Below are 230,686 nucleotides of genomic sequence, written 5' to 3'. Positions count from 1 at the left end.
GAAACCGGCGTATTCGTGATCCACCGTACGTCCGCGCGCGTCGTCCCGTTCGCGGCGGGCGGTCACCGGTGTTCCGGGGTGCGGTGATCCTGTCCACTCCGTGTCGCCGTTATGTCGGAGTTGTAGTGCTGTGTCAGTATGGCCGGGTAGGCGACGGCGGAACGAGGAAACCGGTGCGAATCCGGCGCGGTCCCGCCACTGTGATCGGCGAGCGGACCCCGACGACGCCACTGCCCGCACGCGGGTGGGAAGGCCGGGGCGAGCGGTGACCCGAGAGCCAGGAGACTCGCGCGGTCGCCTCCTCGACGAAGCCGGGGCGGATCTCCCCGGGGAGGAGGAAGCGTCGGTATGCCCATGGGGACGACCGATCCGGTGCCGTGCCGGGTCACCGTGTGCCGTGACTGCTGCTGCGGCACGTCCAAGGTGCGCGGCGTCGATCACGCGGAGCAGGTCGCGTATCTCAGCGAGCGGATGCCGGTGGGCGTCTCGGAGTGCCTGGGCGTGTGCGAACGGGCCAACGTGGTCGTGGTGCGGCCCTCGGCCGCGGGACGGGCCGCCGGTGGCCGCCCGGTGTGGTTGGGGCTGGTGAACGATCCGGCGGCGACGGAGGACGTCGCGGCCTGGGTGCGGGCGGGCGGCCCGGGTGTCGCCGCGCCGCCCGACATCCTGGACCTGTACGCCTTCACCCCGCCGCGACGCGTCGCCGGCCCGTCCCGCACGCCTCGGGTCGGGAGGCGCAGCCCGTTGCCTGTACTACCGGGTTCTGAAAGGGCGGAAACGCGCAAGCCGCGTCCTGGCGGGCGCGCGGACGGGTGAACCCCGCCCGCCGGTCGGCGGTGAGGAACGGCGGCGCGTTCAATCGTTGCGCCACCGCCTCCCTCCGAGGGGCGGAGGCCGTTCACTCCGTGTCGATATCAGCCTCTCCCAGGAGCTCGTCGGCGTGTTTGACACCCAGCTCGGCCATGAACTCCCGCTCTCTGGCGGCCAGGTCCGCCAGACGGACTTCGATGAATCCCGCGTCGTCCCCTTCCCGGAGCCGGCGCAGGGCCTCGTGGGAAATGCCGTGCGTGCGTGTCACAGCTTCCTCCGTCAAAGGGTCCAGATCGATCAACGCCTGCCGCACGGAGATCCGGGAGGGTGTCGTCATCACCAGTCGATTGGCCGGACTGGACGTTCCCTCTATGCCACGCCTATTGACAACGTGCCGGTATGCCTCGGTATGGGATGTGGCCAGCAGATTCTTGGGATCGAGAGAAGTCCCGTCGGGGTTGACGCGATGGGGAAACTCCTTGAGCTCCCACAGGATGAAAGCCCGTACTCGCGCGCTACGCAGATCGAAACGTTGTGGAAAAGGTCGGGCGTGCTGGTCGCCGAGGCGGAGGGTGCCGTTCCCCGCAGCGAAGTCCTTGATCTCTTGGAGTGACTGCCTGACCTGGGTGGTGTTGGCTCCGGCGAAGTGCCCGGACCACGAGGTCGTCCAGAACCATCGCCTCAGCAAGACGAGTTGCCGTTTGTCGGGCTCTGGGCAGAAGTGGAAGAAGGCGGCCAGCAGCATGATCTGCAGGTTGTAAGGGACCAGGCGTGCCAGCGGAACCCCGGCATGGGACCGGAGGAAGTCAACCGCCTGTTCCAGGGCGAGGTCGGTGGCTTCCACCGCGGAGAGCAGCCCACCCTCCACTCGCTTGGCCAGGGCCTCCCAACGGGTGTCCTGTACGTCCTCCTCTCCAGAGATCGCAAGGATGGCGCGGAAGATCGTGAGTGAGGGTATCTCGCCGAAGCCCGAGACCGCGATGCGTTCCTGGATGGCCTCCATCCGGTCGGCAAGGCTGTCCGGGCCGGTCGTGGCGTAGGTCAGCGCGGTCACCATCTGATCCGGCGTCATCGACTGACCGCTGCTGTTGACCCGCGAGAACACCTCCACTGCATGGGTCAGCGAACCGCCGACCAGGCGGACCGCGGCCATCTTGTACTGCTTGATCCGCTGGGCGACTTGTTCGGCCTCGTCGATGAACGGAGTGATGTCGCCGCCCGGAACCCTGGCCTGTGACAACTCGCGTGCGTAGGCGAGGAAATCCATCGTCCGGAGGATCGAGCCCATCGGCAGGTAGGTATGGGGAGCGCGATCCCCGTACTTCCAGTGCCGGTATCGGGTGGACCTGTCGTCGCCATCCCCCAGGACTCGATAGATCCACCACATCCAGTCGCGCTGTTCCGTGGAGCGAGGAGCGTCTGAGGGGCGCTTCAACCCTCCGAAGAGGGTGGACAGACGCTGATGACCATCGAGGATGTAGGCGACCTGACTGCCCGGCCGATGCGGGGGGATCTTCAGCCCGCCGATCTCGTCGAGACTGGCGAGCTGCTGTTTGGTCTGCCAGATCAGCAGGCTCCCGATGGGATAACCGCGTTCTATGCTGTCGAAGAGGTTGAGCATCTGCTCTGGTCGCCAGACGAAGGGACGTTGGAACTTCGGAACCCGGAGCTCGCCGGCAGCGATCATGTTGAGGATCTGCTCCAGGAGGTAGATCTCCGGTAGTACGGTGATCTCTTCATTGTCGTCGGGCATTTCCACCTCTAGATGATCTTTCTGAGCATGGTGAGAATCGCATGCAGCTCCTCGACCACCCCTTTGCCGAGGTCCTCGAAATGTTCAGCCGTGAGCTTTCCGCTCGCGGCTTCGCGTTCGAGGAGCTCGGTCAACTTGGTCCCGAAGCCCGTCCGTAGCTTATCGATCACTCTGTCCGGCACCCCGTCGTACAGATTCTGGTGTCCTGGGGGAACGCGGAGGCCGTCTTCCCTCGCTTTGGGAAATCCGTGTTTCATGTCGAAGTGACCGCGCTGTTCGGGAGTGAGCTGAGTCAGCTGGTCCAGCAGCCGTGAGGCCTCGCGGGGTCGTAGTGCTCCACGCAGGACCTCGCTAGGAATGTAGTTCTCCGCTTCCCGTAAGTTCAGGATGTGAACGGCGATGCCCAGAGGCTCAAGTCGCTCCGCCAGTCTGTGGCATTTGGTGGTCTCACCGGGGGTCAGGCGATCGCTGTCTAGGAAGAGGGCGACACGAGAGGTGCGTCTGAAGCGTTCCCGTGCTGAAGGCGCCTGTGCGCAGGCGCGATCCTTGCCGCCGCCGTGCAGCAGTTCCAACCTGCGTTCCACAATGGCGTCCATCACGTCGTCACCGTCGAAAACGTGTGCTATGCCTTGGAGGAAACACCTGTCGGAAACCGCGTCCTCGACGATCAGGACGGCGGGTTGGCGAAGGTCGTGCAGGTCGTCTTCGATCGTCACGCGAGAGACGAAGAGCGTCGGCTGGTCGGTGACGCTCCATGCCTGACTGACCACGCTGGTCTTGATCGCGAACTCCGTGTAGGCATGCGCCAGCATGGGGGCGTGCCTATGGAGATAGGTGGAGACCTCCTCGATGTCTTCCGGATCGAGGACCCAGTTGTGGACTCCCCGGGTGAAGAGCCTCATGAACTCCAGGACATCCGCAGCGAGGGCATCGGTCGAGAGGACTTCGCCGCTCAGTTCAACGCGCATCGGGCGTGAACCGCTCTTTCTGTGCGGCTGCCAGTTTGCGCGTCTCCTCGAAATCCTCGGAGAAGACACCGCGCGGCCAGTAGTCGAGATTCCCGAGGGAGTCGATGCCGATCCGTCGGGCTTGGGCTGCGCCTCCGCTGTGCTCCACGAAGTAGATCGCTATGGTGTCGGGGGAGGCATTCCCTTCTGCCACGCGGCGGCGGAGCCGGAGAAGAAAGGTCTCGCTGTGCGTCTCGACGAGGAACCTGACGTTCGACTCCCGGGCTGAGTCGAGCAGGAGGTCCGCGACCAGCGCGTGTGCGGACGGGTGCAGGTGAAGCTCCGGTTCTTCGATGATCTCCAGGATCGGGTGGGCGGGGGGAGTCGCCGCGTCCATGGCGCGCTGTACCAATATCGGCAGGAGTTGCGCCACCCCGGTGCCCGCGTCGCCGAGGTTGATCTGCAGGGTGTCGTCGATGGTGGAACGGAACACCACGGAGTGCATTCCCCCGCCCTGATCGCTCACATCCAGAGTCCAGCCCGGCAGGTTGTCGGGCAGGTATCCGTTGATCTTTTTGATCAGCGAGCCCTGTTGCCGTACGACGTCATGCGCGAGAATGCCGAGGGTCGCCTCGCCGCTTCCCCCGACCTCGGCCGCCACTCTGGAGGGAATCCGATACAGCCGATCCGGTCGTTGCCGGTACGGGCCGAGATACCGGATCCGATCGAACTCGGCCCGGATCCGATCGGCGGCTCTGGAGAGATCACCACCCCGCCGTTTTTGTGAAATTGGGACAACTGTTGGTAGAAGCCCCTGAAAGCGAAATTTGTGCCTTATGGCATCGTGACCGTTCATTCTAAACACATAGGGTCGTTCCTCGGCCCAGGGCACCTCGTCGTGGAGCCATTCATACCGAACAGTTTCAGATCCGGCGCGCAGGGCAAGTTCACTGACCACCTGGGTCTGCCATTCGCTGACGTTCTGAACGGTGGCGTCCAAGCCGTAAGATTCCGCCTGTCCACCCCCACCCTCGAAGTCCATCCGCACCCGTACCGCACCGTGCGGGCGTGTGCCATAGATCAGATCGGGGAACGCGGGAACGGCGTCGCCGAGCTGATCGAGATCGAAGGGGAGTGGGGAGTCCGTGCGGACGCCGGTGGACAGCACCAGGGGTGCGCGCACAAGTGCACTTTTGCCGGAATTGTTCTTTCCCAGCACCACCGTGATCGGACGGAGTTCCACCTCCTGTGCCTTCGGGAAACATCGGTAGTTCTCCACGGAGAAGCGCGCGATCGGCATATGAGGCACAGTAGTCCGTGCTACGGATCAACGAAGGATCAAAGGCGGACCTGGTGACGATTCAGTTGAGGCGGTTTTTCGCCGGCGGAACGTCCCGTCCGGGCGGCATCACTTGTCGCTCGATGCCGGTCGCTTTGCGGACGGGACGCCCGGCCGACGTCTCACCGAGACCCTTGTGCCGCCATGCTCCTGACGGCGGCGGGCCGGTTCGTCAGTTTCGGACGTGCTCCCAGTAGGGGTCGTTGTAGAGCACGACCGTGGTGCCGCGCAGCAGTTGCTCGGGGGCGGAGACCAGCACCAGCTCGCCCATCGCCTCCAGCTGGCGCAGGACGTCGCGCACGCGCGGGCCGACCGGGAGACGGCCGACCGGGAGCCGGAGGGTGTCGCGAACCAGGTCGGCGACCTGGGAGAGGCGGAACGGCCCGGTGAAGCCGGAGATCAGATCGCGCACGACCTGGACGGTGATCGTCATCTCGGCCTCGACGTAGGCGAGCTCCCAGGTCAGCTGAGCCCCGCGCCGGCCGGTCCCGGCGCAGGCCGTGCACTTCTGGGAGTAGCCCGGCACGATGTCCTCGGTGGTGGTGCCCAGGCACGTGGTGCACTGGCCGGTCTCCGCGGCGTGCTGTTCGGCGCCGGCCCGGTCGGGCAGTGACTTCCCGCAGAGGCAGAGGTAGGTCCGGAACCCGCCGCGGACCAGGGCGAGGTCGTCCGCGTCGTCGGGTATCTCTTCCCACATCGCGACGATCGTGTGCTTTTTCATGGTCGTGCGACTCTACCCATCCTCGTCCGCGCGGCGCAGCGTTACCGGAACCAGGCGCATCGGCGCGCTCCACAGCCACTCTTCGGTGATGTACGTGGAGGTCAGGAGCGTCATCAGGGACAGGGCACGCTCCGTCGCGGTGGAGGGATGGGCGCCGCAGTCACCGAATCGGCACATCCACAGCTCCATCATGCTGGTGTCGGTGAGCTGCTCGTACACCGAGGGCCGGGCTACGGCCACGCCGTCGCGCCAGATGTCGACCGATGGGCTGGCGAACGGGAACGCCCCGGCCAGCACCCCGCCGCCGGAGGTGACCGTCCGGCCGACGCCGTCCTGCACCGGCAGGATGCCGTCGGCCTGGAAGAGCACGACCCCGCCCCCGGGCGGGCTGCCCACCCGCAGGACCTCCATCCGGGAGTCCTGCTCGGCCCGGCGCAGCTCGCTGGCCTCCAGCGGCGGGCACAACTCGGGCACCGAGCCCAGACGGCGGACGACATCCTCCTCGGACACCCCGCCGACGAAGGCGACGCACAGCTCCTCGTTGTAGGTCTCGTACGAGAACATCATCGCGTCGACCGTGTCCTGGAGCTCGCGGAGCCGGGGGCTGATGCGCGGGGCGCCCGGCAGGTCCGCGAACAGGCCGGCCATGTCGGTGAAGAGCGCCTGGACACCGGGGGAGCGGCCGGCGATGCACGGCCGCCAGGGGTCGGCGCCCGCGGCCAGCAGGAGCTTGACGACCTCGTCGTGCCCGTGGCGCACGGCCTCCCACAGCGGGGTGGCGCCGTCGGCGTCGACCGGGTCGACCGCCGCGCCGGAGGCCAGCAGCAGCTCGATCACCCCTACGGCGCCTTCCTGCGCGGCCTGGTGTAAGGGCGTCGAACGTAACCAGGGGAGCTGCCGCCCCGGGTCGAACCCGCCCTCCAGCAGTTCGCGGATCTCGGTCAGGTTGCTGTCGTGCCAGGCGCCGGCGTCCTCGGCCCACTCGTTGTCGCCCACTGTCATCCCATCTCGTCGTGCCGTTCGGATCCCATCAGGCCCGGGCGACAGTTCTCGGTCAGCATCCTCCGCGAGAGCCTGTCGGCGGCCCGGGTGGTCTCCGGGAGGCGGTAGCGGAGGGTGAGGTTCAGCACGTTGTGGCACGCCGTGTCGAGGTCGACACGGTGGCCTGCGGAGACGAAGACGGGTTTGACCCCGTCCCTGGTGCGCAGCACACGGCCGACGACGTCGCCGTCCAGACGCAGGTCGGACCAGGAGCCCCGCTCGGGGCCCGGCTCGTCGTACGTGCCGACGAAGGCGGTCTTCCCGACGCCGATCGCCGGCAGCCCGGTCAGTACGCCGAGGTGGCAGGCCAGGCCGAAACGGCGGGGGTGGGCCAGCCCGTACCCGTCGCAGACGACCAGGTCCGGGAGCGCGGACAGCCGGTCGAGGGCGTCGAGCAGGGCCGGGAGTTCACGGAAGGCCAGCAGTCCGGGCACGTAGTCGAAGGCCACCCGCCCGTGGACGGCGACCTCCTCGACGACCTCCAGGGTCGTCCCGTCCAGCACGGTCACCGCCGCCGCCAGGCGGTCTCCGTCGTAGGCGACGTCCACCCCCGCGATCCTGGCGGGGTCGCGGGGGCCGGGACCGGTCAGGTCGAGCAGGGGTCTGAGCTCGTCCTGGATGGCCTCGGCCTCCAGGACAGTCCGGGGCATTCTTACCTTCACCCATATATGATCGCTATTTTTGGTTCATGAAGTCATATTTCGGGAAGGTTGGCCGGATTCTGCGCTGGCCGGTGAAGTCGCTGCGCGGCGAGGAGCTGCCGGAAGGACGGTTCGACGAGCGGGGACTGGCCGGTGACCGGGCCTACGCGCTCGTCGACGAGCGCGACAACCACGCCGGCCGGGTGCTGACCGTGCGGCAGCGGCCGGAGCTGCTCCACTGGAGCAGCGCCTACGGCACCGGCGCCGTCCCGACGCTCACCGCCCCGGACGGCACCGCCTGGGCGTGGGACGACCCCGCCCTGCCGGAGACGCTGGCCCACTCGCTCGGCACCCCGCTGAGCCTGCGCGCCGCCGACGGCCAGCAGGACCGGGGCCCGACCGTGCTCGTCACCGTCGCCGCCTCGCTGGAGGCGCTGGGCGAGGAGCTGGGAGCCCCGGTCGACCTGCTCAGGTTCCGGCCCAACCTCCACCTCGACCTGGTCGCGCCGGTCTTCGCCGAGGAGAGCTGGGCCCCCGGTACGGCGATCACCGTCGGCGAGGTCAGGCTGGAGGTGACCGGCGACAACGCGGGCCCCTGCATCCGCTGCGCCGTGCCCAGCTGGGACCCTCGGGGGCGGGAGCGCTGGCCCGAACTGCAGAAGTGGCTGATCAGCGCGCACGGGAACAAGTTCGGCGTCATCATGCGGGTCACCCGGCCCGGCACCGTACGCCACGGGGACCCGGTGACCGTGCTGCCGGTCGAGGACGTCACGGCGGCCGGATGACGGCCGTGCCGCCGGTCGGGGACGTCGCCATGGCCGGGTGACGACCGTGCCGCCGGGCTGGTCGAGCCGGTCGATGACCCCTGCGGCCGCACCGTCCGACGTGAAGGAGCGGCACTCCCCGTCCGGCACTCCGCGGTGCCTTCTCGAAACAGGTCAGGTCCGGCCTCCGGTTCCGTCTGATGGGATGATCGGCATGACGACACTTCATGACAAGGCCCTGTTGTTCCGCTCGATGCACGTCCCGGGCCGGCCGCTGGTGCTGCCCAACGCCTGGGACGTCGCCTCCGCCCGCATCGTGGCGGAGGCCGGTGCCGCCGCGGTCGCCACCACCAGCGCCGGTGTCTCGTGGGCCCTGGGTTATGGGGACGGCGACCACCTGGACCGGGACCGCGGCCTCGACCTGGTCGCCCGGGTCGCCGCGGCGGTCGACGTCCCGGTGAGCGCCGACATCGAGAGCGGCTACGCCTCCGACCCCGAGGGTGTGGCCGAGACCGTGCGGGGCGTGCTCGCGGCCGGAGCCGTCGGCGTCAACCTGGAGGACTCACTCCGCGCGGGCCCGGCCCCGCTGCGTTCCGTCCCGGAGCAGTCCGAGCGCATCGCGGCCGCCCGTGGTGCCGCGGACGCCGCCGGTGTGCCGCTGTTCATCAACGCCCGGATCGACACGCACCGTCTGCCGGCCGGGGATCCCGCGCGATGGCGGAGGGAAACCCTGGCCCGGGCCGAGGCGTACGTGGCAGCCGGGGCCGACGGGGTGTTCGTCCTCGGTGCCCTGGACGCGGAGGCCGTCACGGCGCTCGTGCGCGCGGTGTCCGCGCCGGTGAACGTCCTGGCGGGTCCCGGGACCCTCACCGTGCCCGAGCTCGCGGCGTTGGGCGTGGCCCGCGCGAGTGCCGGGTCCTCGATCGCCGAGGCGGCGTACGGGCTGGTCGCGCGTGCCGCCCGGGAACTGCTCACCGACGGCACCTGTGGAGCCCTTGAGGGAGGTCTTGCGTACGGCACCCTCAATTCGTTGCTGCTGGCGGGACCCGGCCGCTGACGACCACCCGCGCTGAGGCTGCCACTACCGTTAAGGGCGGGACGGGAAGGCCCGGGAGGAAGGGGAGCCATGTCAGTGCTCGTGGCGTTCAGCGTGACGCCGATCGGTACGGGAGAGGATGTCGGCGAGCTCGTCGCCGAGGCTGTCCGCGTGGTCCGCGCCTCGGGTCTGCCGAACCGGACCGACGCCATGTTCACCACCGTCGAGGGCGAGGACTGGGATCAGGTGATGTCCGTCGTCAAGGACGCCGTCGCCGCCGTCGAGTCCCGCGCCGGGCGGGTCAGCCTGGTGCTCAAGGCCGACATCCGCGCAGGTCAGGACGGTCGCCTGGAGTCCAAGGTCGCCACCGTCGAGCGTCACCTCGCCCAGCCGTCCTGACCGCTCCGCGACCTCCCGGTACTACGGGCGCGAGCCCTCGCGGTCGAGCGTCATCTCGCCCAGCCGTCGTGACTGCTCCGCCGCCATGGCCGCTCCGTCGCCGCGGCCGGTCCGGGCGGTGGGGCCGGTCCGGGTGCTTCGCGTACGGTGCCGCCCGGCGCGGCCCCGAAGCGGATCCGGCGCGAGCTCGGCACAGACCCGGCGCGGGCTCGGAGCGGATCCGGTGCGTAGCGGGAACACCGGCGGGGCCGAGACCGTTCTGTCGGCGGGCTACCTCAGGAGCGTGGAGCGGATGGCGACAAGCAGATCGATCGGGCGTGCCGTCGCGGGCGGGCTGGCGCTGGCCGCGGCCGGATGGGCGTTGAAGGACGTCCCGGCCGAGCTCGGCGGCCGGGCGGCGGGGGAGCGGCTGGAACGGATGCGCCGCTCGCCGCAGTTCCGCGACGGCGTCTTCCGCAACGCCACGCCGGGCGCCGAGGCGCCGTCGCCGCAGAGCGCGCGCGAACTGGTCTGGAACATGTTCCTCAACCGCGGGCAGCGCCGCCCGGCGGCGAGGATCCCGGTGGTCGCCTCACCCTCCGGCGGGCCGTCCCCCGACGGGCTGAGCGTCATCTGGTACGGCCACGCCACCGCGCTGCTGGAGATCGAGGGCCGCCGCGTGCTCCTCGACCCGGTGTGGAGCAGGCGGGCCTCGCCCTCCCAGCTGGTCGGCCCGCGCCGCCTGCACCCGCTGCCGGGGCCGCTGGCGGGGCTGCCGCCGCTCGACGCCGTCGTGATCTCGCACGACCACTACGACCACCTCGACCGCGCCACGGTCCGCGCTCTCACCGCGCTGCAGACCGCGCCGTTCCTGGTGCCGCTGGGGATCGGTGCCCACCTGGAGCGGTGGGGCGTGCCCGCCTCTCGGATCGTCGAGCTCGACTGGGAGGAGGAGACGACGGTCGCCGGTCTGCGGTTCGCCGCCACCGCCGCCCGGCACTTCTCCGGACGCACCCTCAACCGGAACGTCACCCTGTGGGGCTCGTGGGTGATCGCCGGTCGCGCCAAACGGGTCTTCTACGCCGGAGACTCCGGATACTTCGACGGCTACGCCGGGATCGGCGCCGCCTACGGCCCCTTCGACCTGACGCTCCTGCCGATCGGCGCCTACAGCCCCGCCTGGCCCGACATCCACATGACCCCCGAGGAGGCGGTCACCGCCCACCTCGACCTGGGCGGGCGGCTCATGCTTCCGGTGCACTGGGCGACCTTCACCCTCGCCGCCCACCCGTGGGCCGAGCCGGTCGACCGCCTGTGGCGGGAGGCCAAGGCCCGGGACGTCCGCCTCGCCGTCCCCCGGCCCGGTGAGCGCGTCGACACCGGTGACGTGCCGATGCTGGAGAGCTGGTGGGAGATGCTTCACGACGGCGGGTTCCCCCGCCGGACGCGTTAGCCGCTCAGGTCCGGGAGCCCGGTGACCGCCGTCCCGGAGCCCGGAGCGGGGAGCCCGAACCGGGGAGCCCGGAGCGGGGCGGGTTCCCCGGCCCCGCGCGGGGGTCACCGGCCGTACGGGGTTCCGCGGTCAGGCGCGGGGGTCACCGGCCGTACGGGGGAGCGCGGCCAGGCGGGTGCGGACGACCAGGTCGTGCAGGGCCTCGCCCGCCGACGCCGTGTCGGGCAGGTGGGAGGTGTCCCGGGCCTCCTCCAGTTCCGCCGTCAGCCGGGCCACGTCGCCGGCCACGGTCTCCCGGTCCGGGCCGCCGGGCGGGAGCGGGCCGTGCTCGGCCGAGCGTTTGGCCTCGACCAGGTCGCCGAGGTAGGCCGGGCCGCCGGTCAGCCGGGTCAGGTCGGCCTCCACCTCCCCGCTGCGCATCAGGTGGAGACCGGTCAGCAGCACGCGGAAGGTGTACAGCAGCGGCTTGAGTTCGCCGGAACGTTCGAACAGCCGCCACTGGGTGCGGGCGAAGCCCAGGTAGTGGTGGGCGTGGTGGCGGGTGACGAAGCCGGGGGCGAGGGCGACCATCTCGCGGTGGACCGGCGAGGTGGTGACCACCAGCGGGGAGAGCAGCTGCTCCAGCACGTAGCCGTTGCGGCGCAGCAGCAGCCGGCAGAACTTCGCCAGGTCGTGTGTGACCAGGTCGACCTCGACGCCGTCCCGCTCCCAGGAGCGGGTGAGGGTCTCCTCGCCGGTGCGCAGGCCGATCACCTCCGTCAACGGCAGCATGTGGACACCGCGTAGGTCGACGTCGGAGTCGATGGAGGGGAAGCCATAGAGGTGCGCGCCGCTGACGGTGGCGAAGGCCGCCGGGTGGGCCTGTTCGGCGGGGATCTCCGGCAGCCAGGCGGGCAGGACGACGGTCACGACGCCACCCCTCGCGCGTTCGTGTTCCTCGCGTCTCTCGCGTCCATGGTCGTCGTACGGCCGTCCACGGTCACAGTGCCGCCTCCCTCGTCCTCACCAGGTAATCCTCCACACGCCGCCGGTCGGGCTCGGCGGGCAGCACGCTCTCCCCGTCGAACCTCGCCGTCAGTTCCGTCCGCCAGGCGTCGACCTCGGCCCACGGCACCTCGCCGCGCCGCACCGCCAGCAGGCGGTCGCGGTGCTCGTCCATCCGGACCAGGGGCTCGCCGTGCGCGACCAGGTGCAGCCCGCTCAGCAGCAGCCGGATCATGTGCATGGCCTGCTTCCAGCGGGGCCGCTCCGGGTTCAGGCGGCGGAACTGGGCGTCGGCGTACCGGGTGAAGGTCTGGTGGGCACGCGCGGACAGGAACGCCCGGCGGATGGAGATCAGCTCCTCGCCCGCCGGGGACGCGTGCTCGACGGGTGACCACAGGCACTCCAGGACCGTCGGGTTCGCCTCCAGCGCCAGCCCGCAGAACCGTTCGACCTCCCACGAGAACTGCTCGGGCAGCGGCCCCTCGACGTGCGTGGGGGGCTTCGCCAGCCGCCAGAACAGCCGGGTCGGCGCCACGAAGACGCCGCGCCGGTCGACGTCGGACTCCGCGGTCTCCAATCCGTAGGCGCGCGAGCCGGTCACCACCGACAGCACAGAATGATCCGGGACGTACCTGACTTCCATCCGCCCAGCCTGCCAGATCCGGATCTTGTGCTCGTACGGGTTTTCCCGGCCATCACCGGCCGGTCGCCGCCCCTGGTGGGCGGTTAGGAGTGGATTGTCCTATTCGGGACGCTCATGCTGGAGCGTTCCATTGCGAATCAGGCGAAAAGTGACGGGAAAGTGCCGTCGGCGGTGGTGGGGCCGTGACCTGCGTGGTCGAAGGTGAACGGGTGCACCTTCGTGAAGGGTGAGATCAGTCTTATTCCGCCCAATATGATGTGTCACGATTTACCGCCATGCGGGCCTCTCTTGACTGTGCCGATGCGCGTCACGCCCGCCGCTATCTCGCTGGGGGAACAGTGCTACCGGGCTTGTTTTCGCGTGTCCTGAGGTCGCCGGGCCGATGAGCGTCCCGACCGGCGTCGCGAAACCCGTTCCCTACGACTACGAGAGGTTCAGCAAGCTCGCCGGGCCCGTCACCGAGCCGGAGCCGGGAGTGCCGTACCGCGTCCGGTACCGCTCCCTGCTGGCGAGCGAACCGCACCGGGTCAGGGCGGTGCTGCTGATGGTGGCGGCGCTCGTGGTGGAGTTCACCCTGATGGTGTGGCTGCTGCTGCCCGAGCACTGGACCGTGCGTCCCGACCCCTACGGCGGGGTGCCGTGGTACCTGCCGGTCGCCGACCGGATCATGCTCGTGACGATCGCCTGCATCGAGGTCTTCCGCCTGGTCAGCGTGGTCTCCAACGTGCACGCCATGCTCGCCGCCCGCGACCCCGTCCCGGTCGCGCCGGAGCCCGGCACCCGGGTGGCCTTCATCACCACCTGCGTACCCGGCAAGGAACCCCTGGAGATGGTCCGGGAGACCCTGTCCGCGGCCCTGAAGATCCGCCATGACGGCGTGCTCGACGTCTGGCTGCTCGACGAGGGCGACGACCCCGACATCCATGAGCTGTGCGACTGGCTGGGTGCCCACCACTTCAGCCGCAAGGGCGTACCCGAGTGGAACCAGCCCAAGGGGGCGTTCCGGGCCAAGACCAAGCACGGCAACTACAACAGCTGGCTGGCCGCGCACGGCGACGACTACGACTTCTTCGTCTCCGTCGACACCGACCACGTCCCGCTCCCGGAGTTCTGCGAGCGCATGCTCGGCTACTTCCGCGACCCGCGGGTGGCCTTCGTCGTCGGCCCCCAGGTCTACGGGAACTACGACAGCGGGGTCACCAAGGCGGCCGAGAGCCAGCAGTTCCTGTTCCACTCCCTCATCCAGCGGGCCGGCAACCGCTACGGCGCGCCGATGTTCGTCGGCACCAACAACGCGGTGCGCATCCGTGCTCTCAAGCAGATCGGCGGCCTGTACGACTCGATCACCGAGGACATGGCCACCGGCATCGAGTTCCACCGCGCACGCGACCCGGAGACCGGGCAGCGCTGGATGTCGGTCTACACCCCCGACGTGCTGGCGGTGGGGGAGGGGCCGTCGTCGTGGACGGACTTCTTCTCCCAGCAGCTGCGCTGGAGCCGCGGCACCTACGAGACGCTGCTCACCCAGTTCTGGAAGGCCGCCCCCAGGCTGTCGCCCGGCCGGTTCTTCAACTACAGCCTCATGGTCACCTTCTACCCGATGTCCGCGCTCAACTGGCTGCTGGCCGGGGTGAGCGCGACGCTGTTCATGGCCGTCGGAGGCTCCGGTGTGACCGTCCCGATGGACATGTGGCTCATGCTGTACGGCGACGCCGCGCTGCTGCAGGTCATGCTCTACACCTGGAACCGGCGGCACAACGTCAGCCCGCACGAGCCCGAGGGCTCCTCCGGGGTGGCCGGGATGGTCATGTCGGCGCTGTCGGCGCCCATCTACGTGACCTCGCTGATCGGGGCGGCGCTGCGCAGGCCCAGCAAGTTCGTGGTCACCCCGAAGGGGGACTCCGCCAGCCCCGACCAGATCGCCACCTTCCGCATCCACCTGTGGTGGGCGGTGATCTTCGGCGGCGGGCTGCTGGCGACCGTGTTCTGGACCGGCCACGTGCACGCGGTCATGACCCTCTGGGCGATCCTCGCCCTGACGATCTGCCTTGGCCCGCTGGTGACCTGGGCCTGGAACCTGCGGGCCGCCAAGGCGTCGCGGGCCGCCGTGGCCGTGCGGGGTGAGCTGTGAGCAGGCTGCGCAAGAACCTGGCCGGGGCGGCCGTGGTGGCGGTGGTCCTCGCGGTCAACCTGCCCGCGGTCACCGGGTTCGCCTCCAGGAAGTGGCACGAGTACCAGATCAACCGGGACGACTACAAGGCGACCCACGGCCACTGGACCTTCCTCGACGTGCCCGAGGAGTTCAAGGTCAACGCCATCCACGCCGCCCTGCTGCGCACCGGCAAGGTGCTCATCGTCGCCGGCTCCGGCAACAACGCCGCCAACTTCGCCAAGGGAACCTTCAAGACCCTGCTCTGGGACCCGGCGAAGCAGGGCGGGCCCGGCGAGTTCAAGATGATCGACACCCCCGTCGACTTCTTCTGCGCCGGCCACGTGATGCTGCCCGACGGCAACCTCCTCATCGCGGGCGGCACCCAGCGGTTCGAGGTGCTCAAGGCCAAGGTCAAACGCGCCGCGGGCGCGGTGACGGTGAAGAACGAGGATCCCGACGCCAGGCCCAGACACCTGCACCCCGGCACGTTGCTGACCGCGCCCGGCGGGCAGGTCTACCGGACCCTCGCCCACATCACCGTGCCGCCGGCCAGGAAGGTCGAGACCGGAATCCCGGGCCGGGTCCGCGTCACGCCCAGCGAGACCAAGGTCTTCGTCGAGTCGGTGGCCGATGGCGCCGCGGGCGTCCTCGACGCGCGGCCCGGTTCCGTCAAGTACGCCATCCAGGGGCTCAGGGGGCGGGAGAAGCGCAACCTGTACGCCATCGGCGGCGGCATGACGATGGAGAAGCAGGACTTCCAGGGCATCAAGGACGCCTACGAGTTCGACCCCGTGGCCGAGCGCTACATCAAGGTCCAGGACATGGCCGAGGGCCGCTGGTACCCCACCCTGACCGCCCTGCCCGACGGCAGGGTGATGACGGTCTCCGGCCTGGACACCGTGGGGCAGGTCACCAGGGACAACGAGATCTACAACCCCAGGACCAAGACCTGGCGGCCCGGCCCGAAGCGGTTCTTCCCCACCTATCCCGCGTTGTTCCTGCTCCAGGACGACACCCTGTTCTTCTCCGGGATGAGCGCCGGGTACGGTCCCGGCCAGCTGGAGCTGCGGCCTCCCGGCATCTGGGACTACCGCCACGACAGCGATCACCCGGTGAAGACCCCGGGGGGCATCGGCGGCGTGGCGCCCGACGAGATGGAGGCGTTCACCCCGGTCCCCGGGCTCCCGGAGCCCGAGCTCAACGAGACCGGCGCCTCGGTGCTGCTGCCGCCCGCCCAGGACCAGCGGGTCATGGTGATGGGCGGCGGCCCGGTCGGGGAGCGCCAGCCGGGCCTGCCCAACTCCACCGCCAGGACCGCCATCGTCGACCTCGGCCGGCCGGATCCCCGCTACGTGCGCGGACCCGACCTGTCCCACCCGGTGCGCTACCCGTCCGCGGTGCTGCTCCCGGACGACACCGTGTTCTCCTTCAACGGCTCCGGGGACTACCGGGGGCGGGGGGCCAGCGACGTGCTGCGCGCGGAGGTCTACGACCCGGCGGTCAACGCCTTCCGCGAGGCCGCGGCGCCCGCGGTCGGCCGCAACTACCACGCCGAGGGGCTGCTGCTGCCCGACGGCCGGGTGCTCAGCATGGGCTCCGACCCGCTCTTCGGCGACGAGGCGGGCTCGATCCCCGGCACGTTCGACCAGCGGATCGAGCTCTACACCCCGACGTACCTGCACAACGGTGAGAAGGCGCCGGTCTTCACCGACGGCCGCCAGAGCGTGGTCCTGGGACGCAGGGCGGGGTTCAAGACACCCGACGCCGAGCGCATCGACCAGGTGCGCCTGATGCGGCCCAGCGCGGTCACCCACGTCACCGACGTGGAGCAGCGCTCGATCAGGTTGGACTTCACCCGGGTGAACAGTGGGATCATCGTGACGATCCCCGAGAATCCCGCGCTGGTGCCTCCAGGTTGGTACATGTTGTTCGGAGTCACGAAGAGGGGGACCCCGTCCCCGGCCCGCTGGGTGCACATCCAAGGAGTTCGATGAACAGGTACGGCCTCACCGTCGCCGTGCTGGCCCTCGCCCTGGCGGGGAGCGGCTGCACCGGTGATCCCGCCCCCTCCGCCGCTCCCAAGGTCTCCGACGGCCCGACGGACTCCACGCTCTCCCCGCCGTCCAAGGCCCGTGACTTCTACGTCGACCCCGACGGGGCCGCCGCCCAGGAGGTCCGCAGGCTGGAGGCGGCGGGCCGCACCGAGGAGGCCGGGCTGATCCGCAAGATCGCCGACCGGCCGAACGCGATCTGGATCGGTGACCCGGACCCGCACGGCAGGGTCGCCGACATCACCTCGAAGGCCCGGCAGGCGGGCCGGGTGCCGGTGCTGGTGGCGTACCACATCCCCAACCGCGACTGCGGGCAGTTCTCCGCGGGCGGCGCCGCGAGCGCCGCCGAGTACCGGTCCTGGATCGCCCGTTTCGCCGAGGGCATCGGCGACCGGCACGCCTGGGTCGTGGTCGAGCCCGACGCGCTGGCCCACATCCTCGACAACTGCACCCACGGCGGGCAGGCGGGCGAGCGTCTCGACTTGCTCCGCAACGCGGTGGAGACCCTCAAGAAGCAGCCCAACGCCCGGGTCTACGTCGACGCGGGCAACGCCGGCTGGATCAAGAACCCGGACGACTGGATCGAGCCCATGCGCCGGGCCGGGGTGCCGCAGGCCGACGGCTTCGCCTTCAACGTCAGCAACTTCTTCACCGTCGAGGAGAGCGTCGCCGTCGCCGAGCGGCTCTCCAAGGGGCTCGGCGGGGTGCGCTATGTCATCGACACCTCCCGCAACGGCAACGGCCCGGCGCGCGGTGCCCAGGGCGACGACGCCTGGTGCAACCCGAAGGGCCGCGCGCTCGGCACGACGCCGACCACCGAGACCGGCCTCGACCGGGTGGACGCCTTCCTGTGGGTCAAACGGCCGGGGGAGTCGGACGGCGAGTGCCACCGCGGCGAGCCCAAGGCGGGCGACTGGTTCCCCGAATACGCGCTGGAGCTGGCGCGTAACGCGAAATAGCCGTCCTTTCGTTATACCTTCGATCCTGCAGGTCAAGATCGCTCGCAGGAGATTGACCGGAGCCGTCAGATTCGACCGACCCTCTGGAGATCTCCGTGATGAGAAGGTGGAAGGCAGTCCTCGTGGCGTTCGCGGTGGCCGTGCCCTCCGGCACGGTCGCCGCGCCGCCCGCCGCCGCGGCGTCCGGCCCGATGCCCTCCGGGCAGGCCGCCGCGGTGCCCGCTTCGGTGCCCGTCAAGTCGCTCACAACGTCGCCCGCGCCGGTGCCCGCCGGGCCGCCCGGTCCGGTGCCCGCGCCGATGCCCTCCGGGCAGGCCGCCGGTCCGCCCGTGCCGGTGCCCGCCGCGTCGCCGGTGACCGCACCGGGCGGTGAGCAGGAGACCGAACCGGTCCACTCACGCGCCGAGGCGCTGACCGAGACCGTGTTCGTCGAGGTCGCCGGGGTCGACAGCGACGCCGACGGACACCCCGACCGGGTCGCCGTCGACATCATGCGGCCCCGGGCGACCGCCGAAGGGCTGAAGGTCCCGGTCATCCTGGAGGCCAGCCCCTACTACGCGGGCGGCAACGAGGTGCCCAACCACGTCGTCGACCTCGACGGCTCCGACCCGGCGGGCATGGAGTACCGGCGCGACAAGTTCCGTGACCTGCGCGGGGAGATGTTCGGCACCGACGACCTCAGCGCGGCCCGCGCGGTCGCGCCGCCCTTCCCCGGCTACTACGACAACTACTTCGTGCCGCGCGGCTACGCGGTCGCGCTGGTGGAGAACCTCGGCTCGGGCCGCGCGACCGGCTGCCCGACCACCGGCCTGGCCAACGAGACCGCCGGGCCCAAGGCCGTGATCGACTGGCTCAACGGCCGGGCCAGGGGCTTCGACGCCGCGGGCCACGAGATCGGAGCCGGCTGGTCCACCGGGAACGTCGGCATGATCGGCGTCTCCTACAACGGCACGCTCCCCAACGCCGTCGCGGCGACCGGCGTCAGGGGGCTCAAGACGATCGTGCCGATCGCGGCCATCTCCTCCTGGTACGACTACTACCGCGCCAACGGCGCCGTGGTGGCCCCCGGCGGCTACCAGGGGGAGGACGCCGACGTGCTCGCCCGCTACGTGCTGACCCGGCAGGACGGCGCACGGGCCTGCGGGGCGCTCATCGACCGGATGAAGGAGGAGCAGGACCGCGTCACCGGCGACTACTCCGGCTTCTGGGACCGGCGCAACTATCTCAACGACGTCCGCAAGGTTCGCGCGGCCGTCTTCCTGGTGCACGGCCTCAACGACTGGAACGTCAAGACCAAGCAGGCCGTCCAGTGGTGGAACGCCCTCGGCGCGCGGGGCGTGCCCCGGAAGATCTGGCTCCACCAGGGTGCCCACGTCAACCCGTTCTCCTTCGCCGGACGCAACGCCGAGTGGCTGCGCCAGCTCCACCGGTGGTTCGACTTCCACCTGTACGGTCTGCGCAACGGCATCATGGACGAGCCCCAGGCCGATGTGGAGTACGGGCCCGGCCAGTGGGCCCGGCACGCCGCCTGGCCGCTGCCGGGCACCCGCGACGTCCGCCTCCACCTGGCCGCCGGCACCGGCGGCGGCAACGGGACCCTGGGCCCCGGCCGCTCCCGGGAACGCACCGTCGAGTCCTTCACCGACCAGAACGTCCGCACCGCCGAGCAGCTCGCCGAGAACGCCGAGAACGCCGAGAACGCCGAGAACGCCGAGAACACTGCCGCGACCGACCCGAACCGCCTGGCCTACCTGTCCGCCCCGCTGCCCGCCGGGGCACGGTTGTCCGGCACCCCGCGTGTCGCGATCCGGGCGGCGTTCCGGGGCGGGCGCTCGCCGTACCTCACGGCGCTGCTCGTCGACTACGGCACCGACACCCGCGCCTACGGCCGCGTCGCCTACGGCGCCACCCCGGTCTGCTACGGCGAGGGCGTGCCGGGCGACACCGGCTGCGCACGCCTGGCCGAGCACGTCACGACGACCGCCCCCTACAAGATCATCACCAGGGGCTGGCTCGACGTCCGCAACCGGCACTCCGCCTCCCGTACCGACCTGCTGCGGGAGGGACGCTTCCACGACTTCCGCTTCGACCTCCAGCCGGGCGACTACGTCGTCAAGGCCGGTCACCGGATCGGCGTCGTGCTCATCTCCACCGACCGCGACTTCACCCTCCGCCTGCCCGCCGGGACCGGTGTCTCGGTCGAGCCGGGGGCGAGCTCCGTCACGCTGCCGCTGGTGGGCGGTCGCGCCGTCCTCGGCTGAGCCGGCCTCCGTTCCGCCTTCCCCGAGCCGGACGGGGAACCGGCTCGGGGAAGGCGGAACGGGGAGGTCAGGGCCGCCCTGAGGGGAAACCCTGGCTTGACCCTGACATCGGCTCGCGGCCCTGCCGCCGGCCTCGGGCAGGCCCTAGCGTGGAGCACATGGGACGAATCCTTCTGATCGTGGCGGCCGTGGTGCTCGCCTTCTTCTTGCTCGGCCCGATTCTGGGCTTCGCCTTCACGCTGCTCAAGTGGGCGTTGATCGTCGCTCTGGTGGGCGGGGTGGTCTTCGCGGTGAGCAGGCTCATGCGCTCCTCGGCCGCCCGCCGCTGACCCTCGGGACCGCGGGCGGGCGGCACCGCCGCCCGCCCGGTGGGACGATCCGCCCGGTGATCGCCGCCCGGAACGCGCCGCCGGGGGCAGCCGGCTGCGGCGTGGTCTCCGCCCCCATCGCACACCGGAGTGCGCCACCATCCGCAGCCGCCGGCGCTCGTGGTCAGCTCCGGGAGGTCTGTTTGATCCGGAGTTCGTCCAGCAGGGTCTGGGTGGCGGCGGCCACCGCGTCCACGGCCCGCTCGAACGCCTCGGCGTTGCGGGCCGACGGGGAACGGAACCCCGACACCTTGCGGACGTACTGGAGCGCGGCGGCCCGGACGTCGTCGCCGGTCACCTCGTCGGCGTAGGGCTCACGAAGGGTCTTGATGCTGCGGCACATGCCGGGACCGTACTCCGCGCCACCGACATTTCGTCCGGGGCCACGAAGCCCCGCGGCCTTCCGCCGGCTCGCCGGGCTTCGTGGCCCGCGGAGACGGGCACGGTCAGCCGGTGCGTTCCCGCTGGGCGGCGTCGGCGCCGAGGACGGCGTCGAGCAGCCCGGGAAAGAGGGCGTCGAGGTCGTGGCGGCGCAGCGCGTTCATCTTGGCCGTGCCCCGGTAGACCTGGTTGATCACCCCGGCCTCGCGCAGCACCCGGAAGTGATGGGTGGTGGTCGACTTGGTGATCGCCAGCTCGATCGCCGAGCAGACGGCCTCCTCGCCCTCCGGCAGCCGCGACAGGTAGCGCACGATCTTCAGGCGCATCGAGTCGGACAGCGCGTGCAGCACGTCCTCCAGCCGGATCTCCTCGCACGTGGGGTGCTCCAGAGCCCTGACGGATGCGTTCGGCACGATCCCTCCTCTCCTGCGGACCGCTCGATTGTACGACGAAGGTCGTAGTTTGACATTTGTCGTAGTACGTAGCTTATCGTATTAACCGGCGTCCGGGGTGCCGCCCGGGCCGTCCGCGACAGCTGCGAAGAGCCCCCAGAAGGAGCACCACCGTGAGCGCCCTGTTCGAACCCCTGACGCTGCGCGATCTCACCGTCCCCAACCGGGTCTGGATGGCCCCCATGTGCCAGTACTCCGCGGCCGTCCAGGGGCCGGAGGAGGGGGTGCCGACCGACTGGCACCTCACCCACCTGGCCGCCCGCGCGGTCGGCGGCGCCGGTCTCATCCTGACGGAGGCCACCGCGGTGACGCCCGAGGGCCGGATCAGCCCCGCGGACCTCGGGATCTGGAACGACCGCCAGCAGGAGGCGTTCACCCGCGTCACCCGCCTGCTGCGCGAGTACGGCGCGGTGCCCGGCATCCAGCTCGCGCACGCCGGACGCAAGGCGTCCACCCGCCGTCCCTGGCAGGGCGGCGGGCCCACCGGCTCCGGAGAGCACGGCTGGCAGCCGGTCGCGCCGAGCCCGATCCCCTTCAAGCAGGGCCACCCCGTCCCCACGGAGCTGGACGTCGCGGAGATCGACCGGATCGTCGGCGACTTCGCCGCGGCGGCGCGGCGGGCGCTGGCGGCCGGCTTCCAGGTGGCCGAGGTGCACGGCGCGCACGGCTACCTGATCGGCGAGTTCCTGTCCCCCTTCAGCAACCGCCGCGCCGACGCCTACGGCGGCTCCTACGAGGGCCGCACCCGGTTCGCGCTCCGGGTGGTCGACGCGGTGCGCGAGGTCTGGCCGGACGAGCTGCCGGTGTTCTTCCGCATCTCGGCGACCGAATGGCTGGACGAGGACCCCCTGGACGACCGCGAGAGCTGGACCGCCGACGACACCGTCCGCTTCGCCAAGGACCTGCTCGCCCACGGCGTCGACCTGCTCGACGTCTCCACCGGCGGCAACGTCGCCGGGGCCCGCATCCCCACCGGCCCCGGCTACCAGGTGCCGTTCGCGGCCCGGGTGCGGGCGGAGACGGACCTCCCCGTCGGCGCGGTGGGCGAGATCACCGATCCCCGCCAGGCTGAGGAGATCATCTCCTCCGGCCGGGCCGACGCGGTCCTCCTCGGCCGAGAGTTGCTGCGCAACCCGCACTGGCCGAACCTCGCCGCCCGCGAGCTGGCCCCCGCCGCCGCCCGCTGGCCCGACCAGTACGGCTACGCGGTCTGACCCGCGCACGGCCCGGCACGTCCGGTGCGGGCCCGGCGGGCAGGAATCGGGGCCTCGGGGAACGGGCGGCGGACCGGCCGCCCCGGAGGGACGGGCGGCCGGTCCGCAGGGGGGCGGGGGATGACCTGCCCGCGTGGGGGGTTCGCGGGCAGATCCGCCGGGGGAGTGCGGGGGCGGCGGTATTGACGGACCGGCCCGCCAGGGGGCGTGCCCCCGGGGGTCGAGCGGGCCGGTCCGGGCTCATGAGACGGCGCGGCGCAGGGCCATCGCCTCCTGAAGGATCTTGACCGGCGGGTGGCCGTCGACGAGCAGGCGGCGCATCAGCGCCGCGACCTCTCCCATGGCCTCCGGGCCGAAGCCGCGACGGGTCACCTCCTGGGTGCCCAGCCGCAGCCCCCGCGCGGGCTCGCCCGGGGGCTGGCCGGGCAGGGTGGCGCCACCGAGATAGATGCCGCCCTCCGCCAGCGAGCGGGCCGCCTCGTCCCCTCCGCCGAACGCCGCGACGTCCACCGCCACCTGGTGCGAGGCGGTCCAGCCCCGGCCGGGGGCCGCCACGGCGAAGCCCTCGCGGTGCAGCGCTCCGGCCAGCGCGGCGGCGTTGGCGATGCAGCGGTCGGCGTGGTCCGGGCCTCCCGCGGCGTGCTCGGCGGCCGTGACGGCCAGCGGCGCCAGGCGGGACGCGTCGTAGTTGGCGGTCAGGCCGGGATGGGCGACCGACGACACCCGGTGGGCGAGATCCTCTTCACGGGTGATCACGGCTCCGCCCGGCGGGCCGCCGAAGGACGCGTAGGTCGACATGGTCAGCAGGTGAGCGCCTTCCTCCAGTGGCTGCTGGAACCGCCCGCCCGCGACCAGGCCCGCCACCTGCGAGGCGTCGTAGAGCAGCAGCGACCCCGCCGCGTCGCAGGCCGCGCGGATCCGCGCGACGTCGTACGGGAAGAGCATCAGACCGGCCCCGATCATCACCAGGGCGGGCCGGTGCTCACGCAGGAACGCCGGCAGGGCCGCGTGATCGACGTCGAACCGGCCGGCGTCGTAGGGCAGGTCGGCCACCCGCAGGCCCCTGATGGCGGCGGTGCCCCGGGCGTGGTGGCCGGCGTGCCCGCCGGCGCTCTCCGGCAGGAGCGCGACCGTGTCACCCGGGCGGGTGAACGCGCCGTAGCAGGCGAGGGTGGCCAGCGTCGCGCTCTGCAGCCGCACCTCGGCGAACGCGCCGCCCATCACGGCCGCGACCTGGAGCGGGGCGAGCACCTCCAGGACGTCCACCTCGTCCAGGCCGGTCTGCGGCTTCTCGCCCGGCCAGCCCGTCGACGGGCGACCGCCCAGGGAGATCTCGTAGGCCGCCCGTGCCCGCTCGCTCATGGTGTTGGTGCCCGCGTACAGGACCACGCCGTCCTCGTCGAGGCGGCCCCGGTGCTCGGCGAGCACGGCGTCGACAAGGCGGACGACGCCCTCCAGCCCCAGCCCCGCCACCTCCGACTCCAGCTCGGTCAGGCGCGCCCGCGCCCGGGGCGACGCCCAGGGGGCGACGCGGCTGCGTTGCTCCACGGCGGTTCCCTCCCCACGATGACGGCGCGGTGTGGCGCACGGGCCGATGCAAGAACAGATGCAATCACATTTGCACGGGCCGATGCACGGGCTAATGAGTGCGACGCTACGGCCCGCGCCGGGACGAGTCATCGTGCCGCCGGTGGAGATCGTTCCTACATCTGTAGGATCGAGGGGTGATCGCGGATGACGTTCAGGACCTTCTGGAGTCGCTCGCCGCGGCCCTCGGCCGGGGCATGTCCGTGGACGACCTGGAAGGACGGGTCGTCGCGCACAGCGCGCACCACGGTGAGGTCGACCAGGTCCGGGCCCACGCCATCCTGTCGCGTTCGGTCCCGGCGGAGGTGGGAGCCTGGCAGGAGGCGCACGGGGTGGCCGCGACCCGGGAGCCGGTCCGGGTCGCGGAGAACCCCGGTCTGGGCATGGCGGCCCGGCTCTGTGTTCCCCTGCTCCACCAGGACCGCCGCGTCGGCTACCTGTGGATCATCGAGGGCGAGGGACCGCTGACACCGGCCGAGGAGGCCAGGGCCGTGCGCGACGCCGCCGCCATCGCCGCCCTGCTCGACGACGGCGGCAGCTCCCACACCCTGCGCCAGCTGCTCACCGGCGAGCTCACCGTACGGCGGGCGGCCGGGGTGCTCGGTGAGGGACCGCTGCGCCTGCTGGCGCTGCGGGGAGACCCGGCCGTCCTGCGCGACGCGGTCGCCGTCGAGGTCTCCCGGACCGGCCGGCCCCCGGCCTTCACGGTCCTCGACCGGCACGCCGTCCTGCTGCTGAACCGCGGTGAGGATCCCCAGTCGCTGGGGGAACGGCTGAGCGCCAGGACCGGCGGGAACGCCGGGGTCAGCGACGTCCACGCGGGGCTCGACTCGGCCGCCGAGGCGTACGCCCAGGCGGTCACCGCGGCCCGCGCCGCGGCGGCCGAGCCCGCGCTCGGACCGGTCGCCCACTGGGCCGGGCTCGGTGTCTACCGGCTGCTCGCCGGATCGTCCGCCCTCCCGGTCGCCCAGGCCGACACCCCGCTGGCCCCGCTGAAGGAGCACCCGGCGCTCACCCTGACCCTGGAGACCTACCTCGACACCGGGGGAGACGCCCAGGAGACCGCCCGCCGGCTCCACCTGCACCGCACGAGCCTCTATTATCGTCTGACCAGAATCGAGGAGCTGACCGGCCGCCGGCTCAAGGACGGCGCCCACAGACTGGAACTCCATCTCGCGCTGAAACTCGTTCGCTGGAATACGGTGTAGCGGCGGACGAATCAGGGCACAGCACTGCGGTGTTGCAGTTGATCAGCGAGATCGTCGCCTTCACGATCGTGCTCCTGCTCATCCCGCCGGCGTTGTTCCTGATCTCAGTGGTCGTGCTCGCCGTCCTGGGGGCGTTGGCCCTGACGACCGGCCGGGAGCAGCATGGAAGCAGGACCTACCGGAGGTAGACGGTGCGGCAACTGAGCGCGGTGGACACGCAGTTCCTCAACTTCGAGACCTCGACGAACGTGGCGAACATCGGGGGGCTGGCGATCCTGTCCGGCGAGCTGTCGCGCACCCGGCTGCTCTCCCTGCTCGCCCGCCGCCTCCATCTGGCCCCGCCGCTGCGGCTGCGGCTCGCCTTCGTCCCGCTCGGCCTGGACCACCCGTACTGGACCGAGGACACCAGGATCGACCTCGACTACCACGTGCGCGAGATCGCACTGCCCGCGCCGGGCGGCGACGAGCAACTCGGCGAACAGGTGGCCAGGCTGCACGCCCGCCCCCTCGACCGGCGGCGGCCCCTGTGGGAGATGTACCTGATCCACGGCCTCGCCGGTGACCGGACGGCCCTGTACACGAAGGTCCACCACGCGGCGGTCGACGGTGTCACCGGCGCCGACGTGCTCGCCTCCCTGCTGGACGTCTCACCGGAGCCCGCGGAGGTCACCATGGCACCCCCGCGCGAGCCGGAGGAGCGGATCGGCACGGAGGAGATGATCGCCAGAGGAGTGGCCAAGGCCGTCGTCAACCCGGTCCACCTGGTGCGGTTCCTGGCCGAGGCGGTGCCGCGCCTGGACGAGATCCCGGTGGTCTCCCAGCTGCCCGGGGCGGGGCTGGTCTCGCGGCTCACCCGCGACCTGACCGGCCGCCTGTACGGCACCGCCGACCTGCCCTCGATGCCCCGCATGCCCGTCCCCCGGACGCCTTTCAGCGGCCCGGTCTCCGCCCACCGGCGGTTCGCCTTCTCCAGCCTTCCCCTCGACGACGTCAAACAGGTCAAAAACGCCTTCGGCGTCACGGTGAACGACGTGGTGATGGCCCTGTGCGCCGGCGCGCTGCGCCGGTGGCTGCTCAAGCACGGTGCGCTGCCCGACCAGCCTCTCGTCGCGGGAGTGCCGTTCTCACTGCGTTCCCCCGCCGACCACCGCACCGGCAACCAGGTCACTCTGATGATCACTACGCTGGCCACCCAGGTCGCCGACCCGGTGGAGCGGCTGATGGCCGTGCGCGACGCGATGCGCGTGATCAAGGAACGCTCGTCGCTCGCCCCGGCACGCTGGCTACAGGAGATGAGCGACATGATGCCCTCCGCGCTGACCGGCCTGGCGGCGCGCGCCGCGTTCGCCCTCTTCGCCGGGAGCGCGGGGCCGATCAACGTGCTGATCTCCAACGTCCCCGGCCCGCAGGTCCCGTTGTACGTCAGCGGTGTCCGGCTGCTGTCCTACCACCCGGTCTCGGTCGTCACCGACGCGAGCGGCGGCCTCAACATCACGGTCTTCTCCTACGACGGATCACTTGACGTCGGCGTGATCGCCTGCCGGGAGATGGTCCCCGACGTATGGACGATCACCGACCATCTCCGGGACGCCCTGCTGGAGCTGAAGCTCCTCGTTGAGCAGCAGTGAAAGCCCCGGGGCGTCGTCGACGAAACGCAGGAACTTCTCCAGGCAGACCACGGAGCCGTGCTCGGGCCTGCTGGTGAAACGGATGTCGTCCGCCAGCGCCCGCATGATCTGCAACCCGCGGCCGTGCTCCGCGGTGGGGGCGGCCGAGGCGGTCCCGGTGAAGTCGAAGCCGTCTCCGGCGTCCACGACCTTGATCACACACTTGTCGCGGGCGAGCTCGGTGCTCACCATGTAGTCGTCACTCGGAGTCGCGTGCTTGATGACGTTGGAGCACGCCTCCGAGAGCATGAGCTGGATGTCCTCACGGATCCTGGGCTCCACCCCCAGGGTGCGGAGTGAGGAGTCCAGAAGCTGCCTGATGACGGGAACACTCGCGGCGTCACGAGGAAGACGTAGCGCGATCGTAGCCTCCACAGTCCTTCTCCTTCACGTCCGACCCCTACAACCGACCTCTGAACCCTTGCCCCGCCCGGCCTGTCCTAATCGGGGACGGGCCGGGCGGGATCGGCGGGCTACCCGCCGAAGGCGTCGACGGCGCCTGGCAGAAGGCCTTGAGATCGTCGGGCTTGCGGCTGGTGACCAGGGTGTTCGGGCCGCCGGCGCAGACCACGACCTCCCGGTCCTCCCAGGTCGCTCCGGCGTTGCGCAGATCCGTCTGCAGGCTCGGCCACGAGGTGAGCGTCCGGCCGCGCACCACGTCCGCCTCGATCAGGGTCCAGGGGGCGTGGCAGATGGCCGCCACGGGCTTGCCGGTGTCGAAGAAGTCGCCGACGAACCGCACGGCGGCCGGAACGGTGCGCAGGAAGTCGGGGTTGGCGACGCCGCCGGGCAGCACCAGGCCGTCGAAGTCGGCCACCGACGCGTCCTGGACGGTGACGTCCACCGGGAACCGGTCGGCCTTGTCGAGGTGGTTGAACGCCTGCACCTCACCGGGCTCGACGGATACCAGCTTCGGTGTGCCGCCCGCCTGCTTGACGGCGTTCCACGGCTCGGTGAGCTCGACCTGCTCGATCCCCTCCGGAGCGACGAGAAACGCGATCGTCCTGCCGTTGAGCATGTTCCCTCCCGATGACGTGCTGGTACGACCTTTCAGGTCCTTCAGTGGCCCGTCATGCCCGGCACGTCGCGGTCCATGCGATCTGCGTGGTCTGTGTGGCCGAGACGTACCGGGCGCGTCTTGCGCCGGCGCAGCCCCGCCGCGATGAGGCGGCCGACCAGTTCGCGCGACGACACGGCCTGCGCGCCGAGCGCGACGGCCCGTTCGTAGACGGTCTCGGGGACGTCGTAGTGGTCGCGGTCGAACGCCCGGCGCGGCACCCCCAGCGCCGCGGCGAAGGCGTGCAGCTCCTCGACCGAGACGTCGCTGACCAGGTGCGACCAGAGCAGACCGCGCGGACCCGGCCAGTTCGGCGGGTCGATGAGGACGCTCACCGCCGCAGCAGGTCGAACGCGACCTCCAGGGCGGCGGCCTGGCGCTCGTCGTCGGAGATCGTCTCGTCCGGCAGCCCGAACCACGCCGCGTGCAGCGCGAACAGGGCCATCGTGTTCCGCAGCCGGGTGGCCGCGGGGTCACCGGGCTCGACGAGGAAGGCGATCAGGTCGAACATCCGGGCACGGGTCTTCTCCATGGCGGGGTGGTGTTTCAACGCCGGCTGGTTGCGTTCCAGGAGCCGCATGATCTCGCTGTGCCGGCCCCGGCGCAGGCCCTCGGAGTAGCGGCGGATCAGCTCGCGACGGGTCTCCTCGGTGCGCGGCCGGGTCTCGGCCCAGGTGATCAGCTCCTCCACCGCGCGCACCCGGTCCTCGACGAGGCTGGTGACGATGTCCTCCTTGGTCTTGAAGTGGTAGTAGAGGGCCGCCTTGGTCACGCCGAGCTCCTCGGCTATCTCGCGGAGGGAGGTGGCCTCGTAGCCCTGCTCCGCGAACCGCCTCAGGGCGACGTCCTGGATACGGGTGCGGGTGTCGGCGTGATCCCTCATGGTTCCCTTCACGGCGAAATCGGCTTGACGGCCGGCAAGTAAGCGGTCATTCTAGCGACTCGCATCGTGAGCTAGCCGGTCGGCAAGTAAGTAAGGCTTTGGGGGACGGAAGTGAACGAGACCGCGACTGCGTCCGGGCGGCAGCGTGAGGTCATGGTGGTGCTGCCAGGGCTCATGCTCGCCATGGTCCTGGCCATGCTGGACAACATGATCGTCGGCACCGCCATGCCCCGCATCGTCAACGAGCTGGGCGGCCTGGCGCACCTGTCATGGGTGGTGACCGCCTACGTCCTCGGCACCACCGTCTCGACCCCCATCTGGGGCAAGATCGGCGACCTGTACGGCAGGAAGAACATCTTCCTCGCCTCCATCGTCCTGTTCATGATCGGCTCGGTGCTCTGCGGCATGGCCGGCTCCGACCTGCTGGGCGGGCCCTCCGGCGGGATGACCCAGCTCATCGCCTTCCGCGCACTGCAGGGCCTGGGCGCCGGCGGTCTGATGGTCAACGCGATGGCCATCATCGGCGACCTCGTCCCGCCCCGCGAGCGCGGCCAGTACCAGGGCATCATGGCCGCGGTGATGTCGCTGGCCATGATCGCCGGCCCGCTCGTCGGCGGCTTCATCACCGACCACCTCGACTGGCGCTGGGCCTTCTACGTGAACCTGCCGGTCGGCTTCGTCGCGCTGGCGTTGCTGGCGGCCAAGCTCAAACTGCCCAGACTCCGCACCGAACATCGCATCGACTGGACGGGCGCGGCCCTGCTCTCCATCGGGATCACCGCGCTGGTCCTCATCACCACCTGGGGCGGCAACGACTACGCGTGGGGCTCGCCGCAGATCCTCGCGCTGACGGCGGTCGCCGTGGTGTCGCTCGCCCTGTTCGTCCCGGTGGAGCGCCGCGCGGCCGAACCGATCATGCCGCTCGGCCTGTTCCGCAACCGCAACTTCACCCTGGTCTCGCTCGTCGGCTTCCTGCTCGGCTTCGCCATGTTCGGCGCGATCAACTTCCTGCCGCTGTTCCAGCAGACCGTCCAGGGCGCCTCGGCCACCAACTCCGGCCTCCTGCTGCTGCCGATGATGGGCTCCGCCATGGCCGTCTCGCTCTTCGTCGGCCGGGCCATCACCGCCACCGGCAGGTACAAGGTCTACCCGGTGCTCGGTGGGGTGATCATGACCGTGGCGATGTGGCTCCTCTCCATGATGGACGCCCACACGCCCGCCTGGCAGACCGGCGTGTTCATCGCGGTGCTCGGCCTCGGCATGGGCTTCCTCATGCAGACCACCATGCTGATCGCCCAGAACAGCGTCGAGCAGAAGGACCTCGGCGTCTCCAGCAGCGCCTCCACGTTCTTCCGCTCCATCGGCGGCTCGTTCGGCGTCTCCCTGTTCGGCGCGGTCTTCAACAACCGGCTGAGCTCCAGCCTGGAGAGCAAGCTCGGCGCCGAGGGCGGGAAACTGGCCTCCAGTGGCGGCCAGTTCGACCCCGCCGCTCTGGAGCGGTTGCCCGCGAACGTACGGGCCGGTTTCCTCGACTCGCTGGCCTTCGCCATCTCCGAGGTGTTCTGGTGGGCGATCCTGTTCGCGGTCCTGGTCCCGGTGTTCGCGGTCTTCATCAAGGAGATCCCCCTGCGCGGCGGCCCCGAGCAGGCCGCGAAGGCCGAGCCCCCGGTCGCCGTCGACTAGCCGATCAGCCGGCCGGTCAACGGTCCCCAAGTCCTTACCCAGTGACGAGCAAGCCGCCTCCGGCACGATCATGGCCATGACGACAACCGCTTCCGCCGACGGGTACACCACCCGGCGGCCCTCGGCCGACGACGCCCGCGAGATCCACGAGCTGATCTCACTCTGCGACACCCAGGTCATCGGCAAGGCCGACATGACCTTGGACGACGTCGCCGACCAGCTGAACGATCCGGCCTTCGACCTGGAGGCCGACGGCTGGCTCGTCCACGACTCCTCGGGCCGCCTGGTCGCCTGGGCCTGGGCCTGCCGCAAGGGCACCAGCGACAACGTGGACATCGACGTGGTCGTGCATCCCGACGCCCCCGGGCTGACCGGCGGGCTCTGGGACACCGTGACCGAGCGGGCCGGGCGGCTCACCGGCGAGCTGGGCCACGAGCGGGCCGTGCTGGACATCGGCCTGTACCGCGAGGACAGCGGCAAGCGCGCCATCGCCGCCGCCCGCGGCTTCACCCCGGCCACCAGCTTCATCCGGCTCCGCGCCGACCACGGCGGGCCGGTGCCCCACCCCGACCTGCCGCCCGGCATCACGCTGCGCGACGGTCTCACCGAGGAGGTCCGCCGCCACGGCCACGCCGTCCAGCAGGCCGGCTTCGCCGACCACTTCGGGTTCGCCCCCATGGGCTACGACGAGTGGTACGGGGAACTGGACTCCTCCGCCAGCAATGACTGGGCACAACTGGTGGTCGCGTACGCCGACGGTGAGCCGGTGGCGATGCTGCTGGGTACCAACGCCTTCCTCGGCGACGAGAACTGCGGCTACGTGCGCCGGCTGGCCGTGCTCCGCGAGTTCCGGGGCCGCGGCCTGGGCCGCTTCCTGCTGCGCCACGCCTTCGCCGAGGACGCGCGGCGCGGCAGGGTCGGCACCTACCTGCATGTCGACGCCAACAACAGCACGCCCGCGCTGGATCTCTACCTGTCGGTGGGCATGCGCCAGGTGCTGGCGATCGACGTCTGGCGGTGCACCGTCTGACCCGGGCGGGGGATCGGCCGTCCCGGGCGGGGCCATGCCGGTCCGGGAGGGCCATATCGCCCAGGGCCTCCCCGCCCTGGTGGGCCCCTCCGCCCCGGTGGGCCCCTCCGGTCCGGTGGGCGGGTGGGCCTCTCCGTCTCGGACAGGCCGCGGCCGACGACGGCGCGGTGGCGGGCCCACCGGTGGGCTCACCGGTGCCGCAGCAGCGGCAGCGCGCACACCCCGGCGGCCGCGACCGTCACCGCCAGCGCCGTCCCGGTGCCCGTGATCGAACCGGTGCCCAGGTAGAGCGACCCGAACACGGCCACCCCCACGACGTGGCCGAGCTGGTTCACCATCGCGAACAACCCACTCGCGTCCGCCGCGTCCTCGGGGGCGGTGCGGGCGAGTCCCATCGCCAGCGCCGGGCTGAACGCCCCGCCAAGGCCCGCGCCCATCACGGCCAGGGCCGCCGCCAGCAGCGGCCGGTCGTGCCCGCCGCCCAGCGCCGCCCCCAGCATCAGGTAGCCGAGCGCGGCCACGACACAAGAAAAGATGATCATGAAGCGGTGCGGATGCCCGGGAACCCGCCGCCAGCCGATGCCCGCGGCGGCGAAACCCGCGGCCGCGGGTACGAAGGCCAGCCCCGCCGCCGGCGGGCTTTCGCCCAGGACACCCTGCAGGTGCAGGGCGAGGGCGAACAGGAAACCGCCGTAGGTGGCCATCGCCCCGAAGACCACCGCGGCGGCGTGGACGGCGCCCGGAGCCCGGAGCACGCGCGCCGGCACCAGCGGCGCGGCGGCCCTGCGCTCGACCAGCACGAAGACCACGGCGAGTCCGGCACTCGCCGCCATGGCGACCCACCCCCACAGCGGCCAGCCACGCTCGTGCCCCAGCACCAGCGGCACCACCAGGAGGCCGACCGCCAGGGAGAGCGTCACCAGACCGGGCAGGTCCACGGGCCGGTGACGGACCGGGCCGCCCGCGGGCAGCGCCCGCGCACCCAGCGCGAACAGCCCGAGCCCGATCGGCACGTTCACCAGGAACACCGGCCGCCACGCCGCGCCGAACAGGTCGGCCGAGACCAGCACGCCGCCCAGCACCTGGCCGGTCACCGCGGCCACGGAGAGGACCGCGGCGTACCGGCCGAGCGCGCGCGAGCGCGCGGCGCCCTCGAAGTTCGTCTGGATCATGCTCAGCACCTGCGGCACCATCAGGGCGGCTCCCGCCCCCTGGAGGAGACGGAAGGCGATGAGCTGCCCGGCGGAGGCGGCCAGCCCGCACGCGAGCGACGCGGCGGTGAAACCCGCCAGCCCGTACAGGAACAGCGTCCGCCCGCCGTGACGCCCGCCCAGACGGGCGCCGGTGACCAGCAGCATCGCGTAGACCACGGTGTAACCGGAGACGACCATCTGCAGGTCGGAGCCGGACGCGTCCAGGTCGGAACGGATGACGGGTGCGGCGACGTTGACGATGGAGACGTCCAGAACGGCCATGAACTGGCCGACGAGGACGACCGTAAGCAGCCACGGGGTGCGGACGGCCGGAGTGGGAGTGGATGTCAGGGGCATGGCGAAGACTCTGCGGCCGGGCCGGCACCGGTAGTGAGAGCCTGCCGATCCTGGTACCGGCAGCACCTGGCACGCCGTCCGCCCGTCGGCCACCATGGGGGAGTGACCGTGACCAAGGGGCGAACCCGCCGCGCCGAGCTCGCGGCCTTCCTGCGCAGCCGCCGTGACCGCATCACCCCCGAGGCCGTCGGACTGCCCGCCGGGCTGCGCCGGCGCACCCCCGGTCTCCGCCGCGAGGAGGTGGCCCTGCTCGCCGGGGTCGGTGTCACCTGGTACACCTGGCTCGAACAAGGGCGGCCGATCAACGCCAGCGTGCAGGTGCTCGACGCCGTCGCCCGCACGCTCGGGCTCGACCGGGCCGAGCGCGAGCACCTCTACCGGCTCGCCGACGTGCCGGCCGTGTCCGAGCCGGAGGCCGGCGAGCGGCTGGAGCCGGAGACCCGGATCGTCCTCGACCAGCTCGACCCGCTCCCCGCGGCCGTCTACAACGCCCGCTACGACCTGCTGGCCTGGAACGAGACCTACGGGCTGCTGTTGCCCGACATGACCGGCGGCCCGCCGCACGCCCGCAACGCGCTCTGGCAGATCCTCCTCGCCCGGGAGTGCTGCAATCCGGTGGTCAACCGCGAGGAGGAGATACGCCAGATGGTCGCCACCCTGCGGGCGGGGTTCGGGCGGCACCTGGGGGAGCCCGCCTGGACCGAGTTCATCCGCGCGCTGTCGGCGGCCAGCCCTGAGTTCGCGAGCCTGTGGGCCGCCCACGACGTGGCCAGGCCCGGCAGCCGCATGAAGATCTTCCAGCATTTCGCCATCGGCCAGGTGCGCACCACCTCGACGAGCATGACGCTGACGTCGCCGCCCGAGACGAGGATGGTGGTCTACACGCCGCTCGACGAGGAGAGCCGCGAGCGCATCGCCCGGATCCGCGCCAACCCCGGCCTGCGGGCGCCTCACCACACGCACTGAGCGCGTACACGCATTGAGCGAGGCCGCCGCACCCGCCGCCCGCGCACGGCCTCACGATCACCGTCCGCGCGGCTCGTGCCGTCCCCGCCGGCCGTGGCCGTCGTGCCCGATGGAGCGCGACCGCCCGCGCGGCTAACCGGCGGGGGTCACCCGGTGCTTGGAGAGGTGTGCCAGCACCGCCTGGTTGGCCTCCCACCCGTCGGGGAACTTCACCGGCACGCCGAGCGGGACCGGCTCGGCGGAGGGGTGGGAGTCGAGCAGCTCGGGGATCCCCGCCCTGGCGACCACCACGCAGGCGTGGCGGTGCCGCGAGGTGAGCACGCACAGCCGTCCCGACTCCAGGTGGAACGCGGTGGCGTCGCGCCGCCCGGAGAGCGGGTGCAGCACGAACGTCACGTCGTACTCCCGGCCCTGCAGGCGGTTGGCGGTGTCCACCGTGATCTCCTCCGGCACCCCGGCGGCGCGGATCGCGGCGACCTGGTCGCGGTGGGCGGCCCCGATGGCGATCCGGTCGGCCGTGACCCGGTGGCTGCCGCGCTCGGAGTGCGCGACCGGCCCCCGCTGCAGCAGCCGCACCGCCAGCACCGCCGTCGCCTGGACGGCTTCGGCGTCCGTCCGCACCGTGTGCCGGCTCGGCAGCTCGTACAGGGCCCAACCCGACGCGGCGGCCTCCTCCAGCGCCCGGTCGTAGGAGGTGCGCATGCCGTCCACGGTGAGCTCCAGCGACCGGTCGGCGTGGCCCGTCCCCGCGCGGAACCCGGTGAACGGGTAGAACGCCTCGGAGACCACCGGCGCCGCCGACGCGGGCAGCCGCCAGGAGACCGGCAGCCGGTGCACCGGCAGGTCGGGGTTGTGCCGCAGCAGCACCGAGACCGCGCTCTGCACCGGGTCCCACGACAGACCCGCCCAGCGGTCGCCGTCCACGATCGAGAACGGGTCGAGCTGGCCGGGATCGCCCACGAACAGCGCCCGCTCGAAGAGCGAGGCGATGCGCAGCAGCTTGTCCGAGCGCATCTGGTACGCCTCGTCGACGATCGCCCACGGCCAGGTCCGGTCGCCGACCCAGGCCCACTTGTCGGCGGTGGCGATCACCACGGCCGGGTCGCCCAGGTCGGGCAGCTTGCCCGCCACGGAGACGTTCGGGTGGGCGAGGACGCGGCCCGGCGTGATGTAGCCGCCGGCCGACAGACGGCCGATCGTCAGGTCGGGGTGTTCGACCGCGAGCCGGTCGACCAGGTCGTCGACCTGCTCGTTCGTCTGCGCGACGATCATCAGCGGCTCGCCGGTCCGGGCGATGTGCCCGGCCGCCCTGACCACCAGGGTGGACTTGCCCGCGCCGGGGGGCGAGTCGACGACCACGCCGCGATGCCGGGGCAGGTCGGCCAGGACCGCCTCGACCACGGCCGCGGCCTCCCACTGGGGTGTCACGCCGCTCCCGCCGCGGCCCGCCGCGTGCTCCGCCGCCCGGTGAGGGCTCATGACCATTCCTCCTGCGCGTCGTCGTCGGCCACGTACTCCTGCGGCGGGCCGCCGTGGGTCCACGGCGTCTGCTCGGGGTCGGGGAGCGCCGCCGACGACTGGAAGTCGTCCGTCAGCGAGGTGTAGCAGACCTGCTCGCCCGGCCCGGGGACCGACCCCGGCGCCGGGGTCTTGCTCCGCCCCATCCCCTTGACGATCTTCAATACGATCTCCCCGCCGGAGATCTCGACGATCTCGGCGGCGTGGCCGCGCCGGTCGGGGCTGCCGACCGTGGTGCCGGGCATCAGCCGCACCGGGTCTGCGGTCTCGACCGTGACCAGGGGACGCAGCTTGCGGGAGCGGCCCTCGCCCTCGGTGTGCTCGGGGTCGGCGTACGTGACCGTCCCGGCGAAGGCCTCGCCGCTCAGCCGGTACTCGGCCATGATCAGTGGATCGTCGTAGGCCCGCTGCACGTCGTAGCTCGCCTGGGCCCGTTCCATCCCGGCCAGCCGCGCGGCGGCGCCGACCGCGCCGTCCCGGCGCGCCTGGGGCGGCCCGCCCTCGGCGATCCGTTCGACGAACCGGGTGAACGATCCGCGGTCGGCCTCCCAGCGGTCCTTGACCCGTTCCCCCTCGGGCAGGCGCCGCAGCAGGCCGACCGCCCGCCACATCAGCCGCCAGGTCGGGTCGAGCTGGGTGCGCAGCGCCTGGGCGATCCGCTCGACGGCGCGTTCGGTCGGCGCCTCCTCGTACGCGGCGATGGCGGGGGCCAGCACCTCGTTGTCGAAACCCGGGTCGGTGGTGGGCCCGGCCGGCGGCCAGAGCAGCGGATCCTCCGCCTCCTCGGCGGCCTGCGGCCCGGACATCCCGACCGGCGGGTCGATCCAGCCCATCAGCGCCGCCAGGTTGGAGTCCTCCAGCCCGCTCTGCCCGGTCGCCCAGTGCTGGGCCAGCGCCTCGGTGGCGGTCAGCAGCAGGCAGGAGCCCGGCTGGTGCGACCGGTCGGCGAAGTAGGTCAGCCACCGGCCGAGCACGGGCACCGACGGGTGCACCGGGTAGGGGCCGTCGGCCCGCCGGAACCGGGTGGAGCGCCCGAGCAGCCCGGTGAACGAGGCCGCCGGGCGGTTCGGCACGATGATCTGCGGCGCGTCCAGGCACCGCTCGTACGGCTCGCCGCCGCGGCGCTCGACCGTCTCGGTGGTCTTCTGGAACCCCTCGACGTAGGGCAGCAGCACCTCGGCCAGCCCGGCGGCGAAGGCGAAGCGCAGGTCGCGGTTGCGCGGCTGGGGGACGACGAGCAGCCGCGGGTGGTCTGGATCGGTGCCCACCATCGCGGCCAGCGGCGCCGCGCTCTCACCCGCGAGCCTGAGCGGGACGAGGACCATCGGCCGGTCGGCGATGTGACAGTGCCGGACCGTGGTGATCCGCTGCGCCACGCCGTCCCGGGCGGCCCGCAGCCGTGCCAGGGCCGTCAACGTGCTCACGGCGCCTCCTCCACCGGCCCGCGCCGGACGGCGGTCACCGCAGTGACTCCTCACGCAGCCGGTTCGCCAGCCGCAGCAGCTCGGCGATCTCCTCCTGGCCCTCGGCCGGCTCCAGCGTGCCCTCGGCCAGGCCCAGCGCCTCGCTCACCCGTGAGACCCCGCCCAGCTGGTCGCGGACCTGGCGGCCGAGCAGCTCGGTGGAGCCGCACCCGCGGGCCTCGTCGCGGCAGAACATGCACATGTCACACGTCGCCAGGCAGTCGGGGGCGTAGCGGGCCGGCACCCGGCGCAGCGCCTCGGCCAGTTCCTCCGCCGAACGGGTCGGCGTCCCGTCCTCGCCGGGGGCCAGGTCGAAGGTGAGGCCCTCGGGCAGGCCCGAGAGCAGGTGTTCCACCCGGGTCATCCGGGTGAGCTGCCGGGTGAGGACCGCCAGCTGCTTGCGCACGTCGACCAGCGCCCCGGCCGGGCGGTTGGCGAAGTTCTCCGGGCAGATGAGGACCACGTCGTGCGAGACGCGCTCCGGATCGTGCCCCAGGTCGGCCAGGAGCGTGCGCAGCGCCAGCACGTACACCGCCGCCTGCCGGGCCGCCGCCGCGACCTTCTCCGGTTCGGCCTGGCCGTCGACCAGGGCGAACGACTTGATCTCCACGATGTGGAAGCGCCCGCCGACCTGGAAGGCCACCACGTCCGGCTCCAGGTAGGACGTGTGCCCGGCGATCTCCAGGCTGAACAGCGGGTGGTCGTAGAAGACCGCCGTGCCCTCCTCCTCGCGCGCCGCGTGGTCGATCAGTGCCCGGGTGTGGGAGTGACGCAGGTGGGAGCCGACGCTCTCCACGTCCCGGTAGCCGACCTGGGGAATGGGCAGCCCGAGCAGCTCGCGCAGGACGCGCAGCAGTTCGGCGCAGCCGTTCTCCTTGACCAGCGCCTCGAACCCGTTCCCGCGGGTGATGGCGAACTGCGACTGGCCGAAGGGGGCGGGGAAGCCCACATGCCTGGCCGTGCGGTCCTTGTCGATCCCCGCGGCGTCCATCACGGAGCGGCGGGCGCAGCCGGGGTTGGCGGCCAGCGCCGCGATGGCCCGCGCGTCGTGCGGACGTGCCGGCACCGGCCCGCGCAGCTCCTCCAACCTGTTCAGGAAGGCCCGCTCCTGGAGGCGGTTCACGGACCGGCTCCCTCGTCCCGCCCGATCTTCAACAGGCCCCCCTCAGGGTGTTCATCGCGGTGACGCCGAACAGGCGCTCCACGTCCGACAGTTGTCTCGCCGCGCGCGCCGCGACCTCGGACCGCTGGGCGGCGTCGGCGGCCCGGTGCACCTCCAGTTCGGCGCCGGCCGCGCGGAGCGCGATCACCGGGTCGGCCGGGGCGAAACCCGCGGCGGCGCCCGGGATGTTCTGCGCCATCCGCGACAGCAGGCGCACCGCCCCCGCGGGAGGCTCCGCCAGCCGGGTCAGGTGTTCGGCGATGCGCATCGTGGAGGTGAGGAAGTGCACGCGCGGGCTGAGCGGCCCCAGCACCCGCAGCTCCGTCGGCCACGTGCTGTCGGCGAGCAGCCCGCGGGCGGGGGAGAGGCGGTCGGTCAGGGCGGCGCACAGGTAGTACGGCCTGGCGTAGGGGTCGCTCCGGAAGGACCGCTCCTCGTCGCGCCGGAGGCTGGTGAGCTGGGAGCCGCGCAACTCGCGGGCGAAGAACGCGGCGTTCACCGCCACGACCAGCTTGGCCGAGGTGGGCACGCCCAGCAGGGCGAGCGCCTGGTGGACCTGCTCCCTGATGGGCATCAGCGAGACCTCGGCCTCCCGCGGACGCGGCGGCGCTTCGGCGGTGACCGCGGCGTCCCACGCCTGCTCGGCGCGGCGCAGGTCGCCGCGGAGGGAGCGGGCGAGCGCGTTCTCCCGCGCCGCGACGGCCCGCCGCACCTCCGCGCGCAGCTCGGCTATCCGCCGTTCCAGCGCGTCCAGTGAATCACTCACGGCCCGGAGCGTAACAGGAGTTCCACCAGTCTCCGCTGAATTCCAGTGATTTCCAGCATTAAAGTCCAGGTCGCCTCAAGGCAATACCTGGATAAAAGGTGCATTTGGTGTGAAATTTGCCGCAGGGGCGTGTCCGCCGGACCGGGGAAACCCGGCAGGTCAGCCGCTCCCGGTGAAGGGCAGCGCCTCGCGGCACCGGACCAGCGCCTGGACGAGTCCCTCCACCTCCTCCATCTCGAGGTCGGCGCGCACCGCCAGCCTCAGCACCTCCCGCCCGGCCGGCATCAGGGGCTTCTGGAAGACGGACACGACGAACCCCTCCCGGCGCAGGAACTCCAGCACCCGACCGCCCAGGCGGGGAACGCGCAACGGGATCGCGACGATGGGCGTGTCCGCCGTGACGTCGCCCACCAGGTCGAACCCGGTCTCGGCGAGACGCAGGCGGGCATGCCGCGCGACGGCGCGCAGCCGTTCGCGGCGGGTCTCCCCGTACTCGCCGGCCACCATCCCGATCAGCCGGACCGTCGCCGCCGCGATCCAGGGCGGGACGGGAGCGGAGAAGACATGCTGGGGGCTGCAGAACTTCAGCAGCGTCGCCAGCCCGGGGTCGCCGACCGCCGCGTACCCGCCCGGCTGGCAGAACACCTTGGTCAGCGTCCCCATGATCACCAGCCGGTCGCGGTAACGCTCGAAGTCCGCCACCTTGGCGGTGACGCCGCGTCCCCGGGGGCCGAGGACGCCGACCGCGTGCGCCTCGTCCGCGTAGACCAGGCAGTCCCACTCCTCCGCCAGGCGGCACAGCTCGGCCATGTCGAACTCGCGGCCGGTGGCGGACTCCAGGGTGTCGGTGAGGATGACCCGTACGGCGCGGTCGCCGTGGGAGTCCATCGACCGCCGCAGGAGGGCCGCCAGATGGCCGATGTCGCCCGTCCGATAGGTGTGGGCCACGCACGCCCCCTCGTTCAGCCGGGAGGCGAAACGAATACCGTGCCGTGCGGAGAAATGCAGGTCGCCGTCCATGAAGAAGATCGTGGGTGCGGGTTCGGTCGCGGGCACGGGAAAGGCGTCCCGATGCATGCGAATGAAATGACTGTTCGTCCGCAGGCCCAGGGCCTCCATCAACGAGAAGTTGGTGGAATACCCGGAGCTGAAGGTGATCGCCGTTCCGCACCCGAGATGGAAACGGGCCAGTTCCTGCTCCAGAAGATGCGACTGGCCGGTCTGGATAATGGCCTCGCTTCCCGGGATTCCGCAGTCATGGCGTTCGAGGCTTTCGGCCATCACCCGTTTGACCTGCGGATCCGAGCCCAGAGCGAGGTAGTCCAGCCCGGAGAGGTCGATCGCCCGGCCGCCGGGGACGTCGAGGTACTTGCCCGCGAACACGTCCCCGCGCGTTCGGTGGCGCGGCTCGAACACGGTCACGCCTCCGGCGGCGCGCCGAAACGCCTCGGCCTCTTCACGCAGAATTCTGATGCCCATCGCCACGCAGGATAAGGAATCACGCCCGCCCCGCGACAGGGGTTGACTCACATCTTGAGGATGGTAACTGTGAGGTGTGAACGAGCCGGATTCGTCTTCCGCGGTCACGGCGCTGACCCATGAGCTGAAACGGCGCGGCGGGCGGAATCTGATCGATCGTGAATTCGCCGGTCTGGTGCCGGGGGAGGCCGCCCGCGACGACTCCGCCGACCACGCCGCCCACCTGGACGCCCACGGCATCCGTCACGAGAGCAGGCCCATCCCCTTCGAGGCGCTGCCCTATGTGATCACCACATCGGCCTACGCCCGGATGGGCGACCGCTTCCGGCGGCTCTTCGAGATCGTCGAGCGGGTCATCGACCTGTACCTCGCCGAACCCGCCGTACGCGACTTCTTCCGCCTCGCCCCCCGGCATGACGAGCTCATCCGGATGGGTGCCCACTACCGGCCGCGCATCCAGTACTGCCGCTACGACTTCACACTGGACGCGGCAGGCGGTCCCCGCATCTACGAGCTGAACACCCACTCCCCGGCCGCCGCCACCTTCGTCCCCCACTTCGCCCTGCTGCTGCGGCGCAGCCGCACCCTGGCCCGGCTGCGCGAGGCGGGCCTGAGGCCGGTGCCGGTCACGCTCGAGGAGCCGGGCGCCTTCGCGCGGGCCGTGCTCACCGCCGCACGGCGGGCCGGGGCCCTGGAACGGGGGGACAACGTCGCGGTGCTCAACAGCCGCCACCTCACCATGACCACCGAGCTCGACCACATCGCCGCGCAGTTCCGCGAGCAGGGCTGCACCACGGTGCGCTGCTTCGTCGAGGACCTGCGGTTCGACGGGCGCTCCCTGCACCACGACGGCGTCCCGGTGCACGTCGTCTACAACAAGTACGACGACTCGCGGGGGCCGGAGGCGTTCGAGTGCGCCTTCAGCCGCACCACCGCCGAGGTCCGCGCCTACCTGGACGCCTACCGGGCGTCGGCGGTGTTCTCGGTGAACTCGCTGCCCAGCATGTACCTGCCGGAGCAGAAGAGCACGCTGGCGTTCCTGTGGAGCCCGTTGTTCCGCGAGTACGCCGGCCGCGAGGAGCTGGAACTCGTCAGGGAACTCGTCCCCCGCACCCGCCTGGTCCGCCACCTCGACGCGGGCGAACTGGCCGAGGCCGCCGCCCACCGGGAGCGCTACGTGCTCAAGCGCTCCCTGGACACCCGGGGCCGCAGCCTGCTGATCGGCCACTGCACGCCCGGTGACCGGTGGCGCGCCGCGCTGGCGGCGGCGCGGGCCGAACCGCCGGGAGACGACCACGTCCTCCAGGAGTTCGCCGCCCCGGAGCGGAGCGTCACCCGCGACTCGGCCACCGTCCACACCTCGCTGGCCTGCTTCCTGCTCACCGGCGAACCGGCCGGGCTGATCGTGCGCACCTCGGCCGAGGAGACGACCAACGTCGGCCGCCGGGGTTTCATGCAACCTCCGCTGCTGGTCGAGGAGCCGCCGTGGACCCGTCACCCCACTTCCTGAGCCTCCCGGCGGACACGGCCCCCGAACTGCTGCTGAAGGACTTCCGGGCCCGGCTCCGCCGCACCGCCTGGGGGCACGAGACACCCGACACCCTGCTGGTCCCCGCCTGGTCGGAGGCGTCGTCGCTGGAACGCTTCGAGTCGGCGCTGCGGGCGCTCTTCCGCGCGCACCTCAAGGCGCTCGACGCCGCCCGGACCGGCCGGTGCCCCGGGGAGTACGAGCACCTGGGACGGATCGTCGACGACCACTACCTCGACTGGCCGGCCCTGCCCGCCGAGGCGCCCCCGTCGCGGGACGTCTCCCGCCACCTCTTCGGGCGCCCCGACGTCATACTCGCCCCGGACGGCCCCAAGGTGGTGGAGACCAACTTCGACACCGCGGCCGCCGGGCACGAACGACCCGACGACATGTGGACGATCGCCGCCGACCTGTTCCGCGTCCCGGACGACCTCCTGCGCACCGGCCGCCCGATGGAGGGGCTGCGGCGCCACTTCCTCGACCTGTCGGAGGGCGAGCCCTGCGACATCCACTGGATCATGAAGGACGACGAGGCCACGCGCCGGGAACTGGCCCCGTCGATCGACTTCCTCAACCGCGGCCACCGGCAGGTACGGCACACCGTCCACTACGCGGGCGATCCGCCGCCGGCGCCGCCCGCCGGCCGCGCGGCCTACCTCCACCGGTCCTGCTCGATCTTCACGGTGAACCGCGACCGCGAACGGTTCGCCGCCCTGCTCTCCCGTCTCGCACCGGCGACACGCGGCTGCACCGTGCCGGTGAGCCTGTCCCCCCTGTCGTCCAAGCTCTTCCTCGCCTGGCTGAGCGACCCCGGTGCCCGCCCCGCCACGCTGACGGACGAGGAAGGCGCGGCGGTGGACGCCCTCGTGCCGTGGACCCGCGTCCTGACCCTGCTCGACCCGGAGGAACTGCTGCTCGTACGGCGCGACCGGGGCGACTTCGTGCTGAAGAAGGCCGACTCCCACCAGGCCAAGGACGTCCACTTCGGCTGCAACCTGTCCGCCGGCGAATGGTGCGCGCTGCTGGAGGCCGGCCGCTCCGGGCCCGCCGCCCGCGCCTCCGGGCCGGACATCTGGATCGTCCAGGAGCGCGTGCGTCCCCGGGAGTACACACTGACCGAGATCACCGACGCGGGCGTGGTGGAACGCCGCACCGGCCTGTCGTGCTGCCCCTACCTCATGGGCGGGCGGCTGCGGGGCCTGGAGACGTGGGTCATGCCGTTCACCCCGGACATGGGGATGATCGAACGGATGCACTTCCTGGCCCACTTCGTGCGAACCCCCTGAACCGGGCCCCGCCCCCCGCCCCCCGCCCCCGGTCCGCTTTCCCCGTCCCCGGGCGGCTCAGCGGCCAGGCCCGGCGACGGCCGTCCCGGCGGGCTGCGGGAACCAGTCCGGGAGCGGGCCGGCGTGCAGCACGTCCAGCCGCGAGACGGCGCGGGTCAGCGCGACGTACAGCCGGTGGGGGCCCCGGGCCCCGGCCCCGACGATCTCCGCCGGTTCGACCAGCACCACGTGGTCGTACTCCAGCCCCTTGGCCAGCGAAGCGGGCACGGCGGTCACCCGGCCGACGGCCGTGCCGCCGTCCAGGTCGGCGACCTCGACGCCGGAGGACCGCAGCGCCGCCGTCACCGGGCCGAGGGCGTCGTCGGAGGTGATCACCGCGATCGAGCCGTCGTGGCCGAGGGCGTCGCGCACCGCGGCGACCACGGCGGCGGAGAGGCCGGCGGGGCCGCCGCCCGCCCGGTGGACCCGGAGCCGGCCGTCGGCGCGGAACGAACGGGTGGCGGGCACGTCCACGGCCAGTTCCGCCAGCAGCCGGTTGGCGATCTCGACGACGACGGCGGGCACCCGGTAGCCGGTGGTCAGTGCGATCAGCTGGGCGTCCGGCTTGCCCAGGTGCCCGAGCCGGTCACGCCAGTCGCGGGCGGCCCAGGGGGCGGTGCCCTGCGCCAGGTCGCCGAGCACGGTGAGGGAACCGTGCTCGTTTCTGCGGGCGACCGCCCGGCACTGCATCGGCGACAGGTCCTGCGCCTCGTCGACGATGACGTGGCCGTACCCCCGGGGGCGTTCCAGCAGCCCCGCGACCTCGTCCAGCAGCACCATGTCGGCCGCCGACCACCGCGCGCTCCCGGCCGAGCGCGGGGGCCGCCGCCACAGGATCGCCGCCTGCTCCTCCGGCGTGAGGATCCCCTCCGCGGCACCGGCCAGCGCCTCCGGGTCACCGAGCAGCCCGGCCACGACCTCCTCCGGTGTCACGGCCGGCCACACGGTGCCGAGGTACCCGGCGACCGCCCTGCCCGTCTTCCGGCTCCAGGCGGCTCCGCAGGTCTGCCCGCGCGCCTCGGCCTGCCGCCGCAGGACGGCGACGATCCGCGCCAGCACGCGCTCGCGCCCGACCCCGTACGGGATCTCCTCCCGCAGGACACCCGCCACGATGTCGCGCAGTTCCTCCTCGCGCACGCGCCGGCGGTGGGGGCCGTCGGGGACGGCGAGCGGCTCCGCCGGGGCGGTCACCCGCGCGTAGAGCGCCCGCCGCAGCACCGTCGCCATGCGGGCGTCATGCTTGACGAGCACGGCGTCCTCCCGGTCGGCGCCGCGCACCGGCCCGCGTGTCAGCAGCCGCTCCACGGTCGTCTGCTCGACGTCGACCTCGCCCAGGGAGGGCAGCACGGCCGAGATGTAGCCGAGGAAGGCCTGGTTGGGGCCGAGGACCAGCACGCCGGCGCGTTCGAGCCGTTGCCGGTGGGCGTAGAGCAGATAGGCGGCCCGGTGCAGCCCCACGGCGGTCTTCCCGGTCCCCGGCGCGCCTTGGACGCAGATCGAGTCGTCGAGCCCGGCGCGGACCAGTTCGTCCTGCTCGGGCTGGATGGTGGCGACGATGTCGCGCATCGGCCCGACGCGGGGCCGTTCGATCTCGGCCGCCACGATCCGGCTCGCCGTGCCCGTGTCGTCGCCCCGGCCGAGGTGCTCGTCCTCGAAGCCGGTCAGCGCGACCGGCCGCCATGACCAGCCGAAGCGGCGCCGCACGCGCAACCCCTGCGGGTCGCGGGCTCCGGCCTGATAGAAGACCCGGGAGACGGGTGCGCGCCAGTCGAGCACCAGCGGTTGCCGCCCGGTGCCGGCGGAGACGTGCCGCCTGCCGATGTAGTAGCGCCGCCCGGCGTGCTCACCGGTGGCGAAGTCGAGGCGGCCGAAGAAGACCGGTCCGTCCGGCTCCTCGCCGAGCTGCTTGGCGAGGCTCTTCAGGTGGCGTCCGAGCCGCTCCGCGCTGTAGCGGTCACCCGCCACGTGTTCGCCGACGACGACGTTCAGCCGCGCGTCCTCCACCATCCGCCGCATGGCGGCCCTGCACTCGGCCAGGTAGGCCAGTTCCCGGTCCAGTTCCGTGCCGGTCATCCACTCACCCCCAGAATCGTTAACTCGGTTAAAAGATTAACCGAGTTGGCACCCTGTTAGGATGAGAAGGTGACGGGGCTCAGGGAACGCAAGAAGCGGCAGGTCCACGAGGCGATCTCCGCGGCGGCGATCGCGCTGTTCCTGGAGCGCGGCTTCGACGAGGTGCCGGTCACCGAGATCGCGGCGGCGGCGGGGGTCTCCAAACCCACCCTGTTCAAGTACTTCGCCACCAAGGAAGACCTCGTGCTGCACCGGATCGCCGACCACCAGGGCGAGGCGGCCCGGGTCGTGCGCGAGCGAGGGCCGGGTGAGGCGCCGCTGGCCGCGCTGCACCGTCACTTCCGGGACGGGCTCGACCGGCGCGACCCGGTGACGGGGCTCAACGACCACCCCGAGGTGCTCGCCTACCACCGGATGATCTTCTCCACGCCCGGCCTGACCGCACGCCTCTTCCACTACATGGCCCTCGACGAGGAGATGCTGGCCGACGCGCTCGGTGAGCTCACCGACGAGCTCACCGCGCGCGTCGTGGCGGGGCAGGTCCTCACCGTGCAGCGGGTGCTGGCCCGCCGGAACTGGCTCAGGCTGGTCGAGGGGGAGAGCGCCGACCGGATCCATCCCGCGGCGGTGGCCGCCGCCGACCACGCCTTCGCGCTGCTCCCCGCTCTCGCCCCGGCCCGGTGACCACCCCGGCCCGCCCGGACCACGACCCCGGTCACGACCGGGATCACAGTCGGGGTCACGCCCCGGGGCGTGACCGTGACCCGGCGGGCCCGGTGACGACCGGACACCGGGCCCGCACGGGCCGGGCGGCACGGGAACTCCGCCGCCCGGCCCGTGCGGGCGGCTCTCAGGCCTCCACCTCCGTGCGGTCACCCGACCACAGGGTGTGGAACGACCCCTCGCGCTCCACCCGCTCGTAGGTGTGCGCACCGAAGAAGTCACGCTGGCCCTGGATCAGGGCGGCCGGCAGCCGCTCGGCACGCAGCGCGTCGTAGTAGGCCAGCGCGGTCGAGAAACCCGGCACCGGGACGCCCAGCTCGGCGGCCCTGGCCACCACCCGCCGCCACGAGTCCTGCGCGACCGTCAGCGCCTGCGCGAAGTACGGCGCGGTCAGCAGCGTGACCGGAGTGCTCTCCGCCTCGTACGCCTCCCGGATGCGGTCGAGGAAGACGGCCCGGATGATGCAGCCGCCACGCCAGATCGTGGCCAGCGCGCCCGGGTCGACGTCCCAGCCGTACTCCGCGCTGCCCGCCCTGATCTGGTCGAAGCCCTGGGCGTAGGCGACGATCTTCGAGGCGTACAGTGCCCGCCGCACGTCCTCCACGAAGTCCTCACCCACAGGCGCCGCGGGAGCGCCCGACGGGCCGGGCAGCGCGCGCGCCGCCGCCCGCAGGTCCGCGTGACCGGAGAGCGAACGGGCGAACACCGCCTCGGCGATGCCGCTCACCGGCACGCCCAGGTCCAGCGCGATCTGCACGGTCCAGCGGCCGGTGCCCTTCTGCTCCGCCCGGTCGGCGATCACGTCGACGAGCGGCGCGCCGGTGGCCGCGTCGACCTGACGCAGCACCTCAGCGGTGATCTCGATCAGGTACGAGGACAGCTCACCCTCGTTCCACGCCGCGAAGATGTCCGCCAGTTCGGCGGGGGAGCGACCCAACCCCTGCCGGATAAGGTCGTACGCCTCGGCGATGAGCTGCATGTCGGCGTACTCGATACCGTTGTGCACCATCTTGACGAAGTGCCCGGCGCCATCGGGGCCGATGTGGGTGCAGCAGGGCACGCCGTCCACCTTCGCCGCGATGTCCTCCAGCATCGGGCCCAGCGCCTCGTACGACTCCCGGGAGCCGCCGGGCATGATGCTCGGCCCGAGCAACGCCCCCTCCTCACCGCCGGAGACCCCCGCGCCGACGAAGTGGATGCCCCGCTCACGTAGCGCGGCCTCGCGGCGGCGGGTGTCGGCGAAGTGGGCGTTGCCGCCGTCCACCAGCATGTCGCCCGGTTCGAGCAGAGGTGTGAACTCCTCGATCACCGCATCGGTCGGAGCTCCCGCCTTCACCATGATCAGAATGCGCCGGGGCCGTTCCAGCGCCGCGACGAGGTCCTCCGGGGTCTCACAGGCGACGAAGTCCCCCTCGTGCCCGTGATCCTCGATGAGGGCCTTGGTCCGCCGGTGCGACCTGTTGTGCACCGCCACCGTGTGCCCGTGCCTGGCCAGGTTGCGGGCGAGGTTCGCACCCATCACAGCCAGCCCTGTCACGCCGATCTTCGCCTGTGTCATCTTCCGCAACCTCTCTGTAACCGCGGCCAGGAATCACAGTCTGCCCCTGCCGCGGATGGAAAGCGTGAGAGGGGGGCGGAGTAAGGGGGGATGAGGGGAAACGGCGCGGGTGGGTGACCGTCCGGTAAGGGGAGGGGGCGAGGGGAGCCGCCTACGTGCCCGTCTGCCCCTGCCGGGCGGGCGGCCCCTGGTCGCCGTTCTCCATGACCATCAGCCCGATCCCGGCCATCAGCAGGATCAGGAAGGCCACGGCCACCGCGAGGAACACCCACGCGTTGGCCAGGGCGGGCCGCTCGGTGAACGTCTCCGCCGCCCGGGTACCGGACATCGCCCGAGCGCCCGGCGCGGTCAGGTGCGCGCGCACCGGCTCGCCGCCCGGCCCGGGGGGCGGCATCCCGGGGACCATCCCGGGGACACCGTGCGTGGACGCCGCCGGAGCGTACGGGAGCGCGTGCGGAGCCCCCGCCCCCGGGCCCGCCCCGGGGAACGACGGCGGGCCGGGGAGGGTGGAGGACCGCGGGGCGGGAGTGGGAGGTCGGGGGACCGCCCGCGGACCTCCGGCCTCCCGCTCCAGGCGCAGGTCGCTCAGGGCGTCCCGCAGGGCGGCCACGGACGGGGTGCGCTGCGCGGGGTCGGTCGCCATGGCCTGCCGCAGCACGGCGGTGAGCTCCGCCGGGACGTCCGGCAGATCGGGGACGGGAAGGCGGTGCAGGGCCATGATGATCGCGATGTTGACCACACCGCTCTCCGGGAACCGCGGCGGACGCCCCGACAGCAGCGCGTACAGCGTGGCGGCCAGGGAGTAGACGTCGCCCACCGCGGCGGGCTCCGACAGCTCGAACGCCTCCGGCGGAGCGTAGGCCGGGGTGAGCGACTCGCGTGTCACCGAGGCCTCACCGCCGGGAGAGGGCATGGTCGCCAGGCCGAAGTCGGAGAGCACCACGTTGCCGTACCGGTTGATCAGGATGTTGGCCGGTTTGATGTCGCGGTGCAGCACCCCGGCGGCGTGCGCCGCCGCCAGGGCGTCGGCGATGCGGACACCGATGTCGGCGACCTCGGCCGGGGACAGCCGTCCCTCGGCGCGCATCCGGTCCAGCAGAGAGCCGCCCGGGCACAGCTCCAGGACCATGTAGGGGCGGCCGTCGGGCAGGACCCCCGCGTCGTAGACGTGCGCGACGTGCGGGTGGCCGGACAGGGCACCCGCGGAGGTCACCTCGCGCATGAACCGGCGCCGGTCCCGCTCGGAGACCAGCACCCGGTTGTCGACCTTGAGCGCGACCTCACGGTCCACGGCCAGCTGCCGGGCCCGGTAGACGATCCCGAAACCACCCTGGCCGAGCACGCCGGACACCTCGTAGCCCGGCACCGCAATGGCACCTGCTTCGGCCACCTGCCACCTCCTGGAGACGTGCGGCAGATTACCGGAATTTTGCTTTCAGACCGGTTGCATATCCCTTGTCGCCGGAGTCGGGGCCGCCTCCGCGGCCGGTCCGTTCTGACGGGACGGCCGCCCGGCCAGGTCCGACAGCAGGCGGTCCCAGCAGGCGCCGACGACGTCCAGGTCGTACTGGGCCGCCGTCAGGGTGCTGTTGCGGCCGAGCCGGTGGCGCAGCTCCCGGTCCTCGATCAGCCGGCAGATGGCCTCGGCGAGGGCCGCCGGCTTCTTCGGCGGCACGAGCAGGCCGTCGTGCTCGTGCGTGATGATCTCGCCGGGGCCGTGGGGACACCTGAAGCTCACCGTGGGCACGCCCTTGCTCATCGCCTCCAGGATCGTCATGCTGAACCCCTCGTAGCGTGAGCTGACCACGTGGATCGACGACTTGGCCAGCTCGGCGCCGATCTCCGTGGAACTGCCCATGAGCACTACCGAGCCCGACAGGCCCGCCTCCTCGATCCTGGCGCGCAGCCGCGCCTCGGCCTCCGCCTTGCCACGCCCGTAGATGCGCAGCACCCAGTCCGGATGCGCCGCGGAGACCTGCTTCCACGCCTTGACCAGCAGGTCGAAGCCCTTGGCGTGGACGATCCTGCCGATGGCGACGACGCTCTTGTCCTCCAGCTTCGACAGGTCGCCCTTCAGCGGGGGCACCGCGTTGGGGATGCGCAGCAACCGCGCCGGCGGATTCTTCAGCGTCCTGGTGTAGCGGTCCAGGTCCGCCTGGGTGAGGGTGACGAAGGCGTCGAACCGGCCGTAGCGCCGTTTGATGAGCCGCACGACCTCGGGGGAGTGCATGTCCAGCGCCACGTGCTCCTGACCGATCGTGATGACGCCGGGTGGCGCGAACAGCGCCGTGATCAGGTTGAGCCCCGGCCTCGTGGAGATCACCACACCGTTCCGCATGGACCGCAGGAAACCGAGGAGACGCAGGTCGGTCCAGAGGGACACCGCCTTGTAGACGTTCTCCTGCGGCGGCGTCAGCATACTCGGGAAACGCGACAGCAGCCGGGCCAGCGGCCCCCGGCGCCCGACCCTGTCGTCCAGGAACGACACCCGCACACCCGGCGGCAGTGGGAAGAAGGGCTCCTTCGCCACCCGCACCACGCTGACGATCTCCACGTCGCGTTCGCGGGCCAGATAACCCGCCAGGTTGAGCACGGTCCTGATGGTGCCGCCCATCCCGTACGCGTGCTGCAGCAGGATCCGCACCGTTCCGGCGTCCGGTGCCGGGGCGTGAAGCGCCCGCCTCGCGTTGAGGACGTTCAGCAGCCACAGTGCCCCGCGCGCGGCCACCTTCTTCGCGGGCCGGACCGCCGCCCGCAGGCCCGTCACCCGACCCCGGGCCGCCGCTTGGTGGACCGTCCCCCGCACCATCCCCGGCATTCTCCGAAACCCCCGCTCGTCGATCGGCCGTCGATTCCGCAACCCCGGGACCGGCCTTCCGCCGTACGGCGCCTCCAGGGCAGTCGTCCTTTGCCCAGAAAGAGGGATGAATACCTTTTTTGTGGTGCTCTTTCGCGGACCGTGCCACCTCCCGGCCCGGCGGTGCGCGCTCCGCACTGCTCCCCCCGGAGCCCGCGCTGTTCCCCATCCCCCTATTCGCCGAAGCGGGACAACCTACCGCGGGCGCGGGCGTGACGCAGCGCCCAGGCGAACAGCCCGAGGGCCGCGGCGAGATAGGCGACGTCCAGTGCCGCCGCCCAGGCCAGACTCTCCCACGGCACGGCTCCGCCGTTCAGGACGGTCCGCATACCCGTGAACACGTGAGTGGCGGGCAGGCACCAGGCGACCATCTGGAGAGGGCCGGGCAACACCTCCACCGGGTAGAAGATCCCGGCCAGCGGCTGCACGACGAAGACCAGGGACCACGCGATCACCTGGGCGTTCTCACCGAAGCGCAGCACCGCGCAGATGCCCACCAGGCCCAGGGACCAGCCCATCACCAGCAGCAACCCCATGAACGGCACCAGCCCCGCACCCAGGCTCGTGACACCGAAGCCGTACAGGGCGAACGCCAGTCCGGACATGATCAGGACGGCGAAGACGACCTTGCCGAGTGAGAACACGATCAACCCGATCACGTACTCGACGCTCGACAGGGGGCTGACCTGGACGTTCAGCAGGTTCCTGCTCCAGATGTCCTCCAGGAAGGCGATGGAGATCTCGTTGCTGGCCTTCTGGAGCACCTGCCAGAGGAGCACCGCGCCCAGCAGGAACACGGCGACGAACGGTACCTGCTGTGACCGCAGGAAGGTCGCCACGAAACCCCAGACGAGTAACTCGACCGTCGGCCAGAACACGATCTCGAACATCCGGACCGGACTTCGCCGCAGCGCGGCCAGGTCGCGCAGGACGACACCGCCGATCCGCCGCCGGCGGGCGGCGAGACTGAGCGGGGGAAACACCACATTCATGATCGCGCCACCTTGAGAAACACCTCTTCCAGACTCGCCGCTCCGTAGACGCCGGTGAGCTCGGCGGCACTGCCGCCGGCCACGATCCGCCCTCCGGACATGAAGTGGACGCGGTCGCACATCCGCTCCACCTCCTGCATGTTGTGCGAGGTGATGAGCATGGACCGGCCGTTCTCCCGGGCCACCTGGACCAGGAGGTTGCGGATCCGGTCACCGGCGTCGGGATCGAGGTTCGCGGTGGGCTCGTCCAGGATGAGCAGGCTCGGCTCGTTGATCAACGCCTTGGCCAGCTGAACCCGGGTGCGCTGGCCGGAGGAGAGTTCCATGACACGGCGTCTGCACAGCCTGCCCAGATCCAGCAGTTCGACGACCTCCGCCACCCGGACCCGTGGTCTCCGCAGCCCGTACAGCCGGGCGAAGGAGTCCAGCACCTCCCGGACATGCAGGACACCGGGCAGATCAACGTAACTCGCCGCGAAATTAATGCGGCTGAGCACTTCTGTCCGGTGCCTGGACAACTCCTGGCCGAACATATGGATGCTCCCCGAATCAGGAGTGATCAGGCCGAGAATCATGTGCAGGGTCGTCGACTTGCCGGCGCCGTTGGGACCGAGCAGCCCGACGATCTCTCCTGGGGCGACGGTGAGGCTCACTTCCTCCACAGCCGTCACCGGACCGAACCTCTTGGCGAGCGCCACAGCCTCGAGAACCCTCATTCGTCCAGCGTGCGACCGCCGCCTCCCGGTGGGCAACGGGTTTTCCGGCGCCTCCGGGCGGCTGATTTGACGATCGGGAGCGGGGTTCGTAAGGTTCACCAGACCCGAGGGGACGGCTGTGCCGTCGAGACCTCGGGCTCCCTTCCGATCACACTCGCCCTCCGGCCTGATTCGACATGAGCCGGATGATGAAGTAGCTTAGAAGGGTTGCCCCGAAAGGGGAAGCGCCGGAATTCGGCAGGCAGGCGAAATCGAGTCGGTTTGACACGAAAAAGCGGGCCTGAAAGAATAACGGCACAACGAAAGAACAAAACAAAAACGAACGCCCCGGGCGTTCGGCCCCGTGAAAAAGGGGTCGGTCATCCGGTGAACGCGTCCGTTTCTTGAGAACTCAACAGTGTGTTAAAAGCCAGTGCATGAAGCACAACCCCGTCCGACTCGCCGGTCTGTGGCCGGTGGGGGGATGGGATTCCTTTGGTTGATGTTCCCTCGTGTCCGCCGGGCCGTTTCGGTCCCGGGGGGTGACGGGGGGCTTTCAGCCGGGAGAACTCGAAGACATTGTTTGGAGAGTTTGATCCTGGCTCAGGACGAACGCTGGCGGCGTGCTTAACACATGCAAGTCGAGCGGAAAGGCCCTTCGGGGTACTCGAGCGGCGAACGGGTGAGTAACACGTGAGTAACCTGCCCCTGACTCTGGGATAAGCCCGGGAAACTGGGTCTAATACCGGATATGACACGTTCCTGCATGGGATGCGTGTGGAAAGTTGTTTCGGTTGGGGATGGACTCGCGGCCTATCAGCTTGTTGGTGGGGTAACGGCCTACCAAGGCGACGACGGGTAGCCGGCCTGAGAGGGCGACCGGCCACACTGGGACTGAGACACGGCCCAGACTCCTACGGGAGGCAGCAGTGGGGAATATTGCGCAATGGGCGGAAGCCTGACGCAGCGACGCCGCGTGGGGGATGACGGCCTTCGGGTTGTAAACCTCTTTCAGCAGGGACGAAGGTGACGTGTACCTGCAGAAGAAGCGCCGGCTAACTACGTGCCAGCAGCCGCGGTAATACGTAGGGCGCAAGCGTTGTCCGGAATTATTGGGCGTAAAGAGCTCGTAGGTGGCTTGTCGCGTCGGGTGTGAAAGCTTGGGGCTTAACTCCAGGTCTGCATTCGATACGGGCTGGCTAGAGGTAGGCAGGGGAGAACGGAATTCCTGGTGTAGCGGTGAAATGCGCAGATATCAGGAGGAACACCGGTGGCGAAGGCGGTTCTCTGGGCCTTACCTGACGCTGAGGAGCGAAAGCGTGGGGAGCGAACAGGATTAGATACCCTGGTAGTCCACGCCGTAAACGTTGGGCGCTAGGTGTGGGGGCCTTCCACGGTTTCCGCGCCGTAGCTAACGCATTAAGCGCCCCGCCTGGGGAGTACGGCCGCAAGGCTAAAACTCAAAGGAATTGACGGGGGCCCGCACAAGCGGCGGAGCATGTTGCTTAATTCGACGCAACGCGAAGAACCTTACCAAGGCTTGACATCGCCCGGAAAGCTCTGGAGACAGAGCCCTCTTCGGACCGGGTGACAGGTGGTGCATGGCTGTCGTCAGCTCGTGTCGTGAGATGTTGGGTTAAGTCCCGCAACGAGCGCAACCCTTGTTCCATGTTGCCAGCACGCTCCTTCGGGGGTGGTGGGGACTCATGGGAGACTGCCGGGGTCAACTCGGAGGAAGGTGGGGATGACGTCAAGTCATCATGCCCCTTATGTCTTGGGCTGCAAACATGCTACAATGGCCGGTACAGAGGGTTGCGATGCCGTGAGGCGGAGCGAATCCCTAAAAGCCGGTCTCAGTTCGGATTGGGGTCTGCAACTCGACCCCATGAAGTCGGAGTCGCTAGTAATCGCAGATCAGCAACGCTGCGGTGAATACGTTCCCGGGCCTTGTACACACCGCCCGTCACGTCACGAAAGTCGGCAACACCCGAAGCCCGTGGCCCAACCAGCTTGCTGGGGGGAGCGGTCGAAGGTGGGGCTGGCGATTGGGACGAAGTCGTAACAAGGTAGCCGTACCGGAAGGTGCGGCTGGATCACCTCCTTTCTAAGGAGCAGTCGGCTCGCGTGGTTCCACCTCTTCGGGGTGGGGGCGCGGGTTCATGTCGTGTCTGCAGGCGCGTGTCCTGCACACGGCGCGCTCATTAGTGGAGCACTGGCTAGTCGGTTCAGCGGGGTCGCTGGCCGGTCAGTACCGCCCGTGGGGTCGCCGTCATGGTGATCGCGGGGGAGGGGGAACGCCGTGTCGGGGCCGGGCTGGGTCGAACACACTGTTGGGTCCTGAGGGAACGGACACTCAGGGCGGATCGGCAGGTCGTCGTTGGATGGCCGGGGGTTCGCTCGTCTGTTTCGCCTCGTGTACAGGGCTGTGTCGTCCGCTCCGGTGTCGGGGTGGGTGGGTGCGGTGGCTGTTTGTTGTTTGAGATTTGCATAGTGGACGCGAGCATCTTTGTGGCCAAGTTTTTTAGGGCACACGGTGGATGCCTTGGCATCAGGAGCCGATGAAGGACGTGGGAGGCTGCGTTAAGCCCCGGGGAGTCGCCAACCAGACGGTGATCCGGGGATGTCCGAATGGGGAAACCCAGCACCAGTCATGTGGTGTTGCCTCCGCCTGAATGTATAGGGCGGTTGGTGGTAACGCGGGGAAGTGAAACATCTCAGTACCCGTAGGAAGAGAAAACAAATAGTGATTCCGTGAGTAGTGGTGAGCGAAAGCGGAAGAGGCTAAACCGTGCACGTGTGAGAGCCGGCGGGCGTTGCGTGTGCGGGGTTGTGGGACTCTCCGACGGTCTCTGCCGGGACTGTGAGAAGTGATAAACCTCTGTGATAGTCGAAAGCTCTGGGAAGGGCTGCCGTAGACCGTGAGAGCCGGGTAGGCGAAATCGTGGGGGCTTCTGGAGGGGATCCCAAGTAGCACGGGGCCCGAGAAATCCTGTGTGAATCTGCCAGGACCACCTGGTAAGCCTAAATACTCCCTGATGACCGATAGTGCACGAGTACCGTGAGGGAAAGGTGAAAAGTGCCCCGGTGAGGGGTCGTGAAAGAGTACCTGAAACCGTGTGCCTACAAGCCGTAGGAGCGTAGTCCTCTTCGGAGGGCTGTGATGTGACTGCGTGCCTTTTGAAGAATGAGCCTGCGAGTTATGGTGTGTGGCGAGGTTAACCCGTGTGGGGGAGCCGTAGCGAAAGCGAGTCTGAAGAGGGCGTTTGAGTCGCATGCTGTAGACCCGAAGCGGAGTGATCTAGGCATGGGCAGGTTGAAGCGCGGGTAAGACCGCGTGGAGGACCGAACCCACCAGGGTTGAAAACCTGGGGGATGACCTGTGTTTAGGGGTGAAAGGCCAATCAAACTCCGTGATAGCTGGTTCTCCCCGAAATGCATTTAGGTGCAGCGTCGCGTGTTTCTTGCCGGAGGTAGAGCACTGGATGGCCGATGGGCCCGACAAGGTTACTGACGTCAGCCAAACTCCGAATGCCGGTAAGTGAGAGCGTGGCAGTGAGACTGCGGGGGATAAGCTCCGTAGTCGAGAGGGAAACAGCCCAGATCACCGACTAAGGCCCCTAAGCGTGTGCTAAGTGGGAAAGGATGTGGAGTCGCAGTGACAACCAGGAGGTTGGCTTAGAAGCAGCCACCCTTGAAAGAGTGCGTAATAGCTCACTGGTCAAGTGATTCTGCGCCGACAATGTAGCGGGGCTCAAGTACACCGCCGAAGTCGTGGCATTAGCGTATGGACTCGAGCCTTTGTGGTTGAGAGACGCTGATGGGTAGGGGAGCGTCGTGCGGCCGGCGAAGCAGCGGGGTGACCCAGTTGTGGAGGCCGTGCGAGTGAGAATGCAGGCATGAGTAGCGAATCAGAAGTGAGAAACTTCTGCGCCGGATGACCAAGGGTTCCTGGGGCAGGCTAATCCGCCCAGGGTAAGTCGGGACCTAAGGCGAGGCCGACAGGCGTAGTCGATGGACAACGGGTTGATATTCCCGTACCCGCTGTGATGCGCCCATACTGAATCCAGTGATACTAAGGGTCCTTAACCCGGTCTGCTCTTCGGAGCGGGCGTCAGGGTGAACGCCTGGCCTGATCTGGTAGTAGGTAAACGATGGGGTGACGCAGGAAGGTAGCCCAGCCCAGGCGATGGTTGTTCCTGGGGTAAGCATGTAGGGAGGACCGTAGGCAAATCCGCGGTCCGTGTATCCTGAGATGTGATGCCGAGCCGATTGTGGCGAAGTGGGTGATCCTATGCTGCCGAGAAAAGCCTCTAGTGAGTGTCGCGGCGGCCCGTACCCGAAACCGACTCAGGTGGTCAGGTAGAGAATACTAAGGCGATCGGGTGAACTGTGGTTAAGGAACTCGGCAAATTGCCCCCGTAACTTCGGGAGAAGGGGGGCCTTCGCTGGTGATGGACCGTGCGTCCGGAGCTGGTGGGGGTCGCAGAGGCCAGGGGGAAGCGACTGTTTACTAAAAACACAGGTCCGTGCGAAGTCGTAAGACGATGTATACGGACTGACGCCTGCCCGGTGCTGGAACGTTAAGGGGACCGCTTAGCCAGGCTTGCCTGGCGACGGTGAGAACTTAAGCGCCAGTAAACGGCGGTGGTAACTATAACCATCCTAAGGTAGCGAAATTCCTTGTCGGGTAAGTTCCGACCTGCACGAATGGCGTAACGACTTCCCCGCTGTCTCAACCGCAGACCCGGTGAAATTGCACTACGAGTAAAGATGCTCGTTACGCGCAGCAGGACGGAAAGACCCCGGGACCTTCACTACAGCTTGACATTGGCGTTTGGAGCGTCTTGTGTAGGATAGGTGGGAGACGGTGAAGCTCGGACGCTAGTTCGGGTGGAGTCATTGGTGAAATACCACTCTGGTCGTTTTGAACGTCTAACCTCGGTCCGTGATCCGGATCAGGGACAGTGTCTGGTGGGTAGTTTAACTGGGGCGGTTGCCTCCTAAAGGGTAACGGAGGCGCCCAAAGGTTCCCTCAGCCTGGTTGGCAATCAGGTGTCGAGTGTAAGTGCACAAGGGAGCTTGACTGTGAGACCGACGGGTCGAGCAGGAGCGAAAGCTGGGACTAGTGATCCGGCGGTGGCATGTGGAAGCGCCGTCGCTCAACGGCTAAAAGGTACCCCGGGGATAACAGGCTGATCTTCCCCAAGAGTCCATATCGACGGGATGGTTTGGCACCTCGATGTCGGCTCGTCGCATCCTGGGGCTGGAGTAGGTCCCAAGGGTTGGGCTGTTCGCCCATTAAAGCGGTACGCGAGCTGGGTTTAGAACGTCGCGAGACAGTTCGGTCCCTATCCGCTGCGCGCGCAGGAGACTTGAAAGGAGCTGTCCCTAGTACGAGAGGACCGGGACGGACGAACCTCTGGTGTGCCAGTTGTTCCGCCAGGAGCACGGCTGGTTGGCTACGTTCGGAAGGGATAACCGCTGAAAGCATCTAAGCGGGAAGCTCGCCTTGAGATGAGGTCTCCCACCCTGTGAGGGGGTAAGGCTCCCGGGAGATGACCGGGTTGATAGGCCGGAGGTGGAAGCGCAGTAATGTGTGGAGCTGACCGGTACTAATAGGCCGAGGACTTGACCATGAAGCAGTCTTGTTGTGCTCGCGTCCACTAGGCAATTCTGAGGCAGCAACCGGTGGGTTGTGTGTTTCATAGGGTTACGGCGGTTATGGCGAAGGGGAAACACCCGGTTACATTCCGAACCCGGAAGTTAAGCTCTTCAGCGCCGATGGTACTGCACCGGGGACGGTGTGGGAGAGTAGGTCGCCGCCGGACAATCGTTGTGAGGGGGAGGGGTCTGTCCCGTGAGGGGACGGGCTCCTCCCCCTCTTTTTTTCTTTTTTCGCGCGTGTGCGTGTGCGTGTGCGGGGGGCCGGCCGGGATGGTGGGGGGCCCTTCTTTTTTGGTTGTATGGGGTTCCGGGGGGTTTGCGGGCCCCCCTTTTTTTGTGTGTCAGGGGGTCCGGGGGCGGGCCCCCTTTTTTTGTGCGGGTGCGGGTGCGGGTGCGGGAGGGGCGGCCTGGGGGGTGGGGGCCGGGGAGCGGGGCCCTCTTTGTGCGTGGTGCCGGCCGAGCTGGTGCGGGCCCCCTTTTTTTGGCATGTACAGGGGTGGGGGTTCCGAGAGGGGGCCCCTTTTTTTGTGCTGTGCCGCTGATGCAGCCGCCCCGCCTCGCTCGGGGCGGGTGCATCAGGCGGCGCCGAGAATGCCTGACCGGATTCAGGGTGTGGTGAGGTCGAGGTCCCTGATCCGGGGGTCGCCCTCGTCCGCGAAGTAGTGGTCAGGCCGGGTGGCGTCGTCACCGTCGGCCAGTTCGGCGGTGCGGGCGATGACCGTGCCGATCGCGGCGACGGCCAGGTTGACCGCGAGAGCGAGAACGCCCGCGTAGATCGTTGTCTTGGTGTCCAGCCCCAGTTTCTCCAGCGGGAACGCCGACCCGGCGAAGTGGAGCTTGCCGATGGCGGGGTTGCCGATGTTGTAGAGCAGGAGCATGCCGGCGGTCATGCCTGCGACCCAGCCGGCGATCAGGCCGCCGCGGTGGAACCAGCGGGTGTAGAGACCGAGTGCCACGGCGGGGAGCGTCTGCAGGATGATGACACCGCCGATGAGCTGCAGGTCGATGGAGAAGCCCGTGTCCAGGAACAGGATGCACAGCACCGCACCGACCTTGACGAGCAGCGATACGATCTTGGAAATGCGGGCTTCGTCCGCGTCGCTCGCGTTCGGCTTCAGATACTCCTTGTAGATGTTTCGGGTGAACAGGTTCGCCGCCGCGATGGACATGATGGCCGCCGGGACCAGCGCCCCGATGCCGATCGCGGCGTAGGCGATGCCGGTGAACCAGTCGGGGAACATCTGGTCGAACAGCTGCGGCACGATCGTGTTGTTGTCGGGCTTGCCCTCGGTGACGATCGGCTTCACTCCGGCGGCGATGGCCATGTAGCCGAGCAGCGCGATCAGGCCGAGCAGCAGGCTGTAGGCCGGAAGCGCGGACATGTTCCGCTTGATCACGTCCCGGTTCCGGGAGGCCAGTACGCCGGTGATGCTGTGCGGGTAGAGGAACAGCGCCAGGGCGGAGCCCAATGCCAGCGTGACGTACTGGAGCTGGTTGTTCCCGTTGAGCAGGATGCCGTCCCCGGGGGCCGGTGTGGCATCGAACTTGGCCTGGGCCGCGTCGAAGATGGAGCCCCAGCCACCCAGCCGGGCCGGGATCGCGATGATCGCGACCAGGATCACGATGTAGATCAGCGTGTCCTTGACGAACGCGATCAGCGCCGGGGCACGCAGGCCGGACTGGTAGGTGTACGCGGCCAGGATCGCGAAGGCGATGACGATCGGCAGGTGGCCGGTCACGCCCATCGACTTCAGTACCGCCTCGATGCCGACCAGTTGGAGCGCGATGTAGGGCATCGTCGCCACGATCCCGGTGATCGCGACCAGCAACGCCATCGTGGGCGAGTCGAACCGGGCCCGGACGAAGTCGGCGGGGGTCACGAAGCCGTGCACGTGTGAGACGGACCAGAGGCGGATCAGCACCAGGAACACGATCGGGTAGACGACGATGGTGTACGGCACCGCGAAGAATCCCGTGGCACCCGCACCCCAGAGGAGGGCGGGCACGGCTACGAAGGTGTAGGCGGTGTACAGGTCGCCCCCGACCAGGAACCAGGTGACCCACGAGCCGAAACTCCGACCCCCGAGGCCCCATTCGTCCAGGCTGGCCAGGTTCTCCGGCCGTCGCCAGCGCGCGGCCACGAAACCCATGCCGCTGACGAGCAGGAAGAGCGCGGTGAAGATGATGATCTCAGTCAGGTGCTCGTTCATCCGGTCACCGCCGCCGTTTGGTCATCTGGTAGACGATTGTGGTGCATGCGACACCGATGGCGATGAAGGCGAGCTGGAGCCAGTAGAAGAGCGGGAACCCCAGAAGGCGAGGTTCATCTGAATTGTAAAGAAATGGAATTAAAGGTAGGATGATCGGCACGATAAGCAGCCAATTCCATGGGCTGTGATCGCTCCGGTCGCCGTTTGGAGTGGTCAACGCGGTCTCCTCGTGCTGGAGAGGGGACAACCGGGCAGGATCATCCCCTTCGGCTGACCGGCAGCGTAGTTTCGCAGGCGGTTCTCTCAGGTCACAGCGCGCCGAACGAGACGGTTGACGCGCTGAGCGGTAGATGGAGCGGGGATATCGGCGTCACAAGCCCCATCGGGGAGGTCGTGACCTTCGAGGCCGCTTTTCGGCGCCGTATTCCTGCCGATCGTCGAATTCCTGGTGCAATGTTCTTGACATCTTTTCATTCGTCTTGCAAAGGCGCTGCCAAGCGGATGTCGGAACCCGCTTTGCCTCGGAGTCCGCCCGGCGGCCAAGCGCGTGGCCCCGGTGGGCACCTGCGGGCCGGCCGACTGTCTGGAAAGGCGGACGACCGTGAGGCGGTGTTCGGTGCGTATGAGGGCTCGCATGTGTCCCTTCGTCGAGGCGGACCAAGTCCTCTTATCGCGGCGGACCAGTTCCTCGCCGCCGGGGATCCCAGCGGGTTCCGCCGGGAAGGAGCCCCTCGCGCGGGCTGAGATCGCGATCTCGCCCGAGAACGCGGTCTCAGCCCGAGAATGCGATCTCATTGGACGGCCGGTGGCCGCTCGTCGCGCGGCCGGGCGGCGCCGGACCGGGTACCGCACCGCCCTGGTAATTTATTAGGACGTCCTAGTAAATTGACGGACAGCTTCTCGTGGCCGTAGGAGGTCTCTGGTGCACGTTCCTGTCCATCCGGTCCGAGTCGTCACGGCGGCGGCCCTGTTCGACGGCCATGACGCGGCCATCAACATCATGCGCCGGATCCTGCAGTCACAGGGTGCCGAGGTGATCCACCTGGGTCACAACCGGTCGGTCGACGAGATCGTCACCGCGGCGATCCAGGAGGACGTCCAGGGGGTGGCGGTCAGCTCCTACCAGGGCGGGCACGTGGAGTTCTTCACGTACCTGGTGGACCTGCTGCGCGAGCGCGGCGCGGGACACGTGAAGGTCTACGGCGGAGGCGGCGGCGTGATCGTCGCCGAGGAGATCGACCGGCTGCACGCCCACGGGGTCGCGGGGATCTTCTCACCCGAGGACGGGCAGCGGCTCGGCCTGGCCGGGATGATCAACAAGGTCGTCGAGGCGTGCGACGTGGACCTGACCGCCGGGGAGCCGCCAGCGGTGGCCGGGGTGGTCGCGGGTGACCAGCGATCCCTGGCCCGGGCGATCACGTTGCTGGAGACCGGGGCTGCGCCGGACGGATGGCTGGCGCAGGTGCGGGACGCCGCGGCCGCGCGCCGGGTGCCGGTGCTGGGCGTCACCGGAACCGGAGGGTCGGGCAAGTCCTCGCTCACCGACGAGCTGCTGCGACGCATCCGGATCGACACCGAGGACAAGCTGCGGGTGGCGGTGATCGCCGTCGACCCGACCCGGCGCAGGGGCGGCGGAGCGCTGCTCGGTGACCGGATCCGGATGAACAGTCTCGCCGGGGGTGAGGTCTACTTCCGTTCGCTGGCCACCCGCGGCGCCCAGGAACTGCCCGAGCACCTGGATGACGTGATCGCGGCGTGCAAGGCGGCGGGTCACGACCTGGTGATCGTCGAGACGCCGGGCATCGGTCAGGGCGACGCGGCGATCGTCCCGTTCGCGGACGTGTCGCTGTACGTGATGACCCCGGAGTTCGGCGCCGCGTCGCAGCTTGAGAAGATCGACATGCTCGACTTCGCGGATGTGGTGGCGATCAACAAGTACGAACGCCGCGGCGCGGAGGACGCGCTGCGCGACGTGCGCCGCCAGCTGGTGCGCAACCGGGAGGCGTTCGGGGTGGCGCCCGAGAAGATGCCGGTGTACGGCACGATCGCCTCGCGTTTCAACGACGACGGGGTGACCGCGCTCTACCAGCGGCTGCGGTCCCTGCTCCGCGAGCACGGGCTGCCGGCCGCACCGGCCGTCCTGCCCGAGGTCACCGGGATGACCTCCACGGTCTCCGCCGGTGTCGTGCCGCCGTCCCGGAACCGCTACCTGGCCGAGATCGCCGAGACCGTGCGCGGCTACCACGCCCACACCGCGCGTCAGGCCGAGACCGCGCGCCGGCGGCAGCGCCTGGCCGAGGCCCGGGAACTGGTGGCCGGGGAGGAGGCCGACACCTCCGCCCTCGACCGGCTGGCCGAGCGGGCGGAGGCGGAACTCGACGCGGAGAGCCGGGAGCTGCTGGCCGACTGGTCCGTCACCGCGGACGCCTACCGGGCCGACGAGCTCGTGGTGCGCATCCGCGACCGGGAGATCCGCACCCCGCTGTGGCGGGAGACCCTGTCGGGCAACCGGATCCCTCGCGTCGCGCTGCCGCGATACACCGACCACGGCGACCTGCTGCGCTTCCTGCGCTCGGAGAACCTGCCGGGCCGTTTCCCGTTCACCGCCGGGGTGTTCCCGTTCAAACGCGACGACGAGGACCCGACCCGGATGTTCGCCGGGGAGGGCGACCCCTTCCGCACCAACCGGCGCTTCAAGCTGCTGTCGGAGGGCCAGCCGGCGACCCGGCTGTCGACCGCGTTCGACTCGGTGACGCTGTACGGCCACGACCCCGACCCGCGCCCGGACATCTACGGCAAGGTCGGCACCTCCGGGGTGTCGATCGCCACGCTGGACGACATGAAGGCGCTGTACGACGGGTTCGACCTGTCGGCGCCGAACACCTCGGTCTCCATGACGATCAACGGACCCGCGCCGACGATCCTGGCGTTCTTCCTCAACGCCGCGATCGACCAGGCCTTCGGCCGGTTCCGTGACGAGCACGGCCGGGAGCCGTCCGAGACCGAGGCCGCGGACCTGCGTGCCAGGACCCTGGCGACCGTGCGCGGCACGGTTCAGGCCGACATCCTCAAGGAGGACCAGGGGCAGAACACCTGCATCTTCTCCACCGAGTTCTCGCTGCGGATGATGGCCGACATCCAGGAGTGGTTCATCGCCCAGCGGGTGCGCAACTTCTACTCGGTGTCGATCTCCGGTTACCACATCGCCGAGGCCGGGGCCAACCCGATCAGCCAGCTGGCCTTCACCCTGGCCAACGGCTTCACCTACGTGGAGGCGTACCTGGCGCGTGGCATGAAGATCGACGATTTCGCCCCCAACCTGTCGTTCTTCTTCTCCAACGGCATGGACCCCGAGTACGCGGTGCTGGGCAGGGTCGCGCGCCGGATCTGGGCGGTGGCCATGCGCGAGCGCTACGGGGCCGGCGAGCGGGCACAGAAGCTGAAGTACCACATCCAGACCTCGGGCCGGTCGCTGCACGCCCAGGAGATGGACTTCAACGACATCCGCACCACCCTGCAAGCGCTGATCGCGATCTACGACAACTGCAACAGCCTGCACACCAACGCCTTCGACGAGGCCGTCACCACCCCGTCGGCCGACTCGGTGCGCCGGGCGATGGCGATCCAGCTCATCATCAACCGCGAGTGGGGTCTGGCCAAGAACGACAACCCGCTGCAGGGGGCGTTCGTCGTCGACGAGCTCACCGACCTGGTTGAGGAGGCCGTGCTGGCCGAGTTCGAGCGCATCTCCGACCGGGGCGGGGTGCTGGGGGCGATGGAGACCGGCTACCAGCGCGGGAAGATCCAGGACGAGTCGATGCTGTACGAGACGCGCAAGCACGACGGCTCGCTTCCGATCATCGGTGTCAACACCTTCCGCAACCCGCGCGGCGCCGAACCGGAGCGCGCGAAGCTGGAGCTGGCCCGCGGCACCGAGGAGGAGAAGCAGTCCCAGCTGCGGAGGCTGCACGAGTTCCACCGGGCGCACGCCGACCGGGCCCCGGCGGCGCTGGCGCGGCTGCGCCAGGCGGCGATGTCGCAGGAGAACGCCTTCGAGGCGCTGATGGACGCCGCCCGGGTCTGCTCGCTCGGCCAGATCACCGACGCGCTGTTCGAGATCGGCGGACAGTACCGCCGCAACGTGTGAGACGCGGGCGGAGCACGGGCATGCGGGACGACACCGGTGCGGAGATGCGGGGCGGTGCCTACGCGGAGGTGCGGCGGGGCGGCACCAGTGTGGAGGCCGTCCCACGGGACGACACCGGGGCGGCCGTGGACGTTCCCCCGGCCGTGCGCCGGGTCGTCTCGCTCGTGCCCTCCCTCACCGAGACCGTCGCGGCGACCGCACCCGCTCTGCTCGTGGGAGCCACCGACTGGTGCAGCCACCCCCCGGGTCTCGACGTGACCAGGGTCCGCGGCACCAAGAACCCGGACCTGGAGCGGATCGGGTCCCTGCGTCCCGATGTCGTGCTCGCCAACTTCGAGGAGAACCGGGAGCCCGACATCGAGGCGCTGCGCGCCGCCGGCGTCCCGGTGTGGGTGACGGTGATTCGCACCGTCGACGAGGCACTGGCCTCGTTGCACCGCGTCCTCACCGAGGCGTGCCGGGTGCCCCGGCCGGGCTGGCTGGACGACGCCGCCTCCGCCTGGCGTCAGGTCGCCCCGGGGCGTCGCCGCCGGGCGGTCGTCCCGGTCTGGCGGCGGCCGTGGATGGTCGTCGGCCGCGACACCTTCACCGGTGACGTGCTGGCCAGGCTGGGGGTGGACAACCTCTACGGCGGTCATCCGGAGCGCTATCCGAAAGTCCCGCTCGACCGTCTGGTCGCCGCCGGGCCCGACCTCGTCGTACTACCTGACGAGCCGTACCGCTTCACCGCCGGCGACGGCCCGGAGTCCTTCCCCGGCGTCGAGGCCGCGCTGGTCAGCGGACGCCATCTGACCTGGTACGGCCCCTCGCTGGTCGAGGCTCCCGCCGTGCTGTCCGCCCAGCTGGGCCGCGCGGCCGGATAGCCCTGCGGGGGCGGCCACGGAAGGCACCGACGGAAGGCCTCTACGGAAGGCCTCTACGGAAGGCGCCGCCCGCCGTGGAAGGCGTCGTCCAAAGGCGTCGTCCAGATGCCGTCCACGGCGGGCGGCGCCTTCCACGGGCCGTCCGGTCATCCGGGAAAACATGACATGAGATGTCCTCTTTCCGGGTCACGCTGGTCGCATGAACACGACTGCCGGGAACACGGCACTGAAGGGAAAGGTCGCCCTGGTCGCCGGGGCGACGAGGGGAACCGGGCGGGGAATCGCGGTCGAGCTGGGCGCCGCGGGCGCCACCGTCTACTGCACCGGCCGGACCACCCGGGAGCGGCGCTCGGAGATGAACCGGCCGGAGACCATCGAGGAGACGGCCGAGCTCGTGACACGCGCCGGCGGGGAGGGCATCGCGGTCCGGGTGGACCACCTGGAGCCCGAGCAGGTCCGAGCCCTGGTGGAGCGGATCCGGTGCGAGCGGGGCAGACTCGACCTGCTCGTCAACGACATCTGGGGCGGCGACCCGCTCGCGGCGTGGGACACCCCGATCTGGAAGCACCCGCTGGACGATGGCCTACGCCTGCTCCGGCTGGCGGTCGACACCCACCTGATCACCAGCCACCACGCGCTGCCGCTGCTGACCGAGAACCCCGGGGGCATGGTGGTGGAGGTGACCGACGGCACCGCCGAGTACAACGCCGCCAACTACCGGGTCTCGCTCTTCTACGACCTGGCCAAGGTCTCGGTCAGCCGCCTGGCGTTCAGTCAGGCCCACGAGCTGCGTCCGCACGGCTGCGGAGCCGTCGCGCTGACCCCGGGCTGGCTCCGCTCGGAGATGATGCTGGAGCACTACGGCGTCACCGAGGAGAACTGGCGCGACGCCCTCGTCGGGGAGCCGCACTTCGTGATCTCCGAGACGCCCGCCTTCGCCGGCCGCGCGGTCGCGGCCCTGGCCGCCGACGACGACCGGCTCCGCTGGTCCGGCCAGACCCTCTCCAGCGGGCAACTCGCCAAGGTGTACGGCTTCACCGACGTCGACGGCAGCCGGCCGGACGCCTGGCGTTACCTCGACGAGGTCCAGAGCAGGGGTCTGCACGCCGACGCCACCGGTTACCGCTGACGCTCTCGTCCGCGGAGAGGCCGGCGGCCCGTCCGCGAAGGTGCCGATGCGTCGTTCGCGAGGGCGTCCCCGTCCGCGGAGAGGCCGATGCTCCGCCCACGAGGGCGTCTCCCTCCACGCGGGCCCCTCGGCGCGGGTGAGGTGGCACGCCGTCAACCGGAGCCGTAGAGGTCCCGCATGCGGGCCGCGGCCTCGGCCATGAGGGTGCGGAGGCCGTCCGGGGCGACGACCTCCGCCTCCGGGCCGAAGCGGAGAAGCTGACCGTAGGCCACCTCCGGCGACTCGACGGGAATGGCGAACGTGGCCCACCCCCGCTCGTCGGGCTCGCTCGCGGAGGCCAGAGCGTCGTCGAGGGCGGCGGGATCGGTGACGGCGGGGAGCAGACGGCGACCGGCCGGGCTGAGCCGTACGGTGACGCGCATGGTGAGCAGGGACCGGGCGAACTGGGCGGCACGCTCGCTCCAGAACGCGGCCAGGTCGAACGAACCGTCCCGGTCGAAACGCCGGCCGGTGTGGATCTCGACCTCGCCGAAGCGGTCGACCCGGTAGATCGCGGACCGGGTCGCCAGGTACCAGACGCCCGCTTTGAGCACGAGCCCGTAGGGTTCCAGCTCCCGCCTGACCGCTTCGACCGGCTCGTCCGCCCGGCTGGATCTTCGCGACCGATCCGGCTCGTCCGCCCGGCCGGGTTCCCGCCTGCGGTCCGACTCCACCGCGCCGTCCGAGCCGCCTGGACCGTCCGCGCCGTCCGCGCCGTCCGAGCCGCCCGAACTGTCCCGATCGGGCCGCCTGGACCGGTCGGGCCGGTGGTAGCGGGCGGTGACGGGGTGGTCGCCCCACACGGCCCTGGCGAGCGGGGCCAGAGCCGGCGGGGGCGGTCGCTCGCTCGCGAACCAACCGGGAGCGTCCAGGTGGAAGCGCTGCGCGGCGGTCGCCGGGGCGTCCCGCAGGCCGGGGGAGAGGGCGGCCGAGGCCTTCAGCCGGGCCGTGGCCGCCACCTCGCCCAGCCCCATCTCCTGTAGCGCCTCCGGAACGCCGGACAGGAACAACGCCTCGGCCTCGGCACGGTCGAGCCCGGTGAGGCGGGTGCGGTAGCCCTCCAGCAGCCGGTATCCTCCGCCCCGGCCGCGGTCGGCGTAGACCGGCACGCCCGCCTCCGACAGGGCCAGCACGTCCCGGTGGACGGTCCGCTCGGAGACCTCCAGTTCCCGGGCGAGCTCAGCCGCGGTCATCCCGCCCCTCGCCTGGAGCAGCAGCACCAACGACATCAACCTGGCCGCACGCACCCCTCGACCTTAGGGGCTGTTGCGAAAGGACTCGTAGTGTCTCAGGCGCGGGCAACCCGTCCCTCGCCAGTCGGTCGTCGCCTACCCGGGGAAAGGAGGCTTTTCAGCGTCCGCGGCAGTGGATACACCCGCTCTGCGGGGAACAACCGCTGGGCTTTGGTAGCGTGCCCGGTTTGTGTCAATACCGCGGCCTTGCGGACCTGGGGGGTGAGGTCGGTGAGGCTGACGATCCAGTCGTCGGTGAATGTGCGGATCAGATTGCGGCCGATGCCGACCTGGATGCTGTAGTGGTTCAGTGCCGCTCCGCGCAATGAGCGTTCCGGGTCCCACTGGACATGTACGGCTGCCTGGGTCACAGCTGCCGGATCCGCGGTCGTGAGCACGGCCTGGGACAGAGCTTCCTCCCAGCCCTGCCGGGTTATCCGCACTGCGAGAACGCGCTCTTGACCAGGTTTGCGGGCCCAGTTACTGCGATGCATGAGCCACAGGAATGAGGGCTTGATCCATGTCATCCTGTGGAATGAGAACGGCGCAACGAAGCGGCCCGCTCGCAGTGCTGCGTCGGCTATGGCAGGCGCGTATGCCTGGTAGACCACGATCGTGTCAGCATCGTAGTCTGCGCGAATCTGGTACTGGGGTGCCATGCGTTGCACCCTGTCATCCGGTGCACTCGCATCGCGAAGCCTTTTCCCCGCCCTCGGCCGGAGCGAACGCGCTGGTCATAGCCACTCGTTGATGGCTGCTACGAGGACGGTCGCCTCGTAGGGGCCGAGAGCTTGTCGTATCTGGTGGCCACGGCATGGTGCCTTTTGAGGCGGTTGATGCCGCCGAGGCCGTACCGGCGGCCGACCGGGCTTCTTGTTCTTTGACAACAGCGGCCCCAGCATGATCACGATCTATGGCTGAAGTACTACGGAGAACGCACGCTGGACACGTCCTCACCGTCACATGTGTCACCGCGGGCCTTGATGGCGGTGAGCCGGGCAGACCACTCGCGTTCGGCGATGACGAGGCCGCCCTCCAGCGTCTCGACGAGCACCGTCCGGCTCACCGACACCACCATCGGCTCACGCCGGGCCTCGGTGCCCCAGGCGCCACCGCCTCCATCGCGTACCCGACAGGCGAGGTGCACCCGATCCCCGTCAGGGAACGCGAACGCTGTCACCTCGTCGGTGCACTCCCCCCACTCCAGGAACACACACCGTGCGAGTGCCGTCTCGGCCTCAGGTGAGGCCCCGGTACCGGTGTCGTCGTACATCCAGCTCTCGGCAATGCGGAAGGACTCAGTCGGCGAGGTGAACCCCACCGGCGGCGCAGTCGGCGTGCGAAAGCGGCTGAGCTCGTCCTTGAGCTTCTTGATCAGTAGTGGTGGATAGAACGCGTTGTCCCACGTGTTCACATGGAGCCCTCCGACGAAGACGTCGACGCACAGCAGCCCCGGGTCCTGTTCGACGTGGAACTCCAAACCGAATCCGGTCCGCGACCCGAACAACATGGCGACCCCCTCGGCCCTGGCGCGACACCCATCACGGCCCAACCCTATTGATCCACTTTCGATACACGGCCCAGTCGCGTCCGTCTCGCCGCGCGGGAAGGGCCGGAAGGCGGGAGGAAGGCGGGAGGAAGGGAGAAGGGAGGCGGGGGATGGGAGAGGGGAGAAGGGAGGCGGGGGATGGGAGAGGGGAGACGGGCGGAAAGGAGACGGTCCGCGAAAAGAGCGTACGGTCCGCACGCGACCCCGCCGGGGTGGACCGGAGCGGGCATGACAGTCCCGGGACCGGTCCCGTTGCATGATCGCGGCTCTCGCCGGTAGTCTGACCGCATGCGATACCCCGTTACCCTTCAGTGGTGGCGCCGCTTCTAGGCGGCGCAGGTTTCGCATTCGCGAGCAGACAAGACGGCCGCCCGGGGAGGTGGCCTTTTCCGCGTCCGCCCCCTCTGGCGTCAGGAAAATCAAAAAGGGGCGATACTGCAGTGGAGACGAGCCGATATACCACCGCCGGCGGCATCGGGGTGGAGGTCACCACCTCCGACGTTCCCGAGACGGTGCTTGAGGACGTCGTCACGACGCTCGGCGAGCGCCGTGGGGGAGTGCTCTCCTCCGGGATGGAGTATCCCGGCCGCTACAGCAGATGGCATCTCGCCTACGTCGACCCCTGCCTGGAGATCGTGGCCAGGGGGCGTCGCATCGCCGCCCGCGCGCTGAACGCGCGGGGCAGGGTGGTGCTGCCCGCCATCGCCTCCTGCCTGCTGGCGGCGGGCAAGCCGACCGGGGAGCCGACGGCCGACCACGTCGAGGTCCACGTGGCCGAGTCCGAGGACATCCTCCCCGAGGAGATGCGCAGCCGCCGTCCCACGGTCTTCACCGCGATCCGTGAGGTCATCGCGGCGTTCAAGGGCGAGAACGAGCACCTGGGGCTCTACGGCTCCTTCGGCTACGACCTGGCCTTCCAGTTCGAGCCGATCAGGCAGGCCCTGCCGCGGGCCGCGGACCAGCGCGACCTCGTGCTGCACCTGCCCGACCGGGTGATGGTCATCGACCGGAAGCGGGAGACCAGCAAGGAGTTCCGCTACGAGTTCACCGTCGACGGCGTCTCCACCCACGGACTGCCGCGCGAGGGCGAGAGCGTGCCCCTGCCTCCGGCGCCGGCCGAGATCCCGGCCGACCCGGAGAAGGGTGCGTACGCCCAGGTGGTGGCCGCGGCCAAGGAGAAGTTCGTCCGCGGAGACCTCTTCGAGGTCGTCCCGGGCCAGGTCTTCCACGCTCCCTGCACCGACCCGGCCGGTTTCTACCGGCGCCTGCGGCAGGTCAACCCGGCGCCGTACGAGTTCCTGTTCAACCTCGGCGAGGGTGAGCACCTGGTCGGCGCCTCCCCGGAGATGTACGTCCGGGTCAGCGGCGACCGTGTCGAGACCTGCCCCATCTCCGGCACCATCGCCCGCGGCAGCACCCCGGTCGAGGACGCCGAGGCCATCCGGACCCTCCTGTCCAGCGTCAAGGAGGAGTCGGAGCTGACCATGTGCACCGACGTCGACCGCAACGACAAGTCGCGCATCTGCGTACCCGGCTCGGTTCAGGTCATCGGGCGACGCCAGATCGAGATGTACTCGCGGCTCATCCACACCGTCGACCACATCGAGGGCCGGCTCCGTCCCGGGTTCGACGCGCTCGACGCCTTCCTCACCCACATGTGGGCCGTCACCGTCACCGGTGCCCCCAAGACCTGGGCGATGCAGTTCATCGAGGATCACGAGGCCACCACCAGGCGCTGGTACGGCGGCGCGGTCGGCTACATCGGCTTCGACGGCTCGATGAACACCGGCCTGACCCTGCGCACGGCCCAGATCCGCGGCGGCGTCGCCACCGTCAGGGCCGGGGCGACGCTGCTGTTCGACTCCGACCCCGGGGCCGAGGAGCGCGAGACCGAGCTCAAGGCCAGTGCCCTGCTCGGCGCGCTCGCCTCGGTCGGCGTGCAGACGGCTGAACCGGTCGGTGTCGCGACGTCGCAGAGCGGGCCCGGCGACGGCATGAAGGTGCTGCTCGTCGACCACGAGGACTCCTTCGTCAACACCCTCGCCGACTACTTCCGCCAGCAGGGCGCCGAGGTCGTGACACTCAGGCACGGCTTCCCGATCGCGATGATCGACGAGATCGCGCCGTCGCTCGTGGTGCTGTCACCCGGCCCCGGCTGGCCGTCCGATTTCGGGCTGCCGGCTCTGGTCGAGGCGCTCTATGCCCGGAACCTGCCGGTCTTCGGCGTCTGCCTCGGCCTGCAGGGCATGGTCGAGCAGGCGGGCGGCACGCTGGAGCTGTTGTCCTACCCGGAGCACGGCAAGCGCGGCCGGGTCCGGCGGCTGGGCGACAGTGCCCTCCTCGACGGACTGCCGGAGGAGTTCACCGCCGCCCGCTACCACTCGCTCCACGCCAAGGAGCCGGGTGTCGTCGGCTTCGCCGCCACCGCGGTCACCCCGGACGGCGCGGTGATGGCGATCGAGGATGTGGACCGACGCCGTTTCGCCGTGCAGTTCCACCCCGAGTCGATCCTCACCGCCGAAGGCGGCGCCGGAGCGAGGATCATCTCCAACGTTCTCCGGCTCTGCCGCGTCCCGGCGTAGGGAGCCGGTGCTCCGGTCCCCGGGCGGGGAAGCGGTGCGGCGGATCCGGTGAAGACCTCCTCGCGGTGTGAAGCACTTCCGGGACGCCTTATCGTGACTGCCGTACCGGAAACACTTCTCGGGGGACGGCTGTGTCTGATCATCTCTGGCCTGCGCGGATTCGCTCGGAGTTCGCGCAGTGGGTGCTGGATCTGCGTGCCCACCACCCCGGGGTGGTGGCCTCGCTCGACCAGCACGTGGCCGAGGTCAGGCACGCGATCTCCTCACTCGGTGAGAAGGTCGGGCCGGTGTCGCTACTGGGCTATCTGATCGGGTTCTGGGACGGCGCCCACGAGGTCGGGTGGCGGCCCCCGCAGCCGGGACAGCCGCTGGACTTCGTGTCGCTGCGGCTGAGCGCCGTGTGCCTGATGCTGGAGCCGGTTCCCGTCCGCTGAGCCGTGCGCACGACACGCGTCCGGCCTGACCGCGTCCGGCCTGACCGTGTGCGGACGCGCCGCACGCGGTGCGGGGCACGTATGGTCGCCCGCGCGCGGTGAGGGGCGTCCACCGCGGCGGGCGCCCCTCGGTATGAGCCCGCGGTCACGGTTCCCCACGCCGGACCTCGTGCCCGAATCCGGAGGTGTTCTCACATGGGCGGAGGCGGCGGGGCCTCTCCGGGCCGCTGCTGCGCGCCGGGAGCGGTGCGTACGCCCTCGGCGGGCGGTGTGGTCTCCGGCCGGGTGGCGCCGGGGGCCCCGGCGGCCATCGCGTCCGTGCGTCCGCGGTCGTAGGCGGCCGCCTGGGTGCGGATGAGGCCGGTTTCCGCCTCGGCGCGGTCCAGCCAGCGTTCCCAGCGCTGCTGCATCGGCCGGATCATGCCGCCGCCGATTCCGATGACGAGGATGCCGGACAGGGTTGCCAGGAACGCGATCAGCACCGGTGTGGTGACCGTGGTGGCCACGTCGATCTGGTTGAGGGCGGCGATGACGCCCAGGCCGATGATGAACACCGCGGCGAGGGTGGCCAGGGTGCGACCGTAGGAGAGGCCGCCCAGGGCGCCTCCGACGATGTCCCTGACGGCGCTGGCGATGGCGGCGGCGATGACGATGATGATGATCGCCACAGCGGCTCTGGGCAGCCACGCCACCACGCCGCCGAGCAGGTCGCTGACGGGGTTGGGTCCGAAGACCGAGAAGGCGATCTGCAGTGTGATCAGCAGGACCGCGTAGTAGATGAGTTTGGCGATGAGATCCGAGGCGTCGTAGCGGCTGCGTGCCAGGGCACGGCCGACCCCGCCGCGCTCGACCAGCCGGTCGAAGCCGACTCGCTCCAGGATGGCGTTGACCGCCTTCATCAGAGCTTTGGCGACCAGCCAGCCCACGAACAGGATGACCAGGAACGCGACGAATCTGGGGACGAAGGTGACGATCGACGCCCACGCGTCGGCCAGACCCCTTCCGAAATCGATAGGAGCGGCCATGATGGCAGCCCTCCTCTTCTGATGTACGGCATCCATCCCCTTTGGGATAGTTTGTCGGCCTATCCGGCTAACTGTGCTATCTGTCTCATACCCGAATTGCAGTCGAATGCATACGCAGAGCACCGAAGGCCGATCGCGGGCCGCTGGGCAGCCGCCTCACACGGGGGGACGCTTCCCGCCCGAGGCTCGTCGTCCGTCGTCCCGTCATCCGCGGCCTGTCGAGTTCCGGGGCCGCGAGCTGTGGACCCGCCCTCCGAGGACCGTGACCCGCAGGCCGTGGGCGTGGGCGGTCGGGCACCGCGCCGGCGTCCGGCCGGACGGTCTACGATATGGCGCGACCGAGGGTGCGACGAGGGGGGACCGGGTGACGGACGACGGGGCCGAGATGCGTTTTCTGGACGACGTGACGGTGGAGCTGGTCAAGCACAGCGCCTCCGACACCGACGTGCTGTGGGCGGCGCGTGTCTCGACCGCGGGGGAGCAGTCCCTGGAGGAGGTCGGCACGGACCCCGAACGGTCCAAGGGGCTGATCAACTTCCTGATGCGCGACCGGCACGGCAGTCCTTTCGAGCACAACTCGATGACCTTCTTCGTCTCCGCGCCGATCTTCGTCTTCCGGGAGTTCCACCGTCACCGGGTCGGCTGGTCCTACAACGAGGAGAGCGGGCGCTACCGGGAGCTCCGTCCGGACTTCTACGTCCCCGGCACGGAGCGCAAGCTGGTTCAGCAGGGGCGCCCCGGCAAGTATGTCTTCGTCGAGGGCAGCCCGGAGCAGCACAAGGTCGTCACCGAGGTGATGGAGGCGTCCTACCGGCAGTCGTACGCGGCCTACCAGGAGATGCTGGAGGCCGGGATCGCCCGCGAGGTGGCCAGGGCGGTGCTGCCCGTCGGCCTGTTCTCCTCGATGTACGCCACCTGCAACGCCCGGTCGCTGATGCACTTCCTCTCCCTGCGCACCAAGAGCGAGCAGGCCAGGGTGCCGTCGTTCCCGCAGCGTGAGATCGAGATGGTGGCCGAGAAGATGGAGGCCGCCTGGGCCCGGCTGATGCCTCTCACCCACGCGGCCTTCGTGGCCTCCGGCCGGGTGGCCCCCTGAGAGCGCCGCCGGCCTGAGGGGCTGGGACAGTCCGGGGACGGCTGACGGGCATGGCGGCCCTCGTCCGCAGGCCGGCCCGGCACCGCCCGGGAGCCGTCCGAGGGGGCACCGTCACATGCCGGAGCCGGCATCCCGGGATCGGCCCGCCGTCTCGGGTACCAGCGGCCGGCCGCCGGAGACCCATTCCGTGATCGATCCGTCGTACACCCGCACCCCGGTGACCCCGGCCGAGCGCAGCGTGAGCCACACGGCCGGGGCGGAGATCGCCGCACCGCAGTAGGCGATGGCCGGTGTGCCGGTGCCGATCCCGGCCGCGGCGGCGGCCGCCCTGACCTGGGACGACGGAAGCCGTAGCCCCGAGGGGGCGAGGAGCGCGCGCATCGGCAGCCTCCTCGCCCCCGGGATGAGCCGCGGCTCCTCCGCCCAGCTGGAGTCGCGGCGGCAGTCGACGACGGGCAGACCGGCCGCCAGGTGCGCGAGCAGGTCGTCCAGGCCGGCGATGAGGGGCCCCGGCCGGTCGAGGAGCGGTGGGCGGCTCCCCACGGGCGGCGGGGGGACCGGCCCCGTCTCCACGGGGCCGCCCGATCGCAGCCAGGCGGGCCACCCGCCGTCGAGACGGAACGCCCGCTCGAAGCCGTGAGCCCGCAGCAGCCACACCAGCCGTGCCGCGGTGAACTGGTGGTTGTCGTCGTAGGCGACCACGGTGGTGCCCTCGTCGACGCCGAGGTCGGCGAGAGCGGCGGCGAGCGACGCCGGATCGGCGGCCCGGCCGGCCGGCTGAGGGTCCGGTGCCCGGGTGGAGTCGAAGCCGAGGTGGACGGCGCCGGGTACGCGCGCCCGTCGGTGCAGATCCCGTCCGGCCGGGCCGTCGCCGACGGGCCACCGTGTGTCGACGATCCGGACCGACGGTGCGCCGATCAGCCCGGCCAGCTCCTCGCATGATACGAGTAACCTCTCCACGTCGCCCCTCGCGGTCGTGGCCCCGGTCGCACCGCGGGCCGCACTGATCCCGGGAAGAAGGCTAGGCCACGTCGCGGGGGGAGGTCGAGCGGTCGCCGCGCGGGGGCCGCCGGGCCGAGGAGCCCGCCGGGTGACCCCGGACCCCGGTCGGGTGACCCGGCACGCCACGCAGGGCTCGATCGGTTCCGGACACCGGTCGGGTGACCCGGCACGCCGGTCAGGGCCCGGTCGGTTCCGGACGCCGGTCGGGCGAGTCGGGCCCCGGGCGTGACCGGCCGCGGGCGACCGGTTCCGACGCCGCTCAGGACTCGCCGTGGGCGACGTCCCGGTGGATGTGCGCCGCAGGCATCCCGCTCCGCCGGAGTCTGCGGACCGCGTCGTCGACCATCGCGGCCGGCCCGCAGATGTAGGCGTCGTGCCCGGCCCACGAGTGGAACCGCTCCATGACCTCGGTGACCCGGCCGCGCACGCCGTCGTAGTCCGGCTGGTCGGAGACGACGGGCACCACCCGCAGCCACGGGAAGGACGACTGCATGCGGATCAGGTCGGCCAGGTCGTACAGGTCACGGGCCCGGCGCGCGCCGTACAGCAGGTGGATGCCGGGACGCCGGCCCGAGCCGATCACGTGCTCCACGATGGCCTTGATCGGGGCCAGCCCGGTGCCGCCCGCCACGCACAGGATGTCGCGTGCGGAGTCGGCCGGGGTCATGGTGCCGACCGCGGGGCCGAGCATCACGGTGTCCCCGATCCGGGTGTGCTCCACCAGGGAGGTGGAGACCCATCCGCCGGGGACCGCGCGGACGTGCAGGCGGATGACCCTGTCGCCGCGCGGCGCGTTCGCGATGGAGAAGGTGCGCCACACGCGCGGCCAGCGGGCCGTCTGCACGGTGACGTACTGACCGGGCAGGTACGGCAGGTCGCGGTCGGTCCGGAGGGTGATCACCGCGATGTCCGGGGTGCGGCGTTCGTGGTCGACCACCTCCGCCAGCCACCAGGCGGGCGAGACGCCCGAGTCGGCCTCGGCCGACTCGATCATGATGTTGGCCGCGGCGGTGTACGCGGTCACCCACGCGGCCTCCGTCTCGGTGTCCCAGACCTCGGCGGCGAAGCGCCGGACCGTGGCCAGGAGCGCGTTGCCGATCGCGGTGTAGTGCTCGGCGACCACGCCGTACTTGCGGTGGTCACGGCCGAGCTGGCCGAGGAACGCGGACAGGCCCCCCGGGCTGTCCACGCTCCACACGATCCGGGTCAGCGCACGGAACAGGCGGTCGCGCTGGACGTCCATCGCCGGCGGGAACATTCCCCGCAGGTGCGGGTTCTCGGCGAACAGCCGCCCGTAGAAGTATGCCGCCGCCTTGTCCGCGACAGGCTCGATGACGGCGAAGCTTTCCTTGACGAGATGCGGATTCAATGACATCGAACGAACCCACCCTAATTGATCGGATCAGAATCCGATCACGCAGATCCACCTCCCTGACGGCTCCGGGTGACGAGTGACCAGAGGCCCCGGCCCGACTGATCTCTCGTTACGGAGTCTTCCACCACCGTGAAGGCGCCACCCGCGTTTCCCGGCAACACGGTGCGAAGTAAAACTCTGTGTAATTGGACGATTATTAAGGGTGACGTCTCCGGCCTTTCTTCGGTGGTGTGGCGGGAAGGAATCATGTTTTATTCTCGGCCCGATTCACCGGCCACGGGTTCTCCGCCGTCCCCGGGGGCGATGATCCCCCTCCGGATGGCGTCTCGCATTTCCGGCAAGAAGCCTTCTGGGCTTGGAAGCGGGATATAGATGGAATGGAAGGTATTCTTCGGAAATTTCTGGAAGGCCGGGCGGTACCGCCTGGAACGGCTGGTACCGCCTCGTGAAGTGCCGGCCCCGCGAAGTGCCGGCTCCGGGGCCGCTTCGGCCCGTCCCGGAACCACGCCGGGCCCGTCCCGGTTTCAGAAGCTCCTGGGCAGCCCGAGCACCTGGGTGGCGAGATGGTTCAGCAGGAGCTCCTCGGTGACCGGGGCGACCCTGCCGATGCGGGCGTCGGCCAGCAGCCGGGCCACCGGGTACTCCAGTGAGTAAGCCATCCCGCCGTGCGTCTGGAAGGCGTGGTCGGCCGCCTCCCAGGCCGCCTGGGAGGCGGCCAGCTTGGCGATGTTGGCCTCGGTGCCGCACGGTTCCCGCCGGTCGAACAGCCACGCGGCCTTGTACAGCATCAGCCTGGCCAGCTCGATCCTGGCCTTGACCTGGGCCAGGGGGAAGGCGATGGCCTGGTTGGCCCCGATCGGGCGGCCGAAGACCTCACGCTCCTTGGCGTACCGCACGGCCACCCGCAGTGCGACCTCGGCGCAGCCGAGGGAGGAGGCGGCCAGCAGAATGCGCTCGGGGTTGAGGATGTCCCACAGCACCGCCGAGCCCCGGTCGACCTCGCCGACCACGTTGGCCGCCGGAACCCGGAGGTCGTCCAGGAAGACCATGTTGGACGGGGTGGTGTTGGCGCCCATCTTCGGGATCGGGCGGAAGGAGAGCCGTCCGGCCGCGACCGCCTCGGGGACGTTCACCAGCAGGACCGTCAGGCCGTTGGTGCGCGGGACGGCCTCGGCGGCCGGAACGGTACGGGTGACCAGGAGCATCCAGGTGGCGCGCTGCACGCCGGTGATCCAGATCTTCTGGCCGTTGACCACGAACTCGTCGCCGTCGCGGCGGGCGAAGGTGGAGATGCCCAGGGCGTTGGAACCGGCGTCCGGCTCCGTCAGCGCGAAGCAGGTCTCCAGCTCACCGGTGGCGAGCCTGGGCAGCAGCTCGTCGCGCTGCCACGGGCTGCCGTGCCTGGCCAGGGTCAGGGCGCCGAAGCCGGGGGTGAGCACGTAGGTGAACGCCGAGCCGCTGGCGGACCCGGACGCCGACAGGGTCTCGGTGGCCACCGCGAGCTCCAGCAGGCCCTGGCCGCCCCCGCCGTACTCCTCGGGAACCGCCAGGCCGAGCCAGCCGCCCTTGGCCAGCTCCGCCCACACCTCCTCCGGCCAGCGTTTCTCGCTCTCGCACCGCTGCCAGTAGTCGAGGTCGTAGCGCGCGCAGATGCCGGCGACGCCGCGCTGGACGGCCAGCGCGCTCTCCGGGAGGGTGAAGTCCACCGTGATCAGCTCCGTTCCGGTTGCGTGCGCAATGCTAGAACGAAGTTCGGTTCGTCTCCACCCCCGGGAGGGTCAGTCCGTGCCCGCGCCGCTTCCCCCGCGGGGCCTGCGCGCGTGGTAGACGAACGCCGGCGGCAGGTTGCCCCACACCGTCCGGCCGACGACGACCTCCTCGAAGGTCGACAGGAGACGGCTGCGGAAACGCCGGGCGGGGGGCAGGCGCTTGGCGAAGCTGTAGGCGAAGGTCGTGAAGGCCGTGTGCGGGCCCATGATCGCGGTGACCGCGTCGAGCAGGCGGGTCTGCGTCTCGTCGGAGAAGGCGGCCCAGGGGAGACCGCTGACCACCGCGTCGGCCCGTTCGAGACCGCGCTCCCGCAGCAGCTCCGGCAGTTTGGCCGCGTCGCCGACCACCACGTCCACCCCCGGGTTCCGCGCCGCGAGGAACCCGGCCAGTTCGGGGTTGATCTCGACCGCCATGTGGTGCCCCCGGCCGCCCAGCCTGCGCTGGATCTCCGCGGTGAACGCGCCCGTGCCGGGGCCGAGCTCGACGATCACCGGGTCGCCCCGGTGCGGGATCGGTGAGGCGACCTCCTCGGCGAGCCGCCGCGAACTCGGCGCCACCGCTCCGACGGTCCCCGGGGACCGGATCCACTGCCGCAGGAAGAGCGCGGTGTCGTTGGTCATGCTGTGAAGAGTAAGGGGTCCGCCGGGCCCGTGGTTCAGTCAAAAGGATGATCTTCGACCGTCCTGACGGATGACCTCGCCGGGTGGCCCGGCGGCGGCCCGCCCGGACGCCTCCCGGCGCATCGGCCGCCGCGCCGTTCGCCACCCGGTCCGTGTCACGGCCCGTCACCCGCCCCGTCACGCGGCCCGCCACCCGGTCCACCGGGCCGGTCCCTCACGCGCTCCGCCGCGTTGTCCGCCACGCGACGGATCGGGAGGTCACCCCCCAGGCTGACGACCCGGGGCGTACCCCGCGGCCACGATGTGTCCCGGACCTGTCACCGGAGGAAGGACGCATCTCATGCGGGAGGCCGTCTCCCCGGCGGGCCCGGCCCGGGACCGTCCCGTCCCCGGCGGCCTGCTGTACTGCCTGCGCATCCTGACCGTGGCGCAGGCGGTCGGCCTCGTCGCCGCGGCCTCGTTCTCCGGTCACGCCGCGCAGGGTGCCGGAGCGCCGGTCGGGGCCGACGCCATGGCCGGGACGGCGGTCCACCTGATCGCGCTGCTGCAGGTCGGCGCCGCCGTGCTGGTCTGGCGGCCCGGACGGGGCGCCGGCTGGCCGGCGGCGGCCAGCGCCGGCCTGTTCCTGGCCGGCACGGGCCGGCACCCGGGCTGGGAGACGCTCGGCATCCGTCTGCCCGGCGACCTGATCCTGTTCGGGCTGAGCATGGTCGTGCTCGTCTGGGCCTGGTCGCCCGGGGCCGCCGTGCGACGCTCCTGAACCCGCGGGCGCCCGCCGCACGGCCTTCGGGCGGGGAAGCGGCGGCGGGACGCCCGCGAACGGGGAGGTGCCCGGTTCAGGCGGCTCCCCGTCCCACCGGCGCCATCGCGGGCACGCGGTGGCGCCGCCTGCCTTCTCCGTCCCTCCCCGCGGAGCTCCGTCCCTCCCCGCGGAGCTCCGTCCCTCCCCGCCGGGCCCGCCGTGCCACCCGGGATTCCGGGGACGCGGTACGGTTCACCGGCGCTTGGCGCAGGTAGGGTCGGCATCAGACACGGGAGGGAGATACACCGGTGAATCCGGAAGCATCGGGAGCCGAGCACCGAATCTGGACGGTTCCCAACGCGCTGAGCCTGGCCAGGCTCCTGGGCGTGCCGGTCTTCCTGTGGCTGGTGCTGGGGCCGAAGGCCGACGGGTGGGCCGTCGCGTTGCTGATGCTGGCAGGGTTCTCCGACTGGCTCGACGGGAAGATCGCCCGTGCGTGGAACCAGACGAGCAGGCTCGGCCGCCTGCTGGATCCGCTGGCCGACCGCCTGTACATCCTGGCCACCCTGTTCGGTCTCGCCATGCGCGAGATCATCCCCTGGTGGCTGGCGCTGGCCGTCCCGCTGCGCGACGTGATGCTGCTGGGCATCCCCGTCATCCTGCGCCGTCTCGGTTACGGCCCCGCCCTGCCCGTGCACTTCCTGGGCAAGGCGGCCACCGCCAACCTGCTCTACGCCTTCCCTCTGCTCTTCCTCGCCCACCACGCCGCCTGGTACGCCGACCCGGCCCGGATCGTCGGCTGGTCGCTCGCCATCTGGGGCACCGGCCTGTACTGGTGGTCCGGGGTCCTGTATTGGGTACAGGTGCGTCAGCTCGTAAGCGGGGCCAAACGCCTGAAGAGGTGATCTGTGAAGGCCGTCGTGATGGCGGGCGGGGAGGGGACACGGCTCCGGCCGATGACCGCGAACCAGCCCAAGCCTCTGCTGCCCGTGCTCAACCGTCCGGTCATGGAGCACGTGCTGCGCCTGCTGAAACGGCACGGCTTCACCGAGACCGTGGTCACGGTGCAGTTCCTGGCCGCCCTGGTGCGCAACTACTTCGGCGACGGCGACGAGCTCGGCATGAGCCTGCACTACGCCACCGAGGACACGCCGCTCGGCACCGCGGGCAGTGTCAAGAACGCCGCCGACAAGCTCCGCGACGACCGTTTCCTGGTCATCTCCGGCGATGCGCTGACCGACATCGACCTGACCGAGATGATCCGCTTCCACCGCGAGAACGACGCGATGGTCACCATCGGGCTCAAGCGCGTCCCCAACCCGCTGGAGTTCGGCATCGTCATCGCCGACGACCACGGCCGGGTGGAGCGTTTCCTGGAGAAGCCCACCTGGGGCCAGGTCTTCTCCGACACCGTCAACACCGGTATCTACGTGATGGAGCCCGAGGTCCTCGACGAGATCGCCGTCGGCGGGTCCGCCGACTGGTCGGGCGACGTCTTCCCGGAGCTGCTGCGGCGCGGTGCCCCCCTGTACGGCTACGTCGCCGACGGCTACTGGGAGGACGTCGGCACCCACGAGAGCTACCTCAAGGCCCAGGCCGACGTGCTGTCCGGCCGGGTCAAGATCGACGTCGACGCCTTCGAGGTCTCCCCCGGCGTCTGGGTGGCCGAGGGCGCCTCGCTCGACCCCGACGCCGTCCTGAAGGGCCCCCTCTACATCGGCGACTACTCCAAGGTGGAGGCGGGGGCCGAGCTGCGCGAGTACACCGTGCTGGGCAGCAACGCGGTGGTCAGGGCGGGCGCCTTCCTGCACCGCGCGGTCGTCCACGACAACGTCTACGTCGGCCCCGGTGCCCACCTGCGCGGCTGCGTGATCGGCAAGAACACCGACCTGATGACCGCAGCCAGGGTCGAGGAGGGCGCCGTCGTCGGCGATGAGTGCATCATCGAGGCCGAGGCCTACATCTCCTCCGGAGTCAAGATCTATCCGTTCAAGACCATCGAGGCCGGGGCGGTGATCAACACCAGTGTCATCTGGGAGCCGCGCGCTCAGCGCAGCCTGTTCGGTCCCCGCGGGGTCAGCGGCCTGGTCAACGTGGAGATCACCCCCGAGCTGTGCGTCCGGCTGGCCAGCGCCTACGCCACCACCCTGAAGAAGGGTGCCTCGGTCATCACCTCCCGCGACTCCTCCCGGGCGGCACGGGCGCTGAAACGGGCCGTGATCAGTGCCCTCAACGCCGGCGCCATCAACGTGATCGACCTGGAGGCGTCCCCGCTGCCCGTGGCGCGCTTCCACACCGCCCGGGAGAACGCCGTCGGCGGCATCGCCCTGCGCACCACCCCCGGCGACCCGCAGAGCGTCGACATCGTCTTCATGGACGAGCACGGCGCCGACCTCTCCCCGCCGGCCCAGCGCAAGCTCGACCGGGTCTTCTCCCGGCAGGAGTTCCGCCGGGCCTTCCCCGGCGAGATCGCCGAGCTCAGCTTCCCCGCCAGGGCGGTGGAGGACTACACGCGCGAGCTGCTGCGCCTGATCGACATCAGCGGCGTACGCGACGCCGACATGAAGGTCGTGGTCGACTGCGCCGGCGGCACCTCCTCACTGGTGCTGCCCAGCCTGCTGGGCCGGGTGGGCGTGGACGTGCTCACCGTCAACAACCGCCTGGACGACGCCTCGCCCACCGAGACCCTCGCCGAGCGCCGCCGTGACCTGCAGCGCCTGTCGGAGCTCGTCAGCTCCGCGCGGGCCGCCTTCGGGGTCCGCTTCGACCCGGTGGGGGAGCGGGTCGCGCTGGTGGACGAGAAGGGCCAGCTGATCAGTGAGGAACGCGCACTGCTGGTGGTGCTGGACCTGATCGCGGCGGAACGTCAGGGCGGCCGGGTGGCGCTGCCGGTCACGACCACCCGGGTGGCCGAGCAGGTCTGCAGGTTCCACGGCGTGCACGCCGAGTGGACGTCGACCGGGATCGACGCGCTCACCGCCGCGGTCAGAGGGCACGACATGATATTCGCGGCCGACGGGCGCGGCGGTTTCATCGTGCCCGAGTTCGGGCCCACGGTGGACGGCCTGGCGGTCTTCCTGCGCCTGCTGGGCCTGGTGGCCAGGACCCGCCTGTCGCTCAGCCAGATCGACGCCAGGATCCCCGAGGCCAGGCTCCTGCGCCGTACCGTGCCGACCCCTTGGGCGGCCAAGGGTGCGGTGATGCGCTCGGTCATCGAGGCGGCCGAGAGCTACCGCATCGACACCACCGACGGGGTCAGGGTCGTCGCCGAGGACGGCGGCTGGGCCCTGGTGCTCCCCGACCCGGCCGAGGCCGTCACCCACCTGTGGGCCGAGGGGGCCGACGTCGACTCGGCACAGGCCATGATCGAGCACTGGGCGCGGGTCGTCGAGGAGGCCGCCGGCGGCTGACCGCTTCCGCCGCGCCGGGAGCCGGTCATCCGATGCGACAAACACCGCGCGGCACCATGGACCGTGGACACCGCCTCCCTGTAGTTTGGTCAGCGACCGTACCCGTGGTTGAGCGTTAGCCTTGACTTTTTTGTTTCATCGCTGTATGTTGCGGCATTCGCAGTCTGAGAAAATCCCTTGAGAAGCGAAGAAGCGAGGCGCGCGCATCACCGAGCACCGTTGCCGCGTCTTCGCGGTAGGAGGCCGAGCCGATCGATGCCGAGCGTCTACTGCACGCAGTGCGGTCATGCCAACCCTGAGGATGCCCGTTTCTGCTCGCGATGCGGGTCGCCGCTGACCAGGTTCGCCGACACACCCGGAGACAGCACCTCGACCATCTCCCTGTCCGGGATCGAGGCATATGAGGCGGAGACCGGGGAGACGCTTCTCGCCGAGCGGCAGGCCGTCGAGCAGCTGCTCCCCGGCACCGCGCTGCTGGTCGCCATGCGCGGTCCGAACGCGGGCAGCCGGTTCCTGCTCGACAGCGACCTGACCACCGTGGGGCGCCACCCCGACAGCGACATCTTCCTCGACGACATCACCGTCTCGCGTCGTCACGTGGAGTTCTACCGGCGCGGTGGCGGGGTGTTCACCGTGCGCGACGTCGGCAGCCTCAACGGCACGTACGTCAACCGCGAGCGGATCGAGGAGGTCCCGCTCTACGGCGGCGACGAGGTGCAGATCGGCAAGTTCCGCCTGGTCTTCCTCACCCGCGGCGCCGCGGGAGGATGATGAGCTCGCAGGCCGCCCGTGCGCACATGAGCATCGGGGAGGTGCTCGCCCTCCTGCAGGGCGAGTTCCCCGACGTCAGCATCTCCAAGATTCGCTTCCTGGAGGGCGAGGGCTTGATAGTGCCGGAGCGCAGTCCCTCCGGTTACCGCAAGTTCACCTACGCCGACGTCGAGCGGTTGCGTTACATCCTGCGGGAACAGCGCGACCGGTACCTGCCGCTTCGCGTGATCAAGGACCGCCTCGAGGAGGCCGACCGCGAGCAGCGGCCGGTCGACCGGCCGCGGGCACTTCCCAGCGACCCGCCTCCCGAGGTGCGTCTGAGCCGGGAAGAACTGCTGGCCGCGGCGGAGATCGACGAGGAGACCCTCGCCGAGCTCGAAGACTACGGGCTGCTGGCCGCGGTGGCCCGCCACTACGACGCCGAGGCGCTGGCCGTGGCCCGCAGCGTCGGGGCCCTGGCCCCCTTCGGCCTGCGCGCCCGCCATCTGAGAGCGGTCAAGGCCGCCGCCGAGCGCGAGGCCGGTCTGGTGGAGCAGGCGGTGGCCCCGCTGCTCCGGCGCCGGGGGCCCGGCGCGATCGACCGGGCCGACGAGACGGCGCGGGAGATCTCCGGCCTGCTGCTGGAATTGCACGCCTCCCTGGTACGTTCCGGCGTTCGTGAGGCCCTGGGCCGGTGAGAGCCTGACCAGGCGCTTGTGCCCTCACGAGTGTTACGTTGAACAAAACGGTCGGAATCCAGCGAAGACGGAGCAGCCCGTGTTGCAGATGGAGGTCGTGGGCGTTCGAGTTGAGATGCCCTCCAACCAGCCGATCGTCCTGCTCAAAGAGACGCATGGGGAGCGTTACCTGCCGATCTGGATCGGCATGACGGAGGCCACGGCGATCGCCATGGCCCAGGCCGAGGAGCCGCCGCCGCGGCCGCTCACCCATGACCTGTTCCGCGACGTCCTCGACGGGCTCGGCGTCCGGTTGAGCACGGTCAACATCGTCGCGTTGCGTGACGGGATCTTCTTCGCCGATCTCGTCTTCTCCAACGGGGTCGAGGTGAGTGCGCGCCCGTCCGACTCCATCGCCTTGGCGTTGCGCACCGGCGCACGTATCTTCGCAAGTGAGGAGGTGGTCCGGGAAGCGGGGGTGATCATTCCGGATGACCAGGAGGACGAGGTGGAGAAGTTCAGGGAATTCCTTGACAACATCACACCTGAGGACTTTGGTCGCGCAGGGTAGGAATTTCGGTGCATTTACGCTTCACGACGCGCCGGGTGGGGTCGTTGACTGGGCTTGGCACCGGTCCTACGGTGCAAGTGAAACCCGCGGTCGTGCGTAAACCCCCAGATCAGGCCGCGGGATGAGAGAAAGCCGGAGGTCCGCGTGGCGGTCAGCAGCGGCGAGGGTAGAAACGCCGGCCAGGATGACCCGGAACGGCGCCAGTCGGCACGTCAGCGCGCGGGTGAAGAGGGTCTGCTGTTCGACGGGCGACCGGTGAAGGTGCCCGCCGACATCGGCTACCGCGGCCCGACGGCCTGTGCCGCGGCCGGCATCACCTACCGGCAACTCGACTACTGGGCTCGCACCGGTCTGGTCGAGCCCACCGTCCGGGCCGCTCACGGCTCCGGATCCCAGCGTCTGTACGGCTTCCGCGACATCCTGGTGCTCAAGGTCGTCAAGCGGCTCCTCGACACCGGCGTCTCCCTCCAGCAGATCCGCATCGCCGTGCAGCACCTGCGTGACCGCGGGGTCAACGACCTGGCGGAGATCACCCTGATGAGCGACGGGGTGAGCGTCTACGAGTGCACCTCCCCCGACGAGGTCATCGACCTGCTCCAGGGCGGGCAGGGCGTCTTCGGCATCGCCCTCGGCCGGGTCTGGCAGGAGGTGGAGGGCTCCCTGGCGGACATTCCCGGCGAGCGTGCGGAGCCGGCGAGCCCTTTAGAAGATCACCAGGCCGATGAGCTGGCCCGTCGTCGCAGAGCACGACGAACCGGGTAAAGTTGATTCGCCACTGACCCTGTGCGGGAGAGACCCCGGCACGATCGGGGCGCCGAAGGAGCAACCTCCCCGGAATCTCTCAGGCACCCGTACCGCACGGACGAGGCAACTCTGGAAAGCAGGTGCGCCCGCCAGGCGCGTCTCACCGACGGTGAAAGCCTCCCGGCAGGGCAGGTGAAACTCTCAGGTCGCGATGACAGAGGGGGAGATCCGGCCGTACGCCCGCGCCCAGCGCCGGTCTCCACCGCCTCGGGAGGCTTTCCATGACCGATCTGTCACCGCTCAGCGAGCTCGCCCCGCCGCCGTTCGCCGCCCGCCACATCGGGCCCGACAACGCGGGCCAGGCCCGCATGCTGGAGGCGGTCGGCTTCGCCTCCACCGCCGACCTGGCCGCGGTGGCCGTCCCGGAGGCGATCCGGACCGCCGACCGGCTGGACCTGCCCCCGGCGGCGAGCGAGGTCGAGGCCATCGCCGAACTGCGCGTCCTGGCCTCGCGCAACACCGTGCTCACCTCGATGATCGGCCTGGGCTACCACGACACGATCACTCCGGCCGTCATCCGCCGCAACCTGCTGGAGAACCCGGGCTGGTACACCGCCTACACGCCCTACCAGCCGGAGATCTCCCAGGGCCGCCTGGAGGCCCTGATCAACTTCCAGACGGTCGTCTCCGACCTGACTGCGCTCGACGTCGCCGGCGCCTCCCTGCTCGACGAGGCCACCGCCGCCGCCGAGGCCATGACCCTGGCCCGGCGGGCCGGTCGCGTCCCGTCCAACGTCTTCGTCGTCGACGCCGACGCGCTGCCGCAGACCAAGGCGGTGTTGCGCACCCGCGCCGAACCGCTCGGCATCGAGCTGCTCGAAAGCGACTTCACCGGTGAGCTCCCCGACTGCTTCGGCGTGCTCGTGCAGTACCCGGGGGCCAGCGGCAGGGTGCGCGACTTCCGCGCCATCGCCGACGCCGCCCACTCCCGCGGCGCCCAGGTGGTCGCCGCCGCCGACCTGCTCGCGCTGACCCTGCTCGCCGCGCCGGGTGAGCTCGGTGCCGACATCGCGGTCGGCTCCTCGCAGCGCTTCGGCGTCCCGCTGGGCTTCGGCGGCCCCCACGCGGCCTACATGGCCGTCCGCGACGGCCTCCAGCGGCAGATGCCCGGCCGGCTGGTCGGCGTCTCCCAGGACGCCGACGGGCACCCCGCCTACCGGCTCGCGCTGCAGACCCGTGAGCAGCACATCCGCCGGGAGAAGGCCACCAGCAACATCTGCACCGCGCAGGTGCTGCTCGCCGTGATCGCGGGCATGTACGCCGTCTACCACGGGCCCGAGGGCCTGCGCCGGATCGGCCGCCGCACCCACCGGCACGCCGTCGTGCTCGCCGAGGGCCTGCGCGAGGGCGGCGTCGAGATCGTGCACGACACCTTCTTCGACACCGTGCTCGCCAGGGTGCCGGGGCGTGCGGACGAGATCGTCGCCGCCGCCCGCGACAACGGGATCAACCTGCGCCTGGTCGACGCCGACCACGTCGGCATCACCTGCGACGAGAAGACCGAGCTCATCCACCTGGAGGAGGTCCTGGCCGCCTTCGGGGTCAGCGGCGCGGTCCTGACCGACCTCGACGCGGCCACGCACGACGCGCTGCCGCCCGCCCTGGTGCGCGTCAGCGACTACCTGACCCACCCGGTCTTCCACAACCACCGCTCCGAGACCGCCCTGCTGCGCTACCTGCGCAGGCTTCAGGACAAGGACGTCGCGCTCGACCGGTCGATGATCCCGCTGGGCTCCTGCACCATGAAGCTCAACGCGACCACCGAGATGGAGCCCATCACCTGGCCCGAGTTCGCCGGGCTTCACCCCTACGCCCCCGAGGACCAGGTCCAGGGCTACCTCGAGCTGGTCAAGGAGCTGGAGACCTGGCTGGCCGAGGTGACCGGCTACGACGCCGTCTCGATCCAGCCCAACGCCGGCTCCCAGGGTGAGTTCGCCGGTCTGCTGGCCATCCGCGCCTACCACAAGGCGCGCGGCGAGCACGGCCGCGACGTGTGCCTGATCCCCTCGTCCGCGCACGGCACCAACGCCGCCAGCGCCGTCATGGCGGGAATGCGCGTCGTCGTGGTGGCCTGCGACTCCGACGGCAACGTGGACCTCGACGACCTCACGGTCAAGATCGACAAGAACCGTGACCAGCTCGCCGCGATCATGGTGACCTACCCGTCCACGCACGGCGTGTACGAGGAGACGATCGGCCGGATCTGCGAGCTGGTCCACGAGGCCGGCGGGCAGGTGTACGTCGACGGCGCGAACCTCAACGCGCTGGTCGGCCTGGCCAAGCCGGGCGAGTTCGGGGCGGACGTCTCCCACCTCAACCTGCACAAGACCTTCTGCATCCCGCACGGCGGCGGCGGCCCCGGCGTCGGCCCCGTCGCGGTCCGCGCCCACCTGGCCGACTACCTGCCCGGCCACCCGCTGCGTGACGGCTCGGCGGTCGGCCCGGTCTCGGCCGCGCCGTACGGTTCGGCGGGCATCCTGCCCATCTCCTGGGCCTACATCCGCATGATGGGCGGCGACGGCCTGCGCGCGGCCACCGAGCAGGCCATCCTGTCGGCCAACTACCTGGCCCGCAGGCTCAGCCCGCACTACCCGGTCCTGTACACCGGCCGCGGCGGCCTGGTGGCCCACGAGTGCATCGTCGACCTGCGCCAGATCACCAAGGAGACCGGCGTGACCGTCGACGACGTGGCCAAGCGCCTCGTCGACTACGGCTTCCACGCCCCGACGATGTCCTTCCCGGTGGCCGGCACGCTGATGATCGAGCCGACCGAGAGTGAGGACCTGGCGGAGCTCGACCGGTTCTGCGACGCGATGATCGCGATCCGCGAGGAGATCGCCAAGGTCGCCTCCGGCGCGTACGACAAGGTCGACAACCCGCTGCGCAACGCCCCGCACACGGCCGCCTCCCTGCTCGCCGACGAGTGGGCCCACCCCTACACCCGGGCGGAGGCCGCCTACCCGCTGGCCTCCCTGCGTGAGAACAAGTACTGGTCGCCGGTTCGCCGCATCGACCAGGCCTACGGCGACCGCAACCTGGTGTGCTCCTGCCCGCCCCTGGCCGCCTACGAGGACTGATCCCCCATGCCCGGCGGATCGGCGGCTCCGGCCGCCGATTCGCCGGGTATGCGGGGGACGGGTGACGCCCCGAGTCGTTAGGCTCGGGGCGTCTCCTCGTCCTGGAAGGATCATGCATGCCAGAGGTGGGCACGCCTCCGTTGGAAACCGCGCGAAGACTGGCCGAGTCGGGCGACCTCGACGGCGCCGCCACGATCTTCGCTGAGCTCGTCGCCGATCCCGGCGCACCCGACCTGGCCCAGGCGGCGGTGGGCCTGGCCGTGGTCCTCCAGGAGCGCGGGGATCTGCCCGGCTCCCGCGCGGCCGCGCGCACCGCCCTGGCGACCGGTCATCCCGAGTTCGCGGCCCAGGCCGCCTGCCTGCTCGCCGGGAGCTTCGAGCGTGAGGACCTGCCGGACCAGGCCAGGGCCGCCTGGCAGGCCGCCCTCGGCACCGGCAACCCCGCCTACGTGCCGCTGGCGCACATGGCGCTCGCCAGGCTCGCCACGAGCGCGGAGGAGTCGGAGCGGTGCCTGCGCGACGCCCTGGCCACCGGTGACCCGGAGATCGCCTCCGGTGCCGCCCAGCGGCTGGCGGAGAGCCTTCTGGAGGACGGTGAGGCGGGAGCCGCGGCGGAGGTCCTGCTGGAGGCACTGTCGGTGCCGGACGTCGCCGAGGCGTCCAGGCTGCGGGTGATGCTCGGCATCGTCCACCTGGAACTGGCGTGCGCGGAGTTCTCCGGCGCCGTCGAGGAGGGCTGCGACACCGAGACCGGTGCGCTGGCCATCGAACTCCTGGCCCGCACGCTGCGGCTGCGCGGGCGGGACGAGGACGCCGAGCGGGTGTGGCGTTACGGGCTGGAGAGCCCGGACGCGGATCTCGCCGGTGAGGTCCGGCTCCGCCTGGACCGGGATCTGTGAACGCCGTCGCGGCCGGGCCCGGTGCGGACCGGGTCCGGCCGCGACGGCGCCCGGGTCCGCGCCGGGGACCGGCGGCGAGGCACCGGGTTCCCGCGACGGCGGGAGTCCGTGAGCCCTCCTGCCCGTGATCCCGCGCTTTCCGGCCGGGACGGTGATCAGTCTCGGTGGCGCAGGCGGCCGAGGGCGTAGGCGACGTTGATCGTGACGATGCCGCCCCAGGACAGCAGCAACCCGGCCCCGCCTCCGTACTCGGCGGTGATGACGGTCAACGGGATGCCCATGCCCATCGAGGCAAGCATCATCGCGATCGGAGAGCTGTCTCTGGGCGGCCGCCGGTCGGGCGGCGCTGCCCGGGAGGCGTGCATCTCCGCGCGCACGCGCTGGGTGATGGTCGCGTCGAGGCGCGAGACGAACGACTCGATGAGGGCGGTCTCGTAGTCCGGGCCGAGATCGCGCCGGGCCTCGACGGTGGCGCGCATGTCCTGCCGGATATCGTGGTGATCCTGCACGCTCCGATTGTTCAACGGAGCGTTTTTCGCCGACATCGGCCGTTAGGACGAGATGGTGCCCACCTTTGAGCCAGTGTCGCCTGCGGGCGCGTCGGTCACCGTGGAGCTCACCACGGCGCAGGGTCCGGCCGTGGCCGAGATCGACGAGGTGGCCGACCCCCGCTTCCTGCTCGTGCTCACCCACGGTTCGGCCGGGGGAGTGGACGCCCCCGATCTGCTGGCCGTGCGGGACGCGGTGCTGCGGATCGGAGGTGTGGTCGCCAGGGTGCTCCAGCCGTTCCGGGTGCGCGGTGGCCGCGCACCCGGAACGCCGGCCAGGCAGGACGAGGCGTGGGAGGCGCTGGTGGCCGGGATCCGCGAGCGGTATCCGGAGCTGCCGTTCGCGCAGGGCGGGCGGAGCAACGGGGCCAGGGTCGCCTGCCGTACGGCGTTGCGGGCCGGGGCCCGGACGGTCGTCGCACTGGCGTTCCCGCTGCACCCGCCGGGCAGGCCGGAGCGTTCCCGCGCCGGAGAACTCCGCGCGGCGGGTGTGGACGTGCTCGTCGTCAACGGGGATCGTGACCCGTTCGGCATTCCCCGGGCGGCGGACGCCGCGCGCCTGGTGGTGCTGCCGGGGGAGGGGCACGATCTCAGGAAGGACCCCGCCCGCGTGGGTGAGGTCGTCGCCGAGTGGCTCGATGTGAGGATGCGGCCGGACTCAGCGTGATGCGGCGGTCAGGAGACGCCGGCCAGTGGCCGGTGCGGTTCGATGACGGCGCCGTTGGGAAGGAGTTCACCGGTGTCCTCGAACAGCACCACGCCGTTGCAGAGCAGGCTCCAGCCCTGCTCCGGGTGGGCCGCCAGGGTGCGGGCGGCTTCGCGGTCGAGTGCGTCTGCTGACGGACAGGCCGGCTCGTGCGGGCACATCGGCGTGCCTCCGGATCTCTCGTGTCGGCTCGCCGGAGTCGGCGTCGGTGAGGGGTCGGCATCGGAGATCGGGCGAGCACCGTCACCGATGAGACTCCGTTCCCACGCGTGACGGGGACGAGCAGGTGGATGTTGACATATGGCCGTGCGGCCTCGAACGGGATGAGGCCGCACCTCAAGTGTGTGACCGATCCCACTCCCGCGACATAGCCCGTTAGGACTGTTTGCGAGCAGCGGGAGGACCAGTCCGCCGGGGCTCTATCGGGGGTGTGACCTATCACACAGCATGCCTCATGGCATGATATCCGGCCAAGCGCGACACGCCGAGCGGCGTACAAATGATCGGTCAGGACTTTCCCAGCGGGTCAGCGCCCCGCCAGCCCGGCCAGAAGGGCGTCCAGTCCCAGCTCGAAGTCGGTGTCCGCCTCCGGGGTGCCGCCGCCGCGGGAGGGGGGTCGCCAGGGCTCGTCCCCGTCGCCCGAGGGCTCGGCCCACCCCGACCGCTGCACCTCCACCGCCACCGCCCCGAAGACGTAGGCCCGCAGCGCCCGCACCGCTCCGGACGGGTCGGCGAGCCCCGCCTCGGCCAGTTGCTCGGTCTGCTCCCTGATCGCGATCGCCGCCCTCCCCTTCGGCGGTTTGGTCAGGGCCAGTGCCAGTACCCCCGGGTGCTCGCGCAGCGCGGCCCGGCTCGCCCGGCACCACGCGCGGGCGCTCTCCTGCCAACTGTCGCCGGGCTCGACGTGGACGGCGGTGACGTGCTCGGCGAGCGCGTCCATCAGGGCGTCCTTGCCCCGGGGCAGATGGTGGTAGATGGCCATCGCCTCCACCTGGAGCGCGTCACCCAGCCGGCGCATCGTCAGCCGCCGCAGCCCCTGGCTGTCGGCGATGTGCAGGGCCGCGTCGATGATGCGCTCGTGCGACAGGGGGATGGGCGGTCGTTTGGCGGGCATGCCGCCATCCTGCCATCCGTGACCTTACTGCGTAAAGGAAGGCGCGCCGGGCACCCCGCTCCCTGAGTACCGGGGGCGGGAGCGGACGGCGTAGGCTACGAGCGGTGATCTGCCGGAGCAGGCCCGGCGATCGGTGAGAAAGGGCAGACGATGGCGTTTTTCCGACCGAGTGTGAGCCGGGAGGCGGAGGTTCGCTACCACGCTGACCAGGAGGTCGGGAAGAGCTTCCCCGAGCTTCTGGGGAAGGCACGCGCCGCCGAGGCGGAGCTGCGCCGCGTACAGGCCGCCGCCGCCCCCGTGGAGGAGCTGCGGGCCGCGGGGCTGGCCTTCGACAGGGCGTTGACGGAGGCCCTGCGCGCCGCCGAGGCCAACCAGCGCGTCACCTTCGGGATCAAGTCGTACGAGGACCGGCTCCGCCGCCGCAAGGGCAGGGCCACTCCGGCGGGTGCCCGGTGGACCGCCGAGGTCAACCGGCTGCGCACCCTGCGCGAGCAGAACCGCCTGACCGGCATCGCCCGCGTCCCGCGGCCGGTCACCGCCACCGCCCGCTGACCGCGGTCCCGGCCGGCCCGCCCCGCGTGGCGGCGGGCGGGCCGGGGGCCCGCGTCCGGCCGGCATGACGACACCGGCCTTCTTCGCCGTGCCCGGCACCCGGGCGCGGCCGGCCTCTCCTCGTGTGCGGCGACCCTCGCGTGCGGTGGCGTCTACCGCCGCGTCCGTGGAGCGTTCCGCCTGCCCGCATCCCTCCGCCGCCCGGCCCGATCTCGAAGAGGTGCGGAGAGGCTGGAGAAGGGCGTACGGTCAGTCCGCGGGCGGGGCGTCGGCGGCGATGTGACGTAGCACGCGTTCGGAGATCGTGGTGAGGGTGTCGATCTCCTCGTCGGTCAGCAGGTCGACGAAGTGGCGCCGGACGGTCTCGGCGTGTCCCGGAGCGGCCGCCACGATCGCGCGCATGCCCTCGTCGGTGAGTTTGATCACGGTGCCCCGCGCGTCGCCGGGGCAGTCCTCCCGGACGATCAGCCCCCGCTGCTCCATCCGGCGCATCTGGTGGGCCAGCCGGCTGCGGTCCCAGCCGATGCCCCGCCGCAGCTCGCGGGCGCGCAGCCGCCGCCCCGGGGCTTCGGAGAGTGGCACCATCAGGCTGTAGTCGGCCGCGGACAGGCCGACCTCGTCGAGCTGCCGCCCCGTGACGGCCTCCAGTCTCCGGCGCATGTCCTGGAAGGCGCGCCACATGCGCTGTTCGCGATCGCTCAGCCACCGGGGTTCGGTCACGCCCTCATGATAACTCCGGAATGTTGACGCATCAGCTTTCGTTCGATAGACATGTTGATGCGTCAGCAAAATCTCGCGGCCCCTCCGCGGTCGGGCGGCCGTCCACGGCCGCTCCCGCGGGCGAGTGGACGCGGAAGACCCGTGAAACCCGTGAAAGAAGATCTCTCATGAGCAAGCCCGTTCTCCAGATCGTCGTTGCGAGCACCCGTCCCGGCCGGGTCGGCCTGCCGGTGGGTGAGTGGATGCTCGACGAGGCCGTCGAGCACAAGGGCTTCGAGCCCGAGCTCGTCGATCTGGCCGAGGTCGGCCTGCCGCTGCTGGACGAGCCGAACCACCCCCGGCTGCGGCGTTACGAGCACCGGCACACCAAGGACTGGAGCGCCCGCGTCGACCGCGCGGACGCGTTCGTCTTCGTGATCCCCGAGTACAACCACGGGTTCAACGCGGCCATCAAGAACGCGCTCGACTACCTCTACCAGGAGTGGCAGCACAAGCCCGTCGGCTTCGTCAGCTACGGCGGGGTGGCCGGCGGCACCCGGGCGCTGCAGATGCTCAAGCCGGTCGTCGCGGCACTGAAGATGGTTCCGCTGGTGGAGGCGGTGAACATTCCCTTCGTGCGGAACTTCCTCGACGACGAGCAGCGCCTGCGGCCCAGCGAGGCGATGACGGAGGCGGCGGCCGTGATGCTCGACGAACTCGCCCGCATGTCCGCCGCGCTACGTCCCCTGCGGGAGTCCGGCGCCGAGGGCTGAGTCCTGCAAGAGGGCACGCCGTCTCGTGGCGTGGAGATCGGCACGGTAGGGTTTAGGCAAGCCTTACCTGAGTTGGGAGGGGTTCCGTCCTGGAGGCGAACGATGACCGGCCCCTTCGAGGAGGGGAAGGCGTCCTGCCCGGTGCCGGTGAGCGCCGAGGGGCGGCACTCGCCGCGACCCGCGTCCGCCGGGGCCCCGGCGGGCCGGGAGATCGCGTGCGGGGAGGGGTCCCGGGCCGGGATCCCGGCCCGTGCCGAAAGCTTCCGGGCCGGCACGCCCGCCGCCGGGACGCCCGGCTGAGCGTGAGCGGCCGTCACCGCTCCGGGGCGTACCCGGGCCGCCGGGCAGGCTCGCCGCCCCGCCCGCCACGCCCAGCCCGGCCGCAGCCCGTCAAGGAGCCGACATGTCCGATGTAACGATCGTCCGATACCCCCTGCGTCCTCGCCTGCTCGAGGTCAGCCGGGTCCGCAGGATCACCCCGTCCACGGTCCGCGTCACCCTGACCGGAGACGAGCTGGAGGGCTTCCGGGAGGCCGCCCCCGCCGACCACGTCAAGCTCTGCTTCCCCGAGCCGGGCGCCGAGCTGCCGTCCATGCCGCGGCTCGGGCCCGACGGGCTCGAACCGCCGCCGCCCGGATCGCCCCGGCCGATCCTCCGCGACTACACCGTCCGTCACCACCGCCCGCGGGAGCGGGAGATCGACGTGGACATGGTGATCCACGGCCACGGCCCCGGCTCCTCCTGGGCCGAGCAGGCCGCGCCGGGCAAGCGCGTCGGCGTCCTCGGCCCCCGGGGGTCGGTGATGGTGCCGCTCGACTACGACTGGTACCTGCTCGGGGCCGACGAGACGGCGCTGCCCGCCCTGGCCCGCTGGCTGGAGGCGCTGCCCGCCGGGGTCACCGTCATCGCGTTCGCGGAGGTCGCCGGCGCGGAGGAGGAGCAGGAGATCGCCTCCGCCGCCGACGTCACCCTCACCTGGCTGCACCGCGGCGGCGCCGCGCCCGGCACCGCCGGCCTGCTGGAGCGGGCCGTTCGCGGCGTCACTCGGCCGCCGGGCGAGGGCTTCGCCTGGGTGGCGGGCGAGGCGGACACGCTCAAGCCGATCCGCCGCTACCTGCGCGGGGAGTTCGGGCTGCCCAAGGACCGTGTTGACGTCGACGGATACTGGAAGCGCGGCGTGGTCAACCTCGACCACCACGCGGAGGACGACGAGGACTGAACGGGGGAGGACGCCCCCCTCGCGCCGCCGCCCGCCCACCCGTACCGGCCCCGGCCCTCGCGGCGACGGGGCCGGTACGGCGAGGGCCGGACGGGCCCCGGCCGCAGGTGCCCGCCCGGCCCCTCGTGGCCGGCTCAGCTGGCCCAGTCGAGCAGCGGGCGGGTGTTGCTGGGATGGCGGAGCTTGGAGAGAGACTCCTTCTCCAGCTGGCGGATGCGCTCGCGCGTCAGGCCCAGGTGCTTGCCGATCTCGTCGAGGGTGTGCGGCTTGCCGTCGACGAGGCCGAAGCGCAGAGCCATGATCTTGGCCTCCCTGGGGGAGAGGTTGCCGAGCACGCCGCGCAGCTGCTCGCCGAGGAGCTGGCGGTCGACGACCTCCGACGCCTCGGGCGAGTCGACGTCCTCGATGAGGTCGCCGATGGTGGTCTCGCCGTCCTCGCCGATGGTGGCGTTGAGGCTGATCGGCTGACGGCTCGTGCGCAGGAGCTCCTCGATCTGGTCGGGAGTCTTGTCCAGCTCGGCCCCCAGCTCCTCCGGGGTGGGCTCGCGACCGAGCCGCTGGTGCATGTCGCGCTCGACGCGCGACAGCTTGGAGAGCATCTCCAGCACGTGCACCGGCAGCCGGATGGTGCGCGCCGAGTCGGCGAAACCCCGCTGGATGGCCTGGCGGATCCACCACATGGCGTAGGTGGAGAACTTGTAGCCCTTGGTGTAGTCGAACTTCTCCACCGCGCGGATCAGGCCCAGGTTGCCCTCCTGCACCACGTCGAGCAGCGCCATGCCCCGGTCGGTGTACTTCTTGGCGACCGAGACCACCAGACGGAGGTTGGCCTCCAGCATGTGGTCCTTGGCCCGGCGGCCGTCCTCGGCGATCCACTCCAGGTCGTCGCGCATGGCGGGGGACAGGCCGGGCTCCGACTCCAGCTTGGCCTCGGCGTACAGGCCCGCCTCGATGCGCTTGGCCAGCTCCACCTCCTGGGCGGCGGTGAGCAGGGTGCGGCGTCCGATCGACTTCAGGTAGGTGTGGACCGAGTCGCCCATCGCGGAGGACTGGTCGTCCAGGTCGAGCGTGGGCTCGGCCTCCAGGTCCTCCTCGGCGGAGGTCCACTCCTCGGCGTCGAGGCCGGCGGGGACGTCCTTGAGCTCGTCGAGGTCGCCGGGCTCGGGCTCCACCGGCGTCTCGGCCTTGGCGCTCCCGGCACCCCTGGAAGCAGCGGCGGGCGCCGCGGGCACGGTCTCCGCGGCGGCCTTGGCGCCGCCGGCCTTCCGCGCGGGTGCGGCCTTGGCCCTGCGGGTGGCGGTCTTGCGGGCGCCGGGCCTCGCGGTGAGCGGAGGCTCGTTGTCGGCCGCCAGGCTGACGCCGGCCTCGGTCAGCTCACGCAGGATCGCCCTGCCCTCGGTGGGGCTGATCTCGGCCTCGGCGAAGGCGTGACGCAGCTCCGCGAGTGAAAGGTGGCCCTGGACTCGCCCTCGGTCAAGAAGCTGCTCGAGGGTCGTCGGGGCCTCTGACGAGGTCGCCACGGCGGTTTGGGGCATGAGGACACCTCCTCCATCACGGAGTCGTCTTTTTGCAGAATTATTGGGTGGGGCGGTCTGGGGGCCGCTCAGCGCACCAGTACCAATAACCCCTTGCAAGAACTTTCTGTTCCCGACTTGACGCGGAAAATATGATGGGTGGATCGCCTTGAGGCGATCCACCCGCTCAGAGGGCCGCGAACGCGGCTACTCGCGCACCTCCAGCGGGCCCTCGATCACGGGCAGCGGGAACGGCTCCGCCTCCTCCGTGCGGTGCTCGGTCCAGTATTCGGCGACCTTCTCCGGATCGGGGTTCACCTCCTTGGACACGATGTAGTCCTCCCCGGGAGGGGTCTCCTCCGGTGCCGGCGACCACGGCTCCGGGTCCGGTTCGGTGCTTGTGGAGGGCACGGGGTCGTGCGCGGGCACGGACGCGGGTGCGGGTTCGGCGGGCTTCTCGACCGAGGGCCTCTCGACTGCGGTTCCCCGCACGCCCCCGTCCGACGCCGCGGCCGTGACGGAGATGCCGCCGGCGAGGACCACGCCGACGACCCCTGCGGAGACCAAGGTCTTGCGGGTCACCTTCATCGAGCTCGTCCCTCCTGGTTCGGCTGCCGGTTGGACGCGCGGTGACGCCCTCACGGTTCCTCGTGATGACCATAACGGAGGGCTTCGAGGTCTGGCTTGCCATTGACCAAAAGTGGTATTTCGGGCAAGACGACAAGCTTGGCGGGCGCCGCGTAGGCGGGCAGCCGCTCCTTGGCGTAGGCACGCAGCTCGGCCAGGGACGGGGGGGCCGGCGACACGATGACGGCCACCACCCGTTCGCCCCACTCGGGGTCGGGTCGCCCGACCACGACGGCGTCCGTGACGGCGGGATGCCCGGCCACGACGGCCGCCACCGCCGCGGCGACCACCTTCTCCCCACCGGTGTTGATCACGTCGTCGGCCCGGCCCAGCACGCGCAGCCGCCCGCCCTCCATCGCGCCGAGATCGGAGGTGCGGAACCATCCGCCGTCGAGCGCGGCCGCGGTGAGGTCGGGGCGGAGCCGGTAACCGGAGAACAGCATCGGCCCGGAGAGGCGGATCCGGCCGTCGCCGCCGATGCCGGCCCGCACGCCGTCCAGCGGCTCGCCGTCGTAGACGCATCCGCCGCAGGTCTCGCTCATGCCGTATGTGGTGACCACCCGGGCCCCGGCCGCCCGCGCCGCGGCCAGCAGGCCGGCCGGGGCGGCGGCCCCGCCGAGCAGGATCGTCCCGAACACCGACAGGTCCGCATGGAGTAGTCGGCGCAGCTGCGTCGGGACCAGCGAGACGTGGTCGGCGCCACTGGCGAGCACCGCCTCGGGCGAGAACCCGTCGTGCACGACCGGTTCGGTCCCGCCCAGCAGCGATCGCACCAGCACCTGGAGCCCTGAGACGTGCGAGGGCGGCAGGCAGCACAGCCAGCGCTCGCCCGGCCGTGCCCCCAGCCTGCGCAGCGAGGCCGACGCGGAGGCGCGCAGCGCGGCGGCGGAGAGCTGGACCCCCTTTGGAGCGCCGGTCGATCCGCTGGTGGCGATGACCACGGCGACCTCGGCGGGTACGCCCACGCCGTCCGCACGCCGCACCCCGTCGACGTGGGTGGGCCGCAGCGCGTCGAGCGCCGCGCGCAGCGCGGGGGCGGGCAGCGCGGGGGACAACGGCAGGACCGCGGGGCCTTCACCGCTGAGCGCCTCGCCGACCAGTCGGAACAGCTCGGGGCCGGGCGTCGAGACGACGGCGTTCAACGCCCGTGGAGCGGAAGGCCACTCCTCGTGCACAGGAATGGTCATCACAGTCGTAAGGTTAGTGCCGGAAGCCGGACAACGGCCGGGGACGACCCCGGCGCAGCGGAAGGGGCGAGGCGATCGTGGGCACGGAGCGGGTCGAGCCGGGCGCGGAGAAGCGAGTGGCGGACGGGGCGGCCCCGGAGCGGGGCGGAGCGGTCGACTGGAAGCGGTCCGGCCAGTACGAGGACATCGTCTACGAGACCGCCGAGGGCATCGCCAAGATCACGATCAACCGGCCCGAACGGCACAACGCCTTCCGCCCGACGACGCTCTTCGAGCTGCGCGACGCCTTCAACGTGGCCCAGGAGGACTCCGAGGTCGGCGTGATCATCTTCACCGGCGCCGGTGACCGGGCCTTCTGCTCCGGCGGGGACCAGAAGATCCGCGGCGACGACGGCTACGTCGACAAGTCCACCCCGCATGTGGGCCGTCTCAACGTGCTCGACCTGCAGGTCCAGATCCGCCGCTGCCCCAAGCCGGTCATCGCGATGATCGCGGGTTACGCCATCGGCGGCGGCCACGTGCTGCACGTCTGCTGTGACCTGTCCATCGCCGCCGACAACGCCGTCTTCGGCCAGACCGGCCCCAAGGTCGGCTCCTTCGACGGCGGCTACGGCTCGTGGCTGCTGGCCGAGACCGTCGGTCTGAAGCGGGCCCGTGAGATCTGGTACCTGTGCCGCCAGTACGACGCGCAGACCGCCCTCGACTGGGGCCTGGTCAACGCGGTCGTCCCGCTCGCCGAGCTGGAGGCCGAGACGGTCAGGTGGGCCAGGGAACTGCTGGAGAAGTCCCCGCTGGCGCTGCGCATGCTCAAGGGTGCGCTGAACGCCGTGACCGACGGCGCCGCGGGCATGCAGCAGTTCGCCGGCGACGCCACCCTGCTCTACTACATGAGCGAGGAGGCGCAGGAGGGTCGCGACGCCTTCAAGGAGAAGCGCGCCCCCGACTTCAGCAAGTTCCCGCGCCGCCCCTAGACCGTGGCCGGCGACGGCCGTGACCGGTACGGACCGCTCCTTCGGGTGCGGTCCGTGGCAGATGAGGCCGCCACCGCGTGTCTCACGACGGATTCCCCCTCGGGGGCGAAGTAAGGAGGCGGTGCGGTGAACCCCGCGACCGCGCTCGCGACCGTCCTGGTCGACGAGCTCGCCCGCTGCGGTCTCACGGACGTGGTGCTCGCGCCCGGCTCCCGTTCGGCCCCGCTCGCCCTCGCCGTGCACGCCGACAGCCGGATCCGGTTGCACGTGCGGGTGGACGAACGCTCGGCCTCCTTCCTGGCCGTGGGCCTCGCCCGGCGCAGCGAACGCCCCGTGGCGCTGATCTGCACCTCGGGCACCGCGGCGGCGAACTTCCACCCGGCCGTCGTCGAGGCGCACGAGTCGGGGGTGCCGCTGCTCCTGCTCACCGCGGACCGGCCCCCGGAACTGCGCGACACCGGCGCCAGCCAGACCGTCGACCAGATCAAGCTGTACGGCGCGGCCGTCCGCTGGTTCAGCGAGGTCGGCGCCCCCGAGGAGCGTCCCGGCCAGGTCGCCTACTGGCGTTCCCTGGCCTGCCGCGCCTACCAGCGCTCGCTGGGCCCGTACGACCCCGGTCCCGTCCATCTGAACATGGCCTTCCGTGAACCGCTGATCCCCGACGGCGACGACTCCTGGTGCGAGCCGATGGAGGGTGCCGCCGGCGGGCCGCGGGTCCGGGCCAGGGTGACCTCCCCACCGGTCGCGCTGCACGTGCCGCCGACCCGGCGCGGTGTGCTGGTCGTCGGCGACGGCGCGACCAACACGCGCCGGTACGTGGCCGCGGCGGGCATGGCCGGGTGGCCGGTCCTGTCGGAGCCCAATGGCGGCGCCCGCTACGGCGACCACGCGATGTCCGCCTACCACTTCCTGCTCGGCACCCCGGAGTTCGCCGACCGGCACCGCCCGGACGTGGTGGTGACGTTGGGCCGCCCCGGCCTGTCCAAGCCGCTGCTCGGCTGGCTCGGGCAGGCCGGCGAGCACATCGTGGTCGCCTCCGACCTGACCCGCTGGCCCGATCCGACCCGCTCGGCCACCCAGGTGGCGCAGGCCGTGGAGATCCCGTTCACCGCGCGCGACGACACCTGGCTCGACTCCTGGCGCCGCGCCGACGCCGCGGCCAGGGCCGCGATCGACGCGGTGCTGGACGACAGCGGCCTCAGCGAGCCCCGGGTGGCCCGCGACCTGGCCGAGGCGCTGCCCAACGGGTCGCTGCTGTTCTCCGGCTCCTCGATGCCGATCCGCGACCTGGACCAGGCCATGCGTCCGAGGAGGGGCCTGCGGATCCTCGCGAGCAGGGGTGCCGCGGGCATCGACGGGGTGGTCTCGGCCGCCATGGGCGCCGCCCTGGCCCACAACGGCCCCGCCTACGCCCTGATGGGCGACCTGACCTTCCTGCACGACCAGAACGGGCTGATCCTCGGCCCCCGTGAGCCCCGCCCCGACCTGTGCCTGGTCGTGGTGAACAACGACGGCGGGGGGATCTTCTCGCTGCTGCCCCAGGCCGCGCTGCGCGACCCCTTCGAGCGGGTCTTCGGCACCGCGCACGGGGTCGACCTGGCACACGTGGCCGCCGCCACCGGCACGCCGTACACCCTCGTGGACGAGCCGGGGCAGCTGGTCAAGGCGTTGCCGGGGGAGGGGGTACGGATCGTGGAGGTCCGCACCGAGCGGGGGGCCAACGCGGCGCTGCACGCCACGATGCGCGAGGCGGCCCACACCGCCGTCCGCGCCGTCCTGTGAGCCCGCCCCCGATCGTCCCCGGGCCGGCTCGGGGGTCCTGGGGGCCGCACTGACTGTCAGGTCCGGGGATGTGCGGGCGCGGTCGTCCGGTCACGGTGGGTGAGTACCACCCACCGTGAAGGGAAGCGTCATGCGACCTGACATCAACCTGTCCGCCCACGAGAAGGTGGCCGGCTTCGGCACCTACGCCGAAGCCCAGCAGGCCGTGGACCGTCTGTCGGACCAGCGGTTCCCCGTCGAGCACGCCATGATCGTCGGGGTCGACCTCCGGCTCGTCGAGCGGGTGCTCGGACGGCTGACCTACCTGCGGGCGGCCGGCATGGGGGCCGCCTCCGGCGCCTGGTTCGGCCTGCTGATCGGCCTCTTCTTCGGGATCTTCATGCCCGGCAGGATCTTCCTCACCCTGGCGCTGTGGGGCCTGCTCTGGGGCGCCGTGGCCGGAGCGGTCTTCGGTCTGATCGGCCACGCCATGACCGGCGGCAAACGCGACTTCCTGTCCTCCGACTCCCTGGTCGCCGGGCGTTACGACCTGCTCGTCGCCATTCCGCACGCCACCGAGGCGCGCAGGCTGCTCGACGTCGGTCTTCCCCAGCAGATGCGCCAGCAGATCTGATCCGGTGCCGCCTTCCCCGGTGGTCACCGGGGAAGGCGGCGGATCCGGGGGCGTCGGTGAGGGGGCCGTGGTCCGGGCCGGCCTGTCCGGTGGAGAGCCCGTCGCCACCCGCGAATGAGCCCTGCCGGCCCTGCCGCGTCCGGCGGGTGACGTCCTGATCGCCTCCGTCAGCGGTGGCGGGCGTCCTGCCCGGCGCCGGCCCGGACCGCGAGCCCGGCCAGCTCGACCCGGGAGCGGATGCCCAGCTTGCGGAAGACCTGCCGCAGGTGGAAGGCGACGGTGTGCTCGCTGATGAACATCTGCCCGGCGGCCTGCCGGTTCGTCAGCCCCTGGGCGACCAGGCGGCAGACGGCCTGTTCGGTCCCGGTCAGGCTGGCCCAGCCCGAGACCGGGTGCTCGGTCCTCACCCAGTGGCGGCGCCGCTCGCCCAACCGGCGGAGCCGGCCCCGCACCCGGGCGGTGTCACGGGCCGCTCCGGCGGCCCCGTAGCAGGTGAGGGCGGTGTCGAGGTTCTCGATCACCTGCTCCCGGCAGCCGGGATCGGCACCGAGAAGCACGCCGAGGTCCTCGGCGGCCGAGCCTTTGGCCCACGGGTCGGTGTGCTCACCGATCACCCGGAACAGCGCCTCGGGATCGTGCTCGCGCAAGGCGCGCGCGTGTACCGCGGCCACCGCCGGGCCGGGCAGGCCCGGGTTGCGCCAGGCGATGCCCTCGGCCGCGTCGACGACCGCGTCGGCGCGCCGCCGGTCGTCCACCGCCATCGCCACCCGTACCAGCCAGGCGGCGGCCGTCGGCTCGCCGGTGAGCGCACCGGTGTGCCGGGGCAGGGCGTCGTAGACCACGCTCAGCGAGATCATCCCGCACGCCGCGCCACCGCGGGCCTCGTCGATCCGCCCGGCCGTCAGCTCCGAGCACAGCCGCATGTACGGTGGCGCACTCCACGCCGACCTGACCGGGTCGTGCTCCAGGTAGCGCAGAGCGCCGGGGAGGTCGCCCGCGCGCAGCGACGCGGTGCCGAGCACCGACACCGCGGCGGAGGCCAGGGCCGGGGCTCCCAGGATCTCCGCGGCGGTCAGCCCGGTCTCGGCGCGTTCGATCGCGCTTCCCAGCCGGCCCGAGGCGAGGTCCAGACGGGCGAGCAGCACCGGGATCTCGGCGGCCCACACGGGCTCGCCCGCGGCCTCCTCCACGGTGCTCGCGATCGTCGTCTCCGCCTCGTCGAGCAGCCGGAGATCGGTCAGCATCGTGGCCAGCACCGCCCGCGGCTGCCGGGGGAGGCCGTCCGGGGGCAGCCGTACGGCTTCGCGGACCAGGTCCAGGCCCCGGGAGAGCCGGCCCTCGTCCCAGACGAGCAGGGCCAGGTTCGTCAGCGACTCCGGGGTGGCCCCGCCGCCCGCCGGGCCGCGCCGGGACCGGGGTCCGGCGCGGCCCGGCGGGCGGCGGGCGACCCGCTCCCGCGGCGCTGTCCGCGCCGGCACCGGGACCTGCTCGACGATCGACCGCCACAGCAGTTCGTGCCGGAAGATCAACCCGTCGGAGGTGGCGTCGAGCACGCCCGCGCTCAGGGCCTCCTCCAGCGAGGGCAGCAGCGCCGCCGGCGGCTCGCCCAGCGTCTCGGCCGCGTACGCCGGAGAGAACGAGCGCCCGAGCGCCGCCGCGGCCTCCAGGACGTGCCGGGTCCCGGTGCCCAGTTCGTCCAGGCGCCGCCGGACGGCGGTGTGCACCCGCCACGGTAGCGTCACCCCGGCCACCGCCGTCCCGGCCAGGCGCGCGGCCCCCGCCTCGACCACGACGGAGCCCTCCTCGCGCAGCCCGGTCAGGAGCGCGAGGAGCAGGAGCGGGTCGCCGCCCGCCTGGGCGACCAGCTCGGCCAGTTCCCCTTCGGGGGTCCCGGTCAGCGCGTCGGCGGCCAGCTCGGCCACCGCGTCGCCGTCCAGCGGGCGTAGCACGACCCGCCCGGCCCCCTCCTCCTCCAGCAGGTCGAACAACAGGCCCGCGTCTCCCCGCGCGCTCGTGCCGCGGCGGGCCAGCAACCACGCCACGGGCCGGTCCGCCAGCCACGACGGCAGAGTCCGCAGGACCATGAGTGTGGCCGGATCGGCCCACTGGAGGTCGTCGAGGGTCACCAGCAGCGGTCCCGCGGCGGACCTCCGCTCCAGCGAGAGCCGCACCCGCTCCGCCGGCCACAGCATCGGCCCCGGCCACCCGGCGCAGGTGCTCTCAGCGACGACCGGTGACGCCGGATCCTCCCGCAGCGCCCACAGCGGCGGTCCGGACGGGGCCGGGCGGGCCCGTCCGGACCGCCCGCTCGCGACGGCCGTCCCGCGCGCGGCCGCGGCGCCCGCGGCCTCGTCCAGCAGCAGTGTCTTCCCGATGCCCGGTCCGCCCTCGACGAGCAGCACGTTCACGGTGGCGTCGGTCACGCTCCGCAGGAGGCCGAGGACCGCGGCCCACTCATCTCCGCGGCCGTACACGGCCTGACCTCGCATATAGCGTCATACGGGGATTTTTACCCCGAGGTGTTTTCCCCCACCCGGGGCCGTCCGCGGCATACGAGACCTGGAGCCGGCACCGGTTCACCCCGGCACCCGGCGCTCCCGGGGGCGGGAGGGTTCGGACAGGATGGAGGGCGGGACGCCCGGTTGCGACCCGGGACGGCGACCGAGAGGCCCGGCTCCGGGCCGTGGCCCCGGCGGGCCCGGAGGATTCCCGCCGCCCGGTGGAACCCGCGCCGCCGGGTGGTCCGCGAGGGCGGCTCGTGCCGCAGGAGGAAGCATGGATCTGAGCACCTCGAACGAGCTCTCCGCGATCGCGGCCGAGGCCGCGCGTTCGGTGGGCGACCGGCTCCGCGAGGCGTTCAGGTCGCGCCCCGCGGTGCAGACGAAGAGTGACTTCCACGACCCGGTCACCGAGCACGACCGCGCCGCGGAGGAGACCATCCGCGAGATCCTCGGCGAACGCGTCCCGGGTAGCACCGTCATCGGCGAGGAGGGTGGTGCGGACGGGTCCGGTGAGATCCGCTGGTACGTCGACCCGATCGACGGGACCGCGAACTTCGCCGCCGGGGTGCCGTTCTTCTGCGTGTCGATCGCCGCCGCCGCCGGGGACGAACTGGTCGCGGGCGTGGTGTACGACCCGTTGCGCGACGACGAGTTCCGGGGTGACCTGGGCGGATCCTGGTGCAACGGGACGCGGTTGCGCAGCGCCGGAGCCGTGCGGGACCGGGAGGCGATGCTGCTGACCAGCTACCCCACCGCGGGTGACCTCGCCGAGGACGGGGAGACGGCGTTGCGGCACTTCGAGAGGTTCGTGACCTCGTTCGCCTCAATGCGCCGTCCCGGCAGCACCGCGCTCAAACTGGCCCACGTCGCGGGCGGCTGGGCGGACGTGGCCTACGGCAGCAGGGTGAGCCCGTGGGACGTGGCGGCGGGGGCACTGCTGATCCGGCAGGCGGGCGGGGTCTTCATCCCGCTGGGCGGGTCGCTCTTCGAGCCGGGCGGCTATGTCGCGCACGTCGCCGGGTTCGATCTGGCGGGATCGGCCGTCGGCGGCCTCGCCCTTCCCGGCGGCCCTTCCTGAGGGGCTTTCCCGGCGGCCCTTCCTGAGGGGCTTTCCCGGCGGCCCTTCCTGAGGGGCTCTCCCGACGGCCCGCGAACGGGCGCCCCCGGCGCTCCGGGAACCGGGGTCCTTCCGGCGGCCTCGCCGGGACCTCACCGGCGACCCGGCCGGGGAGGTGGGGGGAGGCGGGCGGGCACCGCGGTTCCGCCGGGAACGGCCCGTACGCCCCATATTACCCATTGATCCTGTAGGAAATGCGGGTAAAGTTGGTGTCCCGTCGTACGAAGGGAGGCGCCATGAGCCTGGAACCGGACAGGAGTCCGGACCGGGAGGGCGACAGCCTGTTCGGCACCGCCGCCGAGGCCGCGCGCTGGATCCGTTCCGCGGCCGTGGACGACGCCCGGGGCCGTCACTGGCGGGCCAATCCCGACCCCCGGGGCCGGGCGGCCATGCCCGACCACCCGCTGTCGCTGTACTCGGGGGCGGCCGGGATCGTGCTGTTCTTCCTGGAGCTGGCCGCCGTCACCGGGGACGACGGCTACCTCGACGACGCCGCCGCCGGGGCCCGCTACCTCACCGCCACCTGGCGGGAACAGGCCGACCTCTCCCTGTACCACGGGCTGGCGGGGGTGATGTTCGCGCTCGCGGAGGCCGGTTGGGCGACCGGTGAGCACGCCTTCGAGATCGAGGCGGTCGCCGTGGGCGACCACATCGTGCGCTCCGCCCGGCCGATCGGCGGAGCCCCGGGCTGGACCGGCGACCCCGCCCAGCGCGGCGACGGCGGGATCATCCTGGGGCTGCTGCACGCGGCGGGCATCCTGGGGGTGCCGGCCTACCGGGAGGTCGCCGTCGAGGCCGGCGCCCGCATCGCCGCGCTCGCGGTCCCGGGGCACCGCTTCGGCGAGGGTGCCTGCGCCGACCTGCCACTGGACGCGGTCACCCCCGGATTCCTGGCGGGCACCGCGGGCACGGCCTTCCTCCTCGCCCGGCTGCACGGCCTGACCGGTGAGCGCGACTTCCTGACCGCCTCCCGTCGCGGGGCCGACTTCGTCCGCGCGGTCAGCACGGTGACCGCACGGTGCGCGCTGGTCCCGCACCACCTCCCACAGGGCCGTGACCTGCACTACCTCGGGTTCTGCTCGGGATCGGCCGGGGTGGCCCGGATGTTCTGCGAGCTGTACCGGGTGGCGGGCGACGCCGCCGACCTCGACTGGGCCGAGCGGCTGGCCAGGGGCGTCGTCAGCAGCGGTGCCCCGGCCCGGCGGACCCGCGGCTACTGGGACTCGGCCTGCCAGTGCTGCGGCACCGCCGGGCTGCTGGAGCTGTTCGTCGGGCTCTGGTCGGTGACCGGCCGCCGCGACCACCTGGAGTTCGCGCACACCCTGGGCGAGAACCTGACCGGCCGGGCCACCCGCCACGACGGGCGGGGAGCGCGCTGGTACCAGGCGTACCGGCGCCTGCGGCCCGGCGAGGTCACCGCCGACACCGGCTACATGGTCGGCGCGGCCGGCGTCGGGGCCGCCCTGCTCCATCTCGGCGCCGCCATCCACCCGGAGCGGGCCGGACGGCTCGTCCTGCCACCCGACAACCCGTTTCCGGCCGTCCCCGTGCCGGGCGGCACGCTCCGCCACTCCTGACCGCGATGGGCACGCGTCAGCCGACCGCCGGGCCGGTCGCCACGGCGACCGGGGCCGGTCAGCGTGCCGAAGCCCGTACACCTCCCGGCAGCGTGTACGGTCGAGCATCAAGGCTTTCAGCACGTCCGGTGCCTCTGACCTGCCCTTCGACACCCGTTCCGGCCCTTCGGGCCGTCCCCGGCGGAAAAAGAGGCGGCAGCCGCCGGAATCCCCGCGCGAGAGGCCGTGAAACGACGTCGTCCCCTGGCCGTCAAGGGACGATCAAGCACGTGAACACGATTGGTGATTGTCCATGAGCGCAGCGGAAGCCCTGCCTACCCTCGGTGCCGTGTCTACCATCGAAGACTTCCTTCCCGACCCCGCCCGCTCCACCGTGGCGATCGAGCCCGCCCATCCGGGGGAGGGCCACTGGGCCGGTGCTCCGAGCGCGGTGGAGAGCGACGGGTGGATCTACCTCGCCTACCGCTTGCGCCGCCCGGTCGGCGAGGGACGCGGCTACGCCGTCGCCGTCGCCCGCTCGCGCGATGGTGAGCGGTTCGAGACCCTGCTCACGATCGGCAGGCAGGAGATGGACACCGAGTCGCTGGAGCGGCCCACCCTGGTCCGCACCCCCGAAGGACGCTGGCGGCTCTATCTCAGCTGCGCCACCCACGGCAGCAAGCACTGGCGGGTCGAGGTGCTGGAGGCCGCCGACCCGGCCGCCTTCCGCGCGGAGCACCGGCAGGTGGTCCTGCCCGGTGACCCCAAGACGGGGGTCAAGGACCCGGTGATCGTCTGGCACGACGGCCTGTGGCACCTGTGGGCCTCCTGCCACCCGTTGGCCGAGCCGGAGGATGCCGACCAGATGGTGACCGACTACGCCACCAGCGCCGACGGCGTCGAGTGGACGTGGCAGGGCACGGCGCTCAGCGGCCGTCCCGGCTGCTGGGACTCCCGGGGCACCAGGGTGGCCGCGGTCCGCTTCCTCGACGGGGAGGTGGTGGCCCTCTACGACGGGCGGGCCACCGCCGCGGAGAACTACGAGGAGAAGACCGGGGTGGCGGTCGGCGCCGACCCGGCCGTGCTGACCCCGGTCGGCACCGAGCCGGCCGCGGCCTCGCCGTACGCGGGCGGCGGCCTGCGCTACATGGACATCGTGGACCTGCCCGGCGGCGGGCGGCGGCTCTACTACGAGTACACCCGGCCCGACGGCGCCCACGAGCTCCGTACCGAGCTGCGCTGACACGGCGCCGGTGTGGTCGCGGACCGCGGTGCACGCCGCCGGCCCGCGACGGGAGGCTGACCGCGGCCGACCCGTGACGGCCGGGCGCCCGGTGCGCGGTGACCGGTCCGTCGCCGCCGGGTCGCCGGGTCAGGGCTGGGGGCGGCCGTTGCGGGCCTGGCGCTGGCCGTCGGGACGGATGCCCACCAGGCCGCCGGAGCGCTCGCGGGGGAGCAGCCAGTCGCTGAAGTCCTCGCCGGTCACCTGCTGCAGCAACGGCACGTCATCGGCGAAGTGACGCAGCAGCCGGGCCCGCTGTTCCCAGGTCAGCGGCTGGCGGGACCGGGCCCGCTGCTGGAGCCTGCGCTCCAGCGGATCGGTCAGCGTCCCGCTCATCCGCGGTGGCAGGAACCGCCCCACCGTCGCCCCGATGCGCAGCGCCCGTGACAGCACCCGGTGGCCGCGGGTGGGCTCGGGGTGGGCGGTCACGTTCTCCCGGGGAACCTCGGTGACGACACCGGTCTCGACGCCGAGGAAGCGGCAGATCCGGTCGAGGGTGTCGGCGGGACGGTCGACCAGGTCGCGGTAGCGGAAGACCAGCACCTGCTCGCGGGGGAAGTGGGCGTACAGGTGCCGCAGTTGCTCGCCGTACCTGCCCAGGGCGATGTAGTGCCAGAACGGCGCCCAGCCCGCCCTGATGCGCCGCTCCTCCTCGGCGCAGGCCCGCACCACGTCGCCGATCGGCTCCAGCCCCGCCGACCACAGGTGCGTCCAGTTGGAGTGGGCGCGCTCCACCGGGTCGCGGAGCACGACGATGAGCCTGACGTCGGGGATCAGCTTCCTGATGCGGCGGTGCGCCTGGAGGTCGTACAGGTAGAACGGTGTGGACTCGCCCCGCAGGGTGCCCGGCGGGGCGCCGGAGAACAGGTCCTCGTAGTCCTCGCGCCGCCAGATGTGTTCCCGGTAGGTCTGGGCGTCGCCCGGACCGCCCCGGGTCGGCGGCGGGCCGTCGCTGAGAAAGAACTTCGGTTCCTTCACCGCTGAGAGGAACAGGCCCGGATGGCGGGCCAGCGCGGCGTGCAGGGCGGTCGTTCCCGCCTTGGGGGCACCTATCGTGAGGAAATCCGGCAGGGGCATCGTTATTACCCTTAATCCCTACTGACAGTATCGCAAATATAATCCCTTTTCCCGCGAAGGCAAGAGCCTGGAAAAGGAGCCGGGGAGTCCACGGCTTGCGGGGATCCGTCTGTCGGTGATGGTGCCCGGTCCCGGGCACCGGCTGTCTCGCACCTTTCATGATTTTGATGGTTTTCATGCCATCTTGCGATGAAAGTTACTCTTTGTCGCCTTGTGAGGAGCCGGGGTATCTATGCCCCGTTCCCAGCCCGTTAGACGTACGGAGTTGCACCCGCGGCCGGGCGCGGGACGCCTGCCGGTGGTCGCGTCCGGTGTGCGGGGGACCGGTTGTCCCGTCCGGGTGCACAGGCGGGCGGCCGGTGGTCCCGCCGGGCGTGCGGCCGGCCGCCGGTCTCGTCGGGCGTGCGGCCGGCCGCCGGTCTCGTCGGGCGTGCGGCCGGCCGCCGGTCCCGTCGGATGCGCGGGAGGAGGACTGCGAACAGTCCCGGCGCCGAAGTGGCGGGCCGCGCGCCGGTAGCCTTTGCGGGTGCGCGAACCGTACCTGACCCCGGAAGACGTCACCGAGCACGAGATCGAGATCAAACGGTCGCGGTTCCTGTGCGCGGTCGGCCCGGCGCGTTCCGAGGAGGAGGCCAGGCGGTTCGTCGCCGGCCGCAGGAGCCTGTACGGCGACGCCACCCACAACTGCTCGGCCTATGTGATCGGCGGCGACCGCGGGATCCAGCGGGCCGACGACGACGGGGAGCCGGGCGGCACCGCGGGCACCCCGATGTTGGAGACACTGCTGCGCAGAGGGCTCTCCGACGTGGTGACCGTGGTCACCCGCTACTTCGGCGGGGTCAAGCTCGGCGCGGGCGGCCTGGTCCGCGCCTACGGCTCGTCCGTCGGCAAGACGCTGGACCTCACTCCGCTGACCGAGATGGTGCCCGCCCGGGTCATGACCGTGACGGTCGACCACATCAGGGCCGGGCGGCTGGAGAACGACCTGCGCGCCTCGCCGTACGAGGTCAGGGAGGTCGTCTACGGTGCCGAGGTCGGCTTCCGCGTCGCGGTCCGCGAGGCCGACCTGCCGACCTTCCCCGGCTGGATCGCCACGCTGACCGCCGGGCGGGCGGAGATCGAGGCGGGGGAGCCGGTCCACCTCGCAAGAGAGTGAATCCGGCCGGGAGGGGTGCGCGCCGGGCGGCGCGAGTGTGGGATGGGTCACACTTCTCTGCCGCCCGGCGTGGCCCGCCGGCCCCCGTACCCGCCCGCCGGCGACCGGAACGGGTGCCCGGCGCCTGTGCCCTTCCTGCGGCGGGGTCTCGGATCGGCCGGGTGACGTGCTGAAACGTCCGCGAGGCGGTGTCCTGCGCCGCCGCCGCGGCGCCTTCCTGGGGTTTTCCGCAGGAAGGCGCTGAGGTGTGTCCGAGACAGGCTCGACGGCGTTCCTCATACACGCCGTACCCAGCTCTCCGTAGCCTTGTCCCTATGAGTTCACCGAATGTCGACGGAATCGCCGGATGGGCGATCTCCCTTATGGAAACCCTGGGCGCGCCCGGAGCGGGGCTGGCCATCGCGCTGGAGAACCTGTTCCCGCCGCTGCCGAGCGAGGTGATCCTGCCGCTGGCCGGGTTCACCGCCAGCAAGGGCAACATGGGGCTGTTCGACGCCGTGCTCTGGACGACCCTCGGGTCGGTGGTCGGCGCGCTGGCCCTGTACGGGGTCGGGGCGCTGCTCGGCCGGGAGCGCGTGGTGGCCATCGCCTCGAAGCTGCCGCTGGTGAGCGTCGCCGACATCGAGAAGACCGAGGCGTGGTTCGCCAAGCACGGCAGGAAGACCGTCTTCTTCGGCCGGATGATCCCGATCTTCCGGAGCCTGATCTCGATCCCGGCCGGGGTCGAGCGGATGCCGGTCACCGTCTTCACCCTCCTCACCACGCTGGGCAGCCTGATCTGGAACACGGCGTTCGTGATGGCCGGATACCTGCTGGGGGAGAACTGGTCCCTGGTCGAGCAGTACATGGGCATCGTCTCCAAGTCCGTGCTCGCCATCGTCGTGCTCGCCATGGTGATCTTCGTGGTGGTCCGCCTCTCCGACAAGCGCAAGGGCAAGCACCACGCCGAGCAGTGACCACGGTGATCCGGTCCTGCCGGGCACTGGCCGGGCTCGCCCTCGGGGTGCTCTCGGCTCCGGCCGGACTGGCCTTCCTCCTCCTGGCGGGCCCCTTCACGCTGCTGCCCCGGGCCCGTCCGCGCGTGCTGGCGGGTGCGGTCCGGCTGGCCGACGCGGAGGTCCTGCGACTGCGGCTGCTCGGCGAGCAGGAGGTGTCCGGGTACGACGGCCGCCGGGCGCTGCGCTACCTGGCGTGGCGGTGGCCGGTCGGGGTCCTGGGTGCCCTGGTGCTGTTCCTGCTGGTCGCCGGGGTCGGCAGCGCCGTGCTCATCGCCTGGCACTGGCTCCGCGGTGAGCCGTTCGACGGCATGGCCGCCTCGCCGCCGCTCGCGCTCTACCTGCTGGTCGCCGGGTCCGTCCTGCTCTTCCTGGAGGTGATGGGCCTGGCCGGGCTCGCCGGTCTGGAAAGGCGGACCGCCCGGAAACTGCTCGGGCCCAGCCCCACCGAGCTGCTCGAACGCCGCGTCGCCCAGCTGGCCGAGACCCGCGCGGGCGTCGTGGCCGCCGTCGACCAGGAACGCAGGCGCATCGAGCGTGACCTGCACGACGGGGTCCAGCAGCGCCTGGTCGCGCTGGCCGTGCTGATCGGCCGCGCCCGCAGGGGCCGCTCACCCGAACTGCTCGACGACCTGCTCCACCAGGCCCACGACCAGGCCCGCCAGGCGCTGGCGGACCTGCGGGACGTGGCCTGGCGGGTCTACCCCACGGCGCTGGACTCCCTGGGGCTCAGGGACGCCGTCGCCACCGTCGCCGAGCGGGCCGGCCTGCCGGTGACGGTGCACTACGGTCTTGACGAGCGGCCCGCCCCGCAGGTGGAGACCGCGGCCTACTTCGTGGTCTGTGAGGCGGTCGCGAACGCGGCCAAGCACGGGGCGGCCGGTTCGGTCACCGTCGAGATCGTCAGGGAGGGAACGATGATCGTCGTGTGCGTCCGGGACGACGGGCGCGGTGGCGCCGATCCCGCCGGTGGCGGGCTGTCCGGCCTGGCCCGCAGGGTGGCCGCGCTGGACGGCCGCTTCCGGGTGGACAGCCCGCCGGGCGGGCCCACCGCGGTCGTCGCGGAGCTGCCGTGCGGGTGATCCTCGCCGAAGACTCCACGCTGCTGCGTGAGGGACTGGTCCGGCTGCTGGTCGAGGAGGGGTACGAGGTCCCGGCCGCGGTCGGTGACGGTGAGGCGCTCCTGGCCGCCGTGGCCGAGCACCGGCCCGACATCGTGGTCGCCGACGTACGGATGCCGCCGGCCCACACCGACGAGGGGTTGCGGGCGGCACTGGAGATCCGGCGCCGCTGGCCGGGCACAGGCGTGCTGGTCCTGTCGCAGTACGTCGAGAAGCGCTACGCCACCGAGCTGATGAGCGGCGACGTCGACGGGGTGGGATACCTGCTCAAGGACCGCGTGGCCCAGGTCACCGACTTCCTCGACGCGCTGGACCGGGTCGGGGCGGGAGGAGCGGTCTTCGATCCAGAGGTGGTGCGCCAGCTCCTGGCCCGCACCACCCACACCGACCTGCTCGCCCGGCTCACCCCACGCGAGCGTGACGTGCTCGACCGGATGGCGGAGGGCTGCACCAACGCCTCCATCGCCGAGCGGCTCGGCGTCTCCCAGAGCGCCGTCGAGAAGCACGTCAACGCCATCTTCGACAAGCTCGGCCTGCTCCACGTCACCGGTTACAGCCGGCGGGTCCTCGCCGTGCTGCGCTACCTCGGTTCCTGACGTCCCGCGGGTGACGGCGCCGGGCTCCCATGGCGGCACCCGGCCCCGGGCCTGGTCTCGGGCCAGGTCCCGGCCTTGGCCCTGGTCACCGGCCCGGGGTCCCGGCGGCGTACGGCGTTCAGCGGCCGAAGCCGCCCTCCTGGCCGTCGGTCAGGTCGCTGGGCCAGAGCCGGTAGACGTTGAGGCGCGTCTCGTAGTACTTGTCCGTCTCGCCCACCCACTGCATGCCGAGGCGCTTGGCGGTTCCGGCCCCCCGCTCGTTGTCGATCCTGACGACCGCGACGAGCTCGTGGGCGCCGATGGAGAACGCCCATCCGGCCAGCGCGCGGCCCGCCTCGACGGCGTAGCCGTTCCCCCAGACGTCCGGGGCGAGCTGCCAGCCGATCTCGATGTCCTCCTCGTCCGGCGGCAGGTACCGCAGGGACAGCCCTCCGATCACCCGCCCGTCGGAGTCGCGGACGATCGCCCAGCGGCCCAGCGGGGGTGTCAGCGTGCCTCCGGTCCGTATCCACGACTCCAACGTGGACCGCATCCCCTGCTCGTCCTCCACGCGCTTCATGGCGGGGGAGAGCCACCGGGTGACCTCGGGCGCGCCGTAGATCGCCAGGGCGTCGCGGGCGTCGTCGGGACTCCAGTCGCGGACCGTGAGACGGTCGGTGGTCAGTAGCACTGTGGTCTTCCTCTCCCTGACGAGCGAGCCGGCCGTGCGGCGTGGCGGCGAGGGAACGCCGAGCAGAAGAAAGCGACGAATTCGTGTCGGAAATGTCCGATGTGTTGCCACTGTGAGCGTACGCCCACCCGCCCGCCGGGCAACAGACGCGGATGGGCGAAGGATCGGTCACCCTCCGTGTCCGGCCCGGTGGCCGGGCCGCGGCTCAGCCCTCCAGGGCGTACTGCATCACCCGGAGCTTGGCCTGGGCCTCGGCGAGCTCGGAGGCGGGGTCGGAGTCGCCCATGATGCCGCAGCCGGCGAACAACCGGGCGTTCACCCCCTCGATCTGTGCGCAACGCAGCGCGATGCCCCACTCGCCGTCGCCCCGCGCGTCGATCCAGCCGACCGGTCCGGCGTACCCGGCCCGGTCCATGCCCTCCAGCTCGCGGATGACCTCGAGCGCCGCCTCGGTGGGTGTGCCGCCCACGGCGGCGGTCGGGTGCATGGCCGCCACCACGTCCAGAACCGAGGCGCCCGCCGACAGCCGCCCGGTCACCGGGCTGGCCAGGTGCTGGACGTTGGAGAGGACCAGCAGTTCGGGCACCTCGGGAATCTTCAGCTCCGAGCAGAGCGGGCCCAGCGCCTCCCGTACCGACTCCACCGCGCAGGTGTGCTCGTAGCGGTCCTTCTCCGAGTCGAACAGGGCGGTCCCGCGTGCCATGTCGTCGGCCCGGTCGGTGCCCCGGGGGATCGTCCCGGCCAGCACCAGCGACTCGACGGTCTCCCCGGTGCGCCGCACCAGCAGCTCGGGGGTGGCTCCGACCAGCCCCGAACACGAGAAGGTGTAACACTCCGGGTAGCGCCGGGCCAGGCGGGACAGCAGCAGGCGGACGTCGATCGGCCGCTCCGCGGTGGCGGTCAGGTCGCGGGCGAGCACGGTCTTCTCCAGCAGGCCCGACCTGATCCGGCGCACGGCGCGGGCCACGGCGTGCTCCCACTCGGGTGCGGTCAGACTGCCGTCGCCGTACCGGATCCGGCCCGGGTCGCGCAGCGGGGTGACCGTGCCGAGCCGCTGCTCACCGACGGTGGTCAACCAGGCTCGGCCGTCGCGCCGGGCGAGGATCGTCCGGGGGACGACGAGCACCGATCCCGGAGACTCGGGGTCGAAGGTGAACGAGCCGAAGGCCACGGGACCGGAACCGGGGGCCACCACGTCGTCCTCGACGAGAGCTTCGGCGAACATGGCGGACAGCCGGTCACGGGCCCAGTCGAACCGCCGGGGGCCCGGCGGGACGGCCACACGCACGGCCTCGCCCCAGCCGACGAGACCCTCCCCGTGCCGTGTCCAGGCATAGGGGGCGGTCTCGGGAAGTCGGGTGAACAGGTCGCCGGGGTCGTCAACGGGGGTGGTTCGCACCACAAGGGGACGGGTCGATCCGAGCGCTACACTCACCCCTGCCACTTTATGCGGGAAACTGAACGTGTTCGACAGTGACTCCCCGGCTGGCGCGGACGCCACGCTCCGTCAAGAAAACCAAGGCACTCGGTCAACTGGCGGCACCCCGCTGTCCTGCGGTGATACATCCGAAGCAGACATGATCCCGCTCCGGAGGTGCCATGCTGCGCACGACTGTGACCGCATTCACAGGGGTGGTGCTCACGACCGCCGCGATCACCCCCGCCGCGACGACGGACCCGCAACCGTGGCGGCCGGTGGTCATGGTCGCGGTCGGCGACTCCATCAGTGCGGGGTTCAACGCCTGCGGCTGGTACGTCCGGTGTGTCACGCGCTCCTGGTCGGCGGGCGACGATCCGTCCGTGCAGAGCCACTACATGAGGCTGCTCGACGCCGACGAGGCCGTCTACCGGAACAACGTGAACCTCGCGGTGCCCGGCGCCACCAGCGCCGGCCTCGCCGCGCAGCTGGAGAAGGCGGTGAGCCACCGTGCCGACTACGTCACGCTCCTGATCGGGGCCCAGGACGCCTGCGCGTCCGACGAACGCCGGATGACCCCGGTGGCCGTCTACCAGAAACGGGTCTCCGACGCGCTGCGGTTGTTGCGGGCCGGTCGGCCGGACGCCCGGGTGTTCGTGGCGAGCATCCCCGACATCAAGCGGCTGTGGCAGGTCGGCAAGGACAGCGTGGTGGCACGTGGTTTCTGGGCGTTCGGCCGGATCTGCCCCACCATGCTGTCGCGGCCCACCGCGACGTCCGCGGCCGACCGTGCGCGGCGCGACCGCGTGCGAGCCCGGGTCGTCGGCTACAACGCGGCCCTCGCCAGGGTCTGCGCGGCGTACGGGCCCGCCTGCAGGTTCGACGGCAACGCCCTGTTCAACCAGCGGTTCACGCTCAACCACGTCAGCAGGTGGGACTACTTCCACCCGAGCGCCGCCGGTCAGCGCCTGATCGCGCAGCGCACGTTCGACGCGGTCCGCGACTGGATCACCGGGGACGACCGGCAGCCCGCGCTCGCCTCCTGAACCCGGGCCCCGGCACGGAGGCTTCCGCACCCCGCCGGCGCCCGCCCGCGCGGGACCCGGCCACGACCGAGTGTCCCCGGAAGGCCTCCACGCCCACCGGCGGCGCCCGTACCTCTCCTCACGCGGCCGGAGCACGGGCGGGGGTACTGCTGATCAGAGCCAGCCGTTGTGCCGGGCGGTCCGGGCGGCCTCGATGCGGTTGCGGGTGCCGGTCTTGCCGATCGCGGCGGACAGGTAGTTGCGGACCGTGCTCTCCGACAGGTGCAGCCGCGACGCGATGTCGGCGACCGTCGCACCGTCCGCCGCGGCGGTGAGCACGTCCCGCTCGCGGCCGGTCAACGGGCTGGCCCCGCTGCCCAGCGCGGCGGCGGCCAGCGCGGGGTCGACGACCTTCTCGCCCGCCAGCACCCGGCGGATCGCCGCCGCCAGCTGCTCGACCGGACCGTCCTTCACCAGGAAGCCGTCCGCGCTGGCCTCCATCGCCCGGCGCAGGTAGCCGGGCCTGCCGAACGTGGTCAGGATCAGCACCCGGCAGCCGGGCAGCTCCGCGCGCAACCGGGCGGCGGCCTCCAGGCCGCTGATCCCCGGCAGCTCGATGTCGAGCAGCGCCACGTCGGGCCGTTCCCGGAGCGCGGCGGGCACGATCCCGTCGCCGGTGGCGACCGCGGCGACGACCTCGATGTCCTCCTCCAGCCCCAGCAGCAGGGCCAGCGCGCCACGCATCATGCCCTGGTCCTCGGCGAGCAGCACCCTGATCACGGCAGCGTCACCCGCAGCCGGAAGCCGTCCTCACCGCCGGCCTCCAGTGTCCCGCCGAGTGCGGCGACCCGTTCGGCCAGCCCGCGCAGGCCGTTGCCGAACGGGTGACCACCGGCTCCCCGGCCGTCGTCGCCGATCTCCAGCACCGTGCCCTCCAGCCTGATCTCGCAGGTGCGCGCGCCACTGTGGCGCACCACGTTGGTCACCCCTTCCCGTACGGCCCAGCCGAGCAGGGCATCGGCCTCCGCAGGCGGCGGCGCGGCGGGGACGGCGACCGTGACGGCGATGCCCGCGCCGGCCAGGGCCTCACGTGCCGCGGCCAGTTCGGCGGTCAGCCCACGCCCGCGGTAGCCGGTGACCACCGCCCGCACCTCGTCCAGCGCCTCCCGGCCTACGGCCTCGATGTCGGCCGCCTGCCGGGCCGCCGCCCCGGCGTCGCGGGAGGCCAGGCGGCGCACGGCCTCCGCCTTGACGACCATCACCGACAGGGTGTGCCCCAGCAGGTCGTGCAGGTCACGCGAGAAGCGGAGCCGTTCCTCGGCCACCGCGGCGCGGGCCAGTTCCCCGCGGGCCTCCCGGAGCTCGGTGATCACCGCGAACAACCTCAGGACGACGCTGACCACCAGGCCGCCGACGGCCGTTCCCCAGATGACCAGGGAGACGTCCTCCCCGCTCGCTCCCGTGTGCCACATCGCCACGGCCAGAGCGAGCGCCAGCGCCGTGAGCACCGGGTAGACGGCCCTGCCGCGCAGGACGAGCCCGCAGGCGATGGTGGCCGGCGGCGCGAGGTGGAACCAGTGCCGCCCGGTCCCGGTCAGCAGCGCGAAGGTCACCGCCAGCAGCCCGGTCAGCGCCACGGCCGCCGCGGGCCGACGGCCCCGCAGGGACAGCGCGACGCACAGGACGTAGAGGACGGCGAAAGCGGTGACCCCCAGGGCCGCCGGACCCGCCGGCGCCACGAGACCCGTGGCGAGGTCGTACGCCGGGGGACAGGCGAGCAGCAGCCACGGGTAGAAGGCGAGCTCTCCCGGCTCGTCCGGTCTTCTCACCCGGCCCCTCCCGTCACGCGGCCTGCGCCGGTCGGCGTGGCCGTCCGCGTCGGCCATACCGGGAACGCTGTCATACCGGGAAGGTTACGGAGGGGACGCCGGACCGGGTAGATCCATCGATCCGGTGTCGCCCGGGACGGATGTCACGGTCTTTCGGCCCGGCGGCCCGCCGAGCCGGGAGCTCCGGCGGAGTCCGGGCCCGGCTGCCGGCCCGGATCCCGGCCGCCGGGTCAGCAGAAGCGGCTGACGGCGTCGATCCGCCGGCCGAAGTTGACGTCGTAGGCGCGGGCGTTGTCGCCGACGTTCACCCGGCGCCGCTGCGCGGGGTTGCGGTCGATGAAGCAGCCGGGGGCGTTCGCGTAGAAGGAGTGGACGTGGCCGCGAAGGTAGGGGGGCATGTCGCGGTGACCGCCGGCGGGTGACCAGCGCCACGGCGTGCCCTGGAAGTCGCGGTGGTACCACAAGCAGATCTCCCCGCTCCCGCACTGCGCGGTCACCCGCAGGATGTCCGTGGGCGGCCCGGCGGGGACGGCGGGGGTGGGGGGATCGGCCGGGGCGGTCAAGAGGGCGGGGCCGGCCGGTGCGGCGGGGACGGCCGGGTCGGCCTGTGCCGGTGTGGTGACGCCCGTGCACAGAAGGCCGGCGGCGGTCGCCGCGGCGGCCAGCCGGGCCAGGTGCTTGCCTGTTCTCACTGTGGATCCTTCGGTCGGAGCTTGTTGCGTCCGCCCGATGGTCCCCCGAACACCATGGTCACTTCAGGTGAATGACGGATTACTCCATGTTGCCGATATCGCCCCGGTCCGGCACCCCTCCGCCCCGGTCCGGCACCCCTCCGCCCCGGTCCGGCACCCCTCCGGCCCGGTGCCGCCCTGCGGCCCGGCAGCGCCCCTGGCCCGACACGGCCCTGCGGGCCGGGGCCGCTCAGCCCGCCAGGGCGCCGAGGACCGCCGCGGTCTTGTCGGGCTCGGAGAACATCGGCCAGTGGCCGGTCGGCAGCTCGGCGAAGCTCCACTCGGGGCCGGCGAGCGCGGCGAAGAAGGGATGGCCGGCCGCGATCATCGCGTGCACCCGCTCCAGCGGGAAGGAGCAGGAGACCAGTGTCTTGGGCAGCGCGTCCACGGCGCCCGTGAGCTTCAGCGGCTGGGTCATCGCCGCGTACGGCTGCGGTGTGGCGCGGGAGGCGAACCACTCGCGCGCGGCCGCGTCCAGCCCCTCCAGGCTGGCACCGGCGCGCTCCTGCTCCTCCCAGGAGATCAACGGGTAGCCGATCCCGTCTCCCCGCTCCGCGACCCGTTCGGCGACGAAGGCGTTCCACTCGGGTTCGCCGGCGTCCAGCTGGGTCATGCCGTCGGCCAGCGGGCCGCTGTCGAGGTAGACGATCCGGGCGACGCGCTCGGGGATCCGGTCGGCCGCGCCGGTGACGGGCGCGCCCGCGCCGCTGTGCGCCACGAGGATCACCTCGCGCAGGTCCGCGTAGACGACGGTGTGGACGATGTCCTGGATGTGGGTCTCCAGGTCGACCCGGGGGCCGGCCAGGTGCACCCGGTCGCCGAGACCGGTGAGCGTGACCGGGTGGACGTCGTGCCCCGCGGCACGCAGCGGACGGGTGACCTTCTCCCAGGCCCACGCGCCGAGCCAGAAACCGGGAACCAGGACGTAGGTGCTCATTGTCATCTCTCCTCATGTCGCCTGGGTCCACCGTAGGATCGAATCCGGACAGTATCGGTCCTGATTCGGAAGGAATTCCCATGACCGTCTCCCGGGTGCTCGCCCTGCTGGAGCTGTTGCAGGCGACCCCGGGCCTGACCGGTCCGGAGCTCGCGGCGAGGCTGGAGGTGGACGAGCGCACGGTGCGGCGCTACGCGGCGCGGCTGTCGGAGCTCGGGCTCCCGGTGGAGGCGGAACGGGGTCGTTACGGCGGCTACCGGCTGTTGCCCGGCTACCGGCTGCCGCCGCTCATGCTCACCGACGACGAGGCCACGGCCGTGGTGCTCGGTCTGCTGGCCGGACGCCGGACCGGGCTGGCGGTGGGGGAGACGGCGACCGAGAGCGCGCTGGCCAAGATCCAGCGGGTGCTCCCTCGGTCGCTGCGCGAGCGCGTCGACGCGGTCTCGGAGATGCTGGGCCACACCACCGTCGCGGCCCGGAGCAGTGCCCCGAAGGCGGCGCCGCTCCTGGCCCTCGCCGGTGCCGCCCGGGACCGGATCACGGTCCGGCTGGCCTACCGCTCCTGGCGGGGCGACGACTCCGAGCGGGACCTGGACCCCTACGGGATCGTCTTCCACTCGGGACGCTGGTACGTGACCGGGCTCGACCACGCCAGCGGGGAGGTGCGGACCTTCCGCGTCGACCGGGTGGCGAGTGCGACGCCCACCGGGCGGGGGTTCGGGGAGCCGGCCGATTTCGACCCGGTGGCGCAGGTGGTGGGGTCGCTGTCGGCGGTGCCGTACCGGTACGAGGTGAAGGTCCTGCTGGACATGCCCCTACGGGAGGCGGCGGGGCGGATCCCCGCCGTGACGGCGACGTTGACCGAGACGGCCGGCGGGGTGCTGCTGGCCGCCCGCGCCGAGCGGCTGGACGGGATGGCGCAGATGCTCGCCGGGCTCGGCCGGCCGTTCACGGTGATCACCCCGGAGGAGTTGCGCGGCGAGGTCCGGGCCTTGGCCGCCCGGCTCGCCGCCTGCGCCGCGGCCGTCCCGCCCTGAGACGTCCGGCACGCCCGGCCGGATCGGGAGCGCGCCGCGACCGTCATCGGGCCGGGGCACCGGGCCGTCCCGCACCGGCGCCCCGCCCGCGTGCCCGCCCGCCGCCCCCGTCGCTCGCCGCCGCCCGCCGCCCGCCGTCACAGGGCGGGAGCCCTCCCTCCCCGGGGCGGCAGGCGCGGCACCGTGAGCCGGGGCCTCGCGGCCGGGTTGGGCGTGTGGGGCGGATGCGTGTCCAGCCGCTCCAGGGCGACCTCGATCGCCCTCTCCAACTGGGTGTCGACGCCCTTGGCGTAGTCCTGCGGGGTGATGTCGACCTCGATGTCGGGATCGGTGCCGTAGTTCTCCACCCGCCAGCCCACGTCGTCGAAGGCGAAGGAGAACTCCGGCTGGGTGGTGACCGTGCCGTCCGCCAGCCGGTGCCGGGGCCAGACGCCGATCACGCCGCCCCAGGTGCGTTTGCCGATCAGCGGGCCCAGCCCGAGCAGCTTGAAGGTGTGGCTGAAGATGTCGCCGTCGGAGCCCGCCCACTCGTTGGTGATCGCCACCATGGGGCCGCGCGGCGACTCGTCGGGGTAGGGCTCGGGCACGCCCCACCGGGGGAAGTCGTAGCCCAGGCGGCGCCGGGAGAGCTTCTGCAGCAGCAGTGCCGAGACGTGGCCGCCGCCGTTGAAGCGGACGTCGACCACCAGCGCCTCGCGGTCGTACTCGGTCAGGAAGCCGCGGTGGAACTCGGCGTAGCCCTCCGGTCCCATGTCGGGGACGTGCAGGTAGCCGATCCGGCCGCCGCTGCGCTCGTGGCAGCGGGCCCGGTTGGCCTCCACCCAGTCGCGGTAGCGGGCCGGCTGCTCGTCGCCGACGGCTCCGACGATGACGGTCCGCCTGACGTCACCGCGCATGAGCGTGAGCTCGACCTCCTGGTCGGCCTGGTTGACCAGCCGCTCGTCCGGGCTCGCGTCCCGCCCGACCGGCTGCCCGTTGACGGCCAGCACCGCGTCACCCGGCCGTACGTCCACCCCGAGGCGGTTGAGCGGGGAGGTCGCCTCCGGGTCCCACCGGTCGCCGCCGACGATCCGGGCGATCCGGTAGACGCCGTCCTCGTAGGCCCAGTCGACGCCGAGCTTGCCCTGCCGGTAGTCGGGCCGGGGCCGGTAGGCGCCGCCGCTCTCGTAGGCGTGGGAGGTGCCGAGCTCGCCGAGCAGCTCCCACAGCAGGTCGGAGAACTCTCCCCGGGTGGTCACCCGGTCCACCAGCGGCAGGTACCGCCGGTAGACGCCCTCCCAGTCGATCCCGGCCATGTCCTCGGTCCAGAAGTGCTCCCGCTGGAGCCGCCACGCCTCCCGGAACATCTGCCGCCACTCCGCCTCGGGGCGGATCGACACCTTCACCCGCGACAGGTCCACCCATCCGCTCGCGCGGCCCGGCGCGTCGTCGTCCTCGGGCTCCTCGCCCGCCTTGATCACCCGCAGCCGCCGGTCGGCCTGGTAGAGCAGGGTCGTCCCGTCCCGGCCGAGCCGGAACTCCGAGACGTCGCCGACCAGGGTCTCCTGTTTCTGCTTGGCGAAGTCGTAGACGTGCAGTGTGCCGTCGGAGGAGTCGGCGTAGTCGTCGCCCAGGCCGCCCTCGACGGGGAAGGACAGGTAGACGGCCTTGCCCTTGATCCCGGCGATGCCGTCGTAGCGGCCCTCGGGGACGGGGAAGGCGACGATCCGGTCGCAGATGCCGTCCGGGTCGACGACCACCTCGCGCGGGCCGCCGTCCTCGCCGTCCTCCCCGCCGCCGGTGTCCTCGTCGTCCTCGTCGTCCTCGTCGCCCTTGAGCGGCCGGGGCAGGGGGACGAAGGGCGAGCGGACGTCGGCGCGGAGCGCGACCGCGTAGGGCCGGGAGCCGAGCGGGAAGCCGAGGTCGAACTGGAGCTCGTCATAGACCGGGTTGAACACACGGCGGCCGATGAAGTAGAGGTAGTCGCCGGCGGGGTCGAACGCGGGGCGACCGTCCCACAGCACCGGCCGGGTGGCGGGGAACGTCTCGCCGGTCTCGGCCCGGCACAGCTTGACCGCCGTCGTCTGCGCGGTGACGGGGCAGGCGTAGGCGAGCCAGCGGCCGTCGGGCGACCAGGCGAGGTCCTCGATCGCGCCGAACCCGCTGACGTCGGCCACGGTGCCCCGCGCGGCGGTGGGCCCGCCCTCCCGCCCGTCCTCTCCCGCCGGGGCGTCCGCGCGCAGGTCGACCAGGATGAGCTCGTTGCGGTGGTTGGCCACCGCGATCAGGTCGGCCACCGGGGAGACCTCCAGCGCGGTCACACGCCCGGTGTCGAGGTGGTCGAGGCGGACCGGTTCGGTGCTCCCGTCGGCGGTGAGGATCACCAGGACCTCGCGGTCGCCGTCGTCGCTCGCCGCCGCGACGAGCCGCTCGCCGTCGTTGAGCCAGGTCAGCATCCGGTACCGCACGCCGTAGGGGGCTCCGTGCTGGCGTACGGGCCCCTCCCAGGCGGCGAAGGAGAACGCCTTGCCGTGGGTGGTGACGGCCAGAGCGCTGCCGTCGGGGCTGAGCGTGGCGCCGTCGAGGAACTCCTCGGCGGGGGCGAAGCGGCGGTTGCGCTGGGTGCGGGAACTGCGCAGCCGCACGTCGATCCGGTGTGACTCGCCGTCCTCGACCAGGTAGAGGGCCGCTCCGGCGTGGTAGACCAGCCTGCGGCCGTCGCCGGACAGGTTGCGGGCGTAGAAGTCGGCATGGTCGGAGTGCCTGCGCAGGTCGCCGCCGTCCGCGGTGCAGGAGTAGACGTTGCCGACGCCCTCGTGGTCGGAGATGAAGTGGATCCGTTCCCCGGCCCAGCAGGGCGAGGCCAGGTTGCCGGGCAGGGAGATCAGCCGCTGGAACCGCTCGCCGTCCCGGTCCTGGATCCACAGGTCGCCCACGGTGCCGCCCCGGTAGCGCTTCCACCGCGCGGGGTCGGCGGTGTTGCGGCCCAGCACGATCCTGGGGCCGTAGGAGACGGAGTTGGCCGGGCCGTACGGCAGGCGTTCGGGTACGCCGTCCGGTTCGACCCGGTGCAGCCATTTCTGGCCGGTGAAGGGCTGCCCCTCGTCACTGGCGTAGACGATCGCGCCGGCAGGGTCCCAGCCGGCGACGACGGAACGAGCCCCGTGGTAGGTGACCCGCCGGGCCGCGCCGCCGTCGGCGGGCATCACGTAGACCTCCTCCGGGCCCTCCTCGCCGCCGACGAAGGCGATCAGGTCGCCGCGTGGGGAGAAACGCGGGTACCCGGCCTCCGCCACGCCGGCGGTCAGCCGGAAGGCCCGCCCGCCGCCGGCGGGGACCATCCACAGGTCGTCCTCGGCGGCGAAGACGACCTCGTCGTCGAGGATCGTCGGGAATCGCAGATAGGCGGGCATCGTCTCACTCCATGATCGGGCGGCCGGGGTCCGCGCCGGGCGTCCGGTCATGATCGCACGCCTGCGGGGGCCGGGTGTCCCGCCGATCGCGGGTGCGCCGCCCGGTCTCCGCGTCACGGCGGAGGACGACCGCCCGCTCGATCGACAAGCTCATCGGTCATTGTCCCCCTCCCCGGCGTGGTGCCGCGCAACCCGGGTCGTGGTCGGAACCGGCGGGAGAGCGGGCGATTGCGGGGCCAATGATGTGACATGTGTGATGAAGGTGAAGAGACGGGAATGTCGAGATCGTCGTGAAAGGCCGTAAGCCAGCGCCGGGCGCGGCGTCACCCATCCGGTGACCTGGGAAACGCATGATCGGACATGCCGACGGCGCCGACGGAAAGAAGAGGTAAATCGCAGCCCTCGGAACGGATAACGATCTTCACGATTGGGCAGAACGTCGGCACACGGCTTGCGTTCCGGGGAGGTGTTGCATGGCCTGGTCGCAGGACGAGGAGCGGATGCTGCTCCAGATCGAGCGCCACCTCATCGATGAGGATCCGCGACTCGCCGCGCGGCTGGAGTCGTTCAACGAGCGCGTCCGGCGCACGGAGAACGGCCGCCGCAGGCGTGCGGACAGAAGGCCGCCCGTCAGGGGCAGGGCCATGGGAGCCCTCCGCCGCTCGACGGTCATCATCGTGTTCAGCTGGCTGCTGATCGCGGTGTTGATCGCCACGCTCTTCGTGCTGGTCCTGCGGCACGAGACGGTGGCGGCGCTCCCGTTCTGACCTCCGGCCGCACCCGCCGGGCACGGGCCGCTCCTCCGGCCGCACCCACCGGGCACGGGCCGGTCATCCGAGGGCACGGAGGAAGTCGGCGGCCACCGGGGCGGCGACCGCGCCGCCGCCGGAACCCTCCTCGACGATCACCGCGAAGGCCACGTCGTCACGGAAACCCATGAACCACGCGTGGGTCTTCAGGTCGTCCTGTGGGCCGAACTCGGCGGTGCCGGTCTTGCCCCGGGTGCCCGGCGGCAGGTTCGCCTTCTTGGCCGTGCCCCTGGTGACCACCGCGGACATCATCCGGTGGATCTGCGGCGTGACGCCCTCGGGGAGCGGTTTCGGCTCCGCCTTCTGCTTGATCGAGGTGACCAGCGTCGGCGGGCGCCAGGTGCCGTCGGCGAGGGCGGCGGCGACCGAGGCCATCACCAGCGGGCTGGCGGTGACCCGGCCCTGGCCGAACGACTCCGCGGCCAGTTCCGCGTCGCTCTGCGCCCGGGGGAAACTGCCTTCGGCGGCCGGGACGCCGATGTCGAGCGGCTGGTTGAAGCCGAACAGCTCGGCGGTGCGCAGCAGCTTGTCGGCCCCCAGCCGCCGCTCGGCGAGCGGGGCGAAGGTGGTGTTGCAGGAGTGGGCGAAGGAGTCGGAGAACGACACCTCCCCGTAGGCGGCGTGGTCGGAGTTGCGGATGGGCAGGCCGCCGACCGTGACGTTCTTGGGGCAGGTGACCCGGTCGTCGGGGGACATGCCCTCCACGAGCAGTCCCACGGCGGTGACCGCCTTCAGGGTCGAGCCGGGCGGGTAGTTGCCGTTCAATGCCCGGTCGAAACCGCCCCGGTTGTTGACCACCGCGAGGATCTCGCCGGTCGAGGGGCGGATCGCCACCAGCGCGGCGGCCTTCTTCAGGTCGCGGATCGCCGAGACACCGGCTCGCTGGACCTTCAGCTCCAGGGTGGTCCGCAGTTCCTCGCCGTCGGCGCCCTCGATCTCGCCGACGGTCTTGACGATCTTCTTGTCCGGGCCGACCAGCTGGATCCGGGTGGTGGGGATGCCGGCCAGACGCCCCTGGAAGGCGGCCTGGAGCCCGCTCTTCCCGATCGTGTCACCGGCCCGGTAGGACGGGCCGAGCTTCTCGGCCTCCTTCTTCGTGGCCTTGTCCACATAGCCGGCGATCTGCTGCACCGAGCCGCCCACGTCACCGCCGTCGATGCGCTCGCCGTCCGCCGCGGTGATCCCGGCCCGCTTCGGCCACTCGGTCTTCAACGCGAACGACGTGCCGCCGGTCAGGTCGGGATGGACGGCGGCGGGCGACCACCTGACGCGCCAGTGCCGGTCGACGACCGACAGGTCGACGGAGCCGGAGTAACTCCACTCGCCGACGTCCTTGAGCTTCAGCGTGGCGGTGTACGAGGCCCGTCCGGTGCCGTCACCGGTCTCGCGCACCCCGTCGAGCCGGACGCGGGTGCTCTCGACCGCCAAGGCCTTGCGCATGCCGTCGTACGTCGCGGCGAACGCCGGATCGGGCGTGCCCAGCTCGGCGCGCATGGCGGCCAGGTCGCCGCGTTGCCACGCCTGGACGAACCGCTGGGCCGTCTCCTGCGGGGTGCCCCTGGTGTGCAGGTACCACCACGCGCCTCCACCGGCGGCCCCCGCCACCAGCACCGCGGCCGCCGTCCCGACTGCGATCGTTCTGCCTCGCGGCACCGGATCACCCCCAGTTCTTCGTGCCCAAAGGCCGCAGCCTAGCGCGATCGAAGCGGGGTATCCGGCTAAAGGATCATTTGTCCTGGGTGCGGCTGGGGGCGTAGCTGCTCACGTACTCCTGCCCGGACAGGTCCCGGATCGCCGCCATGATCTCGTCGGTCACCCGGCGCCGGTCGCGCGCGCTGGTCTCGGAGCCGGTGAAGGTCATCGGCTTGCCGATGTGGACCTGCACCCGGCCCAGCCGGGGCACCGAGGTGCCGATCGGCAGCACCTTGTCGGTGCCGACCATCCCCACCGGCAGCACCGGCGCGCCGGTGGCCAGGGCCAGCCAGGCGACGCCGACCTTTCCCCGGTACAGGCGGCCGTCGGGGGAGCGGGTGCCCTCGGGGTAGATGCCGAACAACTCACCGCCGCGCAGCACCCGCGCGGCGGTGTCGAGCATGTCCTGGGCGGCGGTGGGGCTCTGCCGGTCGATGGCGATCTGCCCGGTGGCCCGCATCCACATCGCGGTGACGGGATTGCCGGTGAAGTACTCGGCCTTGGCGACGAAACGGACCTGGCGCCGGAGCACCAGCGGCAGGAAGGTGGAGTCGACCACCGACAGGTGGTTGGAGGCCATGATGGCCGGACCCGTCGTCGGGACGTGCTCGTGCCCGGTGACCGTGGTCGGCCAGAGCAGGTGCAGGACCGGGGCGCTGACGATCTTGGTCAGGCGATAGAGCACAGGCTCTCCTCATGAGACGGGATCACCACACTAGGTGGTGGCCCGACGGCCCAGGGTTGTGGGCACCAGTACAAGAGCGGCCCGGCTGTTTGTAGCCCTCCTCCAAAAGCGGGTCTCTCCGCCGGAGGAACCACGAAAGGTGTCCGGGGAGGCCGGAAAAGCAGACACCCCACGAGGCCGGAGCGCTCGCGGGGCGTCATGACGTTGTGGTGCCGATGTGGCGGTCGCCTCCTCGGCGAGAGGCACAACACGGCTCCAGCCGAACGGTATTCCGTGAAGGCGGTAATTTGCGGCCCGGGGGACACAAACCACATCGGCACGCTTACTCTAACCGACGCCCGCCGGTGCTTATTCCGCTTCCTCCGTCTCCGGCGTGTCAGGCGTGACCGGGAAGCGACACCGTCCCACGCCCCGGGCCGCCCCGCCTCCTCGCTTCCGCGGACTCCGGCGGGCTTCCACGGGTCTCCCCGGCCTTTCCGGGGTTTGCGGAGGTTCGCCGCGGGAGGGACGCGACCGGCGGCGGGCCTATACTCCCCATGCCTCCCCGCCGGTGAGTCCGCCCGGCGCGGGTCGGCCGACAAGACCGAAACATCAGGGGGAGTCCAGTGGAACCCATATCGACCGACCGGCTCGTCCTGCGCAGATGGCGGCCGGACGACCTGGAGCCCTTCGCGGCCATGAACGCCGACCCCGAGGTCATGGAGTACTTCCCCGCGCCGCTCACCCGGAGCGAGTCCGACGCGCTGGTCGACCAGTTCGAGGCCGACTTCGACCGGTACGGCTACAGCCGGTGGGCGCTGGAGGTGCGGGCGACAGGGGAGTTCGCCGGCTTCACCGGCCTCGCGTGGAAGACCTTCGAGGCGCCCTTCACCCCGGCGCTGGAAGTCGGCTGGCGCCTGGCCCGCTCCGCCTGGGGCCACGGCTACGCGACCGAGGCCGCCCGCGCCGCCCTCGACCACGGCTTCGGCCCCGCCGGGCAGGAGGAGATCATCTCCATGACGGCGGTGGGCAACCTGCGCTCCCGGGCGGTGATGGAACGCCTGGGGATGACCAGAGACCCGGCCGACGACTTCGACCACCCGCAGGTCGCCGAGGGCAGCCCGCTCCGGCGGCACGTGCTCTACCGCCTCCGGCGCCCCGCCGCGGGGCGGTGAGGCCGGGAGGCTTTCCGGGAACGGCGGTCACGGGGCGGTGAGGCCGGGAGGCTTTCCGGGAACGGCGGTCACGGGGCGGTGAGGCCGGGAGGCTTTCCGGGAACAGTGGAGGAATCCTCCCGGAACGGCGAGGCCGGGGTGCCTCCGAGGCCTCCGCCCGGGAGGCGGCACGGCTCCGGGGCGCCCGCCGACGGCGCCTCGGCCGGCGCCGTCAGCGGGGGGCCAGCCGCTCCTGCGCGCGGGCCCACGGTTCCTGGCCGCCCTCGGGCAGGTAGGTGACGGGCTGCTCGCTCTGCCGTACCAGGGCACGGATGTCGGAGACCACGCCCTGCGCGCGGGCCTGGACGAGCGCGTTGCCGAGGGCGGCCGCCTCCACCGGCCCGGCGACCACCGGCAGGCCGGTGGCGTCGGCGGTCATCCGGCACAGCAGCTCGTTGCGGGCCCCGCCGCCCACCACGTGCACGACCTCCACGTCCTGGCCGCTGAGGCGCACCGCGTCGCGCAGCGTGCGCCGGTAGGCCAGCGCCAGGCTCTCCAGCACGCACCGTACGGTCCGTGCCCGGTCCCGCGGGGGCCGCTGGCCGGTGCGCTCGCAGTACGCGGCGATCCGGGCCGGCATGTCACCGGGCGGCAGGAAGGCCGGGTCGTCGGGGTCGATCACCGTCTCGAACGGCGGGACCTGGGCGGCGGCGTCGAGCATTCCCGCCACGTCGGTCTCGCCCCAGGCGCGCATGCACTCCTGCAGGATCCACAGGCCCATCACGTTGCGCAGGTAACGGATGGTGCCGTCGAGGCCGCCCTCGTTGGTGAAGTTGGCCAGGCGGCTCTCCTCGGTCAGGACGGGCCCGGGGAGTTCGAGCCCGACGAGGGACCAGGTGCCGGAGGAGATGTAGGCGAACTTCCCGGTGCTCGCGGGCACGGCCACCACCGCGGAGGCGGTGTCGTGCGAGGCGACCGCGGTGACCGGGGTGGAAGCGGGCAGCCCGGTCTCCGCGGCGACGTCGGCCAGGAGCGTCCCGGCGGGCGAGCCGGGGTGCCGCAGACCGGGCAGGATCCCGGCCGGCAGGCCCAGCCGCCCGGCCAGGCCCCGGGCCCAGTCGCCGGTCCGCACGTCGTAGAGGCCGGTGGTGGAGGCGTTGGTGACCTCGGCGCCGACGGAACCGGTCAGCCAGTGGGTCAGCAGGTCCGGGATCATCAGCAGCGTCTCGGCCCGGTCGAGGCTCGGTTCGGCGAGGAGCTGGTAGACGGTGTTGAACGGCAGGAACTGCAGCCCGCCGACCTGGTAGAGCGTGTCGGCCCCCAGTTCGGCGACGGCCCGCTCCATGACCCCCTCGGTCCGCCCGTCGCGGTAGTGCACCGGGTTGCCGACGAGCCGCCCCGCGCCGTCGAGCAGGCCGTAGTCGACCGCCCAGGAGTCGATGCCGATCGAGTCGACCGGTCCCGCCTCGCGCAGCCCGTCGAGCACCCCCCGGTACAGGGCGAGGATGTCCCAGTGCAGGGTGCCGCCGACCCGGACCGGACGGTTGGCGAAGCGGTGCACCTCGGTCAGGTCGATCCGCTCACCGTCGATCCGCGCCGTCATCACCCGGCCGCTGGACGCTCCCAGGTCGACCGCCGCGTAAACACTCATTCGTCACTCACCACTCGTGGTCGGGTGGCCGCCGCAGTCCCGTCCGGTCCTTCAGCCGGTGGACTCGCGGGCGACCAGCTCGGGCTGGAACATGATCTGCCGGTGGGCGTGCTCGCCGGGGTTGCCGCACTCGTCCAGCAGCAGCTCGGTGGCGATCCGCCCGAGTTCGTAGGTCGGCTGCCGGATCGAGCTGAGTGACACCGCCGAGGCCACCGCGAAGTCGATGTCGTCGTAGCCGATCAGGGCCACGTCGCGGGGCACGCCGATCCCGGCCTGGTGCAGGCCGCGCAGCACGCCGAGGGCGAGCATGTCGTTGGCGCAGAAGACCGCCTCGGGCAGCCGCCCGGAGGCGACCAGCCGTTCGGCCGCCTCCTGGCCGGCTCGGGCGGTCATCGCGGGCGCCTGCACGGTCTCCAGCGCGGTCTCCGGATCGAGGCCCGCGGCGGCCATGGCCCGCCACGCGCCTTTCCTGCGGTCGCGGCACTGCCGGATGGTCAGCGGGCCGGTCACGTGGCAGATCCGCCGGGCGCCGCGGTCGAGCAGGTGACCGGCGGCCAGCCGGCCGCCCGCCACGTCGTCGACGGTCACCGAGCACAGGTCGGGCCGGTGCGCCGGGTGGTCGACGAGCACCACGCTGATGCCGTGCTCGCGCAGCCCGTCGAGCCGCCGCGGGTCGCCGTCCGAGGGTGTGATGAGCACGCCGCGTACCCGGTGTTCGGCGAACACACGCAGGTTGTGCTCCTCCTTGGCCGGGGAGCCGCCCGAGTTGCCGAGGATCACCGCGTAGCCGAGCTCGCTGGCGACGTCCTCCGCCCCGGCGGCCACGTCGGTGAAGAACGGGTTGCCGATGTCCATCAGCGACAGGCCGATGGTGCGGCTGTGCCCGGCGCGCAGCGTCGAGGCCGAGCCGTGCCGGACGAAGCCCAGCTCGTGGATCACGCGCCTGACGCGCTCCCGGGTCACGGGAGCGACCCGCTCCGGCCGGTTGAGCACGTTGGACACCGTGCCCGGGGACACGCCGGCGGCACGAGCGACCTCCCTGATGCTGACGCCGCTCAACCGCTGCCCCCCTCGACCCGGCACAGATTAAAACGTGTTATCCGATGTGGGCAAGACCTTACCCAAAGATGACATCCGGCCAGGTGCCCCGCTGCCTGCGAGATCGTCGTAACGCGTTGGAAACGAGAGATTCACTCCCCATTGACAAGGTCTGACCTCGCGGATTAGCGTCCGCTCAATCTTCTAAAACGTTTTTAGACCAAGGAAGGGGTGTGGCGCGGTGACTGCACCGGGCGAAGGGGAGGCGCCACTCGGGCCGCCCCCCGACGAGACCCCTCCGGTCCTGGCGCTGACCGGGGTCAGCAAGGCGTTCGGCGCCGTGCAGGCGTTGCGGGGTGTCTCCCTGCACCTGTACGCCGGGGAGGCGCACGCCCTCGCCGGAGAGAACGGCGCGGGCAAGTCCACCTTGGTGAAGACCCTGGCCGGTGTGCACCGCCCGGACACCGGGCAGGTCCTGCTGGACGGCCAGCCGGTGGAGTTCAACAGCCCCGCCGACGCCCAGCAGGCGGGTGTGGCCGTGATCTACCAGGAACCCACGATGTTCCCCGACCTGTCGGTCGCCGAGAACATCTTCATCGGCCGCCAGCCCAAGCTCGCACTCGGCCGCATCGACCGCAAGACCATGCACGAGCGCGCCGCCGAGCTGTTCAAGCGGCTCGGCGTGGCCCTCGACCCCGAGCAGCCGGCCCGCGGCCTGTCCATCGCCGACCAGCAGCTCGTGGAGATCGCCAAGGCGCTCTCCCGGGACGCCCGGGTGCTCATCATGGACGAACCCACCGCGGCGCTGTCCGGCAACGAGGTGGCCCGGCTGTTCAACGTGGTCAAGGCCCTGCGCGAGCAGGGATGCGCGCTGCTGTTCATCTCGCACCGCCTGGACGAGATCTTCGAGCTCTGCCAGCGGGTCACCACCCTGCGCGACGGCGCCTGGATCGCCAGCGAGCCGGTCCGGGGCCTGACCCACGACGACCTGATCCGCCGGATGGTCGGCCGGGACCTGGACAACCTCTATCCCAAGCAGGAGACCCAGGTCGGCGAGGTCGCGCTCAAGGTCGCCCGCCTCACCCGCGAGGGCGTGTTCACCGACGTCTCCTTCGAGGTCCGGCGCGGCGAGATCGTGGCGCTGGCCGGACTGGTCGGCGCCGGACGCAGCGAGGTCGCCCGCGCGATCTTCGGCGTGGACCGCTGGGACGCCGGGAGCGTGGAGGTCAACGGCAGGCGGCTGCCGGTCGCGTCCCCGACCGCGGCGATGTCCGCGGGCCTGGCCCTGGTCCCCGAGGACCGGCGCCAGCAGGGCCTGGTCATGGACCACTCCATCGAGCGCAACATCGGCATCACCGGCCTGAAGGCGCTGCGCCGCGGCCCGGTGATCTCCCGCACCGCGGAGCGTGACCGCGCCCGTGACTGGGCCGTCCGGCTCCAGCTCAAGTTCAACCGGCTGTCGGACGCGGTGAACGTGCTGTCCGGCGGCAACCAGCAGAAGGTCGTGCTGGGCAAGTGGCTGTCCACCGAGCCCGACGTGCTCATCATCGACGAGCCCACCCGGGGCATCGACGTGGGCACCAAGGCCGAGGTGCACCGCCTGCTGTCCCAGCTGGCCGCCGACGGTCTCGCCGTGCTGATGATCTCCTCCGACCTGCCCGAGGTGCTGGGCATGGCCGACCGGGTGCTCGTCATGCAGGAGGGGCGGATCGTCGCCGAGATCCCGCGGGAGCGGGCCACCGAGGAGAGCGTGATGACCGCAGCGACCGGGAGGGCCTCGTGATCGGCAGATGCGAGGGCCACGAGGGCCGTGAGAGCACTGTGAGCGGCGGGTACGGCACCGCGGAGGGCACCGTATGACCGCCGTCACCGCGGGACGCAGCCCCCGCAACGTGGTGGACCTGGTGTTCCGGGCCCGTGAGCTGAGCATCGTGGTGGCGTTGGCGGCCCTGGTCGCGGTCACCGCGGGCGTCAACGGCAACTTCCTGTCCGAGCAGGGCCTCAAGGACATCTTCCTGAACGCCTCCATCCTGGTGCTGCTCGCCGTCGGCCAGTCCGTCGTGGTCATCACCAGGAACATCGACCTGTCGGTCGGCTCGGTCGTCGGCCTGGTGGCCTTCACCGTCGGCGACTTCCTCGCCGCCGACCACAGCCGGGGCATCGTCTTCGCCGTCGTCCTGGGCGTCGCGCTCGGCGCGCTCTGCGGCCTGGTCAACGGCCTGCTGGTCAGCTTCGGCCGGGTCCCGGCCCTGGTGGTGACGCTCGGCACGCTGTACGTGATCCAGGGCGTCGACCACTACATCGCCCACGGCCGGCAGATCAACGCCGTCGACCTGCCCCCGGCGCTGCTGTCGCTGGGCAACGGCTCGGTCCTCGGCATCCCGTACCTGCCGCTGATCGCCGTCGTGGTGATGTTCGCCGTCGGCTACTACCTGCGTTCCTACGCCTCCGGCCGTGACTTCTACGCCATCGGCTCCAGTCCGGAGGCCGCGTCGCTGGCCGGGGTGTCCGTGCGGCGCCGCGTCATGGCGGCCTATCTCTTCAGCGGCGCGCTCGCCGGTCTGGCCGGAGTGCTCTGGCTCTCCCGGTTCGGCACCGTCGTCGCCGACGCCGCCAACGGCTGGGAGCTCCAGGTGGTCAGCGCCGTCGTCGTCGGCGGTGTGGCGATCACCGGAGGTGTCGGCACCGTGTACGGCGCGGCCCTCGGCGCGCTGCTGCTGACCACGATCACCAGCGCGCTCGTCGTGCTCAAGGTCAGCCCGTTCTGGCAGCAGGCCATCACCGGCGCGCTGCTGCTGCTGGCGATCAGCGTCGACCGGCTGCTCGCCCTGCGTGTCGCGAGAGTACTGCGAAGGAGGAACTCCCGACATGGCTCCTGACGTGAAAACCGCGCAACCCGCGGGCGGAGTGGCCGCCCTGCCCCCCGCCGGTGCGGCGGAGCGCGGCTCGTTCGGCCGCTTCCTCCGCTGGGACACGCTGGTCGGCCTGCTGCTGGTGCTCGTCTTCATCGGCGGCTCGGCGTCCTCGCCCGGCTTCGCGAGCATCGACAACCTGTCCTTCGCCCTCGGCGACCTGGGGGAGATCGCGCTGATCGCGCTGGCGATGACCATGCTGGTCGTCGCCGCCGAGGTGGACCTGTCGGTGGCCTCGGTGCTCGGCCTGTCGAGCGCGCTGGTCGGCGCCCTGTGGGACGCCGGATGGGCCATCGAGACGATCATCCCGCTGGTGGTCGTGATCGGCGCGGCCTGCGGCCTGGTCAACGGCCTGCTGGTGACCCGGCTCGGACTGCCCTCGCTGGCGGTGACGATCGGCACCCTGGCCCTCTACCGGGGCCTGGCCTACGTGGTGCTCGGGGACCGGGCCATCGCCGAGTTCCCGCAGCAGTACACCTCCCTCGCCGTGGACGACATCCCCGGCACCCCGATCCCGTACCCGGTCGCGCTGTTCATCCTGCTCGCGATCATCACCGCCGTGGTGCTGCACGCCACCGGCTTCGGCCGTTCCCTGTTCGCCATCGGCGCGCAGGAGGAGGCCGCGCTGTTCGCCGGCATCCGGGTCAAGCGCGTCAAGCTCATCCTGTTCGTGCTCTCCGGCACGGTCGCGGCCTTCGCGGGCGTGGTCTTCACGCTCCGCTACGGCAGCGCCCGCGCCGACAACGGCATGGGCCTGGAGCTGGCCGTCATCGCGGCCGTGCTGCTGGGCGGCGTCGACTTCGACGGCGGCCGGGGCACCCTCGGCGGTGTGATCGCCGGAGTGCTGCTCATCGGCCTGCTCCGCAACCTGCTCATGCTCAACGACGTGTCCACTGAGATCCAGTCGATCGTCACCGGACTGCTCCTGATCATCTCGGTGATCACCCCGCGCCTCGTCGCCGTCATAGGGCAACGACGGCGCCGTCCGTCGCCCGTTCCATCGCCCGCACCCCCCGCATCCTGAGGAAGTACTGATGTTCACCTTCTCCCGGAGGTCCGCCTCGACCACGGTCATGGCCGGCCTGCTCTCGCTCGGACTCGTCGCCTGCGGCGGCGGCACCACCAAGGACTCGGCGAGCTCGGCCGCCCCGGCCGCCCCCGCCTCCTCGGCACCGGCCACGGCCAACCCGAACGCGCCGATCAAGGAGGGCCTGAAGCTCGCCTTCCTGCCCAAGCAGATCAACAACCCGTACGAGACCATCGTCGACAAGGCGGGCATCGAGGCGGCGGCGGAGTTCAAGGGCGAGGCCAAGGAGGTCGGCCCGTCGGACGCCTCCGCCTCCTCGCAGGTGTCGTACATCAACACGCTGACCCAGCAGGGGCACGACGCGATCCTGATCGCGGCCAACGACGCCAACGCGGTGTGCGGCCCGCTCCAGCAGGCCCGCAGCAAGGGCGTCAAGATCGTCTCGTACGACTCGGACGCCTCCAAGGACTGCCGCGACATCTTCATCAACCAGGCCAACTCCGAGGAGATCGGCCGCAGCCAGGTCAAGCTGCTGTCCGAGATGATCGGCAGCAAGGGTGAGATCGCGATCCTGTCGGCGACGGCGAACGCGACGAACCAGAACACCTGGATCGAGTTCATGAAGGACGAGCTCGGCAAGCCCGAGTACAAGGACATGAAGCTCGTCAAGGTCGCCTACGGCGACGACGACGACCAGAAGTCCTTCCAGGAGACCCAGGGTCTGCTGCAGGCATACCCGAACCTCAAGGGCATCATCTCGCCCACCACGGTCGGCATCTCGGCCGCGGCCCGCTACATCTCCGGTTCCAAGTACAAGGGCAAGGTCGTGCTGACCGGCCTCGGCACCCCGAACCAGATGCGGCAGTTCGTCAAGGACGGCACGGTCGAGAAGTTCGCCCTGTGGAACCCGAAGGACCTGGGCTACCTGGCCTCCTACGCGGCCGCCGCGCTGGCCTCGGGCCAGATCACCGGCGCCGAGGGCGAGGTGCTCAAGGCGGGCAAGCTCGGCGAGCGGACCGTCGGCAAGGACGGCGAGATCATCCTCGGCCCGCCCTTCGTCTTCGACAAGGGCAACATCGACCAGTTCGACTTCTGACGGACACCCGGGCACGGCGCCTCGACCCGCGCGCCGTCCGCCCGGCCGGAACCCGCCGCCCCGCGCGGCGGCGGGTCCCGGGCACCGTGAGCACGCGCATCCCCACCGGATCAGGCAGATAGGAGGAGGGGCCGCCCCGGCCGACGCCGTGGCCGCCCCGGAGCTTCGATGAGCGACATCAAGGCCGCCCTGCGGGCGCAGGCCATCGAGACCCCGTCCTGGGCGTACGGCAACAGCGGCACCCGGTTCAAGGTGTTCGCCCAGCGGGGGGTGCCGCGGGATCCGTACGAGAAGCTGGCCGACGCCGCCCAGGTGCACGCCCACACGGGGGCCGCGCCGAGCGTGGCGCTGCACATCCCGTGGGACAAGGTCGACGACTACGCCGACCTGGCCGCGCACGCGTCGAACCTCGGTGTGCGGATCGGTGCGATCAACTCCAACGTCTTCCAGGACGACGACTACATGCTGGGCAGCGTGACCAACCCGGATCCGCGGGTGCGCCGCAAGGCGACCGACCACCTGCTGGAGTGCGTCGACATCATGGACGCCACCGGCTCCGACACCCTCAAGCTGTGGTTCTCCGACGGCACGAACTACCCCGGCCAGGACGACATCCGCTCCCGGCAGGACCGGCTGGCCGAGGCGCTGGCCGAGGTCTATGACCGGCTGGGCGACGACCAGCGGTTCCTGCTGGAGTACAAGCTCTTCGAGCCGGCCTTCTACACCACCGACGTGCCCGACTGGGGGACCGCCTACGCCCACTGCGTCAAGCTCGGTCCCAAGGCGCAGGTGGTCGTCGACACCGGCCACCACGCGCCGGGCACCAACATCGAGTTCATCGTGGCGTTCCTGCTCCGCGAGGGCAAGCTCGGCGGGTTCGACTTCAACTCCCGCTTCTACGCCGACGACGACCTGATGGCGGGGGCCGCCGACCCGTTCCAGCTGTTCCGGATCATGTTCGAGGTGATCCGCGGCGGCGGGTACACCGAGGACGTGGCGTTCATGCTGGACCAGTGCCACAACATCGAGGCGAAGATCCCCGGCCAGATCCGGTCGGTGATGAACATCCAGGAGGCCACGGCCAAGGCCCTGCTGGTCGACCGCGAGGCGCTGTCGGCCGCGCAGGCCGCCGGTGACGTGCTCGGCGCCAACGCGGTGTTCATGGACGCCTACAACACCGACGTGCGTCCGATCCTGGCGGAGGTGCGCGTCGAGCAGGGACTGGACCCCGACCCGATGGCCGCCTACGCGCGTTCGGGCTACTTCGAGAAGATCGCCGCCGAGCGCGTCGGGGGCAACCAGGCGGGCTGGGGCGCCTGAGACCCGCCCGGCATTCCGAGATCACGGTTGATTCGTTGGGGGATATTTCATGACAACTCCGGTTGAGGAGCTGTTGCGGCGGTCGCACGCGTTGGGTGCCGATCCGCGCAACACGAACTTCGCGGGTGGGAACACCTCGGCCAAGGGCACCGCGGTCGATCCGGTCACCGGCACGCCGGTGGAGCTGATGTGGGTCAAGGGCTCCGGCGGTGACCTGGGCACGCTGCGCGAGGCCGGGCTGGCGGTGCTGCGCCTGGACCGGCTGCGCGCGCTGAGCGGCGTGTACCCGGGGGTGGACCGGGAGGACGAGATGGTCGCCGCGTTCGATTTCTGCGCCTTCGGGCCCGGCGGGGCGGCGCCGTCGATCGACACCGCGATGCACGGCCTGATCCAGGCCGCGCACGTGGACCACCTGCATCCCGACGCCGGTATCGCGATCGCCACCGCGGCCGACGGTGAGGAGCTGACCACGCGGATCTTCGGCGACCGGGTGGTGTGGGTGCCGTGGCGGCGGCCCGGGTTCCAGCTGGGCCTGGACATCGCCGCGATCCAGGCGGCGCATCCGCAGGCGATCGGATGCATCCTGGGCGGGCACGGCATCACCGCCTGGGGGGAGACCTCGCAGCAGTGCCAGGCCAACTCGCTGGAGATCATCCGCACCGCGGAGGCCTACCTCGCCGAGCACGGCCGCCCGGACCCGTTCGGGCCGGTGCTGGCCGGTTATGAGCCGCTGGGCGAGCAGGAGCGGCTGGCGCGGGCCGCGGCGCTGCTGCCGGTGGTCCGCGGTCTGGCCTCCACCGACGCCGCCCAGGTGGGCCACTACACCGCCACCTTCGAGGTGCTGGACTTCCTGTCGCGGGCCGAGCATGCGCGGTTGGCCGCGCTGGGCACCTCCTGCCCGGATCATTTCCTGCGTACCAAGGTGGCGCCGCTGGTGCTGGACCTGCCGGCCACCGCCCCGCTGGAGCAGGCGATCGAGCGGTTGCGCGAGTTGCACGCCGCCTACCGGGCCGACTACGCCGCCTACTACGCCCGGCACGCCACCGCGTCCTCGCCGGCGATGCGCGGCGCGGACCCGGCGATCGTTTTGGTGCCCGGGGTGGGCATGTTCTCCTTCGGCAAGGACAAGCAGACCGCCCGGGTGGCCGGGGAGTTCTACCTCAACGCGATCAACGTGATGCGCGGTGCCGAGGCGGTGTCGGCGTATGCGCCGATTGAGGAGGCGGAGAAGTTCCGCATCGAGTACTGGGAGCTGGAGGAGGCCAAGCTGCGCCGGATGCCGGCGCCGCGGCCGCTGGCGGCGCGGGTGGCGCTGGTCACCGGCGGCGGGTCCGGGATCGGCGCGGCCACCGCGCGCCGGTTGGCCGCGGAGGGGGCGTGCGTGGTGGTGGCCGACCGGGATGTGGCCGCCGCCGAGGCGGTGGCCGGGCAGATCGGCGCGGGTGCGCATCGGGTGGCGGACGTGGCGGTCGCGGTGGAGGTGGACGTCACCGACGAGGCGCAGGTGATCGCCGCGGTGCGGGCGGCGGTGCTGGCCTTCGGCGGGGTGGACCTGGTGGTCAACAACGCCGGGTTGTCGTTGTCGCGGTCGCTGCTGGAGACCAGTGTGGCCGACTGGGACCTGCAGCATGACGTGATGGCCCGCGGGTCGTTCCTGGTGGCGCGGGAGAGCGCCCGGGTGATGATCGAGCAGGGCATGGGCGGGGAGCTGGTGTACATCGCCTCGAAGAACGCGGTGTTCGCCGGGCCGAACAACGTGGCCTATGGGGCGGCCAAGGCCGATCAGGCGCATCAGGTGCGGTTGCTGGCCGCGGAGCTGGGCCGGTACGGGATCCGGGTCAACGGGATCAATCCGGACGGGGTGGTGCGCGGGTCGGGGATCTTCGCCTCGGGGTGGGGGGCCAACCGGGCCGCGGTGTACGGGGTGGCGGAGGAGGAGTTGGGGGAGTACTACGCGCAGCGCACGTTGTTGAAGCGGGAGGTGCTGCCCGAGCATATCGCCGGGGCGGTGTTCCAGCTGACCCAGTTGACCCAGACCACCGGGTTGCACATTCCGGTCGATGCCGGGGTGGCCGCGGCGTTCCTGCGCTGAGGACCCCCCGGGGGGTTCCGGTCCGGGGGTGGGGGCGGGGGTTCGGGGGCCGGAACGGCCACCGCGCTTCCGCGCCGAAAGGGCTCCGTCCCGGGGCTCCGTCACCCCCGGGCCCGGCCCCGGCGCCACCGCGCCGGGGGTCTCCACCCCGGGGCGGTCACGGCCCTCCCGGGCTGATTTTCCGCCGCGGTCCCGGCGCACCCCGGGGCCACCCGGGACCGCGGCCGCCACGCCCCCGCGGGGATGACCACAGGTGATCCTCACCGCGGGAAAGGCGGCCGTCCGTCATCCGGACGGCCGTCGACGACCGCGTCCCGCCGGGCGCCCGCCACCCGGGCACCCGGCGGAGACCGGGTCGCCGGGCATGAGCCGGTATCCACCGTGACCCGCGCTCCGCCCGCCGCGCTCCGGGACCGGGCGCCGAGGACAGCGCGCCGAAGACAGCGCGCCGAAGACAGCGCACCCGGCCCGTCATGTGCCCGGCATGCCGTACGCCCGGCCCATCGCGAACCTGCACCCATCCACCCGCCGCGCGCCGGCGCCGGCCCGTGGGCCGGCGGCACCGTGACACGAAACGACCTTTTCCGGGGGACCGCCCGCCGCACCGGGCGGCACACCGCGTGACGCCGCACCTCACGGCGTGACATCACGCTCAACCGCATGGCGTCGCCCACAGGGCGAAGTCACGCCACGCGGCCTTTTCGGGGGAACCGTCCCGTGGAGAGAGAAGGCCCGCCCTGCTCCTCCTCACGGGCGACCACCTGGCAGTCGACCGACACCGGCCCCCGGCCGCTCCTTCCGGCCGAGGGCCCATCCCTCCATGCCTGAGAACACCTTCGTGACCCTCGAGGAGAGACAGCACCATGAGTAACGACAGCGGCAGGGGAACCCCCTTCACCCGCAGGCGGGTTCTGCAGGCGGGTGCCCTCGCCGGAGCGGTCACCGCGACCGGTCTGGGCCTTTCCCCGAACCCGGCCGCGGCCCGGACCGGCACCCGGGCCCTCCAGGGGAACGGGAACCTCGCCGACTGGTTCGCCAACCCCGGCCGCACCGTGCGGCCCAGGTTCCGCTGGTGGTGGCCGGACGCGAAGGTCGACCCCGCCGAGATCCGGCGCGAGGTCGACCAGATCGCCGACGCCGGCTTCGGCGGCGCGGAGATCGCCGCCGTCCACCACAGCATCCGCGACAAGTCGGTCCTCGACGTGGCCGTCAACGGCTGGGGCACCCCGGCGTGGAACGCCGCCGTGGAGGCAGCCCTGGACCAGGCGGCCAGGCGCGGGATCACCATCGACATCACTCTCGGGCCGAGCTGGCCCGCGGCCGTCCCCACCATCACCCCCGACAGCCCCGCCGCCGTCAAGGAGCTCGCCTACGGCTCGGCGACCGTGGCGGCCGGCGCCGCCTACAGCGGGCCCGTCCCCGCCCCCGTCGCCGCGGCGGCCCCCGGCGTGACCGCGCAGAAACTCCTGCTCGTCCAGGCGGTCCGGGTCAACCCGGCCAACTCCACCCGGAAGGAGACCGGGCTCGACTTCGCCTCCGTCCAGGACCTCACCGCCCAGGTGACCGACGGGCGGATCGCCTGGACGGCCCCGGTCGACGGGCAGTGGCTCATCCTGTCGTACTGGGAGCGTGGCTCCGGTCAGCGTCCCGAGTCGGACCCGCACACCGACCCGCTCTCCTACGTCGTCGACCACTTCAGCCGGGCCGGCACCCAGGCGGTGATCGACTTCTGGGAGGCCAACCTGCTGACCCCGCGCATCCGCGGGCTCCTGAAGAAGTCGGGCGGTGCCCTGTTCGAGGACTCCATCGAGCTGGAGACCCACGCGCTCAACTGGACGCCGGACCTGCCCGCGGAGTTCGAGCGGCGCAGGGGCTACCCGCTCGCGCCGTACCTGCCGGTGATCGTCCGCAACAAGGAGAACCCGGTTCACAGCTACGAGGCGGAGCTGACCCGGCACGTCCGCCACGACTACTGGCAGACGGTCTCCGACCTGTTCAACGAGCACCACTTCACCATGCTGCGCGACTGGGCACACTCGATCGGGCTCCAGCTGCGTGCCCAGCCGTACGGGCTGGAGACCGACGCGATCGCCGCCGCCGCCATCCTCGACGTTCTCGAAGGGGAGTCGCTGGGGTTCAAGAACCTCGACGACTACCGAGCCCTGGCCGGCGGCCGGGACCTGGCCGGGCGGACCGTGTTGTCGTGCGAGGCCGCAGCCTACCAGGGCGGCGCCTACAACACGACGTGGGAGAAGATCCTGCGGACCATGGGCGGCGCGTACGCGGCCGGCCTGAACCAGACCTACCTGCACGGTTTCTCCTACGCCTCCGCACCCGGCGTGAACTGGCCGGGTTTCGCCGCCTTCACCCCCTACAACGGCGGCATCGGCTACTCCGAGTCGTGGGGCCCCCGCCACCCCACCTGGCGGCACGCCCGGGACGTGTCGGGCTATCTCAGCCGTATCCACCAGGTCATGCAGGCCGGCACGGCCAAGATCGACGTGGCGGTCTTCCGGCAGAAGGGCTACACCAAGACCGGCATCGGCGCGAACTGGTTCACCGCGAGCGGCATCCCGCTCGGCTGGACCCACCAGTTCGTCAGCGAGCCGCTGCTCGACCTGCCGAACGCGACCGTGTCCGGCGGCGTGCTGGCGCCTGACGGGCCCGCGTACCGGGTCGTGTTCGTCGAGGGCGACCTGTTCGCCGGCGGCGAGTGCACGCTCCCGGTGGCCGTCGCCGAGAAGCTGCTCGGCTACACCCGGGCCGGGCTGCCGCTGGTCTTCCTCGGCGACTGGTCGGCGGCCACGGTGCCCGGTGTCGCCGGGCAGGGCGAGAACGAGCGCCTGCGGGCGGTCCTCGCCGAACTGTTCACCCAGCCCAAGGTGCGGGTCGTGGCCGACAAGACGAAGGTGGGCGACGCCCTGGCGGAGCTGGGCCTGCGTCCGAACACCGTCTACGCGCAGAGCTCCACCCTGCTGCACGCCCGCCGGGTCGCCGATGGGGTCGACTACTACTACCTCTGCAACGGCAAGCACGCCGAGACGGTCAAGCCGCCGGTCGCCCCGATCGACCACGAGGTCTCCCTGGCCCGGACCACCGACGGCGCGGTGCCCTACCGGCTGGACCTGTGGACCGGCCGTGCCGAGCGGATCGCCGCCTACACCGAGGAGGACGGCCGCGTCCGTGTCAGGGTGGCGCTCCAGCCGAGCGAGGCGACCGTCATCGCGCTCGGCCGGCCCGGACTGTTCGGCGCCGGGGGCGGTCGCAGCCCGCACGTCACCTCCACCACCGCCGCCGAGGTCCGTTTCGTCGACGGCAGGCTCGTGGCGCGCGACACGCGGGCGGGCAGGTACGAGACCGTGCTGTCCAACGGCCGCACGGCCACCGTCGTCATCGACACCGTGCCCGAGCCGATGCCGCTGACCGTGTGGCGACTGGAGGCCGAAGACTGGAGGCCGGGCGCCTCGGCCACCGAGACGGCCGTGACCGTCCAGAAGCCGGTGCTCGACACCCTCAAGCCGTGGCCGCAGATCCCGGAGCTGGCGGACGCCTCGGGGGTCGGCCGCTACACCGCCGTCGTCGAGCTCGGCGCCGGGTGGACCGGCGGGCACGGAGCCTACCTGGAGCTCGGCGAGGTGTTCGACACCTGCCGGGTGACCGTCAACGGCAGGCGGCTGCCCCCCGTCGATCTGATCAACCCGGTCGTGGACCTCGGCTCCCACCTGCGCCGGGGGAGCAACACCATCGAGGTCGAGGTCGCCACCACGCTGAACAACCGCCTGCGGGTCTCCGACCCCGGTGTCTACGGCGCCGCGGCCCGGCAGAACTACGGCCTCGTCGGCCCGGTCAGGCTGGTCCCCTACGGTCAGGCCCCCCTCTCGGGGAGGTGAGGCGGAGGCGCGGAGGTCAGGCGGAGGCGCTCGCGGCCGGCTCGGCGGGCACGCCGAGCGCCTCCCCGGGCCTGCCCGGCCCGCCCGGTCCGTGCGGCCTGCTCGTGTTCGCTTCGTGCGGCCTGCCCGGCCCGTTCGGCCCGGTGACCTCCGCGGGCTCCTTCGGCTCTGAGGGTTCCGCGGGATTCGCGGGCTCCCGGGGTTCCTCGGGCTCCCGGGGATCTGCGGGCTTCGGGGGCTCGACGCGGATGGCCGTGTCGGGGGTGCGCTCGCGCACGTCGTCGCTGCGGATGGCCATCACGGCGGGCGGGCTGCCCAGGTCGCCGTACCGGGTGGCGACGGCGGCGGTGATCGCCCGGCGGGCGTCGATGATCACCTGCCTGGCCGAGCCGGGCGGGACGGGCACCGACAGGTGGCCCAGCAACGCGGCGAAACGCAGCTCCTCGGCCGCCGCGCCGCCGAGCCCGTCGCCGGTCGGCGGCAGCGGCTGATCGAGCCAGAACACCCCGCCCCGCAGCAGGCCGGTGTAGGCCACGTCGTCCTGCCCGAGCGTGCTCACCGCGTCGACCAGCAACCGCCCGAACTCCGCCAGGTCCGTGTCGGGCGGAAGATCCGTCGTGACCAGCAGCGCAACCCTCAGCGCGTCCACCATGAGCGGCCATCCCTCCTGTGAGGTGGCTCATGGTAGAGGGCGGCACCGACAGTTACCGAGTTCCCGCTGAGTCTTGAGAGGAAAGAGAGGCGATCCGAAGACCGGGACCGGCCCGCCGGTGCCGGAGGGGTGAGGGCGGCCGGTGTCAGAGGGGCCGTGGCGGGGGCAGGGTGATCCGGTCGACGGCCTCGCGGCGGCGGCGTTCGGGGCGGCGGTCGTAGCGGGCCGTGGTGGCGGGGGAGGAGTGGCCGACCAGGGCCTGGGCGGTGGCGAGGTCCACCCCGGCGTCGAGCAGCTCGCCGATGAAGGTGCGCCGGAAGTCGTGCGGGGTGCGCGGCATGGCGCCCGCCTCGGCCAGCCGCCTGGTCAGGATGTCGGCGACCGCCTGGCCCGTCATCGGCGCGGGCCCGCCGTTCCTGACCCGCAGCCGCCCGAACCGGTTGACGGGGCAGAACAACGCCCCGGCGGGCCGGCCCCGCACCGCCAGCCAGCGTTCCATCCTGCCCGCGGCCTCGGCGGTCAGGTAGACCATCCGTTCCTTGTCGCGCTTGCCCCGTACCCGTAGCGAGCGCGAGCCGGGGTCGTAGTCGGCGAGGGTCAGCGCGGCGATCTCGGCGCGGCGGCAACCGGTGGAGTAGAGCGTGGCCAGCAGGGCGGCGTCCCGCACGCCCGCGGGGGAGTCGTCGCGCTCGCAGGCGGCCAGCGCCGCGCCGACGACCTCGGCCGGGACGTGCTGACCGGCGGGCAGCCGGGTGTGCTCGACCGTCGGCAGGTCGGCGGCGCGCTGGTACTCCTCGGCGGTCATCTGCCCCAGCCGCCACGCCTCGCGCAGCACCCTGCGCAGCGCGACCAGGTGCTTGTTGATGTAGGAGGGCGACCAGCCGCGCTCGGTCATCAAGGCGCGGATGCGCACGGTGTGCTCGTAGCGGAGCAGGTGCCAGGGCTGGCCCGCGCCGGAGGCCGTCTCGTCGCCGGAGATCAGGACGGCCAGCCGGTCGAGGCAGCCCCGCATGGTGCGTCGGGACTCGGCGCTGGACAGCGAGTCGAGGTACACCCGGTAGGGATCGCGCGCGGGCTCGACGGCGGGGCCCGGCGCGGGAGGCACCGCCGGAACGGATGCTCCACCTGATACGGATGCCCCACCTGGCGTGAAAGTCCCACCTGAGGTGAAAGCCCCACCTGACGTGGGGGCCCCGTCCGGCGCGGGGGACACGGCTGGCACGGGGGACACGGCTGGCACGCTCACCGGGCAGACCTTACCGGTCCTCTGTGAATCTACACAGTAAAGGCGCGCGGTCGGGAAAAGCGATTGGTAGCCTGCCGGGATCGACGTCGAAGAGAGGACCCGCATGCCCGAGGTGCTGAGCCGGCGCGCGCTCAACCGGGCCACTCTCGACCGGCAGCTGCTGCTGTCGCGGGCGGAGGTGTCCGCGCTGGAGGCCGTCCGGCGCCTGTACGGCATGCAGGCCCAGGCGCCCGACCCGCCCTACATCGGGCTCTGGAGTCGCCTGGCCGGTTTCACTCACGAGGAGCTCGCCCGGTTGCTCACCGGACGCGAGGTCGTCCGGCTGGTGCTCATGCGTTCCACGATCCACCTGGTCGCCGCCTCCGACGCCCTGGCCATGCGTCCGCCGCTGGCGCCGATGCTGGTGCGGATCCTGCGGAACTCGCACGGGAAGGGCCTGGAGGGGGTGGATCTCGACGAGCTCGCCGCGGTCGGACGCGCACTGGTCGAGGAGCGTCCGATGACCCTCCGCGAACTGGGGGATCTGCTGCGCCAGAAGTGGCCCGAGCGCGACCCGGCGGCCCTGGCCGTCGGCGTGCGCAACACGCTGGCGCTGGTGCAGGTGCCGCCCCGGGGGATCTGGGGTGTGGGCGGGCAGCCCGCCCACACGACGATCGAGGCGTGGCTGGGCCGCCCCCAGGAGGAGGGTTGCGGCCCGGAGGACGTGATCCGCCGCTACCTGGCCGCCTACGGTCCGGCGGGTGCGATGGACGTGCAGCAGTGGTCGGGCATGACCCGCCTCGGCGAGGTCATGCGGAGGATGGACCTGCGGGTCTTCGTCACCGAGGACGGCGCCGAGGTGTTCGACCTGCCCGACGTCACGCGGCCCGATCCCGCCACCCCCGCCCCGGTGCGTTACCTCTCGGAGTACGACAACATGCTGCTGTCGTTCGCCGCCCGGACGAGGACCCGGATCATGGCGGACGAACACCGGCCCCGGGTCTTCACGGTCAACGGCATCATCAAGGCGACGGTGCTGGTGGACGGCTTCGTGCGCGGTATGTGGAAGGTGACCCGCAAGCGGGGCGAGGCGGTCCTGGAGGTCGAACTGTTCGCCCCGGTGAGCGGGACGGAGCGGGCGGAACTGGAGCGTGAGGGGGCACGTGTGCTCGACTTCGTCGCCCCCCGGGCGACGGCCCGCGACATCCGTTTCCGCGAGGCGTGACGGTCCGGGATCCGGAGTACAGGGCGGGAGGCGCATTCCAGGCCGATCTGTGGGATCGGCTGTTGCGGCGGCGGGGGACGTGGCCGGAGGCCGGTGCGGGCCGTCGTCCGCCGGTGCGGGCCGCCGTCGTGGCGGGTCGTGCCGCGGGGCGTGGCGAGTGGTGCCGGTGGGCCGCGGTCGGGGGCCGCGGGACGTTCTCCGAGGTCGCCGTTGCCCCTATCCTCTGCTGGCATGACCTTCACCGGGACCCCGAGACCGCCGTTGCGCTGGCACCACGCGGAGACGGAGCTGGAGGACTTCGCGATCGTCAGCTACCGGGTGCCCGCCGAGGCCCTGGCCCGGCTCCTGCCCGAGGGGTTCGCCCCGCTTGAGGTCACCGCGGCCGACGGTGTTCCCACGGCGCTCGTCTCCGCGGTGGCCTTCCGCGACCGGGATTTCCACTTCCGGTTCTTCCCGCCGGCGGCGATGAACTGCGGTCAGATCAACTACCGGGCGTACGTCACGGTGGAGGGCCGCCCGGGGGTCTGGTTCTTCGGCACCGCCCTCGACCATCCGCTCGTCGCGGTGCCCAAGTGGCTGTGGGGCATGCCCTGGGACCGCACGCACGTCGGCATCACCGCCGACTGGGACTCCGCACCCGCGCGCTGGCGTCTCACCGCGGACAACGCCCGCTGCGAGGCCGTCGAACTCGACGCGCCGCCCGCCCGGCTCGACGGCTTCGACGGCGAGCACGAGTGGATGCCCCTGCTCACCCATCCCACCCTGGGCTGGTACCGCCGTCGTGACGGGCGGGTCGGCACCTACAGCATCTGGCACCCGCCGATGCGTCCCCGTCATCTGGCTGCGGTGTCGGCGCGGTTCCTGCTCTTCGAGCAGCTCGGCCTGACCACGCCGGAGTCGGTGCCGCACTCGATCCTGGCGCAGCGGCGGCTGCACTTCGACATTCACACCCCGCCGCTGCCTCTTGCGTCCCGCCGCTGAGCTCCCGTACGGGGCCGGTTCCGCCGCGGCCGGATTCGAGAGGGTGAGAGCCGGTGCCGCGGCCGGATTCGGGGGCCGAGAGGCGGTACCGCGGCCGATCCGGCTCGGTGCGGGCCGGAGGACGGTGCGACCACCCGCCCGCCGGAGACGGGTCTGCGGGCCCGCCCGCCGCGGCACCGGTGTCCGGGAGTCCGTAATCGGCTCGAAGGCTCGAAAATATATGTTAACGCTATCATTCTTTTTGGCGCCAATGGCCGCAGGCGGTCCGGACTGGAGAGGGAATTTCCAGCTCACACTCCTTTTCTATTGGTGTGAGGATCGGATGCTTGACAGAAAACCTTTCATGGAAAACACTCGGGAAATCCCGGTAGGACCAGTTCGGGGCTTCCGTTCCATCCCTGCGACCTTTTTCCGCGACCCGTTTTGTTAACGCTAACAGTTCTTTCGGCGGGGTGACCGGCCGTTCGTTCACGCCACCGTCCGGCCGGTCGGACAGCCACCTCGCAGAACGAACCCCGCCCGCTCCGGAGATGCACTCCGGCCGCTCCGAAGACCCGCCCCGTCCCTTCCGGGAGTCCACGCCGTCCCCCCGACGGCCGGGCGTCCCGCGCCCGGTCGTCCACCCCCCAGGAGCAACCATGAGACGACGACGATGGGCCCTCGCCCTGTTATCCGCTCTCACCCTCGTCACCGCCACCGCCGGCCCCGCACCCGCGGCGGCCCCGATCACCACCGCGCTCTACACCGCCGACCCCGCAGCCCTGGTCGTCGGCGACACCCTGTACCTGTACACCGGTCACGACGAGGCCGCCCCCGGCGGCACCAACTTCGTCATGCGCGACTGGCACGTGTTCTCCTCCACCGACACCGCGGGCTGGACCGACCACGGCGCCAGGCTCTCGCTCGCGAACTTCCCCTGGGCCGGCGCCGACGCGTGGGCGGGCGAGGTCGAGCAGCGCAACGGCAAGTACTACTGGTACGTCTCGGTCAACGGCAACGGGCCGGGCTGGATGAACATCGGCGTCGCGGTCGGCGACAGCCCGCTCGGCCCGTTCACCGACGCCAAGGGCGGTCCGCTGATCAGCGACGCCACCCCGAACTCCTCACCCCTCAACATCGACCCCACCGTCTTCACCGACGACGACGGGCAGGCCTACATCTACTGGGGCTCCTACTACGGCCTGCGCGCCGCCAAGCTCAAGCCCGACATGATCAACCTGGACGGCCCGGTGGTCACCCCGGCGGGGGTGAGCAACTTCTGGGAGGCCCCCTGGATGTTCAAGCGGAACGGCGTCTACTACCTGGCCTACGCCGCCAACGACTCCGGGTGCTCCAACCCCGGCTACGCGTGCGTCCGCTACGCCACGGCGAGCAACCCGCTGGGCCCGTGGACCCACCGCGGCGTCGTGCTCGACCAGGTCTCCTCGACCACCAACCATCCGGCGATCATCGAGTTCAACGGCGAGTGGTACATGGTCTACCACAACGCCGCGGCCCCCGGCGGTGGTGACTTCCGCCGCTCGGTCACCGTCGACAGGCTGTACTGGAACGCCGACGGCACCATGCGGAAGGTCGTGCAGACTCAGGGACAGGGAGGCGGCCAGCCGCCCGCCGGCACCAACCACGCCGGCACCGCGACCGTCTCGACGTCGTACGTGTCCCCATGGGAGACGCTCGGCGCGGTCAACGACGGGTTCGTCCCGGCGAGTTCGGCCGACCGTTCCCACGGCGCGTACGGGAACTGGGACCGCCAGGGCACCCAGTGGATCGAGTACCGCTGGCCGTCCGCGAAGGACATCGGCCGGGTGGCGACCTACTGGTTCGACGACGACCAGGGCATCGACCTGCCCGCCTCATGCCGGGTGCAGTACTGGAACGGCTCCGCCTACGTCGACGTCCCCGGCCAGTCGGCCTGCGGGGTGGCCGCCCACACCTACAACGTCACCACCTTCACCCCGGTCTCGACCACCCGCCTCCGGCTGAACATCACCTCCAGGACCGGTCACTCCACCGGTGTCCTGGAGTGGATGGCGCTGCAAGGGATGTGATGACATGCCGATCCCCGCACGGGCCCGCCGGTCGCTGACCGCCGCCGCCACCGTCCTGCTCACCACGCTCTCCAGCGGGCTCCTCGCCACCGGGCCCCTCACCCCCGGCACCCCCGCCGCGGCCTCCGTCTCCGGTTCCGCCTCCGTATCCGCCCCTGTTCCCGGCTCAGTGCCGCGCGGCTCGGCCTCGGCGGCGCAGAACATCGCCCTCCCCACCTTCAACGGGCCGGCGATCCCCGCCCCGCCCGCGTCGTACACGCCGGGCGACATGATGCAGACCATCTACGACGCCGAGAGTTCCGGCACCGACTTCTGGATGGACCGGCTGCTCGCCCGCTCGGGCAACGACCCGGCGGGCACCTGGCTGATGAGCCGCGGACGCGCGGTCTTCATGAAGACCCACACGCCCTCGGTCATCGGCTTCGGCGGGCAGGTGGCCTACTGGGAGAGCATCAGCAACGAGAACGCCTACGCGGTGACGGTCTCGCCGGGCACCCTCACCGAGCAGCCCGCCCAGCGCTGGCAGGCACCCAGCCACTACAAGAGCGTGCACACCGGCGGCAACCTGCGGGTGAACGTCACCAAGTTCATCACCCACAACAACGTCGCCGTCACCAACCTGTCGATCACGAACACCGGGTCGTCCCCGCAGACGCTCACTCTGAAGGCGACCTCGCCCTACACCCGGACCCCGGCGGGCAACGAGCTGACCGGCATCGTGGACGCCAAGAACAAGCTCACCACGGTCTTCCCCCGCCTCGCCGGAGACGGTTTCACCGTCAGCGGCACCGACCTGACCCGCTCGGTCACCGTCGGCGCCGGGGCGACCGTGACGACCAAGGTCACCATGGGCTTCGTGACCGAGGAGATCCCGGCCTCGTTCACCGAGTACCAGTCGTACCGCTCGGCCACCCCCGCCGAGGCGTTCGCCACGCACGTGCGCGCCTACAACCGGTGGTGGGCACAGAACGCGCCCTACATCGACGTCCCCGAGCCGGCGATCAAGAAGAGCGTCTACTACCGCTGGTGGCTGATGCGCTTCAACCACCTCGACGCCGACATCCCCGGCCAGGACTACCAGTGGCCCACCTCAGTGGAGGGGGCACTGGGCTACAACAACGCCATCGCGCTGACCGTGCCGATGTTCGTCGACGAGCTCAAGTATCTGCGCGACCCCGTCTACGCCTACGGGCCGTGGGTGTCGGCGGGGGAGGTGTCGAAGAACGCCAGATACATGGACAACCCCGGCGACCCGGAGAACTGGTCCAACAGCTACACCCAGTACATCTCCGAGGCGGCCTGGCGCAGCTACCAGATCCACGGCGGCCAGCCCGCCATCGCCGCCAACCTCGCCCGCTACGCCGAGCAGGACGTCAAGGGCCAGCTCGACCACTACGACCAGGACGGCAACAACCTCATCGAGTACGACTGGGGTGCCCTGACCGGCAACGACGCCGACGCCGTCTCCTTCCACTGGCGCGCCGGACGGCTCGACCGGACCGAGTCGGCCTACGTCTACAGCAACGCCCTGGCCGCGGCCTCCGCGTACGACGCGGTCGGCGACGCCGCCAAGGCCGCCGAGATGCGGGCCATCGCCGGCGACGTGAAGAACGCCGTGGTGAACGTGCTGTGGAACCCCACCGCGAAGGTCCTTCAGCACCGGCAGGTGGCGACCAACGCCCTCGTCCCCTGGAAGGAGATCAACAACTTCTACCCGTACGCCGTGGGCCTGATGCCCAACACCGCGACCTACCGTGAGGCGCTGCGGCTGTTCGACGACGAGACCGAGTACCCGCTCTTCCCGTTCTACACCGCGAACCAGAAGGACAAGGCCGCCGCCGCGGCCGCGGGCAACCCCGGGTCGAACAACTTCTCGCAGATCAACTCGACGGTGCAGTTCCGGCTGTTCTCCTCGGCGCTGCGCAACTACCCCACGTCGTACATCACCGCCGACCACTACAAGAAGCTGCTGTACTGGAACGCCTGGGCCCAGTACGTCGGCGGCAACACCGCCTGGCCCGACTCCAACGAGTTCTGGGCCGACTGGAACGCCGGAACGAAGACCATCGGCTACCGCTCGTGGATCCACCACACCATCCTGGGCAGCAGCAATTGGACCGTCATCGAGGACGTGGCCGGCCTGCGTCCGCGCGACGACGGCAAGGTCGAACTGTCGCCGATCGACATCGGCTGGTCGCACTTCACCGCCAACAACCTGCGCTACCGCAACAGCGACCTGACCATCGTCTGGGACGACCCCGCCGACGGCGTCGCCCGTTACACCGGGGTGCCGCAGGGCTACTCCATCTACGTCAACGGCAACCGCGCCGTCACCGTCGACCGCCTCACCCGGCTCGTCTACGACCCGGCCACCGGCGCGGTGACCTTCCCCGGCACGGCCGCCACGGTCAACCACAACGTCGCGACGCCCGGCATGCGGGCCCCGACCCAGGTCGTGCAGAGCGAGGCCCGCATGGTGGACATGTTCGCCAAGGCCGGGGTCAACCTCACCACCGGGACGGCCCCCGCCAACCTCGCCCAGGGCAGGAGCGCCTCGGCGTCCCACACCGCCACCGGAACCACCACGGCCGCGGCGGTGGACGGCTTCACCATCAACGACCCCATCTGGGGGACCAAGGGTTCGGCGAACGCCCAGGACTGGTACGAGGTGAACCTCGGCTCGGCGCGGACCTTCGACGACGTGCGGCTGCACTTCCGCAACGACCGCGCGGCGGGCGGCTACGCCGAACCGGCCATGTACCAGGTCCAGTATCACGACGGGAGCACCTGGGTCACCGTCCCGGGCCAGGCCAAGAGCCCTCCGGCGCCGGTGTCCAACCACAACCGGGTGCGTTTCCCCGCGGTCACCGCCCAGCGGGTCCGCGTGCTGATGACCCACCGCACCGGCTTCAGGACCGGCCTCACCGAGATCAAGGTCTACGACTCGGAAGGCGGCCCGCCCGCGGCGGCCAACCAGGCCCCGTACGTGCTCGCCCGCAGGGACCCCGCCCACAACCAGCCGTCGCAGGTGCGCCTGCTCGGCACCGTCAAGGACGACGCGCTGCCGAACGGCACCCTGACCACCGCGTGGTCGCTGGTCAGCGGCCCGGGGCAGGCCGTCTTCACCACCCCGGGCCAGGCCGTCACGCTGGCGTCGTTCACCGCGGCGGGCACCTACACGGTGCGGTTGACCGCGTCCGACGGCGCCTCCTCGGCCACGTCGGAGGTGACCGTCACGGTCAGCCAGGGCTCCGGCGGCGCCGTCAACGTGGCGGGCTCCGCCACCCCGTCGGCGTCCTACACCTCCTCGTGGGAGTCGGTGAACGCGCTCAACGACGGGTACACCCCGAGCGGTTCCAACGACTCCGCCAACCCGCGCTGGGGCACCTGGCCGGAGACCGGCACCCAGTGGGCCGAGCTCACCTGGGCACAGCCGCAGCGCGTCGACTCCGCCGAGGTGTACTTCTTCGACGACGGCGGCGGGGTCCGGGTGCCCGCCTCGTGGAAGCTCCAGTACTGGAACGGCACGGCCTACGCGGACGTGCCCGGCGCGAGCGCGTACAACAGGGCACTGAACGCCTTCAACAAGGTCACCTTCACCGGGGTGACCACGACCCGGCTGCGCGCGGTGCTGACCAGCGGCGCCGGATCGGTCGGCCTCCTGGAATGGCGGGTCCACGCGCAGGCCCCGCAGTCGATCCGCCCGGTCCACCAGTCCACGCAGGCAGGGCAGGTGCCGACCCTGCCGGCCACCGTGACGAAGGTCTACGCCGACGGGACGCGGGCGAACGCCCCGGTCACCTGGGCTCAGATCACCCCGGCCCAGGTGGCCCAGGGCGGGTCCGGCTTCACCGTGGCCGGTGTCGTCGAAGGGGTGAGCACGACCGCCACGGCCACGGTGTGGGTGCGGACGACGAACGCGGTCAGCGTCACCTTCATCGAACCGGAGACCGTCTTCACCCGGGTCGGGGTGGCCCCGTCGCTGCCGCCGACGGTCACCGCCACCTTCAACGACGGTTCCAAGGACAACGTCACCACCACCGTGAACTGGGCGTCGATCCCCGCCTCCCAGTACGCCCAGGCGGGGACGTTCACCGTCGACGGCACGGTGCCGGGCACCTCCATCGCCGCCCGGGCGACCGTCACCGTCGGCACGACGGGAGGTGCCACCGGAGACTGAGGCCGCCCCGTAGGCCGGGCCGTCGGCTTCCGCGTCGCGGGAGCCGATGGCCGTCAGCCCCGGGCCAGGGCCTCGACGCGGGCGTGCAGGGCGTCGACGTGGGCCTCCTGCTCCGGTTTCATCAGCACGCTGCGCAGGATCCGCCCGCCGTCCGCGTCGGCGGTCACCTGGGGCACGCGCCGGGCCAGGTCGGCCGCGCCGACCCGGAGCACGCTCAGGAAGACCGGGTCGGCGGGGTCGTCCATGCCCTCGCGCATCACCCGCCGGGAGGCCGCGTCCACCTCGCTCAGCGTGGCCGCGGCGGGGAAGAAGCTCACGATGTCGAGCTCGGGCCGCTGGTAGAGGCCGAGCACCTCGGAGGACTCGATCAGGTCCGCCCAGCGGACCGCGGCCCGCCGCCCCGCCGCGAGGACCCGGCCCAGTCCCTCCGGGGTGGGCGGCAGCAGCTCGAAGGTCAGCCAGAGCGCCGCAGCGGCCGCGCCGGCCCGCGAGCACTCCAGGCTGATCTCACCCAGGTGCAGTTCGTCGGAGGTGAAGTAGGTGTAGGGCGAGTCATGCACGTAGAACCGTCCCACCGAGGGGTCGCGGAAGAGCACCGCGCCGCACCCGTACGGCTGGAGGCCGTGCTTGTGCGGGTCGACCACGACCGAGTCGGCCTCGGCGATCCCCCGCCAGGGCAGCGGGTCGATCGGCTCCGGAGTGCCGTCGGCGGCCAGCAGCGTGAAGAACCCGCCGTAGGCGGCGTCCACATGGACCCGCGCGCCGTACCGGCGGGCCAGCGCGACGATCTCGTGGACCGGGTCGACGGCGCCGAGCCCGGTGGTGCCCGCCGTGGCCACGACCGTGCCGACCCCGCCCGCGCGCAGCAGGTCCTCCAGCGCGTCCAGGTCCATCCGGCCGGCGCCGTCCACCGGGACCCGGCGGCCCTCCACGCCGAGCACCCCGCACATGCGCGCGTGCGTGTAGTGGCTTTCCGCGCTGTAGGCGACCGCCCGGCCGGGGTGGCTCTCCCGGGCGACGAACAACGCCTCCAGGTTGGCGATGGTGCCGCTGCTGGTCAGGTGACCGAGATGCTCGCCGTAGCCGAACATGGCGGCCAAGCGGGCGACGACCTCCTTCTCCATGGCCGCGGTGGCCGGGCCGCCGTCCAGGGCGTGGTTGTTCGGGTTGATCCGCATGGCCGCGACGTAGCCGACGATCGCGGCCGGATGCGGGGGCTTGAGCATCTGCCCGGCGTAGCGGGGGTGGAAGAACGGGTAGTTGTCGCGCAACCGCCCGGCCAGGCGGCCGAGCGCCTCACCCATCCGGTCGTCGCCGACGCGCAGGGAGGGGTGGACCTCGTACGGTCCGTACTCCTTCTCCCACCGCTCGATCGAGGAGATCGCCTCGCCCACCCAGTGACGCAGATCCATGCCGTCCTCCGTGGATTTCCCGGATCCGAATCGCGCGCCGGGGGTTCCCGGCGGCGCCGCCCGTATCGCGTCCTCGTCGCGTCGTCGCGTTCCCACGCGTCCTCCCGGACGGTGTTCCCATGCATCTCCCCGAACCGTGTTCCCGCACATCCTCTCCTGGACGCCGCGGGCGGCCGTTCAGCCGGTGCTGCCGGGCTCAGCCGGTTCTGCCGGGGCCCTGGCCGATCAACCCGTCGCCGAGCCCGGCCGTGAGCCGCGTCCGCACGTGCGTCGGCAGGGCACAGCCGTGGGCGACGAGCGTGTCCAGCGCGGGCAGGTCGAGCAGCACGTGCCAGTCCTGCACGTCCCGGCAGTAGGACACGTCGAGGTGGCGCAGCGACGTGAGGGCCTGCAACGGGACCAGCGACCGCACCGGGGTGTGCCTGATCGACAGGTGCTCCAGGGCGGTGAGGCCCTCGATGCCGTCCAGGCGGGTCAGCGGTGTGCGCTCCAGGTCCAGCAGCGCCAGCGTGGTGAGGGACGACACCTCCCGGGGGATGCGGTGCAGGCGCCTGGACGACAGGTCCAGGTCCGTCACTCCCTCGGGCGCCGCCAGCGCGGCCAGCAGCGGGGCGGGGGCGGGGAAGGTCACCGGCCGGGGCTGGGCGAGCACCGGCGACCGTCCCGCGGCGATCTCCTCCAGGATGCGCCACCTGTCGATGGGGGCGTTCTCGTCACCCAGCCGGACGTACCCGGCGGGCAGCCACGGCGCGAGCCGTTCGGCCACCACGGCGTCCCGGTCGTCGGTGCCGACCACCCCCGCCCACAACTCGCCGTGGTGCGCGTAGGCGTGCTCGCCCGGCACGAACAGGTCGGTCACGATGTCCCCGCCCGCGACGAGCGACCCGTCGTTGCCCGAGCAGAAGATCGCCTGTGCGCTGATGGTGCCGAGCACCAGGTGGTCGGCGGCGCTATGGATCGCCCGCGCCCGCAGGCTCCCGGCCACCGCGAGGTAGCCGTCGAAGACGTCGCCGTCGTCCAGGAGCCCGTCCACCGTCAGCGAGCCGACCACGATCAGCGGCGCGCGCAGCTCCAGCCACCCCGGCACCCGCGTGTCGCCGTACCAGATCGTGGCCTGGCGCACCGCCCAGCCGACGTCGGTGCGTTCGGCACCCGCGGGGAAGGACGGGGCCGCCCCGTCCGGGAACGACGCCAGCGCGGCCTGGGCGAACAGCAGGCCGTAGCCGGGCGGGGCGACGTGCCGCGGCCACTGTCGTGCCTGCGCCGGATCCAGGAGCCAGGATCTGATCCGGGGCAGTTCCTCCTCGATCTCACCGAAGTAGTCCAGCGCCGCCACGCCCTCCCCGGCGTGGGCTCGAAGCGCCGCCAGCGCGTCCTCCAGGCGCTCAGCGGCGGCGACAAAATGCTCATCGGTCAGATCCATGTCGATACCGTACTCATCACACCAAATCTGGTGGGCTGATCGGGGGGCGTGCCGCCCGGCGGGCGTGTCGCACCCCCCGCCGCCGGCGACTGAAGTGGATCTTCACCCCGGCCTCGGGTACCGTGCCCGAGGCCGTGGAGTGCGATCCGCCCGGCCGCAGCATGTCACCGAACACCGATGGACAGTGGAAGGATGAGAGCATGATGGCCGGAGAACGTCGGACCCTGCGGTTGCTCGTCACCGGGGGCGGAACCGGCGGCCACACCTATCCCGCGCTGACCACCGTGATGGCTCTGCGCGACTACGCCGTCGGCCGCGGGTTCGACTTCGACGTGCTCTGGGTCGGCACCGAGAGCGGCCTGGAGGCCCGCGTCTCGGCGGAACACGGCATCCCGTTCCGGGCGATCAAGGCCGGGAAGCTGCGGCGCTCACCCAACCTGCGCGAGCTGGCCACCAACGTCGCCGACATGTTCCGCGTCCCGATCGGGGTGCTGCAGGCGTTCGGCGTCGCGGCCCGTTACCGCCCCGACGTGGTCCTGTCCACCGGCGGATACGTGTGCGTGCCACTGGGCGTCGCGTCCAGGCTCCTGGGCCGCCCGCTGGTGATGCACGAGCAGATCACCGCGCTCGGCCTGGCCAACCGCATCCTGTCGCGCTTCGCCCGGCGGATCGCGCTGACCCACCCGTCCTCCATCGAGCACCTGCCCGCCGGAGCCCGGGAACGCGCCGTGGTCACCGGCAACCCGATCCGCCCCCACCTGCTGCGCGGCAACGTGGACGCGGCCCGGCGCCACTTCGGCCTCGCCCACGGCTTCCCCCTCGTCTACGTGACCGGAGGCGCCCAGGGCAGCCGGCAGATCAACACCCTGATCGAGGAGATCCTGCCCGCCCTGCTCACCCGCGCACAGGTGATCCACCAGTGCGGTCCCGACTGGATCGGACGGTTCACCGAGGCCGCCGCCGCGCTCCCCGCCGAACTGCGCGACCGCTACCGCCCGGTGGCGTACGTCGGCGGCGAACTGCCCCATGTGTTCGCCGCCGCCGACGTGGTGGTCTCCCGCAGCGGCGCGGGCACCGTCGCCGAGCTGACCGCCGTGGGCAAGGCGTCCGTGCTCATCCCGCTGGTGCCCTCCGCCGCCGACGAGCAGCGACAGAACGCCCGCTACCTCGCCGAGGCCGGCGCGGCCCGGGCGTTGCTGGACGACAAGCCCACCGCCGACCGGCTCCTGGCCGAGCTGGACCTCCTGCTCCGCGACCCGGCGACCCGCGCCGCCATGGCCGGCGCCGCCCAGTCGCTCGGCCGGGTCGACGCCGCCGACGCCCTCGCCCAGGTCCTCCTCGCCGAGGCGGAGGCCGTCAAGGCGGGGTGACTCCGGGGCTTGCCGGCGCGGGTGGACACCGCCTCGTGGGGTATGTCGCCGATCAATGTTTCAGGCTGACGTCTACGACGGGGAGTTGACGACCGGATGAGCGAACACGAGCGTTCCCGCAGGATCGCCGCACCGCCGCAGGTGGTGTTCGAGCGGGCGGGGAACCTGGACGACCTCGACCACTGGCTGCCGCAGGACCTGCACGTCCACCCCGGGGAGCCGCCCGCGGTCACGGTGCACGAGGACAGCACCGGCCAGGACGCCCGCGCGCTGCTGCGATCCCGGCCCGACCAGCTCCGGATGGAGTGGGGCACCCGCGACACCGACCGGTACGCCGGATGGTTGCAGGTGGCGGACAGCGGCGACGACGAGAGCGAGGTGACGATTCACCTGTCCTTCTTCGACGAGGGCGAGGACGGCGGCACGCCGCCCGCCGAAGCGGTCGACCGGGCTCTGGAGGAGAGCCTGGAGCGGCTGGCCGCCCAGGTGGGCCGGCACGCCGGAGGCTGAGCGAAGGTTCCTGGCCCGGGCACGGATTCCCGGCCCGGGCACGGATTCCCGGCCCGGGCGAGGGACCAAGGTCCCGGGAGGAGGGGACCTCGGGGCCGCTGGAGGCGAGCCGTACGGCACTGAGCGCGTAGTCAAAAAAAGGATCTACTTGTCCTTGTAGCAAGCAGACGGAAAAAGACGCGACAGAGCCGAAGGAGAGCCACCATGGCGACCATCGAAAGGCCCCGCATGAACGGTCAGAAAGGCGACGCCCGGGTGGGCGGCCAGGTTCGTCCGGTGACCCCCGCTCAGCCGGTCGCGGAGACCGGGCACCGGGCGGCCGGGACCCGCGCCGCGGCCCGCGTCTGGGCGGTCGCCCGCATCGCGCTCGGTTGGACCTTCCTGTGGGCCTTCCTCGACAAGACCTTCGGCTGGGGCTTCGCCACCCCCGCCGAGCGGGCCTGGATCAACGGGGGCAGCCCGACCACCGGCTTCCTGAAGGGCACCGGTGAGAACGCGCTCGGCGGGTTCTTCGGAGCCCTGGCCGGACAGGCGTGGGTCGACTGGCTCTTCATGCTCGGCCTGCTCGGGGTCGGCGGCGCGCTCATCCTCGGTGCGGGCATCCGGATCGCCGCCGTCGCGGGTGGCCTGATGCTGATGCTCATGTGGGCGGCCCAGCTCCCGCTGGACACCAACCCCTTCATGGACGACCACATCATCTACACCATCGTCCTGATCGGACTCGCTCTGACCCAGGCCGGCGACACCTTCGGGATCGGTGGCTGGTGGGGCAGGACCGCCCTGGTCCGGCGATTCCCCATCCTCAAGTGACGGCCGGTCGGCGGGGTCGCCCAGGCGGGCGGCCCCGGAGCCGGAAGCGGCGCGCCGGACGGCCGCCGGGCCCGGAGAACGACTCCCCGGACGGCGTGAAGCCCGCCCCCTGTGAGAGGGGGCGGGCTTCACGCCGTCCGGGGTCGATCAGGGTGCTGCCGTCCGGACTCGGAACGGAGACCGTCCAGGTCCGGGGTGGGTGCCGTCCGAGGCCCGGGTCCGAGGCCCCGGGGCAGGTGGCCGTCCGGGTCCGGAGGCCCGGGTCAGTGGTCGTGCGGTGCCCGGGCCGAAGGCCGTCCGGGGTTCAGGTCAGGTATTCGCGCAGGGCCCGCGACCGCGAGGGGTGGCGCAGCTTGGTCATGGTCTTCGACTCGATCTGCCGGATGCGTTCGCGGGTCACCCCGTACGCGCGGCCGATCTCCTCCAGGGTCCGGGGCCGCCCGTCGGTGAGTCCGAACCGCATCGACACCACCCCGGCCTCGCGTTCGGACAGCCCGCCGAGGACGGTGTGCAGCTCCTCCTGGAGCAGGGCCGTGGTCACCGCGTCGTCGGGGGTGATCGCCTCGGAGTCTTCGATGAGGTCGCCGAACTCGCTGTCGCCCTCGGTGCCCAGCGGGCTGTGCAGGGAGATCGGCTCGCGTCCGTACCCCTGAACCTCGATCACCCGTTCCGGCGTCATCTCCAGTTCGACCGCGAGCTCCTCCGGGGTGGGCTCACGCCCCAGGTCGGTGGACATCTGCCGGTGCACGCGGGCCAACTTGTTGATCACTTCGACCATGTGGACCGGGATGCGGATGGTCCGCGCCTGGTCGGCCAGCGCTCGGGTGATCGCCTGCTTGATCCACCAGGTGGCGTAGGTGGAGAACTTGAACCCCTTGGTGTAGTCGAACTTCTCCACCGCGCGGATCAACCCGAGGTTGCCCTCCTGGATCAGGTCCAGGAAGAGCATGCCGCGGCCGGTGTGGCGCTTGGCCAGTGACACCACCAGACGCAGGTTGGCCTCCAGCAGGTGGTCCTTGGCCCGGCGGCCGTCCTCGACGATCCACTCCAGCTCCGCGCGCACGTCCGGCGGGAGCGGGTCGCCCTCCCCGCCGAGCCGTTCGGCGGCGAACAGGCCGGCCTCGATGCGGGTGGCGAGCTCGACCTCCTGCGCGGCGTTGAGCAGGGGGATCCTGCCGATCTGCTTGAGGTAGTCCTTGACCGGGTCGACGCTCGCACCGGTGCCCGCGTCCAGGACAGCGGGCGCGTCGTCGTCATCGATCAGAATCGGCTCGCCTTCCTCGGCGACGGTTTCCACGGCGGCGGCTTCCATGGCGTTCACCCTTCCCAGGCCTGATCCGTGACAACAACCTGTGCAGTTCAACGTACGTCCCGCGAGGGTGTGCTGTGGTGCCCGGCTCGCCGCCGCGTCTCCGCGGGAGGCTGCGTACGCCCGCGGAGACGCGACGGAAGGGCCGCCGGAGGAGAACGGCGAGGCAGACACCGAAGGAGACACGGAGGGGGTGCCGCGACCGGCGAAGGGCGACCGGACCGGGACGGGCGGGACGGGTCAGACCGGGAAGTCGTTCGGGTTCACGCCGCTCGTGCTGGCGTTGCCGCCCCTGACGGGGTTGAGGGTGAGGGTCCAGATGGTCGAGGTGCTGGAGGTCGTGGTGTACCTCAACCGGTCGTCGAACCGCTGGTAGGAGGCACCGCTGGTGAACCTGCCCCTGGAGATGGAGAACCGGTAGCCGGTGGTGAAGTAGATCCGGTAGGTGCCGTCCCGGACGTCGTCGACGACGGCCCTGGACCGCGCCCGTACGTAGACGCTGATCGCCTTGGACCTGCCGCGGACCAGGGTGACGACGGCGTCCTTCGAGGTGCCGTTCTTGATCTTCAGAGTGCCCTGTCCGCCGCTGATTCCGGCGTAGAGGATCCTGCCGTTGGCCGGACGCGCGGTCGTCCCGGCGGGGGAGAGCGCGCCGGAGGCCGGGGCCGCGGCGACGGCCGGGACGGCGATCGGGGCGGCGGGGGCCGTGACCGATGCGGCGTCGGCCGGGGTGGCGGCGCCGACCAGGAGGGCGGAGGTGAGGGCCGCTCCGGCGAGCGGGCGTAAAAGAGCCATTTCCCGAATATTTCTTAAATGCGGTTGATGAGTCAATCGGTTGGGTGTTTCACGATGGTGTTTCCGCCGTGGTGCGCGTCGGCGTTGATTCGGTGGCGCAAGCGAGAGAATGTCGGGTTACAGTGCCGATGTCGGCCAGTGCCGGGTTGATTGGTCTCGGCGGCGTCGCGTTCCGGCTCGTCACTTCCGGGAGGCATCCATGTCCCTTGACTCCTTCGACCGTTATCCGCTGCTGTTCGGCCCGTCCCCGGTGCACCGGCTCGACCGGCTGAGCGCGCACCTGGGCGGCGCACAGGTGTGGGCCAAGCGCGAAGACTGCAACTCCGGCATCGCCTACGGAGGCAACAAGACCCGGAAGCTCGAATACCTCGTCGCCGACGCACTGGCGCAGGGCTGCGACACGCTGGTGTCCATCGGCGGTGTCCAGTCGAACCACACCCGCCAGGTGGCCGCGGTCGCCGCCAGGGTGGGCCTGAAATGCGTGCTCATCCAGGAGAGCTGGGTCGACTGGCCGGACTCGGTCTACGACAAGGTCGGCAACATCCTGCTCAGTCGTCTGGCCGGCGCCGACGTCCGGCTGGTCCGGGCCGGTTTCGGCATCGGGTTCAAGGAGAGCTGGGACCGCGCCGTCCAGGAGATCGAGGAACGCGGCGGCAGGCCGTACGCGATCCCGGCCGGTGCCTCCGACCACCGGCTGGGCGGCCTCGGGTTCGCGGGCTGGGCACGCGAGGTCCAGGCGCAGGAACGCGAGCTGGGCGTCTTCTTCGACACGGTCGTCGTCTGCTCGGTCACCGGCAGCACCCAGGCGGGCATGGTCGCCGGCTTCGCCGCGCTGGAGCAGGCCGGCGACCGGCCGCGCCGGGTGATCGGGATCGACGCCTCGGCCAGGCCGGCGGAGACACGGGCCCAGATCGGCAGGATCACCCGTGGCACCGCCGAGCTCATCGGCGTGCGACGGGAGATCTCCGACGAGGAGATCATGCTGGACGAGCGCTACCACGCCGGCGTCTACGGCATCCCGGGTGAGGACACCCTGGAGGCGATGCGCCTGGCCGCCCGGACCGAAGGCATGATCACCGACCCCGTCTACGAGGGCAAGTCGATGGCGGGCCTGATCGACATGGTCTCCCGGGGGGAGATTCCCGTCGGCTCGAACGTCCTGTACGCGCACCTGGGCGGCCAACCGGCGCTCAACGGGTACAGCGCCTTGTTCTCCTGACGGTGCTCTCGTTCTCCTGACGGTGCCCTCCGGTGTGCCGCACGACCATGTGAAGATCGTTCAGAGGGGGACCGCATGAGAAAAGGGAGAACCAGATGAGAGTCGTCATCGCGGGCGGACACGGGAAGATCGCCCTGCGCCTGGAGCGGCTGCTCGCCGGACGCGGCGACGAGGCGGTCGGCCTCGTCCGCAGGGCGGAGCACGAACCCGACCTGCGGGCGGCCGGCGCCACGGCGGTCCTGTGCGATCTGGAGAAGGCCGGCGCCGACGAGGTCGCCGCCCACCTGGCGGGTGCCGACGCGGTGGTCTTCGCGGCCGGGGCGGGGCCGGGCAGCGGCGTCGCCCGCAAGGACACCGTGGACCGGGCGGCGTCGGCGCTGCTGGCCGAGGCCGCCGAACGCGCCGGGGTGCGCCGCTTCGTACAGGTGTCGTCGATGGGTGCGGGAAGCCCGCCCGCGGCGGGCTCGGACGAGGTCTGGGCGGCCTACATCACGGCCAAGACCCGGGCCGAGGAAGATCTGCGTGCCCGTGACCTCGACTGGGTCATCCTGCGGCCCGGCGCGTTGACCGACGACCCCGGCACCGGCCGGGTGACCCTCGCCGTGCCGCCGCTGCCGTTCGGGAGGGTGACCCGTGACGATGTCGCCGCGGTGATCGCGGAGCTGCTGGACGCCCCCGGCGTCACCGGGGCCGTCCTGGAACTCGTCGGGGGCGAGGCCTCCGTCGCCGACGCGGTCCGGAACCTGTCCGCCGCCGGCCGCTGAAGTCGGGCGGCCTGAAGTCCGGACGATCCCGGAGTCCGGGATGGCCGCCGGAGCGGGGGCGGTCCTGTAGCTGGGGCGGCCGCCGGAGGGAGCGGTTCCGGAGCTCGGGCGGCCCCGTGGTCCATGCCACGGCCGGCGAAGGACCGGAAGGCGGGGCCGGACCCGCGCCTCGGGGACTGCGGCGAGGCCCGCCTCAGGGTTCCGGGTCGTGGTGGCCCGAGTGGCGACCCGAGCCGGTACGCCAAGGCGCGAGGGCGGCGTCGAGCTCGCGGCGGAGCCACGTCTCCAGCGCGTCCTCCCGGTGGACCGCCCAGGTGATCAGCGCACCGTTGTAGACCGACTCCACCGTACGGGCGAGCTGTTCCAGGTCGACCGGCCGTAGCTCACCCGCCGCCGCAGCGCTGACGAGCAGATCGTGGATCTCCTCACGCATCGCCTGCGCGTACTCGCGCGCCTGGAGGTGGAACTCGGGGTCGCTGAGGTCCTGGTGCAGGACGGCGAGGTGGTTGGAGAAGGCCACGGGGTCGGCGACCGGCGCGGCCAGCGCCGTCAGGTTGCCGACGAGCGTGTCGAGGAACCCGGCCCGCGCGGTGCTCTCGCGCATGTGCCCGCGCACCTGCTCGGCGTTGCCGCTGCGGAGCTCCAGCAGCAGCGCGCGCTTGGAGCCGAAACGCTGCACGAGGGTGGCCGGGGAGAGCCCGACCTCCCGGGCGACGGCCGCCAGTGTGAGCCTGGCCGGGCCGACCCGGCCGACGACCCCGGTGACCGCGGCGAAGATCTCCTCGTCACTGACGGTCCTCGGGCGTGCCATGCCCCAGATGCTAGCAATGCGGGCCGCCGGTGACGGCGACGCGGGTCGCCCGGGAGATCTCCCCCCCCCTGGGAGTTCCCGGCTCGCCGGCGTCGTACGCCGTCCCGGCAGTGAGGCGTACGCCTTCCAGCGGGTTGCGCGCCTGCTTGTCAGTGATTCGCAAGCGGCTTGCCATCGGCGCTCAATAGAGTCCCGCGTCATGATCCCCTTGAAGCCTCGGCTGGGCCTGCTCACTCCCCGGGAGCGCTGGCGCAGGGTACGGCTCCAGGCGTACTCCTGGTTGCTCACCGGTGCCTACCAGGCCGGATCTCTGCATCCGGCGGTCTGGCGGTTCGTGGCCCGTTCCTACCATCCGCTCCTCGACCGCCTCGCCGCCCGGCACGCCCAGGTGGCGTGTCAGTTCGCCGCCGTGGACGTGCCCGCCTACCGGGACTTCCTCCTCGAGCGCGGCGCCGAGCACGCGCGCCGCCTGCGGGACTTCCCCGAGACGGACAAGCACAACTACGCGAGCGTCTACGACGAGGAGAGTCGCTGCCAGGAGGGGCGGCTGCACCGTCCGGGTGTGATCGTCGACGAGTCGTCCGGGTCGAGCGGCAAGCCGTACAACTGGGTCAGGGGGCCCCGCGAACTCAGGAACATCCACCGCAACGCCGCCGGCTACATAGAACTGGTCTTCCCCGGCGAGCGGCTCTTCGTCGTCAACGCCTACTCGATGGGTGCCTGGGCCACCGGCACGACCACCGGTAACGCGATGGCCCGTATCGCCATGGTCAAGAACACCGGCCCCGACCTGGACAAGATCGTCGATACGCTGACGCACTTCGGACCCGGATACGACTACGTCGTCGCCGCCTACCCGCCGTTCCTCAAGCATCTGCGCGACCGGCTGGACGAGATCGGCTTCCCGTGGGAGAAGTATCGGCTGCGCGGCCTGGTCGGCGGGGAGGGCATGACCGAGGCGCTCCGCGACTACCTGGAACAGCGCTTCGAGGAGATCCGCTCCGGATACGGCGCGAGCGACCTGACGATCGGCATGGGCGCCGAGACCGGGTTCACGGTCTGGCTGCGCAAGCGTCTGGCGACCGACGAGCGGCTCCGGCGTGAGCTGCTCGGCGAGAACGAGCAGCGACTGCCGATGATCTTCCACTACAACCCGCTGGAGACCTTCCTGGAGGTCAACGACCGCGGCGAACTGCTGTGCACGATCAACACCAAGAGCTGTCTGCAGCCCAAGCTGCGCTACAACATCGGCGACGAGGCGCGGCTGCACTCGCTGTCCACCGTCAGGCGCCTTCTCGGCCCGGAGCTGTACCGCGAGGCCGTGACGGACGAGCGGATGAACCTGCCGTTGTTGTTCCTGTTCGGGCGCAAGGACAGCACGATCTCCTACATGGGGGCCAACCTCTACCCGCAGGACGTGGAGTACGGCCTCTACGAGGGCAACCCGCACGCCGCCCGGATCGGCCGCTTCTGCCTGTCGCTGGAGGAGCTGCCCGGTCTGGAGTACCGTCCCGTGGTCAACATCGAACTGCGTTCCGCCGATCTCAGCGAGACCGAGCGGGACGAACTCGCCGCGGCCTGCCGCCGCGGGGTGCTAGGCCACCTGGCCGGGGTCTCGCGTGACTTCGCCGAGTCGCTCAGGGAGGATCCCACCGCCGCCGACCTGCGGGTGCGGGTGTTCCCTCCGGGGGAGGGGCCGTTCGCCGGTCCGGCCACGATGAAGAACGTCTACCTGGTGAAGGACGCATGAGGACCACCGACTTCAGCAAGGCCCCGCCGCAGGGGCAGGCTACCGCCATGTTCGTCGGGGCGACCCGCTACCGGGGGCCCCTGTCGATCGTCACACTGACCTTCACCTGGTTCCGCATGGTCCGCGACATGAAACGCATGCGCGGATACTGCTGGCACACGATCTACTGGGAGTTCCCCTTCACCCTCGGCACGCTCGCCTTCTTCACCGACCGCGACGCGCTGCTGCGCTTCGCCCGCAGCCGGCACCACCGCAAGCTCATGCGCTGGGTGACCGACGGCACGAGGAACGCCACCGGCGGCTACATCCGCCTGTACAACGCCGAGCCCGGCGGCTACACCAACGGGGTGTGGCGGGCCGAGGGTGACGGCATGGCGCACATCCGGACCTTCACCCCGCTGTCCACCGAGGACGAGGGCCCCGCCGTCGTCCGCTCTGCGGCCGGAGCCACCCGCGAGGGGGACCCCGGCGCATGAGGCGTACTCCCGCGTCCGGTGCCCCTCTGCGGCTCGACCCCGTCGTCTCCCGGCGTGACCTGCGCGACTTCCTGGCCCTGACCGACCGGGTCTACGGCGCCGACCCGCGGTTCGTACCGCCGCTGCGACAGCAGGTCCGCGCCTGGCACGCGGACGGGGTGCGGCTTCACGTGCTGCGCCGCGGTGACGAGGTCGTCGGCCGCACCACACTGCACGAGGACGCGGCCCTCGACGCCAAGCTGGGACGCCCCCTGCAACTGTTCGGGCTGACCGAGTTCGTCGACGAACCGGAAGTGAGCCGGGCGTTGTTCGACGCGATCTGCGAGGCCGGGCGCTCGGCGGGGAAGAAGAGCGCGTTCGGACCGGTGTCGCTGTTGCCGAACCAGTCCGGCGGCGTCATCACCTCCGGCTTCGACGAGCGCGGCTTCATCGACAGCGCGTGGAACCACCCCCACTACCCGGCCGCCTACGAGCGGCACGGCTTCACCCGCCGCTTCGAGTCCGACACCTGGATCTGCCCGATCCCCGGCGGGCAGGTCTTCGACTTCCCCGCCGAGCGCATCGCCGCCGAGGACCTGCGGATCCACCGGGGCGACCGGCGCCGGATCGGCGAGCAGCTGCCGATCCTGCGGGAGATGCTCAACGCCGGCTTCGCCGCCCTGGGGTACTACACCGAGATCTCCGCCGGGCAGCTCGCCCGGCAGACCGAGGGACTGGCCCACCTGTTGGACGAGTCGCTGCTGCTGTACCTCACCAAGGCGGGCAGGCCGATCGCGTTCGTCCTCTGCCTGCCCGACATCTCCGAGTTCGTGACACGGGTCGGCGGCGACCTCAACCTGTTCAACCAGCTGCGGCTGCTGGCCACCCGGTCCCGCCACCGCCGCGAGGCCGTCCTCGTCGTCAAGGGCACCGTCCCCGGCGAACAGGGCCGCGGCTACATGCGCCTGCTCTCGGGCGAGTTGCTGAAGGGCCTGCGGGAGGGCGGCTACCGGGCATTGCGCAGCACGTACGTCGAACGGTCCAACCCCGGATCCGCGGCGCAGTACGTCGCCATGGGCGGCCGGCCGCTGCACGGGTACACCTTCTACGAGAGGGACCTCCGGTGAGATCGTTGTCGGCTCTCGAATCCGACTTCTGGCGTGCCCCGAGCGCGCACAACACCCAGCCCTGGGTGCTGCGTTACTCCGACGACGCCGTCGAGGTCGGCTGGGATCCGGGCCGGGTGCTCCCGGAGGGAGACCCCACCGGGCGTGACCTGCGGCTCAGCCTGGGAGCCTTCGTCGAGTGCTGCCTGGTCGTGTGCGCGGGCGCCGGGCTGCGCGTCGGCTTCCGGGTGGAGGAGGGGCCGCACCGGGTCGGCGTGCTGCACCGCGCCGGGGAGCCGTACGACACGCCCTTCACCGTCGAGGACGTGCGCCGCCGCGCGTCCGCCCGGGGCGGGTACCGGCCGGGGCGGCTCGACGCCCGCCTGGTCGAGGAACTGGCGGGCTACGGCGGTGAGCTCCGGCGGGTGCCGTGCCGGGAGCTGACCGGGCTGCTCCGCGAGGCCGACCGCGACCTGTTCGGCGACGCCCCCGTCACCGCCGAGTTGCGCCACTGGCTCCGGCTCGCCCCGAGCCACCCCCGCTACCGCCTGGACGGCCTCACCGACAGGGCACTGGCGCTGAGCCGGGCCGAGGCCCTCGGCCTGCGCGCGGCGCTGAGCCTGCTCGCCCACCCCCTGCCGCGCCGCGCCGGGCTGCCGCGGGCGCTGGCCGCGGCCTCCCGCGGCCTGCTCGATCACGATGGCGACGTGCTCGTCCTGGTGGCGCCAAAGGACTGCGGCCCCGCGGGACAGGTCACGATGGGGCGGGTCCTGATGCGGCAGTGGCTCGCCCTGTCGCGGCACGGTCACGCGACCCACCCGCTCAGCCAGATCATCGACCGTGCCGGCACCCGCGCCGCCCTGGCCCGTCTCCTCGGGGTGGACGACCCGGCGCGGCTGATGAACGTCGCCAGGGTCGGCCGCCCGGCCGGTCCCCCCACCCGCTCCGCGCGCCTTCGCTGACCGGCCGCCCGCGACCCGGGGGAACACGAGGGGGCGGCAAGGAGCGGCGGCCGAGGCGGGGAGAGAACGGACCGGGGAACCCGCCGGGGGAGTGGGGCCGGATCCGCCAGAGGACTACAACCGACTTCCAAGCGCGTGAACCTACCTTTCAAACCGGAAGGCAATTCACGCACCCCTCTGGAGACCTCTCATGCGCACCGGCATCCGCATCCTGCTGAGCACGGCCGCCGCCGCGGCCCTCACCCTCGCCGGCTCCGCGGCGGCCTCGGCCGAGTCGGCCTCCACCGTGTGGAAATGGGGCTCGATCCACTCCTCCGACCACGGAGCCCGCGCGAACGGCAAGGTGGTCGCCGCCCAGTCGGGCCTGGAGGTCCGTGGAACGCTCTACGACAACGCCCGCTCCGGCTGCGGGTGGGTGCTGCTGCACTACCAGAGCTCCACCAACGGCAAGTGGCGGGCGGCGAACTACTGGAACTGCGCCAACGGGCCGGGAACGTTCCGCGAGAAGGTCGGCGGCGTGCTGCAGATCAAGGCGAAGGTCTGCCGGGGCACGTCCAAGCGGCCGACGGGGCGGTGCTCCGGCTGGCGCACCATCTACACCCAGGGCGGCTGACGTCCTGCCCCGTGCCCCGTGCCCCGTGCCCTGTGACGCCGCCGGCGACCGGGGCCGTCCGCGGCACCCACCGCCCCGGTGCCGTGCCGCGTGCCGCCGGGATGCGCATGCGGGGAGATGCGACGCCGGAATGTGTGCCACCGGGATGTGCGCCGCCGCCCCCGTGACGCGGAGCGGCGGCCGTGGCGGTACGGTTGCTCGCCGCGGGCGTCGTCGGCCCGGTGCCCCTCCCGGCACGGGCCGCCCCGCCGGGGAAGGCCCGGGTTCGCCCGGCACCCATGCCGTCGCGACGGCCGCGGCCCGTGCCCGCGGCCAGGAGGAGGTCTGATGGTCAGCTCGTTCGATGCGGAGCCGGTGCTGCGAATCCGCGCGGACATCGGGGAGGGACCCGCCTGGGACGCCGTGCGCGGGCGGCTCGTCTGGGTCGACATCACCGCGTGCGCCGTACACGTCCTCGACCCGGCCACGGGTGCCGACCAGGCCGTCGACGTGGGTGTCCACGTCGGCGCGGCGGTCCCCACCGGCGACGGTGAGCTGCTGCTGGCGGTACGGGACGGCATCGCCCGGCTGACGGCGGAGGGGACCGTCCGCATGGTCGCCGAGGTCGAGGCCGACGTGCCCGGCAACCGCATGAACGACGCCAAGTGCGATCCGGCGGGCCGGCTGTGGGCGGGCACCATGCCGTACGACTCCACCCCGGGTGTCGCGGCCCTCTACCGGTACGACGGCGCGTCCGTGGTCAGGGTCCTCGACGGGGTGAGCCTGTCCAACGGGCTCGGCTGGAGCCCCGACGGCACGGTCATGTACTACATCGACAGCCGCACCCAGCGGGTCGACGCCTACTCCTACGACGCCGCCACCGGCGACATCCGGGACCGTCGCACCGTCGTCGAGATCGACCGCGCCGACGGGACGCCCGACGGCATGACCGTCGACGACGACGGGTGCCTGTGGATCGGGCTGTGGGGCGGGGGCCGGGTCCGCCGCTACACGCCGGACGGCGTCCCCGACCGCGAGGTGCGGCTGCCGGTGACCCAGGTGACCAGCTGCGCCTTCGGCGGGCCGCGCGGGGACGTCCTCTACATCACCAGCGCCGCCCGCGGGCTCGATCCCGCCGCGCTCGGCGAGCAGCCGCTGGCCGGTTCGGTCTTCGCCGTCGAGCCGGGCGTCACCGGCCGCCCCGCGGTTCCCTTCTCCGGGTGACCCCGGCGGGCCGCGCCGCCCGCCGTCCTCGTAACACACGATCCGGGCCCTGCCCGGGGGCGGCTGAAGCCCGCCCCCGGGCAGGGCCCGGATGTCTGATAACGCGATGAAGGAGATCCCCATGAGTGACCCGTGCTTCCCCGTTCCCGAGTTGAACCTGCTCAAGGAACTGCAGGATCGGTTCCCGAAGGAGCACTACGCGGGCTGGTTCGAGCTGTTCGACCACGTCGACACCAAATATGTCAGCGGCCTCGGCCATCCGGAGTTCGCCGAGCGGCTCCTCCCCTTCGCCTACGCCACCAGCTCCGGTTCGTTCTACTGCCTGTGGCGGTGCGACGACCGGGAGGACCTGGCCACCCTGCCGGTCATCTTCTGCGGGGACGAGGGCGAGCTCTTCATCGAGGCGTCCAGCCTGTATGAGCTGTTCCGGCTGCTCGCCCTCGACCACGCGCACTTCGACGACAGCGTCAACCCCGACAACGAGGACGAGTGCACCGGAGGCCACCGGGAATACCTCGCGTGGCTGCGGGACAACTTCGGGCTGGCGGCGCCCCGGAGCGCGGCCGAGATCCACGAGGCGGCCTTCGCGCAGTACGGCCGGCCCTTCGCCGAATGGTGGATGCGGCTCTCCTCGGACTACTCCGAATCCGTCGAGGACATGCTCGAGGAACTGTCCGACCGGTGGAGCTGATGCCGCCCTGAAACGCGTACGCGGTTCATCGCCACCGATCATCCTTGACGGGTCCGCCGGCGGCTCCCCGCGCGCTGTGGAGTGGCGGTGTCGACGTCGACGCGTACCCGGGCCCCTACGGACCGGGGCGGTTCAGGAGAGCCCCGAAGCGGGCCAGGGCGGGCGGCGGCCGATCCGCGCAAGCACCTCACGGGAGCCGAATCGGCGGTCGATGCGCCGGACCGCCTCGGCCCAGTCCGCCAGCGAACGCACCCGCGACACCGCTTCGACCACGAAGGGATCGCGCCACCGCTCGGTGGCACGTCGCCACAGGACGGCGGGGTCATCGGTCAGGAGATTGCCCACGCACCCTTCGTAGACGGGCATCGCGCGCACCTCGCCGTCCGGCTCCACCTGCATCAGGGAGAAGCCGAAACGCTCGATGTGGTCCGGGTGCATCAGAAGGATGAGGTTGCTCGAGGTCGACACCGCCACCGAGGCCGGTGCGAGTGACCTGAGGCGCTCGGCGTGCTCCTGACCGGTCAGGGTGCGGAGCTCCTCGTTCGTGAGCAGTTCCGCCTCGCTGAAGCCGGGTCGGCTGGCCAGCCCAGAAGGCACCGCGGCAGCGAAATTGAGGAACCGCATCCGTGGGAACCGGGGGGCGACGGCGGTGCAGAATTCCTCTGTCTGGTGAAGGTTGCCGCGCAGGACCGAACAGTCGATGCCGAAGATCACAGGATCGCCTCCTCCGGCCGAACGCCGGGCGGACACACCGTCCAGCAGGGCGAGGGCGTTCATCGCGCGTTCGAATGAGCCGGCCCTCCCCCGTATGCGGTCGTGGACCTCGGCGTCGGCCCCGTCCACGCTGACCGTGATGCGGTGGAAGACCTGGGCCGCTTCCTCGGCGGTTTCGGGGGTGAGCGTCCATCCGCTGGTGTAGAGGCTGACCTTGATCCCCGCTCGTGCGATGTGCTCGGCGACCTCGTAGATCCCTTCGATCACCAGGGGCTCACCGCCCGCGAACTCCACCGTCTCCGGGCCGAGCGAGATGACCGCGTCGGCGACCCGCAGCATCTCGCCGTGGGACAACTGCCGGGTCGGCCGCCTGCCCGACTCGGAGTAGCAGTGGACACAGCGCAGGGGGCAGGCGTAGGTGAGGTCCCAGATGACATCGGTGGGCCGGCTGACGGAGACGCTCATGAGGACTCCTTGTCCCTTATGGATGGTCGGGGGGAATGCCGGGCGCCCGATCCCTCGTCCATCCGCTGTTCTTCGCCGGGGGACGCCGCGCGGAAGAACCCGAGCACGCGCAGCGCGACGGCGTGTCCGCCGCCGTCGGACAGCGGGTCGTGGCCCGCTCCGGAAACCTCGAGATAGGTCGTGGGCGTGCCGTGGACGTGACGGGTCTGGAGCAGCCGGTCGTGCAGGCGACGGGAATGGCTGACCGGGATGATCGGATCCCGTTCACCGTGCACGATGAGGAGCGGCAGCCGGATGCGTCCGGCCAGCCGGAGCAGGTCACGTGGACCGAGGTCGTCGTTCCGGATCTCCTCGCGACCGCCGAGCCGGTCTATCAGATTGCGGACCGGTCCCGGCCCGTCCTCGTAGAGCAGCGTCCCTGACAGGAACGGCGCGACGACCGCGGCACGGTCCCACAGGTCCGGCTCCGCGGCCGCGGCCAGCAACGCCAGGTACGCGCCGTAGCTCGCCCCGTAGAGCATGGGCCGAGGCCGGTCCGGGCCGCGCTCGGCGACCAGAGAACGGCCCAGGTGCAGGACGTCGGCCAGGTCGGGACCGCCCCAGGCGCCGTGGACGGCGTCGCGGTGGGTCGCGCCGTATCCGGTGCTTCCCCGCTGGTTGGGGGCCACCACCGCGATGTCCTCGGAGGCGAGGCGCTGGAACAACGGGTCGAATCCGAGCCGCCAGGCGGCCTCGGGGCCCCCGTGAAGCGCCACCACCAGGTGCCGGCTGCCGACCGGGTCGCCGTACACGACGGCCTCCGTGGTCCCCACCGGGGCGGGGTACTGCCGCGTCCGGGCGGCGGTCCACCGGAACCGGCGCCCGTCGCGGGGGACGAGGAGACGTGGCCGGGACGGTTCCAGAACGGTGATCACGCCCGTCGGACGGTCCGGCGTGCTGTGGATCAGTCGCAGGCCGCCGCCGGACCAGTGGGCGGTCGGATACAACTCGCCGGGGGGCAGCGCGATCTCGCTCGCCTCGTCCGCCACCAGGTCGTGGACCAGCAGGTGGGAACGGGCACGCCGGGTGACCGACAGGGCCAGGAACCGTCCGGTGGGATCCAGCGCCAGCGGGACGACGATGCCCTCGGTCTCGTTGAGCCGATCGGGGAAGACCGTCGGCCCTCGGTCGCCGGGACGGCGGACGCCGAGCCGGTGGACGCCGCCCTGCCGCGCGGCGGTGAGAAGCACTCCGCCGTGTGGCGCGGCCAGCAGCAGGTGTTCGCCGCCGGGCAAGCCGAGGGCGGTCATGTCGCCGTGCGGCAGATCCAGGACCATGGTGCCGGTTCCGGGTTCAGTGGAGACCAGCGCGAGCCTGTCACCGCTCTCATCGAGCCAGACCCCTCCGCCGACCGGGTACGGCAGCCGGATGATCCGTTCCGGCGGAGCGGCCCGACCGGACAGGCGCCACACCACGGTGTTCGCGTCCCCGTCCGTCTCCAGCACCAGGGCCGGGATCCGGGCCGTGCCGGAGAAGAGCCGGAGACCGCCTCTCCGGACGCTGATCAGCTCGACTTCTTCGACGGCCTTCCCGCTGTCCGGGCGGGAGGCGAAGGTGAGCCGCGAGCCGTACGCGCCGGACCGGCACAGCAGAAGATCACCTTCATCCGTCGAGAGCGGCACGTTCGCGGTGGTCTCGCCGTCCCGGGTGCGCACCGTCCGAAGGCGAGGCGCGAGGCCGGTGAGGTCCCACAGTTCCGGGTTCATCGAGGAATCACGGCCGTCCACGGCCAGGCAGGCGGCGTACCGTCCGGCGGGGGAGAAACGGAAGTTCAGTCTGCGGACGAACGGCCGCTCCCGCGCGCCGACCGCCGTACCCGCCCGGTTCCCCGTTGCGGAGATCATCATGCCCTGCCCCCGCGGGGGGCCCGCACATCGTCGTCCGTCTCGGCCATCCACCGGCGCGGTCCGCCGTGCCGCAGCCGGTACAGGAAGTCCAGCACTCCGGCCAGCCCGGTGTTCCAGCCCATGGAGATCTCGGCGTCGTTCTCGCCCGGCACCACCAGCAGTCCGTCGCGCCGGACGGCGCGTGCCCACAGGACTGCGGCCAGTTCCTCCGCCTGCTCGTGGTAGGCGGGCTCGCCGAGCAGGTCGGCCATGTCGAGCAGGAACTGCCCGTCACCGGCGAGGCCGTGGCAGGCGGTCGTCCCCGAGTTCAGCCGGGCGTCGTGCACGGTGACCGCGGCGCCACGGGCGGCGTCCCGGAAGCGCTGTTCTCCGGTCGCCGCATACAGGCGTACGAGGTAGGTGCCGATGCCGGAGGATCCGCTGCACCAGTGCGGCAGCTTCTCCCCGTCCAGCGGGCCCGACGCCCACCAGGCGGCCTCGCCCCGGTACTCGGCCGCCGCCACCAGGGTCTCCCCGGCGAGCACGGCGGTCTCCAGACAGTCGTCACGACCGAGTTCGATCCCGGCGGCCAGCAGGTATGCCGCGATCCCGGCGACGCCGTGGGCGAAGCCGTAGTGTTCGGCACCCGCCAGCTTGGAGGCGAAATCCACAGGGATGGGCCACGTCACCGTCTCCGGAGTCTGCCTGGCCGCTTTCAGCAGGTCGTCGGCACACGCCTCCGCCAGGTCCCGCAACCGTGTGTCGCCCGAGGCGCGCCACAGGTGCAGCAGTGCCATCCCCGTCCCGGCTGTGCCATGGCAGATGTCCGGGTTCGGCCAGGCGGTCGGCAGGTTCAGCCCCGCCTCCAGGCCGGCGGCGCGCAGACCCTCATCGCCGAGCGTGCGGCCCGCCTCGTACAGGGCCACGGAGATACCGGCCCGGCCGAAGTACAGCCCCGGCGAGGGCCGGTGCTCGCGTGCCAGCTGTCGCACCGTCCAGTTCGCGGCCTTACGCAGCCCGGCCGTCAGATCGGCGCGTGTCTCCGGCGCCAGCACGTCACTGGCCTGAGCGGGACCCACCAACGTGGCCCACAGCGCGATCACCCCGGCCGAGCCGTACTGGACGGCGCACGGATCAGCCGCCAGGGCCGAAGCCGAAGGCCACAGGTGGGTGGAGGGTGCGGTGTCCGCCCCGGGTGACATGGTGCGCAGCGAGTAGGCGAGCCCGTCATGGAGCAGACGGTCCTGCTCGGCCGCCTCCAGGCGAAAGCCCCCCGCCCGGGGGGAGGAACCGATCCGCCCCGCGTCGATCCCATCGAGAAACGCCCGCACCCGCCGCAGATCCCAGCGCTGCGCGGGATCCTTCCGCATCAGGCCCAGGACCAGCGGAGAGAGCGCGGTCGCCGTCGGGTCGCCCGCGCTCGCGACCAGTGTCACCGTTTCCACCCGCTCGTCCCAGGAGCGGGACCCGGCGGGCTGATCCTTCAGGTAGGGCGGCTGGGAGGAGGTGACCGCGGACAGCATCGTCGCCCCCAGCGCGTACAGGTCGGCTTCCACCCCGAGCGCGGGACCGTACCGCGCTGAGTCCGTCTGTTCGGGCGGCGCGAAGCCGGGAGTGTGGGCGTGGGAGACCGGAGTGCCGGGTACGGCGGCCATCTCCAGGTCGATCAGACGGCAGTCGCCGCCGGCGGTCACCATGACGTTGCCGGGCGTCAGGTCCCGCAGCACGTAGCCCCGTCCGTGGACGGTGGCGACCAGTTCGGTCAGGCGCCGCAGGACGGACAGCACGGTGTCCGGCCGATCGCGGGCCGGCCGCCCACCGTGGGCGCCGTTCGACCACACGTTCAGCACGGTGCCCTCGACGCGCTCCTGTGCCAGGAACAGGTTGTCGTCCTGCTCGAAGAGCAGCACCTTGCGTGTCGTGACACCCAGCGGTCCGAACAGGTCGAGCATGCGCGCCTCGTGGCGCATCTGGTCACGTTCGTCGCGGCCGTCGAGCCAGGCGCCCAGATGCGGGCGTGCCCGCTTGATCACCACCTGGGCGCCGGTCGTGCGATCCTCCGCCAGGAACACCCCGCCCCTGGCGCCGTGCCGGATCGCCTCGCGCACGACGAATCGGCCGGCCAGCAGGACCGCCTCTGGCGCGGTGGTCCTGACCGGGGCACGACCTGAGTCGAACGGGCAGCTCGCCCATGCCGGCGGGGAGTACCATGCTTTGCGCTCGTCGGTCTCATGGGTGCCGTCGGGTGCGACGAGCCGTGAGGCGTAGTAGCCGTCATTGTCGAGCACGCCCGGGACGGAGAACACCCCGAAGCGGTAGTGCACCAGACCGCCCGGCCGGTAGGCCCGGTCAGAGAGGATCGGCGGGCCCGGCAGGCCGTAGGTGGCCCTGTACAGCGCTTCCGCGATCTCCACGGCCGCCTCGTCGTCCGGTGGGTACACCGTGATGAACTTGCCCACCGAGCCGCGGTTCTGGTTGCGTCCCACGAGCCGGGCCAGCTCGTCCACCGTGGTGGCGTACTTGAACGGGCAGCGACGATGCCCCAGTACCCGTACCGCGCGCGCCAGCACCAGCGGTGCCGACAGCGGCGTGGCCGATATGTGGAGCTTCCAGCCCTGCGCCCGCGTGGCCGGTCCGGCCGGAGTCGCGTACGTCCACGGCGAACCGACCGTGAGCCTCCATCCCGGGACGCCCTCGGTCTGTGTGCTGTCAACGGCCAGGTGCGTGCCGCCCGTCTCGTTCGTCACGCGGCGCAACGTCGTCCGGGCGATGTCCGCCAGGACGTGACGATCCACGTGGGAGATGTCGTCCATGGCCGCAGCGAGCTCACTCACAACGCCGAGTCCCCTTCGTCCTCATCTGACATGTGCCGATGGCGAGCCATGCGTCTCATGTGGCTGCCCGGATCTCGTTCATGACCGGTTCTTCCGTGTCTTCTCCGGATGCCGATCAGGCTGCCAGCGGGGACTTATGGCGTCCTTAAGGACGTTCGCCGCCTCTGGCCGTGGCAGCCACAAGCAATCGTTAAGTGCCCGGCGCGACGCTGTCCCCACACGACGAATCCGGCGTACCGGCAGGGCCGCGACGGGGACGGCACGCCGCTCGGCCTGTGACGGGATCGGATCGGCGGCACGAGGTGCCCCCGTGCCCACGGTAGGCGGGCGGCCTCCGCACGGAAGTTCCCGCCGCGCCGGTGAGGCGGCACAGGCGGGCGCCACGCCGGGGCCGGCCACACGGACTCCGCCGGACGGACCGGCGGTTACGGAGACCGCCGCAGTATCGACGGGGGTCCCGCGACGAAAGGAGAAACGCGATGGAACTCGACATCAACGCCCTGGACATGCTTCCCGGTGAGCCGGAGGACGCTCTGTTCCCGTGCGGGGGAGGCACCTGCGTCACCCTCGCCTCCCTGATCACCACGCTCACCAATCGCTGACGCCGACGGCCGGGTCGGTCTGAGTGAGCGGGTCGATCTGAGCGGACGCTCGCGGTAGGCGAGCGGTCGAAAGGCGTGTCGCCTCGGCTACGGAGTGTTCGCCGCAGGTAGGCGGCGGCCGAGGCGACACGCGGTGAACGGCTGACCTCCGGTGATCGGAGATCGGACGCTCACTCACCGATCTTCGTGCTCGACGAGGATCTCCTTCCCGTTGCCGGATCCGTATCCCTGACGGATCCGCATCCCCGCCCCTCGGTCCATGTCCTGTGGCCGGGGGGCTCGCACCCGTGGGCCGGGGCTCGTGTTCCCCGGCCGGGGTTTGCCTCCCGGATCAGGGCTTGCGCGCGACCGCGCCGTACTGGGCCACCTGCTCGGGGGCGTCACCGATGCCGACGGCCTCGGGCCGCCACCGTGAGCACGACACCAGGCCCGGCTCCAGCAGCTCCAGACCGTCGAAGAACCGGGCGATCTCCTCGCCGGTGCGCGCCACGATCGGCGGTCGCGCGTGCTCGTTCCAGAAGCGCATCGCCTCGATGTTGGCCTCACCGCCCAGTTCCACGGTGGGGTGGGTCAGCGCCAGGTAGCTGCCGGAGGGCACCGCCGCCATCAGGCGGCGCACCACCGACTGCGCCTCGGCCACATCGAGGACGAAGTTCATGATGCCCAGCAGCATGACCGCCACCGGCCGGGTGAAGTCCAGCGTCTTCGCCGCGGCCCGCAGGATCGCCTCCGGGTCGCGGGCGTCGGCGTCGATGTAGTCGGTGACCCCCTCGGGCGTGCCGGACAGCAGGGCACGGGCGTGCAACAGCACCAGCGGGTCGTTGTCGACGTAGACGATCCGCGACTCCGGGCGTACCCGCTGGGCGACCTCATGGGTGTTGTCCACGGTGGGCAGCCCGGTGCCGATGTCGAGGAACTGGGACACGCCCGCCTCGCCGGCCAGATGACGGACCGCGCGTCCCAGGAACGCCCGGTCGGCGCGGGCCACGTGGACGATGTTGGGGAACATCCCGAAGACGCGGTCGCCGACCTCCCGGTCGGCCGGGTAGTGGTCCTTGCCGCCCAGCCAGTAGTTCCAGACCCTGGCGTTGTGGGCGATGTGCGGGTTCAGCTCGTCGGCCTCGGCAGGGGTCTGGCCGTCGTCCACGGGTCCTCCTCGGGATCGTGCGGGCGGGTCGCCCGGCGTCACCGCGCCGGGCGGCCGGAGTGCGGTTCCCGGCGAGCCGCTGGGCGGAATCACCGGAACCTCCATGATCATGTCATCTCCCCCGTCGCGACGTCGGATTCCCGTGAAACGGGACCGGCGGGCTGCGTGCCGCCGCAGCGCATGAGAATCTTGAAGACTCTGGACAACGGCGGATCACGATACGGGGAGCGGATTTGCGCGCCATCGGGGTAACGGATGCACAGACCGGCGGCCACGGCCCGGATCATCGGCAGGCGGGGCCCACGGTGGTGCGAATGCTCGTCGGCGCTCAGCTGCGGCGTCTGCGCGAGGCCCGCAACATCTCCAGTGAGGAGGCGGGGGAGGCCATCAGGGCGTCGCCGTCCAAGATCAGCCGGTTGGAACTGGGCCGGACCGGGTTCAAACGGCGTGACGTGGCCGACCTGATGACCCTCTACGGCGTCACCGAAGACGCCGAGCGCGAGGCTCTGCTCGCCCTGGTCGAGCAGGCCAACGCGCCAGGCTGGTGGCACGCCTACGCCGACGTGGTGCCCGCCTGGTCCGACGCCTACCTCGGCCTGGAGCAGGCGGCCTCGCTGATCCGCTGCTACGACGCGCAGTTCGTCCCCGAGCTGTTGCAGACCGAGGACTACGCCCGTGCCCTGATCCGGGCCGGTCACGCGGAGGCGTCCGAGGCGGAGATCGAGCGCCGCGTCGAGCTGCGCATGGGCCGCCGGCACCTGCTGCGGCGGCCCGAGCCGGTCAGCCTGTGGGTGGTCGTCGACGAGGCCGCGCTGCGCCGCCGGGTCGGCGGGACCGAGGTCATGCGTGCCCAACTCCGGCATCTCATCGAGGCCGCCGAGTTGGGCCACGTCACCGTCCAGGTCCTGCCGTTCGCCGCGGGGGCCGGTGCGGGCGCCACGGGGTCCGCCGTCATCCTGCGCTTCCCCGAGGGAGAGCTGTCCGACATCGTCTATCTGGAGCAGCCCACCGGCGCCCTCTACCTCGACAAGCCCGCCGACGTCGAGCGGCACTGGCACATCATGAACCGGCTGGGCATGGAGGCCGAGCGGCCGGATGCGACGGTCGCTGTCCTGCGCCGTGTCCTCGCGGAGACGTGAGCCGTTCCCGCGACAGCGTGGGCCGGGCCCGGGGCGAGGTGGGCCGGGCCCGGACTGAAAGGCCCCTTGTGACCTCACAAGCCCTGCACGGCTGTAGGCGTCGGTCGCTCGGCGGGACCGGCCCGCCATTCGTCGGGGAACCGGAAGAGTGCCGGTGACGGGGCAGGTGCACCACCCGCGACAGCGGCACGGCAAAACTGGCACAGCACTATAAGTGCCTCACAAGGTCCTGGTGTGACGCTGCTTCAGCACCGGAGCCACCGCGCGGTGTGGACGTCGTTCACGCGGCCGCCGCGGTGCTGATGTTGCCCGAGCGCCGCACCGGTTCCCGTCCGACGGCGACGCGCGTCCACCGTGACGCCGTCCCGCCGGACCCACCGGTCTCCGCTCGGACCGTCTCCCCCATACGTGAGGAAGGTCCACGTGAAGAAGACCGCCACGATCGCCGCACTCGCCCTGGCCACCACCCTCGCCGGCGTCGCCGCCTCGCCCGCCGCGATGGCCGCGCCGCCCCAGCCGTCGGCGGCGGACACGTCCGCCGCCGACCGGGCGGCCGCCATGGACGGCTACAAGCGTCACCTCGCCGAAGAAGTGGCGCGCCGCCTGGGCGAGCAGCGCTTCCGGGACGCGCTCATCCGCGAGCTGACCGGCGACGGCCAGGCCGACCTGGTGGCGTTGCTCGACTCGGTGCCTGGCGCGCAGGACGTCGCCGGGTACGCGCGCAACGCCAACGACGAGATCCTCAAGCTCAAGGGCGTCCAGGCAGAGGAGTCGCTGCTGCAGATCCGGATCGACCCGAAGATGGCCAAGCGGATCTCGGCGGGCGAGACGCTGGTGATGGCCACCCCGTCGAGTGAGGAGAAGACGGTCCGCACCGTCGCCGCCTTCGACGTGAACGGCCGCAGCCAGGAACTCGACGCCGTCAAGGCCCCCAAGCGTCCGGTGCTCGTGGTCGGCCTCGACGAGCAGAAGTCCGTCGAGCTGGCACAGCGCTTCGTCCGGCAGCGCCTGACCGAGGCGGGCGTCGGCGGAGCCGACCGGACGGGCACCGAGAAGCCCCAGACCCAGCCTCAATCCCAGCAGAACGAGGCCGGCAGTCTGCGACCGGTGCAGACTCTCGAAGTCGTCCGGAACATCAACGACCACGAGCCCTGGTACAAGGGCAGCCCGGAGATCTACGCCTGGGTCACGGGCTTGGGCAGTGACGGCAAGGCGCGTGTCGACCAGGTCTGGATGCCGTACATCCAGAAGGAGAACGCCACCTACTACCCGCACCAGACCCTGATCGAGTGGAACAACTTCACGTGGACCTCGCTGGACGTGGTCTTCATGGAGCATGACGACAACACGGACCTGTCCGGGCTGGCCCGCGCCGTCGTGGAGGCGGCGCTCGCCGCCAGCGGCAACGGGCAGTACATCCCGCTGGCCGACAAGATCATCGCGGCCCTGCCCGGCGACTTGACGAAGGACGACGACGACTACGTCGACTCCTACTACAACATCAGCGCCGGCAGCAGGGGCAATGTCCCGAGCGCGTCCATTCCTCCGGGCATGGGCATCTCGCTGGAGTTCAAGTGGGTTTGAGGTAGTCCCCGGCGGCCCTGGCGTGTGCCGGGGCCGCCTTGGCGTCTTCCGGCTCGCCCGGCTCCCGTCATCTCGCCTGCGACAGCGGCCGATGCCATCCGGGTGAGGACGGGTCCGGGTTCATCGCGCGGTCTCGCCAGGCCGGCAGTCCCGCTTCTCCGGCGAGCCGTGCGAGCGTGGCCAGATGCCGTACCGCCGCGTCCCGGTCCCCGATCGCGGAGGCGAGCGAGGCGAGGAACCAGTCCACGGGGCCGAGGAAGGCGATGGCGGCGCCCACTGATATCCGCCCGCTGTAGGGCAGCAGAGCCGAATAGGTGGCCGCGCACGCCCGGATGTCACCGACCGCCGCCTGCGCGGCTCCCTGGAGACAGGTATAGGTCAGCCATGACCAGTCGCGGGGAAGCGTGGGCCACCCGTCCAGGGTCAGGTCGCGTGCCTCCTCCACCCTGTTCTGCGCGCAGAGCAGCAGGACACGCAGCGCCTGGTCACCGCCGGGGTTGACACCGGCCACCGAGTCGATCAGCGCAGCCGCCTCGGTGATGCGTCCACGCTGGTACTGCAGGAGGATGCGGCCGAGGGGGACCACCGCGTTCCGGCACCACATGCCGATCCGCTCGGTCTGCCGGTCGGCCTCGGCGTAGAGGTCCTCGGCCTCGTCGTACCGGCCCGCGAGCACGAGTCGTCCCGCATGCCACAGGGTGTGCTGGAAACGCGGCCATGGCAGGGGTGTCCGGGCCAGCATGGCGTCGCAGCGTTCGGCGGCCTCGTCCGCTCTCGCCAGATCGAACTCCTCCAACCGGCGGTGGGTCAGCATCATGCATGCGGTCAGCTCGAACTCGGGCGTCTGCGTCCTCAGGGCCAGGTCTTCCAGCTCCTCGGCGATACGCAGCACCTGCCGGGGGTAGATGGCGCTGGGTATGGAGAGGTAGCGCGCGTTGAGGAGCCGCATCAGGAGATACGGGTCCTCATACCGCCGGGCGATCTCGACCGCCTCCGCCGAATAGGTGTGACAGCGGGGGTCGTCGGTCCCGTCGTAGAGTTCCTGCGCCAGACCGCCGAGCAGCCGCGCGCGTTCGGCCCCGCTGTCGCCGGGGAGCGCGCGCAGCGCCAGCTCGAACCGGTGGACCAGCCGGAGTTCCACCGCCTCGTAGGGATTGCGGAGATTCCATATGCAGGGAGCGTTGAGCGCGGTGAGAGCCCGCGCGACCAGCATGGGACGCTCTCGCCCGTCCACGCGGCCGGCGATGCGTATCGCCTGGCCGCGCACGTGTCTGGCGGCGAGGACGTCGCCCGCTTCCAGCAGCGCGTGAACCTGGTGGAGCAGTAGTCCGACGTGATCGGCGGGGTCCCCGGCGGTGGCGCCGTGGGCCTCCACCGCGCGGGACCACCACGTGGCCGCCTCGCGGTAGGCGAGGCGGAGGCTCGCCTGTTCGGCCATCGCGGCCGCCCAGCGGGCCGCCTCCCCGTACGCCGTCGGACCGGCCTCGATGGCGTGCTGGGCGATGACCGCCACGTCGACGCCCGGCCGGGTGGCGAGGACGTTCATCGTATCTCGATGGATGATCGCCTTACGCAGGGGCGGGATCTCCTGGAGGAGGGTCTCCCGCACCAGGTCGTGCGCGAAGGCCATCCGGTTCGCCACGGTCACGACCAGCCCTGATGTGACCGCCTGGTCCAGCAGGTCGTACACGGGTCCCGGCCGTACCTCGGCCACGACGTCCGCATCGAACTCTCTGCCGATCACGGCTGCCACCTGCAGGACGTCGCTCACGTGCGGGCCGGCGGCCGCGAGCCGCTGGCGGATCAGGTGGACCACCGAGTCGGGAACCGTGTTCAGCGGGCGACCCCGGGCGAGCGCCCGGATGGTCTCCCGGACGAAGAAGGGATTGCCCGCCGTGCGGTGGGTGAGCGTGTGGGCCGTCGCCTCGTCGATCTCGGTGCCCAGGCCGGCCGCGATCTCCCGGACCGCGGCCGGGTCGAGACCGTCGAGGCGGACGCGAAGCAGGTCATGGCGGGCACACCTGTTGAGCAGGGCGTCGATGCCGGAAGGCTGCGCGCTGTCCCGGTAGGCGGTCACCAGGGTGAGCGGAACGTCCTCCCCCTCCTCGACGATGAGTGCGACCACGTCGCCGATCAGCTCCAGCGTCGCCTGGTCCGCCCAGTGCAGGTCGTCCATGATGATCACAAGTGGTCGCGTCCGGGCCGCGGCGGCGAGCCATTCGGCGATCGCCCGGTGACGCCGGAGCCGCGCTCTCTCCGTCGAGCCCTCGGGTGTCTCTTCGTCGAGAAGCCCGGCCAGGGCCCGGCGGTCGGGAGCGGGGTGGACCCGCGCCAGCGTTTTGAGAACCGTGATCCACGGTCTGAGGGGAAGGGTCCGTTCGAAATGCTGGCAGCCGCTCCAGAGCACGAGGTGATCCGACTCGGCGCACCGCTCGCGGAAGGCGTCCAGGAGCCAGGTCTTGCCGATGCCCGGTTCGCCGCTCACCGCAATGGCGTTCACGGTTCCGCGGCTGAGCACGGCCTCCATCTCGGCGAGCTGAAGGTCCCGCCCGTGTGAGGGTTTCTTCTCGGCGGTGGGGGCTCGCAGGGAGGTCGCGGCTCTTGCGGCCGATGTGACCGAGACGGGTTCGGGCGGAGGGGCGAGCGACGGGTTCTGACGGAGGATGTCCTCCTCCAACGCCCGCAGATCAGGGCCGGGATCCAGCCCGATCTGGTCGGCGATGAGCCTTCTGGCCCGGCGTAGCGCTCCCAGCGCGTCGGCCTGCCGTCCGTCGCGGTAGAGCGCGAGGGTCAGCAACCACCACAGCCGCTCTCGCAGCGGGTGCTCACCGATCTCGGTTTCCAGGTCGTGGATCACCGCTTGGGGCCGGCCGAGATCCAGCAGCGCCCGCGCCCGGCGCTCGACGGCCGCCAGGCGCAGCTCACACAGGCGGTTCACCTCGGTGACCGCCCACAGCTCGCCCGCGAACTCGCCGTACGGCAGGCCGCGCCAGAGCGCCAGCGCCTCGTCGAGGAGGGCGAGCGTCCGTAGGGAGGGACCTTGCTCCGCGTCGGACACGAGCCTGCCGAACTGCAGCGCGTCGACGTCGGTCGTGGCGAGCCGGTAGCCGGGCCGTCGCGCGACGAGGAGCCGGGGGGCTGTCCGCGGGGCTCGTCCCGGCTCCAGGGAGCGGCGCAGATTCGACACGTAGACGTGAAGCGAGGCGAGGGCGGTCGCCGGGGGCGTGCCGCGGTACAGGTCGTTGATCAGCGTGTCCGTCGAGACGACCGCGCCGGCCGCGACCACGAGCCGGGCCAGGACGGCGCGCTGCCGTGGCCCGCCGAGACCGATGGAGGCGCCGGTGTCACGCACTTCGAAGGGACCGAGAACCCGGAAATCCATGCCTTCACCCTGACCACCAGTAGATACGGTGACTGTTTCATGAATTTTGCTGGACTAATATGCCTTTTAGGCTGTTCGAGGCAAATATTGTGATGCGGGTGTTGTGATCGCCGCCGGCCGAACGAGGCGTCGTTTCCTTCTCCTCTCTGTGAGAGAAGTCTCGGGTGAACCTCTTGGGGCCGGCTTGTAAACGAATGAACATTCGGTTTTGAAAGGGATTTTCCGCGCACCGATGTCGAAAAATATCGTGCGTCCACGTGAATCCCCGGAGAGAAAGGACGCTTGGGAGGCGATCACTGCCGCTGCGTGACCGCCGGTGTCCACGCGCCGGGGTGAAGCGCGCCGGGGTGAAGCGCGCCGACCTCCCCGAGACCGATCGTCACCGCTGGGATTGTGAGCTTCCGGTCGTCCCGTTCGGTCACCGGCGGCCGTGTCGGACCCGGGCGCGGTAGCGGTCGAGGACGTCCTGGCGAAGGAGGTGACCGAAGCCCGCGGCTTCGACGCGCAGGCCGAGCTCAGGCTCGGTCACGTCGAGCGCGGCGGCGGTGTCGGCCAGGTTCCAGCCGCAGGCGGCGAGCCGGGTCAGCAGATGACCGCGCCGGACCTGGTTCTCCGACAGGCGGAACGTCTTGAGGTAGGCGAGCCGGCCGGCGCCGTCGGTGATGAGTTCGCCGATGTGGTTCTCACGCCGCCGTTCGAAGGGCGGCAGGAAGCGGGACAGGCGGTAGCCGCCCATCTCGTGGACGCGCTGATACGTGTAGTCCGCGTCCAGCAGCCCGCCGGCCATGACCTGGTCGTGGAAGGCCGCCCACTCCTCCTGCTGCCGGCGGGCCTGGACGCGCAGATCGGCGAGCGAGCGCACCGTCGCGTCCACGATGCGGGCGCGGAAATCTGGCACCGGCCCGCTGAGCATCGCGTAGTGGTAGATCAACTCGCCGTACAGGTCGTGCACGAGGGTGGCGTGCAGGGCACGGTAGTCGTCGGGGTGCGGAACCACGAACGCGGCGGCGAGCGCGTCCGCGGCGTAGACCAGGACGCCGCACTGGCCGGGGTGGATCTCGAAGACGCGGAGGGCGTCGTGCAGGCCTTCGACCGCGGCGCCCGTGTACGCCTCCTCGACGCGGGGGGAGAGGCCGCGGTTGATCGCGCGGCGCGACCATTCCTCCCACGCGATCTCCGGCCCGCCGAAGTGCAGCGCCAGGTAACCCTCGAGCGCCAGGTGCAGAGGCAGGAAGCGCAGCCGGTTCCGGCCGGCCCGGCGGGCCATGCGGCGGTGGAACCGCAGCGGCATCCGGCTTGGTGCGCGGTCGCGCTCCGCCGGCCCCCGCAGCTGGGTTCCGTACGCCGCGGCGGGGGTGCCGTCGCGCGTCCAGCTCGCCACGAACCCGTGAGGGATGTAGGAGGAGTACACGGTCCGCGGATCCACCTCCACGACGCCGAACTCGGCGTCGTGGAGCCGGGCGTCGAGCCGCAGGTCCTCGATCGGCTCCCGGCGGACCAGCGGGACGAGCCGTACACCGCCCCAGGCCTGCGCGGGCCGGGTGTGCAGCCCGGTGAGAGCGAGGTCCGTCATGCGTCCTCCCGCAGGAACTCCTCGACGCGGCGTGTCAGGTGAGCGCGCAGTTCCGGGAGCCCGGTGCGTCCCTCCGCGAACTGGGCCAGCTCCACCAGCGCGACCAGGTTCTCGGCGTCGCGGATCCCGGCGGTCGGGACGGTGGGCGCCAGCCGTCGTACGTCGAAGTCGGCGGCGTCGTACACCGGGTTGAGGTGCACGACGGCGCATGTGCGGTGCGGGTCGAGCCGGGTGCGCCAGATCCGCAGCACCTCCTCCGCGAGCCCCGGCGGTGAGTTGTCCCATCCGTCGGAGACGATGACGAGGCGCCCGGGCCGGTGTTCGAGGCCGTCGAGGATACGTTCACCGAGCGGTGTCGCCCCGTACGGATGGGTGAGCAGCGCGTCCGAGCGGCCCGACAGCCACAGCGGCGTGTACTCGCGGGCCAGCGCCTCCAGAAGGAAATGGCAGGCGAGCGCGACGGCGAGCGGACGGCGGCGCTTGTGCCCCGAGCCGTACGCGGAGAAGCTGTCGTCGAGAACGGCGACCACCGTGCCCCAGCGTCCGGCCTGGTCGCCCGCGATGCGCAGGGCGGCCGTGCGCAGCGCCGCCGTCAGCTCGGCGCGGCGGCGCACGCGGTCGTCCAGAGGGAGGGCGAGCACGTATGACGCCAACCGGGTCAGCGGCATCGTGGCCAGGTCGGCCCGTACCGCGTCGGCCCCCAGGCCGCGCGCCGACTCCTGCAGGCGCAGGCGCTCCAGCCGGGTGAGCCGGGGTGCGATGCGTTCCAGGAAGGCGGCGCGTGCGATGCGGTGCTTCGCCGCGAAGCCCTCCGCCACCGTGTAGGGCAGCTTGTACAGCGCGGCCTGCTCGTAGTGGGCCCGCCGCCAGGTCTCCAGGATCGGCGTGGTGTAGGCGGCTGGCCGGTGCGGGGTGAACAGGAACGGCCCCAGCTCTCCGCCCGGCCTCAGGTGGGCGTGGCGGACCACGTCCCTGACGGCGCCGCGGTACTTCACCGCGTCGAACGCGAGGTCGGGACGGGCGGCCAGCCAGTCCCGCATGATCGCCCTGGTGCGCCGGTTGTTGACCCTGGCGCGGCGCAGCGCGCGGAACAACCCGTACACCCGGGGCGGTGGCAGCAGGGCCAGCCGCCGGGCGATCAGACGCCCCTCGACGTGACGCCGGTCCGCCTCCGCCTCCGCCGTCGTGGCCAGCAGGTTCCGGGCGATCAGTACGGCGTTGTGGTCGTTGACGTCCAGGGCGAGGGTGGCCGCGTACAGGTCGCGGTAGTTGCCCATCAGGTATCGATGCAGGAAGTCCAGCGAGAGGCTCTGCTCGTCCGCGCCGGAGTGGAACTCCCGCTGGCCGGTGGAGGTGATCGCCGCGTTCACGAACAGCAGGACGTCGTCGGCGGCGATCAGATCCGCGTTGGTCTCGATGTGAGCCTCGATCGTCGCCTCCGGGTCGATGTGCGAGGCCGGCCGGGGAATGGGGGCACGAACTGCGAATCATCGCTTTACAGGCGGGTTCCGGAAGTCGCACCGGAGTCCCGCGGCCGGCTTCGGAAGGGTAGCACCGGCATATCCCCTTCTTCCGCCCTATTTCCCGCCACCGGGCGGGCGGCGTTCCGGTCGAGCTCGGCGACCGGGCGGGTGAGGGCGGCCGAGCTCCGCGTGGAGTCCGGCAGGAACGCCGGCCGGCCCGAGCCGGCCGCCCGCCGCGCCACCGGCGGCATCCTCCTCGTGCGCGCGGGCCGGACGCGAAGGCGGTGGCCGAGCGTTCATCCGGCGGAGCATCCTCCTCGTGCGCGCGGGCGTGCGGGCCGGGCCTCAGCCCCGGTCCTCGTCCTGGAGGCGGGACGCGACGGTGCGCAGCGCCGCCAGGACGGCGCGAAGGGCCGGGCGTCGTTCGCCGTCACGGCGGTAGGCGGCGTAGACGCGGCGGGTGGGGGCGGGGGTGACGGGAAGGATCCGCACTCCTGAGGGGGCGGGCTCCCGGCCCAGGCGGGGGATGAGGGCGATGCCCAGCCCGGCGTGGACGAGGGTGAGCTGGGTGGAGTATTCGGCGGCGGTGTGGGCGATGCGAGGTTGGTGGTTGTGGGCACGCAGGGTGTCCAGGAGCCAGTCGTGGCACAGGTTTCCGGGGCCCCAGGAGATCCAGGAGTCGTCGGCGATCTCGGCGATGCCGACGGTGGCGCGACCGGCCAGGGGGTGGCCGGCGGGCAGGGCGAGGTCGGCGGTGTCTTCCAGCAAGGGCTCGGTGCCGAGGTCCCGGGGGATGGGCAGGGGCCGGTTCACCCAGTCCTGCACGATGGCGACGTCCAGGTCCGAGCGGGCGAGCAGGGGGAGGGACTGCTCGGCTTCCTGCTCGTGGATGTGGAGCCGGAGGTCCGGGTGGTGTGCGGTCAGGGCACGCATGGCATGGGGCAGCAGCCCGCGGACCGCGGTGGGAAAGGCCGCGACGGACAAGGAGCCGACGACCAGCCCCCGATGGTGTTCCAGCTCGGCGTGGGCACGATGGACGAGGGAGAGGATCTGGTCGGCCCGCTGCGCGAGCAGTTGGGCCGCGGGGGTGAGCCGCACGGTCCGGCCGTGCGGCTGGAGCACCGGCTGGCCGATCTCCTTCTCCAGCCTGGCCAGCCGCTGGGACACCGCCGAGGGAGACAGGTGCAGCAGGTCGGCGGCACGGGTGAGCGACCCCTCACGCGCCACCGCCCGCAGGGCCTCCAGTTGGTCGAGATCGAACATGGTCCGTCTCCGATCGGTCCGGCGGTCTTCCAGCCCGTGTCTTCGCCGCACGGCGGCGGGCGGCGGCCCCGCGCCGGAGCCGGGGGCCGGGCAGGGGCCCGGGGGCAGACGAGGGCCGGGCGAGGGCCCGGGGGTCAGCCGAGGGCCGGGAACAGGCTCATCTGCTCGGGGGTGAGCTCGATGTCGGCGGCGGCGAGGTTCTCCTCCAGGTGGGAGACGCGTGAGGTGCCGGGGATGGGAAGCAGGGCGGGGGAGTGGTGGAGCAGCCAGGCCAGTGACAGCTGGGCGGGGGTGGCTCCCAGGTCGCGGGCGAGCGCGGCGAGCGGGCCGCCGGCCTCCGCGTGCGCGCCGTCGGCGATGGGTTCCCAGGGGATGAAGGCGATGCCCTCGCGTGCGCAGTGGTGCAGAACCTCTTCGTAACCGCGGGCGGTGAGGTTGTACCGGTTCTGCACGCTGACGATGTCCGCTATGTCGCGGGCCTGCTTGATCTGGGCGACGGTCACCTCGGACAGCCCGATATGACGAATCTTGCCCTGGTCCTGCAGTTGCTTGAGGGCCCCGACCTGATCGGCCAGGGGCACCTGGGGATCGACACGGTGCAACTGGAACAGGTCGAGGCGCTCGACCCGCAACCGGCGCAGGCTCAGCTCGGCCTGCTGGCGCAGGTACTCCGGGCGTCCCAGGGGTTTCCACTCCGCCTGGCTGGGACGGCTCTGCCCCGCCTTGGTGGCCACCACCACGCCGTCCGGGTAGGGGTGCAGGGCCTCGGCGATGATCTCTTCGCTGATGCCCGGACCGTAGGCGTCGGCGGTGTCGATGAAGGTCACGCCCAGCTCGACCGCCCTGCGCACCACGGCGACGGCCGCTTGACGGTCCGCCGGCGGCCCCCACGCCTCCGGGCCGGTGAGCCGCATGGCACCGAAGCCGAGGCGTCTCACGGGAAGGTCCCCGCCCAGCAGAAGAGTCTCGTCGCGCCGCATCGTGCCTGCCTTCTCTCTGATCTCCGGCTCACCGTCGGTCGGACGGTCACCGGCATCCGCGTCTGTGCCTCCGCCAGGGTGCAGCATCCCGACTGAACACCACAAGCGAAAGAATCCACGCCAAAAACCACAGAATCGCTTAAAGATCAGGAGTGGGGTGGTTTTCCCTGCGAGGCCGTCGATGACGGGGGGCCGTTGCCCCGCAGCCAGGGGCTCCGCCCGACGGGACGCCTTCTCGTGAACGACGGCGGTGATCCGGACGGATCGCCGGGCGTCGGAGCCGGCGCACACGCGGAGCGCGTCGTAGCCGCCGCCACCGCCCGAGCTGCGGGTACGGGCGGTGGCGGCGGGGAGGCGTGCCGGTCTCAGCAGGTGACGGTCTTGTCGTAGCTGCCGGTGGCGTGCCGGTGGGTCATCGTCGCGCCGGGGGTGAGGCCGCGGCAGCCGCTGTCGTCACCGTTGTTGATGATGATCTTCACGTACATGTTCTTCCCGCAGTCGTTCCTGGCGCTCGCCGACCAGGAGTTGTTCACCCACCGCTTGATGCAGGCGGGTGCCGTGCCCGCCGCGGCCAGCGGGACCCCGGCCGCGGGCATGGAGGCGGCGGGCAGTCCGGCCGCGGAGCCCGGAACCCCGGCGACCGCCGCCCCGACGGAGCCGGCCGTCATCCCGGCCGCCACAGCGGTGATCGTGAGCAGGCGCTTCCACATGTGGAACCTCCCTTGTGAGGGTCGGGGAGGCATCCGGCCGCCCCGTACCAGGAAAAAACTAGGCCGGGGCGGCCCTCGCGTCGTCAGGCGCGCGGTTGGTTCCGTCTGCCGCGCCGGGTGGACGGGCCCGCTGATCGTCCACCCGGTGCGGTAGGCCGTGCGTGGTATGCCGCGGTTCGTTCCTTCGGCCGGCGGACCGGTTTCCCGGAGCCGTTCCCCGAAATTCCTGCTTATCCGGAAAAAGCATCCATACGGATAAGTTGGACAAAAAGAATGAGTGCCATAAATGTCTGCAATAAAAGATCGTCTGTACTGGCGGATCATTGTCTCGTGACGCTATGCCGGAAATTAATCACCCTGAGTTTGCGTCAATCGACTCGTCTGATCGAACAGTCGTTCGATAGGCTGATGGAAGCCTGACTCCACCGGTCGATCCCGCTTCGGTGTCCGCGGTGGTGCGTCGTCGCCGGCGGTCCGCTGCCCGGCGGGCGTCGCGCTTCACGCTCTCCGCCTCCGGGGGTCCGTCGACCGTCGTGCGGCCGGGTCTCGCGTGCACCGCCGAGAACGCGGCCCCGGCCTCTCCGGGCGAAGGGAGAGGGCCTGGGCGGGGCGAACACCACCTCCCCGGCGGGGGTGGTGAGAATGCGAAAACCCGGTAGGGGGTGAGGAAAGGGTTGCCGATACCGGCGCGGTCGTCGCGAAAGCAACGGCCCCCGCGGCCAGGCGGGGAGCCGTCGGACACTCAATGTCACGAAGAGGTCTTCATGTCTCACCGTACCGCGCCGAAGGGCGCCACCCCACCACCGGCGAAGCCGCCGTTGCTCACGCTCAGGACCCTGGTGATCCTCTTCGCCGCGGTCGGCGTCGGAATCCTGATAGGCGTCCTGTCGTACATGGGCGGCGTCCTCGCTCCACTCGCGGTCGTCGCGGGCCTGAGCGCCGCCGGTGCCGCGGTCGTCGGCCTGCACGCCTTCCTCGACTAGGTCCGGCGTCGTCCGGTCGACGGCCGGCACGGGCGAACACCTCCGGCGGATCGCCGTGCACGCCGTGCACGCCGTGCACGGCGGCCGCGGGCCCGTCGCACCCGGGGTCGCGGGGGATGCCCGGGGTGGCTTTGACGCGGGGCGTCACCGGCGGCGCCCTCTGGTGATGTGCCGGATCGGTCCTGCGGCCAAGTGTTTCGGATAATTGGGTAGGAACACCCACAAACAGCTCATCGATCCTTTCGGGGGGTACCGATGGCGACGACAGGAACCGGCAAGACGGCACGGGACGTGATGCACCAGGGCGCCGAGTGCATCGGCGAGCACGACACCCTGCGCATGGCCGCACAGATGATGCGTGACATGGGGGTCGGCGCGCTGCCGATCTGCGGGGACGACGACCGGCTCAAGGGGATCATCACCGACCGGGACATCGTGATCAAGTGCTGCGCCGAGGGCAAGGACCTCGAGCGGACCACAGCAGGCGAACTGGCCCACGGGCTGGTGTGGGTGGACGCCGGCACCAGCGTCGAGGAGGCGCTGGACAAGATGGAGGAACACCAGGTCAAGCGCCTTCCGGTGATCGAGAACCACCGCATCGTCGGCATGATCAGCGAAGCCGACCTGGCCAAGGAGCTGCCCGACAGCAAGCTCGCCGAATTCGTCCACCGCATCTACGCCCGCGCCTGACCCGCCCGGCCCGTGGGGCCTCGTGGGCAGTGCGCGGTTCGTGCGCGGACCGCACGACGGGCCCCGGTCATCCGGCCGGGGCCCGTCCGGGCTCCCGCTCCGCACCCGCACACCCCACGCCGGAGCCGAATATCCGTATGCATGGCCGAAGGCGGCCGGACGGCTGGGTCTCCTGGCCGTCGAATGTCCGTATGCATGGCCGAAGGGCCCCTTCGTGAGGGTGGGGCGGGATTCGCAGCGCAGGGAGACGTCCGAAATCCGTTAGGCTGCCGGGCGGCAAGGCCGTAGCGCAGAGGTCGTCGCGCCCGCTTGGCAAGCCGGATGACGTCGGTTCGAATCCGACCGGCCTTGCCCTCCGCCCCACCCGCAGCAGGAGAGTGATGGTGCCCGACCCGGTGGAGACCCGAGCAGGTCTTCGCACGCTGGAGCGGTGACGATGACGGAACCGGCACCCGTCCGGTGCCCGGCCATCGAGCACCCGGACGTTCCCCCGGCCGACGCGGCCGACCTCGACCTCCTGATCGCGCGGCTGGCCGCGTCGCGGCCCGTCGAGGCCGCCGAGGCGTTCCCGCTCGGCACGCTCCAGCCCGACGGCCGGGTCGACCTGTGCAAGCAGGGGCTCGGCCCGCGCGGCGCCGCCAGGATCCTGCCGGCCGCGGCGGCCTCCCCGCACGCCGTGCACCTGCTCCTGGGCACCAACGGGATCGCTTCCGAAGGCGCCCGCTCGGTCGCCGGTGCCCTGGTGGACGGGCACGGTCTCAGGACGCTCTACCTGGGCTGCAACCGGATCGACGCGGACGGCGCCGCGGCGCTCGCCGAGCGACTGGGCGACGACGACGGCGTCCGCGGCCTGTGGCTCAAGCGCAACCCGATCGGCGACGCCGGGGTCCGCGCGCTCGCCCGGATGCTGCGCCGCAACACCGCGATCCGCACCCTCGACCTGGTCAACACCGGGCTGACCCCGCAGGGCCTGCGCGCTCTCCTGGCGGTGCTGCCGGACCGGTCACACCCCGTCGAACGGCTCTTCCTCGGCGGGAACGGGCTCGGCCCGGAATCGGCTGGCCTGCTCGCCGCGCTGGTCCGCGACGCCGGCGTGCGTGAGCTCTACCTCCCGGCCAACCACCTGGGCGACACCGGCGTGGCGGCGCTGGCCGCGGTGGCCGACCCCGCCAGGCCCGTCCGGCTCGGGCTGGGAGGCAACGGCATCGGCCCCGGCGGCGTACGCGCGCTGGCGGACGCCCTCGACGGCATCGAGAGCCTGGACCTCGGCCGGCCCCCGTCGCAGCGCACCCTCGGCGCGTCCTGCAACCACACCGGTGACGCCGGCGTCGCCGCCCTGGCCGGCGCGCTCCCCGGCAGCCCGCTGCGGCGGCTCGAACTGCGCCACACCTCCTTCACCGGCCGGGGAGCGAAGACGCTGCTGGCCGCCGTCGGGGAGGGCACCCGGCTGGAGTACGTCGGGCTGGGGCCGGGCCTGCCCAGGAGGGTGAAGCGCGCTCTGGCGCAGCGCCTGCGGCCGTCCTCGCCCGCGCACCCCGACCTGCGTGCGATCGGAAGCGTGTACCGGTGACCCCACCGTTCTGCCTGCCCGGGGAGGTCCACGCCTGGCAGCGCATCCGCCGCTACGCCGTGCCCCGCTGGATGATCCGGCAGGCGACCGAGCGGCGGGCCGCCGGAGACTGGCGAGGCGCGTGCGCGGCGGCGGGGGTGGACGTCGCGTTCGATCTCGGCGACATCGCGGCCCGCTACGGCGCGCAGGCCGCCGCCGCGATCGAGGACGACCTGGTGAACCTGGTGCCCGACCTGCTGCGCTGGCACCTGCCGCGCGTGCAGTGCGGCCGCACGACGATCCGGCCGGGGGAGACCGTGCTCCTGTCGGACCTCGTCGGGGGAGCGCCGCGGGCTACGGCGGGCGAGCCGCGTCCCGTGAGCCCGGCCGGGCCGTGGTTGCACATCGCGCCGCTGGAGAGAGCCGACGGGCCGCAACGCCTGACCCTGGCGTTCGGACCCGTCGACTTACGGCAGAACCACCAGGACTGGACGGGCATGCGGCACCTGTGGGACGCGCGCCGCACCGGAGAACTGCTGGAGCGATGTGGCGGATCCACCCGGGCCCCCTTCTTCCACGCCGACGGCACGCCTCTGACGGTTGAGGAACTGCCGTCGGGTTCGAGCTCCGACCAGGCGCGGAACACGGAGTGGGTCACTCTGCTACGTGAGCGCGGGGAGATCGAAGCCGCGTGCGCGGCTGCGGGGATCAAACTGGACTTCACCCCTCCTGAGGAGAAGTGCTGGTACTCGTCGACCGTGACGGAGGTACTGGCGGTCACACCGCTGGCCATGACGCGCCTGGCCGAGGAAATGCGGCTGGCCGGGCACGGCACCGTGTTCATCCCCTATGACGGGTGTTACCGGCTGCGGGTCGAGACTGGACACGACGGGGCACGGGTACGGCTGGTGAACACGGTACGCGAGAAGACGGCCGAGTGCCTTCCCGTTCTGGCCGAGGCGCGTTGGCGGCGGCTGCCCGACCTCGACCTGCTGCGCACCGGCCGGATGGACCCGGACGCCCTGCACCCGCTGGTGCACGCCGCGTTCTTTCCCGCGGCCCCCGTCCCGTCCCAGGGACCTCCCGAGGCCGCCGAGCCGGCCCCGTTCCGGGTCCGCTGCCGGGGCGAGTGGCACCTGGTGGGGCCCGGCCCGTCCATACCGCACGACGAGGCGGAATGCCGACGTGAGCGCGCGCTGGGAGCGTTCGGCGGGGCGGTGGCCGGTTGCGTCGCCGCGAAGGACGCCTGGACGAGCGGGACGGGCCGGCTGCCGAAGGCGCTGCGCGAGCAGCGGCGGGAGCTGTTCCTGCGGGCCCAGCACGGGGACACGCCGGGGGTGTTGCGGCTGCTCGACGCCGGGTTCGACACCCGGGTCCGTGACGGGGGCCGGCGCACCCTGCTGCACGTGCTCCACCTGCTCGACCATGAGCCGCTGCTGCCCAGGCTCCTCGCGGCCGGGCTCGACCTGGAGGCGACCGACCACCACGAGCGCACGCCGTTGCACGTCGCCGTCGGCGACGGAGGGTCCGAGGCCCTGGTCAGGGCACTGCTCGACGCCGGCGCGCGCGTCGACGTGGTCGACTACGGGGGACGGTCGCTCCGGAACATGATCCACGATTACCGGCGGACGGACCTGGCCTTCCTCGCGGAAATGGTCACCCCGGGCATCGGCCGGCCCGACAGGGAGAAGAAGGACGGATGAGCACCGACCCCCTCGCCGCGGCCGACGATCTCAACGCCCTGATGCGGGCCTCGCGCACCGAGGTCAGGTCCGACCCGCAGTTGGAGGCGCTGACCCTCGCGGTCATCGCGAACCTCCCGGTCCTGCTGTGGGGCGAGCCCGGCATCGGCAAGTCGGCCGGGCTGGAACAGCTCGCCCGAGGGCTCGGCGTCCCTCTGGAGACCGTCATCGCCAGCGTGCACGAGCCGTCCGACTTCGCCGGGCTGCCGATCGTCGGCGCGGACCCCGCGGTCACCGGCGTCCCCATGGCGCCGCCCGACTGGGCGGTGCGGCTCGCCGGGGCGGGCCGCGGCCTGATCTTCTTCGACGAGCTGTCCTCGGCGCCGCCCGCGGTCCAGGCCGCGCTGCTGCGCGTCGTGCTGGAACGCCGCGTCGGCAGCCTGACCCTGCCGGAGCCGGTACGGGTCGTGGCCGCCGCGAACCCGCCGTCCAGCGCCGCCGACGGCTGGCATCTGAGCCCGCCGTTGGCCAACCGGTTCGTCCACCTCCGCTGGACGCACGACCCGCGCACGGTCGCCCGGGGCATGGCGGGGACCTGGCCGGCGGTGCCCGTCCCGAAGGTGGACCCCGCGAAGGCGTCCAGTGCGGTCGCCCGCGCCCGCGGCGTGGTCTCCGGGTTCCTCACCGCGCGTCCCGGCCTGGCGCACCACCTGCCGCCCGACGCCGAGGCGCGGGGCGGCGCCTGGCCGTCCCCGCGCACCTGGGAGATGGCACTGCGGCTGCTCGCCGCCGGATACGCCACCGGTGCGGGCCGGGAGGCGGTGTCGGCCGCCGTGGTCGGCGCGGTCGGCGACGGCGCGGGAATCGAGTTGCTGTCCTACCTCCAGGAGCTCGACCTCCCGGATCCGGACCGGGTGCTGGTGAACCCGGACGCCTTCGCCCTGCCGGAGCGCGGGGACCGGCAGCTGGCGTTCCTGACCGCCGTGGTCGCCGCCGTCCAGGGGGAGCTCACCCGCGAACGCTGGGAGGCCGGTTGGGCGGTGCTCGCCAAGGCCGTCGACGCGGGCGTGCCGGATGTGGCGGCGCGGGCGGCCACCGACCTGGCGGCGCTGCGCGACCCCGCCTGGCCGGTGCCCGCCGCCATCGACGGATTCATGGATCTGCTGCACCTGTCCGGTGCCCTGTGACGGGGCCGCGGACGGGGCTCCCCGTGGAACGGCGGCCGGAACCGCGGGCAGTGCCGTGGCCGGGGACGTGAGGGGGGACGCGGCGGAGGACGCGGCGGGGCTCGACCGCGCCAAGCTGCTGGCGGCCCGCTACCGCGCGGCCTCCGACCGGCCGTATCTGGCCTCCGCCCTGTACGCCCTCACGGTCGTGCCGAGTGGCCGGGTGCCGACCATGGGCGTCGACCGGCGCTGGCGCTGCTACGTCTCCCCGGCCTTCGTCGAGGCCACCGCGGTCCAGGAGCTCGCCGGCGTCTGGATCCACGAGGTCGCGCACCTGCTGCGCGCCCACCACGGGCGGGCCGACCGGCTCCCCGCGGCACGGCAGCGCGACCACCTGCGGGTCAACATCGCCCAGGACTGCGAGATCAACGACGACCTGATCGCCGACGGGCTGGCGCTGCCCGCAGGCCGGGTCGAACCCGGGCACTTCGGCCTGGAGACGGGCCTGCTGTTCGAGGACTACCTGCCGCGGCTGCCCGAACACCTGACCGGCTTCGACTGCGGCTCCGGGGCACACGGGCACCCGCGCGACTGGGAGGCCGGCGACGGGACGCCCGGCGTGATCCCGGTCGAGGCCGAAGCCCTGCGCCGCCACACCGCCGAGGCCATGCGAGCGCACGAGCGCAGCCGCGGGAACCTTCCGGCGGGCTGGCGGCGCTGGGCCGGGAACCTGCTGGAACCGGTCGTCGATTGGCGTACCGTCCTGGCCGGCGCGGTCCGCGAGGCCGTGGCCTGGGCGGGCGGCGCGGTCGACTACACCTACCGCCGCCCGTCGCGCCGCACGGCGGCCCTGCGCGCGGTGGTGCTGCCGAGCCTGCGCAGGCCGCTGCCGCGGGTGGCGATCGTCGTCGACACCTCCGGCTCGATGGGGGAGGACGACCTGGCGGCGGCGCTCGCGGAGGTCACCGGGGTGCTGCGTGAGGTCGGCGTCCGGGGCGACCGGGTGAGCGTGCTGGCCTGCGACGCCGACGTGCGCGCCGTGTCGCGGGTGACCTCGGCGGAGCAGGTCGAGCTCGCCGGCGGGGGCGGGACCGACATGCGCGTCGGCGTCCGCGCGGCCCTCGCCGCCCGGGACCGGCCGCACGTCGTGATCGTCCTCACCGACGGCTACACGCCCTGGCCGGAGGAGGACCCGTCCTGCCGACTGATCGGCGCGCTGATCGGCCATGCGCCTGCGGACCCGCCCCGCTGGGTCGAGACCGTGCGCATCGGCGACCGCTCCGCAAGGACCCGCTGACGGGACGCCGGGGCGGGTCGGCCGGGAGGCCCGTCGCGGGCGGCACGGGCGCGATGACAGCGGCGGTCTCCGGGCCGGACCCGGCCTTCCGGGGTGCGTCCCGACGCCCGGCCCGCGCTCAGAGAAGGTTCCCGGGCAGCAGGACGGCCGCACCCTCGACGCGGTCGGCGGCGAGGGCGGCCAGCGCCTCGTCCGCCGCGTCCAGCGGGTAGGGCGTGGTCGCCACCCGGAGCGGGTGGGCCACCGCGGCCTCCAGGAACGCCCGCCCGTCGGCCCGGGTGTTGGCGGTGACGCTGCGCAGGGTGCGTTCCTGGAACAGGTGCCGGGCGTAGTTCAGCACGGGGATGTCGGTGAGGTGGATGCCGGCCACCGCGAGGGTGCCGCCCCGGTCGAGGGCGGCCAGCGCGACCGGCACCAGCTCACCCGCCGGGGCGAACAGGATCGCGGCGTCCAGCGGTTCGGGCGGCGCGTCCGCCGCGTCGCCCGCCGAGGCCGCCCCCAGCTCCAGGGCCAGCTCGCGTGCCCTGGCAGACCGGGTGAGCACGTGCACGCTCGCGCCTCGCGCGACGGCGACCTGCGCGGTCAGGTGGGCCGAGGCGCCGAAACCGTAGACGCCCAGCCGTCCGCCGGGCGGCAGGTCGCTGCGGAGCAGGGCACGGTAGCCGATGATCCCCGCGCACAGCAGCGGCGCCAGCTTCTCGGCGGGGACCTCCTCGGGCAGCGGGTAGGCGAAGTCCCAGGGGACGGTCAGGTACTCGGCGTAGCCGCCGTCGGCATGCCAGCCGGTGTAGGTGGAGTCCGGGCAGAGGTTCTCCGCACCCCGCGCGCAGTGGCGGCAACGCCCGCAGGTGGAGCGCAGCCACGCCACGCCCACCCGGGTGCCCGGGGCCGGCCCTCCCGAGCCGGGGCCGGCGGCCACCACCCGGCCCACGACCTCGTGACCCGGTGTGGTCCGCGGGCGTCGCGGCGGCAGGTCGCCCTCCGCCAGGTGCAGATCGGTACGGCAGACGGCGCAGGCCTCCACGCGCACCAGCGCCTCGCCGGGGCCGGGCGCCGGGACGGGCACGCGGACCCGGCGCAGCGGGCGGGTCGAGACGGGCCCGGGCCGTGTGACGACCCAGGCGTCCATCTCGTCGGGGATCATGTGGCGTTGCGGATGCGGCGGCCTGTGATCTCGGAGGGGACGATCCTGACGTAGAGCGCCCGCTCACCCCCGGCCCAGGGCTGGACGCCGGAGGTCTCCATGGCCGCCCGCTCCTCGGGGGAGGAGGCGTGGTGGGCGCCGCCCCGCACGAGCACGCTCCAGCCCTCGCGGTTGGCCTCGTCGATCCGGTCGACCTGGAAGGCCACCTTGAAGTCGACCCCCTGGACGCCGGTGTGCAGGCTCTCGTCGAGCGGGCTGCCGAAGGCGGTGCGGAAGACCACCGCGTCGTCGTGCAGGACGTAGTTGACCGGCAGGATCGCCGGGCCGCCGGCGTCGTTGAAGGCGACCCGGCCCACCCCGCCGGGGGAGAGCAGCCGCAGGCACTCCTGGTCGTCGAGCTTCTCCAACCGGGGCCGGGGGCCGGGTCCGCCCTGACCGGGCGGCAGGTCCATCGTCCCGCCCAGCAGGTCGTCGACACCGGCGTCCAGGGCCGCCGCGATCCGGCTCACGGTCTCGGCGGTGGGGGAGGCCGGGGTCTCCTCCAGGTAGGCGAGGTATCCCGGGTCGATCCCGGCCCGCTCGGCGAGCTGCTCGCGGCTCAGGCCGAGTTCCTCGCGCCGCCGGATCACCCGGCGGCCCAGGTCGCCGGGGGCCGTCATGCGTCCAGTCATATGGTCCTCCTGATGAGGGGTGGTGTCGTGCCATCGTGCCGGGGCTCCCGGCCCCGGGCGCCCTGATCGTCCAGGGCCTCCCCAGCACCAGGCGAGCCTAACCCGGCCCGCCGCTCCCCGGACGATCGGAACCGGGCCCGCCCGTCCTCCGCGTGGTCACCGGCTCCCCGGTGCGCGGGACACGCCACCACGGGACCAAGGTCCTCACCGATCGGGGCCCGGCGGCCCTACGGTCAAGAACGCCCCAACCGGGAGTCTTGTCGAGGACATCACTCGTGAGACGGAGCACCACCCATGGACGTCTTGGACCTGTCGCGCTGGCAGTTCGGGATAACGACGGTCTACCACTTCCTGTTCGTCCCGTTGACGATCGGCCTGTCGGTGCTCGTCGCCGGGCTGCAGACCGCCTGGCACCGCACCGGCGATCCCAAGTACCTGCGGCTGACGAAGTTCTGGGGCCGCCTGTTCCTGATCAACTTCGCGATGGGGGTGGTGACCGGCATCGTGCAGGAGTTCCAGTTCGGGATGAACTGGAGTGACTACTCGCGTTTCGTGGGTGACGTCTTCGGGGCCCCGCTGGCGATGGAAGGGCTGATGGCCTTCTTCCTGGAGTCCACCTTCCTCGGACTGTGGATCTTCGGGTGGGAGAAGCTGCCGCCCAAGGTGCACCTGGCCACGATCTGGCTGGCCGCGATCGGCACCAACATGTCCGCCTACTTCATCCTCGCGGCCAACTCCTGGATGCAGCACCCGGTCGGCTACCGCCTCAACCCGGACACCGGCCGCGCGGAACTCACCGACATCTGGGCCGTGCTCACCAACTCCACCACCCTGGCCACCTTCCCGCACGTCCTGTTCGGCGCGTTCATCACCGCGGGCGCGTTCGTCGCCGGGGTGAGCGCCTGGCAGCTGCTCAGGAAGCGGCACGTGGAGCTGTTCCGCACCTCGGCGCGGATGGCCATGGCCGTCACCGTGGTCGCCTCGGTCGGCGTCGCCGCCTCCGGCCACTGGCAGGCGCAGATCATGACCGAGCAGCAGCCGATGAAGATGGCCGCCGCCGAGGCGCTGTGGGAGGACGAGACCTCCGCCGGGTTCTCGGTGTTCGCCGTCGGTGACGTCGAGAACGGCCGCAACCACATCAACCTGCAGATCCCCTACGGCCTGAGCCTGCTGGCCACCAACACCCTGGACGGCAAGGTCGAGGGCATCAACGACATCCAGGCCCGCTACGAGAAGCTCTACGGCCCCGGCGACTACACGCCGGTCGTCGGCCTCGCCTACTGGTCCTTCCGTCTGATGATCGGGTTCGGGGTGCTGGCCGCGCTGCTCGCCCTGGGCGGGCTCTGGCTCACCCGCCGCGGCCGGGTCCCGGCCAACCCCTGGTTCCACCGGATCGCCATCGCCGGCATCGCCCTGCCGTTCCTCGCCAACTCGCTGGGCTGGATCTTCACCGAGATGGGCCGCCAGCCGTGGACCGTCTACGGGATCATGCGCACCGCCGCGGCCGTCTCACCCGGCGTCGACGTCGCCGAGGTCGCCATCACCCTGGTCGGCTTCACCCTCCTGTACGCGGTGCTCGCGGCGATCGAGGTCCGGCTGCTGCTGAAGTTCATCAAGATCGGTCCCGAGCAGGAGCCTGAGGCTCCCGCGCAGACCGCCGCCCCCGCCCTGTCCTACTGAGTCGTCGCCGAGGATCCCCATGGAACTCACCACCGTCTGGTTCCTGCTCATCGCCGTACTGTGGATCGGCTACTTCGTCCTGGAGGGCTTCGACTTCGGAGTGGGCATCCTGCTGCCCGTGCTGAGCCGGGACGAGACCGACCGCAAGACCGTCCTGGCGACCATCGGGCCCGTCTGGGACGGCAACGAGGTCTGGCTGCTGGTCGCCGGAGGCGCCACGTTCGCCGCCTTCCCCGAGTGGTACGCCACCCTGTTCAGCGGCTTCTACCTGCCGCTGTTCCTCATCCTCGTCGCGCTCATCCTGCGCGGTGTGGCCATCGAGTACCGCAACAAGAGCGACAGCACCCGCGGCTGGGACCGCACCATGTTCTTCGGGTCGCTGCTGCCGGCCTTCCTGTGGGGCGTGGCCTTCGCCAACATCGTCCGAGGGGTCCCGCTGGACGCCCGGCACGAGTACACCGGCACGCTGTTCACCCTGCTCAACCCCTACGCGTTGCTGGGCGGGCTGGCCACGCTCGTGTTGTTCACCCTGCACGGCGCGCTCTTCCTCGCCCTGCGCACCGACGGTGAGCTTCGGGCCCGCGCGGCCTCGCTGGCCGTGAAGCTGGCGGTGGCCGCGCTGGTCGTGGGCGGCGCGTTCCTGGCCCTGACCCAGCTGACCACCGGCAAGCCCGCCACGTGGGCGAGCGCCGGCCTGGCCGCCGCCGGGATCGCGGGCGCGCTGTTCGCCACCCTGCGGGGACGTGACGGCTGGGCGTTCACCGCCAACGCGCTGGCCATCATCGCCGTCACGGTCACCCTCTTCGGCAACCTGTGGCCCAACGTGATGCCCGCGCTCGACCCGGCCAACAGCCTGACCGTCGCCAACGCCTCCTCCACCCCGTACACGCTCACCGTGATGACCTGGGTGGCGGTCATCTTCACCCCGATCGTCCTCATCTACCAGGGCTGGACCTACTGGGTGTTCCGCCGCCGGCTGACTCGCCCCGTGCCGGAGGCGACACCGTCGCAGCCCACGCCGCCGTCGACGGCCCCCGCCACCGGCGCCGTGTGACCGTCTCACGGAGGCGGCCGGGGAGCTGTCCGCTCCCCGGCCGCCTCGTCATGTCTCCTCGGGGTCGGGCACCCGCCGCCGGCTGGTCAGCGGCGGTTGTCCTGCTGGTCCGGGTGGTCGGCCTTCATCCGGGCGGCGAGGGCCGCGACCTGCGTGCGGCGTTGCATGTTGAGCTTCGCCAGCAGGTTGGACACGTAGTTCTTCACCGTCTTCTCGGCCAGGAACAGCCGTTCCCCGATCTGGCGGTTGGTCAGGCCCTCGCCGATCAGCTCCAGGATGTGCCGCTCCTGCTCGGACAGGGTGCCGAGCGGATCCTTGCGTTCGGCCTGCTCACGCAGGCGCCGCAGCATGGTCGCGGTGGTCTCCGGGTCGAGGAGCGACTGTCCGGAGGCCACGGTGCGGACGGCGCCGACCAGGTCGGAGCCGTGGATCTGCTTCAGGACGTAACCCGACGCGCCTGCCATCACCGCGTCGAACAGCGCGTCGTCGTCGGCGAACGAGGTCAGCATCAGGCACGCCAGCCCGGGCATCCGCGAGCGGACCTCCCGGCACACGTCCACTCCGTTGCCGTCGGGCAGGCGCACGTCCAGCACCGCCACGTCGGGTTTGAGCGCGGGAATGCGGGCGATGGCCGACTCCGCGGTCCCGGCCTCGCCGATGACCTCGATGTCGTCCTCAGACTCCAGCAGGGCGGCGACGCCCCGGCGTACCACCTCGTGGTCGTCCAGCAGGAAAACGCGAATCATGCCCTGAACGCTAGTCGCTCTGCGGACCGCGCGGGTAGGGACGAACGTCCCCGCGGCGTGTCCGGCGTGTCCGGCGTGTCCGGCGTGTCCGGCGTGTCCGGCGTGTCCGGCGTGTCCGGCGTGTCCGGCGTGCCCGGTGTGGATGGTGTGGACGGTCATGACGGGAGATGGTGGGAGAGGCCGGGGACGGGAGGGCCTCACCCCATCATGCGGCGTCACCGATCCGCGGGAACGCGAGGCGCCGGCGGCGCGGGGTGAGTGGCTAGGGTCCGGGATGCGCGCGGGGGATCACCACCGGTCCGTCCCGGCCTCCCTCCGGTCCGCCCGCACCCCACGTACGAGAACGACGACCCGATCGGGAGCCCCATGTCCTGCGACGCTCACCCTCGCGGCGGTGTCTCCTCCCCGGACGACCCCGCGTCCCCTCCCGGCGAGGCCACGGCGGAGAAGCCACCCCGGGAGGGTGCCGCCCGGGACGACGTCCCCTGGGATCCGGAGACCATGCTCCGCGCCGAACCGTGGTCCCTGCTCGCCCGGATGGACCTGGCGGACCTGCCCAGGACCGGTCCAGAGGCCAGACTGGCGGCGACGGTCTACCGGACCTCCTTCGACGCCCACTCCTTCCACCCGGAGGAGCGCCGGTGGCTGCTCAGCCTGGAGGCCGCCCGCTGGGGAGCTGTGGACCTCCTCGACGCCCTGGCGGACGTCCCGGCGGAGGAGCCCCCGGCGTGGCGTCCGCTCTGGGCGACCGGGGGCCTGCTCGACGAACGGCTCCGGCTGTCGTGGCCGGAAAGCTCTCATCAGGGGACGACGGTCCACGGGGTGATCCCGGTCGAGGGCAGGCCGGCCGCCGTGGTCACCGCCTGGAACCGCGGATGGCTGCGCGACCTGGAGACCGGCGGGCGGAGCGGCGAACTGCTCATACCCGAGGGGTATTCGGTGCTGCTGAACTCGACGGCGATCACGGAGGCCGACGGCCGCCTGCTGGTCGTCGCCGACGGCTACGAGCCCACCGGGAAGATACCGACGGTGGAGGTGTGGGACGCCCTCACAGGGGAGCATTTCGGGACGATCCCAACTGGCCACGCCGGAATGGTGAAGGTGGTGGCCACCGCCGTCGTGAACGGGCGGGCGGTGGTCGCCAGCGCCGGCTGGGACGGTGATCTGGAGGTCCACGACCTGCTCACCGGCGACGAGGTCTGCCCGCCGCTGCCCGGCGCGGATGTGAACTCTCTCGAGACGGCCGTGCTCGACGGCCCTCCCGCCGCCTTCGCCGGGACGGCCGCTCTCGGCGGCGATCGTCCTGTCCTCGGCGAGACGATCGTTCCCGCCGCCTCCACCTCCGCCGCCGCCTCCACCTTCGCATCCGCATCCGCCTCCGCCGCCGGGACGGCCACGCCCGGTGACGGCTTCGTCGTCGTCACCACCGGCCGGCCGGAGAAGACCAGGCTCTGGCGGCTGCGCGCGGGGCACCCGCCGCTGCCCACGGACGAGCCGCCCGTGACCGTCTGGTCACGGGTGGCCGAGGAGACCCCGCAGGGACGGATGCGGTTGCGCGACCTCCACACCGGCGCACCCGTCGGGCCGGCGCTGCCGTTCACCTGGGCGGGCTGGGGGCTGGTCCCCACCGTCCTGCGCGGCCGGAGGGTGGCCGTCACCGGTGCCCCCGACGGGCGGGTCCGGGTCTGGGATCTTTCGGCGTACGACGGTTACGAGCCTGCGCGTGAACTCGGGTTCCCGTCCGGTGAACCGGACGGGTCCCCCGAACCGCCGGGACACCCGCTGCCCGGTCATGCGATCGAGGTGCGCGAGCTCACGGTCGTGACGGACGGCGACCGCACGACGGTGGTGAGCCGTGACAAGGACGGCGGAATGCTGACCTGGGACGCGGCGACCGGCAGGGCCGCCGGGCCGGTGGACCCGGACGCGGAGAACCGGGCCGTCCGGGTCGAACGGATCAGGGACGGCTGGGTCACCCTGCGCGATCCCCGCACCGGCCGGGAGTTCGGGCCGCCGCTCGGCCCTTTCGCCGGGATCCCCGCGGCGGCGCTCACCGAACTGGACGGCGTGCCCGTGGCGTTCACCGGTGACTGGGCCGGATCGGTGGACATGTGGGCGGTGCGCACCGGCGAGCGGCTGCCGAGGCTGGACGAGCCGACCAGCACGGTCAACGCGGTCGTCACCTGGAACCTCGACGGACGGCCCATCGCCGTGACCGGCAGCGAGGGCGTCTGCCGCATGTGGGACCTGCGTGAGCGCCACCGGCTGGACCCGCCCCTGAAAGCCTGTGAGGTGTGGGCCCTGGCCGTGACCGAACTGGGCGGCCGCACCTTGCTCGCCGCCGGCGGCTACGCGATGCCGTACGGGAAGGTGCACCTGTTCGATCTGCGCACCCGCGAGCCCGTCGGCCCGCCGGTGCATTTCCCGGAGCCCGTCCGAGCCCTGGCCTGGACCCCCCAAGGAACCCTCGCGGTCGGCTTCGGCCCCGAGGTGGCGGTCGTCCGCCCCCCGCTGCCGTAGCGGGTCGGAAGGGGGCGGTGGGTCAGAAGGAGCCGGTCCGCTCCGTGAACAGCACGGCGTCGATCCCGAGGGCCGCCGCGGCGTCGACGTTCACGGCCCGGTCGTCGAGGAAGGTGACGTCGGCGGGCTCGGCACCCAGCTCGCGCAGGACCCTCTCGAAGATCGCGGAGTCGGGCTTGGCCAGGGCGAGGCGGCAGCTGTAGAAGCGGTGGCTGAACGCCGCCGCCCACGGGGCCGCGTCGATGGCGGCGGCCAGCGGTTCGGGGGCGTTGGACAGCAGGGCGAGCCGGCGGCCGTCGCCGGCGAGCTCCTCGATCCGGCGCAGGCTCGCCGGGTTCAGGTGCGACCAGCTCGCGACGTCGGCCATGTCGAGCTCGGCGACGAGAGGGTCACCTGCGTCGAGGGCTCGGCCCAGGACATCGCTCCAGTACGCGTGGGACGCCTGGCCGCGGTCGTAGGCGTCGCGGTGCCGCCAGTAGCGCTCGCCGAAGACGGCCGGTTCCTGGCCGGCGAGCGCGGCCAGGGCGGCCACGGCCTCGGCGGGCTGCGGCAGCGAGATGACCTCGCCGTAGTCGAGGAGCAGCCACCCGGTCACCGGCCCTCCCCACGGCCGATCACGGCCGGCGGGAGCGCGGACGCGCGGGGTGACCCGGGACGTCCGCACCCACCCGGCCGGTAGGAGGCGTCATCGACGACGCGCCGTTTCGAAAGTTCCATGTGTTCATTCGATCGCATTTCATGTGCGAAAGCAAGATGGCTGCCGGGTGAGAGCCTCCGTACGGGATCAGGGGGAGACGGTGGCGATCCGCCGCCGTCTCGCCAGGAGCACCACCGCGACTCCGAACAGGCCCAGCTGCACCACCGTGCCGGCCAGGTTCTGCCAGGGCACGGAGCCCTGCTTCAGCGCCTGCTCCAGGGAGCCGTCCGCCCCGCTGATCCCGAACGCCAGGACGTTGTTGACCACATGCAGGGCGATGGGGGCCTCCAGCCCGCCGGTCCGCACGGCCAGCCAGCCCATCAGCGCGCCGAAGGCGAAGACGTCGAGAATGCCCCAGTCGATGTAGGCGTGCAGCGCGGTGAACCCGGCGGCACCCAGCAGGATGCCCGGCCAGGGGGTGCGGAAGAACGAGCCGAACGCCTGCAGCACCCAGCCCCGGAAGGCGTACTCCTCGGCGGCGGCCTGGAAGGGCACCAGCAGCACGGTGACGATCAGGACGGGCAGGAAGCGGTCCCAACCGACCCAGCCGAACAGGTCGCCCAGGTCCTCGCCGCTGACGGCGTAGGCCACAGCGACCGCGATCTGACCCAGCACCATGGCGAGCAGCGCCACCCCGGTGCACACGGCCATCCAGCGCCACCGCAGGCGGCCGGCGACGGACGAGAGCGTGCCCGGCGGGCGCCGCTGGATCCACACCGCCAGCCCGTACACCACCGGCAGCACGACGGCGATCGCCAGCAGGTTGACCGCCAGGTCCAGCACCGGATCGGCGAAGATCCGGCCGCCGGAGCCGTCGATCTCGACACCCGCCACGGTGGCCACCGCCATGCCTGCGATGACGACCACGAGACCGGCCACGATCAGTCCCGCGAAGCCCAGGAACGTGCCCAGCACCGGCCGCCACCAGGCGTGCAGGCGGGTGCGGGCCAGGTGGTCGTAACGGCTGCCCGGCGGGGCCGGCGCGACCCACGGCTCCGGTGCCGGAGCGGGCCACTGCGGCGGCTGCCCGTGGGGCGGAGCGGGCCACTGCTGCACCGGTCCCGGGTGCGGCGCCTGTCCGGGGGAGGGCGTCTGGCCGGGGTGCGGCGCCTGTCCCGGATGGGGTGCGGGCCACTGCGGCGGCTGCCCGTAGTCCGGCGGAGCCCACCGGGGTTCCTGCTCGTGCTCCGGCGGCTGCCCGTGCTCCGGCGGGGCCCACCGGGGTTCCCGCCCATGGTCCGGTGACGCCCACGGGGACGCCTGCTCCGGGTGCGGCGGGGGAGGGGTGGGCGGGTCGGAGCGCCGGTGGGGCACCGCCCCCGGCGGCTGGTCCTGCGGGACGTGCATGCTCCTCTTTCCGTTTCGTCGAGGTGTCGCCGCGGCGAGGCGGCCGACACGGTGTTCAACGACTCCGATGCTCTCCGTGATCCCGCGCGTCCTTTCGCCGGGTGCCGTCGCGGGTGATCCGGTCCGTCCGGCGCGCGGTCTGCGGAAGGGCCCGGCGCTGTGCCCGCAGCCCGCGGATGAGCGCGTCCAGCCCCAGCTCGAAGGCGCGGTCGGTGGTGGGGACGCCGGTGGCGGAGGACTCCAGGGTGGCGATGACCTCGGTGAAGGCCGGGAACTCCGCGGCGTGCGCCGCCGGGTCGAACATCGCCGGTGGGCCCGTCATGTCGAGCACGGAGCCGAGGATGAACGACTCGACGGCCGTCAGGACCACGACGATCTCCTCGTCGGGCCAGCCGTCCCGGCGCAGCGCCACGGTGAAGTCCTCGTACATGCTCAGCACGCGCGGTGCCCGGACCGGGACGGACATCAGCAGCGGGACGGATCTGGGGTGGCGGGCGAAGGCCGCCCGGTAGGAGCGGGCCCACCGCACGACGGCCTCATGCCACGGGAAGGTGTGGAAGGCCGAGCTGTCGATCGTCTCGGTGACGAGCGTGCGGACCTCCTCGACCAGCGCGGCCCGGTTCCTGACGTGGTTGTAGAGCGAGGAGGTGTGCACGCCGAGCGCGGTGGCCACCCGGCCCATGGTGACCGCGTCGCTGCCCTCGGTGTCGATGATCCGCAGAGTGGCCCTGGCGATGAGGTCGACGCTGAGCAGTGGTGTGCTGGGGCGTCCCACGGGGTTCCTTCCGCTGGTGGCGCCGGAGGGCCGGCGGTCGTGCCCGCACGCGCGGGCGGATGTAACGGGAGAGTCAATTTCACACCCGGACCTTCCCTGAGCTGCGGCTCTCACCTTACAGTCACCTAAAACCAACGACGTTGGTTTTATCGTTCATCCGGCGTTCGGCGTGACGTCGGATCCAGGCTGGAAGGACCTCATGCCTGCCGTGATGTTCACCGGGGGAACGATCTGGGGCGGTGCCGTGGTCGGGGACCTGCCCTCCCTGTATGTCGACGCCGGAGCGGTCTCGGCGCACGCACCCGCCGGACCCGGCGTCGAGGTCGTCGACCTCGACGGCGGTTTCCTGATGCCGGCCTTCGGCGACGGCCACGCCCACCCGCTGCTGGCGGGCCTGGAGGGGGTCGGGCCGCAGATCCGCGGTCGCCGGAGTGTCGGGGAGATCCAGGACGCGGTACGGGCCTGGGCGGACGAGAACCCGGAGGCGGAGTGGATCCTCGGCGGCAGCTATGACGCCACCCTGACCCCCGACGGCATGTTCGACGCCCGCTGGCTGGACGAGGCCGTGAGCGACCGGCCGGTGGTCCTGCGGGCCTGGGACTACCACACGGTGTGGTGCAACTCCCTGGCCCTGGAGAAGGCCGGGATCGACGCCGGCACCCCGGACCCGCCGGGCGGACGCATCGCCCGCCGCCCGGACGGGGCGCCGCTGGGCACCCTGATCGAGTGGGACGCCGTCGACCTGGTGACGACGGCGGCCGTCCCGTGGAGCCGGTCGCGGAAGGTCGAGGCGCTCCGGCGCGCCACGGGCGAGCTGGCCCGCCACGGGATCACCTGGGTCCAGGACGCCTGGGTCGACCCCGACGACGTGAAGACCTATCTCGCGGCCGCGGCCGAGGACGCCCTGGCCGTCCGACTGGACCTGGCGCTGCGCGCCGACCCGCACCGCTGGGCCGAGCAGCGGGGCGAGCTGTCCGCCACGCGCACCCTCCTGGAGCGGGCCGCCCCCGGTCGCCTGACGGCACGCACGGTCAAGTTCTTCGTCGACGGGATCATCGAGAACCGCACCGCGCACCTCCTCGACGCCTACACCGACCACCGCTGCACCCGGGGCCTGCCCGTCTGGGAGGACGCGGCCCTGCGCGAGGCGGCGGCCGAGGCCGACCGGCAGGGCTTCGCCCTCCACCTGCACGCCATCGGCGACGCCGGCGTGCGGTCGGCCCTCGACGCGATCGAGCACGTCGGGCGGGTCAACGGCCCCCGGGACCGCCGCCCGGTCGTGGCGCACGCCCAGCTCGTCGCCCCCGCCGACCTGGACAGGTTCGCCGCGCTCGGGGTCGTCGCCTGCTTCCAGCCGCTGTGGGCCCGCTGCGACGCCGTCATGCGGGAGCTGACGATCCCGCGCATCGGGCCGGAACGCGGCGCCGCGCAGTACCGGATCGGCTCCGTCCTGCGCTCGGGCGCCCGGGTGAGTTTCGGCAGCGACTGGCCGGTCACCTCGCCCGACGTGCTGGCCGGGATCGCCACGGCCGTGACACGGCGGGACGGCGACGGCGAACCGGCCGGGGGATGGCTGCCCGGCGAGCGGATCGACGTCGTCAGCGCGCTGTCGGCCGCCACGGCGGGGGTCGCCTACCAGGCGTTCGCCGAGGGACACCGCGGCACCCTGGCCCCCGGCTCCGACGCCGACCTGGTCTGGCTGTCCGCCGACCCGCGCGTGACGCCTCCCGAACGCCTCCACGAGATCCGGGTGCGCGGCACCTGGCTCGCCGGCCGTCGCCTCCACTGACTCCGCGCGTCCACTGACTCCGCGCGTCCACTGACTCCGCGCGTCCACTGACTCCGCGCGTCCACTGACTCCGCGTTCATCGATCCCACCCACCGATTTCGCATCCCGGCCCGTCCCCGTCGACCCCGCGTCCCCTGACTCCGCCTTCCCCGATCTCAGTCCCCAGCCCCGCGTCCCCCGATCTCAGCCCCCGATCTCAGCTCCTCGGCCCCGCGTCCCCGATCCCGTGTCCGCGGCCCCGCGTCCCCGATCCCGTGCCCGCGATGGCACACCCCCGGCCCCTGAACCCCTCCCGCACCCCCCGAAAACCCCCCGTCCCAAGGAGTTCCGCATGGTGACCGCACCGAACCACCCCGCTCCGCCACCCGGCGCGCTCCGCCGGGTGCTGGGCACGCCCACACTCGTCGTCTTCGGCCTGGCCTACATGGTGCCGCTGACCATCTTCACCACGTACGGCTCGGTCACCCAGCTGACCGAGGGGCACCTGCCCACCGCGTACCTGATGACGCTCGCGGCGATGCTGTTCACCGCGGTGAGCTACGCCGTGCTCGGGCGGGCCTTCCCGTCGGCGGGTTCGGCCTACACCTACACGCAGCGGTCGTTCGGCCCGCACCTGGGGTTCATGACCGGGTGGACGCTGATGATCGACTACCTGCTGCTGCCGATGATCAACTACATGGTGATGGGCATCTATCTCAACGCCCAGTTCCCGGCCGTGCCCACGTGGGTCTTCGTCCTGGGGGCGATCGTCGTGGTCACCGGGCTCAACGTCGTCGGCATCTCCGTGGTGCAGCGGGCCAACCTCGTCCTGGTCGGCGTGCAGATCGTCTTCGTCGTCGTCTTCCTGGCGCTGGCCCTGCGCGGCGCGGGCGACGCCCCCTCGCTCACCGCGCCGCTGTTCGACGCGGACATGCCGTGGGACGGCCTGTTCGCGGGCGCCGCCATCCTGTGCCTGTCGTACCTGGGCTTCGACGCGGTGTCCACCCTCTCGGAGGAGGCACGCGACCCGCGCCGGAGCGTGCCGAGGGCCATCGTGCTGACCACCCTGATCGGCGGACTGATCTTCACCGTCGTGTCGTACGCGGCACACCTCGTGATGCCCGACTGGCGTTCGATCACCGACCCGGACTCGGCCGCCCTCGGCATCATGACGGCCGCCGGCGGGCGATGGCTGGAGGCGTTCTTCCTCGCCGCGTACATCGCGGGCTGCGTGGCCGCCGCGACGGCGTCGCAGGTCAGCGTGGCGCGGGTGCTGTTCGCCATGGGACGCGACGGCGTCCTGCCGAAGCGGGTCTTCGGCGTGCTCAGCCCCCGCTTCGGGACACCGGTCGGCGCCACCCTGGTCGTCGCGGCGGTGTCGCTGCTGGCGCTGGTCCTCGACCTGGGCACCACCGCCTCGCTCATCAGCTTCGGAGCCCTGTTCGCCTTCTCCCTGGTCAACCTCACGGTGGTCAAGCACTTCGTGTTCGACCGGGGGCTCAGGTCCCCGCGTGACCTGCTGCTCTACGCCGTCGTGCCGGGCGTCGGCTTTGCGATGACGGCGTGGCTCTGGCTGAGCCTGTCGTGGCTCGCGCTCATCGTGGGGCTGATCTGGTTCGGCCTGGGGGTGGCCTACCTCGCCGTGCTCACCGGCGGATTCCGCAGCCGCCCGCCCCAGCTGGCCCTCGACGACTCCGGTGTGCCCGAGCCGGTGGCCGGGGCCGCCGGCCGCGGCGGGAGCGGTGAGGCGGCAGGCGCCGGATATGGCGCTCCGGCAGCCGGACCGGCCGGAAGCTGACAGCCGCCCACGCTCCGCACGTCCCCTGCGCGCCGCCTTCGACCGCCTGAGGAGCCGACCATCCTTCCGCCACCGCCTTCGACAGCCGAGGAGCCGATCATGCCTTCCCCCACCGCCTTCGACTTCTTCGACACGGCCGGCCTGCCCGCCCCCCGGGTCGGCCCCGAACAGGCCCGGGACCTGGCCCGCGAGCTGTTCGGCGTCGACGGCGCGGCCCGTGAGCTCGGCAGCCAGCAGGACGTCAACTTCCTGATCACCGAGGCCGACGGCACACGGCATGTCCTGAAGGTGTCCAACCCGGCCTTCGGCCGCCCGGAGCTGCTCGCCCAGAACGCCGCGGCGGCGCACGTCGCGGACCGGGAGCCGGGGCTGCCGGTGCCCCGGGCCCGGCCGGGTGCCGACGGGGAGACCGTCCAGTCCACGGTCGTGGACGGCCGGGAACTCCACGTCCGCCTGCTCGACCACCTCGACGGGCGGACCCTGAGCGGCGACGGCTATCTCGCCCCCTCGGTCGTCGCCGCGCTCGGGGACCTGACCGGCCGGGTCGTCCGCGCGTTGCGCGACTTCCGGCACCCGGGCACCGAGCGTGTGCTCCAGTGGGACCTGCGCCACGCGCCGCGCGTCGTGGAACTGCTCGCGGAGTACGCCGGCGGCGACGCCGACCTGGTCCGCTCCGCCGCGCGGTCGGCCGCAGAGTCGGTCGGCCGGTACGCCGGGGAGCTGCCGGTCCAGGCCGTCCACGGCGACATCACCGACGACAACGTCGTCTGCCGGACGACGCCCGCCGGCCGGCACGAGCCGGTCGGCGTCATCGACTTCGGCGACCTGACACGCAGCTGGGCCGTCGGCGACCTCGCCGTCACCTGCGCCTCGCTCCTGCGCCACCGCGGTGCCACCCCCGCGGCCGTCGTACCGGCCGTGCGGGCGTTCCACCGGGTCAGCCCGCTGTCGGAGGCCGAGGTCGAGGTGCTGTGGCCGCTCGTCGTGCTACGCGGCGCGGTCCTGACCGTCAGCGGCCGGCACCAGGCCGCCATCGACGCCGCCAACGCTTACGCGACGGCGGCCCTGGACCAGGAGTGGGAGATCTTCCGGCAGGCGACGTCCGTTCCTGCCGAGGTGATGACGCACGTGCTGCGCGACGCGCTGGGCCTTCCCGCCCGCGGGGCCGCCTGCCCGCCGCGTGAGGCGGCGCTCCTGCCCGCCCTGGAGGGCGGGAGGATCGCGACGATGGACCTCTCGGTCACCGCGGACGGACTCCACGACGGCCGCTGGACCCTCCCTGGCGCCGAACGCGAGGCCGCCGCGGCGCTGCTGCGTTCCGGCGCGGACGCGGCCGTCACCCGCCACGCCGAACGCCGCCTGACCCGTTCGCTGCGCGACAGCGCCACCCCGCCCGCCACCGTCGCCCTCGCCGTCGACGTCCACCTCGCGGGCCCGGCCGCGGTCCACGCGCCGTGGGCCGGCACGGTCGTCTCCGCCGCCGGTGACACCGTGGTGCTCCGGTCGGACGGCGTCGACCTGCTGCTGGGCGGCCTGCTTCCCGCCGCGGCCGCGGGCGGGCGGGTGGAGGCGGGTGCGCGGCTCGGAGACGTGCTCGCAGGCGTCCACGACGACGCCGTCCCGGCCGCGGGTGGCGCGTCCCGGCAAGACGGCGCCTTCGGAGAAGGGGCCGGAGAGGCCGGGGAGGGGGGTGTCCCCGGGGAGAGCGGCGTCCCCGCAGGCGGCCCGCCGGCGCCGGACGCGTTCACGCTGCGGGTGCAGCTGTCCGCCCTCGCCGGTGTCAGGCCCCCGGCGTTCGCGCAGCCGGAGCTGGCCGCCGGCTGGCAGGCGCTCTGCCCGGACCCGGCCGTCCTGCTGGGCCCGGCCGCGGCGTCCGACGGGACGTCCCCCGACGACTTGCTGCGGCGCCGGGACGCCTCCTTCGCCACCGTGCAGGAGCACTACTACGCCGACCCGCCGCGCATCGAACGCGGCTGGCGTCACCACCTGGTCGACACCGAGGGCCGCGCGTACCTCGACATGCTCAACAACGTCACCATCCTCGGCCACGGCCACCCGCGCCTGGCCGAGGCGGTCGAACGGCAGTGGCGGCTGTTGAACACCAACTCCCGCTTCCACTACGGCGCGGTCGTCGAGCTGTCGGAACGGCTCACGGCGACGCTCCCCGGGCACCTGGACACCGTCTTCCTGGTCAACAGCGGGACCGAGGCCAACGACCTGGCCCTGCGGATCGCCTGGGCGTGGACGGGCCGGCGCGACGTGGTCGCCATCCGGGAGGCGTACCACGGGTGGTCCGACGCGACCGACGCGATCTCCACCTCGGTCGCCGACAACCCGGACGCCCTGGCCACCCGTCCCGCCTGGGTGCACACCCTGCCCGCCCCCAACGCCTACCGGGGGACGCACCGCGGCGCGGACGCCGCCCGGTACGGCCCCGAGGCGGCCGGGGAGATCCGCGCGCTCACCGCGCAAGGACGCCCCCCGGCGGCCTTCATCTGCGAGCCCTACTACGGCAACGCCGGGGGGATGCCGCTGCCCGACGGCTACCTGGCGACGGTCTACGACGCGGTGCGCGAGGCCGGCGGGCTGTGCGTGGCCGACGAGGTGCAGGTCGGCTACGGGCGGCTGGGGGAGTGGTTCTGGGGGTTCGAGCAGCAGGGGGTGTTGCCGGACATCGTGACCGTCGCCAAGGCGATGGGCAACGGCCACCCGCTGGGAGCGGTCGTCACCCGGCGCGACATCGCCGAGCGGTACCGGTCGCAGGGCTACTTCTTCTCCTCCGCGGGCGGCAGCCCCGTCAGCTCCGTGGTGGGGCTGACCGTCCTGGACGCCATCCGGGACGAGGGCCTGCAGGAGAACGCCCGGACGGTCGGAGCGCACCTGCGCTCACGCCTGCTGGAGCTGGCCGAACGGTACGACCTGATCGGCGCGGTCCACGGCACCGGGCTGTACCTCGGCGTCGAGCTCGTACGCGACCGCCGCGACCTCACGCCCGCCGTGGAGGAGACCGCGGCGATCTGCGAGCGGCTGCGCGAGCTCGGCGTCATCGTCCAGCCCACCTCGGACCGGTTGTGCGTGCTGAAGATCAAGCCGCCGCTCTGCCTGACCCGGGAGAGCGCCGACTTCTTCGCCGACATGCTCGACAGGGTGCTCGCAGAGGGGTGGTGATGGATTCCGGCCCGCCTCCCCGGGGAGGCGGGCCGGAGTCTTCGCATGCCGGAGCCTTCACAGGCTGGAGCCTTGGCGGGCCGGAGTCTTCGCGGGCCGCGGTCTTCTCCGATCAGGCGCCGGCGTGACCGCGGTCGTAGCTCTCCCGCGCGTGCAGCACCTGCGCCATGTTGGCCTCCACGTGCCCGATGAGCTCCAGGAGCCTGGCGGCCGTCTCACGCCCCAGCGGGGTGAGGCGGTACTCCACCCGCGGGGGGATCGTGGCGTGGGCCTCGCGGTGAACGAACCCGTCGCGTTCCAGGGTGTGCAGGCTCTGGGCGAGCATCTTCTCGCTCACCCCGTCCACCCGGCGGCGCAGCGCGTTGAAGCGCATCGGCCCCTCGTACAGGCCGCCGAGCACCAGGATGCCCCACCGGCCGGTGACGTGTTCGAGCGTGGGCCGGGAGGGGCAGCCGCGAGCGAAGACGTCGAACGCCAGCGCGTCGATCTCGTGATCCTCCCCGGCCTCGGGGGTGCCCGTCTGCGTGTCCATCCCCTCATGCTACCTAGAGGAAAGCACTATCGATTAGTTTGTACTTTCTATTAGAAAGTGTACGGTGTGGGGGACGTCCGGCGATCCGGCCCGGACGCTCCGGGCGCCGTCGCGCCCGCGGCACCGAAGGAGAACATCGATGATCGTCATCACCGGGGCCACCGGGCAGTACGGCCGTCTCGTAGTGGAGAACCTGCTGGAGCGCGGTGTCCCGGCGGCCGACATCGCGGTCGCGGTCCGCACCCCGGCCAGGGCGGCCGACCTGGCCGGGCGGGGGGTGACGGTCCGCGAGGCCGACTACGACCGCCCCGACACCCTGGTCCCGGCGTTCGCCGGCGCCGACAGGCTGCTGCTCGTCTCCGCCAACGGGCCCGACGACCTGCGCATCGCCCAGCACCGCGCCGCCGCCGCGGCGGCGAAGGAGGCCGGGGTGGGGCTGCTGGCCTACACCTCGCTGTTCGACGCGGCCCGCAGCCCGCTGTCGCTGGCCCGCGTGCACCGGGCCAGCGAGGAGGCCGTCACCGCCACCGGCCTGCCCTCCGTGCTGCTGCGCAACGGCTGGTACACCGAGAACTACACCGCCGCCCTGGCCGGCGCCGTCGAGCGCGGCGCGATCGTCGGCTCGGCCGGCCGGGGACGCATCGCCTCCGCCGCCCGCGCCGACTTCGCCGAGGCCGCCGCCGTGGTGCTCACCGGGGACGACCACGTCGGGAAGGTCTACGAGCTCACCGGTGACACGGCGTGGAGCCTGCCGGAACTCGCCGCCGAGGTCTCCCTCCAGTCGGGCCGGGAGGTCGTCTACACCGACCTGCCCGCCGACCGGTACGCGGAGATCCTCCTCGGTGCGGGCCTGCCCGGCTTCCTGGTCGAGACCATCGTCGACGCCGACGTCCACGTCTCCCGGGGTGCGCTGGAGCCCGTCACCGGCGACCTGGCCGCGCTGCTGGGCCGGCCCGCCACCCCGCTGGCCACCTCGGTCGGCATCGCGCTCAAGGGTTGACGACCCCTGACGGAACGACCTCCTGAGAGCCCGGGGCGGGGTGGCCGGGACTCCCACAGGAGTTCGGAGCCGTCCTCGGCATCCGCGGCGACGTCCTCACCACCGGTCTTCGCGCGGTCGTTCCCCGGTTCCCGTACTCTTGATCATCATGTGTCGCGGAACCGCGCCGGAGGACGGCCGGGGGATGTCACGCCAGCGCGGCCGCCTTGCGCAGCAGCACCGACCGCTCGCGGACGTTGCGGCACAGTCGGGCGGCGAGTTCCAGTTCGGCCCGTGCCTCGGCGGTCCGGCCGAGCCGGGCGAGCAGCTCGCCGCGCACGCTCGGAAGCAGGTACGACCCCGACAGGCGGTCGGAGGCGGCCAGTTCGTCCACGATGGACAGCGCCTGCCGTGGCCCGTTCGCCATCGCGACGGCGACGGCCCGGTTGAGCTCGACGACGGGGGACGGGGCCACCCGGCCGAGCGCCTCGTAGAGGAGCACGACGCGCTCCCAGTCGGTCTCCGGCACCGAGGCCGCCGACGCGTGGCAGGCGGCGATCGCCGCCTGCAGCCCGTACGGTCCGAGGCCGTGCCCGACGGCCGTGGCCTGGTCGATCGCGGCCAGGCCACGGCGGATCGCCGACCGGTCCCACAGACGCCGGTCCTGATCCTCCAGGAGCACCGCCTCACCGTCGGGCCCGGTGCGCGCGGGGAAGCGCGCGGCCGTGAGCTCGAACAGGGCGAGCAGCCCGTGCACCTCCGGTTCGCCGGGCAGCAGCGCGGCCAGCATCCGGGCCAGCCGAACCGCCTCGTACGCCGGCTCGGGGCGTAGCAAGCGGTCGCCGGCCGTCGCCGTCGAACCCTCGGTGAAGATCACATACAGCACGCTCAGGACACCGCCGAGCCGCTGCCGCCGTTCTCCGGCCGACGGCAGCTCGAACGGCACCCCCGCCGCGGCGATCGTCTTCTTCGCCCGCGTGATCCGTGCCTGGATGGTCGGCACGGGCACGAGGAACGCCCTGGCGATCTCCTCGCTCGACAGCCCGCCGACCACGCGCAGCGTCAGGGCCACCCGTGCCTCGGGCGAGAGCACCGGATGACAGGCCACGAACATCAGCGCGAGGACGTCGTCGTCGACCCGGTCGGGATCCCACGGCAGGTCGTCCGGCCGGTCCGGCGGGGCCACCGCACCCGAGCTCGCCTCACCCTCGGCGAGCCGGCCGGCGAGCACGGCGTACCGCTCGTCGAGCGCCGATCGGCGGCGGAAGCCGTCGATGGCGCGCCGCCGCGCGGTCGCGAGCAGCCAGCCCACCGGGTTCGCCGGCGCACCCTCGCGCGACCAGGTGACGAGCGCCTCCGCCACGGCCTCCTGCGCGACGTCCTCGGCGAGCGCGAAGTCCCCGGTGTAGCGGGTCAGCGCACCGACGATCCGCGCGGACTCGATCCGCCAGACGGCCTCGACGGCCCGCCGCGCCGGCTCGGTGCCCGGCGGGCCGTCGGTGGCCGCGGGTGTCACAGCTGGCCGGTCCGCTCGCGCCACGCCCGCTCCCTGACGATCCACTCGTTGTCCTGCGGGAACTCGTCGATGCCCGGCACCCGGCGGATCTCGCACTTCGTGCCGGCGACCGCGGGCAGCCGCTTGGCCCACTCGACCGCCTCCTCCTTCGAGGCCACGTCGATCAGGTAGAAGCCGCCGAACAACTCCTTCGTCTCCCCGTACGGGCCGTCGGTGACCACCGGCGTCTCGCCGCTGAAGTCGACCACCACACCCTGGGACGGATCGTCGAGGCCCTCGGCGGCGACGAGCACGCCGGCCCGGATCATCTCCTCGTTGAAGCGGCCCATCGTCTCGAGCATCTGCTCGAAGGGCGTCTCCATCATCTTCGCGACGGACTCGTCCGTACCACGCATGATCAGCATGTACTTCGCCATCTTCGGTCTCCTCACCATCAGGGTCGCCTCTCGACCCTCTCACTCACAGGTCGAACGGGGCAGCCTCGGATCGACACGGCGGACGGCCACGGACCATATTTTTTCGTACCCGAGCGCGGTGCCGGCGCGGGGTGGATCCGGTCGGACGGACATCGGCGTCCGCGGCGACGGCCTCGGCAGCGGTCTTCGCGCGTTCGTTCCCCGGTTCCCCTACTCTTGATCATCATGTGTTCTGTAACCGCGTCGAGGGCGTGATGAGGATCGGAAAGAGCGCGGCCGTCACGGTCGTGGTCGTGTCGCTGTTGCTGGGCGGATGCGACGCCGGACCCGTGCGGAACGCGTCGCCGTCGCCGTCCTCGTCACCCGACCTGACGCCATCCCCCGAACCGTCACCCGCCTCCTCCCGGCAGACGCCGTCGGCACCCGCTGCGGGAAAGGACAGCGGCAAGCCTGACGACATCAACGGCGACGGCTTCGCGGACCTGGTTTCCACCCCTCCTCATTACGGAGAAGTACCGCTCGATGTCACGATCGTGTACGGCTCGAAAGACGGTCTCACCCCTCGGAACGGGACGGTGGTGAAAGCTGCGGACTCCGGCTCCGGCGGCTTCAGCGTCAAGGGCACGGCCGACTTCGACGGCGACAGGTTCACCGACGTGGTAATCGAGAGCACCTCGGTGGGAGGGCCCCGCCTGCTGTGGGGCGGCCCCAACGGGGTGGACCCCAACGCGAGGCCGACCGTCGTCCGGCCGCCCAGCGTCTCGATCGACTCCGATCAGGGGGTTGTGCCGGGAGATTTCGACGGCGACGGTAACGGTGACCTGGCGATGTTCGTGGCGAAAGCGCAGGGGAGTTTCAGCGACCTGGCCGTGCTGTACGGGCCGTTCACCCGAGAGGGCGTCGCACGCCGCCACACCGTCCAGCGCGGACCGGGCGACGGGGAACTCTCGGGCCTGGTCGCGGCCAGGATGGGCGGACGTCGCGCCACCGGCCTGCTCGTGCACGGCGGCGGCGACGGTGGGCAGCAGCCGTCATGGCTGTTCGGGGGCAGTCCCGCTGGGCTTTCCCATCACTCCCGCATGCTGAACCAGGGCAATGCCTCGGCGTTCGGGGATTTCGACGGTGACGGCAACGACGACGTCGTGGTCGCCGATGACGGCAGCCGCTACGACGAACCGCCGTACGATACCGAGCCGCCGGAGGTCGACGGCGTGATGACCGTCTACTTCGGCGGGGCGGGACGTGCGTCGCAGGTGTTCAAGAACGTCAGGTTCGCCCAGGGAATGGTCGTGGGAGACTTCGACGGCGATAAACGCGACGATCTCGCGATCCAACGCGGCCCCGACGGCTACGAGACCGACAGCGTCGAGGTGTTCCACGGTGGACCGACCGGGCTGCGACGCGGTGGGAAGGTGATCCGCCGGCTCGGACCGGCCAAGGGGCCGAATGGCGGGAAGACGGCACCCGAGGAGCGCCCGGCCGTACCCCGGGCGGCGGCCGACTATGACGGCGACGGACGGGACGAGCTGGCACTGGTCTGGTTCGCGCCCGACGACGAGCCCGCCTGGGAAGGCATCGGGCTGTCACGGTGGTGGATAACGGACGGTAGTCGCGATGAGAGCAGCTTCGACACCGAGGGCTCATGAGACACCGTCGCACCGGGAAGCCGCTGTCAGGCGCACCGTGTGAGTGAGACGGGCACGAACCGTTTCTTCGTGTCCGAGTGTTCTGCCCGCGCGGTGCTGCTCCGGCCGGGCGGCCAGGCGCTCGCACTCGACGATGTTCCCGACCCGGTCAGGTGCGCTCCGGCGGCCCGTCTCCGCTCCGTACTCCGGGGACGTCCCCATCCGGTGTGACGTCCGGGTGTGCGGGTGTTCACCCTGAGGGGTTGCAGGAGTTCGGGCGGTCCTCGGCGTCCGCGGCGACGTCCTCGCCACCGGTCTTCGCGCAGTCGTCTCCCGATTCCCGTACTCTTGATCATCATGTATCGCGAAACCGCGCCGAGAGCGCGATGAGCATCGGAAACATGACAGCCGTCACGGTCGTGATCGTGTCGCTGCTGTTGGGCGGATGCGACGCCGCACTCGAGCGGAACGCGTTGGCGTCTTCGTCGTTCAGCCCGTCGCCGTCACCCGCGGCGGGAAAGGGCAGCGGCAAATCCGACGACATCAACGGCGACGGCTTCGCGGATCTGGTCTTCACGAGCCCCTACTGGGAGGCGCCGCCCGATCTCACGATCGTGTACGGCTCGAAGGACGGCCTCACCCCCCGGAACCGGACGGTGGTGCACGCTGCGGACTTCGGCTTCGCACACGTCAGGAGTAGTGGCACGGCCGACCTGGACGGTGACGGCTTCGCCGACGTGGTGATCGGCGGCTACCCGGCGGCGACGCACTACGGGACCGAGTACGTGGTGTGGGGCGGCCCGAAGGGGGTGGACCCCCATGCGAGACCGACCGCCGTCCGGGCTCCCTCCGGCGTGTCCGACTTCGCTTTCGCCAATTGGCATCGGGGCGTGCCGGGGGACTTCAACGGCGACGGCAACGACGACCTGGTGATACCTGTACCGAACTCGGCCCTGAATCACGGCAATGACCTGGCCGTGCTGTACGGACCGTTCACCCGGGAGGGCGCCGCACACCATCTCGTCGTCGGGCGCGTACCGGTCTATGAGGAATTCGAGTACCTGGTCGCAGGCAGGATCGACGGCCACCGTGCCACCGACCTGCTCACGTACGGCGACGACATCTACAGCCGGAACTCGTCATGGCTGTTCGAAGCCGGTCCCGGCGGGCTGTCCGACCGACCCAGCGGCCTGGAGAAGGGCAATGCCGCGGCGTTCGGAGATTTCGACGGCGACGGCAACAGCGACGTCGTGATCACCGATGACGGCGGCCGCTACGAAGAGCCGGGGTTCGACACCGAGCCGCCGAAGACCGACGGCGTGATGACCGTCTACTACTTCGGCGGGGCGCGGCGTTCGCCGCAGGTGTTCAAGAAGGTCGGGTACGCCCGGAGGGCGGTCGTGGGGGACTTCGACGGCGACAAACGCGACGATCTCGCGATCGGCCGCGGCTCCGACAGCGTCGAGGTGTTCCACGGCGGAGCGACCGGGCTGCGACGCGGCGGGAAGGTGATCCGCCGGCTCGGACCGGCCAAGGGGCCGGACGGGGTGAAGGTGGCACCCGGACTACGCCAGGCCCTACCCCGGGCGGCGGCCGACTACGACGGCGACGGACGGGACGAACTGGCACTGGTCTGGTTCGCGCCCGCCTACCAGGCCGCCTGGAGCCGTAGCGGGCGGTCACAGTGGTGGATAACGGACGGCAGCCGTGACGAGAGCACCTTCGACACCGACGGCTGGTGAGACACCGTCGCACCGGCAAGCAATCGGGAAGCCATCGGCAAGCCGCCGGGAAGCCGCTGCCGGAGGTCGGGCCGGACCCTGCCGGGAGGCCCGGAGCGACGTCGAGGGAGCCGGAAGGATTTCTCCCCCGCCGGGACGGAATGGCAGACTTCGCGCCGGTGGCAGGCCGGGAAAGGACCGTGGATTCACGCGGTCCCGGACGTGCTGACACCTGCGATGTCCACGTACGAGTTGGGAGAGCGTGAAGATGATCGTGCGGTTGTGGCGGGCGACCGTGTTGCCGGGGATGGAGACGGAGTACGACGCCTTCGCCCGTGACGTGTCACAGCCCATGTTCGAGCAGCAGGCCGGTTTCCAAGGGGTGATCTTCTCCCGTGACGGCGATCGATGCCTGGTGACCACCCTGTGGGCCGATCACGAGAGTGCCGAGGCTCTTGCCGCGTCCCCCCTTTACGGCCGGACCGTCGAGCGCATCAGCGCTCTCCTCGGTCCCGAGACGGCGACCGAGGTCTACGAGGTTCGCGGCGGGACACTGCCCGGAGGCGAACTCTTCTAGAGGCGACCGCGCCGGGGTCGTGCCGGCGGCCGGGTCCGCCTGACCGGGGTGGCGGCCTCCGCCTCGTCATGGCAGGTCGTGCTCCGGGTCCGCCCGCGCGGACCGTACCCCCGGAGAGCGGACCAGGCGGTTCACCGCGCGAAGCGGGGCTCGCGCGGTGGCAGCCTGATCCGCCCGCCCGTCATCGGAAGGGGCGTACGGCGGGTCCCGAGTCCGGCGCGGCGGTCAGCCGTCGGCCAGGGGCAGGTAGACCCGGCCGCCGCGCTCGGCGAACTCCTTCGACTTCTCCCGCATCCCCGCGGTCAGGGCCTCGTCCGCCGCCATCCCGTTCTTCTCGGCGTAGGCCCGCACATCCTGGGTGATCTTCATCGAGCAGAAGTGCGGCCCGCACATCGAGCAGAAGTGCGCGGTCTTCGCCGGGGCGGCCGGAAGGGTCTCGTCGTGGAAGGACCGCGCGGTCTCCGGGTCGAGCGAGAGGTTGAACTGGTCCTCCCAGCGGAACTCGAAGCGGGCGTCGGAGAGCGCGTCGTCCCACGCCTGGGCCCCGGGGTGCCCCTTGGCCAGGTCGGCGGCGTGGGCTGCGATCTTGTAGGCGATCACACCCGCCTTGACGTCGTCCCGGTCGGGAAGGCCCAGGTGCTCCTTCGGGGTGACGTAACACAGCATCGCGGTGCCGTACCAGCCGATCATGGCTGCGCCGATGGCCGAGGTGATGTGGTCGTAACCGGGTGCGATGTCGGTGGTCAGCGGGCCGAGCGTGTAGAACGGCGCCTCGGAGCAGAGCTCCATCTGCAGGTCGACGTTCTCCTTGATCTTGTTCATCGGCACGTGCCCGGGTCCTTCGACCATGACCTGGCAGTCGTACTCCCACGCGACGTGCGTCAGCTCTCCCAGCGTCCGCAGCTCCGCCATCTGGGCCTCGTCGTTGGCGTCGTGGATGGAGCCGGGCCGCAGGCCGTCGCCGAGGGAGAAGGTCACGTCATAGGAGGCGAAGATCTCGCACAGCTCGCGGAAGCGCGTGTAGATGAAGTTCTCCTCGTGGTGGGCCAGGCACCAGGCCGCGAGGATGGAGCCGCCGCGGGAGACGATGCCGGTCTTCCGCCGGGCCGTCAACGGCACGTACGCCAGTCGCACGCCCGCGTGCACCGTCATGTAGTCGACGCCCTGTTCGCACTGTTCGATCACCGTGTCACGGAAGACCTCCCAGGTCAGTGCCTCCGGTCGGCCGCGGACCTTCTCCAGCGCCTGGTAGATGGGCACCGTCCCGACGGGCACGGGGGAGTTGCGCAGGATCCACTCACGGGTCTCGTGGATCCGGGAGCCCGTCGACAGGTCCATGATCGTGTCGGCGCCCCAGCGGGTGGCCCAGCGCATCTTCTCCACCTCCTCCTCGATCGAGGAGGAGACGGCCGAGTTGCCGATGTTGGCATTGATCTTCACCAGGAAGTTCCGGCCGATGATCATCGGCTCGCTCTCCGGGTGGTTCACGTTGGCGGGCAGTACGGCCCGGCCCGCGGCCAGCTCGTCCCGGACGAACTCCGCGGTGACGCCCTCGCGGACCGCGACGAACTCCATCTCCGGCGTGATCTCACCGCGTCGCGCGCGGGCCAGCTGGGTCCCGCCGCCGGCGCAACGCCATGCCTCCCGCAGTCGCGGCAGGCCACGGCTCAGGTCGGGTGTGTACGCCGGATCGGTGTAGGGCCCCGAGGTGTCGTAGAGCACGACACTCGACCCGTTGGTGAGTGAGATCTCCCGCATCGGCACCCGGATGTCCGGACGCGGGCCGTCGAGGTAGATCTTTCGGGCAGGCGAAACCATTGAACAACTCCCTACGCCGGCATTACCCGGTCAGGTTCAAGCGGTCGGTGGCTGCGTCAGCCGCCCTCTCAGCCCGGTGCCCCGGGCTCCCGCGTTCGGTCCTCCAGACATTAACCCGAGGCCGCCCTATTGCCGCAACCCGGGATCATGAGGTATTCGCGTCCGCGGTGGGACAACGGTGTGACGTCCGCGGTGGGACAGCGGAAACGGTGAACGCCCACGCCGGTGGAGCGCCGCCGGTGCCGCGGCGCCGGCGTACCGCGGCGCCGGGGCTTTGACCGGGTGACGGAAGGTGATCATGGAATAGCCGGAGTTCCCGCGGTGTTGCCGACCGATCAAAGACCCGATGCCACAAGGAGGCGGCACAATGAGGATCGGACTGATCGGAGCCGGCCATATCGGAGGCACTCTCGCCCGGCTGCTGTCCAGGGCCGGCCACGACGTGGCCGTCTCCAACTCCCGGGGGCCGGAGACCCTCCGTGACCTGGAGAAGGAACTCGGCGACGGCGCGAAGGCGGTCACCGCCGAGGAGGCCGCCGCCTTCGGGGACGTCGTGGTGGTCTCCGTCCCGCTGGGCCGCTACCGCGAGGTTCCCACCTCGGTCCGGGACGGCGCGACGGTGATCGACACCAACAACTACTACCCACAGCGTGACGGCGCCTTCCCCGAGCTGGATGCGGACCGCACGACCTCCAGCGAGCTGTTGCAGGCGCATCTGCCGCAGGCTCACGTGGTCAAGGCGTTCAACGCCATCTACTGGGAGCGGCTGCTGAACGACGGGCGGGAACCGGGTGCCGCCGATCGGCTGGCCATCCCGATCTCCGGCGACGACGAGCAGGCCAAGCGGGTGACCGCCGACCTCATCGACCAGATCGGCTTCGACCCGGTCGACGTCGGCGGACTGGCCGACGGCGGTCGTCACCACCAGCCCGGCACGCCCCTCTACGGCGCGGACCTCACCGCCTCGGCCGTCCGTGAGCGGCTGGGCCGGTAGAACGGCGCCTCCCGTCCCGGGGAACGCGTGATCGAGGTGCGGATCGGTGGGAACGTACCTGATCGAGGCGTGGACCGGTGGGAACGCGTGATCGAGGCGCGGACCGGAAGCGCTCCGATCGGGTGCCGGTCCGGGGGACGGAACGTGTCCATCCGGGACGGCGGAGCCGTCCGACACCGTCGACGGGGGCTACGTGGACGCCATCCTTACCTGATCGGCCGGTCATCCCGGGGAACCTCCGGCCGGTGTGAGCGCCGGCCGCCGGTCGGAGGCAGCCCGAGGGCGACGCCCCTGGTCCTTCCGCCGGGTGTTTCCCCTTTTCACGCGGCCTCCCGGCGCCGGGACGGGTTCCGGGGCGAAGGGACCGGACGCGCGCTCTGCCTGTTTCCGGGTGGGGGGCGAAAAGGCGGTATCAATTCGGCCGACGGTTTTCCGGAGAGGCCGGGGCGTGCGCGGAGCACCTGGAAAAGCGGGCACGGCGCTGCCGGAAAGCAAGGAAAAGCACAGTCGGGAAGCATGAAGCATGCTCAGGAAGCACGGAAGCATGTTCGGGAAGCGCGCGAACCGTACGCCCCCCGGGAAGCGCGGGAACAGCGCGACGGGGAAGCCCCCGGACGGCGCGGCCGGAAAACATGGGACCGGTCGCGTGGACGGGAGGGCGGCGCGGGCGCCGGGGCCTTCTGATATGTGAAAGGCCGACCGGCGGGAGACCGGATGTCGTTGTGTCGCTAGTGTGCCGCCTCGTACTGCTCCACCACGGCGCTCGCGATGCGTCCTCGCTCGCTGATGTTCAACCCCTGCTGTCTGGCCCACTCGCGAATTTCCGCGGCCTTCTCCCTTGTCAGAACGGTTTTGCCGCGACGGCCACGACGCTTTTCGGGGGTAACTCGGCGAGCGTTGCCGACATAGAGCTCAAGGGCGTCCCGCAGCTTCTTCGCGTTCACATCCGACAGGTCGATCTCGTAGGAGGTGCCGTCGAGTGCGAAAGTAACCGTCTCGTCCGCCCGTCCGCCGTCCAGGTCGTCAATGAGAATCTCTTGAATCTGCTTTGCCATCTCCATGCTCCTTGAGAAAGTTATGAGGCGCCCCTACGGTAGCGGACCCTGAACTTATTCGCAGAATAATGCTTCACGGGTTTCCTGTCTCCAATGTCCGTGTGGTGGTTTCGGCTCGGCACGCATCCGGGAGGGTGCGTGCCCACCGTGGCGGATGGGGGGCGGAGGAGAAAACACGGCTGTCGGAGGGGATCGAGGAGACCGAGCGCGAGGCGGAGCGGGGAGATCCGGGCGGCGGGAGCCCGGACCGGTGACCGGAGGGCCGCGGGAGACGGAGATCAGGGCCGGTGCGGGACCGGCGGCCGGGACGGAGGTAGACGGACGCCGAGGCCGCAGAAGAACAGGCACCCGGACAAGGAGTGGCTCTCACGGCCCGGGGAGACGGCTTTCAGGGGCGAAGACGGCGGCCGGAGAGCTGCTGGGTGCTGAGCACGATGAAATGGTCCTGTTCGCCCGGCACCCACGCCGCCAGTGGCAACGCCGACAGCCGGTCGATCTCTGCGGTGTCGTGGACGCCGCGGGCGTGCCCGACCGCGGTGACCGACCATCCGGCGTGCGTCCGGGGGTCGAACTCGTCGCTTTCGAAGGCCACGATGGTGTCGCGGGTGGCCGCGGCCAGTTTGGATCCCGCGTCGGTGCGTATGACGATGTCCTCACCGTCCAGGCAGAAGATGACCGGTTGTACCGCGGGGAGGGCACGGTCGGTGAAGACGATCCGCCCGATCGGCGTCGAGGACAGCAGTTCGAGGCACTCTCCACGGGAGAGCACGTCCAGTCCCGCTGAATCGACTTTCATGCCCTCCAGCTTCGCCGATCACCGGGGTCGCGCTAAGGGACGAAGGTCCCGTCCTTCCCCGCGATCAGCCCTCCCTTCCGGTCCTGGCGGAGCGGTGCCGGTGGACGACGCCCCGTGGTACGAGGGGCCGGCGACTCTCGCGGGTGTGCGGGGCCGGTGATCTCCTGCCGTGCACGGGCCGCCTCGCCGGGGGCAGGGCTGGCAGGGTGGGGTACGGGAGCCCGGGTACCGGGGGCAGACCGGAGAAGGAGCAGTCATGAGAAACAACGTGAGCCGGTCCGACACGGTCACCGGTCCGGCCGTCGGTCCGGCTGTCGCGCCGGCCGTCGGTCCGGCCGCCGGCGCGGCCATCGCATCGATCATCGCACCGGCTGCGATACAGGCCGCCGCACCGACCGCCGCACCCGCCGCGCGGGCCATGGCATCATCGCCCCCCACGCGGACCGCGCTGCTGACCGCCGCGCTCGTCACCGTCCTGGCCGGGTGCGCCGCCGATCCGCAGACCGGCGTCGCGGTCTCCCCGGGAGCCGCCGTTCCCTCCCCGAGCGCCCCGAGCGCCACCGTGTCCTCCCCGTCCTCCCCGAGTGTCGCCCCGCCCTCCCCGGGCGCCGTCATGTCACCGCGGGCCTCCGGCACCCCGGGCGGCACTCCCGACCTCGGTGCCGCGCAGGAGGTGGCCCGCGGAATCGAGGTGCCCTGGGGGCTGGCGTTCCTGCCCGAAGGTGACGCGCTCGTCGCCGAGCGTGACAGCGGCCGGGTGCTCCGGGTGCCCGCGCGCGGCGGGCAGGCCCGCGAGGTCTACCGGGTGCCGGGTGTCGCCGCGGGCGGTGAGGGCGGTCTCCTCGGTCTCGCGGTGTCACCGGACTACGCCGCCGACCGGTATGTGTACGCCTACCTCACCACCGACTCCGACAACCGGATTGTGCGCTTCCGGCTCGACGACAGAACCCCGGAGGTGCTGTTCGACGGCATCGCCAAGGCCGCCATCCACAACGGCGGCCGTATCGCGTTCGGGCCGGACGGCATGTTGTACGCCGGCACCGGGGACGCCGGGGAGGGCGACTCGTCGCAGGACCCGGCCCGGCCGAACGGGAAGATCCTGCGGCTCACCCCCGGGGGCGACCCCGCGCCGGGCAACCCCACGTCCGGCTCGCCGGTCTACAGCCTCGGTCACCGCAACGTCCAGGGGCTGGCCTGGGACGGCCGGGGGAGGCTGTTCGCCACCGAGTTCGGGCAGAACCGCCTCGACGAGGTCAACCTCATCCGGCCGGGCCGCAACTACGGCTGGCCGGAGGTCGAGGGTGGCGGCGACACCCGCGGCGGGCGGTTCACCGATCCGCTGGTGACGTGGTCCACGAGTGAGGCGTCCCCGTCCGGCGCGGCCATCGCCGGTGACACGCTGTACGTGGCGGCGCTGCGCGGAGAGCGGCTGTGGGCGGTGCCACTGCGCGACGGCGCGACCGGCGAGCCCCGCGCTGAGCTGACCGGCCGGTACGGCCGGCTGCGCACGGTCGCCGTGGCCCCGGACGGAGCGCTCTGGCTGACCACGTCCAACACCGACGGGCGTGGCGACGTGCGCGACGGCGACGACCGGATCCTGCGCTACCCGCCCCGCCGCGACGCGGACTGAGCTGCGGGCATGTCCCGCTGCAGTCCTCCGCGGCCTGACGGCCCTCCGCGTCTTTCCGTGCCCTCTGGACCCTCCGGCGTCCTCCGGGTCAGGCGTCCGCCGGCTCCTCGGCCCTGCCGGCGGCCACCAGCCGGAACCCGGTGACGAGTTCGGGCCGGATGCGGATCACGTGGTCCATGCTCCCGGCCACCCACGGGCGCAGCAGCCGCCGGTAGCGGGTGATCTCTTGCTCGTCGTGCACCACGCGGGCCGGTCCGATCACGACCACGCTCCAGCCGAGGTGGTCGTCCAGGTCGATCGCGTCCGCCTCGTAGGCGACCACGGTGTCGTGACCGCTGACCGCCGTGGTGATGGCGGCGCCCATGTGGGTGCGGATGACGATGTCCCCGTCGTCGACGATGTGGTTGACCGGGCGGACCGCCGGGAGCGCGTGCAGGGTGAACACCACCCGCCCCATCGCCGTGCCGGCGAGCAGGCGGAGCGACTCCTCTCGCGGGATCTTCTCCATCGTCCGCTCGCTCATGCCACCCCGCCCCGTTTCACGGGTTCACTCTGTCATGCCCGGCGGCACCTGCCGCTAGGGACCAAAGTCCTTGACAAGGCCGACACCATCCCCTGACTCGGCTTGTCGGGGCTCGGGGCTCGGGGCTCGGGGCTCGGGGCTCGGGGGCTCCGGATGTCGGACCGCCGGGCCGCCGTGGTCACCGGCCGCGGGCCGCCGTGGTCACCGTGACCACCCGGCCGCGAGGATCTCCGTGCCTGCCGTGTCCGTCGTGCCGGACCCGGCCATGAGGACCGCCGTGTCCGCCGTGTCCGCCGTGTCCGCCGTGTCCGCCGTGTCCGCCGTGTTCGCCGTGCCGGCCGCGGCCGCGGTGTCACGGTGCCGAAGGTCCCACACCCGAGGGCCCTGTGCCCCTGTCCCACCGGGACCGTCCCGCCGATGCTGGAAGTGACAGCTCGGGAAAGCAGGAGGTGGACGGTGTCAGGGGCTCCGCGAGGACCGGTGGCCGCGCCGCCCCCGCCGGAACTCACCGGACGGACAGGGGAGAACACCATGACGTACCCAGAAGCACGGCTCCGCATCATGGTCGGTGTCGACGACTCGGCCGCCGCGCGGGCGGCGTTGACGTGGGCCGGGCGGCACGCCCGGGTCACCGGTGCGGAGCTGGTCGTCCTGCACGCG

188 protein-coding genes, 1 tRNA gene, 3 rRNA genes, 1 pseudogene and 3 riboswitches (1 of these 196 only partly in view) are annotated in these 230,686 nt (G+C 71.6%); of the genes and pseudogenes, 103 read left to right on the top strand and 90 right to left on the bottom strand.

All coding sequences use genetic code 11. The annotated features are described in order from the left end of the window. The first annotated feature begins 106 nt into the window (after positions 1 to 106). Positions 107 to 308: riboswitch (cobalamin riboswitch) on the top strand. A gap of 40 nt (positions 309 to 348) precedes the next feature. Beyond that, on the top strand, positions 349 to 816 hold the full coding sequence (locus F4562_RS03735; RefSeq protein WP_221207573.1) for a (2Fe-2S) ferredoxin domain-containing protein: 468 nt from the start codon (positions 349 to 351) through the stop codon (positions 814 to 816). 82 nt (positions 817 to 898) lie between these two features. Here F4562_RS03735 and F4562_RS03730 read toward each other — a convergent pair whose 3' ends face one another. From F4562_RS03730 to F4562_RS03705, 6 genes are all read right to left on the bottom strand, one after another. After that, entirely contained in the window at positions 899 to 2,563 is a 1,665-nt protein-coding gene (locus tag F4562_RS03730) for a DUF262 domain-containing protein (protein ID WP_184545577.1), read from the bottom strand. 8 nt (positions 2,564 to 2,571) lie between these two features. Beyond that, the gene (locus F4562_RS03725) at positions 2,572 to 3,531 is read right to left on the bottom strand and encodes a hypothetical protein (protein ID WP_184545252.1); all 960 of its coding nucleotides are present in this window, start codon (positions 3,529 to 3,531) and stop codon (positions 2,572 to 2,574) included. Then, positions 3,521 to 4,810: an AAA family ATPase gene (locus F4562_RS03720; protein WP_184545251.1), complete on the bottom strand. Its 1,290-nt coding sequence runs from the start codon at positions 4,808 to 4,810 to the stop codon at positions 3,521 to 3,523. The genes F4562_RS03725 and F4562_RS03720 overlap by 11 nt, the downstream gene beginning before the upstream one ends. A gap of 211 nt (positions 4,811 to 5,021) precedes the next feature. Continuing rightward, positions 5,022 to 5,570 (bottom strand): hypothetical protein, encoded by a 549-nt coding sequence (locus F4562_RS03715; protein ID WP_184545249.1) that lies wholly within the window; start codon positions 5,568 to 5,570, stop codon positions 5,022 to 5,024. Positions 5,571 to 5,582: 12 nt separating this feature from the next. Continuing rightward, positions 5,583 to 6,572 (bottom strand): ankyrin repeat domain-containing protein, encoded by a 990-nt coding sequence (locus F4562_RS03710; RefSeq protein ID WP_184545247.1) that lies wholly within the window; start codon positions 6,570 to 6,572, stop codon positions 5,583 to 5,585. After that, positions 6,569 to 7,261, bottom strand: a complete 693-nt coding sequence (locus F4562_RS03705) for an endonuclease V (RefSeq protein ID WP_184545245.1) — start codon at positions 7,259 to 7,261, stop codon at positions 6,569 to 6,571. Before F4562_RS03705 ends, F4562_RS03710 begins: the two co-directional genes overlap by 4 nt. Before the next feature lie 38 nt (positions 7,262 to 7,299). On the opposite strand from F4562_RS03705, the gene F4562_RS03700 reads away from it, so the two are divergent. The 4 genes from F4562_RS03700 to F4562_RS03685 all read left to right on the top strand — a co-directional run bounded on the left by F4562_RS03700 (position 7,300) and on the right by F4562_RS03685 (position 10,883). Further along, positions 7,300 to 8,037, top strand: coding sequence for an MOSC domain-containing protein (locus F4562_RS03700; RefSeq protein WP_184545243.1), 738 nt, complete (start codon positions 7,300 to 7,302; stop codon positions 8,035 to 8,037). Positions 8,038 to 8,230: 193 nt separating this feature from the next. Further along, positions 8,231 to 9,073 carry an isocitrate lyase/PEP mutase family protein gene (locus tag F4562_RS03695; RefSeq protein ID WP_184545241.1) on the top strand — a complete coding sequence of 281 codons (843 nt, stop codon included), beginning with the start codon at positions 8,231 to 8,233 and terminating at the stop codon, positions 9,071 to 9,073. A 69-nt stretch (positions 9,074 to 9,142) separates the two neighbouring features. After that, positions 9,143 to 9,451 carry an MTH1187 family thiamine-binding protein gene (locus tag F4562_RS03690; protein ID WP_221207571.1) on the top strand — a complete coding sequence of 103 codons (309 nt, stop codon included), beginning with the start codon at positions 9,143 to 9,145 and terminating at the stop codon, positions 9,449 to 9,451. A 292-nt stretch (positions 9,452 to 9,743) separates the two neighbouring features. Then, on the top strand, positions 9,744 to 10,883 hold the full coding sequence (locus F4562_RS03685) for an MBL fold metallo-hydrolase (RefSeq protein ID WP_184545239.1): 1,140 nt from the start codon (positions 9,744 to 9,746) through the stop codon (positions 10,881 to 10,883). A 129-nt stretch (positions 10,884 to 11,012) separates the two neighbouring features. Here the strand turns inward: F4562_RS03685 and F4562_RS03680 are convergent, their stop codons facing one another. After that, on the bottom strand, positions 11,013 to 11,792 hold the full coding sequence (locus F4562_RS03680; RefSeq protein WP_184545237.1) for a nucleotidyltransferase domain-containing protein: 780 nt from the start codon (positions 11,790 to 11,792) through the stop codon (positions 11,013 to 11,015). A 70-nt stretch (positions 11,793 to 11,862) separates the two neighbouring features. Beyond that, positions 11,863 to 12,510 (bottom strand): nucleotidyltransferase domain-containing protein, encoded by a 648-nt coding sequence (locus F4562_RS03675; protein ID WP_184545235.1) that lies wholly within the window; start codon positions 12,508 to 12,510, stop codon positions 11,863 to 11,865. Between the two features lie 382 nt (positions 12,511 to 12,892). Between F4562_RS03675 and F4562_RS03670 the strand changes: the two genes are divergently transcribed. The 5 genes from F4562_RS03670 (at position 12,893) to F4562_RS03650 (ending at position 20,262) form a co-directional block, all read left to right on the top strand. Continuing rightward, positions 12,893 to 14,641, top strand: a complete 1,749-nt coding sequence (locus F4562_RS03670) for a glycosyltransferase family 2 protein (protein WP_184545234.1) — start codon at positions 12,893 to 12,895, stop codon at positions 14,639 to 14,641. Further along, a complete protein-coding gene (gene glxA, locus F4562_RS03665) occupies positions 14,638 to 16,656 on the top strand; it encodes a radical copper oxidase GlxA (RefSeq protein WP_184545232.1) in 2,019 nt (672 codons plus the stop codon). The genes F4562_RS03670 and glxA overlap by 4 nt, the downstream gene beginning before the upstream one ends. Then, positions 16,653 to 17,672, top strand: coding sequence for a glycoside hydrolase family 6 protein (locus F4562_RS03660; protein ID WP_184545230.1), 1,020 nt, complete (start codon positions 16,653 to 16,655; stop codon positions 17,670 to 17,672). Before glxA ends, F4562_RS03660 begins: the two co-directional genes overlap by 4 nt. Positions 17,673 to 17,770: 98 nt before the next feature. Continuing rightward, a complete protein-coding gene (locus F4562_RS03655) occupies positions 17,771 to 19,933 on the top strand; it encodes a Xaa-Pro dipeptidyl-peptidase (protein WP_246473344.1) in 2,163 nt (720 codons plus the stop codon). A gap of 158 nt (positions 19,934 to 20,091) precedes the next feature. Beyond that, entirely contained in the window at positions 20,092 to 20,262 is a 171-nt protein-coding gene (locus F4562_RS03650; RefSeq protein ID WP_184545228.1) for a hypothetical protein, read from the top strand. A 163-nt stretch (positions 20,263 to 20,425) separates the two neighbouring features. Here the strand turns inward: F4562_RS03650 and F4562_RS03645 are convergent, their stop codons facing one another. Both F4562_RS03645 and F4562_RS03640 read right to left on the bottom strand, forming a co-directional pair. Next, entirely contained in the window at positions 20,426 to 20,644 is a 219-nt protein-coding gene (locus F4562_RS03645; RefSeq protein WP_184545227.1) for a DUF2277 domain-containing protein, read from the bottom strand. Between the two features lie 103 nt (positions 20,645 to 20,747). Then, positions 20,748 to 21,095, bottom strand: coding sequence for an ArsR/SmtB family transcription factor (locus tag F4562_RS03640; protein ID WP_184545226.1), 348 nt, complete (start codon positions 21,093 to 21,095; stop codon positions 20,748 to 20,750). Positions 21,096 to 21,247: 152 nt separating this feature from the next. Between F4562_RS03640 and F4562_RS03635 the strand changes: the two genes are divergently transcribed. Further along, positions 21,248 to 22,348 carry an NADH:flavin oxidoreductase/NADH oxidase gene (locus F4562_RS03635; protein ID WP_184545225.1) on the top strand — a complete coding sequence of 367 codons (1,101 nt, stop codon included), beginning with the start codon at positions 21,248 to 21,250 and terminating at the stop codon, positions 22,346 to 22,348. 240 nt (positions 22,349 to 22,588) lie between these two features. On the opposite strand, the gene F4562_RS03630 is transcribed toward F4562_RS03635, so the two are convergent. Beyond that, positions 22,589 to 23,896 carry a glycine hydroxymethyltransferase gene (locus F4562_RS03630; RefSeq protein ID WP_311734173.1) on the bottom strand — a complete coding sequence of 436 codons (1,308 nt, stop codon included), beginning with the start codon at positions 23,894 to 23,896 and terminating at the stop codon, positions 22,589 to 22,591. A 176-nt stretch (positions 23,897 to 24,072) separates the two neighbouring features. Here F4562_RS03630 and F4562_RS03625 point away from each other — a divergent pair, with 176 nt between their 5' ends. Genes F4562_RS03625 through F4562_RS03615 form a run of 3 tightly spaced genes read left to right on the top strand, consistent with a single transcriptional unit; the run spans position 24,073 to position 26,771 of the window. Then, positions 24,073 to 25,143 (top strand): PucR family transcriptional regulator, encoded by a 1,071-nt coding sequence (locus F4562_RS03625; protein ID WP_184545223.1) that lies wholly within the window; start codon positions 24,073 to 24,075, stop codon positions 25,141 to 25,143. 29 nt (positions 25,144 to 25,172) lie between these two features. Continuing rightward, positions 25,173 to 25,331 (top strand): hypothetical protein, encoded by a 159-nt coding sequence (locus F4562_RS03620; protein WP_184545222.1) that lies wholly within the window; start codon positions 25,173 to 25,175, stop codon positions 25,329 to 25,331. A 3-nt stretch (positions 25,332 to 25,334) separates the two neighbouring features. Then, on the top strand, positions 25,335 to 26,771 hold the full coding sequence (locus tag F4562_RS03615) for a WS/DGAT/MGAT family O-acyltransferase (protein ID WP_184545221.1): 1,437 nt from the start codon (positions 25,335 to 25,337) through the stop codon (positions 26,769 to 26,771). Here F4562_RS03615 and F4562_RS03610 read toward each other — a convergent pair. Genes F4562_RS03610 through F4562_RS03595 form a run of 4 tightly spaced genes read right to left on the bottom strand, consistent with a single transcriptional unit; the run spans position 26,658 to position 28,750 of the window. Then, positions 26,658 to 27,185, bottom strand: a complete 528-nt coding sequence (locus F4562_RS03610) for an ATP-binding protein (protein ID WP_184545220.1) — start codon at positions 27,183 to 27,185, stop codon at positions 26,658 to 26,660. The genes F4562_RS03615 and F4562_RS03610 overlap by 114 nt on opposite strands. 25 nt (positions 27,186 to 27,210) lie before the next feature. Continuing rightward, positions 27,211 to 27,828: a type 1 glutamine amidotransferase domain-containing protein gene (locus tag F4562_RS03605; RefSeq protein WP_184545219.1), complete on the bottom strand. Its 618-nt coding sequence runs from the start codon at positions 27,826 to 27,828 to the stop codon at positions 27,211 to 27,213. A gap of 41 nt (positions 27,829 to 27,869) precedes the next feature. Next, positions 27,870 to 28,202: a DUF4031 domain-containing protein gene (locus F4562_RS03600; RefSeq protein ID WP_184545217.1), complete on the bottom strand. Its 333-nt coding sequence runs from the start codon at positions 28,200 to 28,202 to the stop codon at positions 27,870 to 27,872. Next, positions 28,199 to 28,750, bottom strand: coding sequence for a TetR/AcrR family transcriptional regulator (locus F4562_RS03595; RefSeq protein ID WP_184545215.1), 552 nt, complete (start codon positions 28,748 to 28,750; stop codon positions 28,199 to 28,201). The genes F4562_RS03600 and F4562_RS03595 overlap by 4 nt, the downstream gene beginning before the upstream one ends. A 111-nt stretch (positions 28,751 to 28,861) precedes the next feature. Between F4562_RS03595 and F4562_RS03590 the strand changes: the two genes are divergently transcribed. After that, on the top strand, positions 28,862 to 30,433 hold the full coding sequence (locus F4562_RS03590; protein ID WP_312872065.1) for an MDR family MFS transporter: 1,572 nt from the start codon (positions 28,862 to 28,864) through the stop codon (positions 30,431 to 30,433). 76 nt (positions 30,434 to 30,509) lie between these two features. Continuing rightward, on the top strand, positions 30,510 to 31,463 hold the full coding sequence (locus tag F4562_RS03585) for a GNAT family N-acetyltransferase (protein WP_184545211.1): 954 nt from the start codon (positions 30,510 to 30,512) through the stop codon (positions 31,461 to 31,463). 188 nt (positions 31,464 to 31,651) lie between these two features. On the opposite strand, the gene F4562_RS03580 is transcribed toward F4562_RS03585, so the two are convergent. Next, positions 31,652 to 33,013: an MFS transporter gene (locus tag F4562_RS03580; RefSeq protein WP_246473343.1), complete on the bottom strand. Its 1,362-nt coding sequence runs from the start codon at positions 33,011 to 33,013 to the stop codon at positions 31,652 to 31,654. Positions 33,014 to 33,121: 108 nt separating this feature from the next. Between F4562_RS03580 and F4562_RS03575 the strand changes: the two genes are divergently transcribed. Beyond that, on the top strand, positions 33,122 to 33,979 hold the full coding sequence (locus F4562_RS03575) for a helix-turn-helix transcriptional regulator (RefSeq protein WP_184545209.1): 858 nt from the start codon (positions 33,122 to 33,124) through the stop codon (positions 33,977 to 33,979). A gap of 132 nt (positions 33,980 to 34,111) precedes the next feature. On the opposite strand, the gene F4562_RS03570 is transcribed toward F4562_RS03575, so the two are convergent. From F4562_RS03570 to F4562_RS03550, 5 genes are all read right to left on the bottom strand, one after another. Further along, positions 34,112 to 35,458 carry an AAA family ATPase gene (locus tag F4562_RS03570; protein WP_246473342.1) on the bottom strand — a complete coding sequence of 449 codons (1,347 nt, stop codon included), beginning with the start codon at positions 35,456 to 35,458 and terminating at the stop codon, positions 34,112 to 34,114. Then, positions 35,455 to 36,921, bottom strand: a complete 1,467-nt coding sequence (locus F4562_RS03565; protein ID WP_184545208.1) for a hypothetical protein — start codon at positions 36,919 to 36,921, stop codon at positions 35,455 to 35,457. Before F4562_RS03565 ends, F4562_RS03570 begins: the two co-directional genes overlap by 4 nt. 34 nt (positions 36,922 to 36,955) lie before the next feature. Then, on the bottom strand, positions 36,956 to 38,083 hold the full coding sequence (locus F4562_RS03560) for a hypothetical protein (protein ID WP_311734172.1): 1,128 nt from the start codon (positions 38,081 to 38,083) through the stop codon (positions 36,956 to 36,958). 28 nt (positions 38,084 to 38,111) lie between these two features. Further along, on the bottom strand, positions 38,112 to 38,888 hold the full coding sequence (locus F4562_RS03555; RefSeq protein WP_184545206.1) for a hypothetical protein: 777 nt from the start codon (positions 38,886 to 38,888) through the stop codon (positions 38,112 to 38,114). Positions 38,889 to 39,047: 159 nt separating this feature from the next. Further along, the gene (locus F4562_RS03550; protein ID WP_184545204.1) at positions 39,048 to 40,367 is read right to left on the bottom strand and encodes an aminotransferase class I/II-fold pyridoxal phosphate-dependent enzyme; all 1,320 of its coding nucleotides are present in this window, start codon (positions 40,365 to 40,367) and stop codon (positions 39,048 to 39,050) included. Positions 40,368 to 40,443: 76 nt separating this feature from the next. Between F4562_RS03550 and F4562_RS03545 the strand changes: the two genes are divergently transcribed. Next, the gene (locus F4562_RS03545) at positions 40,444 to 41,877 is read left to right on the top strand and encodes a hypothetical protein (RefSeq protein ID WP_184545202.1); all 1,434 of its coding nucleotides are present in this window, start codon (positions 40,444 to 40,446) and stop codon (positions 41,875 to 41,877) included. Beyond that, complete coding sequence (locus tag F4562_RS03540; protein ID WP_184545200.1) at positions 41,853 to 43,181, top strand: hypothetical protein; 1,329 nt, start codon at positions 41,853 to 41,855, stop codon at positions 43,179 to 43,181. The genes F4562_RS03545 and F4562_RS03540 overlap by 25 nt, the downstream gene beginning before the upstream one ends. A 57-nt stretch (positions 43,182 to 43,238) precedes the next feature. Here the strand turns inward: F4562_RS03540 and F4562_RS03535 are convergent, their stop codons facing one another. After that, positions 43,239 to 45,293, bottom strand: coding sequence for a HelD family protein (locus F4562_RS03535; RefSeq protein ID WP_184545191.1), 2,055 nt, complete (start codon positions 45,291 to 45,293; stop codon positions 43,239 to 43,241). A 69-nt stretch (positions 45,294 to 45,362) separates the two neighbouring features. On the opposite strand from F4562_RS03535, the gene F4562_RS03530 reads away from it, so the two are divergent. Then, positions 45,363 to 45,977 (top strand): TetR/AcrR family transcriptional regulator, encoded by a 615-nt coding sequence (locus F4562_RS03530; protein ID WP_184545189.1) that lies wholly within the window; start codon positions 45,363 to 45,365, stop codon positions 45,975 to 45,977. Positions 45,978 to 46,143: 166 nt separating this feature from the next. On the opposite strand, the gene gnd is transcribed toward F4562_RS03530, so the two are convergent. The 5 genes from gnd to F4562_RS03505 form a co-directional block, all read right to left on the bottom strand. Next, positions 46,144 to 47,574: an NADP-dependent phosphogluconate dehydrogenase gene (gnd, locus tag F4562_RS03525; RefSeq protein WP_184545187.1), complete on the bottom strand. Its 1,431-nt coding sequence runs from the start codon at positions 47,572 to 47,574 to the stop codon at positions 46,144 to 46,146. Between the two features lie 151 nt (positions 47,575 to 47,725). Further along, positions 47,726 to 48,964 carry a serine/threonine-protein kinase gene (locus F4562_RS03520; protein WP_221207569.1) on the bottom strand — a complete coding sequence of 413 codons (1,239 nt, stop codon included), beginning with the start codon at positions 48,962 to 48,964 and terminating at the stop codon, positions 47,726 to 47,728. A 45-nt stretch (positions 48,965 to 49,009) separates the two neighbouring features. Continuing rightward, the gene (locus F4562_RS03515; RefSeq protein WP_184545185.1) at positions 49,010 to 50,383 is read right to left on the bottom strand and encodes a glycosyltransferase family 4 protein; all 1,374 of its coding nucleotides are present in this window, start codon (positions 50,381 to 50,383) and stop codon (positions 49,010 to 49,012) included. Positions 50,384 to 50,604: 221 nt separating this feature from the next. After that, a complete protein-coding gene (locus F4562_RS03510) occupies positions 50,605 to 51,423 on the bottom strand; it encodes an ABC transporter permease (protein WP_184545183.1) in 819 nt (272 codons plus the stop codon). Next, a complete protein-coding gene (locus F4562_RS03505; protein ID WP_184545181.1) occupies positions 51,420 to 52,139 on the bottom strand; it encodes an ABC transporter ATP-binding protein in 720 nt (239 codons plus the stop codon). The genes F4562_RS03510 and F4562_RS03505 overlap by 4 nt, the downstream gene beginning before the upstream one ends. A 559-nt stretch (positions 52,140 to 52,698) precedes the next feature. Here F4562_RS03505 and F4562_RS03500 point away from each other — a divergent pair. The 3 genes from F4562_RS03500 (at position 52,699) to rrf (ending at position 57,946) form a co-directional block, all read left to right on the top strand. Further along, positions 52,699 to 54,222 (top strand): 16S ribosomal RNA (locus F4562_RS03500). Positions 54,223 to 54,628: 406 nt separating this feature from the next. After that, positions 54,629 to 57,754 (top strand): 23S ribosomal RNA (locus F4562_RS03495). A gap of 75 nt (positions 57,755 to 57,829) precedes the next feature. Continuing rightward, positions 57,830 to 57,946, top strand: a 5S ribosomal RNA gene (gene rrf, locus F4562_RS03490). Together the 16S, 23S and 5S rRNA genes form the textbook arrangement of a ribosomal RNA operon. Positions 57,947 to 58,387: 441 nt before the next feature. Here the strand turns inward: rrf and mctP are convergent. After that, entirely contained in the window at positions 58,388 to 59,992 is a 1,605-nt protein-coding gene (gene mctP / locus F4562_RS03485; protein ID WP_184548697.1) for a monocarboxylate uptake permease MctP, read from the bottom strand. Positions 59,993 to 59,996: 4 nt separating this feature from the next. Continuing rightward, positions 59,997 to 60,209, bottom strand: coding sequence for a DUF3311 domain-containing protein (locus F4562_RS03480; RefSeq protein ID WP_184548695.1), 213 nt, complete (start codon positions 60,207 to 60,209; stop codon positions 59,997 to 59,999). A 705-nt stretch (positions 60,210 to 60,914) separates the two neighbouring features. Here F4562_RS03480 and icmF point away from each other — a divergent pair. The 3 genes from icmF to F4562_RS03465 all read left to right on the top strand — a co-directional run bounded on the left by icmF (position 60,915) and on the right by F4562_RS03465 (position 66,131). Beyond that, positions 60,915 to 64,139: a fused isobutyryl-CoA mutase/GTPase IcmF gene (gene icmF, locus F4562_RS03475; RefSeq protein ID WP_184548693.1), complete on the top strand. Its 3,225-nt coding sequence runs from the start codon at positions 60,915 to 60,917 to the stop codon at positions 64,137 to 64,139. A 44-nt stretch (positions 64,140 to 64,183) separates the two neighbouring features. After that, positions 64,184 to 65,002, top strand: a complete 819-nt coding sequence (locus F4562_RS03470) for a helical backbone metal receptor (protein ID WP_221207962.1) — start codon at positions 64,184 to 64,186, stop codon at positions 65,000 to 65,002. 199 nt (positions 65,003 to 65,201) lie between these two features. Next, on the top strand, positions 65,202 to 66,131 hold the full coding sequence (locus F4562_RS03465) for an SDR family oxidoreductase (RefSeq protein ID WP_184548691.1): 930 nt from the start codon (positions 65,202 to 65,204) through the stop codon (positions 66,129 to 66,131). Positions 66,132 to 66,283: 152 nt separating this feature from the next. Here F4562_RS03465 and F4562_RS34570 read toward each other — a convergent pair whose 3' ends face one another. The 3 genes from F4562_RS34570 to F4562_RS03450 all read right to left on the bottom strand — a co-directional run bounded on the left by F4562_RS34570 (position 66,284) and on the right by F4562_RS03450 (position 68,912). Next, on the bottom strand, positions 66,284 to 67,417 hold the full coding sequence (locus F4562_RS34570) for a helix-turn-helix transcriptional regulator (protein ID WP_311734299.1): 1,134 nt from the start codon (positions 67,415 to 67,417) through the stop codon (positions 66,284 to 66,286). Positions 67,418 to 67,458: 41 nt separating this feature from the next. After that, entirely contained in the window at positions 67,459 to 68,061 is a 603-nt protein-coding gene (locus tag F4562_RS03455) for a DUF4291 domain-containing protein (RefSeq protein WP_184548689.1), read from the bottom strand. A 266-nt stretch (positions 68,062 to 68,327) separates the two neighbouring features. Continuing rightward, positions 68,328 to 68,912 (bottom strand): hypothetical protein, encoded by a 585-nt coding sequence (locus F4562_RS03450; RefSeq protein ID WP_184548687.1) that lies wholly within the window; start codon positions 68,910 to 68,912, stop codon positions 68,328 to 68,330. A gap of 479 nt (positions 68,913 to 69,391) precedes the next feature. Here F4562_RS03450 and F4562_RS03445 point away from each other — a divergent pair, with 479 nt between their 5' ends. Beyond that, positions 69,392 to 71,533 (top strand): anthranilate synthase component I, encoded by a 2,142-nt coding sequence (locus F4562_RS03445; RefSeq protein WP_184548685.1) that lies wholly within the window; start codon positions 69,392 to 69,394, stop codon positions 71,531 to 71,533. 131 nt (positions 71,534 to 71,664) lie between these two features. Further along, positions 71,665 to 71,967: a DUF6401 family natural product biosynthesis protein gene (locus F4562_RS03440; RefSeq protein WP_184548683.1), complete on the top strand. Its 303-nt coding sequence runs from the start codon at positions 71,665 to 71,667 to the stop codon at positions 71,965 to 71,967. 191 nt (positions 71,968 to 72,158) lie between these two features. Here F4562_RS03440 and F4562_RS03435 read toward each other — a convergent pair whose 3' ends face one another. Further along, positions 72,159 to 72,980 carry a mechanosensitive ion channel family protein gene (locus F4562_RS03435; RefSeq protein ID WP_375782507.1) on the bottom strand — a complete coding sequence of 274 codons (822 nt, stop codon included), beginning with the start codon at positions 72,978 to 72,980 and terminating at the stop codon, positions 72,159 to 72,161. Between the two features lie 376 nt (positions 72,981 to 73,356). On the opposite strand from F4562_RS03435, the gene thyX reads away from it, so the two are divergent. Further along, a complete protein-coding gene (thyX, locus tag F4562_RS03430; protein WP_221207943.1) occupies positions 73,357 to 74,088 on the top strand; it encodes an FAD-dependent thymidylate synthase in 732 nt (243 codons plus the stop codon). 111 nt (positions 74,089 to 74,199) lie between these two features. On the opposite strand, the gene F4562_RS03425 is transcribed toward thyX, so the two are convergent. From F4562_RS03425 to F4562_RS03410, 4 genes are all read right to left on the bottom strand, one after another. Further along, the gene (locus F4562_RS03425; RefSeq protein ID WP_184548679.1) at positions 74,200 to 75,048 is read right to left on the bottom strand and encodes a sulfurtransferase; all 849 of its coding nucleotides are present in this window, start codon (positions 75,046 to 75,048) and stop codon (positions 74,200 to 74,202) included. A 301-nt stretch (positions 75,049 to 75,349) separates the two neighbouring features. Next, complete coding sequence (locus tag F4562_RS03420; protein ID WP_184548677.1) at positions 75,350 to 76,465, bottom strand: globin domain-containing protein; 1,116 nt, start codon at positions 76,463 to 76,465, stop codon at positions 75,350 to 75,352. A 524-nt stretch (positions 76,466 to 76,989) separates the two neighbouring features. Continuing rightward, positions 76,990 to 78,171, bottom strand: coding sequence for an acyl-CoA dehydrogenase family protein (locus F4562_RS03415; RefSeq protein ID WP_184548675.1), 1,182 nt, complete (start codon positions 78,169 to 78,171; stop codon positions 76,990 to 76,992). 72 nt (positions 78,172 to 78,243) lie between these two features. Then, entirely contained in the window at positions 78,244 to 78,855 is a 612-nt protein-coding gene (locus tag F4562_RS03410) for a class I SAM-dependent methyltransferase (protein WP_184548673.1), read from the bottom strand. 340 nt (positions 78,856 to 79,195) lie between these two features. Between F4562_RS03410 and F4562_RS03405 the strand changes: the two genes are divergently transcribed. The 9 genes from F4562_RS03405 to F4562_RS03365 all read left to right on the top strand — a co-directional run bounded on the left by F4562_RS03405 (position 79,196) and on the right by F4562_RS03365 (position 89,785). Continuing rightward, on the top strand, positions 79,196 to 79,615 hold the full coding sequence (locus F4562_RS03405) for a hypothetical protein (RefSeq protein ID WP_184548671.1): 420 nt from the start codon (positions 79,196 to 79,198) through the stop codon (positions 79,613 to 79,615). Positions 79,616 to 79,905: 290 nt separating this feature from the next. Next, positions 79,906 to 80,502 (top strand): cardiolipin synthase ClsA, encoded by a 597-nt coding sequence (gene clsA / locus F4562_RS03400; protein ID WP_184548669.1) that lies wholly within the window; start codon positions 79,906 to 79,908, stop codon positions 80,500 to 80,502. 3 nt (positions 80,503 to 80,505) lie between these two features. Continuing rightward, positions 80,506 to 83,007 (top strand): mannose-1-phosphate guanyltransferase, encoded by a 2,502-nt coding sequence (locus F4562_RS03395; protein WP_184548668.1) that lies wholly within the window; start codon positions 80,506 to 80,508, stop codon positions 83,005 to 83,007. Between the two features lie 255 nt (positions 83,008 to 83,262). Beyond that, entirely contained in the window at positions 83,263 to 83,778 is a 516-nt protein-coding gene (locus F4562_RS03390) for a double zinc ribbon and FHA domain-containing protein (RefSeq protein WP_184548666.1), read from the top strand. Beyond that, positions 83,778 to 84,455 (top strand): transcriptional regulator FtsR, encoded by a 678-nt coding sequence (ftsR, locus tag F4562_RS03385; protein WP_184548664.1) that lies wholly within the window; start codon positions 83,778 to 83,780, stop codon positions 84,453 to 84,455. Before F4562_RS03390 ends, ftsR begins: the two co-directional genes overlap by 1 nt. Before the next feature lie 79 nt (positions 84,456 to 84,534). Then, positions 84,535 to 85,005, top strand: coding sequence for a bifunctional nuclease family protein (locus F4562_RS03380; protein ID WP_184548662.1), 471 nt, complete (start codon positions 84,535 to 84,537; stop codon positions 85,003 to 85,005). Positions 85,006 to 85,149: 144 nt separating this feature from the next. Then, complete coding sequence (locus F4562_RS03375; protein ID WP_184548660.1) at positions 85,150 to 85,767, top strand: MerR family transcriptional regulator; 618 nt, start codon at positions 85,150 to 85,152, stop codon at positions 85,765 to 85,767. A gap of 14 nt (positions 85,768 to 85,781) precedes the next feature. Next, a riboswitch (glycine riboswitch) is annotated at positions 85,782 to 85,872 on the top strand. 158 nt (positions 85,873 to 86,030) lie between these two features. After that, positions 86,031 to 88,886, top strand: coding sequence for an aminomethyl-transferring glycine dehydrogenase (gene gcvP, locus F4562_RS03370; RefSeq protein WP_184548658.1), 2,856 nt, complete (start codon positions 86,031 to 86,033; stop codon positions 88,884 to 88,886). Between the two features lie 116 nt (positions 88,887 to 89,002). Next, positions 89,003 to 89,785 (top strand): hypothetical protein, encoded by a 783-nt coding sequence (locus F4562_RS03365; RefSeq protein ID WP_184548656.1) that lies wholly within the window; start codon positions 89,003 to 89,005, stop codon positions 89,783 to 89,785. A gap of 155 nt (positions 89,786 to 89,940) precedes the next feature. Here F4562_RS03365 and F4562_RS03360 read toward each other — a convergent pair whose 3' ends face one another. Continuing rightward, positions 89,941 to 90,294: a hypothetical protein gene (locus tag F4562_RS03360; protein WP_184548654.1), complete on the bottom strand. Its 354-nt coding sequence runs from the start codon at positions 90,292 to 90,294 to the stop codon at positions 89,941 to 89,943. A gap of 100 nt (positions 90,295 to 90,394) precedes the next feature. Between F4562_RS03360 and F4562_RS03355 the strand changes: the two genes are divergently transcribed. Next, positions 90,395 to 91,000 (top strand): alpha/beta hydrolase family protein, encoded by a 606-nt coding sequence (locus tag F4562_RS03355; RefSeq protein WP_311734300.1) that lies wholly within the window; start codon positions 90,395 to 90,397, stop codon positions 90,998 to 91,000. An 8-nt stretch (positions 91,001 to 91,008) separates the two neighbouring features. Here F4562_RS03355 and F4562_RS03350 read toward each other — a convergent pair whose 3' ends face one another. Together F4562_RS03350 and F4562_RS03345 are read right to left on the bottom strand one after the other, a co-directional pair. Beyond that, complete coding sequence (locus tag F4562_RS03350; protein ID WP_184548650.1) at positions 91,009 to 91,200, bottom strand: DUF5999 family protein; 192 nt, start codon at positions 91,198 to 91,200, stop codon at positions 91,009 to 91,011. Between the two features lie 365 nt (positions 91,201 to 91,565). Then, positions 91,566 to 92,153, bottom strand: coding sequence for a TetR/AcrR family transcriptional regulator C-terminal domain-containing protein (locus F4562_RS03345; protein WP_184548648.1), 588 nt, complete (start codon positions 92,151 to 92,153; stop codon positions 91,566 to 91,568). 150 nt (positions 92,154 to 92,303) lie between these two features. Between F4562_RS03345 and F4562_RS03340 the strand changes: the two genes are divergently transcribed. Next, complete coding sequence (locus F4562_RS03340; RefSeq protein ID WP_184548646.1) at positions 92,304 to 92,705, top strand: hypothetical protein; 402 nt, start codon at positions 92,304 to 92,306, stop codon at positions 92,703 to 92,705. Between the two features lie 249 nt (positions 92,706 to 92,954). On the opposite strand, the gene F4562_RS03335 is transcribed toward F4562_RS03340, so the two are convergent. Further along, positions 92,955 to 93,425, bottom strand: coding sequence for a MarR family winged helix-turn-helix transcriptional regulator (locus F4562_RS03335; RefSeq protein ID WP_221207942.1), 471 nt, complete (start codon positions 93,423 to 93,425; stop codon positions 92,955 to 92,957). 167 nt (positions 93,426 to 93,592) lie between these two features. Between F4562_RS03335 and F4562_RS03330 the strand changes: the two genes are divergently transcribed. The 3 genes from F4562_RS03330 (at position 93,593) to F4562_RS03320 (ending at position 95,396) form a co-directional block, all read left to right on the top strand. Beyond that, positions 93,593 to 94,177: an NADPH-dependent FMN reductase gene (locus F4562_RS03330; RefSeq protein ID WP_184548644.1), complete on the top strand. Its 585-nt coding sequence runs from the start codon at positions 93,593 to 93,595 to the stop codon at positions 94,175 to 94,177. A 102-nt stretch (positions 94,178 to 94,279) separates the two neighbouring features. Next, positions 94,280 to 94,477, top strand: a complete 198-nt coding sequence (locus F4562_RS03325) for an MbtH family NRPS accessory protein (protein WP_184548642.1) — start codon at positions 94,280 to 94,282, stop codon at positions 94,475 to 94,477. A 103-nt stretch (positions 94,478 to 94,580) separates the two neighbouring features. After that, positions 94,581 to 95,396: a siderophore-interacting protein gene (locus F4562_RS03320; RefSeq protein WP_184548633.1), complete on the top strand. Its 816-nt coding sequence runs from the start codon at positions 94,581 to 94,583 to the stop codon at positions 95,394 to 95,396. A 134-nt stretch (positions 95,397 to 95,530) separates the two neighbouring features. Here the strand turns inward: F4562_RS03320 and F4562_RS03315 are convergent, their stop codons facing one another. The 3 genes from F4562_RS03315 to F4562_RS03305 form a co-directional block, all read right to left on the bottom strand. After that, positions 95,531 to 96,931 carry an RNA polymerase sigma factor gene (locus tag F4562_RS03315; RefSeq protein WP_246473341.1) on the bottom strand — a complete coding sequence of 467 codons (1,401 nt, stop codon included), beginning with the start codon at positions 96,929 to 96,931 and terminating at the stop codon, positions 95,531 to 95,533. Positions 96,932 to 97,117: 186 nt separating this feature from the next. Further along, on the bottom strand, positions 97,118 to 97,498 hold the full coding sequence (locus F4562_RS03310; RefSeq protein ID WP_184548631.1) for a hypothetical protein: 381 nt from the start codon (positions 97,496 to 97,498) through the stop codon (positions 97,118 to 97,120). Positions 97,499 to 97,548: 50 nt separating this feature from the next. After that, positions 97,549 to 98,724 (bottom strand): AMP-binding protein, encoded by a 1,176-nt coding sequence (locus F4562_RS03305; RefSeq protein ID WP_184548629.1) that lies wholly within the window; start codon positions 98,722 to 98,724, stop codon positions 97,549 to 97,551. A 116-nt stretch (positions 98,725 to 98,840) separates the two neighbouring features. On the opposite strand from F4562_RS03305, the gene menB reads away from it, so the two are divergent. From menB to F4562_RS03290, 3 genes are all read left to right on the top strand, one after another. Beyond that, positions 98,841 to 99,695 (top strand): 1,4-dihydroxy-2-naphthoyl-CoA synthase, encoded by an 855-nt coding sequence (gene menB, locus F4562_RS03300; protein ID WP_184548705.1) that lies wholly within the window; start codon positions 98,841 to 98,843, stop codon positions 99,693 to 99,695. A gap of 126 nt (positions 99,696 to 99,821) precedes the next feature. After that, positions 99,822 to 101,477 (top strand): 2-succinyl-5-enolpyruvyl-6-hydroxy-3-cyclohexene-1-carboxylic-acid synthase, encoded by a 1,656-nt coding sequence (gene menD / locus F4562_RS03295; protein WP_184548627.1) that lies wholly within the window; start codon positions 99,822 to 99,824, stop codon positions 101,475 to 101,477. Positions 101,478 to 101,607: 130 nt separating this feature from the next. Beyond that, a complete protein-coding gene (locus tag F4562_RS03290) occupies positions 101,608 to 102,090 on the top strand; it encodes a YflT domain-containing protein (protein ID WP_184548626.1) in 483 nt (160 codons plus the stop codon). Positions 102,091 to 102,257: 167 nt separating this feature from the next. Here the strand turns inward: F4562_RS03290 and F4562_RS36200 are convergent, their stop codons facing one another. After that, a complete protein-coding gene (locus tag F4562_RS36200) occupies positions 102,258 to 104,579 on the bottom strand; it encodes a helix-turn-helix transcriptional regulator (RefSeq protein WP_375782506.1) in 2,322 nt (773 codons plus the stop codon). Positions 104,580 to 104,865: 286 nt separating this feature from the next. Between F4562_RS36200 and F4562_RS03280 the strand changes: the two genes are divergently transcribed. The 3 genes from F4562_RS03280 (at position 104,866) to F4562_RS03270 (ending at position 108,507) form a co-directional block, all read left to right on the top strand. Then, on the top strand, positions 104,866 to 105,669 hold the full coding sequence (locus F4562_RS03280) for an inositol monophosphatase family protein (RefSeq protein WP_184548624.1): 804 nt from the start codon (positions 104,866 to 104,868) through the stop codon (positions 105,667 to 105,669). A 275-nt stretch (positions 105,670 to 105,944) separates the two neighbouring features. Next, a complete protein-coding gene (locus F4562_RS03275; protein ID WP_184548623.1) occupies positions 105,945 to 107,285 on the top strand; it encodes a lanthionine synthetase LanC family protein in 1,341 nt (446 codons plus the stop codon). A 328-nt stretch (positions 107,286 to 107,613) separates the two neighbouring features. Further along, on the top strand, positions 107,614 to 108,507 hold the full coding sequence (locus tag F4562_RS03270; protein ID WP_311734298.1) for a hypothetical protein: 894 nt from the start codon (positions 107,614 to 107,616) through the stop codon (positions 108,505 to 108,507). 129 nt (positions 108,508 to 108,636) lie between these two features. On the opposite strand, the gene F4562_RS03265 is transcribed toward F4562_RS03270, so the two are convergent. Further along, positions 108,637 to 109,623 (bottom strand): sulfotransferase family protein, encoded by a 987-nt coding sequence (locus F4562_RS03265; RefSeq protein WP_184548621.1) that lies wholly within the window; start codon positions 109,621 to 109,623, stop codon positions 108,637 to 108,639. Positions 109,624 to 110,149: 526 nt separating this feature from the next. Here F4562_RS03265 and F4562_RS03260 point away from each other — a divergent pair. From F4562_RS03260 to F4562_RS03245, 4 genes are all read left to right on the top strand, one after another. Continuing rightward, positions 110,150 to 110,779: a YigZ family protein gene (locus F4562_RS03260; RefSeq protein ID WP_184548620.1), complete on the top strand. Its 630-nt coding sequence runs from the start codon at positions 110,150 to 110,152 to the stop codon at positions 110,777 to 110,779. 314 nt (positions 110,780 to 111,093) lie between these two features. After that, positions 111,094 to 111,735: a DedA family protein gene (locus F4562_RS03255; RefSeq protein WP_184548619.1), complete on the top strand. Its 642-nt coding sequence runs from the start codon at positions 111,094 to 111,096 to the stop codon at positions 111,733 to 111,735. Further along, on the top strand, positions 111,732 to 112,856 hold the full coding sequence (locus F4562_RS03250; RefSeq protein WP_311734297.1) for a sensor histidine kinase: 1,125 nt from the start codon (positions 111,732 to 111,734) through the stop codon (positions 112,854 to 112,856). Before F4562_RS03255 ends, F4562_RS03250 begins: the two co-directional genes overlap by 4 nt. Beyond that, positions 112,847 to 113,491, top strand: a complete 645-nt coding sequence (locus F4562_RS03245; protein WP_184548618.1) for a response regulator — start codon at positions 112,847 to 112,849, stop codon at positions 113,489 to 113,491. Before F4562_RS03250 ends, F4562_RS03245 begins: the two co-directional genes overlap by 10 nt. Positions 113,492 to 113,609: 118 nt before the next feature. Here F4562_RS03245 and F4562_RS03240 read toward each other — a convergent pair whose 3' ends face one another. Both F4562_RS03240 and F4562_RS03235 read right to left on the bottom strand, forming a co-directional pair. After that, positions 113,610 to 114,155: a GNAT family N-acetyltransferase gene (locus tag F4562_RS03240; RefSeq protein WP_221207951.1), complete on the bottom strand. Its 546-nt coding sequence runs from the start codon at positions 114,153 to 114,155 to the stop codon at positions 113,610 to 113,612. A 211-nt stretch (positions 114,156 to 114,366) separates the two neighbouring features. Continuing rightward, positions 114,367 to 115,596, bottom strand: coding sequence for an isochorismate synthase (locus tag F4562_RS03235; RefSeq protein WP_184548616.1), 1,230 nt, complete (start codon positions 115,594 to 115,596; stop codon positions 114,367 to 114,369). A 164-nt stretch (positions 115,597 to 115,760) separates the two neighbouring features. Here F4562_RS03235 and F4562_RS03230 point away from each other — a divergent pair, with 164 nt between their 5' ends. Then, positions 115,761 to 116,624: an SGNH/GDSL hydrolase family protein gene (locus tag F4562_RS03230; RefSeq protein WP_184548615.1), complete on the top strand. Its 864-nt coding sequence runs from the start codon at positions 115,761 to 115,763 to the stop codon at positions 116,622 to 116,624. A 153-nt stretch (positions 116,625 to 116,777) separates the two neighbouring features. Here the strand turns inward: F4562_RS03230 and F4562_RS03225 are convergent, their stop codons facing one another. The 4 genes from F4562_RS03225 to F4562_RS03210 form a co-directional block, all read right to left on the bottom strand. Further along, entirely contained in the window at positions 116,778 to 117,383 is a 606-nt protein-coding gene (locus F4562_RS03225; RefSeq protein WP_184548614.1) for a response regulator transcription factor, read from the bottom strand. After that, positions 117,380 to 118,489: a sensor histidine kinase gene (locus F4562_RS03220; protein WP_184548613.1), complete on the bottom strand. Its 1,110-nt coding sequence runs from the start codon at positions 118,487 to 118,489 to the stop codon at positions 117,380 to 117,382. Before F4562_RS03220 ends, F4562_RS03225 begins: the two co-directional genes overlap by 4 nt. Positions 118,490 to 118,662: 173 nt before the next feature. Next, on the bottom strand, positions 118,663 to 119,124 hold the full coding sequence (locus F4562_RS34560; protein WP_221207939.1) for a peptidase inhibitor family I36 protein: 462 nt from the start codon (positions 119,122 to 119,124) through the stop codon (positions 118,663 to 118,665). Between the two features lie 229 nt (positions 119,125 to 119,353). Next, positions 119,354 to 120,100 carry an alpha/beta fold hydrolase gene (locus F4562_RS03210; RefSeq protein ID WP_184548612.1) on the bottom strand — a complete coding sequence of 249 codons (747 nt, stop codon included), beginning with the start codon at positions 120,098 to 120,100 and terminating at the stop codon, positions 119,354 to 119,356. An 80-nt stretch (positions 120,101 to 120,180) separates the two neighbouring features. On the opposite strand from F4562_RS03210, the gene F4562_RS03205 reads away from it, so the two are divergent. Continuing rightward, positions 120,181 to 121,137, top strand: coding sequence for a helix-turn-helix transcriptional regulator (locus tag F4562_RS03205; RefSeq protein WP_184548611.1), 957 nt, complete (start codon positions 120,181 to 120,183; stop codon positions 121,135 to 121,137). A 137-nt stretch (positions 121,138 to 121,274) separates the two neighbouring features. On the opposite strand, the gene F4562_RS35635 is transcribed toward F4562_RS03205, so the two are convergent. After that, positions 121,275 to 124,529 (bottom strand): S41 family peptidase, encoded by a 3,255-nt coding sequence (locus F4562_RS35635; RefSeq protein ID WP_184548609.1) that lies wholly within the window; start codon positions 124,527 to 124,529, stop codon positions 121,275 to 121,277. A gap of 4 nt (positions 124,530 to 124,533) precedes the next feature. Next, positions 124,534 to 124,683 carry a hypothetical protein gene (locus tag F4562_RS03195; protein ID WP_184548607.1) on the bottom strand — a complete coding sequence of 50 codons (150 nt, stop codon included), beginning with the start codon at positions 124,681 to 124,683 and terminating at the stop codon, positions 124,534 to 124,536. Positions 124,684 to 125,002: 319 nt separating this feature from the next. Between F4562_RS03195 and F4562_RS03190 the strand changes: the two genes are divergently transcribed. Further along, complete coding sequence (locus F4562_RS03190; protein ID WP_184548605.1) at positions 125,003 to 125,296, top strand: DUF3040 domain-containing protein; 294 nt, start codon at positions 125,003 to 125,005, stop codon at positions 125,294 to 125,296. Between the two features lie 63 nt (positions 125,297 to 125,359). Here the strand turns inward: F4562_RS03190 and F4562_RS03185 are convergent, their stop codons facing one another. Beyond that, positions 125,360 to 126,991 carry a penicillin-binding transpeptidase domain-containing protein gene (locus F4562_RS03185; protein ID WP_184548603.1) on the bottom strand — a complete coding sequence of 544 codons (1,632 nt, stop codon included), beginning with the start codon at positions 126,989 to 126,991 and terminating at the stop codon, positions 125,360 to 125,362. Positions 126,992 to 127,064: 73 nt separating this feature from the next. Then, positions 127,065 to 127,715: a lysophospholipid acyltransferase family protein gene (locus tag F4562_RS03180; RefSeq protein ID WP_184548601.1), complete on the bottom strand. Its 651-nt coding sequence runs from the start codon at positions 127,713 to 127,715 to the stop codon at positions 127,065 to 127,067. 605 nt (positions 127,716 to 128,320) lie between these two features. On the opposite strand from F4562_RS03180, the gene F4562_RS03175 reads away from it, so the two are divergent. After that, positions 128,321 to 128,869, top strand: coding sequence for a GNAT family N-acetyltransferase (locus tag F4562_RS03175; protein WP_311734295.1), 549 nt, complete (start codon positions 128,321 to 128,323; stop codon positions 128,867 to 128,869). A gap of 211 nt (positions 128,870 to 129,080) precedes the next feature. Here the strand turns inward: F4562_RS03175 and F4562_RS03170 are convergent, their stop codons facing one another. Then, positions 129,081 to 130,499, bottom strand: a complete 1,419-nt coding sequence (locus tag F4562_RS03170; protein ID WP_184548599.1) for a rhamnulokinase — start codon at positions 130,497 to 130,499, stop codon at positions 129,081 to 129,083. Between the two features lie 51 nt (positions 130,500 to 130,550). Next, positions 130,551 to 131,558 (bottom strand): LacI family DNA-binding transcriptional regulator, encoded by a 1,008-nt coding sequence (locus F4562_RS03165; protein WP_184548597.1) that lies wholly within the window; start codon positions 131,556 to 131,558, stop codon positions 130,551 to 130,553. A gap of 220 nt (positions 131,559 to 131,778) precedes the next feature. Here F4562_RS03165 and F4562_RS03160 point away from each other — a divergent pair, with 220 nt between their 5' ends. The 7 genes from F4562_RS03160 to F4562_RS03130 all read left to right on the top strand — a co-directional run bounded on the left by F4562_RS03160 (position 131,779) and on the right by F4562_RS03130 (position 143,874). Further along, positions 131,779 to 133,320 (top strand): sugar ABC transporter ATP-binding protein, encoded by a 1,542-nt coding sequence (locus F4562_RS03160; protein WP_184548596.1) that lies wholly within the window; start codon positions 131,779 to 131,781, stop codon positions 133,318 to 133,320. Positions 133,321 to 133,393: 73 nt separating this feature from the next. Continuing rightward, entirely contained in the window at positions 133,394 to 134,416 is a 1,023-nt protein-coding gene (locus F4562_RS03155) for an ABC transporter permease (RefSeq protein ID WP_184548595.1), read from the top strand. Further along, the gene (locus tag F4562_RS03150; RefSeq protein ID WP_184548594.1) at positions 134,406 to 135,473 is read left to right on the top strand and encodes an ABC transporter permease; all 1,068 of its coding nucleotides are present in this window, start codon (positions 134,406 to 134,408) and stop codon (positions 135,471 to 135,473) included. The genes F4562_RS03155 and F4562_RS03150 overlap by 11 nt, the downstream gene beginning before the upstream one ends. Before the next feature lie 10 nt (positions 135,474 to 135,483). Then, positions 135,484 to 136,572: a rhamnose ABC transporter substrate-binding protein gene (rhaS, locus tag F4562_RS03145; protein ID WP_184548593.1), complete on the top strand. Its 1,089-nt coding sequence runs from the start codon at positions 135,484 to 135,486 to the stop codon at positions 136,570 to 136,572. 168 nt (positions 136,573 to 136,740) lie between these two features. Beyond that, positions 136,741 to 137,892, top strand: coding sequence for an L-rhamnose isomerase (gene rhaI / locus F4562_RS03140; protein WP_184548592.1), 1,152 nt, complete (start codon positions 136,741 to 136,743; stop codon positions 137,890 to 137,892). Between the two features lie 49 nt (positions 137,893 to 137,941). Continuing rightward, positions 137,942 to 139,984, top strand: coding sequence for a bifunctional aldolase/short-chain dehydrogenase (locus F4562_RS03135; RefSeq protein WP_184854758.1), 2,043 nt, complete (start codon positions 137,942 to 137,944; stop codon positions 139,982 to 139,984). A gap of 863 nt (positions 139,985 to 140,847) precedes the next feature. Next, positions 140,848 to 143,874, top strand: coding sequence for a glycosyl hydrolase (locus F4562_RS03130; protein ID WP_184540721.1), 3,027 nt, complete (start codon positions 140,848 to 140,850; stop codon positions 143,872 to 143,874). A 16-nt stretch (positions 143,875 to 143,890) separates the two neighbouring features. Here the strand turns inward: F4562_RS03130 and F4562_RS03125 are convergent, their stop codons facing one another. Together F4562_RS03125 and F4562_RS03120 are read right to left on the bottom strand one after the other, a co-directional pair. After that, entirely contained in the window at positions 143,891 to 144,526 is a 636-nt protein-coding gene (locus F4562_RS03125) for a hypothetical protein (RefSeq protein ID WP_184540720.1), read from the bottom strand. A gap of 145 nt (positions 144,527 to 144,671) precedes the next feature. Then, complete coding sequence (locus F4562_RS03120) at positions 144,672 to 145,631, bottom strand: tyrosine-type recombinase/integrase (protein ID WP_184540719.1); 960 nt, start codon at positions 145,629 to 145,631, stop codon at positions 144,672 to 144,674. A gap of 244 nt (positions 145,632 to 145,875) precedes the next feature. Here F4562_RS03120 and F4562_RS03115 point away from each other — a divergent pair, with 244 nt between their 5' ends. From F4562_RS03115 to F4562_RS03100, 4 genes are all read left to right on the top strand, one after another. Then, entirely contained in the window at positions 145,876 to 146,976 is a 1,101-nt protein-coding gene (locus tag F4562_RS03115; protein WP_184540718.1) for a winged helix DNA-binding domain-containing protein, read from the top strand. Positions 146,977 to 147,207: 231 nt separating this feature from the next. Beyond that, complete coding sequence (locus F4562_RS03110) at positions 147,208 to 147,957, top strand: DUF2071 domain-containing protein (protein ID WP_184540717.1); 750 nt, start codon at positions 147,208 to 147,210, stop codon at positions 147,955 to 147,957. 638 nt (positions 147,958 to 148,595) lie between these two features. Continuing rightward, the gene (locus tag F4562_RS03105) at positions 148,596 to 150,005 is read left to right on the top strand and encodes a glycoside hydrolase family 43 protein (RefSeq protein WP_184540716.1); all 1,410 of its coding nucleotides are present in this window, start codon (positions 148,596 to 148,598) and stop codon (positions 150,003 to 150,005) included. Positions 150,006 to 150,009: 4 nt separating this feature from the next. Further along, a complete protein-coding gene (locus F4562_RS03100; protein ID WP_184540715.1) occupies positions 150,010 to 154,185 on the top strand; it encodes an Ig-like domain-containing protein in 4,176 nt (1,391 codons plus the stop codon). Positions 154,186 to 154,238: 53 nt separating this feature from the next. Here F4562_RS03100 and F4562_RS03095 read toward each other — a convergent pair whose 3' ends face one another. Together F4562_RS03095 and F4562_RS03090 are read right to left on the bottom strand one after the other, a co-directional pair. Then, the gene (locus F4562_RS03095) at positions 154,239 to 155,597 is read right to left on the bottom strand and encodes a pyridoxal phosphate-dependent decarboxylase family protein (protein ID WP_184540714.1); all 1,359 of its coding nucleotides are present in this window, start codon (positions 155,595 to 155,597) and stop codon (positions 154,239 to 154,241) included. Between the two features lie 196 nt (positions 155,598 to 155,793). Further along, the gene (locus F4562_RS03090) at positions 155,794 to 157,020 is read right to left on the bottom strand and encodes a leucine-rich repeat domain-containing protein (protein ID WP_184540713.1); all 1,227 of its coding nucleotides are present in this window, start codon (positions 157,018 to 157,020) and stop codon (positions 155,794 to 155,796) included. Between the two features lie 200 nt (positions 157,021 to 157,220). Between F4562_RS03090 and F4562_RS03085 the strand changes: the two genes are divergently transcribed. The 3 genes from F4562_RS03085 to F4562_RS03075 all read left to right on the top strand — a co-directional run bounded on the left by F4562_RS03085 (position 157,221) and on the right by F4562_RS03075 (position 159,710). Continuing rightward, on the top strand, positions 157,221 to 158,390 hold the full coding sequence (locus tag F4562_RS03085) for a UDP-N-acetylglucosamine--N-acetylmuramyl-(pentapeptide) pyrophosphoryl-undecaprenol N-acetylglucosamine transferase (RefSeq protein WP_184540712.1): 1,170 nt from the start codon (positions 157,221 to 157,223) through the stop codon (positions 158,388 to 158,390). A gap of 96 nt (positions 158,391 to 158,486) precedes the next feature. Next, positions 158,487 to 158,900 (top strand): SRPBCC family protein, encoded by a 414-nt coding sequence (locus F4562_RS03080; RefSeq protein ID WP_184540711.1) that lies wholly within the window; start codon positions 158,487 to 158,489, stop codon positions 158,898 to 158,900. A gap of 204 nt (positions 158,901 to 159,104) precedes the next feature. Then, positions 159,105 to 159,710, top strand: a complete 606-nt coding sequence (locus tag F4562_RS03075) for a hypothetical protein (protein WP_246473340.1) — start codon at positions 159,105 to 159,107, stop codon at positions 159,708 to 159,710. A 304-nt stretch (positions 159,711 to 160,014) separates the two neighbouring features. Here the strand turns inward: F4562_RS03075 and F4562_RS03070 are convergent. Beyond that, positions 160,015 to 160,968 (bottom strand): annotated as a pseudogene (locus F4562_RS03070) (RNA polymerase sigma factor); the annotation flags it as partial. A gap of 291 nt (positions 160,969 to 161,259) precedes the next feature. Next, entirely contained in the window at positions 161,260 to 161,814 is a 555-nt protein-coding gene (locus F4562_RS03065) for a hypothetical protein (RefSeq protein ID WP_184540709.1), read from the bottom strand. Between the two features lie 199 nt (positions 161,815 to 162,013). Here F4562_RS03065 and F4562_RS03060 point away from each other — a divergent pair, with 199 nt between their 5' ends. Both F4562_RS03060 and F4562_RS03055 read left to right on the top strand, forming a co-directional pair. Further along, positions 162,014 to 163,033 carry a 1-aminocyclopropane-1-carboxylate deaminase gene (locus tag F4562_RS03060; RefSeq protein WP_184540708.1) on the top strand — a complete coding sequence of 340 codons (1,020 nt, stop codon included), beginning with the start codon at positions 162,014 to 162,016 and terminating at the stop codon, positions 163,031 to 163,033. A 95-nt stretch (positions 163,034 to 163,128) separates the two neighbouring features. After that, positions 163,129 to 163,797, top strand: coding sequence for an SDR family oxidoreductase (locus F4562_RS03055; protein ID WP_184540707.1), 669 nt, complete (start codon positions 163,129 to 163,131; stop codon positions 163,795 to 163,797). Positions 163,798 to 163,990: 193 nt separating this feature from the next. On the opposite strand, the gene F4562_RS03050 is transcribed toward F4562_RS03055, so the two are convergent. After that, positions 163,991 to 164,608 (bottom strand): TetR/AcrR family transcriptional regulator, encoded by a 618-nt coding sequence (locus F4562_RS03050; protein WP_184540706.1) that lies wholly within the window; start codon positions 164,606 to 164,608, stop codon positions 163,991 to 163,993. A gap of 10 nt (positions 164,609 to 164,618) precedes the next feature. Next, positions 164,619 to 164,771, bottom strand: coding sequence for a hypothetical protein (locus F4562_RS03045; RefSeq protein ID WP_184540705.1), 153 nt, complete (start codon positions 164,769 to 164,771; stop codon positions 164,619 to 164,621). 36 nt (positions 164,772 to 164,807) lie between these two features. Between F4562_RS03045 and F4562_RS03040 the strand changes: the two genes are divergently transcribed. The 7 genes from F4562_RS03040 (at position 164,808) to F4562_RS03010 (ending at position 171,388) form a co-directional block, all read left to right on the top strand. Further along, complete coding sequence (locus F4562_RS03040; RefSeq protein WP_184540704.1) at positions 164,808 to 166,358, top strand: phenylacetate--CoA ligase family protein; 1,551 nt, start codon at positions 164,808 to 164,810, stop codon at positions 166,356 to 166,358. Continuing rightward, positions 166,355 to 166,834, top strand: a complete 480-nt coding sequence (locus F4562_RS03035) for a DUF4188 domain-containing protein (protein ID WP_184540703.1) — start codon at positions 166,355 to 166,357, stop codon at positions 166,832 to 166,834. Before F4562_RS03040 ends, F4562_RS03035 begins: the two co-directional genes overlap by 4 nt. Further along, positions 166,831 to 167,940, top strand: a complete 1,110-nt coding sequence (locus F4562_RS03030) for a hypothetical protein (RefSeq protein WP_184540702.1) — start codon at positions 166,831 to 166,833, stop codon at positions 167,938 to 167,940. The genes F4562_RS03035 and F4562_RS03030 overlap by 4 nt, the downstream gene beginning before the upstream one ends. Next, positions 167,937 to 168,881: a nitroreductase family protein gene (locus F4562_RS03025; protein ID WP_184540701.1), complete on the top strand. Its 945-nt coding sequence runs from the start codon at positions 167,937 to 167,939 to the stop codon at positions 168,879 to 168,881. The genes F4562_RS03030 and F4562_RS03025 overlap by 4 nt, the downstream gene beginning before the upstream one ends. Positions 168,882 to 169,071: 190 nt before the next feature. Next, complete coding sequence (locus tag F4562_RS03020; RefSeq protein WP_184540700.1) at positions 169,072 to 169,494, top strand: hypothetical protein; 423 nt, start codon at positions 169,072 to 169,074, stop codon at positions 169,492 to 169,494. Positions 169,495 to 169,821: 327 nt separating this feature from the next. After that, positions 169,822 to 170,697 carry an SMP-30/gluconolactonase/LRE family protein gene (locus tag F4562_RS03015; RefSeq protein ID WP_184540699.1) on the top strand — a complete coding sequence of 292 codons (876 nt, stop codon included), beginning with the start codon at positions 169,822 to 169,824 and terminating at the stop codon, positions 170,695 to 170,697. 121 nt (positions 170,698 to 170,818) lie between these two features. Next, positions 170,819 to 171,388, top strand: a complete 570-nt coding sequence (locus tag F4562_RS03010) for a hypothetical protein (protein WP_184540698.1) — start codon at positions 170,819 to 170,821, stop codon at positions 171,386 to 171,388. A gap of 132 nt (positions 171,389 to 171,520) precedes the next feature. On the opposite strand, the gene F4562_RS03005 is transcribed toward F4562_RS03010, so the two are convergent. The 3 genes from F4562_RS03005 to lanL are packed head-to-tail and all read right to left on the bottom strand — an operon-like array spanning position 171,521 to position 177,266. Beyond that, positions 171,521 to 172,567 (bottom strand): radical SAM protein, encoded by a 1,047-nt coding sequence (locus tag F4562_RS03005; RefSeq protein ID WP_184540697.1) that lies wholly within the window; start codon positions 172,565 to 172,567, stop codon positions 171,521 to 171,523. Next, positions 172,564 to 174,453, bottom strand: coding sequence for a S9 family peptidase (locus F4562_RS03000; protein ID WP_184540696.1), 1,890 nt, complete (start codon positions 174,451 to 174,453; stop codon positions 172,564 to 172,566). The genes F4562_RS03005 and F4562_RS03000 overlap by 4 nt, the downstream gene beginning before the upstream one ends. Further along, positions 174,450 to 177,266, bottom strand: a complete 2,817-nt coding sequence (gene lanL, locus F4562_RS02995) for a class IV lanthionine synthetase LanL (protein ID WP_184540695.1) — start codon at positions 177,264 to 177,266, stop codon at positions 174,450 to 174,452. Before lanL ends, F4562_RS03000 begins: the two co-directional genes overlap by 4 nt. 479 nt (positions 177,267 to 177,745) lie before the next feature. Here lanL and F4562_RS34065 point away from each other — a divergent pair, with 479 nt between their 5' ends. Further along, complete coding sequence (locus tag F4562_RS34065) at positions 177,746 to 177,868, top strand: ALQxL family class IV lanthipeptide (protein ID WP_221206617.1); 123 nt, start codon at positions 177,746 to 177,748, stop codon at positions 177,866 to 177,868. A 331-nt stretch (positions 177,869 to 178,199) separates the two neighbouring features. Here F4562_RS34065 and F4562_RS02990 read toward each other — a convergent pair whose 3' ends face one another. After that, complete coding sequence (locus tag F4562_RS02990; RefSeq protein WP_311733924.1) at positions 178,200 to 179,015, bottom strand: SAM-dependent methyltransferase; 816 nt, start codon at positions 179,013 to 179,015, stop codon at positions 178,200 to 178,202. A 308-nt stretch (positions 179,016 to 179,323) separates the two neighbouring features. Between F4562_RS02990 and F4562_RS02985 the strand changes: the two genes are divergently transcribed. Both F4562_RS02985 and F4562_RS02980 read left to right on the top strand, forming a co-directional pair. Beyond that, complete coding sequence (locus F4562_RS02985) at positions 179,324 to 180,154, top strand: Sco1979 family transcriptional regulator (RefSeq protein WP_512700820.1); 831 nt, start codon at positions 179,324 to 179,326, stop codon at positions 180,152 to 180,154. A gap of 423 nt (positions 180,155 to 180,577) precedes the next feature. Then, positions 180,578 to 181,738 (top strand): DUF3103 family protein, encoded by a 1,161-nt coding sequence (locus tag F4562_RS02980; protein ID WP_184540693.1) that lies wholly within the window; start codon positions 180,578 to 180,580, stop codon positions 181,736 to 181,738. 67 nt (positions 181,739 to 181,805) lie between these two features. Here the strand turns inward: F4562_RS02980 and F4562_RS02975 are convergent, their stop codons facing one another. From F4562_RS02975 to F4562_RS02950, 6 genes are all read right to left on the bottom strand, one after another. After that, positions 181,806 to 185,120: an ATP-binding protein gene (locus F4562_RS02975; RefSeq protein ID WP_184540692.1), complete on the bottom strand. Its 3,315-nt coding sequence runs from the start codon at positions 185,118 to 185,120 to the stop codon at positions 181,806 to 181,808. Between the two features lie 418 nt (positions 185,121 to 185,538). Continuing rightward, positions 185,539 to 186,693 (bottom strand): ARPP-2 domain-containing protein, encoded by a 1,155-nt coding sequence (locus tag F4562_RS02970; RefSeq protein ID WP_184540691.1) that lies wholly within the window; start codon positions 186,691 to 186,693, stop codon positions 185,539 to 185,541. Beyond that, positions 186,690 to 188,063 (bottom strand): hypothetical protein, encoded by a 1,374-nt coding sequence (locus F4562_RS02965; protein ID WP_311733923.1) that lies wholly within the window; start codon positions 188,061 to 188,063, stop codon positions 186,690 to 186,692. Before F4562_RS02965 ends, F4562_RS02970 begins: the two co-directional genes overlap by 4 nt. Positions 188,064 to 188,501: 438 nt before the next feature. After that, positions 188,502 to 189,419 (bottom strand): LysR family transcriptional regulator, encoded by a 918-nt coding sequence (locus F4562_RS02960; protein ID WP_184540690.1) that lies wholly within the window; start codon positions 189,417 to 189,419, stop codon positions 188,502 to 188,504. Between the two features lie 134 nt (positions 189,420 to 189,553). Beyond that, positions 189,554 to 190,399 carry an aldo/keto reductase gene (locus F4562_RS02955; RefSeq protein ID WP_184540689.1) on the bottom strand — a complete coding sequence of 282 codons (846 nt, stop codon included), beginning with the start codon at positions 190,397 to 190,399 and terminating at the stop codon, positions 189,554 to 189,556. A 365-nt stretch (positions 190,400 to 190,764) separates the two neighbouring features. Beyond that, a complete protein-coding gene (locus F4562_RS02950; RefSeq protein WP_184540688.1) occupies positions 190,765 to 191,109 on the bottom strand; it encodes an alpha-amylase inhibitor in 345 nt (114 codons plus the stop codon). 764 nt (positions 191,110 to 191,873) lie between these two features. Here F4562_RS02950 and F4562_RS02945 point away from each other — a divergent pair. The 7 genes from F4562_RS02945 (at position 191,874) to F4562_RS02915 (ending at position 198,476) form a co-directional block, all read left to right on the top strand. Next, the gene (locus F4562_RS02945; protein ID WP_184540687.1) at positions 191,874 to 192,092 is read left to right on the top strand and encodes a hypothetical protein; all 219 of its coding nucleotides are present in this window, start codon (positions 191,874 to 191,876) and stop codon (positions 192,090 to 192,092) included. Positions 192,093 to 192,347: 255 nt separating this feature from the next. Further along, a complete protein-coding gene (locus tag F4562_RS02940) occupies positions 192,348 to 192,782 on the top strand; it encodes a CBS domain-containing protein (protein ID WP_184540686.1) in 435 nt (144 codons plus the stop codon). A gap of 278 nt (positions 192,783 to 193,060) precedes the next feature. Next, positions 193,061 to 193,133, top strand: a tRNA-Ala gene (locus F4562_RS02935). A gap of 85 nt (positions 193,134 to 193,218) precedes the next feature. Next, entirely contained in the window at positions 193,219 to 194,352 is a 1,134-nt protein-coding gene (locus tag F4562_RS02930) for a leucine-rich repeat domain-containing protein (protein WP_184540804.1), read from the top strand. Further along, complete coding sequence (locus F4562_RS02925) at positions 194,349 to 196,034, top strand: ankyrin repeat domain-containing protein (RefSeq protein ID WP_184540685.1); 1,686 nt, start codon at positions 194,349 to 194,351, stop codon at positions 196,032 to 196,034. The genes F4562_RS02930 and F4562_RS02925 overlap by 4 nt, the downstream gene beginning before the upstream one ends. Further along, complete coding sequence (locus F4562_RS02920) at positions 196,031 to 197,200, top strand: AAA family ATPase (protein ID WP_184540684.1); 1,170 nt, start codon at positions 196,031 to 196,033, stop codon at positions 197,198 to 197,200. Before F4562_RS02925 ends, F4562_RS02920 begins: the two co-directional genes overlap by 4 nt. A gap of 67 nt (positions 197,201 to 197,267) precedes the next feature. After that, positions 197,268 to 198,476 carry a vWA domain-containing protein gene (locus F4562_RS02915; RefSeq protein WP_311733922.1) on the top strand — a complete coding sequence of 403 codons (1,209 nt, stop codon included), beginning with the start codon at positions 197,268 to 197,270 and terminating at the stop codon, positions 198,474 to 198,476. A gap of 118 nt (positions 198,477 to 198,594) precedes the next feature. Here the strand turns inward: F4562_RS02915 and F4562_RS02910 are convergent, their stop codons facing one another. Then, entirely contained in the window at positions 198,595 to 199,620 is a 1,026-nt protein-coding gene (locus tag F4562_RS02910) for a zinc-binding alcohol dehydrogenase family protein (protein ID WP_375782461.1), read from the bottom strand. Beyond that, the gene (locus F4562_RS02905) at positions 199,617 to 200,291 is read right to left on the bottom strand and encodes a pyridoxamine 5'-phosphate oxidase family protein (protein WP_184540682.1); all 675 of its coding nucleotides are present in this window, start codon (positions 200,289 to 200,291) and stop codon (positions 199,617 to 199,619) included. The genes F4562_RS02910 and F4562_RS02905 overlap by 4 nt, the downstream gene beginning before the upstream one ends. Positions 200,292 to 200,585: 294 nt before the next feature. Here F4562_RS02905 and F4562_RS02900 point away from each other — a divergent pair, with 294 nt between their 5' ends. Continuing rightward, on the top strand, positions 200,586 to 201,971 hold the full coding sequence (locus F4562_RS02900) for a cytochrome ubiquinol oxidase subunit I (protein ID WP_184540681.1): 1,386 nt from the start codon (positions 200,586 to 200,588) through the stop codon (positions 201,969 to 201,971). A 19-nt stretch (positions 201,972 to 201,990) separates the two neighbouring features. Further along, positions 201,991 to 203,025 (top strand): cytochrome d ubiquinol oxidase subunit II, encoded by a 1,035-nt coding sequence (gene cydB, locus F4562_RS02895; protein WP_184540680.1) that lies wholly within the window; start codon positions 201,991 to 201,993, stop codon positions 203,023 to 203,025. 86 nt (positions 203,026 to 203,111) lie between these two features. On the opposite strand, the gene F4562_RS02890 is transcribed toward cydB, so the two are convergent. Next, positions 203,112 to 203,771: a response regulator transcription factor gene (locus F4562_RS02890; RefSeq protein WP_184540679.1), complete on the bottom strand. Its 660-nt coding sequence runs from the start codon at positions 203,769 to 203,771 to the stop codon at positions 203,112 to 203,114. A gap of 366 nt (positions 203,772 to 204,137) precedes the next feature. Between F4562_RS02890 and F4562_RS02885 the strand changes: the two genes are divergently transcribed. After that, on the top strand, positions 204,138 to 206,291 hold the full coding sequence (locus F4562_RS02885) for a WD40 repeat domain-containing protein (protein ID WP_184540678.1): 2,154 nt from the start codon (positions 204,138 to 204,140) through the stop codon (positions 206,289 to 206,291). Between the two features lie 22 nt (positions 206,292 to 206,313). On the opposite strand, the gene F4562_RS36195 is transcribed toward F4562_RS02885, so the two are convergent. The 3 genes from F4562_RS36195 to F4562_RS02870 form a co-directional block, all read right to left on the bottom strand. Further along, positions 206,314 to 206,886 carry an HAD-IA family hydrolase gene (locus F4562_RS36195; protein ID WP_184540677.1) on the bottom strand — a complete coding sequence of 191 codons (573 nt, stop codon included), beginning with the start codon at positions 206,884 to 206,886 and terminating at the stop codon, positions 206,314 to 206,316. Between the two features lie 189 nt (positions 206,887 to 207,075). Then, positions 207,076 to 208,335 (bottom strand): CPBP family intramembrane glutamic endopeptidase, encoded by a 1,260-nt coding sequence (locus tag F4562_RS02875; protein WP_184540676.1) that lies wholly within the window; start codon positions 208,333 to 208,335, stop codon positions 207,076 to 207,078. Between the two features lie 55 nt (positions 208,336 to 208,390). Continuing rightward, positions 208,391 to 209,110, bottom strand: coding sequence for a TetR/AcrR family transcriptional regulator (locus F4562_RS02870; protein WP_184540675.1), 720 nt, complete (start codon positions 209,108 to 209,110; stop codon positions 208,391 to 208,393). A gap of 199 nt (positions 209,111 to 209,309) precedes the next feature. Between F4562_RS02870 and F4562_RS02865 the strand changes: the two genes are divergently transcribed. From F4562_RS02865 to F4562_RS02855, 3 genes are all read left to right on the top strand, one after another. Next, positions 209,310 to 210,899, top strand: a complete 1,590-nt coding sequence (locus F4562_RS02865) for an amidohydrolase (RefSeq protein ID WP_184540674.1) — start codon at positions 209,310 to 209,312, stop codon at positions 210,897 to 210,899. A gap of 331 nt (positions 210,900 to 211,230) precedes the next feature. Continuing rightward, a complete protein-coding gene (locus F4562_RS02860; protein ID WP_184540673.1) occupies positions 211,231 to 212,676 on the top strand; it encodes an APC family permease in 1,446 nt (481 codons plus the stop codon). A gap of 99 nt (positions 212,677 to 212,775) precedes the next feature. Continuing rightward, entirely contained in the window at positions 212,776 to 215,844 is a 3,069-nt protein-coding gene (locus tag F4562_RS02855) for an aminotransferase family protein (RefSeq protein ID WP_184540672.1), read from the top strand. Between the two features lie 112 nt (positions 215,845 to 215,956). Here the strand turns inward: F4562_RS02855 and F4562_RS02850 are convergent, their stop codons facing one another. Then, complete coding sequence (locus tag F4562_RS02850) at positions 215,957 to 216,376, bottom strand: winged helix-turn-helix transcriptional regulator (protein WP_184540671.1); 420 nt, start codon at positions 216,374 to 216,376, stop codon at positions 215,957 to 215,959. Positions 216,377 to 216,515: 139 nt separating this feature from the next. Between F4562_RS02850 and F4562_RS02845 the strand changes: the two genes are divergently transcribed. Then, complete coding sequence (locus F4562_RS02845) at positions 216,516 to 217,376, top strand: SDR family oxidoreductase (RefSeq protein WP_184540670.1); 861 nt, start codon at positions 216,516 to 216,518, stop codon at positions 217,374 to 217,376. A gap of 187 nt (positions 217,377 to 217,563) precedes the next feature. Here F4562_RS02845 and F4562_RS02840 read toward each other — a convergent pair whose 3' ends face one another. The 3 genes from F4562_RS02840 to F4562_RS02830 form a co-directional block, all read right to left on the bottom strand. Next, entirely contained in the window at positions 217,564 to 218,871 is a 1,308-nt protein-coding gene (locus F4562_RS02840; RefSeq protein ID WP_311733928.1) for an RNA polymerase sigma factor, read from the bottom strand. Further along, complete coding sequence (locus tag F4562_RS02835; RefSeq protein WP_184540668.1) at positions 218,868 to 219,287, bottom strand: YciI family protein; 420 nt, start codon at positions 219,285 to 219,287, stop codon at positions 218,868 to 218,870. The genes F4562_RS02840 and F4562_RS02835 overlap by 4 nt, the downstream gene beginning before the upstream one ends. A gap of 223 nt (positions 219,288 to 219,510) precedes the next feature. Then, positions 219,511 to 219,780, bottom strand: coding sequence for a hypothetical protein (locus F4562_RS02830; RefSeq protein WP_184540667.1), 270 nt, complete (start codon positions 219,778 to 219,780; stop codon positions 219,511 to 219,513). 82 nt (positions 219,781 to 219,862) lie between these two features. Between F4562_RS02830 and F4562_RS02825 the strand changes: the two genes are divergently transcribed. The 3 genes from F4562_RS02825 to F4562_RS02815 all read left to right on the top strand — a co-directional run bounded on the left by F4562_RS02825 (position 219,863) and on the right by F4562_RS02815 (position 223,210). Further along, a complete protein-coding gene (locus tag F4562_RS02825) occupies positions 219,863 to 220,933 on the top strand; it encodes a hypothetical protein (RefSeq protein ID WP_184540666.1) in 1,071 nt (356 codons plus the stop codon). A 380-nt stretch (positions 220,934 to 221,313) separates the two neighbouring features. After that, positions 221,314 to 222,654, top strand: coding sequence for an FG-GAP repeat domain-containing protein (locus F4562_RS02820; RefSeq protein ID WP_184540665.1), 1,341 nt, complete (start codon positions 221,314 to 221,316; stop codon positions 222,652 to 222,654). Between the two features lie 247 nt (positions 222,655 to 222,901). Beyond that, complete coding sequence (locus F4562_RS02815) at positions 222,902 to 223,210, top strand: antibiotic biosynthesis monooxygenase family protein (protein ID WP_375782463.1); 309 nt, start codon at positions 222,902 to 222,904, stop codon at positions 223,208 to 223,210. 225 nt (positions 223,211 to 223,435) lie between these two features. Here F4562_RS02815 and thiC read toward each other — a convergent pair whose 3' ends face one another. After that, positions 223,436 to 225,028, bottom strand: coding sequence for a phosphomethylpyrimidine synthase ThiC (gene thiC / locus F4562_RS02810; RefSeq protein WP_184540663.1), 1,593 nt, complete (start codon positions 225,026 to 225,028; stop codon positions 223,436 to 223,438). After that, positions 225,020 to 225,131, bottom strand: a riboswitch (TPP riboswitch). It overlaps the preceding gene by 9 nt. A gap of 264 nt (positions 225,132 to 225,395) precedes the next feature. On the opposite strand from thiC, the gene F4562_RS02805 reads away from it, so the two are divergent. Beyond that, on the top strand, positions 225,396 to 226,022 hold the full coding sequence (locus F4562_RS02805) for an NADPH-dependent F420 reductase (protein ID WP_184540662.1): 627 nt from the start codon (positions 225,396 to 225,398) through the stop codon (positions 226,020 to 226,022). Positions 226,023 to 226,750: 728 nt separating this feature from the next. Here F4562_RS02805 and F4562_RS02800 read toward each other — a convergent pair. Then, positions 226,751 to 227,077 (bottom strand): histone-like nucleoid-structuring protein Lsr2, encoded by a 327-nt coding sequence (locus F4562_RS02800; RefSeq protein ID WP_184540661.1) that lies wholly within the window; start codon positions 227,075 to 227,077, stop codon positions 226,751 to 226,753. Positions 227,078 to 227,465: 388 nt separating this feature from the next. Then, positions 227,466 to 227,873, bottom strand: a complete 408-nt coding sequence (locus F4562_RS02795) for a pyridoxamine 5'-phosphate oxidase family protein (RefSeq protein ID WP_184540660.1) — start codon at positions 227,871 to 227,873, stop codon at positions 227,466 to 227,468. A 256-nt stretch (positions 227,874 to 228,129) separates the two neighbouring features. Between F4562_RS02795 and F4562_RS02790 the strand changes: the two genes are divergently transcribed. After that, positions 228,130 to 229,503 (top strand): PQQ-dependent sugar dehydrogenase, encoded by a 1,374-nt coding sequence (locus tag F4562_RS02790; RefSeq protein ID WP_246473339.1) that lies wholly within the window; start codon positions 228,130 to 228,132, stop codon positions 229,501 to 229,503. An 88-nt stretch (positions 229,504 to 229,591) separates the two neighbouring features. On the opposite strand, the gene F4562_RS02785 is transcribed toward F4562_RS02790, so the two are convergent. After that, positions 229,592 to 230,026, bottom strand: coding sequence for a pyridoxamine 5'-phosphate oxidase family protein (locus tag F4562_RS02785; RefSeq protein ID WP_184540659.1), 435 nt, complete (start codon positions 230,024 to 230,026; stop codon positions 229,592 to 229,594). A gap of 531 nt (positions 230,027 to 230,557) precedes the next feature. Between F4562_RS02785 and F4562_RS02780 the strand changes: the two genes are divergently transcribed. Beyond that, on the top strand, positions 230,558 to 230,686 hold the start of the coding sequence (locus F4562_RS02780) for a universal stress protein (protein WP_184540658.1). The gene runs 402 nt beyond the window's last position; the window shows 129 of its 531 coding nt (coding positions 1-129); its start codon is at positions 230,558 to 230,560; the stop codon falls past the right edge of the window.

It is taken from the genome of Streptosporangium becharense (genome assembly GCF_014204985.1).
In the GTDB taxonomy this organism is placed as follows: domain Bacteria; phylum Actinomycetota; class Actinomycetes; order Streptosporangiales; family Streptosporangiaceae; genus Streptosporangium; species Streptosporangium becharense.
This window is presented reverse-complemented; position numbering and strand designations above follow the sequence as displayed.

Bases quoted from the DNA above. Each gene is read 5' to 3' on its own strand.
- F4562_RS03735 (WP_221207573.1), top strand. From the start codon at position 349: ATGCCCATGGGGACGACCGATCCGGTGCCGTGCCGGGTCACCGTGTGC.
- F4562_RS03730 (WP_184545577.1), bottom strand. From the start codon at position 2,563: ATGCCCGACGACAATGAAGAGATCACCGTACTACCGGAGATCTACCTC.
- F4562_RS03725 (WP_184545252.1), bottom strand. From the start codon at position 3,531: ATGCGCGTTGAACTGAGCGGCGAAGTCCTCTCGACCGATGCCCTCGCT.
- F4562_RS03720 (WP_184545251.1), bottom strand. From the start codon at position 4,810: ATGCCGATCGCGCGCTTCTCCGTGGAGAACTACCGATGTTTCCCGAAG.
- F4562_RS03715 (WP_184545249.1), bottom strand. From the start codon at position 5,570: ATGAAAAAGCACACGATCGTCGCGATGTGGGAAGAGATACCCGACGAC.
- F4562_RS03710 (WP_184545247.1), bottom strand. From the start codon at position 6,572: ATGACAGTGGGCGACAACGAGTGGGCCGAGGACGCCGGCGCCTGGCAC.
- F4562_RS03705 (WP_184545245.1), bottom strand. From the start codon at position 7,261: ATGCCCCGGACTGTCCTGGAGGCCGAGGCCATCCAGGACGAGCTCAGA.
- F4562_RS03700 (WP_184545243.1), top strand. From the start codon at position 7,300: ATGAAGTCATATTTCGGGAAGGTTGGCCGGATTCTGCGCTGGCCGGTG.
- F4562_RS03695 (WP_184545241.1), top strand. From the start codon at position 8,231: ATGACGACACTTCATGACAAGGCCCTGTTGTTCCGCTCGATGCACGTC.
- F4562_RS03690 (WP_221207571.1), top strand. From the start codon at position 9,143: ATGTCAGTGCTCGTGGCGTTCAGCGTGACGCCGATCGGTACGGGAGAG.
- F4562_RS03685 (WP_184545239.1), top strand. From the start codon at position 9,744: ATGGCGACAAGCAGATCGATCGGGCGTGCCGTCGCGGGCGGGCTGGCG.
- F4562_RS03675 (WP_184545235.1), bottom strand. From the start codon at position 12,510: ATGGAAGTCAGGTACGTCCCGGATCATTCTGTGCTGTCGGTGGTGACC.
- F4562_RS03670 (WP_184545234.1), top strand. From the start codon at position 12,893: ATGAGCGTCCCGACCGGCGTCGCGAAACCCGTTCCCTACGACTACGAG.
- F4562_RS03660 (WP_184545230.1), top strand. From the start codon at position 16,653: ATGAACAGGTACGGCCTCACCGTCGCCGTGCTGGCCCTCGCCCTGGCG.
- F4562_RS03655 (WP_246473344.1), top strand. From the start codon at position 17,771: ATGAGAAGGTGGAAGGCAGTCCTCGTGGCGTTCGCGGTGGCCGTGCCC.
- F4562_RS03650 (WP_184545228.1), top strand. From the start codon at position 20,092: ATGGGACGAATCCTTCTGATCGTGGCGGCCGTGGTGCTCGCCTTCTTC.
- F4562_RS03645 (WP_184545227.1), bottom strand. From the start codon at position 20,644: ATGTGCCGCAGCATCAAGACCCTTCGTGAGCCCTACGCCGACGAGGTG.
- F4562_RS03605 (WP_184545219.1), bottom strand. From the start codon at position 27,828: ATGCTCAACGGCAGGACGATCGCGTTTCTCGTCGCTCCGGAGGGGATC.
- F4562_RS03595 (WP_184545215.1), bottom strand. From the start codon at position 28,750: ATGAGGGATCACGCCGACACCCGCACCCGTATCCAGGACGTCGCCCTG.
- F4562_RS03585 (WP_184545211.1), top strand. From the start codon at position 30,510: ATGACGACAACCGCTTCCGCCGACGGGTACACCACCCGGCGGCCCTCG.
- F4562_RS03580 (WP_246473343.1), bottom strand. From the start codon at position 33,013: ATGCCCCTGACATCCACTCCCACTCCGGCCGTCCGCACCCCGTGGCTG.
- F4562_RS03570 (WP_246473342.1), bottom strand. From the start codon at position 35,458: ATGAGCCCTCACCGGGCGGCGGAGCACGCGGCGGGCCGCGGCGGGAGC.
- F4562_RS03550 (WP_184545204.1), bottom strand. From the start codon at position 40,367: ATGGGCATCAGAATTCTGCGTGAAGAGGCCGAGGCGTTTCGGCGCGCC.
- F4562_RS03535 (WP_184545191.1), bottom strand. From the start codon at position 45,293: ATGACCGGCACGGAACTGGACCGGGAACTGGCCTACCTGGCCGAGTGC.
- gnd (WP_184545187.1), bottom strand. From the start codon at position 47,574: ATGACACAGGCGAAGATCGGCGTGACAGGGCTGGCTGTGATGGGTGCG.
- F4562_RS03515 (WP_184545185.1), bottom strand. From the start codon at position 50,383: ATGGTGCGGGGGACGGTCCACCAAGCGGCGGCCCGGGGTCGGGTGACG.
- F4562_RS03510 (WP_184545183.1), bottom strand. From the start codon at position 51,423: ATGAATGTGGTGTTTCCCCCGCTCAGTCTCGCCGCCCGCCGGCGGCGG.
- F4562_RS03505 (WP_184545181.1), bottom strand. From the start codon at position 52,139: ATGAGGGTTCTCGAGGCTGTGGCGCTCGCCAAGAGGTTCGGTCCGGTG.
- mctP (WP_184548697.1), bottom strand. From the start codon at position 59,992: ATGAACGAGCACCTGACTGAGATCATCATCTTCACCGCGCTCTTCCTG.
- F4562_RS03470 (WP_221207962.1), top strand. From the start codon at position 64,184: ATGCGGGGCGGTGCCTACGCGGAGGTGCGGCGGGGCGGCACCAGTGTG.
- F4562_RS03465 (WP_184548691.1), top strand. From the start codon at position 65,202: ATGAACACGACTGCCGGGAACACGGCACTGAAGGGAAAGGTCGCCCTG.
- F4562_RS03455 (WP_184548689.1), bottom strand. From the start codon at position 68,061: ATGGCACCCCAGTACCAGATTCGCGCAGACTACGATGCTGACACGATC.
- F4562_RS03450 (WP_184548687.1), bottom strand. From the start codon at position 68,912: ATGTTGTTCGGGTCGCGGACCGGATTCGGTTTGGAGTTCCACGTCGAA.
- F4562_RS03420 (WP_184548677.1), bottom strand. From the start codon at position 76,465: ATGTCATTGAATCCGCATCTCGTCAAGGAAAGCTTCGCCGTCATCGAG.
- F4562_RS03410 (WP_184548673.1), bottom strand. From the start codon at position 78,855: ATGACCAACGACACCGCGCTCTTCCTGCGGCAGTGGATCCGGTCCCCG.
- F4562_RS03405 (WP_184548671.1), top strand. From the start codon at position 79,196: ATGCGGGAGGCCGTCTCCCCGGCGGGCCCGGCCCGGGACCGTCCCGTC.
- F4562_RS03390 (WP_184548666.1), top strand. From the start codon at position 83,263: ATGCCGAGCGTCTACTGCACGCAGTGCGGTCATGCCAACCCTGAGGAT.
- ftsR (WP_184548664.1), top strand. From the start codon at position 83,778: ATGAGCTCGCAGGCCGCCCGTGCGCACATGAGCATCGGGGAGGTGCTC.
- gcvP (WP_184548658.1), top strand. From the start codon at position 86,031: ATGACCGATCTGTCACCGCTCAGCGAGCTCGCCCCGCCGCCGTTCGCC.
- F4562_RS03365 (WP_184548656.1), top strand. From the start codon at position 89,003: ATGCCAGAGGTGGGCACGCCTCCGTTGGAAACCGCGCGAAGACTGGCC.
- F4562_RS03350 (WP_184548650.1), bottom strand. From the start codon at position 91,200: ATGTGCCCGCACGAGCCGGCCTGTCCGTCAGCAGACGCACTCGACCGC.
- F4562_RS03345 (WP_184548648.1), bottom strand. From the start codon at position 92,153: ATGCCCGCCAAACGACCGCCCATCCCCCTGTCGCACGAGCGCATCATC.
- F4562_RS03340 (WP_184548646.1), top strand. From the start codon at position 92,304: ATGGCGTTTTTCCGACCGAGTGTGAGCCGGGAGGCGGAGGTTCGCTAC.
- F4562_RS03330 (WP_184548644.1), top strand. From the start codon at position 93,593: ATGAGCAAGCCCGTTCTCCAGATCGTCGTTGCGAGCACCCGTCCCGGC.
- F4562_RS03325 (WP_184548642.1), top strand. From the start codon at position 94,280: ATGACCGGCCCCTTCGAGGAGGGGAAGGCGTCCTGCCCGGTGCCGGTG.
- F4562_RS03320 (WP_184548633.1), top strand. From the start codon at position 94,581: ATGTCCGATGTAACGATCGTCCGATACCCCCTGCGTCCTCGCCTGCTC.
- F4562_RS03315 (WP_246473341.1), bottom strand. From the start codon at position 96,931: ATGCCCCAAACCGCCGTGGCGACCTCGTCAGAGGCCCCGACGACCCTC.
- F4562_RS03310 (WP_184548631.1), bottom strand. From the start codon at position 97,498: ATGAAGGTGACCCGCAAGACCTTGGTCTCCGCAGGGGTCGTCGGCGTG.
- F4562_RS03305 (WP_184548629.1), bottom strand. From the start codon at position 98,724: ATGACCATTCCTGTGCACGAGGAGTGGCCTTCCGCTCCACGGGCGTTG.
- F4562_RS03290 (WP_184548626.1), top strand. From the start codon at position 101,608: ATGCGACCTGACATCAACCTGTCCGCCCACGAGAAGGTGGCCGGCTTC.
- F4562_RS36200 (WP_375782506.1), bottom strand. From the start codon at position 104,579: ATGCGAGGTCAGGCCGTGTACGGCCGCGGAGATGAGTGGGCCGCGGTC.
- F4562_RS03280 (WP_184548624.1), top strand. From the start codon at position 104,866: ATGGATCTGAGCACCTCGAACGAGCTCTCCGCGATCGCGGCCGAGGCC.
- F4562_RS03275 (WP_184548623.1), top strand. From the start codon at position 105,945: ATGAGCCTGGAACCGGACAGGAGTCCGGACCGGGAGGGCGACAGCCTG.
- F4562_RS03265 (WP_184548621.1), bottom strand. From the start codon at position 109,623: ATGCCCCTGCCGGATTTCCTCACGATAGGTGCCCCCAAGGCGGGAACG.
- F4562_RS03255 (WP_184548619.1), top strand. From the start codon at position 111,094: ATGAGTTCACCGAATGTCGACGGAATCGCCGGATGGGCGATCTCCCTT.
- F4562_RS03230 (WP_184548615.1), top strand. From the start codon at position 115,761: ATGCTGCGCACGACTGTGACCGCATTCACAGGGGTGGTGCTCACGACC.
- F4562_RS03220 (WP_184548613.1), bottom strand. From the start codon at position 118,489: ATGGCCGACGCGGACGGCCACGCCGACCGGCGCAGGCCGCGTGACGGG.
- F4562_RS03210 (WP_184548612.1), bottom strand. From the start codon at position 120,100: ATGAGCACCTACGTCCTGGTTCCCGGTTTCTGGCTCGGCGCGTGGGCC.
- F4562_RS03205 (WP_184548611.1), top strand. From the start codon at position 120,181: ATGACCGTCTCCCGGGTGCTCGCCCTGCTGGAGCTGTTGCAGGCGACC.
- F4562_RS35635 (WP_184548609.1), bottom strand. From the start codon at position 124,529: ATGCCCGCCTATCTGCGATTCCCGACGATCCTCGACGACGAGGTCGTC.
- F4562_RS03195 (WP_184548607.1), bottom strand. From the start codon at position 124,683: ATGAGCTTGTCGATCGAGCGGGCGGTCGTCCTCCGCCGTGACGCGGAG.
- F4562_RS03190 (WP_184548605.1), top strand. From the start codon at position 125,003: ATGGCCTGGTCGCAGGACGAGGAGCGGATGCTGCTCCAGATCGAGCGC.
- F4562_RS03170 (WP_184548599.1), bottom strand. From the start codon at position 130,499: ATGAGTGTTTACGCGGCGGTCGACCTGGGAGCGTCCAGCGGCCGGGTG.
- F4562_RS03155 (WP_184548595.1), top strand. From the start codon at position 133,394: ATGACCGCCGTCACCGCGGGACGCAGCCCCCGCAACGTGGTGGACCTG.
- F4562_RS03150 (WP_184548594.1), top strand. From the start codon at position 134,406: ATGGCTCCTGACGTGAAAACCGCGCAACCCGCGGGCGGAGTGGCCGCC.
- rhaS (WP_184548593.1), top strand. From the start codon at position 135,484: ATGTTCACCTTCTCCCGGAGGTCCGCCTCGACCACGGTCATGGCCGGC.
- rhaI (WP_184548592.1), top strand. From the start codon at position 136,741: ATGAGCGACATCAAGGCCGCCCTGCGGGCGCAGGCCATCGAGACCCCG.
- F4562_RS03135 (WP_184854758.1), top strand. From the start codon at position 137,942: ATGACAACTCCGGTTGAGGAGCTGTTGCGGCGGTCGCACGCGTTGGGT.
- F4562_RS03130 (WP_184540721.1), top strand. From the start codon at position 140,848: ATGAGTAACGACAGCGGCAGGGGAACCCCCTTCACCCGCAGGCGGGTT.
- F4562_RS03125 (WP_184540720.1), bottom strand. From the start codon at position 144,526: ATGGTGGACGCGCTGAGGGTTGCGCTGCTGGTCACGACGGATCTTCCG.
- F4562_RS03115 (WP_184540718.1), top strand. From the start codon at position 145,876: ATGCCCGAGGTGCTGAGCCGGCGCGCGCTCAACCGGGCCACTCTCGAC.
- F4562_RS03110 (WP_184540717.1), top strand. From the start codon at position 147,208: ATGACCTTCACCGGGACCCCGAGACCGCCGTTGCGCTGGCACCACGCG.
- F4562_RS03105 (WP_184540716.1), top strand. From the start codon at position 148,596: ATGAGACGACGACGATGGGCCCTCGCCCTGTTATCCGCTCTCACCCTC.
- F4562_RS03100 (WP_184540715.1), top strand. From the start codon at position 150,010: ATGCCGATCCCCGCACGGGCCCGCCGGTCGCTGACCGCCGCCGCCACC.
- F4562_RS03095 (WP_184540714.1), bottom strand. From the start codon at position 155,597: ATGGATCTGCGTCACTGGGTGGGCGAGGCGATCTCCTCGATCGAGCGG.
- F4562_RS03090 (WP_184540713.1), bottom strand. From the start codon at position 157,020: ATGGATCTGACCGATGAGCATTTTGTCGCCGCCGCTGAGCGCCTGGAG.
- F4562_RS03085 (WP_184540712.1), top strand. From the start codon at position 157,221: ATGATGGCCGGAGAACGTCGGACCCTGCGGTTGCTCGTCACCGGGGGC.
- F4562_RS03080 (WP_184540711.1), top strand. From the start codon at position 158,487: ATGAGCGAACACGAGCGTTCCCGCAGGATCGCCGCACCGCCGCAGGTG.
- F4562_RS03075 (WP_246473340.1), top strand. From the start codon at position 159,105: ATGGCGACCATCGAAAGGCCCCGCATGAACGGTCAGAAAGGCGACGCC.
- F4562_RS03065 (WP_184540709.1), bottom strand. From the start codon at position 161,814: ATGGCTCTTTTACGCCCGCTCGCCGGAGCGGCCCTCACCTCCGCCCTC.
- F4562_RS03060 (WP_184540708.1), top strand. From the start codon at position 162,014: ATGTCCCTTGACTCCTTCGACCGTTATCCGCTGCTGTTCGGCCCGTCC.
- F4562_RS03055 (WP_184540707.1), top strand. From the start codon at position 163,129: ATGAGAGTCGTCATCGCGGGCGGACACGGGAAGATCGCCCTGCGCCTG.
- F4562_RS03050 (WP_184540706.1), bottom strand. From the start codon at position 164,608: ATGGCACGCCCGAGGACCGTCAGTGACGAGGAGATCTTCGCCGCGGTC.
- F4562_RS03040 (WP_184540704.1), top strand. From the start codon at position 164,808: ATGATCCCCTTGAAGCCTCGGCTGGGCCTGCTCACTCCCCGGGAGCGC.
- F4562_RS03035 (WP_184540703.1), top strand. From the start codon at position 166,355: ATGAGGACCACCGACTTCAGCAAGGCCCCGCCGCAGGGGCAGGCTACC.
- F4562_RS03030 (WP_184540702.1), top strand. From the start codon at position 166,831: ATGAGGCGTACTCCCGCGTCCGGTGCCCCTCTGCGGCTCGACCCCGTC.
- F4562_RS03020 (WP_184540700.1), top strand. From the start codon at position 169,072: ATGCGCACCGGCATCCGCATCCTGCTGAGCACGGCCGCCGCCGCGGCC.
- F4562_RS03015 (WP_184540699.1), top strand. From the start codon at position 169,822: ATGGTCAGCTCGTTCGATGCGGAGCCGGTGCTGCGAATCCGCGCGGAC.
- F4562_RS03010 (WP_184540698.1), top strand. From the start codon at position 170,819: ATGAGTGACCCGTGCTTCCCCGTTCCCGAGTTGAACCTGCTCAAGGAA.
- F4562_RS03005 (WP_184540697.1), bottom strand. From the start codon at position 172,567: ATGAGCGTCTCCGTCAGCCGGCCCACCGATGTCATCTGGGACCTCACC.
- F4562_RS03000 (WP_184540696.1), bottom strand. From the start codon at position 174,453: ATGATGATCTCCGCAACGGGGAACCGGGCGGGTACGGCGGTCGGCGCG.
- F4562_RS34065 (WP_221206617.1), top strand. From the start codon at position 177,746: ATGGAACTCGACATCAACGCCCTGGACATGCTTCCCGGTGAGCCGGAG.
- F4562_RS02975 (WP_184540692.1), bottom strand. From the start codon at position 185,120: ATGGATTTCCGGGTTCTCGGTCCCTTCGAAGTGCGTGACACCGGCGCC.
- F4562_RS02970 (WP_184540691.1), bottom strand. From the start codon at position 186,693: ATGACGGACCTCGCTCTCACCGGGCTGCACACCCGGCCCGCGCAGGCC.
- F4562_RS02960 (WP_184540690.1), bottom strand. From the start codon at position 189,419: ATGTTCGATCTCGACCAACTGGAGGCCCTGCGGGCGGTGGCGCGTGAG.
- F4562_RS02955 (WP_184540689.1), bottom strand. From the start codon at position 190,399: ATGCGGCGCGACGAGACTCTTCTGCTGGGCGGGGACCTTCCCGTGAGA.
- F4562_RS02950 (WP_184540688.1), bottom strand. From the start codon at position 191,109: ATGTGGAAGCGCCTGCTCACGATCACCGCTGTGGCGGCCGGGATGACG.
- F4562_RS02945 (WP_184540687.1), top strand. From the start codon at position 191,874: ATGTCTCACCGTACCGCGCCGAAGGGCGCCACCCCACCACCGGCGAAG.
- F4562_RS02940 (WP_184540686.1), top strand. From the start codon at position 192,348: ATGGCGACGACAGGAACCGGCAAGACGGCACGGGACGTGATGCACCAG.
- F4562_RS02930 (WP_184540804.1), top strand. From the start codon at position 193,219: ATGACGGAACCGGCACCCGTCCGGTGCCCGGCCATCGAGCACCCGGAC.
- F4562_RS02920 (WP_184540684.1), top strand. From the start codon at position 196,031: ATGAGCACCGACCCCCTCGCCGCGGCCGACGATCTCAACGCCCTGATG.
- F4562_RS02910 (WP_375782461.1), bottom strand. From the start codon at position 199,620: ATGATCCCCGACGAGATGGACGCCTGGGTCGTCACACGGCCCGGGCCC.
- F4562_RS02905 (WP_184540682.1), bottom strand. From the start codon at position 200,291: ATGACTGGACGCATGACGGCCCCCGGCGACCTGGGCCGCCGGGTGATC.
- F4562_RS02900 (WP_184540681.1), top strand. From the start codon at position 200,586: ATGGACGTCTTGGACCTGTCGCGCTGGCAGTTCGGGATAACGACGGTC.
- cydB (WP_184540680.1), top strand. From the start codon at position 201,991: ATGGAACTCACCACCGTCTGGTTCCTGCTCATCGCCGTACTGTGGATC.
- F4562_RS02890 (WP_184540679.1), bottom strand. From the start codon at position 203,771: ATGATTCGCGTTTTCCTGCTGGACGACCACGAGGTGGTACGCCGGGGC.
- F4562_RS02885 (WP_184540678.1), top strand. From the start codon at position 204,138: ATGTCCTGCGACGCTCACCCTCGCGGCGGTGTCTCCTCCCCGGACGAC.
- F4562_RS02875 (WP_184540676.1), bottom strand. From the start codon at position 208,335: ATGCACGTCCCGCAGGACCAGCCGCCGGGGGCGGTGCCCCACCGGCGC.
- F4562_RS02865 (WP_184540674.1), top strand. From the start codon at position 209,310: ATGCCTGCCGTGATGTTCACCGGGGGAACGATCTGGGGCGGTGCCGTG.
- F4562_RS02860 (WP_184540673.1), top strand. From the start codon at position 211,231: ATGGTGACCGCACCGAACCACCCCGCTCCGCCACCCGGCGCGCTCCGC.
- F4562_RS02855 (WP_184540672.1), top strand. From the start codon at position 212,776: ATGCCTTCCCCCACCGCCTTCGACTTCTTCGACACGGCCGGCCTGCCC.
- F4562_RS02850 (WP_184540671.1), bottom strand. From the start codon at position 216,376: ATGGACACGCAGACGGGCACCCCCGAGGCCGGGGAGGATCACGAGATC.
- F4562_RS02845 (WP_184540670.1), top strand. From the start codon at position 216,516: ATGATCGTCATCACCGGGGCCACCGGGCAGTACGGCCGTCTCGTAGTG.
- F4562_RS02835 (WP_184540668.1), bottom strand. From the start codon at position 219,287: ATGGCGAAGTACATGCTGATCATGCGTGGTACGGACGAGTCCGTCGCG.
- F4562_RS02820 (WP_184540665.1), top strand. From the start codon at position 221,314: ATGACAGCCGTCACGGTCGTGATCGTGTCGCTGCTGTTGGGCGGATGC.
- F4562_RS02815 (WP_375782463.1), top strand. From the start codon at position 222,902: ATGATCGTGCGGTTGTGGCGGGCGACCGTGTTGCCGGGGATGGAGACG.
- thiC (WP_184540663.1), bottom strand. From the start codon at position 225,028: ATGGTTTCGCCTGCCCGAAAGATCTACCTCGACGGCCCGCGTCCGGAC.
- F4562_RS02805 (WP_184540662.1), top strand. From the start codon at position 225,396: ATGAGGATCGGACTGATCGGAGCCGGCCATATCGGAGGCACTCTCGCC.
- F4562_RS02800 (WP_184540661.1), bottom strand. From the start codon at position 227,077: ATGGCAAAGCAGATTCAAGAGATTCTCATTGACGACCTGGACGGCGGA.
- F4562_RS02795 (WP_184540660.1), bottom strand. From the start codon at position 227,873: ATGAAAGTCGATTCAGCGGGACTGGACGTGCTCTCCCGTGGAGAGTGC.
- F4562_RS02790 (WP_246473339.1), top strand. From the start codon at position 228,130: ATGAGAAACAACGTGAGCCGGTCCGACACGGTCACCGGTCCGGCCGTC.
- F4562_RS02785 (WP_184540659.1), bottom strand. From the start codon at position 230,026: ATGAGCGAGCGGACGATGGAGAAGATCCCGCGAGAGGAGTCGCTCCGC.